This is a genomic window from Comamonas sp. UBA7528 (assembly GCF_002479375.1).
Classification (GTDB): domain Bacteria; phylum Pseudomonadota; class Gammaproteobacteria; order Burkholderiales; family Burkholderiaceae_C; genus Comamonas.
Genome location: NZ_DLMU01000014.1, coordinates 1 through 202,290 on the forward strand (window position 1 = coordinate 1; position 202,290 = coordinate 202,290).

General features: G+C 65.6%; 172 protein-coding genes, 5 tRNA genes, 1 other RNA gene and 1 pseudogene. 107 read left to right on the top strand and 72 right to left on the bottom strand.

All coding sequences use genetic code 11. The features are described 5' to 3' along the window. Nucleotides 1-184: hypothetical protein (locus B3349_RS15710; protein ID WP_291590151.1), on the top strand; the 184-nt coding region annotated here is incomplete at its 5' end. Here the strand turns inward: B3349_RS15710 and gmtY are convergent. Beyond that, complete coding sequence (gmtY, locus tag B3349_RS15715) at nt 181-1,581, bottom strand: gamma-mobile-trio recombinase GmtY (RefSeq protein WP_291590152.1); 1,401 nt, start codon at nt 1,579-1,581, stop codon at nt 181-183. The two genes, B3349_RS15710 and gmtY, sit on opposite strands and share 4 nt — an antisense overlap. Before the next feature lie 896 nt (nt 1,582-2,477). On the opposite strand from gmtY, the gene B3349_RS15720 reads away from it, so the two are divergent. Together B3349_RS15720 and B3349_RS15725 are read left to right on the top strand one after the other, a co-directional pair. Then, on the top strand, nt 2,478-3,437 hold the full coding sequence (locus tag B3349_RS15720) for a Bug family tripartite tricarboxylate transporter substrate binding protein (protein ID WP_291590156.1): 960 nt from the start codon (nt 2,478-2,480) through the stop codon (nt 3,435-3,437). Between the two features lie 165 nt (nt 3,438-3,602). Further along, entirely contained in the window at nt 3,603-3,818 is a 216-nt protein-coding gene (locus B3349_RS15725; RefSeq protein WP_291590157.1) for a hypothetical protein, read from the top strand. 271 nt (nt 3,819-4,089) lie between these two features. Here B3349_RS15725 and B3349_RS15730 read toward each other — a convergent pair whose 3' ends face one another. Then, nucleotides 4,090-5,934, bottom strand: coding sequence for an ABC transporter ATP-binding protein (locus tag B3349_RS15730; RefSeq protein WP_291590158.1), 1,845 nt, complete (start codon nt 5,932-5,934; stop codon nt 4,090-4,092). A gap of 310 nt (nt 5,935-6,244) precedes the next feature. On the opposite strand from B3349_RS15730, the gene B3349_RS15735 reads away from it, so the two are divergent. Continuing rightward, the gene (locus B3349_RS15735; RefSeq protein WP_291590159.1) at nt 6,245-6,604 is read left to right on the top strand and encodes a DUF3617 family protein; all 360 of its coding nucleotides are present in this window, start codon (nt 6,245-6,247) and stop codon (nt 6,602-6,604) included. A 120-nt stretch (nt 6,605-6,724) separates the two neighbouring features. Here the strand turns inward: B3349_RS15735 and B3349_RS15740 are convergent, their stop codons facing one another. From B3349_RS15740 to B3349_RS15755, 4 genes are all read right to left on the bottom strand, one after another. Next, nucleotides 6,725-7,489 carry an amino acid ABC transporter ATP-binding protein gene (locus B3349_RS15740; protein WP_291590160.1) on the bottom strand — a complete coding sequence of 255 codons (765 nt, stop codon included), beginning with the start codon at nt 7,487-7,489 and terminating at the stop codon, nt 6,725-6,727. A gap of 46 nt (nt 7,490-7,535) precedes the next feature. Then, nucleotides 7,536-8,186, bottom strand: coding sequence for an amino acid ABC transporter permease (locus B3349_RS15745; protein ID WP_066542012.1), 651 nt, complete (start codon nt 8,184-8,186; stop codon nt 7,536-7,538). A 17-nt stretch (nt 8,187-8,203) separates the two neighbouring features. Next, entirely contained in the window at nt 8,204-8,866 is a 663-nt protein-coding gene (locus tag B3349_RS15750; protein WP_218333516.1) for an amino acid ABC transporter permease, read from the bottom strand. Nucleotides 8,867-8,976: 110 nt separating this feature from the next. Further along, a complete protein-coding gene (locus B3349_RS15755) occupies nt 8,977-9,777 on the bottom strand; it encodes a transporter substrate-binding domain-containing protein (RefSeq protein ID WP_066542022.1) in 801 nt (266 codons plus the stop codon). A gap of 329 nt (nt 9,778-10,106) precedes the next feature. Between B3349_RS15755 and B3349_RS15760 the strand changes: the two genes are divergently transcribed. The 4 genes from B3349_RS15760 to B3349_RS15775 all read left to right on the top strand — a co-directional run bounded on the left by B3349_RS15760 (nt 10,107) and on the right by B3349_RS15775 (nt 14,562). Next, complete coding sequence (locus B3349_RS15760; RefSeq protein WP_291590161.1) at nt 10,107-10,979, top strand: MurR/RpiR family transcriptional regulator; 873 nt, start codon at nt 10,107-10,109, stop codon at nt 10,977-10,979. A 73-nt stretch (nt 10,980-11,052) separates the two neighbouring features. After that, nucleotides 11,053-12,294: a diaminopropionate ammonia-lyase gene (locus B3349_RS15765; RefSeq protein WP_291590162.1), complete on the top strand. Its 1,242-nt coding sequence runs from the start codon at nt 11,053-11,055 to the stop codon at nt 12,292-12,294. Then, nucleotides 12,291-13,535 carry a Zn-dependent hydrolase gene (locus B3349_RS15770; RefSeq protein WP_291590163.1) on the top strand — a complete coding sequence of 415 codons (1,245 nt, stop codon included), beginning with the start codon at nt 12,291-12,293 and terminating at the stop codon, nt 13,533-13,535. Before B3349_RS15765 ends, B3349_RS15770 begins: the two co-directional genes overlap by 4 nt. A 70-nt stretch (nt 13,536-13,605) precedes the next feature. Further along, on the top strand, nt 13,606-14,562 hold the full coding sequence (locus B3349_RS15775; RefSeq protein WP_291590165.1) for an N-carbamoyl-D-amino-acid hydrolase: 957 nt from the start codon (nt 13,606-13,608) through the stop codon (nt 14,560-14,562). A gap of 27 nt (nt 14,563-14,589) precedes the next feature. Here the strand turns inward: B3349_RS15775 and B3349_RS15780 are convergent. After that, nucleotides 14,590-15,726: pseudogene (locus B3349_RS15780) on the bottom strand (sterol desaturase family protein); the annotation flags it as partial. Nucleotides 15,727-15,883: 157 nt separating this feature from the next. Then, nucleotides 15,884-16,804, bottom strand: a complete 921-nt coding sequence (gene cysK / locus B3349_RS15785; protein WP_066542020.1) for a cysteine synthase A — start codon at nt 16,802-16,804, stop codon at nt 15,884-15,886. A gap of 269 nt (nt 16,805-17,073) precedes the next feature. Here cysK and B3349_RS15790 point away from each other — a divergent pair, with 269 nt between their 5' ends. Next, nucleotides 17,074-17,238, top strand: coding sequence for a hypothetical protein (locus B3349_RS15790; protein WP_225608711.1), 165 nt, complete (start codon nt 17,074-17,076; stop codon nt 17,236-17,238). Nucleotides 17,239-17,298: 60 nt separating this feature from the next. Next, nucleotides 17,299-17,637: RNase P RNA component class A (gene rnpB, locus B3349_RS15795), an RNA gene on the top strand. Nucleotides 17,638-18,023: 386 nt separating this feature from the next. On the opposite strand, the gene B3349_RS15800 is transcribed toward rnpB, so the two are convergent. Both B3349_RS15800 and B3349_RS15805 read right to left on the bottom strand, forming a co-directional pair. After that, on the bottom strand, nt 18,024-18,809 hold the full coding sequence (locus B3349_RS15800; protein ID WP_291590166.1) for a S4 domain-containing protein: 786 nt from the start codon (nt 18,807-18,809) through the stop codon (nt 18,024-18,026). Between the two features lie 103 nt (nt 18,810-18,912). Further along, entirely contained in the window at nt 18,913-20,589 is a 1,677-nt protein-coding gene (locus tag B3349_RS15805; protein ID WP_291590167.1) for an MBL fold metallo-hydrolase, read from the bottom strand. A gap of 145 nt (nt 20,590-20,734) precedes the next feature. Between B3349_RS15805 and B3349_RS15810 the strand changes: the two genes are divergently transcribed. Next, nucleotides 20,735-21,736 (top strand): Bug family tripartite tricarboxylate transporter substrate binding protein, encoded by a 1,002-nt coding sequence (locus tag B3349_RS15810; RefSeq protein WP_066537826.1) that lies wholly within the window; start codon nt 20,735-20,737, stop codon nt 21,734-21,736. A 131-nt stretch (nt 21,737-21,867) separates the two neighbouring features. Here the strand turns inward: B3349_RS15810 and B3349_RS15815 are convergent, their stop codons facing one another. After that, a complete protein-coding gene (locus tag B3349_RS15815) occupies nt 21,868-22,260 on the bottom strand; it encodes a DoxX family protein (protein ID WP_218333521.1) in 393 nt (130 codons plus the stop codon). 315 nt (nt 22,261-22,575) lie between these two features. Between B3349_RS15815 and B3349_RS15820 the strand changes: the two genes are divergently transcribed. Next, nucleotides 22,576-23,163 (top strand): BPSL1445 family SYLF domain-containing lipoprotein, encoded by a 588-nt coding sequence (locus tag B3349_RS15820; RefSeq protein ID WP_291590170.1) that lies wholly within the window; start codon nt 22,576-22,578, stop codon nt 23,161-23,163. A 91-nt stretch (nt 23,164-23,254) separates the two neighbouring features. Here the strand turns inward: B3349_RS15820 and B3349_RS15825 are convergent, their stop codons facing one another. Continuing rightward, nucleotides 23,255-24,823, bottom strand: coding sequence for an FAD/NAD(P)-binding protein (locus B3349_RS15825; protein WP_291590172.1), 1,569 nt, complete (start codon nt 24,821-24,823; stop codon nt 23,255-23,257). 21 nt (nt 24,824-24,844) lie between these two features. Between B3349_RS15825 and B3349_RS15830 the strand changes: the two genes are divergently transcribed. From B3349_RS15830 to B3349_RS15960, 27 genes are all read left to right on the top strand, one after another. Beyond that, nucleotides 24,845-25,477, top strand: a complete 633-nt coding sequence (locus B3349_RS15830) for a 2-hydroxychromene-2-carboxylate isomerase (protein ID WP_291590175.1) — start codon at nt 24,845-24,847, stop codon at nt 25,475-25,477. Between the two features lie 28 nt (nt 25,478-25,505). Next, the gene (gene dapF / locus B3349_RS15835) at nt 25,506-26,381 is read left to right on the top strand and encodes a diaminopimelate epimerase (protein WP_291590178.1); all 876 of its coding nucleotides are present in this window, start codon (nt 25,506-25,508) and stop codon (nt 26,379-26,381) included. Then, on the top strand, nt 26,378-27,076 hold the full coding sequence (locus B3349_RS15840; protein ID WP_066537810.1) for a DUF484 family protein: 699 nt from the start codon (nt 26,378-26,380) through the stop codon (nt 27,074-27,076). Before dapF ends, B3349_RS15840 begins: the two co-directional genes overlap by 4 nt. Before the next feature lie 65 nt (nt 27,077-27,141). Next, on the top strand, nt 27,142-28,083 hold the full coding sequence (locus B3349_RS15845; RefSeq protein ID WP_291590876.1) for a tyrosine recombinase XerC: 942 nt from the start codon (nt 27,142-27,144) through the stop codon (nt 28,081-28,083). Nucleotides 28,084-28,348: 265 nt separating this feature from the next. Beyond that, nucleotides 28,349-29,458, top strand: a complete 1,110-nt coding sequence (locus tag B3349_RS15850) for a CobW family GTP-binding protein (protein ID WP_291590181.1) — start codon at nt 28,349-28,351, stop codon at nt 29,456-29,458. A 271-nt stretch (nt 29,459-29,729) separates the two neighbouring features. Further along, entirely contained in the window at nt 29,730-30,455 is a 726-nt protein-coding gene (gene dksA / locus B3349_RS15855) for an RNA polymerase-binding protein DksA (RefSeq protein WP_349682194.1), read from the top strand. A gap of 47 nt (nt 30,456-30,502) precedes the next feature. Continuing rightward, nucleotides 30,503-31,621, top strand: a complete 1,119-nt coding sequence (locus B3349_RS15860) for an STAS domain-containing protein (RefSeq protein WP_291590185.1) — start codon at nt 30,503-30,505, stop codon at nt 31,619-31,621. Nucleotides 31,622-31,718: 97 nt separating this feature from the next. Continuing rightward, on the top strand, nt 31,719-32,264 hold the full coding sequence (gene hslV, locus B3349_RS15865; RefSeq protein ID WP_291590187.1) for an ATP-dependent protease subunit HslV: 546 nt from the start codon (nt 31,719-31,721) through the stop codon (nt 32,262-32,264). A gap of 76 nt (nt 32,265-32,340) precedes the next feature. Continuing rightward, nucleotides 32,341-33,660: an ATP-dependent protease ATPase subunit HslU gene (hslU, locus tag B3349_RS15870; protein WP_291590188.1), complete on the top strand. Its 1,320-nt coding sequence runs from the start codon at nt 32,341-32,343 to the stop codon at nt 33,658-33,660. Between the two features lie 320 nt (nt 33,661-33,980). Next, nucleotides 33,981-34,409, top strand: coding sequence for a division/cell wall cluster transcriptional repressor MraZ (gene mraZ, locus B3349_RS15875; RefSeq protein WP_066537794.1), 429 nt, complete (start codon nt 33,981-33,983; stop codon nt 34,407-34,409). A gap of 12 nt (nt 34,410-34,421) precedes the next feature. Then, nucleotides 34,422-35,351 carry a 16S rRNA (cytosine(1402)-N(4))-methyltransferase RsmH gene (gene rsmH / locus B3349_RS15880; protein ID WP_066537793.1) on the top strand — a complete coding sequence of 310 codons (930 nt, stop codon included), beginning with the start codon at nt 34,422-34,424 and terminating at the stop codon, nt 35,349-35,351. A 55-nt stretch (nt 35,352-35,406) separates the two neighbouring features. After that, on the top strand, nt 35,407-35,688 hold the full coding sequence (gene ftsL / locus B3349_RS15885; RefSeq protein WP_280012936.1) for a cell division protein FtsL: 282 nt from the start codon (nt 35,407-35,409) through the stop codon (nt 35,686-35,688). Nucleotides 35,689-35,690: 2 nt separating this feature from the next. Beyond that, nucleotides 35,691-37,433, top strand: a complete 1,743-nt coding sequence (locus B3349_RS15890) for a peptidoglycan D,D-transpeptidase FtsI family protein (protein WP_291590878.1) — start codon at nt 35,691-35,693, stop codon at nt 37,431-37,433. Further along, on the top strand, nt 37,430-38,926 hold the full coding sequence (locus tag B3349_RS15895) for a UDP-N-acetylmuramoyl-L-alanyl-D-glutamate--2,6-diaminopimelate ligase (protein WP_291590191.1): 1,497 nt from the start codon (nt 37,430-37,432) through the stop codon (nt 38,924-38,926). The genes B3349_RS15890 and B3349_RS15895 overlap by 4 nt, the downstream gene beginning before the upstream one ends. Beyond that, nucleotides 38,926-40,320, top strand: coding sequence for a UDP-N-acetylmuramoyl-tripeptide--D-alanyl-D-alanine ligase (locus B3349_RS15900; protein ID WP_291590193.1), 1,395 nt, complete (start codon nt 38,926-38,928; stop codon nt 40,318-40,320). Before B3349_RS15895 ends, B3349_RS15900 begins: the two co-directional genes overlap by 1 nt. After that, the gene (gene mraY, locus B3349_RS15905; protein ID WP_066537782.1) at nt 40,311-41,489 is read left to right on the top strand and encodes a phospho-N-acetylmuramoyl-pentapeptide-transferase; all 1,179 of its coding nucleotides are present in this window, start codon (nt 40,311-40,313) and stop codon (nt 41,487-41,489) included. The genes B3349_RS15900 and mraY overlap by 10 nt, the downstream gene beginning before the upstream one ends. A gap of 5 nt (nt 41,490-41,494) precedes the next feature. Beyond that, nucleotides 41,495-43,480: a UDP-N-acetylmuramoyl-L-alanine--D-glutamate ligase gene (gene murD / locus B3349_RS15910; protein ID WP_291590197.1), complete on the top strand. Its 1,986-nt coding sequence runs from the start codon at nt 41,495-41,497 to the stop codon at nt 43,478-43,480. A 5-nt stretch (nt 43,481-43,485) separates the two neighbouring features. Then, the gene (gene ftsW / locus B3349_RS15915) at nt 43,486-44,751 is read left to right on the top strand and encodes a putative lipid II flippase FtsW (RefSeq protein ID WP_066537851.1); all 1,266 of its coding nucleotides are present in this window, start codon (nt 43,486-43,488) and stop codon (nt 44,749-44,751) included. Next, a complete protein-coding gene (murG, locus tag B3349_RS15920) occupies nt 44,748-45,812 on the top strand; it encodes an undecaprenyldiphospho-muramoylpentapeptide beta-N-acetylglucosaminyltransferase (protein WP_291590199.1) in 1,065 nt (354 codons plus the stop codon). Before ftsW ends, murG begins: the two co-directional genes overlap by 4 nt. Further along, complete coding sequence (murC, locus tag B3349_RS15925; protein WP_291590200.1) at nt 45,809-47,242, top strand: UDP-N-acetylmuramate--L-alanine ligase; 1,434 nt, start codon at nt 45,809-45,811, stop codon at nt 47,240-47,242. Before murG ends, murC begins: the two co-directional genes overlap by 4 nt. After that, nucleotides 47,239-48,222: a D-alanine--D-alanine ligase gene (locus B3349_RS15930; RefSeq protein ID WP_291590201.1), complete on the top strand. Its 984-nt coding sequence runs from the start codon at nt 47,239-47,241 to the stop codon at nt 48,220-48,222. The genes murC and B3349_RS15930 overlap by 4 nt, the downstream gene beginning before the upstream one ends. Next, the gene (locus B3349_RS15935; protein WP_291590203.1) at nt 48,222-49,061 is read left to right on the top strand and encodes a cell division protein FtsQ/DivIB; all 840 of its coding nucleotides are present in this window, start codon (nt 48,222-48,224) and stop codon (nt 49,059-49,061) included. Before B3349_RS15930 ends, B3349_RS15935 begins: the two co-directional genes overlap by 1 nt. 1 nt (nt 49,062) lies before the next feature. Continuing rightward, the gene (gene ftsA / locus B3349_RS15940) at nt 49,063-50,292 is read left to right on the top strand and encodes a cell division protein FtsA (protein WP_066537764.1); all 1,230 of its coding nucleotides are present in this window, start codon (nt 49,063-49,065) and stop codon (nt 50,290-50,292) included. Between the two features lie 124 nt (nt 50,293-50,416). Then, nucleotides 50,417-51,649: a cell division protein FtsZ gene (gene ftsZ, locus B3349_RS15945; protein WP_280012946.1), complete on the top strand. Its 1,233-nt coding sequence runs from the start codon at nt 50,417-50,419 to the stop codon at nt 51,647-51,649. A gap of 152 nt (nt 51,650-51,801) precedes the next feature. Beyond that, a complete protein-coding gene (gene lpxC, locus B3349_RS15950; RefSeq protein WP_066537848.1) occupies nt 51,802-52,725 on the top strand; it encodes a UDP-3-O-acyl-N-acetylglucosamine deacetylase in 924 nt (307 codons plus the stop codon). A 21-nt stretch (nt 52,726-52,746) separates the two neighbouring features. Beyond that, nucleotides 52,747-52,923, top strand: coding sequence for a hypothetical protein (locus tag B3349_RS15955; protein ID WP_291590205.1), 177 nt, complete (start codon nt 52,747-52,749; stop codon nt 52,921-52,923). Between the two features lie 201 nt (nt 52,924-53,124). Continuing rightward, nucleotides 53,125-53,565 (top strand): RcnB family protein, encoded by a 441-nt coding sequence (locus B3349_RS15960; RefSeq protein ID WP_291590207.1) that lies wholly within the window; start codon nt 53,125-53,127, stop codon nt 53,563-53,565. A gap of 99 nt (nt 53,566-53,664) precedes the next feature. Here the strand turns inward: B3349_RS15960 and ruvC are convergent, their stop codons facing one another. After that, entirely contained in the window at nt 53,665-54,222 is a 558-nt protein-coding gene (ruvC, locus tag B3349_RS15965) for a crossover junction endodeoxyribonuclease RuvC (protein WP_291590210.1), read from the bottom strand. 111 nt (nt 54,223-54,333) lie between these two features. Here ruvC and B3349_RS15970 point away from each other — a divergent pair, with 111 nt between their 5' ends. Further along, on the top strand, nt 54,334-55,134 hold the full coding sequence (locus tag B3349_RS15970; RefSeq protein WP_291590212.1) for a hypothetical protein: 801 nt from the start codon (nt 54,334-54,336) through the stop codon (nt 55,132-55,134). Here B3349_RS15970 and mtgA read toward each other — a convergent pair. From mtgA to B3349_RS15995, 5 genes are all read right to left on the bottom strand, one after another. Continuing rightward, nucleotides 55,126-55,842 carry a monofunctional biosynthetic peptidoglycan transglycosylase gene (gene mtgA / locus B3349_RS15975; RefSeq protein WP_291590213.1) on the bottom strand — a complete coding sequence of 239 codons (717 nt, stop codon included), beginning with the start codon at nt 55,840-55,842 and terminating at the stop codon, nt 55,126-55,128. The genes B3349_RS15970 and mtgA overlap by 9 nt on opposite strands. A 23-nt stretch (nt 55,843-55,865) precedes the next feature. Then, a complete protein-coding gene (gene aroE, locus B3349_RS15980; RefSeq protein ID WP_291590215.1) occupies nt 55,866-56,723 on the bottom strand; it encodes a shikimate dehydrogenase in 858 nt (285 codons plus the stop codon). Nucleotides 56,724-56,846: 123 nt separating this feature from the next. Beyond that, nucleotides 56,847-57,707 carry an energy transducer TonB gene (locus B3349_RS15985; protein WP_291590218.1) on the bottom strand — a complete coding sequence of 287 codons (861 nt, stop codon included), beginning with the start codon at nt 57,705-57,707 and terminating at the stop codon, nt 56,847-56,849. Then, nucleotides 57,704-59,779 (bottom strand): ribonuclease catalytic domain-containing protein, encoded by a 2,076-nt coding sequence (locus tag B3349_RS15990; protein WP_291590220.1) that lies wholly within the window; start codon nt 59,777-59,779, stop codon nt 57,704-57,706. The genes B3349_RS15985 and B3349_RS15990 overlap by 4 nt, the downstream gene beginning before the upstream one ends. 71 nt (nt 59,780-59,850) lie before the next feature. Beyond that, nucleotides 59,851-60,438 (bottom strand): YqiA/YcfP family alpha/beta fold hydrolase, encoded by a 588-nt coding sequence (locus B3349_RS15995; protein ID WP_291590221.1) that lies wholly within the window; start codon nt 60,436-60,438, stop codon nt 59,851-59,853. A 96-nt stretch (nt 60,439-60,534) separates the two neighbouring features. On the opposite strand from B3349_RS15995, the gene rodA reads away from it, so the two are divergent. The 5 genes from rodA to B3349_RS16020 all read left to right on the top strand — a co-directional run bounded on the left by rodA (nt 60,535) and on the right by B3349_RS16020 (nt 65,769). Then, nucleotides 60,535-61,707 (top strand): rod shape-determining protein RodA, encoded by a 1,173-nt coding sequence (gene rodA, locus B3349_RS16000; RefSeq protein WP_291590223.1) that lies wholly within the window; start codon nt 60,535-60,537, stop codon nt 61,705-61,707. Nucleotides 61,708-61,844: 137 nt separating this feature from the next. Continuing rightward, the gene (locus tag B3349_RS16005) at nt 61,845-62,180 is read left to right on the top strand and encodes a YegP family protein (protein WP_066537844.1); all 336 of its coding nucleotides are present in this window, start codon (nt 61,845-61,847) and stop codon (nt 62,178-62,180) included. A gap of 74 nt (nt 62,181-62,254) precedes the next feature. After that, complete coding sequence (gene tldD, locus B3349_RS16010) at nt 62,255-63,715, top strand: metalloprotease TldD (RefSeq protein WP_218333534.1); 1,461 nt, start codon at nt 62,255-62,257, stop codon at nt 63,713-63,715. Between the two features lie 326 nt (nt 63,716-64,041). Next, nucleotides 64,042-65,205: a 3-deoxy-7-phosphoheptulonate synthase gene (locus tag B3349_RS16015; protein ID WP_291590229.1), complete on the top strand. Its 1,164-nt coding sequence runs from the start codon at nt 64,042-64,044 to the stop codon at nt 65,203-65,205. Between the two features lie 252 nt (nt 65,206-65,457). Next, nucleotides 65,458-65,769: a hypothetical protein gene (locus tag B3349_RS16020; protein ID WP_283338524.1), complete on the top strand. Its 312-nt coding sequence runs from the start codon at nt 65,458-65,460 to the stop codon at nt 65,767-65,769. 37 nt (nt 65,770-65,806) lie between these two features. Here the strand turns inward: B3349_RS16020 and B3349_RS16025 are convergent, their stop codons facing one another. The 5 genes from B3349_RS16025 to B3349_RS16045 all read right to left on the bottom strand — a co-directional run bounded on the left by B3349_RS16025 (nt 65,807) and on the right by B3349_RS16045 (nt 71,586). Continuing rightward, complete coding sequence (locus B3349_RS16025) at nt 65,807-66,307, bottom strand: GNAT family N-acetyltransferase (protein ID WP_291590230.1); 501 nt, start codon at nt 66,305-66,307, stop codon at nt 65,807-65,809. A 116-nt stretch (nt 66,308-66,423) separates the two neighbouring features. Then, nucleotides 66,424-67,518 carry a bifunctional nicotinamide-nucleotide adenylyltransferase/Nudix hydroxylase gene (locus B3349_RS16030; RefSeq protein ID WP_291590231.1) on the bottom strand — a complete coding sequence of 365 codons (1,095 nt, stop codon included), beginning with the start codon at nt 67,516-67,518 and terminating at the stop codon, nt 66,424-66,426. Between the two features lie 196 nt (nt 67,519-67,714). Then, nucleotides 67,715-69,424: an NAD+ synthase gene (locus B3349_RS16035; protein WP_291590232.1), complete on the bottom strand. Its 1,710-nt coding sequence runs from the start codon at nt 69,422-69,424 to the stop codon at nt 67,715-67,717. A gap of 55 nt (nt 69,425-69,479) precedes the next feature. Further along, nucleotides 69,480-70,676 carry a nicotinate phosphoribosyltransferase gene (gene pncB / locus B3349_RS16040; protein ID WP_291590233.1) on the bottom strand — a complete coding sequence of 399 codons (1,197 nt, stop codon included), beginning with the start codon at nt 70,674-70,676 and terminating at the stop codon, nt 69,480-69,482. A 64-nt stretch (nt 70,677-70,740) separates the two neighbouring features. After that, nucleotides 70,741-71,586: a cysteine hydrolase family protein gene (locus B3349_RS16045; RefSeq protein WP_291590235.1), complete on the bottom strand. Its 846-nt coding sequence runs from the start codon at nt 71,584-71,586 to the stop codon at nt 70,741-70,743. Nucleotides 71,587-71,739: 153 nt separating this feature from the next. Here B3349_RS16045 and B3349_RS16050 point away from each other — a divergent pair, with 153 nt between their 5' ends. Beyond that, nucleotides 71,740-72,420 carry an NUDIX hydrolase gene (locus tag B3349_RS16050; RefSeq protein WP_291590237.1) on the top strand — a complete coding sequence of 227 codons (681 nt, stop codon included), beginning with the start codon at nt 71,740-71,742 and terminating at the stop codon, nt 72,418-72,420. A 62-nt stretch (nt 72,421-72,482) separates the two neighbouring features. Here B3349_RS16050 and B3349_RS16055 read toward each other — a convergent pair whose 3' ends face one another. Further along, nucleotides 72,483-72,656 carry a DUF1328 domain-containing protein gene (locus B3349_RS16055; protein ID WP_083520464.1) on the bottom strand — a complete coding sequence of 58 codons (174 nt, stop codon included), beginning with the start codon at nt 72,654-72,656 and terminating at the stop codon, nt 72,483-72,485. Between the two features lie 193 nt (nt 72,657-72,849). Beyond that, nucleotides 72,850-74,034: a methionine adenosyltransferase gene (gene metK, locus B3349_RS16060; RefSeq protein ID WP_291590242.1), complete on the bottom strand. Its 1,185-nt coding sequence runs from the start codon at nt 74,032-74,034 to the stop codon at nt 72,850-72,852. Between the two features lie 124 nt (nt 74,035-74,158). Between metK and B3349_RS16065 the strand changes: the two genes are divergently transcribed. Both B3349_RS16065 and B3349_RS16070 read left to right on the top strand, forming a co-directional pair. After that, nucleotides 74,159-75,022, top strand: coding sequence for a lysophospholipid acyltransferase family protein (locus B3349_RS16065; protein ID WP_291590244.1), 864 nt, complete (start codon nt 74,159-74,161; stop codon nt 75,020-75,022). Beyond that, the gene (locus B3349_RS16070; RefSeq protein WP_291590248.1) at nt 75,019-75,894 is read left to right on the top strand and encodes a lysophospholipid acyltransferase family protein; all 876 of its coding nucleotides are present in this window, start codon (nt 75,019-75,021) and stop codon (nt 75,892-75,894) included. Before B3349_RS16065 ends, B3349_RS16070 begins: the two co-directional genes overlap by 4 nt. A gap of 17 nt (nt 75,895-75,911) precedes the next feature. On the opposite strand, the gene B3349_RS16075 is transcribed toward B3349_RS16070, so the two are convergent. Further along, nucleotides 75,912-76,871, bottom strand: coding sequence for an alpha/beta fold hydrolase (locus B3349_RS16075; protein ID WP_291590250.1), 960 nt, complete (start codon nt 76,869-76,871; stop codon nt 75,912-75,914). Nucleotides 76,872-76,919: 48 nt separating this feature from the next. Further along, complete coding sequence (gene yihA / locus B3349_RS16080; RefSeq protein WP_291590254.1) at nt 76,920-77,666, bottom strand: ribosome biogenesis GTP-binding protein YihA/YsxC; 747 nt, start codon at nt 77,664-77,666, stop codon at nt 76,920-76,922. A gap of 75 nt (nt 77,667-77,741) precedes the next feature. Between yihA and B3349_RS16085 the strand changes: the two genes are divergently transcribed. From B3349_RS16085 to msrQ, 5 genes are all read left to right on the top strand, one after another. Further along, nucleotides 77,742-78,365 carry a c-type cytochrome gene (locus B3349_RS16085; protein WP_066537692.1) on the top strand — a complete coding sequence of 208 codons (624 nt, stop codon included), beginning with the start codon at nt 77,742-77,744 and terminating at the stop codon, nt 78,363-78,365. Nucleotides 78,366-78,501: 136 nt separating this feature from the next. Further along, nucleotides 78,502-80,658 (top strand): cytochrome c biogenesis protein ResB, encoded by a 2,157-nt coding sequence (resB, locus tag B3349_RS16090; RefSeq protein ID WP_291590255.1) that lies wholly within the window; start codon nt 78,502-78,504, stop codon nt 80,656-80,658. After that, nucleotides 80,655-81,998, top strand: a complete 1,344-nt coding sequence (gene ccsB, locus B3349_RS16095) for a c-type cytochrome biogenesis protein CcsB (protein WP_291590256.1) — start codon at nt 80,655-80,657, stop codon at nt 81,996-81,998. Before resB ends, ccsB begins: the two co-directional genes overlap by 4 nt. Nucleotides 81,999-82,242: 244 nt before the next feature. After that, nucleotides 82,243-83,259: a protein-methionine-sulfoxide reductase catalytic subunit MsrP gene (gene msrP / locus B3349_RS16100; RefSeq protein ID WP_291590257.1), complete on the top strand. Its 1,017-nt coding sequence runs from the start codon at nt 82,243-82,245 to the stop codon at nt 83,257-83,259. Further along, nucleotides 83,259-83,912, top strand: coding sequence for a protein-methionine-sulfoxide reductase heme-binding subunit MsrQ (gene msrQ, locus B3349_RS16105; protein WP_291590259.1), 654 nt, complete (start codon nt 83,259-83,261; stop codon nt 83,910-83,912). Before msrP ends, msrQ begins: the two co-directional genes overlap by 1 nt. An 11-nt stretch (nt 83,913-83,923) precedes the next feature. Here the strand turns inward: msrQ and B3349_RS16110 are convergent, their stop codons facing one another. Then, nucleotides 83,924-84,781 (bottom strand): oxygen-binding di-iron domain-containing protein, encoded by an 858-nt coding sequence (locus B3349_RS16110; protein ID WP_291590260.1) that lies wholly within the window; start codon nt 84,779-84,781, stop codon nt 83,924-83,926. A gap of 183 nt (nt 84,782-84,964) precedes the next feature. Further along, on the bottom strand, nt 84,965-85,150 hold the full coding sequence (lptM, locus tag B3349_RS16115; protein WP_291590261.1) for an LPS translocon maturation chaperone LptM: 186 nt from the start codon (nt 85,148-85,150) through the stop codon (nt 84,965-84,967). A gap of 12 nt (nt 85,151-85,162) precedes the next feature. On the opposite strand from lptM, the gene cyaY reads away from it, so the two are divergent. Next, the gene (cyaY, locus tag B3349_RS16120) at nt 85,163-85,498 is read left to right on the top strand and encodes an iron donor protein CyaY (protein WP_291590262.1); all 336 of its coding nucleotides are present in this window, start codon (nt 85,163-85,165) and stop codon (nt 85,496-85,498) included. Nucleotides 85,499-85,606: 108 nt separating this feature from the next. On the opposite strand, the gene B3349_RS16125 is transcribed toward cyaY, so the two are convergent. Further along, nucleotides 85,607-87,922, bottom strand: a complete 2,316-nt coding sequence (locus tag B3349_RS16125; RefSeq protein WP_291590879.1) for a penicillin-binding protein 1A — start codon at nt 87,920-87,922, stop codon at nt 85,607-85,609. A 256-nt stretch (nt 87,923-88,178) separates the two neighbouring features. Between B3349_RS16125 and B3349_RS16130 the strand changes: the two genes are divergently transcribed. Continuing rightward, nucleotides 88,179-88,733: a shikimate kinase gene (locus B3349_RS16130; RefSeq protein ID WP_291590264.1), complete on the top strand. Its 555-nt coding sequence runs from the start codon at nt 88,179-88,181 to the stop codon at nt 88,731-88,733. An 88-nt stretch (nt 88,734-88,821) separates the two neighbouring features. Here B3349_RS16130 and mpl read toward each other — a convergent pair whose 3' ends face one another. Then, complete coding sequence (mpl, locus tag B3349_RS16135) at nt 88,822-90,216, bottom strand: UDP-N-acetylmuramate:L-alanyl-gamma-D-glutamyl-meso-diaminopimelate ligase (protein WP_291590265.1); 1,395 nt, start codon at nt 90,214-90,216, stop codon at nt 88,822-88,824. A 248-nt stretch (nt 90,217-90,464) separates the two neighbouring features. On the opposite strand from mpl, the gene B3349_RS16140 reads away from it, so the two are divergent. The 7 genes from B3349_RS16140 to B3349_RS16170 all read left to right on the top strand — a co-directional run bounded on the left by B3349_RS16140 (nt 90,465) and on the right by B3349_RS16170 (nt 97,203). After that, the gene (locus B3349_RS16140; RefSeq protein ID WP_291590266.1) at nt 90,465-91,067 is read left to right on the top strand and encodes a hypothetical protein; all 603 of its coding nucleotides are present in this window, start codon (nt 90,465-90,467) and stop codon (nt 91,065-91,067) included. Next, the gene (locus tag B3349_RS16145; RefSeq protein WP_291590268.1) at nt 91,064-91,621 is read left to right on the top strand and encodes a TlpA family protein disulfide reductase; all 558 of its coding nucleotides are present in this window, start codon (nt 91,064-91,066) and stop codon (nt 91,619-91,621) included. The genes B3349_RS16140 and B3349_RS16145 overlap by 4 nt, the downstream gene beginning before the upstream one ends. Nucleotides 91,622-91,757: 136 nt before the next feature. Then, on the top strand, nt 91,758-92,216 hold the full coding sequence (accB, locus tag B3349_RS16150) for an acetyl-CoA carboxylase biotin carboxyl carrier protein (protein WP_291590271.1): 459 nt from the start codon (nt 91,758-91,760) through the stop codon (nt 92,214-92,216). Between the two features lie 91 nt (nt 92,217-92,307). After that, nucleotides 92,308-93,666 carry an acetyl-CoA carboxylase biotin carboxylase subunit gene (gene accC, locus B3349_RS16155; RefSeq protein WP_291590273.1) on the top strand — a complete coding sequence of 453 codons (1,359 nt, stop codon included), beginning with the start codon at nt 92,308-92,310 and terminating at the stop codon, nt 93,664-93,666. A gap of 80 nt (nt 93,667-93,746) precedes the next feature. Continuing rightward, nucleotides 93,747-94,634 carry a 50S ribosomal protein L11 methyltransferase gene (gene prmA, locus B3349_RS16160; RefSeq protein WP_291590278.1) on the top strand — a complete coding sequence of 296 codons (888 nt, stop codon included), beginning with the start codon at nt 93,747-93,749 and terminating at the stop codon, nt 94,632-94,634. Between the two features lie 94 nt (nt 94,635-94,728). After that, nucleotides 94,729-96,264, top strand: coding sequence for a zinc-ribbon and DUF3426 domain-containing protein (locus tag B3349_RS16165; RefSeq protein ID WP_291590281.1), 1,536 nt, complete (start codon nt 94,729-94,731; stop codon nt 96,262-96,264). Nucleotides 96,265-96,291: 27 nt separating this feature from the next. Continuing rightward, the gene (locus tag B3349_RS16170) at nt 96,292-97,203 is read left to right on the top strand and encodes a carbohydrate kinase family protein (protein ID WP_291590283.1); all 912 of its coding nucleotides are present in this window, start codon (nt 96,292-96,294) and stop codon (nt 97,201-97,203) included. Between the two features lie 78 nt (nt 97,204-97,281). Here the strand turns inward: B3349_RS16170 and B3349_RS16175 are convergent, their stop codons facing one another. The 6 genes from B3349_RS16175 to B3349_RS16200 form a co-directional block, all read right to left on the bottom strand. Further along, nucleotides 97,282-98,274 (bottom strand): hypothetical protein, encoded by a 993-nt coding sequence (locus B3349_RS16175; protein ID WP_291590285.1) that lies wholly within the window; start codon nt 98,272-98,274, stop codon nt 97,282-97,284. Between the two features lie 181 nt (nt 98,275-98,455). Continuing rightward, the gene (locus B3349_RS16180) at nt 98,456-99,547 is read right to left on the bottom strand and encodes a ribonucleotide-diphosphate reductase subunit beta (RefSeq protein ID WP_291590287.1); all 1,092 of its coding nucleotides are present in this window, start codon (nt 99,545-99,547) and stop codon (nt 98,456-98,458) included. A gap of 215 nt (nt 99,548-99,762) precedes the next feature. Continuing rightward, on the bottom strand, nt 99,763-102,654 hold the full coding sequence (locus B3349_RS16185; protein ID WP_291590289.1) for a ribonucleoside-diphosphate reductase subunit alpha: 2,892 nt from the start codon (nt 102,652-102,654) through the stop codon (nt 99,763-99,765). 529 nt (nt 102,655-103,183) lie between these two features. Continuing rightward, nucleotides 103,184-103,765 carry a 1,6-anhydro-N-acetylmuramyl-L-alanine amidase AmpD gene (ampD, locus tag B3349_RS16190; RefSeq protein WP_291590292.1) on the bottom strand — a complete coding sequence of 194 codons (582 nt, stop codon included), beginning with the start codon at nt 103,763-103,765 and terminating at the stop codon, nt 103,184-103,186. Nucleotides 103,766-103,925: 160 nt separating this feature from the next. Continuing rightward, the gene (locus B3349_RS16195; RefSeq protein ID WP_291590293.1) at nt 103,926-104,159 is read right to left on the bottom strand and encodes a PP0621 family protein; all 234 of its coding nucleotides are present in this window, start codon (nt 104,157-104,159) and stop codon (nt 103,926-103,928) included. Continuing rightward, nucleotides 104,156-104,953: a cytochrome C assembly family protein gene (locus B3349_RS16200; RefSeq protein WP_291590295.1), complete on the bottom strand. Its 798-nt coding sequence runs from the start codon at nt 104,951-104,953 to the stop codon at nt 104,156-104,158. Before B3349_RS16200 ends, B3349_RS16195 begins: the two co-directional genes overlap by 4 nt. A gap of 360 nt (nt 104,954-105,313) precedes the next feature. On the opposite strand from B3349_RS16200, the gene ffh reads away from it, so the two are divergent. After that, nucleotides 105,314-106,705 carry a signal recognition particle protein gene (gene ffh, locus B3349_RS16205; protein WP_218333549.1) on the top strand — a complete coding sequence of 464 codons (1,392 nt, stop codon included), beginning with the start codon at nt 105,314-105,316 and terminating at the stop codon, nt 106,703-106,705. 441 nt (nt 106,706-107,146) lie between these two features. Here ffh and flhC read toward each other — a convergent pair whose 3' ends face one another. The 8 genes from flhC to B3349_RS16245 all read right to left on the bottom strand — a co-directional run bounded on the left by flhC (nt 107,147) and on the right by B3349_RS16245 (nt 114,012). After that, complete coding sequence (gene flhC / locus B3349_RS16210) at nt 107,147-107,689, bottom strand: flagellar transcriptional regulator FlhC (protein WP_291590296.1); 543 nt, start codon at nt 107,687-107,689, stop codon at nt 107,147-107,149. A 45-nt stretch (nt 107,690-107,734) separates the two neighbouring features. Then, complete coding sequence (gene flhD / locus B3349_RS16215; protein ID WP_066537563.1) at nt 107,735-108,061, bottom strand: flagellar transcriptional regulator FlhD; 327 nt, start codon at nt 108,059-108,061, stop codon at nt 107,735-107,737. 730 nt (nt 108,062-108,791) lie between these two features. Further along, nucleotides 108,792-108,868: transfer RNA gene (locus tag B3349_RS16220), tRNA-Met, on the bottom strand. Between the two features lie 199 nt (nt 108,869-109,067). Further along, a tRNA-Met gene (locus B3349_RS16225) sits at nt 109,068-109,144 on the bottom strand. 26 nt (nt 109,145-109,170) lie between these two features. After that, a complete protein-coding gene (locus B3349_RS16230; RefSeq protein ID WP_291590298.1) occupies nt 109,171-109,950 on the bottom strand; it encodes an enoyl-CoA hydratase in 780 nt (259 codons plus the stop codon). 121 nt (nt 109,951-110,071) lie between these two features. Further along, a complete protein-coding gene (locus B3349_RS16235) occupies nt 110,072-111,997 on the bottom strand; it encodes a M61 family metallopeptidase (protein WP_291590300.1) in 1,926 nt (641 codons plus the stop codon). A gap of 85 nt (nt 111,998-112,082) precedes the next feature. Then, entirely contained in the window at nt 112,083-112,796 is a 714-nt protein-coding gene (locus tag B3349_RS16240; protein ID WP_291590301.1) for a DsbC family protein, read from the bottom strand. A 94-nt stretch (nt 112,797-112,890) separates the two neighbouring features. Beyond that, nucleotides 112,891-114,012, bottom strand: coding sequence for an FAD-dependent monooxygenase (locus B3349_RS16245; protein ID WP_291590302.1), 1,122 nt, complete (start codon nt 114,010-114,012; stop codon nt 112,891-112,893). Nucleotides 114,013-114,118: 106 nt separating this feature from the next. On the opposite strand from B3349_RS16245, the gene B3349_RS16250 reads away from it, so the two are divergent. Further along, nucleotides 114,119-115,012 (top strand): MOSC domain-containing protein, encoded by an 894-nt coding sequence (locus B3349_RS16250; protein ID WP_291590303.1) that lies wholly within the window; start codon nt 114,119-114,121, stop codon nt 115,010-115,012. 10 nt (nt 115,013-115,022) lie between these two features. Here B3349_RS16250 and B3349_RS16255 read toward each other — a convergent pair whose 3' ends face one another. The 14 genes from B3349_RS16255 to B3349_RS16320 form a co-directional block, all read right to left on the bottom strand. Beyond that, nucleotides 115,023-116,249, bottom strand: coding sequence for a multidrug effflux MFS transporter (locus tag B3349_RS16255; RefSeq protein WP_291590880.1), 1,227 nt, complete (start codon nt 116,247-116,249; stop codon nt 115,023-115,025). 133 nt (nt 116,250-116,382) lie between these two features. Continuing rightward, a complete protein-coding gene (bcsG, locus tag B3349_RS16260; protein ID WP_291590304.1) occupies nt 116,383-117,948 on the bottom strand; it encodes a cellulose biosynthesis protein BcsG in 1,566 nt (521 codons plus the stop codon). Nucleotides 117,949-118,063: 115 nt separating this feature from the next. Further along, nucleotides 118,064-120,685 carry a UDP-forming cellulose synthase catalytic subunit gene (gene bcsA / locus B3349_RS16265; RefSeq protein WP_291590305.1) on the bottom strand — a complete coding sequence of 874 codons (2,622 nt, stop codon included), beginning with the start codon at nt 120,683-120,685 and terminating at the stop codon, nt 118,064-118,066. Beyond that, nucleotides 120,682-121,449, bottom strand: a complete 768-nt coding sequence (locus tag B3349_RS16270) for a cellulose synthase operon protein YhjQ/BcsQ (RefSeq protein WP_291590306.1) — start codon at nt 121,447-121,449, stop codon at nt 120,682-120,684. The genes bcsA and B3349_RS16270 overlap by 4 nt, the downstream gene beginning before the upstream one ends. Next, nucleotides 121,440-121,637, bottom strand: a complete 198-nt coding sequence (locus B3349_RS16275) for a hypothetical protein (protein WP_291590311.1) — start codon at nt 121,635-121,637, stop codon at nt 121,440-121,442. The genes B3349_RS16270 and B3349_RS16275 overlap by 10 nt, the downstream gene beginning before the upstream one ends. Further along, a complete protein-coding gene (locus B3349_RS16280; protein ID WP_291590313.1) occupies nt 121,634-123,430 on the bottom strand; it encodes a BcsE family c-di-GMP-binding protein in 1,797 nt (598 codons plus the stop codon). Before B3349_RS16280 ends, B3349_RS16275 begins: the two co-directional genes overlap by 4 nt. Before the next feature lie 3 nt (nt 123,431-123,433). Continuing rightward, on the bottom strand, nt 123,434-127,384 hold the full coding sequence (locus B3349_RS16285; RefSeq protein ID WP_291590314.1) for a cellulose synthase subunit BcsC-related outer membrane protein: 3,951 nt from the start codon (nt 127,382-127,384) through the stop codon (nt 123,434-123,436). A 7-nt stretch (nt 127,385-127,391) separates the two neighbouring features. Next, a complete protein-coding gene (gene bcsZ / locus B3349_RS16290; protein WP_291590315.1) occupies nt 127,392-128,555 on the bottom strand; it encodes a cellulose synthase complex periplasmic endoglucanase BcsZ in 1,164 nt (387 codons plus the stop codon). After that, nucleotides 128,548-130,812 (bottom strand): cellulose biosynthesis cyclic di-GMP-binding regulatory protein BcsB, encoded by a 2,265-nt coding sequence (gene bcsB, locus B3349_RS16295; protein ID WP_291590316.1) that lies wholly within the window; start codon nt 130,810-130,812, stop codon nt 128,548-128,550. The genes bcsZ and bcsB overlap by 8 nt, the downstream gene beginning before the upstream one ends. Before the next feature lie 224 nt (nt 130,813-131,036). After that, a tRNA-Lys gene (locus B3349_RS16300) sits at nt 131,037-131,112 on the bottom strand. Nucleotides 131,113-131,170: 58 nt separating this feature from the next. Beyond that, a tRNA-Lys gene (locus B3349_RS16305) sits at nt 131,171-131,246 on the bottom strand. Nucleotides 131,247-131,303: 57 nt separating this feature from the next. Next, nucleotides 131,304-131,379, bottom strand: a tRNA-Lys gene (locus B3349_RS16310). A 92-nt stretch (nt 131,380-131,471) separates the two neighbouring features. Continuing rightward, nucleotides 131,472-132,374: an NAD(P)-dependent oxidoreductase gene (locus B3349_RS16315; protein ID WP_291590318.1), complete on the bottom strand. Its 903-nt coding sequence runs from the start codon at nt 132,372-132,374 to the stop codon at nt 131,472-131,474. 305 nt (nt 132,375-132,679) lie between these two features. Continuing rightward, nucleotides 132,680-133,657, bottom strand: a complete 978-nt coding sequence (locus B3349_RS16320) for a GMP reductase (protein WP_280013235.1) — start codon at nt 133,655-133,657, stop codon at nt 132,680-132,682. Nucleotides 133,658-133,977: 320 nt separating this feature from the next. Here B3349_RS16320 and B3349_RS16325 point away from each other — a divergent pair, with 320 nt between their 5' ends. Further along, on the top strand, nt 133,978-136,413 hold the full coding sequence (locus B3349_RS16325; RefSeq protein ID WP_291590319.1) for a UvrD-helicase domain-containing protein: 2,436 nt from the start codon (nt 133,978-133,980) through the stop codon (nt 136,411-136,413). A gap of 148 nt (nt 136,414-136,561) precedes the next feature. Next, complete coding sequence (locus B3349_RS16330) at nt 136,562-137,707, top strand: FUSC family protein (RefSeq protein ID WP_291590321.1); 1,146 nt, start codon at nt 136,562-136,564, stop codon at nt 137,705-137,707. Between the two features lie 103 nt (nt 137,708-137,810). On the opposite strand, the gene B3349_RS16335 is transcribed toward B3349_RS16330, so the two are convergent. The 3 genes from B3349_RS16335 to B3349_RS16345 form a co-directional block, all read right to left on the bottom strand. After that, nucleotides 137,811-138,650, bottom strand: coding sequence for a BPSS1780 family membrane protein (locus tag B3349_RS16335; protein ID WP_066537279.1), 840 nt, complete (start codon nt 138,648-138,650; stop codon nt 137,811-137,813). A gap of 147 nt (nt 138,651-138,797) precedes the next feature. Continuing rightward, entirely contained in the window at nt 138,798-139,775 is a 978-nt protein-coding gene (locus B3349_RS16340; protein WP_291590323.1) for a homoserine kinase, read from the bottom strand. A 106-nt stretch (nt 139,776-139,881) separates the two neighbouring features. Next, the gene (locus B3349_RS16345; RefSeq protein WP_291590325.1) at nt 139,882-140,238 is read right to left on the bottom strand and encodes a hypothetical protein; all 357 of its coding nucleotides are present in this window, start codon (nt 140,236-140,238) and stop codon (nt 139,882-139,884) included. Nucleotides 140,239-140,273: 35 nt separating this feature from the next. Between B3349_RS16345 and polA the strand changes: the two genes are divergently transcribed. From polA to B3349_RS16375, 6 genes are all read left to right on the top strand, one after another. Next, on the top strand, nt 140,274-143,078 hold the full coding sequence (gene polA, locus B3349_RS16350; protein ID WP_291590326.1) for a DNA polymerase I: 2,805 nt from the start codon (nt 140,274-140,276) through the stop codon (nt 143,076-143,078). A 297-nt stretch (nt 143,079-143,375) separates the two neighbouring features. Beyond that, nucleotides 143,376-144,302, top strand: a complete 927-nt coding sequence (locus B3349_RS16355) for a type 2 periplasmic-binding domain-containing protein (RefSeq protein ID WP_291590327.1) — start codon at nt 143,376-143,378, stop codon at nt 144,300-144,302. Between the two features lie 207 nt (nt 144,303-144,509). Further along, entirely contained in the window at nt 144,510-145,241 is a 732-nt protein-coding gene (locus B3349_RS16360; RefSeq protein WP_291590329.1) for an AzlC family ABC transporter permease, read from the top strand. Further along, on the top strand, nt 145,238-145,564 hold the full coding sequence (locus tag B3349_RS16365) for an AzlD domain-containing protein (protein ID WP_291590330.1): 327 nt from the start codon (nt 145,238-145,240) through the stop codon (nt 145,562-145,564). The genes B3349_RS16360 and B3349_RS16365 overlap by 4 nt, the downstream gene beginning before the upstream one ends. A gap of 107 nt (nt 145,565-145,671) precedes the next feature. Continuing rightward, nucleotides 145,672-146,565 carry a dienelactone hydrolase family protein gene (locus B3349_RS16370; RefSeq protein WP_291590331.1) on the top strand — a complete coding sequence of 298 codons (894 nt, stop codon included), beginning with the start codon at nt 145,672-145,674 and terminating at the stop codon, nt 146,563-146,565. Between the two features lie 298 nt (nt 146,566-146,863). Then, nucleotides 146,864-147,700, top strand: coding sequence for a ZIP family metal transporter (locus B3349_RS16375; RefSeq protein ID WP_291590332.1), 837 nt, complete (start codon nt 146,864-146,866; stop codon nt 147,698-147,700). 107 nt (nt 147,701-147,807) lie between these two features. Here B3349_RS16375 and B3349_RS16380 read toward each other — a convergent pair whose 3' ends face one another. After that, the gene (locus tag B3349_RS16380) at nt 147,808-148,596 is read right to left on the bottom strand and encodes a LytR/AlgR family response regulator transcription factor (RefSeq protein WP_192334208.1); all 789 of its coding nucleotides are present in this window, start codon (nt 148,594-148,596) and stop codon (nt 147,808-147,810) included. Nucleotides 148,597-149,272: 676 nt separating this feature from the next. On the opposite strand from B3349_RS16380, the gene argH reads away from it, so the two are divergent. The 10 genes from argH (at nt 149,273) to B3349_RS16430 (ending at nt 164,484) form a co-directional block, all read left to right on the top strand. Then, nucleotides 149,273-150,730, top strand: a complete 1,458-nt coding sequence (gene argH / locus B3349_RS16385) for an argininosuccinate lyase (RefSeq protein WP_291590335.1) — start codon at nt 149,273-149,275, stop codon at nt 150,728-150,730. Nucleotides 150,731-150,940: 210 nt separating this feature from the next. Beyond that, entirely contained in the window at nt 150,941-151,978 is a 1,038-nt protein-coding gene (locus B3349_RS16390) for a Bug family tripartite tricarboxylate transporter substrate binding protein (protein ID WP_414646922.1), read from the top strand. A 222-nt stretch (nt 151,979-152,200) separates the two neighbouring features. Further along, nucleotides 152,201-158,113: an alpha-2-macroglobulin family protein gene (locus B3349_RS16395; protein WP_291590881.1), complete on the top strand. Its 5,913-nt coding sequence runs from the start codon at nt 152,201-152,203 to the stop codon at nt 158,111-158,113. A 149-nt stretch (nt 158,114-158,262) separates the two neighbouring features. After that, nucleotides 158,263-158,565, top strand: a complete 303-nt coding sequence (locus B3349_RS16400; protein ID WP_291590338.1) for a YciI-like protein — start codon at nt 158,263-158,265, stop codon at nt 158,563-158,565. A 225-nt stretch (nt 158,566-158,790) separates the two neighbouring features. After that, complete coding sequence (locus B3349_RS16405; RefSeq protein ID WP_291590339.1) at nt 158,791-159,822, top strand: ABC transporter ATP-binding protein; 1,032 nt, start codon at nt 158,791-158,793, stop codon at nt 159,820-159,822. 61 nt (nt 159,823-159,883) lie between these two features. Continuing rightward, nucleotides 159,884-161,179 (top strand): ABC transporter substrate-binding protein, encoded by a 1,296-nt coding sequence (locus tag B3349_RS16410; protein WP_291590341.1) that lies wholly within the window; start codon nt 159,884-159,886, stop codon nt 161,177-161,179. 152 nt (nt 161,180-161,331) lie between these two features. Continuing rightward, nucleotides 161,332-162,228, top strand: a complete 897-nt coding sequence (locus B3349_RS16415; protein ID WP_291590342.1) for a carbohydrate ABC transporter permease — start codon at nt 161,332-161,334, stop codon at nt 162,226-162,228. Then, complete coding sequence (locus B3349_RS16420; RefSeq protein WP_291590344.1) at nt 162,225-163,058, top strand: carbohydrate ABC transporter permease; 834 nt, start codon at nt 162,225-162,227, stop codon at nt 163,056-163,058. The genes B3349_RS16415 and B3349_RS16420 overlap by 4 nt, the downstream gene beginning before the upstream one ends. A 30-nt stretch (nt 163,059-163,088) precedes the next feature. Continuing rightward, nucleotides 163,089-163,598 carry a GNAT family N-acetyltransferase gene (locus B3349_RS16425; protein ID WP_291590346.1) on the top strand — a complete coding sequence of 170 codons (510 nt, stop codon included), beginning with the start codon at nt 163,089-163,091 and terminating at the stop codon, nt 163,596-163,598. 13 nt (nt 163,599-163,611) lie between these two features. Further along, entirely contained in the window at nt 163,612-164,484 is an 873-nt protein-coding gene (locus tag B3349_RS16430) for an endonuclease/exonuclease/phosphatase family protein (RefSeq protein WP_291590347.1), read from the top strand. A 108-nt stretch (nt 164,485-164,592) separates the two neighbouring features. Here the strand turns inward: B3349_RS16430 and tenA are convergent, their stop codons facing one another. Next, entirely contained in the window at nt 164,593-165,264 is a 672-nt protein-coding gene (gene tenA, locus B3349_RS16435) for a thiaminase II (RefSeq protein ID WP_291590348.1), read from the bottom strand. A gap of 210 nt (nt 165,265-165,474) precedes the next feature. Between tenA and pbpC the strand changes: the two genes are divergently transcribed. From pbpC to yfiB, 4 genes are all read left to right on the top strand, one after another. Continuing rightward, a complete protein-coding gene (gene pbpC / locus B3349_RS16440) occupies nt 165,475-167,793 on the top strand; it encodes a penicillin-binding protein 1C (protein ID WP_414646923.1) in 2,319 nt (772 codons plus the stop codon). A gap of 139 nt (nt 167,794-167,932) precedes the next feature. Then, complete coding sequence (yfiR, locus tag B3349_RS16445; RefSeq protein WP_291590352.1) at nt 167,933-168,514, top strand: regulatory sequestration protein YfiR; 582 nt, start codon at nt 167,933-167,935, stop codon at nt 168,512-168,514. After that, the gene (dgcN, locus tag B3349_RS16450; RefSeq protein ID WP_291590353.1) at nt 168,514-169,704 is read left to right on the top strand and encodes a diguanylate cyclase DgcN/YfiN; all 1,191 of its coding nucleotides are present in this window, start codon (nt 168,514-168,516) and stop codon (nt 169,702-169,704) included. Before yfiR ends, dgcN begins: the two co-directional genes overlap by 1 nt. Before the next feature lie 36 nt (nt 169,705-169,740). Next, nucleotides 169,741-170,250 carry an outer membrane lipoprotein YfiB gene (gene yfiB / locus B3349_RS16455; RefSeq protein ID WP_291590355.1) on the top strand — a complete coding sequence of 170 codons (510 nt, stop codon included), beginning with the start codon at nt 169,741-169,743 and terminating at the stop codon, nt 170,248-170,250. Between the two features lie 175 nt (nt 170,251-170,425). Here yfiB and lldD read toward each other — a convergent pair whose 3' ends face one another. Together lldD and lldR are read right to left on the bottom strand one after the other, a co-directional pair. Continuing rightward, complete coding sequence (gene lldD, locus B3349_RS16460; protein ID WP_291590358.1) at nt 170,426-171,565, bottom strand: FMN-dependent L-lactate dehydrogenase LldD; 1,140 nt, start codon at nt 171,563-171,565, stop codon at nt 170,426-170,428. Further along, nucleotides 171,562-172,326 (bottom strand): transcriptional regulator LldR, encoded by a 765-nt coding sequence (gene lldR / locus B3349_RS16465; RefSeq protein ID WP_291590359.1) that lies wholly within the window; start codon nt 172,324-172,326, stop codon nt 171,562-171,564. The genes lldD and lldR overlap by 4 nt, the downstream gene beginning before the upstream one ends. A gap of 258 nt (nt 172,327-172,584) precedes the next feature. On the opposite strand from lldR, the gene B3349_RS16470 reads away from it, so the two are divergent. The 8 genes from B3349_RS16470 to B3349_RS16505 all read left to right on the top strand — a co-directional run bounded on the left by B3349_RS16470 (nt 172,585) and on the right by B3349_RS16505 (nt 184,017). Beyond that, the gene (locus B3349_RS16470) at nt 172,585-173,763 is read left to right on the top strand and encodes an alpha-hydroxy acid oxidase (protein WP_291590361.1); all 1,179 of its coding nucleotides are present in this window, start codon (nt 172,585-172,587) and stop codon (nt 173,761-173,763) included. 217 nt (nt 173,764-173,980) lie between these two features. Beyond that, entirely contained in the window at nt 173,981-175,018 is a 1,038-nt protein-coding gene (locus B3349_RS16475; protein WP_291590363.1) for an OmpA family protein, read from the top strand. 118 nt (nt 175,019-175,136) lie between these two features. Next, a complete protein-coding gene (locus B3349_RS16480) occupies nt 175,137-175,520 on the top strand; it encodes a VOC family protein (protein WP_291590364.1) in 384 nt (127 codons plus the stop codon). A gap of 315 nt (nt 175,521-175,835) precedes the next feature. Next, nucleotides 175,836-176,768, top strand: a complete 933-nt coding sequence (locus B3349_RS16485) for a DMT family transporter (RefSeq protein ID WP_291590365.1) — start codon at nt 175,836-175,838, stop codon at nt 176,766-176,768. A gap of 37 nt (nt 176,769-176,805) precedes the next feature. Further along, nucleotides 176,806-178,086 carry a DNA polymerase IV gene (gene dinB / locus B3349_RS16490; RefSeq protein WP_414646924.1) on the top strand — a complete coding sequence of 427 codons (1,281 nt, stop codon included), beginning with the start codon at nt 176,806-176,808 and terminating at the stop codon, nt 178,084-178,086. Nucleotides 178,087-178,181: 95 nt separating this feature from the next. Then, nucleotides 178,182-179,855 (top strand): methyl-accepting chemotaxis protein, encoded by a 1,674-nt coding sequence (locus tag B3349_RS16495; protein ID WP_291590366.1) that lies wholly within the window; start codon nt 178,182-178,184, stop codon nt 179,853-179,855. A gap of 156 nt (nt 179,856-180,011) precedes the next feature. Further along, the gene (locus B3349_RS16500) at nt 180,012-181,571 is read left to right on the top strand and encodes a methyl-accepting chemotaxis protein (RefSeq protein ID WP_291590367.1); all 1,560 of its coding nucleotides are present in this window, start codon (nt 180,012-180,014) and stop codon (nt 181,569-181,571) included. A 136-nt stretch (nt 181,572-181,707) separates the two neighbouring features. After that, entirely contained in the window at nt 181,708-184,017 is a 2,310-nt protein-coding gene (locus B3349_RS16505; RefSeq protein WP_291590368.1) for a hypothetical protein, read from the top strand. Between the two features lie 110 nt (nt 184,018-184,127). Here the strand turns inward: B3349_RS16505 and queF are convergent, their stop codons facing one another. The 4 genes from queF to B3349_RS16525 all read right to left on the bottom strand — a co-directional run bounded on the left by queF (nt 184,128) and on the right by B3349_RS16525 (nt 189,805). Next, nucleotides 184,128-184,973, bottom strand: coding sequence for an NADPH-dependent 7-cyano-7-deazaguanine reductase QueF (gene queF, locus B3349_RS16510; protein ID WP_291590369.1), 846 nt, complete (start codon nt 184,971-184,973; stop codon nt 184,128-184,130). 68 nt (nt 184,974-185,041) lie between these two features. Next, nucleotides 185,042-185,920: a 2OG-Fe(II) oxygenase gene (locus B3349_RS16515; protein WP_291590371.1), complete on the bottom strand. Its 879-nt coding sequence runs from the start codon at nt 185,918-185,920 to the stop codon at nt 185,042-185,044. Between the two features lie 15 nt (nt 185,921-185,935). After that, entirely contained in the window at nt 185,936-186,721 is a 786-nt protein-coding gene (yaaA, locus tag B3349_RS16520; RefSeq protein WP_291590372.1) for a peroxide stress protein YaaA, read from the bottom strand. A gap of 66 nt (nt 186,722-186,787) precedes the next feature. Further along, the gene (locus tag B3349_RS16525; protein ID WP_291590374.1) at nt 186,788-189,805 is read right to left on the bottom strand and encodes an Rne/Rng family ribonuclease; all 3,018 of its coding nucleotides are present in this window, start codon (nt 189,803-189,805) and stop codon (nt 186,788-186,790) included. 601 nt (nt 189,806-190,406) lie between these two features. On the opposite strand from B3349_RS16525, the gene B3349_RS16530 reads away from it, so the two are divergent. The 4 genes from B3349_RS16530 to B3349_RS16545 are packed head-to-tail and all read left to right on the top strand — an operon-like array spanning nt 190,407 to nt 193,568. Continuing rightward, nucleotides 190,407-191,411, top strand: coding sequence for an RluA family pseudouridine synthase (locus B3349_RS16530; protein WP_349682196.1), 1,005 nt, complete (start codon nt 190,407-190,409; stop codon nt 191,409-191,411). 8 nt (nt 191,412-191,419) lie between these two features. Continuing rightward, a complete protein-coding gene (locus tag B3349_RS16535; protein WP_291590377.1) occupies nt 191,420-192,100 on the top strand; it encodes an HAD family hydrolase in 681 nt (226 codons plus the stop codon). A 27-nt stretch (nt 192,101-192,127) separates the two neighbouring features. Then, nucleotides 192,128-192,508: a Rieske (2Fe-2S) protein gene (locus tag B3349_RS16540; RefSeq protein WP_066537177.1), complete on the top strand. Its 381-nt coding sequence runs from the start codon at nt 192,128-192,130 to the stop codon at nt 192,506-192,508. Nucleotide 192,509: 1 nt separating this feature from the next. Further along, entirely contained in the window at nt 192,510-193,568 is a 1,059-nt protein-coding gene (locus B3349_RS16545) for a S49 family peptidase (protein ID WP_218333588.1), read from the top strand. A 132-nt stretch (nt 193,569-193,700) separates the two neighbouring features. Here the strand turns inward: B3349_RS16545 and B3349_RS16550 are convergent, their stop codons facing one another. Beyond that, the gene (locus B3349_RS16550; protein WP_291590378.1) at nt 193,701-194,483 is read right to left on the bottom strand and encodes an SAM-dependent methyltransferase; all 783 of its coding nucleotides are present in this window, start codon (nt 194,481-194,483) and stop codon (nt 193,701-193,703) included. Further along, nucleotides 194,480-195,091 (bottom strand): Maf family nucleotide pyrophosphatase, encoded by a 612-nt coding sequence (locus tag B3349_RS16555; protein WP_291590380.1) that lies wholly within the window; start codon nt 195,089-195,091, stop codon nt 194,480-194,482. The genes B3349_RS16550 and B3349_RS16555 overlap by 4 nt, the downstream gene beginning before the upstream one ends. A gap of 25 nt (nt 195,092-195,116) precedes the next feature. Here B3349_RS16555 and B3349_RS16560 point away from each other — a divergent pair, with 25 nt between their 5' ends. From B3349_RS16560 to B3349_RS16600, 9 genes are all read left to right on the top strand, one after another. Further along, nucleotides 195,117-195,668, top strand: coding sequence for a YceD family protein (locus B3349_RS16560; protein WP_291590382.1), 552 nt, complete (start codon nt 195,117-195,119; stop codon nt 195,666-195,668). A gap of 234 nt (nt 195,669-195,902) precedes the next feature. Continuing rightward, on the top strand, nt 195,903-196,085 hold the full coding sequence (gene rpmF / locus B3349_RS16565) for a 50S ribosomal protein L32 (RefSeq protein WP_003058062.1): 183 nt from the start codon (nt 195,903-195,905) through the stop codon (nt 196,083-196,085). Between the two features lie 124 nt (nt 196,086-196,209). After that, nucleotides 196,210-197,271, top strand: coding sequence for a phosphate acyltransferase PlsX (gene plsX / locus B3349_RS16570; RefSeq protein WP_291590389.1), 1,062 nt, complete (start codon nt 196,210-196,212; stop codon nt 197,269-197,271). Nucleotides 197,272-197,279: 8 nt separating this feature from the next. After that, entirely contained in the window at nt 197,280-198,260 is a 981-nt protein-coding gene (locus B3349_RS16575) for a beta-ketoacyl-ACP synthase III (protein WP_291590390.1), read from the top strand. 60 nt (nt 198,261-198,320) lie between these two features. Beyond that, nucleotides 198,321-199,265: an ACP S-malonyltransferase gene (fabD, locus tag B3349_RS16580; protein ID WP_291590391.1), complete on the top strand. Its 945-nt coding sequence runs from the start codon at nt 198,321-198,323 to the stop codon at nt 199,263-199,265. Continuing rightward, a complete protein-coding gene (fabG, locus tag B3349_RS16585; RefSeq protein WP_291590392.1) occupies nt 199,262-200,005 on the top strand; it encodes a 3-oxoacyl-ACP reductase FabG in 744 nt (247 codons plus the stop codon). The genes fabD and fabG overlap by 4 nt, the downstream gene beginning before the upstream one ends. A 104-nt stretch (nt 200,006-200,109) precedes the next feature. Then, nucleotides 200,110-200,349 carry an acyl carrier protein gene (acpP, locus tag B3349_RS16590; RefSeq protein ID WP_066537147.1) on the top strand — a complete coding sequence of 80 codons (240 nt, stop codon included), beginning with the start codon at nt 200,110-200,112 and terminating at the stop codon, nt 200,347-200,349. A gap of 43 nt (nt 200,350-200,392) precedes the next feature. Continuing rightward, nucleotides 200,393-201,637: a beta-ketoacyl-ACP synthase II gene (gene fabF / locus B3349_RS16595; protein WP_066537146.1), complete on the top strand. Its 1,245-nt coding sequence runs from the start codon at nt 200,393-200,395 to the stop codon at nt 201,635-201,637. Nucleotides 201,638-201,756: 119 nt separating this feature from the next. Further along, entirely contained in the window at nt 201,757-202,227 is a 471-nt protein-coding gene (locus B3349_RS16600) for a hypothetical protein (protein WP_291590393.1), read from the top strand. Nucleotides 202,228-202,290: the final 63 nt, after the last annotated feature.

Here is a 202,290-nt window from a genome sequence, read left to right on the forward strand (position 1 = left end):
TAGAAAAAGCTGGTCGATTCACTCCATTGCCAACGTGCGCCAGGTTTCCAGTTGCGGATACTCGCGCTTGACCCAGCCCAGGGTCGTGTCGCTATCACGATTTACCCCCTTCATCTTGGGTAACAGGGTGACGGATGCCCTGGGCACGGACGTTGTCTTTTTATCGGCCAAACTGATTCCTTAGTCGTCGATTTCGATACCCGGCAGCGGCTGGTCCGGAGTGAATGGCGTTTTGGCGTGCTGGTCGCGCAGTCGCTGCGCGGCGGCTTCAAGTGCTGAGATGGCCTCGCGGGTGGTCGCCTGCGTGTAGACCCGCTGGCTCTCCTCGGACGCGTGATGCATGAAGCGACGGATGAGCGGCTTATCAACACTGGCGTTGCGCAGCCGTCGACCGTAGGCGTGACGGTGACCGTGGGGTGTCGTGCCCAGTGCCTTACTGACCTCTAGGCCTATACGTTCACAGGCAGCGGCATGCGCCTTGTTGTACTGGGTAAGCGTGTAAACCGCACCCACAGGCTCACGACTCAGATTGATGAAGGCATACGGATGGTCGCGCTCGAAACGTGCCACTTGCTCCAAGTAGCGGAGCCACAGTTGCAGGAACCACTCGCCATACTCAGGCAAGAACCAGTACGCCTGCTTGTAATAGGGGGCGTCGTGCGTACCGCCTTTCCAGCCGGCATGGCGCCTGTCCATGACTTTGGTGCGCGGTGGGAGTCCAAACTGCTGGGCAAGGTATTCCGCCCGGTTGCCCTTGCGTGGCTTACCTCTTTCATCGTGCCAGTCGGCGGGTGCACCTCCATGGCTTGGGTGATGGATTAGCACCTTGGCCTGACTCGGGTTGGCTGGGTCCGGGAACACATCGGAGATGTAGAGGTGGAAAGGCTCCGACTCTCGGAAACCGGCCCCGTGCAGCAGCAACGTGATGAGCATGCCACGGTAGTCCTGGCGTCCAGCTGCATTGAATCCCTTGGCAAGAAGTTCCTCGAAACGCTCTTCCGGGAAGGCTGGTGGTTCACCCTTCTCAACTCTCGGCAGGCGCTGGCCCCGGACACGGTGCCCGGTCTCAGCGGGGGAAGCGTTCGCAGCCCAAGTGTGGCCAAGGAAAGCCTTGCTGCGTCGGAATTGGTAAGCGGCCTCGTCGGCCTGGCGGTCGAAGGCTCCGCCCGCATAGCGTGGGTTCACATGGGCTGCTTCTGGGCGCATTTCGCCAAGCCAATCGAAGAAGTCGGTCAGGTGTGTGACGATGTGCGAAGCGTCCTGCGGAGAGCGTGGCGCCCAGCACAGGCCACTGGGGTCGAGACCGGTTGCATGGTCGAAAGTACCCGTGTACAGCCGCTGGGCGAAGTTCTGAAAAAGGCGATATGTGCCGCGCTCGGCAGGGTTGGATTGCAGGTATTCGAGGAACATCCGCACCGAGCGTGCCACTTTCGACATCCAGGCCAGACTGCGGTCGTGGCTGCGGTACAGGCAATAGTCGAGCAAGGGCTCCAGCACCCCAGCCGGGGTCAGTAGCGCAGGCAACTCGGTGTAGGCCCCTGTGGCATCGGTGTGGACTTGGGCTTTGACAGTAACGAACATGGTGCAACTCGATAGTCAGAGCAGGCAACAAAATTATCCGTACCTTTGAAGTCGATGTGACTGCACATGCATGGCCAAATCCACCTACTCCCATCACCGCCCTTGCGGGGTATCGGAGAACTTGTGACTGCAGTAGCAATTCGACATCCCGTGCTTCAACAGCGTCGAGCTAGTGCAAGGTGCTTTGCGCGCTCTGTGGTTTAACCATGTCGCGGGCATTCACTTAGCACCTCACTTCTCCAGCCTAAACGCGGTATCAGACGCCCGCTAGTGCCTCAGAGTCAAGTCTCGTTTCATACGTACCTTCCCCTCCACCCATCCTGCTGCTCATCTTTCAATGAGAGATGGCTGCGCGAAACAGCTCCGCACTTATCCTACATATGATGCATATTTATGGAATAGCTACATAAATCGCATGACAAGAAAAAACCCCTTCAAGAGGGGGTTGATGAGCTTCCTGCAGTTAAATCCCCCAAACTATGTATTGATAGTTGGGGGGAAGAACGCCAGGAGGGCGGGCTTTTTTGCATCTGCCAGTGGCTGCGGAGCTGATCTGCCTTGGTCTGCTCTGGTCTGTACGTTTTCTGCAGAGCCGGGTGGCGGGGAGGCAGGCTTACAGGCCGGCTGTGAGTGGCGCGCAAGACCATCTTGCAGCCCGCGAGGCGGCGGCAATCCCGTCCGTACTTTGTCGCCTAAATGACAAGTGCTGGATAATCGAAGGCGCTGCGCTGCCGCTGGAACGGGCCGATAGGCCGCACCATTGCTGGAATCAGGTCTCAGGGAATTCGCCGGTAAAGGGTAAACCCTTGATGTGGATTTCCCGTAAAGGTTGCCCCGGAGTACGCACCTACATTGCAAGCTCTTTCGAGCAAGCAAGAGCACAAGAGGAGACTTGAATGCAGCGTCGTACGTGGGGTGCCGTGGCCTGTGCCGTGGCCGCTTTGTGGGCTACCGGTGCCCAGGCCCAGGCCAATTACCCGAACCAACCCATCACCCTGCTGGTGCCCTACGCGGCCGGCGGGACCACCGACGTGCTGGCGCGCGCCCTGGCCAACAGCATGGGCAAGCTGCTCAAGCAGAGCGTGATCGTGGAAAACCGTCCCGGTGCCGGCGGCTCCATGGGCGTGGTGGAAATGCTCAAGACCAAGCCCGACGGCTACAAGCTGACCTTGACCCCGGTGGGCATCTTCCGCCAGCCGTATCTGCAGAAAACGTCGTATGACCCGATCCGCGATGTGACCTACATCGCCTCGTTCGCCACCTATGACTTCATTCTGGGCGTGTCCGCGACGGCGCCGCACAAGACGCTGAAGGATCTGGTGGACTACGCCAAGAAGAACCCCGGCGCCATCGACTATGGTACGCCCGGCAAGTACTCCGGCAACCAGGTGGCGATGGTGCTGCTGGGCAAGGCCGTGGGCACGGAGTTTGTGCATGTGCCGTTCAAGGGCGATGCCGAGAACGTGAACGCGCTGCTGGCCGGTCACATCAAGTCCTCGGTGTCCACCAACAGCATCATGACCTTCATCGAATCGGGCAAGGTCCGTCCGCTGGCGATTGCGTCCGAGCAGCGCTCGCCCGCCTTCCCCAATCTGCCGACCTTCAAGGAGCAGGGCTATGACGTGGTCGTTCCGTCTCCGCTGGGCGTGGGCGGTCCCAAGGGGCTGCCCCAGCCCATCGTGGAGAAGCTGGATGCGGCCGTGAAGGCAGCGCTGCAGGATCCGGACTTCCAGCGCGTCGTCAAGAACTACGGCATCCGCACCGATTACCGTGATGCCAAGACCTACACCGAGTTCGCACGCACCACGTTTGCGGGTGAAAAGGCCTTGGTGCAAAGCATGGGTCTGAACGACTGAGGCTGGCGCAGGCCGCTACCCGGAGCCAGGGCACATCCCGCTTCCGGTGCGGTCCCCAGGGCCTGCCTGCGCAGGCTGCTTACAGTCTTTACCTGCGTGATGGACAGCAGCGTGCAGAGCGGTGGCATGCTGGTGTCATCACCACTTGCAGGAAAGGACGAACCCATGCGTACATCCCGTTGGCTGGCACTGGCTGGCGCCGCAGTAGCTGTGGCGGCCCTCTCGGGCTGCATACTGCCGCCGCCGCACGACCATGGCAGAGACGGTGGCCGTGGCGATGGCCGTTATGACCACCGCGGTGACCGCGACGGCGACGGCCGCTGGGACCGCGATGGTCGGCCCTCGGGCCCACCGCCTGGCGGCTATGGCCAGCGCTATTGACAGTGAAGATGACGACGGCGCCCGATGGGTGCCGGATGCCAAAAAACGGGTGCCTTGGCACCCGTTTTTTATCGATGTGCGCTGATAGCGCCGCCGCTCGTGCAGCCCCCTGTGTTCTCAGGTCCGGCGCAACCGGTGCCATCGATGCAGCCGGTGACACAGGCACCGCAGACGCGGGCAGCGGAGGGCGTGCTGCATGCCCTCGCGGCCTGGGGGATGCTCCGGTCGCCGCTGCCGCCGGACTCAGTCCGCCGGGTCGCTGCCGCCGGACTCAGCCCGCCGGGTCTTCCGGCTCGGCCAGGAAGCCCCCACTCTGGTGGGCCCAGAGCTTGGCGTAGATGCCGCCCTGGGCCAGCAGTTGCTGGTGCGTGCCTTCTTCGACAATATGGCCTTCGTTCATCACGATCAGCCGGTCCATGGCAGCAATGGTCGAGAGGCGGTGTGCGATGGCAATCACCGTCTTGCCGTGCATCAGTCCATCGAGGCTGTGCTGGATGGCGGCTTCCACCTCGCTGTCCAGTGCGCTGGTGGCTTCGTCCAGCAGCAGAATGGGGGCGTTTTTCAGCATCACCCGGGCAATGGCCACGCGCTGGCGCTGGCCGCCCGAGAGCTTCACACCGCGCTCACCCACCTGGGCGTCATAGCCGCTGCGGCCTTTGAGGTCGGTCAGCGTGGCGATGAAGTCCGAGGCCTCGGCCTTGTCGGCGGCGGCGCGCATCTCGGCCTCGGTGGCATCGGGCCGACCGTAGAGGATGTTGTCGCGCATGGAGCGGTGCAGCAGCGAGGTGTCCTGCGTGACCATGCCGATGGCGCCGCGCAGGCTGTCCTGCGTAACGTTGCGGATGTCCTGGCCGTCGATGGTGATGCGGCCGCCTTGCGGCTCGTGAAAGCGCAGCAGCAGATTGACCAGCGTGGACTTGCCGGCGCCCGAGCGGCCGATCAGACCGATGCGTTCGCCCGGGCGAATCTGCAGATTCAACTGGTCGATGACTTTCTTGCCGCCGTCCTTGTAGCTGAAATCCACCCCTTCGAAGGCAATGGCCCCCTGCGTGACCTGCAGCGGCTGGGCATTGGGCGCATCGACGATGGAGCGCGGCTTGGTCAGGGTGGTGATGCCGTCCTGGATGGTGCCCACGTTTTCGAACAGGCCGGTCATCTGCCACATCACCCAGTGCGAATAGCCCATCAGGCGCAGCGCCATGGCAATCACCGCGGCGACCACACCGGCGCTGGCATGGCCCTGGGTCCACAGGTACAGGGCGGTGCCGCCGCTGCCCAGCAGCAGCAACGCAATCATCAGGTGGTTGGTGATCTCGAACAGGCTAACCAGGCGCATCTGCGCATAGCCCGTGGCCTTGAAAGCCTCCATGGCATTGCGTGCGTACTCGGCCTCGCGGCGTGTGTGGGCGAACAGCTTGACGGTGGCGATGTTGGTATAGGCATCGGTCACGCGGCCGGTCATCATCGAACGCGCATCGGCCTGCTTCTTGCCGATCTGCCCCAGGCGCGGCACAAAGTAGAAGCAGGCACCGATGTAGGCGGCAAACCAGATGGCGAAGGGAATCATCAGCCGCCATTCGAAGCTGGCGGCCAGGATCAGGATGCCGATCATGTACACGCCGACCCCGACCAGCACATCAACCACCATGAACACCACTTCGCGCACCGAGAGCGCGGTCTGCATGATCTTGGTGGTGATGCGGCCGGCAAATTCGTCCGCGTAGAACGACATGCTCTGCCCCAGCATCAGCTTGTGGAAGACCCAGCGCAGCCGCATCGGAAAGTTGATGGCCAGCACCTGGTGCATGACCTGGGTGTGCAGGGCCAGCAGCGCCACGCTGCCCAGCAGGATGCCGACAATGCCCAGCACTGTGCCGCGCTGCTGTTCCCAGAAGCTGGCAGGCGATACCGTGCCCAGCCAATCGACCACATGGCCCATGATGGCGAACAGCAGTGCCTCGTACACCGACAGCAGGGCCGAAGTGAGGGTCAGTAGCGCAATCCAGCCGCGCATGCCCCGGGTGCAGGCCCAGATAAAGGCAAAGAAGCCTTTGGGAGGAACCGGGGGTTCTGTTGCCGGATAGGGCGGCACCTGTTTTTCAAATAAACCGAACAAGATCGAGCTCTCCTTGTACTGCCCATGGTAGTGGGGCCGCCACCCGGTGGAAAAGGAGCGGGCGATGCCCGTGTGGTGGCGGGGAGATTGGCGCCACCTCTGCCGGCGCCGGTATCCCGTGGCATGTGCGATCGCTGCCTATACTTTGCCCGGGCTGCTCTGTACTACAGGGGCTGCCGATTCAAGCGAAAGCAGGTAGAGATTGAAAGCATATTGCAAACGGATGAAGAGCGGGAGCGCATGGCTGGCCATGTGCCTGTTGGCAGGGGCTGTGCAGGCCGCGCAAGGGCCTACGGTCCAGGATATCGAAGTGCTGAAAACCATTCCCGATGGTCAGTGGGAGTTGAGCAGCCGTGTCGACCACGCGGAAAAGGCCACGCCGCCGCAGCTGGGCTGTCTGTCGGCCGAAGGCCTGGCCCGAGGTCTGCAGGAGCTGGTGACCACAGTGCAGTCGGAGCAGCGCTGCACCATCCAGTTGACGAGCAATACCGAGGCGCTGGGTGTGCTGGAGTTGCGTTGCCCACAGAACGGGCGCGAGCTGGTGCCGGCGGTGATGGAGTTCCGGCGTCCGGCGCCGGACCGCCTGGAAGTGCGCAGCCAGCTGCAGTTTGGTCCCCGTTCCATGCACCTGGCGCAGGACTACCAATGGAAGGGTGCCTGCCCCCAGTGACCGGGTGAAGGCCCCGCCGTCCCGTCCGGGGCAGAGGGGCCAGGGTCGACCCGGTAGCGGTTGGCGGCTGCCGGTACCTCCGGGCGGTGGGCGCGGAAAGGGCGCGCCAGGTTGCAGGTGTCAGGCCGTGACCATGCCCAGGAACTGGCGCAGTTCCGGCGTTTGCGGCGCACCGAAAATCTGTTCCGGTGCCCCCACTTCGTGCACCTTGCCCTGGTGCATGAAGACCACTTTGTCGCTGACCTTGCGGGCAAAGCTCATTTCGTGCGTGACCATGATCAGCGTCATGCCCTGTTCGGCCAGGCTTTCCACCACGCCCAGCACTTCGGCCACCAGTTCCGGGTCCAGGGCCGAGGTGACTTCGTCGCACAGCAGGATTTCCGGGTCCATGGCCAGGGCGCGGGCAATGGCCACGCGCTGCTGCTGCCCGCCGGAAAGCTGGTCCGGCATGGCGTCGAACTTTTCGGCCAGACCGACGCGGTCCAGCAGGCGTTCGGCATTGGCGCGGGCGGTGTCCTGCGGCTGGCGCATCACCAGCGAGGGCGCCAGCATCACATTGCGGCCCACGCTCAGGTGGGGAAACAGGTTGAAGCTCTGGAAGATCATGCCCACGTTCTTGCGCAGCTCGCGCAGGGATTGGGCGTTGTCGGCCTGCAGCGGCTGGCCGTGCACCAGCAGCTGGCCTTCCTGAAAGCTTTCCAGGCCGTTGATGCAGCGCAGCAGCGTGCTCTTGCCGGAGCCGCTCTTGCCGATGATGGACACCACTTCGCTGCGGTTGATCTGCAGGTCCACGCCCTTGAGCACTTCGTTGCTGCCATAGCGCTTGCGCAGGCCGCGGATGTCGACCAGGGGGAAGGTGGAAGGAGAGGATGCAGGGGCGTTCATGTGCGCAATCCAGAAGTCGTCAGGGGAAACAGGGGGAGGCGTGCCATCAGGTGCGGGGACGCAGGCGTTTTTCCATGCGCTGGCTCCACAGCGACAGCGGGAAGCACAGCACGAAGTACAGCGCGGCCACACAGCCGTAGACCAGGAAGGGTTCGAACGTGGCGTTGGCAATCAGCTGCCCGGCCTTGGTCACTTCCACAAAGCCGATCACGCTGGTCAGCGCGGTGGCCTTGATGATCTGCACGCCAAAGCCGGCGGTGGGGGCAATGCCCAGGCGCATGGCCTGGGGCAGGATCACGTGGCGCAGCTGTTCGGTGAAGCTCATGGCCAGGCAGGACGAAGCCTCCCATTGGCCGTGGGGCACGGCCTCCACGCAGCCACGCCAGATGTCGCACAGATAGGCCGCGGAATACAGCGTCAGGCACACGGCGGCGGCCATCAGTGCCGAGGTCTCGATGCCGATCAGCGCCATGCCGAAGTAGGTGAGAAACAGCTGCATCAGCAGGGGCGTGCCCTGGAACAGTTGCACATAGAGCGACACGGCGCGCACGGCACCGGGCAGCTTGGACAGGCGCAACACCAGCAGGCCCAGGCCCAGCAGGCCGCCGCAGACAAAAGCGATGAGAGACAGGCCCACTGTCCAGCGCAGGGCCAGCAGCAGCTGGCGGGCAATGTCCCAGTACGTGAATTCAACCATGGGGAAACACTCCTAAATCAGCGACGGCGGCCAAAGACACAACGGGGGCCGAACCAGTTCAGGAACTGGCGCAGCAGCACGGCCAGACCCAGGTAGACCAGGGTGACCACGATGTACGACTCCAGGCTGCGGAAGGTGCGGCTGGAGATCAGGTTGGCGGCGTAGGAGATTTCCTCGGTCGAGATCTGGCTGCACACGGCCGAGCCCAGCATCACGATGATGATCTGCCCGGTCAGTGCCGGCCAGACACGGCTCAGTGCGGGTGGCAGCACCACGCGGGTGAAGATCTGCATGCGGTTCAGCGCCAGGCACTGGGCGGCTTCGATCTGGCCGCGCGGCGTGGCTTCGATGCCGGCACGGATCTGTTCACAGGCGTAGGCCCCCAGGTTCAGCGTCATGGCCAGCACGCTGGCCACCTCGGGCGACATGCGCAGGCCCAGCGAGGGCAGGCCGAAGAACAGGAAGAACAGCTGGATGATGAAAGGGGTGTTGCGGAACACCTCCACATAGGAGGCGACCAGGGTGCGTACCGCCAGGCCGGCGTGCAGGCGCATCCAGGCGCAGGCGATGCCCAGCAGCACGCCCAGTGGCACGGCAAAGGCCGTCAGCAGCACGGTGAGCCACAGGCCCTGAAGGAGCATGGGCCATTGGCCCAGCACCGTTGCGAAGTTCATTTCCATGGGCGTGGCCCCGTTCTCGATTCTGTGCAATATCCAAATTCAGGTCCTGGCAACGCGGGCGCACCAGGCGGGAGGGACCCATGGGGTCCGTCCCGGAAGTCCACCGGCGGTCAGTCCGGCAGATTGCCCATGTCGCGGCCCAGCCACTTTTTGGAGTAGGAGTTCAGCGTGCCGTCCTGCTTGGCGGTGCGCAGGATGTCATTGACCTTGTTCAGCAGCGCGGTCTCGCCCTTGCGCACGCCGATGTAGTTGGGCGAATCCTTGATCAGCAGCTTGTATTCGGCCTGGACCTTGGGGTTCTTGGCCAGTGCGGCGCCGGCGACGGCTGCGCCCACAGCCACGAACTGGGTTTGCTGCGTCATGAAGGCGGCCATGGTGGCGTTGTCGTCTTCAAAGCGCTGGATCTTCAGCGTCTTGGGTGCAAGGTGCAGCAGCGCCTCGTCCTGGATGGTGCCGCGGGTCACGGCCAGAGTCTTGCCGCCCAGGTCGTCAAAGCTCTTGACGGCGATGTCCTTGGGGCCGAAGACGGCCTGGAAGAAGGGGGCGTACGAGGTGGTGAAGTCGATCACCTTGGCGCGCTCTTCGTTCTTGCCCAGGGCCGAGACGATCAGGTCGATCTTGTTGGCCTGCAGGTAGGGAATGCGGTTGGGGGTGCTCAGGGGCACGAACTCGGCTTTGACGCCCAGCTTGTCTGCAATCAGCTGGGCCGTGGCCACGTCCACGCCTGTGGGCTTGAAGTCCGGGCCCATGAAGCCGTAGGGTGGGTAGTCGGTGGGAATGCCCAGGGCGATCGACTTCTTGTCGAGCACGCGCTGCAGCGACTTGTCCTCTTGCGCCATGGCGCCGGCAGAAACGGAGAGGGCGATGGCGGCCAGTGTGGTGGCGGTGAAGGTGCGGCGGCTCAAGGACATGGGTGCACTCCGGGTGGCAAAAAGTTGCGGATGCACTGTCTCAGCATTTACCGTGCCAGCTTGAAACGCGGGTTTCTGTTTGCGGTGTCGGGGTGGTGCCAAAGGGCGGTACCAAGGGGGCATATCCCGGGGGCAAGGGCAGAGCCGGGAGACTGCCGGTGGCTTTTTCTACAGGGCGCCAAAGCAGGCATTGCTTTTGCAAGCAGGGATGGTGTTCTTGAAACTTTTGTGCCTTTGTTTCATATTTTTGGCACGTTTGTTTCATGCACGGTGCAAGCCGCTCCCCATGGTGGTGCGCGCTCCCCAAATTGGAGACAAGGTTCCATCCCATGCACGATCCGCTCAACCCCAGCACGCTGGATGCCCGCATCCGCCATGTCTATGCCCAGCTATCTTCGGCCGAACGCAAGCTGGCCGATATGGTGCTCACCCGGCAGCGGGAGCTGCTGGGCTATTCGGCCACGGAGCTGGCCGGACTGGCGGGCACGTCCAAGTCCAGCGCGGCGCGCTTTTTCCGCAGCCTGGGCTATGCCGGGTATGACGAATTCCGCCAGGCGCTGCGGGCGGCGCAGCTGCAGCAGTCGCCTCTGGCGCGCATGGAGCAGCCACGCCGCAAGCGCAGCCTGGCGCAGCAGTTCCAATCCCATCTGCAGGCCGATGCCGGCCTGCTGAGTGCCTGGGCGGAGTCCATCCCCGAGGCGCAGCTGGAAGCGGCGATTGCCATGCTGGTCAGGGCGCGCAAGGTCTGGGTGGTGGGCTACCGCCACAGCCATCTGACCGCGTTCTACGCCCAGTCGCTGCTGGCCCAGGTGCGGGGCGAGGTCGGCAGCCTCAACGATGTGGCCGGGCGCGAAGCAGATCTGCTGGCCAGTGCCTCGGAAAAAGATGTGCTGCTGGCCGTGGACTTTCGCCGCCGCAGCACGCGCCTGCCGCGCTTGCTGGCGGCGGCGCAGGCCGTGGGGGTCCAGACGCTGGTGCTGACCGATGCGCCGGTGTCCGCCCTGGCCATGCAGGCCCAGGTGGTGCTGCGCTGTGGTGCCAGCAGCCCGCAGGGCCTGTTCGATTCCTATGTGTGTGCCGTCAGCCTGGTGAACTTTCTGGCCAGCGCCCTGGCCCAGCAGCAGCGTGTTCCCACCCAGGAGCGGCTGGAGCGCATCGAGCGCCTGCATGTGGCGCTGGACGACCTGGAACCCCAGCTGTGACCCACCGCCGGCGGGCGTGATGTTTCTTCTCCCCTCCCTCCCCCTCTCTCTGTCCCTGATGTTGAAAGCCCCTATGACTTCTGCTTCCCTCCCGGCCCTGACCGTGGAATGCTTTGCCAACCCTGCCGCCAACCGCATGACGCCGTATGGTGCGCGCCGCACCGACATCCTGGGGGCCGATGCGCTGGCCCTGGCGCAGCGCGAGCTGTCGCAATGGCAAGGCTATGCACCCACGCCCCTGCACAGCCTGCCTGCGCTGGCCCGCGCGCTGGGTGTGGCCAGCGTGCACTACAAGGATGAAGGTGGCCGCTTTGGCCTGGGCAGTTTCAAGGCGCTGGGCGGTGCCTATGCGGTGGCCCGTCTGCTGTGCCGCGAGCTGGGGCGCAAGCTCGGCCGTGCGCTCGGCACACAGGACCTGCTGCGCCCTGAAATGCGTGCGCTGTGCCAGAGCATCACCGTGACCTGTGCCACCGATGGCAACCATGGCCGCTCCGTGGCCTGGGGCGCGCAGCGCTTCGGCTGCCAGTGCGTGATCTACATCCACGCCACGGTGAGCGAAGGCCGCAAGGATGCCATTGCACAGTACGGTGCGCAGGTGGTGCGCACCAGCGGCAATTACGACGACGCCGTGCGCCAGGCCGATGCCGATGCGCAGCTGCACGGCCGGTTCGTGATCTCCGACACCTCCTACCCCGGCTATATGGATGTGCCGCGCGATGTGATGCAGGGCTACCAGCTGATGGTGGAAGAGGCCGCTGCGCAGCTGCAGGAACGCCCCACGCACATCTTTGTGCAGGCGGGGGTGGGTGGTCTGGCGGCAGCGGTCTGCGGCTATTTCTGGGAACGCGATGGGGGCGACCGCCCCTTCTATGTGGTGGTGGAGCCCGACAAGGCAGACTGCCTGGCGCAGAGCGCCAAAGCGGGAGCGCTGACCGCGGTGACGGGCGATATCGACACCTTGATGGCGGGATTGGCCTGCGGCGAAGTCTCGCACCTGGCCTGGGAAATCCTGGAAAAGGGCACGGATGCGTTCTGCGTGATTGCCGACAGCGCGGCGGTGCAGTCCATGCGCCTGCTGGCCCATCCGCTGGAGGCCGATCCGGTGATCGTCGCCGGCGAGTCGGCCGTGGCCGGTGTGGCGGCGGCCGTGGCGGCCAGCCAGAGCGACACAGCGCGCACGCTGCTGGGCCTGAACGCCGGCAGCCGCATCCTGTTCTTCGGCAGCGAGGCGGCGACCGACCCGGTGCTGTATGCCGAACTGGTGGGCGAAAGTGCCCAAGCGGTGGCCGCACGCGCCGACAAGGTGGCCGCATGAGCGCGATGGACACCCTGCGCATCGACGGTGCGCGGCTGCTGCAGCGGCTGAAGGAGCTGGGCCAGTTCGGTGCGCTGGAGGGCGGCGGGACCAACCGCCTGGCGCTGGGGGATGCCGACAGGGTCGGCCGGGACTGGACCGTGGCACAGATGCAGGCACTGGGCATGCAGGTGCAGGTCGATGCCATCGGCAATGTGGTGGCCACCTGTGCCGGCACCGAAGACCTGCCGCCGGTCATGACCGGCAGCCATATCGACACCGTGCGCACCGGCGGTCTGTATGACGGCAACTATGGCGTGATGGCGGGGCTGGAGGTGGTGGCCACCTTGCGGGACGCGGGGGTGCGCACGCGCAGGCCCCTGCAGGTGGCGTTCTTCACCAACGAGGAAGGCGCCCGCTTTCAACCCGACATGATGGGCAGCCTGGTGATGGTGGGGGGCATGCCGCTGGAGGAGGCGCTGGCGGTCCAGGCCGTGGACAACGGCGCGACCGTGGGGGCCGAGCTGCAGCGCATCGGCTATGCCGGTGGAGCGCCTGTGGGTGCGCCGCAGGTGGACAGCTTTGTGGAGCTGCACATCGAGCAAGGCCCCGTGCTGGAGCAGCAAGGGGTGGAGATCGGCGTGGTCGAAGGCGTGCAAGGCATTTGCTGGATGGAGTTCACCTTTGACGGCACCAGCAACCATGCCGGCACCACGCCCATGGCCTTGCGCCATGACGCGGGCATGTGCGCCATGCGTACCGCCGCCTTCGTGGCCGAGCTGGTGGCGCGCTATGGCGGCCGGCAGCTGGGCACCGTGGGAGCCGTGCAGCTCAAGCCCAATCTGATCAATGTGATTGCGGCGCAGGCGGTGATGACGGTCGATCTGCGCAACACCGATGGGGCCATCTTGCGGCAGGCCCAGGCCGAGGTGCTGGCCTTTGCACAGCAGATCGCGGCCGAGAACGGGGTGCGCTGTGCGCAGCGGCAGCTGGCGGACTTTGCCCCCGTGGTGTTCGATGCCGCGCTGGTGCGCAGCGTGGAACAGCACGCCGGTGCACAGGGCCTGAGCACCTTGCGCATGCCCAGCGGTGCCGGCCATGACGCGCAGATGCTGGCCCGCGTCTGCCCCACCGCCATGGTGTTTGTGCCGTCGGCCGCAGGCCTGTCGCACAACGTGCGCGAGCACACCGACGCCGCGCAGCTGGAGCAGGGCGCGAATGTGCTGCTGCAGGTGCTGCTGGAACGCGCGAACCGAATGTGAATGCAACGGACCGCCTGGGCTGCTGTGCAGCGGCCCGGGCCATGTCCACACCATAGAAAGCGAATGTGAAATGACCCGTATCGTCAACGTTGCCCTGGGCCAGCTGGGCCCGGTGCAGAAAGCCGACTCCCGCGCCAGCGTGGTGCAGCGCCTGTGCGCCATGATGCACGAGGCCAAAAGCCTGGGGGCCGATGTGATTGTCTACCCCGAGCTGGCGCTGACCACCTTCTTTCCGCGCTGGTATATCGAGGACCAGGCCGAGCTGCACCGCTACTACGAGCGCAGCATGCCCAATGCCGAGGTGCTGCCGCTGTTCGAGCTGTCCAAGGCACTGGGCATCGGCTTTTACCTGGGCTACGCCGAGCTGGCCGAGGAAGCCGGCCAGCTGATGCAGTACAACACGGCCATTCTGGTGGACAAGACCGGCAGCATCGTCGGCAAGTACCGCAAGATCCATGTGCCCGGCCACTTCGAGCACGAACCCTGGCGCCAGTTCCAGCATCTGGAAAAACGCTATTTCACACCCGGCAAGTCCTTCGACGTGTACCAGGCCTTTGGCGGCACCATGGGCATGGCGCTGTGCAACGACCGCCGCTGGGCGGAGAGCTACCGCGTGATGGCGCTGCAGGGTGCGGAGATGATCTTCATCGGCTACAACACGCCCGTGCACAACGCACCGGCACCGCAGCATGACGACCTCTCGCTGTTCCACAACCAGCTGGCGGTGCAGGCCGGTGCCTACCAGAACGGTTGCTGGGTGGCCAGCGTGGCCAAGGGCGGCGTGGAAGAGGGCGTGGACAGCATTGCCGGCAGCCTGCTGGTGGCGCCCAGCGGTGAGGTGGTGGCGCGCTGCACGACCAAGGACGACGAGGTGGTGCTGGGCCGCGCCGACCTGGATTTCTGCGCCGTGTACAAGCGCACCACGTTCGACTTCGATCTGCACCGGCATCCGGAATGCTATGGTTTGGTCACGGCCCGCAAGGGCGAGAAGCTGGCGGCTGATGGCTCGCCCTGGGTCACGGCCTGAAACCACAGCCCTGGCGCTGCGTCAACGCAGCGCCAGGGTGGCCAGACCCACTGCCGCCGCCTGCAGGGCCAGCGCCATGCCCCAGTGCATGCGGCCTTGCATGGCGGCGCCCAGCGTCCACTGCCCGGCCAGCAGCACGCCAAAGCCCCAGAGGTTGCGTGACAGCGGAGCCTGGTCGGCCTGCCAGAGAAATGCGACGGCGCCCCCCACCAGGGCCGCAAAGTCCAGCACCGCAAACAGGCGCAGCGCGCGGTTCATGGGCGGGGCGAACCGCTGGCGGTGTGCCTCCAGGTCGAACGCCGGTTTGGGGAAACGCTGCGCCACATCGGCCGGCTGCCAGCCGGGGGGCATCAGCCAGACCCTGGCCTTGTCGCTCCAGCGCCGTGCCTGCCAGCTGTCGTGCACCAGCTGGCGGTAGACGGCCGCATTGGCCCACAGCGGATCCCAGCTGTTGAGCAGGCCGCGGGTGCCGTAGATGCAGGGATCGTGCGGGTCTTCTTCCTTGAACGTGCCGAACAGCCGGTCCCACACGATCAGGATGCCGCCGTAGTTTTTGTCCACATAGGCATCGTTGACGGCGTGGTGCACGCGGTGGTTGCTGGGGGAGCAGAACCAGCGGTCGAACCAGCCCAGGCGGCGCACCTGCTCGGTGTGCACCCAGAACTGGTAGAGCAGATCGATCAGGCCAACCACGGCAAACACCAGCGGCGGCACGCCCAGCAGGGCCATCGGCAGGTAGAAGATCCAGGCCAGCAGCGCGCCGGAGCTGGTCTGGCGCAGCGCGGTGGACAGGTTGTAGTCCTGGCTCTGGTGGTGCACCACATGGGCCGCCCACAGCACGGCGACTTCGTGCCCCATGCGGTGCAGCCAGTAGTAGCAGAAGTCGTAGAGCAGCAGGGCCAGCAACCAGCCCGGCAGGCTGAACCAGAAAGCGTCATGGTGCCACAGGGCCGCGTGGTGGGCAACGGCGGTGTAGATGCCCAGCGTCAGCAGCTTGGTGAAGACCGCGCTGGTCTGGCTCAGCACGCCCAGGTTCAGCGAGGTGATGGCATCGGCCAGCGCATAGGTGTTGTGCCCGCGCCGGCGGCCGACGGCCCATTCCACAGCCATCAGTGCGAGAAATACCGGGAGGGCCAGAACAATGATTTGGCTGGGTGAGAGCATGGCGCCCGATTCTGGGCGCGGATGGCAGGCACGGGCTTGGCGGGAACCCTAGTTGCGCCCGCAGGCGGGGTGCTGCACCGGTGGTTGTGGAGGGCGGCAACAAAAAACCGCCTGGCGGACATGCACAGGCGGTTGTCAGGGGCGGCGTGGCCGACGCTCAGGCGGTGGGCAGGAAGCCTTCCACCGACAGATAGCGTTCGCCCGTGTCGTAGGCAAAGCCCAGCACCTTGGCGCCTGCGGGCAGCTCGGGCAGCTTCTGCGCGATCGCGGCCAGCGTGGCACCCGAGGAGATGCCGACCAGCAGACCTTCTTCGCGCGCCACGCGGCGGGCGTATTCGCGGGCGGGTTCGGCGTCCACCTGGATCACTCCGTCCAGCAGGCTGGTGTCCAGGTTCTTGGGCACAAAGCCGGCGCCAATGCCCTGGATGGGGTGGGGCGCAGGCTGGCCGCCGGAGATCACGGGCGAGGCCGCAGGCTCGACGGCAAACACTTTCAGATTGGGGAACTTGGCCTTGAGCACCCGGGCCACGCCGGTCAGGTGACCGCCCGTTCCCACGCCGGTGATCAGCACATCAATGCCTTCGGGGAAGTCCTTGAGCACTTCCTGGGCGGTGGTGGCTTCGTGTACGGCCACGTTGGCGGGATTTTCGAACTGCTGGGGAATCCAGGCACCGGGCGTTTGTGCGGCCAGTTCTTGCGCGCGGGCGATGGCGCCCTTCATGCCCTTTTCCTTGGGCGTCAGGTCGAACGTGGCGCCATAGGCCAGCATCAGGCGGCGGCGTTCGATGGACATGCTCTCGGGCATTACCAGGACCAGCTTGTAGCCCTTGACGGCGGCCACCAGGGCCAGGCCCACGCCGGTGTTGCCGCTGGTCGGCTCGATGATCACGCCGCCGGGCTTCAGTGCGCCGGACTTCTCCGCATCCTCCACCATCGACAGCGCAATGCGGTCCTTGATGGAGCCACCGGGGTTGCCACGCTCGGACTTGATCCAGACATTGGCGCCTGCACCGTAGAGGCGGTTGATGCGGATGGCGGGCGTGTTGCCGATGGTTTGCAGAACGTTGTCGAATTTCATGGTCTCTCCAGCAGGTGGGTGGAATTCGGGAACGGCCATTGTGGCGCACTTGTTCCGCCTGGACGGAATATGAATATGCCCTGAAGGTGGGGTCGGCAGCGCCCCCCGGCGCGACCCTGGCTACGGGCTTGTCCGGGCTGCCAAAGAGCGGTGCCGCGCAGAAACTGCAGCTTGCACTTGATGCACATCAAGCGCTGGGTGATCGGTGGCCCGCAAACGCCTGCAGCGCGAAACAATGGGCAGGTGTCTTCATACAAAGGAGGTTTCCCTTGTTGCTCACGTTCAATCACACCATGCTGCTGCTGGGCGCATGCTGCGTGCTGTTGATGGTCGGCTTTTCCTACCGTGACCAGCGCTGGGGCCCCTGGACCATGCTGGTGGCCGTGATCTGCCTGTTGCTGCTGATGGGCTACAGCATCCTGAACCTGCTGTAGCGCAGGGTTGTGCCCGGGCCAGCCGGCAAACGGGCGCCAGACGGGCGATAATGGCGGTGTGAAGTTCGCTGGACCGCCGCTGGTGCTGGTGCCGAAAGGCCGCACTGGAGGAACGTCCGGACTGCATAGGGCGGCGTAGCAGCTAACGGCTGTCCACCGTGAGGTGAGGATCAGAGCAACAGAGACGAGTCTGGCAGGAGTGCCGCAAGGCAGACCATCCAGGGTGAAACGGGCAATCTCTACGCGCAGCAATACCAAGTAGGCACACGTTGACGGGGCCCCCGGAGTGTGCGGGTAGGTAGCATCGAGCTGGTGGGGCGACCCCCAGCCCAGAGTAATGGCGGTCACGCAGCGGGAAACCGTTGTGCACAGAATCCGGCTTACAGGCGAACTTCACACTTTTAGATTCCGCAAAAAAACCGCGCTTTCAGTCACTGGGAGCGCGGTTTTTGTTTCCGTGGATGCCGTGGGCAGCGCGGGAGTTGAAAAGAAATTTTCAACTTTCCGGATCGATGCGCTCACCAGTCACCCAGATATCCTGGCATTTCCCGTTGGATAGCTTACTGTGGATGCGTCCACCGCTATGCATTTGCATATGTGCGCTGCGGCAATGCTGAAAAGAAATTGCCAGATTGCGGCCCGTGGCGCAGTGGTGCCGCGATGGAAGATTCGCCGCACTGCGCCTTGGCCGGGCGGCTGGTGCGCCCCCGGCAGTGGCAGGCAGGGAGCACCTGTGGCGAGGTGGGACCTCTCGCCAGGCGGGATGCTGCGCCGCAGCCCAGGGGCTAGAACCGCTCCCAGGGCATGGCATAGCGCCACTGCCCTTCGGGCAGCTTGGCCAGCGAGATGCGTCCGATGCGCTGGCGCTTCATACCAATCACTTCCAGGCCCACGCATTCGCACATCTCGGCAATCTCTTCGGGAAAGATGCCTTTGAGCGCAAAGCGCAGGCGGGTTTCGTTCTGCCAGCTGACCTTGATCTTGGGAAGGCGCTTGCCGTCGATGGAGGTGCCGTCGCACAGGCGTTCCAGCCCACCTTCGTCGATGGTGCCCCGCACTTCGACAATGCATTCCTGCTCCAGGTACAGCGCTTCTTCCCGCAGCTTGCGCGCCACGCGGTGGTCCTGGGTGAACACCATCAGGCCGCTGGCGGGCACCGGAATGGGCAGCAGGCACTCCAGGTTCTTGAAATGCTTTTGCAGCACCAGGATGGGCGCCGGGGTGTCCATATCGGCCAGGTTCTCGGGCACCAGCAGGTCGTAGGCATTGCCCACCTTGCCACGGGTGTGGCCGCGCGCACCCTGGGGGTTGCGCACGGTGTAGCCGGCGGGCTTGTGCAGCAGCAAGGTCACGGGGGGGGCGCCATCGGGCTTGGCGCCTTCCTTGACGGTGACGGTTTGCTGCGGGCGCACGCGGGTGGCGGGCGTCTGGACGGTGATGCCGTCCACCTGCACGGCGCCGCTTTCAATGTAAAGCTCGGCTTCGGCGCGCGAGCAGCCCAGCTGGGCGGCCAGGCGTTTGGACAGGCGGACGCCTTCGTCCTGTGCTTCGGGGTGTTCAGTCGGTGACATAAGCGCGCAGTCTACGAGGCCCGCGATGGCCTGTGGGCCACGCGGTATCTGCGGCAGCAAAAAAAGAGGGGCTGCAGGGTACGGCCTCTGCGGAAAGGCCGGGTCAGGTGGCCGGTGCCAGCCCCAGCGCCTGGATGCGCTCCACATGGGCCAGCAGGCTGCGTTCGGCCAGCTTCCACAGCGGCTGGGGGGTGTCCGCGTAGGCGTGCTGCACCCAGTCCTGCATGCTGCCGCCGGGCAGGGCCTGCATGGCGGCCAGCACCTTGGCTTCGCGTGCCAGGCGGTGGTTTCTCAGGCGGGCGATCACCGCGCGCGCGGCGCCCAGCACATAGCCGTGGGCAGGCAGGATGAAGTCGATCTCTTCCTGCGCACAGATGGCGTCCAGCGTGTCCAGCGAGCGCAGGTAGGCGTCCATATTGCCGTCCGGCGGGTTCACGATGGGCGTGGCGCCGTTCAGGATGTGGTCCCCGCTGAACAGCAGCTCGTCCTCTTCCAGCACCAGGCAGACATGGTTGGCGGCGTGGCCGGGCGTGAACACGGCGCGCAGGGTGTGGGTGACGGGGTGGTCCTGGCCTGCGGGCGGCGGAGCCGACAGCACCAGCCGCTCTCCATCCTGCAGCGCCAGATCGGGGGTGAACCGGGCGGACTCAGAGGCCGTCGGGGCGGACGGCAGGCCATGGATCTGCGGGCGCGCGGCGCCCTGGTCCTGGCACAGCTGCTGCAGCACAAAGGCCCCCGGGGCATGGTCGGCATGCGAATGGGTGCAGACGATGGCACGGATATCACCGCCTGCGGCGTCGTACAGGCGCTGGATGTGGGCGGTATCGGCCGGACCGGGGTCGATGGCGATGAAACCCGTGGCCGGCTCTCCCACCAGATAGCTGTTGGTGCCGGGGCCGGTCATCACGCTGGCGTTGGGGGCCGTCAGGCGCAGCAGGTTCTTGCGCAGCGGTACGGCGTGTTCGCTCTGCCAGTCGAGCGGGTGCAGGCATTGGCCGTCGGGGCAGACCATGGCCAGCTCGCCGTAGGGCGCTTCGTCCTCGGTAAAACGCGCTTCCTTGCCGCTTTGCAGGCCGGTGCGGGGCGAATGCTTCCACAGCGGACCGTTGACCACGGCCGCCAGCACGCCTTCGGTGCTGCCCAGCTGGGCCAGCCGCGTCAGGGTGCGGATGGTGGGGAAGATCATGGGCATCTGCCGGGCCTGGAAGCGCTCCAGCGCCTGGGCCGGCCGCACCCAGACGGGCTCGAACTGCTCGCGGTTGTCGGGCTCCGGTGTCTGGCCAGGCGGCATGCGGGCCACAAAAAAGGGCACGGCAAAGCGCTTGGGCAGGTTGCGGTCGGCGGTGAAATGGCCGATCTGCCACAGCTGGGCCACGTCCAGCCGCAGGCCGCGCGCGCGCAGCTGGGGCCACAGCGGGGCATGGCGGTCCAGCGCATCCACATCGGCCTGGGTGGCGGGGCTGCCATCGGCATGCACGGCCAGCAGCAGGCCCATTTCCTCGAAGGTTTCGCGCAATGCCGCGGTGGCGGCCGTGCGGCCGGTGGCGTCCAGCCCGTCGCGGCTGCGCACCACGTCGTCTCCGGCCTGTGCGTCCTGTGCCTCGATGCCGCCACCGGGGAAGACATACATGCCCGGCGCGAAGCTGGCGCGCTCGGAGCGGCGGGTCATCAGCACTTCACAGCCGCCGTCCGGCAGATCGCGCAGCAGCAGCAGGGTGGACGCGTCCAGCGGCGTGACGGGCACGCGCTGGGGGTGGAGGAGCAGGTGGTCGCGGGGCATGGCCACATTATTGGGGCGGTGCGCCGTGCGCGTCTGTCACCTGCAGCCATGCATATAAACACATGCCTGAATCTTATGAAAGGACGGCTACCATGGCTGTCATTGATCCAGATCAGACCCGATCCGCTTGCCAAGGCCATCACCCATGACCGTTTTTCACCGCCGCACCCTGCTGGGCGCCTTTGCCGCCGCTGCCCTGACCACTTCCGCCCCCGCCGTGCTGGCGCAGGGGGACTGGCCCAGCCACCAGCCGGTGACCATCATCATGACCTTCAACGCCGGCTCCGGCGTGGATGTGGTGGCACGCCTGATCCAGGAGCCACTGTCCAAGCTGATCGGCCAGACCGTGATCATCGACTACAAGCCCGGGGCGGCTGGCAACATTGCCAGCGAGTATGTGGCCCGTGCCAAGCCGGACGGATACACCCTGGTGTTCGGCACGGCGGCCACCCATGGCACCAATGCCGCCCTCTATCCCAAGCTGCCGTTCGACGTGGAAAAAGACTTCGAGGCCGTGGCGCCGGTGGTCGATGTGTCGAATGTGTTGACCATCAACCCGGATGTGATCAAGGTGAATTCGCTGGCCGAGTTCGTCAAGGAAGTCAAAGCCAACCCCGGCAAGTACAACTTTGCCTCTACGGGCAATGGCACCGGCACGCACATGGCGTTTGCCGAGCTGAACTGGCGCCTGGGTCTGGATATGGTGCATGTGCCCTACAAGGGCGGGCCGGAAGCCATCACCTCGGTGCTGCGCGGCGAGACCTGCTGCATCATGAACCAGGTGCAGACCGTGCTGCCGCACTACAAGAGCGGCAAGCTCAAGCTGCTGGCCGCCACCACCGCCAAGCCGATTGCGGCCGTGCCGGAAGTGCCGCCCGTGGCCGCCAGCGGTCTGCCCGGCACCAAGGGTTTTGACAGTGCCATCTGGTTTGGCCTGTGGGCCCCCAAGGGCACGCCGGCCCCCATCGTCAACAAGCTGAACGCGGCCATCCAGCAGGTGCTGCACCAGCCCGAGATCAAGAAGCGCCTGGAAGACAGCGGCAACAGCCTGCGCTTCGAGACGCCCGAGCAGTTCCGCAAGACCGTGCACGAAAACCGCCTGAAGTCGGCCGAGATCGTGAAGGCGGCCAAGATCACCATCCAGTAAGGTCCGCAGTGCCCGCCCGACGGCAGGCGCGGGCGGAGCCGGCATGCAAAAAGCGACAGGCAGGCCTGTCGCTTTTTTGTTGCCCTCTTCAGGCGCTGGGGCGGGCGCTCAGGTGTCAAAGCGCCAGACGCCTATTTGCCTTTGCTGTAGCCCATGGCCACCACGATGGCGCATACCAGGTAGAAGGCCTGCAGCTCCAGCGCCCAGCCGCCCGTGGGGTGCAGGCCCAGAAACTGTCCGGTGTGCACCAGAAACAGCGCAAACAGCATGCTGATGGCCATCACGATGGCGGCGGGCACCACCCACAGGCCCACCAGCATCAGCAGCGGCGCCACCACTTCACCCAGGTAGACGCCGTACGCCACCCAGCCGGGCAGGCCGGCTTTCATCACCAGCGATTCGATGCCGCCCACCCCCTTGGTGATCTTGGCCCAGCCATGGAACAGCATCAGCACGGCCAGGGTGATGCGCAGCAGCACCATGGCCGCCTGGGGGTGGTGGAAAACACGCAGCAGATTGTTCATGGGCACCTGTCGTCAAAAAAGCTGGGGGAATGGTAATGCAGCCCGGCGGCGCTGCGGGGCAACACGCTGGTGCTGTCGGCGCAAAGCGGCTACGGTGTACAGGCAGATGCCATCTGCCGTGTAGGCGGTTCCCGCAAAGCGTATGCAACAGCGCACAAACCGGCGCAGCACGCCTAGCATGGACAGCACCGACACGGACCACAGCGCTTTCGTGTACGCGGAAGGGGCACGGTCATCGTCCTGTCACCCGCAGGGTTGCAGGATGGGCTCCAGCCCCTTTTTTTCTTCGGACGTTTCTTACTGAGGAGGTACCACATGGTCGCAATTTCCCACCGTTCCACCTGGCTGGCTGCCGCAGCGGTTGTCGCTGCGCTGGGCATCGCAGGCTGCAGCTCCACAGGCCAGACACAGGGCAAGGGCAGCGCGCCGCAGACCAAGGAACAGCTGGAATCCCAGTCCACCGCCGCACTGAACCGGCTGTATGCGGCCATGCCCGGCACCCGCGAGCTGGTGGCCAAGTCGCGCGGCGTGCTAGTGTGCCCGGCGGTGATCGGCGGCAGCTTCGTGATCGGTGCCGAACACGGCAAGTGCGTGCTGCGTTCCAACGGCACCACGCGCGGCTACTACAGCACCACGGCGGCGTCGATCGGCTGGCAGGCGGGCGGGGCATCCAAGGCGGTCATCTACGTCTTCAGCTCGCAGGATGCCTACAACAAGTTCCTGAACAGCGATGGCTGGTCCGTGGGGGCCGATGCCAATGTGGCCGTGGGCAAGGCCGGTGCCAATGGCGGTATCGACACCACCACGGCCAACGCGCCGGTCAGCAGCTATGTGCTGAACAACACCGGTCTGGAAGCCGGCGTGTCCGTCAACGGCAGCAAGATCAGCAAGATCAGCATGTGACGCAGCGCTTGCGCTGCCATCGTGCGGTGCAACATGAAAAAGACCGGCTTGTGCCGGTCTTTTTTTGCGCCGACGGATGCGCCGCAGTCGCTCAGGTGGGCGTGTCGGTGCTGGCGCCGGGCGCGGGCTGGTACCAGCGGGTGGCGATCAGCTCGGGCTCGTCGTGTTCCAGCAGCTTCTGCCAGTGCAGATCGGCGTCCTGCACGAACAGATCGCTCACCAGGGCCTGGGCCAGGCGGGTGGCGCCGATGCCCAGGCCGGGAATGTCGCTGCCCAGGGCCGCATGGCTCATGGTGGCGCCCCAGTTGAACAGGTGCAGGCGCGACAGGGCCTCGGCCTTGTCGCCATCGGCGCTCTGGAGCGCAAAGTTGGCCGCCAGATAGGGGAAGCGGGCCGGCTCGGGCTGGGCGGCGGCCATGGCGGGGGACACATGGCTGCCCCAGGTGTCGATGTGCGGGGTGTAGCGGGCCAGCTCGGGGCGGTCCAGCAGGTCCACATCAAAGCCGGTGCCCAGGATGACGGCGTCAAAGCGCTGCACGCTGCCGTCGGCCAGCGTCACGGCCACACCGTCGGCCAGGGGCTGCACATCCTTCCAGCCGCAGCCCAGGCGCAGCGTGAAGCTGTCGTGGGCGTCGCAGCGGCGCACGGTTTCCCAGGGCGGGGGCACTTGTTCGTCGAAGATGTAGGTGTAAAAGCGCCATTTGCGCGCATCGTCCAGTGCCGAGTAACCGCGTAAAAAGCCGGGAAAGGAGGCGGCCTTGCTCTTGTTGATCTGCGGCAGCACGGCGCGGCGGGCGAACTGGCTGACGGCGGCGCCGGCTTCCAGCGCGCAGGCGGCATTGTCAAAAGCCGAGGCGCCGGCGCCCAGCACGGCGATGTGCCGGCCGCGCAGGGCATCGAAGTCGATGGCATCCATGGTGTGGAACACGCGGCCGGCGGCCAGCGGGTCCTGCATGGACAGCGAGGGGAAATCCGGCCAGCGTGGGGCGCCGCTGCCGTCGCGGCCCAGCGCCAGGATGATCTTGCGGGTGCGCACCGTCTCCACGCCCAGGGGGCCTTGCAGGCGGGCGGTCAGCACACCGTCGGCATCGCCGACTTCCAGCAGGCGCACGCCGTTTTCCACCTGCACACCGGCGGTGTCGCGTACCCACAGCAGGTAGTCACGCCAGTCCACGCGGCCGATCTTGTGCAGCCCTGCCCATCCGGGGGTGGCGGCATCGAAAGGCGAGATGTCGCCAGTGCCATGCTGGGCCTCGTACCAGGCGCGGAAGGTGAGGCTGGGCACGCCCAGGTCGGGGCCGATCAGCTGCTTGGGGCTGCGCAGCGTCAGCATGCGGGCGTAGGTGGCCCAGGGACCTTCGTCACCGCGGGCGGCGGCGTCGATCACGCGGATCTTGCGCACGCCTTCGCGCAACAGGGCAAAGCCCGCGGTCTGGCCGCACATGCCGGCGCCCACCACCAGTACGTCCAAGGTGAGGTCGTCGGCGGCGGCCGTGCCCTGCACCCAGTTGGGGGCGGGGTAGTTCAGGCGCTCCAGGTCGCGGCGGGCCTCGGCGGCGAGGGCCTCGAGCGCGGACTGGTTGCGGGGGCTGGACAGGGTTTGGAGGGGAACCGCAGGAAGTTCGGCGGAAGAGGAGGGGGAAAGGCTTTCGTTCGTCACAGGTAGGAAGATAATCCAAGGATGACCCAACTTGACTGTTTCTATAGCCTTTCTTCTCCCTGGGCCTATCTTGGAGGCCCTCAACTGCAGGACATCGTGCGCCGCCACGGCGTCAAGCTGGTGCTCAAGCCTTACGACTTTCAGCTGGTGGTGCCGCAGACTGGCGGCATTCCGCTCAAGACCCGCCCCGAGCCCCGCAAGACCTACCATGCGCTGGAGCTGGCACGCTGGAGCGACTATCTGGGCCTGCCGCTGAACCTGGTGCCTGCCCACTACCCCCAGGGCGTGGCCGACGACGTGAATTGGAACAAGACCCCGGGCTGGATGGTGATTGCCGCCCAGCTGCAGGGCCTGGACGCCTTCCCGCTGTCGCACGCGCTGCTGCGCGCCCTGTGGGCCGAAGAGCGCAAGACCTCCGACGCGGCGGTGCGCGTTGCTGTGGCCAACGAAGCCGGCTATGACGGTGCCGCCCTGCATGCCCTGGAAACCTCGGCCGAGGTGCAGGCCCAGTACCAGGCCAACAGCGAGGAAGCCGTGGCCCTGGGCGTGTTTGGCGCCCCCACCTTCATCCTGAACGGCGAGCGTTTCTGGGGCCAGGACCGCCTGCCGTTCGTCGACCGCGCACTGGCCAAGCTGGCCGCTGCCAAGGCCTGACAGGGCCTGATCCACCCACGGCCACACCATGCACATTCGCTTCACCAAGATGCAGGGCGCGGGCAACGACTTTGTCGTGCTCGACGAGACGCAAGGCCGCCTGGGCCTGACGGCGGCGCAGTACCGCTTTCTGGCGGACCGCCATTTCGGCGTGGGCGCCGACCAGATCCTGACTGTGCGCCCTTCGCCCGCCAACGGCGTGGATTTTGAATACGTGATCCACAACGCCGACGGCGGTGAGGTGGAGCAGTGCGGCAACGGCTCGCGCTGTTTTGCCCGCTTTGTGTATGACAAGGGCCTGACCGACAAGACCACCATCCGCGTGCAGACGCTCAGCGGGGTGATTGCGCCCCAGCTCACGCCGGATGGCCGCGTCACCGTGGACATGGGCCAGCCGGTGCTGGACGCCCCGCGCGTGCCTTTCGACGCCAGCGGGCTGACAGCGGCCACGCGCCACCGGGCCCAGGTCTGGCCGCTGGCGCTGGCGGCGCCGGCGCCCGCCCAGGTCGAGGTGGTGGTGGTCTCCATGGGCAATCCGCATGCGGTGCAGCTGGTGGACGATGTCGACCAGTTCCCCGTGGCGGTGGTGGGCCCGCAGGTGGAGCGCCATGTGCGTTTTCCGCAACGCGTGAACGCGGGCTTTCTGCAGGTGCTCAACCGCGCGCAGACCAAGCTGCGCGTCTATGAACGTGGCTCGGGCGAGACCCTGGCCTGCGGCACCGGCGCCTGCGCGGCCGTGGTCGCCGGCATCCAGCAGGGTTTGCTGGATGCGCGTGTCGATGTACAAACCCGGGGGGGCTTGCTGACGATCGCCTGGGAGGGCGGCGCGCAAGACCATGTGTTCATGACCGGCCCGGCCACCACGGTGTTCGAAGGCCAGATCGAGATTCCTGACGCTTTATGACTTCCAACGTCTCCACCATGAATGACGACAGCATTGCCGACTATCTGCGGCAGCACCCCGAATTCTTTGAACGCCACGCCGAGCTGTTGTCGACCGTGCAGCTGAGCAGCGGCCACGGCGGCCGTGCCGTCAGCCTGCAGGAACGCCAGGCCGAGATGCTGCGCGACAAGATCAAGGGCATGGAGCAGCGCATCATGGAAATGGTGCGCAACAGCAGCGACAACGCCAGCATTGCCCACAAGATCCACCGCTGGAGCTGTGCGCTGGCCAAGGTCCAGGACCCGCGCCAGCTGCCGCACACGGTCAGCGAAGGCATCCAGCGCGAATTCGAGGTGCCCCAGGTGGCGGTGCGCGTGTGGGATGTGGCCGGCCCCTACCAGGGTGGCATGTACACCATGGGCGTGAGCGACGATGCCAAGTCCTTCGCCACCTCGCTGACCATGCCGTTCTGCGGTCCCAACCTGGGCTTCGAGCCCACCAGCTGGCTGTCTAAGCCCAGCGAGGTGCAGTCGCTGGCGCTGCTGACGCTGCGCGAAGGTCCGAACGACAGCGCAGCCCCGGCCTTCGGCCTGCTGGTGCTGGGCTCGCCCGATCCGCTGCGTTTCGATGCCACCATGGGCACCGAGTTTTTGGCGCGCATTGCCGAACATGCCAGCGCGGCCCTGGGCCGCCTGCGCATCACCCCCGGCAACTGACGGGCACCACCATGGCGGCCACCGGTCGGCTTACCGCAGGACGCCCCCGCGCCGGCCAGCCCGCCATGGCGCACCCGGCGCTGGACGCCGTGGCGGGCCAGTACCTGGAGCATGTGCGGGTGGAAAAGCGCCTGTCGGCTCGCACGCTGGCCCTGTATACCTTGGATCTGGAGCGCCTGAGCACGCTGGCACAGACCGTTCAGACCCCGCTGCTGCAGCTGCAGCCGGTGCAGATCCGCCGCTTTGTGGCCCAGATGCACGGCCAGGGGCGCAGCGGGCGGGGCATTGCGCTGATTCTCTCGGGCTGGCGCGGTTTCTTTCACTGGGCGGCGCAGCAGGGGCTGGTGCCGCACAACCCGGTGCAGGGCGTGCGTGCGCCCAAACAGGCCAAGCCTCTGCCCAAGGCCCTGGGGGTGGACGATGCGGTGCAACTGGCCGGTTTCCGCAACGACGATGCCGATCCCTGGACCGAGGCGCGCGACGCGGCCATGACCGAGCTGCTCTACAGCAGCGGCCTGCGCGTGGGGGAGTTGGTGGGCCTGAATCTGCAGCCCGGCGACGCGGCGCACAGCGGCTGGATCGACTGGGAGGCGGCCGAAGCCCATGTGCTGGGCAAGGGCGGCAAGCGCCGCACGGTGCCTGTGGGCAAGCATGCACTGGCGGCCTTGCAACGCTGGCTGCGCCGCCGTGCCGAGCCTTTTGAACCCGATTGGGCGGAGCCCGCGCTGTTCGTGGGTGCTCGGGGTGGGCGCATGTCGGCCCAGACTGCCTGGGCGCGGCTGCGCCAGCGCGGCCAGCAGGCTGGCCTGGCGCAGCCGGTGCACCCGCATGTGCTGCGCCATTCCTTTGCCAGCCACATGCTGCAGAGCAGCGGCGACCTGCGTGCCGTGCAGGAGCTGCTGGGCCATGCCAACATTGCCACCACCCAGGTCTATACCCGGCTGGATTTCCAGCACCTGGCCCAGGCCTACGAGCAGGCCCACCCGCGCGCCAAGCGCAAGGAGTGAGCGTGCAAGGGGGCGATGGCCCCTGCGCACCGTCTCCGTGGCTTCCTGATTTGATAGCTGCCTGTTCCGGCGCAGCGGTGTTGGGCGGTCGATAACACCCGCAAGGTGGACGCCCCCATGGGCGCAGGGCACTTGACCTGCTGGCTACACTGACTGTTGTTGCGCGCCCTGGAATTTTCGGGCGGCGCCCCCAGCTGATTGCTGTTTTTCCCCGTTTCGCGGCGGCCCGGTGCGGCTGCCGCGCCAGATTACAAGGCATACCACCATGGCACTGATTCCCGTCAGCATCCTCACCGGCTTCCTGGGCTCGGGCAAGACCACCTTGCTCAAGCGCGTGCTCAGCGAATCCCACGGCATGAAGATCGCCGTGATCGAAAACGAATTCGGCGAAGAGAACATCGACACCGACATTCTGAAGACCGAATCCAAGGAACAGATCCTGCAGATGAGCAATGGCTGCATCTGCTGCACCATCCGTGAAGACCTGCGCGAAGCCCTGCAACTGCTGGCCGCCAAGCGCCGCAAGGGGCTGGTGGAGTTCGACCGCATCGTGATCGAGACCACCGGCCTGGCCGACCCCGGCCCGGTGGCACAGACCTTCTTCATGGACGACGAGATCGCCGAGAGCTATCTGATCGACTCCATCATCACCCTGGTGGATGCCAAGCACGCCAACCAGCAGCTGGACGACCGCCAGGAAGCACGCCGCCAGGTGGGCTTTGCCGACCAGATCTTCCTGACCAAGACCGACCTGGTCAGCGCCGCCGACAAGGAGGCTCTGGTCCACCGCCTCAAGCACATGAACCCGCGCGCGCCCATCCAGGCCGTGCATTTCGGCGAAGTGCCGCTGTCCGAAGTGTTTGACCTGCGCGGCTTCAACCTGAACGCCAAGCTGGACATCGACCCCGATTTCCTCAAGGCCGACGAGCACGACCACAGCCATTGCGACCACGACCATGGCAAATGCGAGCATGACCACGATCACGGTCATGCCCACCACCACGAACACGGCGAGCACTGCGACCATGACCATGCCCATGGCGCGGAGTGCAATCACCCGCACCACCACCACCATGACGACGACGTGAAGAGCTTCGTGTACCGTGCCAGCCGTCCGTTCGACCCGGCCAAGCTGGAAGACTTCCTGGGTGCCATCGTCAACATCTACGGCCCGCGCATGCTGCGCTACAAGGGTGTGCTGAACATGAAGGGTACCGAGCGCAAGGTGATCTTCCAGGGCGTGCACCAACTGATGGGCAGCGACCTGGGGCCTGAGTGGGAAGCCGGCGAGGCGCGTGAAAGCCGCATGGTGTTCATCGGCATTGACCTGCCGCAGGACATCTTCAAGCAAGGCCTGGAACAAAGCCTGGCATAAACCCTGCTTCGTGGTTTGCCGCCGGTCGCGGCCGGGCCTCTGGCCGGCCGCAGGCTGGCGCCACACGGGCGCAGAATCGCCCGCCACCTCTCGCAGCCATGCGGGAGAGGGCGGGCGATTTACATGGTCTTACCAAAGCGGGTTGTGTGATATCCGCAACTTTGCGTTAGGTATTGTTGGAGATGGCTACAATCCCGCCCCTAAAGAGAACCCGGTCGGTCTGCCCACGGGGAAGACAGACTGGGACGGTCATACTGTGAGGAGACAGGACGTGACAGCCGAGACCAGCAAGAAGAAAGCCACACCTAAAGTGGCGGCACCTGCGGTACCCAAAGCCGCAGCCGTGAAGACGCCTGTCAAGGCCGCTGCCAATAAGGTGGCCGCACAGCCCAAGGCTGCGGCAGCCCCCGCCGTTTCCTCTGTGCGCAGCCCTGCGCGCAGCGCCTCAACCCAGCCTTTGGCAGCCGCTTCGATGGCTGCCAAACCCACAAGCACGAAAGCCATGCCTTCCACTATCTCTGTCCCCACAGCCGCCGTGCTCAAGCGTGACCCCAAACTCGCCAACAACTGGAAATCCAAGTCTGCTGAAGAGCTGAGCGATGCCGAAGTCATTGCCATGCCCGACGAGGAGTACATGAACGACAAGCAGATGGCGTTCTTCCGCCACAAGCTGGTGCAGCTCAAGCAGGACATGCACAACAACGCGGGCGAGACGGCTGAAAATCTGCGCGAAGACACCGTGGTGGTGCCCGATCCCGCAGACCGCGCCACCATCGAGGAAGAGCACGCCCTGGAACTGCGCACGCGCGACCGCGAGCGCAAGCTGCTGAAGAAAATCGAACAGTCCATCGCCCGCATCGACGCCGGCGACTACGGTTACTGCGACGAAACCGGCGAGCCCATCGGCGTTGGTCGTCTGCTGGCCCGCCCCACGGCCACGCTGTCGTTGGAAGCCCAGCAGCGCCGCGAGCTGAAGCAAAAGATGTTCGGAGACTGATCCACTCTGGATCTACCCCGGACCACCGCCCACCGTTGCAGGACACCATGAACCAGGAATCAGGCAAGACAGGCGGTTTTCTCTCCAAGATGCTGCAGAAGGTCACGGGCTCCTCCGCGCAGGAGCCTGCCGACCTGGCTGCCAGCGATGAAGGGTCTGGCAAAGAGGCCCTGCACCAGATGGTGGAGCGCAAGCGCCGCGACGATGCCATCCGTGCCCAGGAATTTGCCGAGCTGCGTCAGCTGCGCCATCAACGCGACCGCGGTGGACAGCCGGCACGCATGCCGGCTTCGGCGTTTCTGCCTTCTGCGCTGGATGCCGAGGACCATGGCACCACCACCTTGCGGAAAATCGATGCCATCGAAGCGCAGATGGCGCAGCAATGGCTGCGCGCTGCCGATAGCTCCGAGCCGGTGGTCGACGCCGTGTTCCCGGTCGCAGACGCCCGTGCTGCGGCGTCCACCCCGGCACCGGGCCGGCCGCCCGGCATGACGGCGGCCCAGTGGCAGGCGATTCCCACGCTGGGCGAGGAAAGCCGGGTGCCCCCCGTGCCGGTTAGCACCGCGGACGGTGCTGGCTTTTCCATCACGCCCGATATCGAAGAAGCTGCCATCCTGTTTGCCCACGGCGATCTGGATGGGGCCAAGGCGCGCCTGCTGGAGCTGCTGGTGCACGGCCTGGACCATACGCCGGTGGACCGCCGGGCGGTGGCGGGCATCTGGCAGGTGGTGCTGGACCTATACCGCGCCATTGGCGATGAAGAAGGGTTCGAGCCGCTGGCGCTCGACTGGGCGAGCTATTTCGGCCATGCGGCGCCGGTGTGGTTCTCCATACCACAGCAGCTGGGCATGTCGTCCCTGGACATGGCGGCGGGCGGGCCCGAGCCCACCGAGCGGGATGGGCTGGCGGGAGTGATCGAAGGGGATGCCACGCCCTGGCTGCAGGCCTTGCGGGCCCGTGCACGGCTGGGCACGCCGCTGGAGATTGGCTGCGAACGCCTGATCCGCCTGGACTTTGTGGCGGCCGGTATGGTGCTGAACTGGGCGGCCGAGATGCAGGTCCTGGGCCACCAGCTGCGCTTCACCCAGCTGCACCATCTGGTGGCGGTGTTCCTGCAGGTGATCGGTATCGAGGCCCACGCCAAGCTGCAGCTGCGCGCGCCCTGAGGGGGGACGGGTAGCTGAAACGTACGCTTTGCCAGGGCCAAAAAAACTGTGCTCCGGCCTCTTGCAAGCGGCTCAATCGCCTCGATATATGGAAGCTATGGAACAGTATCACGGCACCACCATCCTCAGTGTGCGGCGCGAAACGCCGGACGGCATCCAGGTCGCCATCGGCGGCGACGGCCAGGTCACGCTGGGCAACATCGTTGTCAAGGGCACGGCCCGCAAGGTGCGCAAGCTCTACCATGGCAAGGTGCTGGCCGGCTTTGCCGGCGCCACGGCCGATGCTTTCACGCTGTTCGAGCGTTTCGAGGCCAAGCTGGAAAAGCACCAGGGCCATTTGACGCGCGCGGCCATCGAGCTGACCAAGGACTGGCGTACCGACCGTGTGCTGCGCCGCCTGGAGGCCATGCTGGCCGTGGCCGATGCCTCGGCGTCCCTGATCATCACCGGCAATGGCGACGTGCTGGAGCCCGAGCAGGGCATCGTGGCCATCGGCTCCGGCGGGGCATATGCCCATTCGGCCGCCAAGGCGCTGCTGAACCATACCGAGCTGTCGGCCGAAGCGGTGGTCAAGAAGTCGCTGGAGATCGCCGGCGAGCTGTGCATCTACACCAATATGCACCACACCATCGAGACGCTGTAAACCGGTTTCTCCATTGTTTTGATAGCGCCCTGTGCTTGCGCTCGCTGCACAGGGTGCCCATTTGAGTCATAAAGCCATGTCGTCCATGACCCCGCAGGAAATCGTCTCCGAGCTGGACCACCACATCGTCGGTCAGCCCAGCGCCAAGCGCGCCGTGGCCATTGCGCTGCGCAACCGCTGGCGTCGCCAGCAGGTGCCGGATGGCCTGCGCCAGGAAATCACGCCCAAGAACATCCTGATGATCGGCCCCACCGGCGTGGGCAAGACCGAGATCGCGCGCCGCCTGGCCAAGCTGGCCGATGCGCCTTTCATCAAGGTGGAGGCCACCAAGTTCACCGAAGTCGGCTATGTAGGCAAGGACGTGGATGCCATCATTCGCGATCTGGCCGAAATCGCCGTCAAGCAGACGCGCGAAGCCGAGATCAAGAAGTTGCGCGTGCGCGCCGAAGACGCTGCCGAAGAGCGCATCCTGGACGTGCTGCTGCCCCAGGCCCGCACGCACGATGCCGTGCCGGCCGACAGTGCCACGCGCCAGGTGTTCCGCAAGAAGCTGCGCCAGGGTGAGCTGGACGACAAGGAGATCGAGATCGATCTGGCCGAAGCCCGTCCGGCGCTGGAAATCATGGGCCCCCAGGGCATGGAGGAGATGACCGAGCAGCTGCGTGGCATGTTCAGCCAGATGGGCCAGGAAAAGCGCAAGACGCGCAAGCTGCCCATCCAGGAGGCATTGAAGCTGCTGACCGACGAGGAAGCGGCCAAGCTGGTCAACGAGGACGACATCAAGACCCGCGCCATTGCCAACGCCGAACAGAACGGCATTGTTTTCATCGACGAGATCGACAAGGTGGCCACGCGCCAGGAAACCAGCGGCTCCGACGTGTCGCGCCAGGGCGTGCAGCGCGATCTGCTGCCGCTGGTGGAAGGCACCACGGTGTCCACCAAGTACGGCATGGTCAAGACCGACCATATTCTGTTCATCGCCTCGGGTGCGTTCCACCTGTCCAAACCCAGCGATCTGATTCCGGAGCTGCAGGGGCGCTTTCCCATCCGGGTGGAGCTGGCGTCGCTGTCGGTGCAGGACTTCGAAGCCATCCTCACGCAGACCCATGCCTCCCTGGTCAAGCAGTACCAGGCACTGCTGGCTACCGAGGGGGTGACGCTGGCGTTCACCCCCGAAGGCATCACCCGCCTGGCCCACACGGCCTTCCAGGTGAACGAGCGCACCGAGAACATCGGGGCCCGTCGCCTGTCCACGGTCATGGAGCGCCTGCTGGACGAGGTGAGCTTTGACGCCACCAAGCTGGCAGGCCAGACCATCACCATCGACGCCGCCTACGTCGATGAGCGCCTCCAGATGCTGAGCCAGGACGAGGATTTGTCGCGCTTCATCCTGTGATCTGACCCCGATTGCATGCCACGCCCCCTGCGGTCCTTGCGACGGCAGGGGCGTTTTGTTTGCGAAATGCAATTATTTCCCGAGCTCAAGCTTTGTCTGTGCACTACCGCCTAAGTTCTTGTAGACAAAGGACTTTTGTGTATCTGCTATAGAAAACTCCATGCTAAGTCGTTGATTTCATTGCAAATGTTTGTGACAAGCGTTGAGGCGGGAATCTGATTTGCTGCTACAGTGCAAAAAAGTGCAATTAAGTGGTGAAAGTTGCCTCTGCAGCCCAAGCGCAGAGGTCGCAAGGTTCAACCTAGCCGGGGTCAACAACCGTGTTTCAAGGGGCGTCTTCGCTGAGTCTGGATGCGAAGGGGAGGCTTTCAGTGCCGACCCGGCATCGTGACGCCCTCCTGGCCATGGCCGAAGGCCAGATCACCATCACCAAACATCCCCACGGCTGTCTCATGTTGTTTCCCCGTCCTGAATGGCTGAAGTTCCGCGAGCGCATCGCAGAGCTGCCCATGTCCGCGCAGTGGTGGAAGCGCATCTTTCTGGGCAACGCCCAGGATGTGGACATGGATGGCACCGGCCGCGTGCTGGTGGCACCCGAGCTGCGCCAGGCCGTGGGCCTGAGCAAGGAGGTGGTGCTGCTGGGCATGGGCAACCACTTCGAACTGTGGGACCGCGCCACTTACGAAGCACAGGAGGCAGAGGCCATGCAGGCCGACATGCCGAACGTTTTCCAGGATTTTGCTTTTTGAAAAGGGCGAGCGTTGAACCAGCCCCTCCAACACATCACCGTCCTGTTGGACGAAGCCGTGGACGCCCTGCTGGGTGCGGCCGGGCCTTCGCCCGCCGGTCAGTGGGTGGATGCGACTTTTGGCCGTGGCGGCCATTCCCGCAAGATTTTGCAGCGACTGGGGCCGGATGGCCGCCTGGTCGCTTTCGATAAAGACCCGGAAGCGATTGCCGAAGCGGCACGCATCACGGACCCGCGTTTTTCCATCCGCCACGAAGGCTTCCGCCATCTGGACGAATTGCCCGCAGGCAGCTGTGCCGGCGTGCTGATGGACCTGGGCGTGAGTTCGCCCCAGATCGACAGCCCCGAGAGGGGTTTCAGCTTCCGTTTCGACGGCCCTCTGGACATGCGCATGGACACCACCCGTGGCCAGAGCGTGGCCGACTGGCTGGCCGATGCGGAGGTGCACCAGATCGCGGAGGTGATACGTGACTATGGCGAAGAACGGTTTGCTGGGCCCATTGCAAAGGCGATTGTTGCTCGGCGCACAGAAAAAGGCCCACTCACCACCACTGCCGAGCTGGCCAGCATCGTGGCTGGTGCGGTCCGCACACGGGAGGCAGGCCAGAACCCTGCCACGCGGACCTTTCAGGCTTTTCGGATTTTCATCAATGCCGAGCTCGAAGAGCTGCAGCAGGCGCTGGCCGCCGCGCTGAAGGTGCTGCAGCCGGGCGGCCGCCTGGCCGTGATCAGTTTCCACTCGCTGGAAGACCGCATCGTCAAGCAGTTCATCGCCCAGCATTCCAAAGAGGTGTATGACCGCCGGGCGCCGTTTGCCGCGCCCCAGCCCATGCGCCTGAAGGCGCTGGAACGCATCAAGCCCAGCGCACAGGAAATCGAGGGCAATCCGCGTTCGCGCAGCGCGGTGATGCGCGTGGCCGAGCGCACCGAGGTGCCTGCATGACCTGGCCGCTGCGCACGGCTTCCGCCCCCCTGGCTGCCCTGCAGCGGGAGGAAGCATGCTGCGCCTGAATATCCTCCTGCTGGCGGCCGTGGTGGCGAGTGCACTGTTTCTGGTGCACACGCAGTACGAGGCGCGCCGCCTGTTCACCGAGCGTGAACGGGCGCAGCACGACGCGCGCGAGCTGACGACGGAATACCAGCGCCTGCAGGTGGAAAAGCGTGCCCAGGCCACGCCGCTGCGCATCGAGCGCCTGGCGGTGGCACAGAGCATGCAGAGCGCCACACCGGCCATCACCCAGTATGTGGAAGACAAGGCGGCTGCCGGAGGTGCGCAATGAGCGTGCACCGCAGCGTCACCTACACCTCCAGCCCGTTGCTGGCGAGCAAGACGCCCAAATGGCGCAGCAAGTTCATCATGGGCTTGATGGTGCTGGGCTTTACCGGTCTGGGCGTACGCGCCGCCTATGTGCAGGTGTTTGGCAACGACTTCTTCCAGCGCCAGGGTGAGGTGCGTTATGCCCGCACGCTGGAGCTGCCGGCCAACCGTGGCCGCATTCTGGATCGCAACGGCCTGATCCTGGCGTCCAGCGTGCCGGCGGCCAGCATCTGGGCCATTCCCGAAGACGTGGAGCTGGACAGTGCCGAAGTGCGGGCCAAGCTGCCCCAGCTGGCCCGGCTGATGGACATGCCGCTGGCGGCCATCAAGACCAAGCTGGACAACGACAAGAGCTTTGTCTGGCTCAAGCGCCAGCTGGACTGGGAAGTCGGCCAGCAGATCAAGGCGCTGGGGATCAAGGGCATCTACCAGACCAAGGAATACAAGCGCGAATACCCCGAAGGCGAGTCGGCAGCCCACATCGTGGGCTTTACCAATGTGGAAGACCATGGCCAGGAAGGCATGGAGCTGGCTTTCGACAAGGATCTGGCGGGCAAGCCGGGTTCGCGCCGGGTGATCAAGGACCGTTTCGGCCGCGTGGTCGAGGGCCTGGGTGAGGAAATTCCGCCCATGGACGGCCGGGAGATCCAGCTGTCCATCGACAGCAAGATCCAGTTCTACGCCTACCAGAAGCTGCGTGACCAGGTCATCGCCCACAAGGCCAAGGCCGGCACGGTGGTGGTGATGGACGCCAAGACCGGCGAGCTGCTGGCGCTGGCCAACTACCCCAGCTACGACCCGGGCAACCGCAAGCGCCTGACGGGTGAGCAGCTGCGCAACCGCGCCATCACGGATGTGTTCGAGCCGGGCTCGACCATGAAGCCCATCACCGTGGGCGTGGCACTGCAGAGCGGCAAGTTCAAGCCCAGCACCATCGTGGACACCACGCCCGGCCGCATCAACGTGACCGGCTCGACCATCTCCGACACCCACAACTACGGGGTGCTGACGGTGGAGGGGGTGATCCAGAAGTCCAGCAACGTGGGCACGACCAAGATTTCCCAGCAGCTCACGGCGCAGGAGATGTGGGAGACCTATTCGGCGCTGGGCTTCGGCCAGAAGCCGCAGATTTCCTTCCCGGGCGCCCAGAGCGGGCGCTTGCGACCGTACAAGACATGGCGGCCGGTGGAGCAGGCCACCATGTCCTACGGCTACGGTCTTTCGGCCAGTCTGCTGCAGATCACCCGGGCCTATACGGTGTTCTCGAATGACGGCAAGGTGATACCGGCCAGCATGCTCAAGATCGATCGCCCCCCTGTGGGCGTTCCTATTTTTTCGGAGCGCACGGCCAGTTCCGTGCGCAAGATGCTGGCGCTGGCCGCCGGCCCCGGGGGGACCGGTCAGCGTGCCCAGACCGTGGGCTATTCGGTCGGCGGCAAGTCGGGTACGGCGCGCAAGCAGGAAGGCAAGGGCTATGCCGCGGGCAAGTACCGCGCCTGGTTTGCCGGCATGGCGCCGATCGAAAGCCCGCGTGTGATTGTTTCCGTGATGGTGGACGAGCCCATGAATGGCACCTACTACGGTGGCACGGTGGCGGCCCCGGTATTCAGTGATGTGGTGCAGCAGACGCTGCGCCTGATGGGCGTGCACCCCGATATGGCCGTGCAACCCCAGATTGTGGCCAACCCGGTGGAGGAGTCGCTGTGAGCACGCTGCACACACTCGCCACACCGCAGGATGCCGTGCGCTGGCTGCGCAGCCGCGTGACCGGCACCTTGCGCACCGACAGTCGCCAGGTGCAGCCCGGTGACGGCTTCATCGCCTGGCCCGGCGGAGTGACCGATGGCCGGGCCTATGTGGCCTCGGCCCTGGAGCGTGGTGCTGCCGCCTGCCTGGTGGAGCTGGAGGGCGCCGACGCCTTCGCGCTGCAGGGAGATGCGGTATCGGCCTTTTCCGGACTGAAGGCGGCCACCGGCGACATCGCCGACCTGTGGTTTGACCGTCCCTCGGATGCATTGATCGTGCTGGCCGTGACCGGCACCAATGGCAAGACCTCCACCGCCTGGTGGCTGGCCCATGCGCTCTCGGCCTGGCCGTTGCACCAGCGCACCGGCTGCGCCCTGGTCGGCACGCTGGGCATTGGTGTGCCGCCGGCGCTGGTCAGCACCGGCATGACCACCCCCGACCCGGTGTGCCTGCAAGAGGCTTTCCGCGGCTATGTGGACCAGGGGCTGGCGGCCTGTGCGATCGAGGCGTCGTCCATCGGCATCGAAGAGCACCGCCTGGATGGCACACGCATCCGCTGCGCGGTCTTCACCAATTTCACCCAGGACCATCTGGACTACCACGGCAGCATGGAGGCCTACTGGGCCGCCAAGGTCCGCCTGTTCCGCTGGAACGGCCTGCAGACCGCCGTGGTCAATATCGACGATGCCCATGGCGCCACCCTGGCGCAGCAGTTGCAGACACAAGAGGGCCTGGAGGTCTGGACGCTGTCCATCCGCCAGCCCGCGCGCCTGTGGGCGCGGGACATCGGCCACGGTCCCGAAGGGCTGCGGTTCACCGTGGTCGAAGGCGATGCCGCGGTGACGTTGCAGACCCGGGTGGTGGGCCACTACAACATCAGCAATCTGCTGGGCGTGATCGCCACGTTGCGCAGCCTGGGCATGCCGCTGGCGCAGGCCGTGCAGGCCTGCGCACACCTGGAGCCGGTGCCCGGCCGCATGCAGCAGATTGCCCAGCCCGGTCAGCCGTTGGTGGCGGTGGACTATGCCCACACCCCCGATGCGCTGGAGCAGGCCTTGACCGCCTTGCAACCGGTGGCGCAGGAGCGTGGTGGCCGGCTGTGGTGCGTGTTTGGCTGCGGCGGCAACCGGGATGCCACCAAGCGCCCGTTGATGGGGCAGGCCGCCCAGCGCCGGGCCGACCAGGTGCTGGTGACCAGCGACAACCCGCGCGGCGAAGTGCCCGAGGCCATCGTGCAGCAGATTGTGGCGGGCATGCAGCCCGGCGCCCTGGTCCAGGTGGACCGGGCCGCTGCGATTGCGCAGGCCATTGCCCAGGCGGCACCCCAGGACGTGGTGCTGCTGGCCGGCAAGGGCCATGAGGATTACCAGGAAGTGATGGGCGTCAAGCGCCCGTTCTCGGACATGGCCGAGGCGCAGCGTGCGCTGGCGGCCCGCGAAGGACAAGCAAAGTGATGATGACATTGCAACAGGCACTGGTGTGGATCCAGCGCTCCCAGCCCGCAGCGTGGCTGGTGGGCGATGGCGCCACGCCCCTGCAGCGCGTGTGCACCGACACGCGCCAGCTGCAGGCCGGTGACCTGTTTGTGGCGCTCAAAGGCGAGCGCATGGACGCCAACGATTTTCTGCCGCAGGCCCGGGCCGCCGGCGCCGTGGCCGCCGTGGCCCACCGTGGTCTGGAGGCCGCCGGGCTGGTCGGTATCGAGGTGGCCGACAGCACCCTGGCGCTGGGCGACATTGCGGCCGGCTGGCGGGCGCAGTTCGGTCTGCCGCTGGTGGCCATCACAGGCAGCAACGGCAAGACCACGGTCACCCAGATGGTGGCCAGCATCCTGCGTGCCGCTGCCGGCGAGGCCGCTTTTGCCACGCAGGGCAACTTCAACAACGCCATCGGTGTGCCGCTGACCCTGCTGCGTTTGCAGGCGCAGCACCGCCTGGGCGTGGTGGAGCTGGGCATGAACCACCCCGGCGAGATTGCCGAGCTGGCGCGCATTGCCCAGCCCACGGTGGCCTTGGTGAACAACGCCCAGCGCGAGCACCAGGAATTCATGCACACCGTGCAGGCGGTAGCCGAAGAGAACGGCAGCGTGTTTGCCTTCCTGCCGGCGGACGGCGTGGCGGTGTTCCCTGCGGACGAAGAATTCACCGCGCTGTGGCGCGCGCTGGCGGGTAACCGCCGGCAGCTGACCTTTGGTGGCGAGTGGGCCGATGTGCGCTGCACCACCGCGCAGTGGCAAGGTGGCGCATGGCAGGTCCAGTTGCAGACGCCGGCAGGGGCCGTGGCATGCCAGCTGCACATTGCCGGCCGCCACAACGTGCGCAATGCCCAGGCCGCTGCCGCCTGTGCACTGGCTGCGGGCGTGTCGGTGCAGGCCATCGGGGAAGGGCTGAATGCCTTCCGCCCGGTGAAGGGACGCTCGCGTTCGGCCGCCTTGCAGGTCCATGGCCGCAGCGTGGCTTTGGTGGACGATACCTACAATGCCAACCCCGATTCGATGCAGGCCGCGATTGCGGTACTGGCCGAATTGCCGGCACCGCGTGTGCTGGTGCTGGGCGACATGGGGGAAGTGGGTACGCAAGGCCCGCAGTTCCATGCCGAGATCGGTGCGGCTGCGCATGCGGCCGGGATCGAGCATGTGCTGGCATACGGTGCGCTGATGCAGCACGCCGTGCAGGCCTGTGGTGACACGGGCCGTCATTTTTCAGACAAGGCTGCATTGAATGAAGCAGTCCTGGCATTGCTGCCCCAGGCGGGCAGCGTGCTGGTCAAGGGTTCGCGAAGCATGAAGATGGAAGAGGTGGTGCAGGCGCTGGAGTCTGCCCAGGAAGGGGGCGCAGCATGCTGCTGATACTCGCCCAGTGGTTGCAGGATCTGTTTCCGGACCTGACGTTTTTGCGCGTGGTGCAGTACATCACGTTCCGTGCGGTGATGGCAGCGCTGACGGCGCTGCTGATCGGTCTGTGGATCGGCCCCAAGGCCATCCGCATGCTCACGGCCCTGAAGGTGGGCCAGCCGGTGCGTGGCTATGCCATGCAGACCCACCTGGTCAAGAACGGCACGCCCACCATGGGGGGCGTGCTGATCCTGTTTGCGATTTCGGTCTCCACCCTGCTGTGGTTCGACCTGTCGAACCGCTTTGTCTGGATCGTGCTGCTGGTGACGCTGGGCTTTGGCGCCATCGGCTGGGTGGATGACTGGCGCAAGGTGGTCAACAAAGACCCCGAAGGCATGCGTTCGGGTGAAAAGTATTTCTGGCAGTCGGTCATCGGTCTGGTAGCCGCGCTGTACCTGGTGTTCAGCATTTCCGAAAACTCCAATGGCCGCGTGCTGGAGCTGTTCATCACCTGGGTGCAGTCCGGCTTCTCGCTGGACCTGCCGCCCAAGGCCGGTCTGCAAGTGCCTTTCTTCAAGGAAATCAGCTATCCACTGGGCGTGCTGGGCTTTGTGGTGATGACCTATCTGGTCATCGTGGGCGCCAGCAATGCGGTCAACCTCACCGATGGACTGGATGGCCTGGCCATCATGCCGGTGATCATGGTGGGCACGGCGCTGGGCATTTTTGCCTATGTGACCGGCAACGCCAGCTATGCCAAATACCTGCATTTCCCCAGTATTCCCGGTACCGGCGAGCTGATGATCTTTTGCGGTGCCATGGCGGGTGCGGGTCTGGCCTTTCTGTGGTTCAACGCCCACCCGGCCCAGATCTTCATGGGTGATGTGGGGGCGCTGGCCCTGGGCGCAGCCCTGGGCACCATTGCGGTGATCGTGCGCCAGGAAATCGTGCTGGCCATCATGGGCGGCATCTTCGTGGCCGAGGCCGTGTCGGTGATGCTGCAGGTGACGTACTTCAAGTACACCAAGAAGCGCTACGGCGAAGGCCGCCGTCTGCTGAAGATGGCCCCCTTGCACCACCACTTTGAAAAGAGTGGCTGGAAAGAGACGCAGGTGGTGATCCGTTTCTGGATCATCACCATGCTGCTGTGCCTGATCGGCCTGTCCACGCTGAAGCTGAGGTGACAGCCATGGCAGACCACGACCTCCAGCCACCCGTCACTCCTCCCGCGCCCGAGGCGCAGGAAGGGGAGCGCCTGCCCGTGCCGGTGATCCCGGCGGGAACGGGTTCTGCCGACGTGGCAATGCCCGTGGCGACGGTGGCGGACACGGACACGTTGGACGCTGGCACTGAGATGGCAGGTTTCGAAGCCTTGTCCGAACTCGTTGCCGCCGACGTCGGTACCGATGCTGCGGAGGACATTGCCCCCGCGCTGGATACGGTCGAAGTGCCCGCTGCGCAGCCCGCGGTGGAGCCGGTGCCGGACATTTCCACACTGAGCGCCGCCAAGGATGCGGCGGCCTTTGTGGCCCAGATCTTTGCCGACCCGAGCATCTCCGATGCGGCCGACAGCGAAGTCACGGCTGTGCAGGCCGCCGCCGAGCAGGAGCCCGTGGTGGAGCTGCCCCCGGTGCCGGCGCTGTGGCCGCAGGGCCAGGCGCAGCACCTGCAGGGCCAGCGCGTGCTGGTGCTGGGGCTGGGCATTTCGGGCATCGCCATGGCGCGCTGGTGCATCCGTGCCGGCGCCGAGGTGACGGTGGCCGACACGCGTGCAGCCCCACCCCATCTGCCCACCCTGCAGACCGAGCTGCCCGGCGTGCGCTTTGTGGCCGGTGACTTCACGGCCGCTTTGGTGGACGGCCAGAACCTGACCGCGGTCTACCGTTCCCCGGGCCTGAGCCCCGAGACCGTGGCCGCCGTCTTTGACGCTGCGCGCGCCATCGGCCTGCCGGTGGGCGGCGAGCTGGATCTGTTTGCCATGGCCCTGAAGGGCCTGGCCCAGGCCCATGGCTATGCGCCCAAGGTGGTGGCCATCACCGGCACCAACGGCAAGACCACCGTCACCTCGCTGACCGGCCAGTTGCTGGAGCATGCCGGCCTGACGGTGGGTGTGGCCGGCAACATCGGCCCTTCGCTGCTGGACACGCTGTCGGCCCGCATCGATGCGCAGGACCTGCCGCAGGCCTGGGTGCTGGAGCTGTCCAGCTTCCAGCTCGACGGGGTGCAGGGCTTCGAGCCCACGGCGGCCACGGTGCTGAACATCACCCAGGACCATCTGGACTGGCATGGCGGCATGCCTGCCTATGCAGCCGCCAAGGCACGCATCTTTGGCGACAAGGCGCTGATGGTGCTCAACCGCGAAGACCGCACCGTGATGGACATGCTGCCGCCACCGGTCAAGGTCAAGCTGCAGAAGCCGCAGCTGCGCGCCCATGTCACGTTCGGCGCCGACATGCCGCGCAGCCCCGGTGACTTCGGCATCGAAGTGGTGGGCGGCATGGCCTGGCTGGTGCGGGCCATGGAATCCGACGAAGTCGGTCGCCGCTCGCGCGATCCGCAGGATGATTTGTTTATCCAGCGCCTGCTGCCGGCCGATGCGCTGCGCATCCGTGGCCGCCACAACGCCACCAATGCCCTGGCAGCGCTGGCGCTGGCCCAGGCCGCAGGCTGCGCGCTGGCGCCGATGCTCTACGGCCTGCGGGAATACCGGGGGGAGCCCCACCGCGTCCAGCCCATCGGCATGGTGGGCGGGATCGAGTATTTCGACGACAGCAAAGGGACCAATGTGGGTGCCACGGTGGCCGCACTGACCGGCCTGGGGGCCGACCGCCGCATCGTGCTGATTCTGGGCGGCCTGGGCAAAGGCCAGGATTTTTCGCCGCTTGCAGCGCCGGTGTCGCGCTATGTGCGTGCCGTGGTGCTGATCGGCCGCGATGCGCCGCAGATCCGTGCGGCGCTGGCCGGCGAAGGGGTGCCGCTGTCGGATGCCGACAGCATGGAAGCCGCCGTGCGCCAGGCCACGGCCCAGGCGCAGGCCGGCGATGCCGTGCTGATGTCGCCCGCGTGCGCCAGCATGGACATGTTCCGCGACTATGCCCACCGTGCCGAGGTGTTCGTCGAGTCCGTGCGCCAGCTGGCCCACGATGCCGGCCACGAGCTGGAAGGAGCCGAATGATGGACATGTCCAGCGTGCTCCAACGCGTATCCAACTGGTTTGGCGGCACTTCCGACAAGCCAGTGGATGTGCTGCCGGTGCGCGTGGGCGGCACGGAATACCGTGCCACGCCGGCACGGCCGGTGCAGATGCTGGGACTGGACCAGGCGCTGGTGTGGGTGGTCATCGCCTTGCTGACCTGGGGCGTGGTGATGGTGTATTCGGCCTCGATCGCGATGCCGGACAACCCCCGTTTCGGCAAGATCGAGCCCTACCACTTCGTGCTGCGCCATGTGATTGCGCTGGGCGTCGGTTTTGTCGGTGCGCTGCTGGCCTTCCAGATCTCGATGAAGACCTGGGAGCGCATGGCGCGCAAGCTGTTCATCCTCTCCATCCTGCTGCTGGTGGCCGTGCTGGTGCCACATGTGGGCGTGGTGGTGAATGGGGCGCGGCGCTGGATTTCGCTGGGCATCATGAACTTCCAGCCTTCCGAGCTGGCCAAGTTTGCGGTGCTGGTCTATGCGGCCGATTACATGGTGCGCCGTATGGAAATGAAGGAACGTTTCTTCCGCGCGGTGTTGCCCATGGCGGCGGCCGTGTTCGTCTGCGGCGTGCTGCTGCTGGCCGAGCCGGACATGGGGGCGTTCATGGTGATCGTGGTGATCTCCATGGGCATCCTGTTCCTGGGCGGTGTGAACGCGCGCATGTTCTTCCTGATGGCGGCGCTGGTCATCGGTGCCTTCGTCATCATGATCGCCTTCTCCGACTGGCGGCGCGAACGCATCTTCGCCTACCTCGACCCCTGGGACATGAAGCACGCGCTGGGCAAGGGCTACCAACTGTCGCATGCGCTGATCGCCATCGGCCGGGGCGAGCTGTTCGGCGTGGGCCTGGGCCGCAGCGTGGAAAAGCTGCACTGGCTGCCGGAAGCGCACACCGACTTTCTGCTGTCCGTGATCGGCGAAGAGTTCGGCTTGGTTGGCCTGCTGGTGCTGATCGTGGCCTTTGTCTGGCTGACGCGCCGCATCATGGAAATCGGCCGTCAGGCGATTGCGCTGGACCGGGTGTTTTCCGGGCTGGTGGCGCAGGGCGTGGCCATCTGGATCGGGTTCCAGGCCTTCATCAACATGGGTGTGAACCTGGGCGCGCTGCCCACCAAGGGGCTGACGCTGCCGCTGATGAGCTTTGGCGGATCGGCCGTGCTGATGAACCTGATTGCCATCGCGGTGGTGCTGCGCATTGATTACGAGAACAAGGTCCTCATGCCGTCGGGCAGGGGAGCAGTGAAATGACAGAGAAAGTGGCACTGGTCATGGCGGGCGGAACGGGAGGACATATCTTCCCGGGTCTGGCCGTGGCGCAGGCTTTGCGGGAGCGCGGCTGGCGCGTGCACTGGCTGGGCGCGCCCGGCAGCATGGAATCCCGTCTGGTTCCGCCCCAGGGCTTTGCCCTGGAAACGATTGAATTCGGTGGCGTGCGCGGCAAGGGGTTGGTGACGCTGGCCCTGCTGCCGCTGCGCCTGCTCAAGGCCTTCTGGCAGGCCTGGCGCGTGGTGCGCCGCGTCCAGCCCGATGTGCTGGTGGGCTTCGGCGGCTACATCACCTTCCCCGGCGGGATGATGGGCGTGCTGGCCGGCAAGAAGCTGGTGCTGCACGAACAGAACTCGGTGGCAGGTACTGCCAACAAGGTGCTGGCCAGTGTGGCCGACCGGGTGTTCACGGCGTTCCCGGAGGTGTTTGCCAAGGGGCGCTGGGTGGGCAATCCGCTGCGCGAAGCCTTTGTGCGCCAGCCCGAGCCCGAGGCCCGCTTTGCCGGACGCAGCGGCCCGCTCAAGCTGTTGGTGGTCGGCGGTAGCCTGGGCGCCAAGGCGCTGAACGACATCGTGCCCCAGGCGCTGGCCTTGATTCCGGCGGCGCAGCGCCCCAGCGTGCTGCACCAGAGCGGCGCCAAGCAGATCGACGAGTTGCGGGCCAACTACGCCGCCGCCGGCGTGCAGGCGGAGCTGACGCCCTTCATTGACGACACGGCCCAGGCCTTTGCCGATGCCGATGTGATTGTCTGCCGTGCCGGTGCCAGCACCGTGACCGAGATCGCCGCCGTCGGTGCGGCAGCGGTGTTCGTGCCTTTCCCGCATGCGGTGGATGACCACCAGACCGCCAATGCCCGCTTCCTGGTGGAGCAGGGCGGTGGCTGGCTGATCCCGCAAAAGGCGCTGACGGCTGAAAAATTGGCAGAAATGCTACAGAATACGGAGCGTTTTACGCTGCTTGAACGGGCGAGAGACGCTAAGAAGATGCAAAAGATTCAGGCTACCCACGAGGTCGTGGCGGCATGCGAGGAGTTGTCCGCATGAAGCACGCCATCCAGAACATCCATTTCGTCGGCATCGGCGGTGCCGGCATGAGCGGCATCGCCGAGGTGCTGCACAACCTGGGCTACCGCGTCTCGGGCTCGGACCTGTCCAGCTCGGCCGTGCTGCAGCGCCTGCAGTCGCTGGGCATCCACACCTTTGTGGGCCATGCGGCCGACCATATCGGTCACGCCGATGTGGTGGTCACCTCCACGGCGGTGCAGGGCAGCAACCCCGAGGTGGTGGCTGCCCGCGAGAAAAAGATTCCCGTCGTGCCGCGTGCGCTGATGCTGGCGGAGCTGATGCGCTTCAAGCAGGGCATCGCCATTGCCGGAGCCCATGGCAAGACCACCACTACCAGCCTGGTGACCAGCGTGCTGGCCGAAGCCGATCTGGATCCCACGTTCGTGATCGGCGGCAAGCTCAACAGCGCCGGCGCCAATGCCAAGCTGGGCCATGGCGACTACATTGTGGTGGAAGCCGATGAGTCCGATGCATCGTTCCTGAACCTGCTGCCGGTGATGGCGGTGGTCACGAACATCGATGCCGACCACATGGAAACCTACGGCCATGACTTCGGCAAGCTCAAGCAGGCGTTTGTGGATTTCCTGCACCGCATGCCGTTCTATGGCCGCGCCATCCTCTGCGTGGACAGCCCGGCCGTGCGCGAGATCCTGCCGCAGCTGGCCCGTCCGGTGACCACCTACGGCTTTGCCGAGGACGCCCAGGTGCGGGCCGTCAATGTGCGCGCCGTCGCCGGTCAGATGCATTTCACCGTGCGCCGCAGCAATGGCCAGCCCATGCCCGACCTGGACGTGGTGCTGAGCCTGCCGGGCGAGCACAACGTGCTCAATGCGCTGTCTGCAGTGGCCGTGGCCATGGAGCTGGAGATTCCCGACGCTGCATTGCTGCGCGCCCTGGAAGGTTTCAAGGGTGTGGGCCGGCGCTTCCAGCGCTATGGCGAATTGCCCGCAGCCCAGGGCGGCGTGTTCACGGTGATCGACGACTACGGCCACCACCCGGTGGAAATGGCGGCCACGCTGGCCGCTGCCCGGGGTGCCTTCCCCGGCCAGCGCCTGGTGCTGGCCTTCCAGCCGCACCGCTACACCCGCACGCGCGACTGCTTTGAAGATTTCGTGCAGGTCATCGGCCATGCCGACAGCGTGCTGCTGTCCGAGGTGTATGCCGCCGGTGAAGCGCCCATCGTGGCGGCCGATGGCCGTTCCCTGACCCGTGCATTGCGCGTGGCGGGCCGGGTGGAACCAATTTTTGTTGAGCAAATCGCTGATATGCCCCAGGCAATTGCGGACAATGCTCGGTCTGGCGATGTGGTGCTGTGCATGGGGGCGGGCTCGATTGGCGCCGTTCCGGGGAAATTGGTCGAAATGCTATCGAAGAGTGAGCGGTCTGGGCAAGCGGGAGGTGCGCAGTGAGTACGCACGCACAAGATATAGATGTCCAGGCACTGGGCAAGGTCGCCGTGTTGATGGGCGGCAGCTCGTCCGAGCGCGAAGTCTCGCTGATGTCCGGCAGCGGTGTGCTGCAGGCCCTGCGCTCGCAGGGGGTGAATGCCCATGCATTTGACCCTGCGGAACGCGATCTCGGTGAGCTGAAAAAAGAGGGTTTTGCCCGCTGCTTCATCGCCTTGCATGGCCGCCACGGCGAGGATGGCACGGTGCAGGGTGCGCTGGAATTGCTGCGCATTCCCTATACCGGCCCGGGCGTGATGGCCTCCAGCATGGCCATGGACAAGGTCATGACCAAGCGCATCTGGCGCTTCGAAGGCCTGCCCACACCGGATTGGCGCATGGTGGCCAGCGCGGACCAGACCCGCGCGGCATTCGCGGCGCTGGGTGCGCCCATGATCGTCAAGCCGGCACGCGACGGCTCCAGCATGGGGCTGACCAAGGTGGAGGACGCCAGCCAGTGCGAAGCCGCCTATGCCCTGGCTGCCAAGTACGATGAAGAAGTGCTGTGCGAGCAGTTCATCTCCGGGGACGAAACCACCTGCGCCGTGCTGGGTGAAGGCCGGGGCGCACAGGCCTTGCCCGTGATCCGCATCGTCGCGCCGGACGGCAATTACGACTACCAGAACAAGTACTTCACCGACGTCACGCAGTACCACTGCCCGAGCGGCCTGCCGGCCGAGGAAGAGGCCGAGATCCAGCGCATCGTCGAGCAGGCATTCCGCACGCTGGGTTGCCGCGGCTGGTCGCGCGCCGACATCATGATCCGCGCCAGCGACCGCAAGCCCTTCCTGCTGGAAATCAACACCTCGCCGGGCATGACCGGCCATTCGCTGGTGCCCATGGCCGCACGGGCCAAGGGCATCTCGTACGAAGCGCTGTGCCTGCGCATTCTGGCGATGGCCTCGCTGGATGGCGACGCACACGCCGTGGAAGGGAGTGCCTGATGCGCCACGCACTGCCCCTGGACGTCCGCCTGATGAACGCGACCGCATCGGTCCTGTTCGCGGGCTGTGCCGTCCTGCTGGTGGCGGTGCTGGGCTGGTGGGCAGTGCGCCATCCTGCTTTCTCGATCGCGCGCATCGTGGTCGAAGGCGAGCTGGTGCACAACAACGCGGTGACGCTGCGGGCCAATGTGGCCCCCAGCCTGACCGGCAATTTCTTTACCGTGGACCTGGCCGGCGCACGCAAGGCGTTCGAGCTGGTGCCCTGGGTGCGCACCGCCGAAGTGCGGCGCGAGTTCCCCAACAGCCTGCGCGTGATCCTGAAGGAGCATGTGGCCCAGGCGTACTGGGGGCCGGAGAACGGCACCTCCATGGTCAATGCCATGGGCGAGGTGTTCGAGGCCAATGTGGGCGAGGTGGAGCGCGAAGGCCTGCCCCGTCTGCAGGGCCCGGAAGGCTCGGCGTCCCAGGTGCTGGCCATGTTCTACGCGCTGGAGCCCGCCTTAGAGCCGCTGCAGGTGGAAGTGGACGCCCTGACGCTGCGTGACCGCGGCAGCTGGGTGGCGCGCCTGGACAACGACGCGGTGATCGAGCTGGGCAATGGCTCGCCCGAACAGGTGCTGCAGCGAGCCCAGCGTTTCGTGCGCACGCTGGCCCAGGTCACCGGCCAGTACCAGCGCCGTGCCGATGCACTGGAATATGCTGATTTGCGCTATCCCGATGGCTATGCGCTGCGCCTCAAGGGCGTGACCACCGTGTCGCGCGAACGGGCTTTGCAGCTGAGCCGGGATGCCGCAGCGAGAGAAAAGAAGAAAACCCGAACAACCGAGGGCAGGAACTGATATGGCAAGAGAATACAAAGACGTGGTCGTGGGACTGGACATTGGTACCGCCAAGGTCATGGCCGTTGTCGCCGAAGTCATGCCTGGCGGAGAACTCAAGCTGGCGGGGCTGGGTGTGGCACCCAGCAACGGCCTCAAGCGCGGCGTGGTGGTGAACATCGACGCCACGGTGCAAAGCATCCAGCAGGCGCTGAAGGAGGCCGAGCTGATGGCCGACTGCAAGATCCAGCGCGTGCACACCGGCATCACCGGCAGCCATATCCGGGGCCTGAACCAGAGCGGCATGGTGGCCATCAAGGACAAGGAAGTCACCCAGGCCGATGTGGCCCGCGTGATCGAGACCGCCAAGGCCGTCAGCATCTCGTCCGACCAGCGTCTGCTGTTGGTGGAGCCCCAGGAATTCGTGATCGACGGCCAGGATGTGAAAGAGCCGATCGGCATGAGCGGCATCCGCCTGGAAGCCAAGGTGCACATCGTGACCGGGGCACAGAGCGCGGCCGAGAACATCATCAAGTGCGTGCGCCGCTGCGGCCTGGAAGTGGAACAGCTGCTGCTGAACCCGCTGGCCGCCAGCCAGGCCGTGCTGACCGATGACGAGCGCGAACTGGGCGTGGCCCTGGTGGACATCGGCGCCGGCACCACCGATGTCGCCATCTTCACCGGCGGTGCGATCCGCCACACGGCCGTGATCCCGATCGCCGGCGACCTGATCACCAGCGACATCGCCATGGCGCTGCGCACCCCCACCAAGGACGCGGAAGACATCAAGGTCGAAAGCGGCTACGCCAAGCAGATGCTGGCCGACCCGGACAGCCAGGTCGAAGTGCCGGGTCTGGGCGATCGCAGCCCCCGCATGATCAGCAAGCAGGCGCTGGCCGGCGTGATCGAGCCGCGTGTGGAAGAAATCTTCTCGCTGGTGCACCAGGTCATCCGCGAGTCCGGTTACGAAGAAGTCCTGTCCTCCGGGATCGTGCTCACAGGCGGCAGCGCCGTGATGCCCGGCATGGTGGAGCTGGGCGAAGACATTTTCCTCAAACCCGTGCGCCGCGGAGTACCTCAGTACGCCAGCGCCTTGGCCGACATGGTGGCGCAACCGCGCTCGGCCACGGTGATGGGATTGTTGGAGGAGGCTCGCATGGCGCGTATGCGCGGTTTCAAGGTGGCACAAAAGAGTGGGTCTGTGAAGACCGCTTTTGGGCGATTCAAAGACTTCATTGTGGGAAACTTCTAACTATGTGCTCTCGACGTTTGCGCATCACGGGGCCTCCCACGGATTTTCGCTATCAGCGATACCGAAGAACAGCCAAAACGACAGCAGCAGTGACCAATTACGTAGAAATTTCAGGAGCACCAACATGACCATCGAAATGATCGAAGCCGAAGAATTCAACCAGGGCACACGAATCAAGGTGATCGGCGTGGGCGGCGGTGGCAGCAATGCCGTGGAGCACATGATTGCCTGCAATGTGCAGGGTGTGGAGTTTGTCTGCGCCAACACGGACGCCCAGGCACTGATCCGCAGCAATGCACACCGCACGATCCAGCTGGGCCAAAGCGGTCTGGGTGCCGGCAGCAAGCCCGACAAGGGCCGTGATGCTGCTGAAGTGGCGGTCGAAGACATCCGCGCTGCCATCGATGGCGCCCACATGCTGTTCATCACGGCCGGCATGGGTGGCGGCACCGGCACCGGCGCCGCACCGGTGATTGCCCGTGTGGCCAAGGAAATGGGCATCCTGACTGTGGGCGTGGTGACCAAGCCCTTCGACTGGGAAGGCAGCCGCCGCATGTCCAACGCCGATGGCGGCCTGTCCGAGCTGGAAGCCAACGTCGATTCGCTGATCGTGGTGCTGAACGAAAAGCTGCTGGAAGTGCTGGGTGACGATATCTCCCAGGACGAAGCCTTCGCACACGCCAACGACGTGCTGAAGAACGCGGTGGGCGGCATTGCCGAAATCATCAATGAATACGGCCATGTGAACGTCGACTTTGAAGACGTGCGCACCGTGATGGGCGAGCCCGGCAAGGCCATGATGGGCACGGCCCGCGCATCCGGTCCGGACCGCGCCCGCATCGCGGCCGAACAGGCTGTGGCCTGCCCGCTGCTGGAAGGCATCGACCTGTCGGGCGCCCGCGGTGTGCTGGTGCTGGTGACCGCCGCCAAGGGCAGCCTGAAGCTGTCGGAGTCGCGTCTGGCCATGTCTACCATCAATGCCTACGCTTCGCCCGATGCGCACGTGATCTACGGTGCAGCCTACGACGACTCGCTGGGTGACGACATCCGCGTGACCGTGGTGGCCACCGGTCTGGCCCGCCAGAACGCCCGCCGCCAGCCGATGTCGGTGGTGCAGGGCGGTCTGCGCACCGGTACCGACGGCATGTACGCCATGCCGACGGCCTCCATGGGTGCCGCAGTGACCGGCGCCGCTCCCTCTATCGGTGCGGTGGGCCAGGCCGACTACGGCGGCATGAACGTGCCCAGCGTGTGGCGTACCAACCGCACCCAGGCCGCAGCCCGTGTGGACGCGCTGTCCTCCGGCGGCATGGACGATCTGGAAATCCCGGCTTTCCTGCGCAAGCAGGCTGACTGACGGTTTCCCGTAAAACCACCAGCAGGCCCGCAGCGCGCAAGCGCTCGGGCCCATTTTTTTGCCCGGCAATGGCACTGCAGCAATCGCAGCTATTGGGATTTCCCATGACCGTGCCCGGCAGGAAAATGCCGCAGATCGGTAAAATTGACACCATGCTTCAGCAACGCACCCTCAAGACCATCACCCGTGCCGTGGGCATGGGTCTGCACAGCGGCCAGCGGGTCGAGATGACCTTGCGCCCGGCGCAGCCCGATACCGGCATCGTCTTCCGGCGTGTGGATTTGCCGGAGCCGGTGGACATTCCCGTCAATGCCATGTCGGTGGCCGACACGCGCATGGCCACCACCATTGCCACGGGCAGTGCCAAGGTGCACACCATCGAGCACCTGATGTCCGCTCTGTGCGGCCTGGGCATTGACAACCTCTATATCGACATCACGGCCGAGGAAGTGCCCATCCTGGATGGTTCTTCGTCGTCCTTTGTGTTTCTGCTGCAGAGCGCCGGCATCGAAACCCAGAATGCGCCCCGCCGTTTCATCCGGGTGACCAAGCCGGTGGAGGTGCGCGAAGGCGAGGGGGCGAATCTGAAATGGGCCCGCTTCGAGCCCTACCATGGCTTCAAGCTGCGCTTTGACATCGACTTTGCCCACCCGGCCGTGGATTCCACCGGCCAGTCGGTGGAGTTCGATCTGGGCGCCGGCAACTACCCGCGCGACATCGCCCGGGCCCGCACCTTCGGCTTCACCAAGGATGTGGAGATGCTGCGCAACAACGGTCTGGCCCTGGGCGGCGGACTGGACAACGCCATCGTCATGGACGACTACAAGGTCCTGAACAGCGACGGCCTGCGCTATGACGACGAGTTCGCCAAGCACAAGATCCTGGACGCCATGGGCGATCTGTACGCTGTGGGCAAGCCGCTGCTGGCGGCCTACAGCGCTTTCCGTTCGGGCCACGGCATGAACAACCAGCTGCTGCGCGCGCTGATGGCCGACCCCTCGGCCTGGGAAGTGGTCAGCTTTGACAGCGACCGCAAGGCGCCAGCGGGCTTTGCCCAGCTCGCCCAGGCCTGGTAAGCCGGTTCCGGGCGCCTGCAGATGCTGATCTTTCGCTGGCTGGCCTCCCTGTTGCTGCTGGGGTCTGCCCTGTGCTTTGTGTTCTACCTGGGCACCGGCAAGGTGCAGTACCGGCGCTGGGGGCTGCTGGTGCTGAAGTGGACCGTGGTGGCCGCACTGGCCTTTTTTGCGGTGCTGATCTTCGGGCGCATCGTCTGACGGCGTGGCACCATGGGCTCGCGCATGCTGCGTTCCACAGACTTTCTGTCACGCAATTTACGGTTTGCAAAGCACTGTCACCTTGCCGCAAAGCTGCGGTAAAACCGGCGCTGCAGCGTGTGCGCACCGCTGCAATCGGTGCATGATGGAGTACATGCCGGTCCTTGGCCGGCCCTTCTCACCCCAGGAAAGGAGTGTCCGATGAAAAAAATGTCTGCACTGGCAGCAGCCCTGGCCCTTGGCATGGGCATGTCGGCTGTCGCACAGGCCCAGCCCCACCGCAATGACGACCGCCGCGGTCCGCCTTCGCATTCCCAGGGCAATGGCCATTACAAGCACGATGACCGCCGCAATGACCGCCGCGACTGGGACCGTGACCACCGCCGCGACGACCGGAGAGATGACCGCCGGGACGACCGTGATTTCCGCCGTGGCGCCGGCCCTGACCACCGCTGGGTCAAGGGGCACCGCGTGCCTCCGCAGTACCGCGGACCACAGTATGTGGTGCAGGACTGGCGTGGCCACCACCTGAATGCGCCGCCCCGCGGCTACCACTGGGTGCAGTACGGCGGCGACTACATGCTGGTGGCGATTGCCACTGGCGTGATCACCCAGCTGATCCTGAGCGGCGTGCGCTACTGAGTCTCGGCGCCCGTCAGCAAAAAAGGCACCCTGTGGGGTGCCTTTTTGCATTGCGGCATGCCGCCAGCGGAGCGAGAGGTGCCGCTGGGGTGCGGGCACTCAGTAGGTGCGTCCGCCTTTGTACAGCGCATGCTGGCGGCGCTGCAAGGTGGTCTCCTGGGCCAGCCGGTCCATCACATGGCCGGCATGGGCATGGGTGATGGCCAGGCCCAGGGCATCGGCCGCATCGGGGCCGGGCAGACCGGGCAGGTGGAGCATGCGTTTGACCATCTCCTGCACCTGGTCCTTGGCTGCTCGTCCGTGGCCGGTGATGGCTTTCTTCATCTGCAGCGCCGTGTATTCGGCCACCGGCAGCCCGTGCATCACCAGGGCCGCAATGGCCGCCCCCCGGGCCTGCCCCAGCAGCAGCGTGGACTGGGGGTTGACGTTGACGAAGACGATTTCGACGGACGCGGTGGCCGGCTGGTAGCGGGTGATGACCTCGCCAATGCCTTCGTACAGGATCTTCAGCCGCGCCGGCAGATCGCCCAGCTCCACCCCCGGCGTGCGCGTGGTGCGGATGGTGCCGCAGGCCACATAGCGCAGCTGCTGGCCTTCGCGGTCCACCACGCCGAAGCCGGTGGTTTGCAGGCCGGGGTCGATACCGAGAATGCGCATGAAGAAGTGCTGTGAACAAAGAGGGGGCGGCGCACACCGCGCCGCCCGGCGATTGTGCCCCATGCCCGGGATACACTGCGCGTCCTGCTTGTTTGCCCGCTGTGTGTGCCCATGTCCCTGCCTGCCCACCGACGTCTGTTGCGCGCCTTGTGGCGCGGAGTGTGGGGGCTGGGTGCCGCCGTGCTGCTGTTCCTGGGCTGGCGCATCGCGGTGCTGGCCACCACGCCCGCTTCCAGCCATGCGGAGATCGTGCAGCAGGTGTTCCAGGCCAAAGCCCTGCCGCCTTTCACCCCGGAGCACCTGAAACTGGTGCGCGCGCTGCGGGTCTGGTGGCTGCCGGTGGAGTCGGGCGCACCGGGTGTGGATCCAAGGGAACCGTTGCGCGGAGACGCCTCCAGCGTCGAGGTGGCGCAGCAGCTGCTGGCGACAGAGGATGCGGCTTTGGCCAGGCGCAGGCTGGTGGAGGTGGCGCGCTGGGTATGGCCCTTTGTGGAGCAGGCGCGCCTGCCGCCGGGGCGCTATGCGGTGCCTGCCGCGCTGCAGGACCAACTGCCCGGGGTACAGCAGGGCCAGTTCCAGCTGCGTGCAGAACATCTGATCCTGCTGCGCGGTGCCATCTGGCAGGAGCTGGAGGGGCGCAGTCTGGACGCCGTGCTGGACGAGAGTACCGAGGCCGAGCCGCTGTGGCCCATGCCCTTCATCGACGGCAAGCGTCCCTATGGCGACCGGTCCTACTACACCATCGACATGGCGGAGCTGCTGGGCAGCCCGTTCGCACTGGATGCGCGCGGCTACGCCATCATCGTCCCTGCCCGCGATGCGGCGCTGAAACGCCTGCATGAGGAAACGCTGACCGCGCTGCAGCTCATGTTCCTGTACGGCGAGATGGACGGGATGGCTCCCTCACGGTAGCGGCGTGGCCGCCATGCGGCGCTGGATGGCACTGCTGCGCTGGTTCAGGTAGGGCGAGCGCGGGTTGGCCTCGAAGTGGCGCGGGTTGGGCAGCATCACCGCCAGGCGGGCGGCTTCGGCCGGGGTCAGCCCGGCGGCGCTCTTGCCGAAGTAATGCCTGGCTGCGGCCTCGGCACCAAAGATGCCGTTGCCCCATTCCACGCTATTGAGGTAGATCTCCAGAATGCGCTGCTTGCTCAGCAGCAGCTCCAGCAGGTGGGCCAGCACCAGCTCCTGGCCTTTGCGCAGGATGTTGCGCTCGCCGGACAGCAGCAGGTTCTTGGCCAGCTGCTGGGTGATGGTGGAGCCGCCAAACAGGCGCGCAGGCCGGGTGGACTGCTTGCGCGCCGCGCGGTGTTCTTCCTTGGCGTTGCGCTCCATGGCACGTTCGATGGCGTCCCAGCGCACGCCGCTGTGTTCCACGAACTGGTCGTCTTCCGAGGTCAGCACGGCGCGCTTGAGGTGGTCCGAGATCCGGGCATAGTCCACCCAGTGCTGCTGCCAGGGACGCTCGGCACCGTCTTTCCACTGCTGCCACATTTCCGAGCGCTGGAAGGTGGTGGATTCGGGCGCCACCACCACCATCAGCCCGATGCGCAGCACAAAGAACAGCTGCAGTCCCACTGCCGCCAGCAGCACCAGACCCAGCCAACGCTCGAATGCCTTCATGCGCAGACTCCGTCGACCCGGGCTCAGTGGCCGGTTTCGGTGGCCAGCAGGGCGCGCAGTTCGGCCAGCACCTGGGCCGAAGGCGGACGCACACCGCGCCACAGCGCGAAGGATTCCGCGGCCTGTTCCACCAGCATGCCCAGGCCGTCGCGGCTCGTGGCACCGTGCAGCGCGGCCCAGTCCAGGAACGCGGCAGCGGCGGGGCCGTACATCATGTCGTAGGCCAGGCTGCCGGGGCGCAGCACCGTGGCCGGCACGGGAACGCCCGCACCTTGCAGGCTGGCGGCCGTGCCGTTGATGACCACGTCAAAGTTACCGTCCAGCGCCTGCTGCGCTTGTGCCTGCAGCACCACGTTCTGGCGTGCAGCCAGTTCCGCATGCTGGACGACCAGCGCTTCGGCCTTGGCTGCCGTGCGGTTGCAGACCACGATGCGGCGGGGTGACTGCTCCAGCAGCGGGCCGAGCACACCGGCCGCGGCGCCTCCGGCACCGATCAGCAGAATGTCCTTGCCGGCCAGTGCCACGCCGGCATTGCGGGTGATGTCGGCCACCAGGCCCAGTCCGTCGGTGTTGTCGGCATACCAGCTGCCATCGCTCTGCCGGGCCAGGGTGTTGGCCGCACCTGCCAGTGCCACGCGCGGGCTGTGCCGGGTGGCCGCCTGGGCCGCTTCCAGCTTGAAAGGCACGGTGATGTTGCAGCCCTGGCCGCCGGCGGCGGCGAAGCCCGCCAGCGCAGCGGCAAAGCCGTCCAGCGGCACCAGGCAGCGGTCGTACTGCAGTGCCTGGTCGGTCAGCGCGGCGAAGCGGGCATGGATCCAGGGCGAGCGGCTGTGGGCCACGGGGTTGCCCATTACGCAGTAGGAGTCAGGAGCAGCAGTCATGTGTGGGCGCTGGCCAACGGGCAGCGTGAAATCCGGAAAACAGGGCAGGGCCGCAGTGTCCGGGCAGGCATGGGGCGGCGGCGAAACGGCTGGGGTTCGCCGCGCAGCGGGGTGGTCTGCCGCTCACCGGACATCGGTCTGCAGCGTCTGGTCGCGGGTGAACTTGAAGCGGGAGACCACGGCGATCTGGTCGGCCTTGGCGCGCATGGCCGGGCCAAAGTGGCCGTAGGGGCCGGCGGCGCGGGCAATGGCCTCGGCACGGGTGTCGAGCTGGCGGTTGCCCGAGCCCTGCACCACTTCGGTGGCCAGCACCTTGCCGTCGTGGTTGACGGTCAGGATCATGGTCAGCTCGCCATAGAGTTTCTTGCCGGCCTGCTCAGGGAAATTCTCGGTGCCCTTGTCTTCCACCTTGCGGCGCAGCGCGTCGTAGTAGACCGCGTAGACCTCCTCGCGCGTGGCGGGGCTGATGTAGCGTTTCTTGGGGCGGGCGTTCTCTTCGTTGATCCGCTTTTCGATTTCGGCTAGCAGTTTGACCAGCTGCTGGCGGCGTTCCTGTTCCTGCGCCGCCTGCTTGCTGGACGCCTGCTGGGTCGGGTCCTGCTGCGGCAGTGTGGCCAGTTGCTTGCGCAGCTGGGTCAGCAGCACGCTCTGCTGCTGCTGCATGGCATCGATCTCGCGCTGGCGGTTCTCGAAATCATCGCCAATGGCCGTGATGGCCGAGTAGGGCATGGGGCTGGTGGCCCGGCCCTGGGCGGCATCGCCGCCGCCGGCCAGCGCCGCCTGGGCGATGGCCTGGGCTTTGTCCGGTCGCTCCTGGGTGTGGGCGTTGACCAGAATCACCTCCAGCGGGGTGTCCTGGAACACGCGGTTGAACTGCTCGGGCGCAACAAAGCGCACGCTCAGCAGCACCGCGTGGACGGCCACCGAGACCCCCAGTGCAATCGACAGGGGGGACAGGGAGCGGAGGGCGGCAGGCAGGGTCACGGAGCGGGATTATCGGCGCTGGCGCCTTCGCTGTCGTTCACATCCACGGCAATGGCGATCGGGCCGGCCACGTTGTCGTCTTCTTCCGACACCTCGTCCACCGGCGCGTCGTCGCTGGTGTCATCCGGGTCGTCCAGGCGTTCCAGCACCGTGCCGTGGATGTCCAGCGTGATCTCGTCGATCTCGCCCAGCTTCACGCGGATGCGGGCGCCACGTGGCAGGTTTTGCGCACCCAGAACCGAGATGACCAGAGGCAGCGTGTCGGCGCGCACCAGCATCCCGGCGGGGCCGTTGTCCTTGATGACTGCGGCTTCCAGTTCGGTGATGCCGTTCTGTTCCAGGTACTTCAGCGTCCAGAAGCGTTCCATGCCGGCCTGGTAGCCGTTGTAGGCACTGTAAGCGCCGTCAAAGCTGCTGATGATGCCGAACAGCTCGGCATCCTTGGGCTTGAACGGTGCCGCCAGGGCGGCCGTGGCGCCGTGGCGGGCGCAGGCAATGATCTGCCACTGGTTCACCAGATCGGTGTAGCGGCGCAGCGGCGAGGTGGCCCAGGAATAGGCTTTCACGCCGATGCCGGCGTGGGGCAGGGCCTTGGTGGACATGCGCACCTTCACGCCCGGCGCCAGGCTGGCCTGGCTGCGGTAGATGCCGGGCACGCCGTATTCGGCCAGCATCAGGCCCCAGCTGCTGTTGGCGACAATGGCGGCCTCGGCCACGATCAGGTCCAGCGCGGCACCGCGCTTGCGCACGGTGATGCTGACCTTTTCGCTGCCGTTGGGTTCGCCATCGCCATTGCCTTCCAGGCGGAAGGTGTAGTCGGGGCGCGAGAAGTTCTCGGGCTTGCCGCGCACCACTTCGCGCTCGGCCTTCAGGTGCCGCGCCAGCTTGTGCAGAAAGGACAGCTGGTCGCGCACGGCCAGCAGGTTGGCCGGGGTGTTCTCGACCTCGAGGCTGCTGTCGCTCAGCCATTCCTCGGTGACGATGTGGTCCAGCTTGTCGTGGCGGAAATTGGTCACCACCGGCACGCGTTCCAGTTTGGTCTCCTTGGCCAGCACCTCGAACGTGGTCTCGTCATAGGTCACATACAGCGACACGGCGGGGTTGGCACGGCCTTCGTCCAGCGTGTAGATGCGCACCACCTCGTCCGGCAGCATGGTGATCTTGTAGCCGGGCATGTAGACGGTGGACAGGCGGTTGCGGCCCAGCTTGTCCAGGTCGGAGCCGGGCTGGATGGCCAGACCCGGCGCAGCAATGTGGATGCCCAGCGTGACCTTGCCGCTGCCCAGGCCCTGGACGGACAGGGCATCGTCGATTTCGGTGGTCATCGAATCGTCGATGGAGTAGGCCCGCACATCGGCCAGCGGCAGATCGGCCGGCGGCTGGGGGGCGGTGATGGCCGGGAAGCCCGTGCCCTTGGGGAAGTTGTCGAACAGAAAGCGCTGCCAGTGGAACTGGTAGGCCGAGTCGATGGCTCCAGCCGTCTGCAGCAGGTCCAGCGGCGCTTTCTGGGCGTTGCGGCTGGCCTCGACCACGGCCTTGTACTCAGGGGCGTTCTTGTCGGGGCGGAACAGAATCTTGTAGAGCTGCTCGCGGATGGGCTGCGGGCAGGTGCCCGCCACCAGTTCCTGCGCCCAGCCGTCGATCTGGGCCTGGAGCAGCTTTTTCTTCTCGATGGCGGCCAGGGCCTGCTGCAGGATTTCGGCCGGTGCCTTCTTGAAACGGCCCTTGCCGGCGCGGCGGAAGTAGTGGGGGGCGCCATACAGCGCAAACAGCATGCCGGCCTGCTGGGCCAGCGGCGCGCTCTCGGAGAAATAGTCGCGCGCAATGTCGGCAAAGCCGAACTCTTCTTCGGGGGCGAATTCCCAGGCCAGGTCCAGCTCCACGGTGGCGGCAATGTCTTCGGCCTCGGACATCAGCGCTGCCGGCTCGGGCTTCTCGAACTTCAGCAGGATGTTGGCAGCCTTGACCTTGACCCGTTTGCCGGTGCCAAGCTCGATTTGGGAGGAGGACTCGGCCTCGGACAGGATACGGCCAGCCAGGAATTTGCCGGCGTCTTCAAACAATGCGTGCATGGGCGGCATTTTCCCATGCCGGCTTTGTCCTTTCGTCGCAGTGGCACCACGGGGGATGCCGGGCCGCCTGCTCAGGCCAGTTGCAGAAAGTCGCAGATGTCGGGGATATAGGCCTCGAAACCGCTGAGCGCATGGTCGCTGCCTTCGATGAGGATATGCTCGGCCAGCGGGTAGCGGGCCAGCATCTCACGCCAGTCCAGCAGCTCGTCGCCCTTGGCAAACAGGCCCAGTTCCCGCCCGGCCGGGGCCTTGCCGTGCAGGCCCAGGGCCTGCAGCTCGGAAATGTATTCGGGGCGGAAGAAAAAGCGGGTCTCCGGGTCGTGCCAGCTGCTGTGCTCGCCGATATAGCGCTCCAGGTCGCGGTCGGGGTAGGCGGCCGGGTTGATCAGCACGCTGGGGCAGCCCTTGAGGTGGGCCACCCAGCTGGCATAGAAGCCGCCCAGCGAGGAGCCGATCACCGCCATCTGGTCCGCCGGCCAGTCGCGCACGCCGTCGGCCACCAGTTCCATGGCCTCCCGGGGGGACGGCGGCAGCTGCGGGCACCACCAGTGCACGTCGGGGTGGTGGTGGTGCATATGGGCCGCCATGGCCTGGGCCTTGGCCGATTGCGGGGAGGAGCGAAAGCCGTGCAGGTACAGCAGGTGGGTGGTGGTCGCCATCCCTGCATGGTAGCCGCTGGGCCGTAGGGATGGATGACAGCCAGGGTGCCCCCTGGCCGGTGCAGGGCGCAGCCGCCCCGCGATAATGGCGGGCTTATGGCCGCCGAAATCGACAAACCTTCCCTGCTGCAGCGCTTTGTGCCGCTGTTTCGCAACTTCGACTATCCGTTGCTGCTGTGCGTGGGTTTGCTGGCGTGTATCGGTCTGCTGGCCATGTATTCCGCCGGCTATGACCATGGCACGCGCTTTGTGGACCATGGTCGCAACATGCTGCTGGCCGCCGGTCTGCTGTTCGTGGTGGCCCAGGTGCCTCCGCAGCGCATCATGCTGCTGGCCGTGCCACTGTATACGCTGGGTGTGGCCCTGCTGGTGGCCGTGCTGCTGTTCGGCATCACCAAGAAGGGGGCCACCCGCTGGGTGAATGTGGGGGTGGTCATCCAGCCTTCCGAGCTGCTGAAGATCGCCACGCCGCTGATGCTGGCCTGGTGGTTCCAGATGCGCGAGGGCCAGCGCCGGGCCATGGACTTTGTGATCGCCTTCGTGCTGCTGCTGGTGCCCGTGGGCCTGATCATGAAGCAGCCGGACCTAGGCACCTCGCTGCTGGTGATGGCCGCAGGGCTGGCGGTGATCTTTTTTGCCGGGCTGTCCTGGAAGCTGATCGTGCCGCCGGTGGTGCTAGGCGTAGTGGGCATTGCGCTGATCATCTGGAACGAACCCACGCTGTGCGCCGATGGCGTGAGCTGGTACTTTCTGCACGATTACCAGCGCACCCGGGTGTGCACGCTGCTCGATCCTACGCGCGATCCGCTGGGCAAGGGGTTCCACATCATCCAGGGCATGATCGCCATCGGCTCCGGCGGCGTCTGGGGCAAGGGCTTCATGGCTGGCACGCAGACCCACCTGGAATTCATTCCCGAACGCACCACCGACTTCATCTTTGCGGCCTTCTCTGAAGAGTTCGGGCTGCTGGGCAACAGCCTGCTGATCATCGGTTTCCTGCTGCTGGTGTGGCGCGGCCTGGCGATTGCCATGCACGCCAACACGCTGTTCGCGCGCCTGATGGGCGCGGCCGTGGCCATGATCTTCTTCACCTACGCCTTTGTGAACATGGGCATGGTCAGCGGCATCCTGCCGGTGGTGGGGGTGCCGCTGCCGTTCGTCAGCTACGGCGGCACGGCCATGGTCACGCTGGGGCTGGCGCTGGGGGTGCTGATGTCGGTGGCGCGCCACCAGCGCAATGTGCCCAAGGAAGTCGGCTCGCGTTTGTGAAGGATTGCCAGGACCGGTGACAGGCTCTTGCCTGCCGCGATGGGCTGGAGTACAACTGGCAGGCCGCCGTGTCGGATTTCTCTGGTGGGAAGTTCGCACGGCGGTTTTTTCATGTCCAGTTGTGAGGAGCAATGCCCATGGCCGCCAAATTCGCCCTGAAAAAGACCTCGAACGGCAAGTTCAGCTTCAATCTGCTGGCCGGCAATGGCCAGGTCATCCTGACCAGCGAGGTCTATGAGGCCAAGGCCAGTGCCAGCAACGGCATTGCCTCGGTGCGCAAGAACGCAGCCGATGTGGCGCGCTTTGACAAGCTGCAGGCCAAGGACGGATCGCCGTACTTCACCCTCAAGGCCACGAACGGCCAGGTGATCGGCCAGAGCCAGATGTATTCCAGCGAGTCGGCGCGCGACGCCGGCATTGCCTCGGTGCAGGCCAATGCGCCGGAAGCGGCGCTGGACGACCAGACCGCCTGACACCACGGGTGCCGTACGGCGCCCAGCGGCCCGTTTAGAGGCGGGGGCATGGTGGCTTGCCTACAATGCTTGCCATGATCTCCCGCGAACCGACCATCGAGCGCCTGGCCACGGCCCGGCAACTGCTGCTTGAACCTTTTGGGCTGGACGAGCGCCACCTCGGCGCTGCGCTGGCCGAGATCCGCGCCCACCAGGTGGACGACGCCGACCTCTATTTCCAGTACACCCGCGCCGAAGGCTGGAGCCTGGAAGAGGGCATCGTCAAGACCGGCTCTTTCTCCATCGACCAGGGCGTGGGCGTGCGTGCGGTCAGCGGTGAGAAAACCGCTTTCGCGTACTCCGACGATATTTCCGAAGCCTCGTTGCTGGACGCAGCGCGGGCCGTGCGCGCCATTTCCTCGGCCACACAAAGCCGCAAGGTGCGCATCCCCAAGGCCAAGATCGCGCCCAGCCGCACGCTGTACGCCGGTCTGGACCCGATCGCGTCCATGGACAGTACTGCCAAGGTGGAGCTGCTGGGCAAGGTCGAAACACTGGCCCGTGCCAAGGACCCGCGCATCGTGCAGGTGATGGCCGGTCTGGCCAGCGAGTACGACGTGGTCATGGTGGCTCGTGCCGATGGCACGCTGGCCGCCGATGTGCGCCCGCTGGTGCGTCTGTCGGTGACGGTGATTGCCGAGCAGAGCGGCCGCCGCGAGGTGGGGTCGTCCGGCGGTGGCGGTCGCTTCGGCCTGGCGTACTTCAGCGACGAGCAGATTGCCCAGTACGTGGACGAAGCCGTGGACCAGGCCCTGGTCAACCTGGAATCGCGCCCCGCGCCGGCCGGCATGATGACCGTGGTGTTGGGCTCGGGCTGGCCGGGTGTGCTGCTGCACGAGGCCGTGGGCCATGGCCTGGAAGGCGACTTCAACCGCAAGGGTTCCAGCGCCTTCAGCGGGCGCATCGGCCAGCGCGTGGCCGCCAAGGGCGTCACCATCCTGGACGACGGCACGCTGACCGACCGCCGCGGTTCGCTGAACGTGGACGATGAAGGCTGTCCTTCGCAGGCCAATGTGCTGATCGAGGACGGCATCCTGAAGGGCTATATGCAGGACGCGATGAACGCCCGCCTGATGGGCGTCAAGCCCACCGGCAATGGCCGCCGCGAAAGCTATGCCCACCTGCCCATGCCGCGCATGACCAACACCTATATGCTGGGTGGCGACAAGGATCCGCAGGAAATCGTCGCTTCCATCAAGAAGGGCCTGTACGCCACCAACTTCGGGGGCGGCCAGGTGGACATCACCAGCGGCAAGTTCGTGTTCTCGGCCAGCCAGGCCTACTGGGTGGAAAACGGCAAGATCCAGTATCCCGTCAAGGGCGCCACCTTGGTGGGCAACGGTCCCGAGTGCATGAAGAAGGTCAGCCTGATCGGCAACGACATGCGCCTGGACAGCGGTGTGGGCACCTGCGGCAAGGAAGGCCAGAGCGTGCCGGTGGGTGTGGGCCAGCCGACCATGCGCATTGACGGACTGACGGTGGGTGGCACCGCTTAATTGTTGAAATTTCGCAGGATTCCTGCGCAGTTCGCGAAAAACGCTGCACCGTGCAAACGGTGTGGCGTTTTTTATTGGGTTTTTCGGAATTTTCCTGCGTTGAGTGGTGGGGCGGGTGTTGCGCTGCCGCATGAGCGGTGCTACATTCAACCGCTATGCAAGTACGCAGCGCTTTCTATTTTTACTTTTGGTTCTCGGTCCCAGGCGGATGAGAGGCAAGCGCTCGCACACACGAACACCTCCCAAAAAACCGCCGAAGCTGAAAAGCCCGGCGGTTTTTTTTCACCCCTTCACTTCCACACATCCAACAGGACCACGAGGCTGACATGAACGCTCACCACACCTCCTCCGGCGACGCTTGGTATCGCTCTGTGCAAAAGACTGAAAAGACTGGCCAGACCGACGACGAACGCATTGAGGACATTACCGTGTTGCCCCCTCCCGAGCACCTGATCCGCTTCTTCCCCATCGACGGCACAGCCGTGGAAACCCTGGTGAGCGGCACCCGCAACAGCATCCAGCGCATCATGCGCAACCAGGATGACCGCCTGCTGGTCATTGTGGGCCCCTGTTCCATCCACGATCCCGCCGCCGCACTGGAGTACGCCCGCCGCCTGGCCGTGGTGCGCGAGCAGTACAAGGACCGCCTGGAAGTGGTGATGCGCGTGTACTTCGAAAAGCCCCGTACCACCGTGGGCTGGAAGGGCCTGATCAACGACCCCTACCTGGATGGCAGCTACCGCATCGACGAAGGCCTGCGCATTGCGCGCCAGCTGCTGATCGACATCAACCGCCTGGGCGTGCCGGCGGCCAGCGAGTTCCTGGACGTGATCTCGCCCCAGTACATCGGCGATTTGATCAGCTGGGGCGCCATCGGAGCCCGCACCACCGAAAGCCAGGTGCACCGCGAGCTGGCCTCGGGCATCTCGGCGCCCATCGGCTTCAAGAACGGCACCGACGGCAATATCCGCATTGCCACCGACGCCATCCAGTCCGCCAGCCGTGGCCACCACTTCCTGTCGGTGCACAAGAACGGCCAGGTGGCGATCGTCAACACCTCGGGCAACCCCGACTGCCACGTCATCCTGCGCGGTGGCAAGACCCCCAACTACTACGCTGCCCATGTGTCCGCCGCCTGTGCCGATCTGGAAAAGGCCGGCCTGCCGGCCACGCTGATGGTGGACTGCAGCCATGCCAACAGTTCCAAGCAGCACGAGCGCCAGAAGGACGTGGCCGCCGACATCGCCGACCAGATGCGTGGCGGCTCGAACCAGATCTTCGGTGTGATGCTGGAAAGCCACCTGGTGGCCGGCGCCCAGAAGTTCACCCCGGGCAAGGACGACGCCTGCGCTCTGGCCTATGGGCAGAGCATCACCGACGCCTGCATCGGCTGGGACGACACCTTGTCCACGCTGCAGGTGCTGGCCGACGCCGTCCAAGCCCGCCGCAGCGTGCTGGCGGAGGCCGAACAGGCCTTGGTGGCGGCCTGAATGTAGTGGGGGCGACTTTTGCTCTGAAAAACAGAGCTTCATCCGCCCGTGCAACGCTGATTTCCATCAGTGATTGCCCTGAAAACAAGGAGTTGCCCATCCAGGCGGCTCCTTTTTTCATGGACACTGCGCACACACCATCCGGGCCGTGTTCCGACCGTCTGGCGCCGGTCAGGTGCCGGTGCCGGGCTGAGGCCATGGCGGGCGCAAGAGCGTCCACCCTCCCCGATCTGTGAGAACGAAAGGCGCAACATGCAGCACGAAGTCATCATCAACCTGGCTGCGGGGCAGGAGCTCCGCATCGACCTGACCCATGTGCCGGCGATGGCGAACGAAGACGGCCGCCGCTGGTTGGACGAACAGTTCACCGCACTGGAGTGCGAACCGCTGCGCCCCAGCGGCAAGGTGCTGCTGGCTGACAAGGTGCTGGTGGTGGCCCGTGCCGGCCAGCGTCAGCTGCAGGGCGATGCCGTCTGGCGCGAGACCTTCGGCCGTGCGGCCGCTGCGGTGCTGCAGCGCCCGCTGATCCGTGTGGATGTGCCGGGCATGGCCGTATCGTTCTGACGGCCCTGCCGGATTGCTGTCTGGCGCCCCGGAGGAATCAGAGTGCCGGGGCTTGCGGGCCGTGGGCCAGTTGCTGCAGGGCTTCGCCCGTCATGCGGTAGCGAATCCATTCGCTCTGGGGCTTGGCGCCCAGGCTGTCGTAGAACGCAATGGACGGGGTGTTCCAGTCCAGCACGCTCCACTCGAAACGGCCGCAATCTTTTTCCAGTGCGATCCGGGCCAGGTGCTGCAGCAATGCCTTGCCAGCGCCCACGCCGCGTTGCTGGGGCGTGACGTACAGGTCTTCCAGGTACAGCCCATGCTGGCCCTGCCAGGTGGAATAGTTGAAGAAGTAGATGGCAAAGCCGATGGGGGCGCCGTCCAGCTCGCAGATCAGGCCATGGACGGTAGGCTGCGCAGCAAACAGCGTGCGGTGGATGTGTGCCGGGGTGGACTGCACCTCGTGCTCGGCTTTTTCGTAGATGGCCAGCTCGCGGATGAAGCGCAGGATGGTGTCGGTATCACCGATGGCGGCCGGGCGGATGTTCAGTTGGGACATGGAAAAAAGAGGAAAGAAATAGCTGCGTGCGCAGATGGTATCTGTGCATGCAGCTATGAAATTGAATGGGGTTTTAAGGCCTGTCGGCCCTGGGGGCGGGCTGGATCGCCCGCGCTTCAGGCGTGCAGCGGCTGCACCGGCATTTCCCAGCCGGCAAAGCGCTCCATGCAGCGGCGCACCACATGGAAGTGGTCTTCGAAGAACTGGGACTCCATGGACGGCAGGTCCTGGATGGGAACCCAGCGGGCCAGGGCCGCATCGTCGCCGCCGGTGACGGCGGGCAGAGCGGTGCCTGGGGCATCGCCCAGGTCCAGTGCATGCACATGGGTGATGGTGCGCCCGCGGAGGCTGCGGTCCGGGTGGTCAAACACTTCCACGCCCTGCAGCCGCTCGCGCAGCTGGGCCTCGCTCAGCGGGAACAGGGTTTCCTCCTGCAGCTCGCGCAGGCAGGACTGCCACAGCGTATCGCGCGGCTCCACAAAACCGCCGGGCAGGGCCCACAGGCCTTTGCCGGGGCGGTGGCCGCGCTGCACCAGCAGCAGGTGCTCGTTGCAGCGCACAAAGCCATCGACCGTCACAAACACCGGGGGGTAGGGCGCGCTGGACCAGGCGGCCTGGTAGCCCCGGATCATCTGCCACTCCTGCTGGATTTCCGCGTACTGCGGCGTGCGCGCCCATTCCTGCAGAAAGCGCAGCACGGCGGGCGGCACCTGGGTCTCCAGTGCGGGCCACAGCGCGGCCAGTTCGGCAGTGGGTGTGCCCAGGTAGGCATCGCGCACGGGGGTGGCGTCAAAGTTCCCCTGGCGCGGCAGGCTGGCCAGCTCCCAACCGGGAAAGCGCGCCAGGTAGTCGCTGCTGACGTCCTTGAAATGGCCCACCAGCGCAATGCGGCCCCCCGGCGGTACCAGGGCCTGCACGCCGGCACGCACGGCTGCCACCCAGCGGGGCTCGTCGTAGAAGTCGCGCATGGGCAGGCAGCGCACGCGGGCCTGGTCGGCGTTGGGCAGGGAGGCCTGGATCAGCGCGGCGCGCTCCTGCCAGGTGAAAGGGTTCTTGGGGCTGCGCGCCTGACCGGCGCTGCCCAGCACCACCACCACCTGCTCGGCACGCGCCAGTGCCTGCTGCAGCAAGGCCAGGTGACCGTTGTGAAAAGGCTGGAAGCGCCCGATCAGCACGGCGGTGTGGGGAGCGGCTTTCGGTGCGGTGGTCATGGCAGGGTCTCCAGGGGCGTTGCAGCCATGCCCATCACGGTGGAGGGCGGCTGCAGAGGCGGTCTCGTTTGGGTGCTATTTTCGGTGCAGTTGCAGTCTGCTGGCGCACGGGCTGCTGCAATTTTGATAGATGATTGCGCAGACCGGAATGGGGCTTTTACCCCATCCTGGCGCGGCAGGCGATCCAGCAAGGCGGTCATGCGCTCCAGTCATAGCTGGCCGCAATCGGCATCTGCCGGCCGCTGCCGAACGCACGCTGGCGCAGGCGGATGACCGGGGGGGTCTGGTGGCGCTTGTATTCGCTGCGGTGCAGCAAATGGCGGACTTTCTCGACCATGGCCTTGCCTTCGGGCGTGGCCTGCAGCATGTTCACGGTCTCCTGCGCCGCCAGATGCTCTGCGGCGGACAGGCCGTTGCCTTCGATCAGCAGCTTGAGGATGGCGTCCAGCAGCGTATAGGGGGGAAGGTTGTCCTGGTCGGTCTGTCCCGGCGCCAGTTCGGCCGATGGCGGCTTGTCGATGATGGTCTGCGGAATCACCTCGCGGCCATGGGCTTCGTTGATGTGGCGTGCCAGCGCAAACACCTCGGTCTTGTACAGGTCGCCCAGCAGGCCCAGGCCGCCATTGGTGTCGCCATACAGCGTGCAGTAGCCGACCGACAGCTCGGACTTGTTGCCGGTGGTCAGCAGCAGGTGGCCATAGCAGTTGGAGTACTCCATCAGCACCGTGCCGCGCACGCGGGCCTGCAGATTCTCCAGCGTCAGCCCCCCCAGCGGTTCGCCAAAGCTGGCCTGGAACTGCTGGGCAAATGCATCGACTTGGGCGGCAATGGGGTGGTGGATCAGCTCCACGCCCAGGTTGCGGCACAGGGCGATGGAATCGTCCACCGATCCGCTGCTGGAAATGCGGCTGGGCATGGTGATGGCGGTCACGTTCTCCGGCCCCAGCGCTTCGGCGGCCAGGGCCAGGGTCAGCGCGCTGTCGATGCCGCCGCTGCTGCCCACCACCACCTTGCGAAAACCGCAGCGCCGGGCATAGTCACGCAGGCCCAGCCGGGTCTGTGCGCGGTAGAAGGCCATGGTGGACAGGCCTTGCGCGGGCACCGGCCGGGTGGGAGTGCCATTGCCGAGGGAAAAACAGCCGCGTTGCAGTTGCAGCGTGGTGATGTGCTCGGCAAAGCGCTCGGCCTCGAACACCACGCCGCTGGCGGGCTCGATGGCAAATGAGGCACCGTCGAACACGATCTGGTCATGCCCGCCCACCTGATTGACATAGACGATGGGCAGGCCGTGGCGGCGTGCGGCGGCGCTGAACACCTGGTGGCGCTGTTCGCGCCGGCCCACGTTGGAGGGGCTGGCATTGATGCTGACCACCACGTCGGGGGCGGCGTCGGCCATGCGTTCGAACGGGTTCACGGCATAGTCGCTGCCGCTGTCGTTCCAGCCGTCTTCGCAGATCAGAAAGCCCACCTGGGCATCGCCCACGCGCAGCACCTTGGCCACATCGCGTCCGGGCTCAAAGTGGCGGCGCTCGTCAAAGATGTTGTAGGTGGGCAGCAGCTGCTTGTCGTACTGCAGCTTGACCTGGCCGTCCTGCAGTACCAGCAGGCTGTTGTGCAGGCGCTTGCCCGGGCCGTGGGCGGGCGTGGGGGCGCCCACCACCCAGCACAGTCCGGGCCACTGGCGCGTGGCGGCCAGCAGCTCCTGCAGGCCGCGCGCACAGCGGGCCAGAAAGGCCGGCTCGTCCAGCATGTCCTCGGGGTAGTAGCCGCACAGCGACAGCTCGGAAAACACCACCAGGTCTGCCTGGGCCTCGTGGGCTTGGCGTGCGGCCGTTTCCATCTTGCGCAGATTGCCGGAGACGTCGCCCACCGTCATATTCAGTTGGGCCAGGGTGATGCGCAGCATGGAGGACTCCTTGAAAGCGGGGATTCGGTGCAGGGGCGGTGTCGGTGGCCGGCGTTCAGGCCGCGGCAGGGATGTGGAACACCTGGCGCAGGTAGGCGAGGTAGGTCTCGTCTTCGCACAGCGTCTTGCCCGGCGTGTCGGAGATCTTGGCCACCGGCTGGCCGTTGGCGCGGGTGAGCTTCATCACAATGTTCAGCGGCTGCAGGCCCACATCGTTGGTGAGGTTGGTGCCGATGCCAAAACCCAGCTGGATGTGCGGGGCGAAGTGGCGCCACAGCGCCAGCGCCTTGTCCAGGTCCAGCCCGTCGGAGAACACCAGGCGCTTGCTGTGGGTGTTGATGCGCAGCGAACGGTAGTGGCGCAGGGCTTTCTCCCCCCACTCGAAGGGGTCGCCCGAGTCGTGGCGCAGCCCATCGAACAGCTTGGCGAAGTACAGGTCGAAGTCTTCCAGGAAGGCGTCCATGCCCACGGTGTCGGTCAGCGCAATCCCCAGGTCGCCCCGGTATTCCTGCACCCAGTCTTCCAGCGCGGCCTTCTGGAAATCGCGCAGGCGCACCCCTTGCGACTGGTAGCTCTGCATGTATTCATGGGCCATGGTGCCGATGGGCGAGATGTCCAGATCGCGCGCCAGCAGCACGCTGGAGGTGCCCTTGAACCACTGCGGCACCTCGCGTGCCAGGGTGCCGACCACTTCGCGCTGCCAGGTGCCGGAAAAGCGCCGGCGCAGGCCGAAGTCCGACACCTCGAACGGGTGGGCCAGCGTAGGGCCGCCCTTCAAGGCGCGCATCTGGTCGATCTTGGCCTGCAGGCGCCGGCGCCCTTCCTCCAGCGTGCCGGGCTGCTGCAGGCGGCGGAAATACAGCTCGTTGACGATGCACAGCACCGGAATCTCGAAGCCCATCACATGCACCTGGGGGCCATGGGCTTCGATGGACAGGCTGCCGTCGGCCTGGCCTTTGATGGTGATGAAGTCCCGCTGGTACTGAAACAGGCGCAGGTAGTCGATGAAGTCGCTCTTGATGTAGCGCAGGCTGCCCACGTAATCCAGCTCGTCCTTGGTGAAGCGCAGATCGCAGAGGTGGTCGATTTCGGCGCGCACCTCTGCTTCCAGCTCGGCCAGCGGAAAGGCCGTGGCATTGCGGCAGGCAAAGCGGTACTCGGCGGTGGTCTGGGGGTTGCGGTGCAGCATGGCCTGCCACATGGTGAACTTGTACAAGTCCGTGTCGAGCAGGCTGGTGATGATGGGCGTCATGCCGTTGTCTCTTCAAAAATGGGAGCTCCTGCCGTTGATGCAGGCGGCTCCTGAATCTAATTTCTTATAAACCGAATGCAGTGCTGCTGGTGCAGCGTACACCCAAGTCGCGCATCTGCTGCACCAGGCCATCGTGCGCGGCCTCGAAGCCGGGCACCGGGCTCATGCAGTCGGTCAGCAGCACCAGGCGGTCGGGGGCCATGCCGCTGTGCTGCACGATGTGCTCGACGGTGGCGCGCACGCAGTGGCTGCTGGCCTCGCCGGCGATCACCACGGTGTCGAAGGCAGCCAGGTGGGTGAGCAGGGCGCGGTTCAGGCCGGTGCCGGGGTCGTGCGGATCGGGCACTTCGGCACGGATGGCGCTGTAGTGCTCGGACCAGGGATTCATGCCCTTGAACACATGGTGCACGGCGCGCTGCTGCGTGGCCTGCCAGTGGCGGCAGGCCTGCAGCATATCGGCATGCACGCCATGGCCCCAGCTACCGATCTCGCAGTGCAGCGGCCAGACCATCAGGGTGTAGCGGCCTTCGGCTTCCAGCGCGTCCAGATAGTGCAGCACGCGGGGCAGGGCGGCGGCATCGCGCGGCGTGAAGTCGCCGGCGCGCACCTGGGGGGCGGTGATGGGGGTGAACGGGGCCACGGCGCTGCCATCGCGCTGCTGCCAGAACGCGGGGTGGGCCACGTCGTAGGCCTGGTGCGAGTCCAGCGTGATGGTGATGCCGTCCAGCCGTGCACCGTGGCGGTCGATCCAGCCGGCCAGGCGCTGCATATCGGCATGGGCCCCGGCAACCGGCAGCGCAGGGCCGGTGGCGGCGGGCCTGCCCTGCAGCGCGGCAGGCCACCAGGCCGCAGGCAGATCGCAGAAATCGTTTTGGGGGTCGATGACCAGCAACTGGGTCGTGGATGCCATGGTGTCTCTCCTCGTTGCGGTCAGTGTAACCCTGTTAAATCAATTTTGCAACTAAGTAATTGAGCGGAGGTTTGGGTACAGTCCTGCGAGTTATAAATAGGAATTGGATGACTTGCAGGCATACTGTGGTGTAAAAAAGGACTTAGTATCGCAATGAATCAAACAAAGGCGCCATATCCGCAGGTACTGGTCAGCGTGGACACAGTGGTGCTGACGCTGCAGGACGATGCGCTGCACGTGGTGCTGGTGCGCCGCAGCCAGCCGCCGTTCGAAGGTGTCTGGGCCTTGCCGGGCGGCTATATCCATGCCCAGGAAGACGCCGATGCACAGGACAGCGCCGTGCGGGTGCTGCGGGACAAGGTGGGCATTGCGGGTGCCTATCTGGAACAGCTGGCCACGTTCAGCGGTCCGGCACGCGATCCTCGTGGCTGGTCGGTGGCCATTGCCTATTGCGCCCTGGTGTCCAGCGCCCAGCTGCCGCAGCATGACGGGGTGAAACTGGTGCCGGTGGCGGCCTTGGGCCAGCTGCCGTTCGACCACCATGCCATCGTGGCGTCCGCGCTGGCGCGGGTGCGCAACAAAAGCCAGTACTCCTCGCTGCCTGTGCACCTGTGCGGCGAGACGTTCACCTTGCCCCAGCTGCAGCAGGTCTATGAAGGCATCCTGGGCGAGCCGCTGAACAAGGTCAGCTTTCGCCGCAAGATGGATGAAATGCAGCTGCTGGAAGCCGTCCCCGGTGCAATGCGCAGCGGTGGCGCCCACCGCCCGGCCCAGCTGTACCGGGTGCGTGCGCCGTTCCAGCAGGCGCTGGCGCTGAGCGTGCGCGGGCTGTAGCAATGCTTGCCGGTCGTGAAAAAGCCTGCGCAAGGCAGGCCGGGTGGAGAGCGGGAGGGCTGCTAGGCGACTGCACCTATCCCCAGCAACGCCAGCACCACAAAGATGACGGCGACCACGATGAAGATATAGAACAGGATCTTGGCGATTCCGGCCGCGCCGGAGGCCACGCCGGTAAAGCCCAAGACCCCGGCGACCAGCGAGATGATGGCAAAGATGATGGCCCACTTCAGCATGTGCGCACCTCCTAGGTAGTTGACGATGGACCCAGGGTAGACCGATTCGGTGACGACCGCGTGCAGGGCAGGGCTGCAATCCGGGTAGGCCAAGGACGACAGTGGTGGTGCCCCAGGCAAGGCGGTGCATGCCCGGGCCGGGCATGAAAAAAGCCAGGCAGAGCCTGGCTTGGGAGGGCGTGGTGCCGAAGGATTACTTCAGGCCGGCAGCGGCGCGCAGTTCGGCCGCCTTGTCGGTACGTTCCCAGGTGAATTCCGGCTCTTCGCGGCCGAAGTGGCCGTAGGCCGCGGTCTTGCTGTAGATGGGACGCAGCAGGTCCAGCATCTGGATGATGCCCTTGGGGCGCAGGTCGAAGTGCTCGGCCACCAGCTTGGAGATCTGGTCGTCGGGGATCACGCCCGTGCCCTCGGTGTACACGGTGATGTTCATCGGGCGGGCCACGCCGATGGCGTAGGCCACCTGCACCTGGCACTGGCGTGCCAGACCGGCGGCGACCACGTTCTTGGCCACATAGCGGGCGGCGTAGGCTGCCGAGCGGTCCACCTTGGACGGGTCTTTGCCCGAGAAAGCGCCGCCGCCGTGGGGGCAGGCACCACCGTAGGTGTCCACAATGATCTTGCGGCCGGTCAGACCGCAGTCACCTTGCGGGCCGCCGATGACGAAACGGCCCGTGGGGTTGATCAGGTACTTGGTGTTCTGCAGCCATTCGTTGGGCAGCACGGGCTTGATGATCTCTTCGATGATGGCCTCGGTGAACGATGCCTTCATCTTGGTCGAGGTTTCCGACTGGTCGGGGCTGTGCTGGGTGGACAGCACCACGGTGTCGATGCTGTGGGGCTTGCCGTCCACATAGCGCATGGTCACCTGGCTCTTGGCGTCGGGGCGCAGGAAAGGCAGGCGGCCATCCTTGCGCAGCTGGGCCTGGCGCTCCATCAGGCGGTGGGCGTAATAGATGGGGGCGGGCATCAGCTCGGGCGTTTCATCGCAGGCGTAGCCGAACATCAGGCCCTGGTCGCCGGCGCCGATGTTGAGTTCGTCGTCGCTGGCCTTGTCCACGCCCTGGGCGATGTCCTGGCTTTGCTTGTCATAGGCCACCAGCACGGCGCAGCCCTTGTAGTCGATGCCGTAGTCGGTGTTGTCGTAGCCGATGCGCTTGATGGTGTCGCGGGCCACCTGGATGTAGTCCACGTTGGCACCGGTGGTGATTTCACCGGCCAATACCACCAGCCCAGTGTTGGTCAGTGTCTCTGCCGCCACGCGGCTGTAGGGGTCTTGGGTGAAAATGGCGTCCAGAATCGCATCGGAAATCTGGTCCGCAACCTTGTCGGGATGGCCTTCCGAGACGGATTCGGAGGTAAAAAGAAAATCGTTCGCCATTGAATAAACTCCTGTTCTAGCCGATTGCGTTGCTCGGCCAAAGGAGTCGGGCGAACGCTTTAGCAGTTTTGTTTTACGTCGCCCTGCAAGTTGCTCTGTTAACTCGGCGACAGCCCCTATTCTAATGCTTTCCCTGTTTCGCATTTTTTCCGCACTGCCTTTGGGCCTGCTGCATGCCGTCGGCGCTGCCATGGGCTGGCTGGCATGGTTGCTCTCGCCCACCTACCGGCGCCGCTTTCTGGCCAACACCGCCCAGGCGGGCTACCGCTTCGGCGAGGTGGCCGCGGCGGTGGGGCATGCCGGCCGCATGGTGTTCGAGTCCCCACGCCTGTGGGTGCGCACCACCCAGGTCAACACCATCCATGGCGCCGAGGTGGTGGAGCAGGCCTGGGCGCGCGGCAAGGGCATTCTGTATCTGACGCCGCATCTGGGCTGCTTCGAGCTGTCGGTGCAGGCCGCCGCGCAGCGCTGGTCGGGGGAGCATGGGCCCATCACCATCCTCTACCGTCCGGCCAAGCAGGCCTGGCTGGCCGAGCTGATGCTGACGGCGCGCAACCGCGCTGGTATCCATGCCGTGCCCACCAATCTGTCGGGGGTGCGCCAGATGATCAAGGCCCTGCGCAAGGGCGAGGCCGTGGGCCTGCTGCCCGACCAGGTGCCTCCGGACGGCCAGGGACAATGGGCGCCGTTCTTCGGCAAAGATGCCTACACCATGACGCTGGCCGCCCGCTTGGCGCTGCAGACCGGCGCCACCGTGGTGCTGGCGCGCTGCGAGCGCCTGTCCTGGGGGCGGGGATTTGAATTGTTTTTTGAGGAAATGCCGGTGCCACTGTCTGACGAGCTGGGGGCTGCCGTGGTGCAGATCAACCAGGCCATGGAGCACACCATCCGCCAATGCCCGCAGCAGTATCTGTGGGGCTATGGCCGCTACAAGCTGCCACGCAAGGAAGCCGTGGCCGAAGCAGCCGCGCAGAAAGCCGACGCATGAACTGGAGCAAGCTGGGTATCGGTCTGATGCATGTCTTGGCCACACTGCCGCTGCCGGTGCTGCGCGGCATGGGACGTGGACTGGGCAATCTGCTGTTTCTGCTGGCGCGCCCGCGCCGCAAGGTGGCACTGCGCAATTTCGAGCTGTGCTTTCCGGAGGTGCCCGAAGCCCAGCGCAAGGCCTGGGCCAGGGAAAGCTTTGTGGTGTTCTGCCAGACCTTTCTGGACCGCAGCTGGCTGTGGTTCGGCTCCGAGGCGCTGGTGCGCAGCAGGGTCAAGCTGGTGGGGGCCACGCACGAGCTGGATGGCGATACGCCGACCATCGTGTTTGCCCCCCATTTCTACAGCATGGATGCCGGCGGTCTGGCACTGCCTTTGAACACCACGCGCGAATTCACCTCCATCTTTGCCACCAACCCCAATCCGGTGCTGGACGACTGGTTCATGACCGGCCGCCAGCGTTTTGGCAATGTGAAGATGCTCAACCGCGCCGATGGCGTGAAGCCCATCATCCAGTGCCTGCGCAAAGGGGGCTTGCTGTACCTGCTGCCGGACATGGACTATGGCCGCAACGATTCGGTCTTCGTGCCGTTCTTTGCCGTGCCGGAAGTGGCGACCATTCCCTCGCTGTCGCGCTTTGCCCGGCTGGGCAAGGCCAAGGTGGTGGCGTTGTACAACCGCATGACGCCCGAGGGCTATGTGGCTGAGCTCACCCCCGCCTGGGAGCACTTCCCCACCGATGACCATGTGGCCGACACCGCCCGCATGAACCGCGAGCTGGAAGCCGCCATCCGCACCATGCCGGCCCAGTACTACTGGGTGCACAAGCGCTTCAAGACGCGGCCGGAAGGCCAGCCTTCGCTGTACCGGTGATTCAGTGACTCAGTAACTCAGTAATCCAGAGGCAGATCGGCTGCCGATGCACTCTGGGTCGGTGCGGGCGCCGTGCGGTGGGTGAGCGCGGACAGCAGTAGCTGGTGCAGGCTGCGGATCACCACCGCGGGCTGCTCGTGCACCAGCCAGTGGCTGGCACCGGGCACGGGTTCCACCGTCAGGTGGGGCACCCACTGCTCCAGACCGTTCAGCAACTCGGGCCGCAGTGCCACATCGTCCATGCCCCACAGCACCTGGGTGGGCACGGGGGTGCTCAGCAGGCTGTCGGGCAGCTGGAGCTGCTGGATGCTGTGGTCCGCCTCCCGCGGCGGCACCAGAGGGCTTGCGCTGTAGTAGTGGCAGGCCGTGGCCAGTGACTGCTGCCAATGTGCCAGGTAACGGGCCTGCAGTTCGGGTGTCAGCCAGTCGGGCAGGGCGCCGGCGGGTGTGCGAAAGAAGGCCCACAGCCGCCGTGCGCCATCGGCCAGCAGCTTTTCGGCTGCATCGGGGCGGCGCAGAAAATGCATGTACTGGCTGGCCGCCTGCTGGGCCGGGTTGTGCTGCAGCTCGCGCAAGAACGTGCCAGGGTGGGGGGCGTTGATGATCAGCAGCTGCTTCAGCAGCTGCGGGTGCTGGATGGCCAGGTTCCAGGCCAGTGCACCACCCCAGTCATGGGCGATCACGCAGGCTGCTGGCTGGCCCGGGCTTTCGCGCGCGATCAGCTCCACCAGGTCCTGTACCAGGGTTTTGGGACGGTAGGCCGCCACATCGGCCGGCTGGCTGGAGTGGCCGTAGCCGCGCAGGTCGGGCGCCACGCAGCGCCACCTGTCGGAAAATGGCGTCATCACGCCATCCCAGATGAAGGCCCCTTCGGGAAAGCCGTGCACAAACAGCAACAGGGGTTTCCCAGGGGCTCCGCAGGCCCTGCAGTCCAGTGTGATGCTCTGGGGCAGGTGATGGCGGATGGTTTCGATCATGGCACCTCCGTGAGTTGGCACCATATTCCCCAAAGTGCGGTGCGGCGTCTATGCGGTATTGCGCGGGCTGGCGCTGTCCGCCGCCGGGGCGTCTGCTGCAGGAGCCTGTGTGGCGGGCGCCAGACCTTCGGGGTGGCACCAATGCCATAGCAACTGGGCCACATCGTCCACGCCTTGCTTCTTGAGGGCAGAGAACAGGCGCACCTCGCCACCACCGGCATTGAGCTTGGTGATGGACAGCACCTTGGCCTGTTCGGCGCGGGTCAGCTTGTCGGCCTTGGTCAGCAGCACCAGGAACTTCAGGCCCTGGGCCACGCGCGGGCGCAGGGCGTCCAGCAGGGCTTCGTCCAGTTCGGTCAGGCCCAGGCGGGGATCGCACAGCAGCACCACGGCGGTCAGGCTTTCGCGCTGAATCAGGTAGTTCAGCATCACCTGCTGCCAGCGCTGTTTGTCCGAGCGCGACACTGCGGCATAGCCATAACCGGGTAAATCGGCCAGCACGGCGTCGGTCACGCCCTGTTTACCCAGGGAAAACAGGTTGATGTGCTGGGTGCGGCCCGGTTTCTTGGACGCGAAAGCCAATTGCTTTTGTTGCGTCAAAGTATTGATGGACGTGGATTTGCCCGCGTTGGAACGGCCCACGAAGGCAATTTCGGGGACGGTAATCTCGGGCAATTGGTGGAGTTGGGCGGCGGTTGTCAAAAACCGTGCCGTATGCATCCAGCCCATGGCCTGTTTGGGATCAATCAACGCAGTTTCTTGACCCGCAGCAAAAGCGGGATTGATGTTGGTCATGGGGTATATCTATGCGAAAGGGCCTCATTGTAGAATCCAGAGGTTTCGCGCATATATAACCAGACCCTCGATCTTATGAAGCTGCTTGCCTCGTTGCTGACGGCTGCCGCATTGGCAGCACCCGCTCTTTCGGCCTTTGCGGCCGGTGAAACTTCCGCCAAGCCAGATCTGGCCAAGGGGGAGGCTAGCTTTACTGCCGTCTGTGCTGCCTGTCACGGCGCGGATGGCAATTCGTCTATTGTCGCTAATCCTAAATTGGCACACCAGCATCCAGAGTATTTGGTCAAGCAGCTGCAGGAGTTCAAGAACGACAAGCGCGCTGACCCGGTGATGAAGGGCTTTGCCAGCACGCTGTCTGATGGCGACATGCAGAACATTGCGGCCTGGCTGGCCAAGCAGCCCGCCAAGCCCGGTTTCGCCACCGACAAGGAACTGGTCACCCTGGGCGAGCGCATCTACCGCGGCGGCATTGCCGACCGCAAGGTGGCGGCCTGCGTGGGCTGCCATAGCCCCAATGGCGCCGGCATTCCGGTGCAGTACCCGCGCCTGTCGGGTCAGCATGCGGACTACACCGTCAAGCAACTCCAATCCTTCCGAGATGGTGTTCGCAAGAACAGCCCGCAGATGAAGGATGTCGCTGCTAAGATGAATGATCGCGAAATCAAGGCGGTGGCCGACTATATTGCCGGCCTGCGCTGATGCCAGGCTGCATGGCACACCAAGGTGTCGTGCATGCAGGGAACTAGCCGCCCAAAAATAAACCCAAACAGGCGGGTCCATCCACACAAGGGATGGCCCCGCCTGTTTTGCTTACGCGCCGTGTTGTGTGCTCCCCATGTCTGAATCCTCTCCCAGCGCCCGCTCCGACCAACGCTCGCATGTCCTGCGGTCGTTCATGGAGTTGTTGGCATCGATGCGCTTTGCCATTGCGCTGCTGACCATTATTTGTATTGCCTCGGTGATCGGTACCGTGCTCAAGCAGCACGAGCCGCTGGTCAACTACGTCAACCAGTTCGGCCCGTTCTGGGCCGAGTTGTTCCTGGCCATCAAGCTCAATGCGGTCTACAGCGCCTGGTGGTTTCTGCTGATTCTGGCGTTTCTGGTGACCAGCACCACGCTGTGCCTGATGCGCCATGTGCCCAAGTACCTGGCCGACCTGCGCAATTACAAGGAAAACATCCGGGAGAAAAGCCTGCAGGCTTTCCACCACAAGGCCCAGAACACCCTGGCCGAATCGGCCGATGCGGCGGCCCAGCGCATTGGCGGCATGCTGGCGCGCGGCGGCTGGAAGGTGAAGCTGCAGGAGCGCGACACCGCCGATGGCAAGGGCTACATGCTGGCGGCCAAGGCCGGGGCCGCCAACAAGATCGGCTACATCGCGGCGCACAGCGCCATCGTGCTGATCTGCCTGGGCGGTCTGCTGGATGGCGACATGGTGGTGCGTGCCCAGATGTGGTTTGGCGGCAAGACGCCTTACACCGGCGCGGGCCGCATTTCCGATGTGCCCGCCCAGCACCGCCTGTCGCTGAACAACCCCACGTTCCGCGGCAACCTGATGGTGGCCGAAGGCACGCAGGCCGGCACCGCCATCCTGAGCCAGTCTGATGGCGTGCTGCTGCAGGAGCTGCCGTTTGCGGTGGAGCTCAAGAAATTCATCGTGGAGTACTACTCTACCGGCATGCCCAAGCTGTTTGCCAGCGAGGTGGTCATCCATGATCGGGAAACGGGCGCGCAGCTGGAAAAGCGCATCGAGGTGAACCACCCGGCCAGCTACAAGGGCATCGAGATCTACCAGTCCAGCTTTGATGATGGCGGCTCCAGCGTGAAGCTGCGCAGCGTGCCGTTTGTGGCTGGCTCCAAGCCGTTCGGCGTGGAAGGCATCATCGGCAGCAGCACCCAGCTGGAGCAGGTGGGTGCGGCCAAGCAGATGGCGCTGGAGTTCACCGAGCTGCGCACCATCAATGTGGAAAATTTCGCCGCCCGCAAGAAGGCCGGTGACGCCGCCGTGGATGTGCGCAAGGTGGATTTGCGCAGCTCCATCGAGTCGCGCCTGGGCGCGGGCCACAAGACGGCCACCGAAAAAGAACTGCGCAACGTGGGCCCCAGCATCGGCTACAAGCTGCGCGATGCCTCGGGCCAGGCGCGTGAGTACCAGAACTACATGCTGCCCGTGGACATGGGCGAAGGCGTGCCGGTGTTCCTGCTGGGCGTGCGGGAGACGCCGGCCGAGCCGTTCCGCTTCCTGCGGGTGCCGGCCGATGACCAGGGCAGCATGGACGGTTTCATGCGCCTGCGCGCCGCCCTGCAAGACCCGGCGATGCTGAAGGAGGCGGTGCAGCGCTATGCCCTCCAGGCGGTGGCGTCGGACCGTGCGGACCTGCGCGATGCGCTGGCCCAGTCGGCCCTGCGTGCGGTGACCCTGTTTGCTGGTACGCCCGCAGCGGACGGCAAGCCCAATGGCGGCCTGCAGGCCATTTCGCAGTTCATGGAAGCCAGCGTGCCCGAGTCCGAGCGCGACCGCGCCAGCGAGGTGCTGATCCGCATCCTGAACGGCGTGCTGTTTGACCTGGCGCAGCTGTCGCGCGAAAAAGCAGGCCTCAAGCCGCTGGAGCCGGGCGAGCAGACCCTGTCCTTCATGACGCAGGCGGTGTTCTCGCTCAGCGATGCGCAGTTCTACCCGGCGCCCATGGCCTTCATGCTGGAAGACTTCAAGCAGGTGCAGGCCAGCGTGTTCCAGGTGGCACGGGCCCCCGGAAAGAACATTGTCTACCTGGGCTGCTTCTTCCTGATTCTGGGCGTCTTTGCCATGCTCTATGTGCGCGACCGCCGCCTGTGGGTGTGGCTGGCGCCGGCAGGCCAGGGCAGCCAGGCCACGATGGCCCTGTCGACGAACCGCAAGACCATGGACACCGACCGCGAGTTCGCCCAACTGGCTGAGAAATTAATAGCAGCACCCGCTGCCACTGCAAACGCTACGGAGCGATCAGTATGAATACCGCAACCCCCACGACCACGACCATCTCCCTGAACGAAGGCTTTCTGGCCAAACGCAACTGGATGGACTGGGTTTTTGCCGTGCTGGCCTTGGCTGGCGGGCTGTTTGCCTTCCAGCGCTACGGCGCGTTCATGGATGGCTATGAAAAGGCGATCCTGATCGGCACCATTCCCTGTGCCGTCTGGCTGGGCTGGTTCTGGCGTCCGCTGCAAAAGCTGATGGTGGCAGTGGCCGCGCTGGCATTGCTGGGCATCTGGCTCTACCAGGGCGCCGACGGGGCGGCGCACATCGACCGTGCAGATGCCGTGTTCGGCCTCAAATACTTCCTCTCCAGCCAGTCCGCGATCCTGTGGATGTGCGTGCTGTGCTTCATCGCCACGGTGTTCTACTGGATCGGCCTGTTCGCCAAGGGCGAGCGCGACACCATGGGCATGCTGGGCTCGCGCATTGCCTGGGTGGCCGTGACCATGGCCCTGGTGGGCACCATGGTGCGCTGGTACGAAAGCTATCTGCTGGGTCCGGACATCGGCCACATCCCGGTGAGCAATCTGTACGAAGTGTTCGTGATGTTCATCTGGATGACCACGGTGTTCTATCTGTACTACGAACAGCAGTACAACACCCGCGCCCTGGGCGGCTTTGTGATGCTGGTGGTCAGCGCGGCCGTGGGTTTTCTGCTCTGGTACACCGTGGTGCGCGAGGCGCATGAAATCCAGCCGCTGGTGCCTGCCCTCAAGAGCTGGTGGATGAAGCTGCACGTGCCGGCCAACTTCATCGGCTATGGCACGTTCGCCCTGGCAGCCATGGTCTCGTTCGCTTACCTGATCAAGCAGCAGGCCGAGGAGACCAAGTGGTACAAGCTGGCGCCGCTGTGGCTGTTGGGCGTGGCCCTGTGCTTCGAGCCGCTGGCCTTCCGCCAGAGCCAGGCCACGGGCAGCAGCTACTGGCTGGTCTATTTCGGTATCTCCGCACTGATTGTGGGCGCCATCCTGGCAGCCCGCAAGCCCATTGCCGCGCGCCTGCCGGCCTTCGAGATCCTGGACGATGTGATGTACAAGTCCATCGCCGTGGGCTTTGCCTTCTTCACCATCGCCACGGTGCTGGGTGCGCTGTGGGCGGCCGAGGCCTGGGGTGGCTACTGGAGCTGGGACCCCAAGGAGACCTGGGCGCTGATCGTGTGGCTGAACTACGCGGCCTGGCTGCACATGCGCCTGATGAAGGGCCTGCGCGGCACGGTGTCGGCCTGGTGGGCCCTGGTGGGCCTGGCTGTCACCACCTTTGCCTTCCTGGGGGTGAACATGTTCCTGAGCGGCTTGCACAGCTACGGCGAGCTGTAAGTCGCGGGCCGTGGTGGCCCCACTGCAGAAAAATGCGGAGTGCCTGGTGCGCGGACGCGGTGGATTTCAGACTGGAGACAGTCTGAAATCCCCACGGTCAGCAAACCAGGCGCTCCGTTTTTCATGGGGCGCACGGCAGTGCGTTGCCGCTGCCGGTGGGCTGCAAGGGGCTTCAGGGAACTGGCGTGCGGGTGCATGATCTCACCCTGACGCTGCACCTCTGCGCAGTTTCCGGAGCGCGACCATGAAGATTTCCCGCACACGCACGGCTTTCCCTGTGTCTCCCACTTTCCCTGTGCCTGCGGCCAGCGAGATCACGCCTGTGGCCGTCTATGCCCAGCGCCGTGCCTGGCTGCAGTGGGCCGCCAGTGGCGCGGCCGGCGCCGCCCTGGCCGGCTGGGCCGGGTGCGATGCACTGGCGGCAGCCAGCCCGGGCGGTGGCAAGCTGGCCGCCTTGCCGGGTGCCACCTCGTCGGTGGCAGGCGCGGCGACCATGGAGAAGATCACGTCCTACCAGGACGCCAGCAGCTACAACAACTTCTATGAATTCGGGACCGGCAAGGACGACCCGGCCCGCTATGCCGATGCGCTGCCCATCCGCCCGTGGAGCGTGCAGGTGGAAGGGCTGGTGCACAAGCCGGGCACCTGGGCGCTGGAGGACCTGCTCAAGCTCAGCCCCATGGAAGAGCGCATTTACCGCCTGCGCTGCGTGGAAGGCTGGAGCATGGTCATCCCCTGGGTGGGCTACTCGCTGGCGGCGCTGATCCGCAAGGTGGAGCCGCTGGGCAGTGCCAAGTATGTGCAGTTCGTCACGCTGGCCGATGCCGAGCACATGCGCGGCCTGCGCTCGCGCGTGCTGGACTGGCCCTATACCGAAGGCCTGCGCCTGGACGAGGCGCTGCACCCGCTGACGCTGCTGGCCTTTGGCATGTATGGCGAAGTGCTGCCCAAGCAGAACGGCGCGCCGGTGCGGCTGGTGGTGCCGTGGAAGTACGGCTTCAAAAGCGCCAAGAGCATCGTCAAGATCCGCTTCGTGGAGGCCATGCCTGCCACGGCCTGGAACAAGGCCGCGCGCAACGAATACGGGTTCTATTCCAATGTGAACCCCGATGTGCCGCATCCGCGCTGGAGCCAGGCCACCGAACGGCGCATTGGGGACGGCGGCTTGCTGGCGCCCAAGCGCAAGACCCTGCTGTTCAACGGCTATGGCGACCAGGTGGCCGGCCTGTACGCCGGCATGGACCTGAAAAGCAATTTCTGATGGCACGCACCGCAGTGTCCGGGGGCGAGGCTGGCTGGCATGCGGCGCTGCAGCGGGCGCTGCTGTCGCGCGCGGCCAAGCCGGTGGTGTGGGTGTTGTGGCTGCTGCCGCTGGCCTGGCTGGTGTGGGGCCTGCTGGCCGACCGGCTGGGCGCCAATCCGGCGGAGGCGCTGATCCGCGGCACCGGCGATTGGGCCTTGCGCGCACTGTGGCTGGCCCTGGCGGTGACGCCGCTGCGGCAGTGGCTGTATCTGAACGCCTTGGCGCGGCTGCGCCGCCTGCTGGGGCTGTTCGCCTTTTTCTACGCAGTGCTGCACCTGGCCTGCTACGCCTGGCTGGACCAGGACTGGATGTGGCGCGATATCGTGGCGGATGTGCTGGAGCGCCCCTTCATTCTGGTGGGCATGCTCACCTTCGCGCTGTTGCTGGTGCTGGCGCTGACATCGCCGCGTGCGGTGCTGCGCTGGCTGGGGGGGGCGCGCTGGCAGCGTGTGCACCGCATCGTGTATGGCGCGGGACTGCTGGCCTTGCTGCATTTCTACTGGATGCGGACCGGCAAGAACGACACGGCGGAAGTGGCGGTGTATGGCGGCTTGCTGGTGGTGCTGCTGGGCTGGCGGGTGTGGGCGCGGCGCAAGCCGGCAGCCCGATAGCCGAACGCAGCTCAGGGCGTGGTCTGGTCGCCGCGGGCCAGCGAAGGGGCTGGTGCAGGTGTCGGGGGCATGGTGCGGCGGGTCGTCAGATCGATGCGGTCGCGCGGCAGCTGGTAGGCACTGGCATCCATCAGGTCAATGCCGCAGGCCAAGCTGTCCAGCCATGCATAAAAGTCCGCAATGGCCTGGGCCCCTTGGATGGGCGCGCCATGCTGCGGCACCAGCATCTCCACGTCGAGCTGGCGGGCCATGGCGGTCCACAGGCGCAGGATCTTGTTGGACACCATGTAGCGGCGGTGAAAGGCTTCCATGTGGGGCAGATGCGCGGCCAGTTCGCGCACGGGCTGGCTGGCCTGTGCGCCCGAGACCATGGAGGCACCCAGGTCGCCGGTGAACAGGATGCGGCTGACCGGGTCGTAGAAGTGGAAATTGCCCTCTGCATGCAGAAAATGCGCAGGCACCAGCCACAGCGTGCTGCGGCCCAGCGGCAGGCGGGCGCCTTCGTCCGGCACGGCAATGATGCGATCCTGGGTCTGTCCCACCTTGGTGAAATGCGGGGCAAAGCGCTCCCAGATGCGCGAGATGACCAGCATGGCACGGGTGCTGGTCAGCCACTGGTCCAGCGAGGCGATGATGTCCGGGTCGGCATGCGATGCCAGCAGATACGACAGCCGCGGTGGCGCGAAGTGGGGCGCCATGCTGGCAAACAGCCCGTGAAACGCCAGGTTGCCACCCGGGTCGATGAGGGCGCCCACACCATGGTCGATCACCAGAAACTGGTTGGACTGCACGGCCTGGCCGTCTTCTTCCACCAGGTCGGTGAACATCAGGCAGACATGCTGGGGATCGCGGTAAAGCTCGACAGCCATGGAGGCAACTCCGGTCGGGAACAGGGGAGGGCAATGTATGCCGCACCCCTGGCGTGCCGGTTGATGTGCCTCAAAAGCGAACCCGTACCACCAATTCTGGGGATGCCAGGGTGTTGGTATCTCCCCGCATTAGGGGTGTCGCCAAAAATGGTTCAAGGCGACATTGCTGCCAGGCCACAGCCCTTACTTGGCGGCGGGCTGGCCGGGCGTGTCTGCCATCGGATTCAGGGTTTCGGGCAGGGTCGCACGCTGTGCGGCGGCCGGATCGGTCGGCAGGTACAAGGGGCCGCGCTGGCCGCAGCCCCACAGGGCTGCCGTACTGGTGGCAAGGACAAAAGTCCTGATTAGAATTTGGGAAGCTCTCAACATGTGCGAATTGTAATGACCGACCTTGAATTCTTGGACCGTGCGGAACAGCTGTTGCTGGCGGTGGAGCAATCTGCCGACCGCATCAACGACACCTCCGACGCCGATGTCGACGCCCAGCGCGTGGGCGGCATGGTGACACTGGTGTTCCCCAACCGCAGCCAGATCATCATCAATCTGCAAAAACCACTGCACGAAGTGTGGTTGGCGGCTAAGGCCGGCGGCTTCCATTTTCGCCTGGATGGTGTGCAGTGGCAGGACACCAAGGGGGCGGGTGAGTTCTTTGAACGTTTGAGCACCTATGCCTCCGAGCAGTCGGGGCTGGCGCTGGCATTCACCGCCCAAGGCTGACTGCGGCTCCGGGACCCCGGTGCAAGGCCTGGGTCAGGTGCCCAGAGTCCGTGGGACATAAAAAAACCGCATGCGTGGTGCATGCGGTTTTTTTGTGCCTGGGTTCTATCAGTTGCGGAACAGGTCCAGGATGCGGCTGCGTTCCTCGGGCGGCGGCGCTGCGGTGGCGCCTTCCGCGGCAGCATCGTCCATGCCGAGGCTGCTGACGCCGGCGTTGCGCGCGTATTCCTCGTAGAACCATTCACCGCCGACATTGACCACGCCAGGCGGCACGGGCATTTCGGCCACGGGAACGCCCTTGAGCGCGTGCTGCATGAAGTTGATCCACACCGGCAGGCTCAGGCCGCCACCGGTTTCGCGGGAACCCAGGTTGCGCGGGGTGTCGTAGCCGATCCAGGTGGCGGCTGCCAATGTGGGCTGGTAGCCGGCGAACCAGGCATCCATGGCATCGTTGGTGGTGCCGGTCTTGCCATACAGGTCCGGGCGCTTGAGGGTCGCCTGGGCCTTGGCCGCCGTGCCCACGCGGGCCACATCCTGCAGCAGGCTGCTCATGATGAAGGCGTTGCGCGGCTCGATGGCCTGGGGCAGTTGTTCCAGCGGAGGCGGTGTGTATTCCGACAGCACGCGGCCCTTGTAATCCGTGATCTTGGCGATCAGCCAGGGATTGACGCGGTGTCCGCCATTGGCAAACACGGCGTAGGCGGCAGCCACCTGCATCGGGGTTACCGAGCCGGCGCCCAGGGCCATGGTCAGGTAGGCCGGATGCTTGGCGGCGTCAAACCCGAAGCGGGTGATCCACTCCTGGCCTTGCTTGGGGCCGACGGCCTGCAGCAGACGGATGGAGATCATGTTCTTGGACTTGTTCAAGCCCGTGCGCATGGTCATGGGCCCGTCGTAGCGGCCGTCGTAGTTCTTGGGCTCCCAGGGCTGGCCACCGGTGACGCCGGCGCTGAAGAACAGCGGGGCATCGTTGATCATGGTGGCGGGCGTGAAGCCTTTTTCCAGCGCGGCCGAATAGATGAATGGCTTGAAGCTGGAGCCCGGCTGGCGCCAGGCCTGGGTGACGTGGTTGAACTTGTTCTTGTCAAAGTCAAAACCACCCACCAGGGCGCGGATGGCACCGGTCTGCGGGGTCAGCGCCACAAACGCGCCTTCCACCTCAGGCAGTTGCGTGGCTTCCCAGCCGCCCTTGGTCTTGGCCACGCGGATCACGGCGCCGGGGCGCAGCTTGATGTTGGGCGGAGCCTTGTCGCTCAGGCCGGACTGCACCGGCTTGAGGCCATCGCCGGTGATCTGGAGCTTCTCGCCATCCGGGCGCTGGGCCACGATCTTGCGGGCAGAGGCTTCTAGCACCACGGCGGCCAACAGGTCGCCGTTGTCCGGGTGCGATGCCAGGGCGTCGTCGATCACATCTTCCTGGGCCTGTGCATCGGCCGGCAGGGCGACGAACTTCTCCGGACCTCGGTAACGCTGGCGGCGCTCATAGTCCATCAGGCCCTGGCGCAGCGCGTTGTACGCGGCTTCCTGTTCACCGGCATTCAGCGTGGTGTAGACGTTCAGGCCGCGCGTGTAGGCGTCATTGCCATACTGGGCAAATACCAGCTGGCGCACCATTTCGGCCACATATTCGGCGTGCACGCGGGTGTTGGCGGCACTTGAATTCTTCAGCTGCAGCGGCTCGGCGCGGGCCTGTTCGGCCTGCTGTGCCGTGATGAAGCCGTTGTCCTGCATGCGGTCGATGATGTACTGCTGGCGGATATGGGCGCGCTTGGGATTGCTGATCGGATTGTATGCCGATGGAGCCTTGGGTAGCCCTGCCAGCATGGCCGCTTCGGCCACGGTGATGTCCTTCAGCGGCTTGCCGAAATAGGCTTCGCTGGCGGCGGCAAAACCGTAGGCGCGGTTGCCCAGGTAGATCTGGTTCATGTAGATCTCCAGGATCTGTTCCTTGGAGAGCAGGTGTTCCAGCTTGAAGGTCAGCAGGATTTCGTAGATCTTGCGGGTGTAGGTCTTCTCTGAAGAGAGGTACACATTGCGCGCCACCTGCATGGTGATGGTGGACGCACCCTGGCTCTTGACCCGGCCAAGGTTGGCCAGGGCCGCACGCAGCATGCCCTTGTAGTCGACACCACCGTGCTCGAAGAAGCGGGTGTCTTCAATGGCCAGAACGGCGTCGACCATCACCTTGGGGATGTCGGCGATGGGCGTGAGTGTGCGCCGCTCTTCGCCAAATTCACCCAGCAAGGCACCTTCGGTCGAGTAGACGCGCAGAGGCAGCTTGGGCCGGTAGTCGGCCAGTTCGGAAACGTCTGGCAGGTTGGGGTAGGCCATGGCCAAAGCCACGGCAACAGTCAGCAGAATGGCCACGAAGCCCGCTGCCATCACGCCCAAGAGCCACAGCAGCGACTTGGGAAGCCAGTGCATTTTTCGTGGGGACTTGGGGGAGGCGTTGGAGGTGGTCTTCTCGTTGTTCGGAGAGGAAGTAGGCATGTCGCTCCACGCAGAAGTGGGTAGGCATTATAGGAAGCGCGCTTTAAGCCAGGCTGAAACAGGTTGTGGCAGTTGCGCGATCGGGGAAACGGCAGCGCGTCAGGCAATGGTGTGCATGGCGCCGCGCAGCTTGGCGGAAAATGGCGTCTGGCGCTGAGGTGGTGCTTGAACGCTAGGAAGCTAGGAAGAGATGGAATCCAACAGCAAGATCGTGGCATTGGTCGGCCTGCCCGGCTCGGGAAAATCAACCGTGGGACGACATCTGTCCAAGCGCTGGGGGATTCCCTTCATCGACTCCGACCATGAAATTGAAGCGCGCACGGGAGGCCCGGTGCGTGACTTCTTTGCGGCCCACGGCGAAGCGGCGTTCCGTGATCTGGAGCAAACGGTGATTGCACAGCTGTGTGCCGACACCGGGCACGCCCGGATTCTGGCCACAGGCGGTGGCGCAGTGCTGCGCGAGGCCAACCGCCAGATGCTGCACCAGCACTGCCATGTGTTCTATCTGAAGGCCTCGCCCGAAGAGCTGTACCAGCGCCTGCGCAACGACAAGACCCGGCCTCTGCTGCAGGTGGACGATCCGGCCCAGCGGCTGCGCGACCTGTTCGAGGCGCGGGATGCCCTGTATGCCGAGACCGCGCACTATGTGATCGATTCGGCCCGCTTGTCTTCCCACCAGCTGCTGCACCGCGTGGCCATGCAGGCCGAGATGGCGGGCATTGTCCCGGCCCGCGCGCAGCCCTGAATGGGCGCCAACGGGCGCCACACGTAAAAAAGCGCTGCGGCCAGTGGACGCAGCGCCGGGTGGAAGAATGTGCCCGTCCGGTGGTGGTTCAGGCCGCCGTGCCCAGGGCTTGCAGCAGCTTGGCGTGGATGCCGCCAAAGCCGCCATTGCTCATGCAGACGATGTGGTCGCCAGGCTGCGCGGCTTCCACGATCATGTTCACCAGGGTGGGCAGGTCGTTGCTGCTGCGGGCCGCTTCACCCAGGGGGGCCAGGGCGCCGGAGACATCCCAGTCCAGTCCGGCGGTATGGCAGAACACCAGATCGGCCTCTTTCAGCGCCCAGGGCAGCTGGGATTTCATGGTGCCCAGCTTCATGGTGTTGCTGCGCGGCTCGAACACGGCCAGGATGCGCGGGCTCTGGCCCAGGCGTTTGCGCAGGCCTTCCAGCGTGGTGCGGATGGCCGTGGGGTGGTGGGCAAAGTCGTCGTAGACGGCAATGTCTTGCACCGTGCCGCGCAGTTCCATGCGGCGCTTGACGTTGTGAAAGCGCCCCAGGGCTTCGGCCGCCACCTGGGGCGACACGCCCACATGTTCGGCGGCGGCAATGGCCGCCAGCGCATTGAGCTGGTTGTGCACGCCGGTCAGCTGCCATTCCACACGGGCCACCGGGCGGCCGCGCTGCAGTACGTCAAAAGCGTGGGCCGGGCCTTCGGCGCTGAATTCCGATACGGCGCTGCCGAAATGCGTCACCTCGCTCCAGCAGCCCTGGTTCAGCACCCGTGTCAGCGATTCTTCCAGGCCGTTGCTCACAATCCGTCCCGTGGCCGGAACGGTGCGCACCAGGTGGTGGAACTGGCGCTCGATGGCGCCCAGATCGTCAAAGATGTCGGCGTGGTCGAATTCCAGGTTGTTCAGCACGGCCGTGCGCGGACGGTAGTGCACAAACTTGCTGCGCTTGTCGAAGAAGGCGGTGTCGTATTCATCCGCCTCGATCACGAACAGCGGGCGCTCCTGGCCGGCGGCCAACTGGCCCAGGCGGGCGCTGACGCCAAAGTCCAGCGGCACGCCGCCGACCAGAAAGCCGGGCGTCAGGCCCGCGCATTCCAGAATCCAGGCCAGCATCGATGTGGTGGTGGTCTTGCCGTGCGTGCCGGCCACGGCCAGCACATGGCGGCCTTGCAGCACATGCTCGGACAGCCATTGCGGGCCGCTGGTATAGGGCAGGCCGGCATCCAGAATGGCTTCCATCAGCGGGAATTTGGGCGAACCGTCGGCCAGGCGTGCGCGGCTGACGACGTTGCCCACGACGAACACATCGGGTTTCAGCGCCAGTTGCTCCACGCCGTAGCCTTCAATCAGCTCGATGCCCAGGGCACGCAACTGGTCGCTCATCGGCGGGTACACGCCCGCGTCGCAACCGGTCACTTTATGGCCCGCCTCGCGTGCCAACGCAGCCACCCCGCCCATGAAGGTGCCGCAAATCCCCAGGATGTGAATATGCATGCGCTCAATTCTACGGGGCCGGCCATGCCGCAGCGGCGGTCGCCCCGCATGGAATGCAAGCGGTTGCTACTAATTTTGCAGCGGATGGCGTTTTTGGCAGGCTACCCCATGCGGGCATGCCTGGGAGCGCAGCGGAGTGCACTGAAAGAGAGTCGGGAGCGGCGGGTGCCGGCAAGGACGCTGCGGCACATGCGACATGCTCCTGGCCGTTGGCGCAGGGGTATCCCGGACTGGGCCACAATGGGCTCATGTCTGTACCGTCCATTGCCGATGAAATCGCCCAGACCGCTGCCCGCCTGGTGGTGGAAGAGGGGCTGGAGTGGGGCCCCGCCAAGCGCCGTGCCGTGCGCCAGCTGGGCTTGCCGCAGCGCACCCCCTTGCCGGACAACGACCGGGTCGAAGCCGCGGTGCGGGAATATATCGAGCTGTTCTGCGCCGATACCCAGCCCCAAGAGCTGCGCGCGCTGCGCGAGCTGGCCGTGGTGTGGATGGAGCGGATGGCGCCGTTTCGTCCCTACCTGGCCGGAGCGGTATGGCGCGGCACGGCCACGCGGCTTTCGGACATCTATATCCAGATGTTCTGCGATGACCCCAAGTCGGCCGAAATCGCGCTCATCGACCACAACGTGCAGTACGACGTGACCCAGGTCACGGGCTTCCATGGCGAGACGGTGGATGCCCTGAGCATCAGCAGCTTCTGCCAACCCCTGAATGAAGCCGTCGGGGTGCACCTGATGGTCTACGACTTCGACGATCTGCGCGGCGCGCTCAAGCCCGATGGGCAAGGCCGTACCGCGCGGGGCGAGGTGACCGCGCTGCGTGCACTGCTGGATGCGGAGGCCGCCGCATGAGCCCAGCACCCCATACCCCGCAAGAGACCGTGCAGGCTGGGCGCCGCCGCTGGCTGGTGGCCGGCGTGGCGGGCAGCGCTGCTGTGGCCGGCGCTGGCTGGGCCTGGTGGCGCAGCAGTGCAGCGCCTTCGCCCAATGCCGTGGCGGAGCAGGCGTTCTGGGCCTTGCAGCTGCAGACGCCGGAGGGCGTACCGCTGGCGCTGCAGCAGTTTGCCGGCAAGCCTTTGCTGGTGAATTTCTGGGCCACCTGGTGTCCGCCCTGTGTGCGGGAGCTGCCGTTGCTGTCCCGTTTCGCGCAGGAGCAGCCGCAGGTGCAGCTGCTGGGCCTGGCCGTCGACCAGGCTGCGCCGGTACAGAAATTCCTGGCGCGCCAGCCGTTGGCATTTCCGGTGGCCATGGCCGGGGCTGGCGGCAGCACGCTGACCCGTACCCTGGGCAATGTCACAGGGGGGCTACCTTTCTCTATCTTGTTCGATACAAGAGGAAATGTGAAGCAACGTAAAATAGGGGAGTTGAGCAGCGCCGATCTGCAGCAGTGGGCCCAGTCCCCATAGCTGATTTGGCGCAAGTGAGTGCAGAAATGCGAAGCTTTACCATGTTGGCGTTCGCTAAAAATGCAGCCCAATGTGCGGAGAAGGGCGAAATTAGGGTAAATTCGCGCCCTACTTAGTTTTAGCCGTTGGAGCTTCCATGGATCTGCGAAAACTCAAAACCCTGATTGATCTGGTGTCCGAATCGAATGTGTCGGAGCTGGAAATCACCGAAGCCGAAGGCAAAGTCCGTATCGTCAAGGGCGGTGGCGCCGTGGTGCAGCAGTTTGTGGCTGCACCGGTGCAAGCCGCTCCCGTCGCTGCCGCACCTGCTGCAGCACCCGCTGCCGCCGCTGCTGTTGCTGAATTGCCCGCACCCGTGGTGGGCCATCAAGTGAAGTCCCCCATGGTGGGCACGTTCTACCGTTCTGCCAGCCCTGGCGCCAAGGCCTTTGTCGAGGTCGGTGCCCAGGTCAAGGAAGGCGACACGCTGTGCATCATTGAGGCCATGAAGATCCTCAACGAGATCGAAGCCGATAAGTCCGGCACCGTGACCCGCATCCTGGCCGACAACGGCCAAGCCGTGGAATACGGACAACCGCTGTTCGTGATCGAGTGATCTGCCAGGGCCCACAGGGTCAGCGGACTGTGCCGCTGCCCTGCGGATTCCACGGTTCGCCCTGACAGGGCGAGGAACAACGAGGACCTCCATGTTTAAGAAAATTTTGGTTGCCAACCGGGGTGAAATTGCCCTGCGCATCCAGCGTGCTTGCCGCGAAATGGGCATCAAGGCCGTGATGGTCTACTCGGAAGCCGACCGCGAAGCCAAGTACGTCAAGCTGGCCGACGAAGCCGTGTGCATTGGCCCGGGCCCGTCGCCTCTGAGCTACCTCAATATGCCGGCCATCATCTCGGCTGCCGAGGTGACCGACGCCGAAGCCATCCACCCCGGTTATGGCTTCCTGAGCGAGAACGCCGACTTTGCCGAACGTGTCGAGCAAAGCGGTTTTGCCTTCATTGGCCCCACGGCCGATTCCATCCGCATCATGGGTGACAAGGTTTCGGCCAAGCAAGCCATGATCAAGGCGGGCGTGCCCTGCGTGCCCGGTTCGGACGGCGAACTGCCCGAAGATCCGGCCCAGATCCGCCGCATCGCCAAGGCCATCGGCTACCCGGTGATCATCAAGGCCGCTGGCGGCGGCGGTGGCCGCGGCATGCGTGTGGTCCACACCGAAGCCGCCCTGGTCAATGCCGTGCAGATGACCAAGGCAGAAGCCGGTGCCGCCTTTGGCAATCCTGCGGTGTACATGGAGAAGTACCTCCAGAATCCACGCCACATCGAAATCCAGGTGCTGTGCGACCAGCACAAGAATGCGGTGTACCTGGGCGAGCGCGACTGCTCCATGCAGCGCCGCCACCAGAAGGTGATCGAGGAGGCTCCGGCCCCCGGTATCGCCCGCCGCCTGATCGAGAAGATCGGCGAGCGCTGCGTGGCTGCCTGCAAGAAGATCGGTTACCGCGGTGCGGGTACGTTCGAGTTCCTGTACGAGAACGGCGAGTTCTACTTCATTGAAATGAACACCCGCGTCCAGGTGGAGCACCCGGTGACCGAATCGATCACGGGTGTGGACATCGTGCGCACCCAGATCATGGTGGCGGCCGGCGACAAGCTGCCCTTCACCCAGCGCCAGATCAACACGCAGATGCGCGGTCACGCCATCGAGTGCCGCATCAACGCCGAAGATCCGTACAACTTCATGCCTTCGCCCGGCCGCGTCACCATGTGGCACATGCCTGGCGGTCCCGGCGTGCGTGTGGACTCGCACGTGTACAACAACTACTTCGTGCCGCCCAACTACGACTCCATGATCGGCAAGCTGATCGTGTACGGTGACACCCGCGAGCAGGCCCTGGCCCGCATGCGCACGGCGCTGTCGGAAGTGGTGGTCGAAGGCATCAAGACCAATGTGCCCCTGCACCAGGACCTGATGGTGGACGCCAAATTCATGGAAGGCGGCACCAACATCCATTACCTGGAGCAATGGCTGGAACACCGTAAAAAGCGCTGATCCACCACGGTAGATGACCAGCATGCTGGCCCTTGGCAACGGGGGCCAGCATTTCGTTTTTCAGCCCAAGGAGTTGCCTTATGCATGAGCTGAGCCTGATGTGCCCGGAAGACCGGGTGGAAGATGTGAGCGATGCGCTCGATGCGCTGGATGCCCTGAGCGTGTCCGTGGAGGACATGGACGCCCAGACCGAAGCGGAACAGGCGCTGTTCGGCGAACCTGGCATGCCGCCTCCCAAGGATGGCTGGAACCGCAGCCGCATCGTGGCCTTGTTCCCCGATGAAGACGCCGCACGGCAGGCGCAGGACCTGCTGGTGCTGCAGGATTTCTTTGGCGGCTGCCAGGTCCTGGGCATCCAGGAAGTGGAAGCCCAGGACTGGGTGCGGTTGACGCAGTCCCAGTTCCAGCCGGTCGACATCACCCCTGAGTTCTGGATTGTGCCCACCTGGCACGACATGCCCGAAGCCGCCAAGGTCAGCATCCGCCTGGATCCGGGCCTGGCCTTCGGTACCGGCACCCACCCCACCACCCGCATGTGCCTGCGCTGGATTGCCACGCAGCCGGCAGGCAGTCTGGGCCGTACGCTGGACTATGGCTGCGGCTCCGGCATTCTGGCCATCGGTGCGGCCAAGTTCGGTGCGCAAGCGATTGATGCGGTGGACATCGACCCCGATGCCGTTGTCTCCTGCGAGCTCAATGCCCAGGCCAATGGGGTGCAGCTGAACGCCGGTCTGCCCGACAAGGCCCAGGGCCAGTACCAGACGGTGTTGGCCAATATCCTGGCGACGCCGCTGCGGATGCTGGCGCCGCTGCTGTGCAACCATGTGCAGGCCGGTGGCCATCTGGTGCTGGCCGGCATTCTGGAGCGCCAGGCTGACGAGCTGAAGCAGGCCTATGCACCGTATGTGCAGCTGGATGTGACCGACAGCGAAGACGGCTGGATTTTGATGACGGCCCGCAAGGCCTGAGCCGCACGCACAGCTTCTTTTGGACTGTGACTGTCCGCCTCCCGCTGGTTGTGGGTGTGGCGGGCGGGCGGCCTGCTTCTACAATCGGTGCGCCATGAGCCAGATCACCACCTGTCCTTCCTGCAGCACGCGTTTTCGCGTGGTGGCAGACCAGTTGCGCATTTCCGATGGCTGGGTGCGCTGCGGTCAGTGCCAGGAGGTGTTCGACGCGCGCGACCACCTGGATGCGGCGGTGGCCGTGGAGCCTGTGGTGGCGCCGGAGCCCGTGGCAGCAGCATCTGCTGTGGCGCACACTGGCATGGCCGGTGCGCCTGCCGAGCCTGTGGCACCCGTTGCCGAAGAGGTGGTGACCGAGCCTGAGGGCAAGGAGCCATCGCAGCCCGTGCCCGACATGCCGGTGCCGGCATCCGAACCGGTGCCTGCGCCGGTCATACCACCCGCTCCGGGTTATGAGCTGCCGGCGCCGCAATGGTCGGACGATCCCGACCTGCTGGAATATCCGGCAGAGCAGGGAGAGTCTGTGCCTGAGGCGGCGCAGCCGCTGCGTCCATCACATGCACCGGAGGAGCCGGACCCTTTTCCAAACCCCGATCCAGCGCCGCAGCTGCCATTGGTCGCGCCTGCAGCGTCGGTGCCGGGGCGCACAGAACCGGTGTGGAATGCCAGCGCGGCAGCCCCGGCTGAGGTGACAAGGCAGGAGCCCTCGGCCGCCGCCGATGCCCTGGCGGCCACATGGGCCACTGCCGAGCGCCATGGCCTGCAAGGCGCCGCACCCGCACAGGACGGGCGATCGGACGCCGCGCGAGTTGGGTTGCCAGAGGGTGGCGATGATGCCGAGCCCGTGGCTCCGGTCCCTCCGCCAGCGGCGGCGGACGTGGTGGCCGCATCCACCACACCGGCGCTGCCGCTAGCGGCTGCAGAGGCGGCTGAGGCGGTGGTCTATGCTGCGGAGCCCGTGGATGCCGGAGCTGCCATGCCGCCGGTGGATGCCATTGAATCTGCGGCACAGAAGCTGGCGCAGTCCGAGGCTGGAATCTCCTCCGCTGCAGCGCCGGCATTTCCGTTTACCGAACCGGTGGACGATGACGATCCGCTGGTGCTGGACTCTTCGCTGGAACCGGGTTTCGTGCGCGATGCACGGCGCAAGGCCTGGTGGCAAAAGCCGGCGGTGCGGGTCGCCATGGGCGCGAGTGTGGTGGTGCTGCCGGTGGCGCTGGTCTTGCAGGTGGCCTTGCATGAGCGCAATGCACTGGCGGCCTGGCAACCCAGCCTGCGGCCGGCGCTGGAGTTCATGTGCACGGCCCTGCAGTGCAAGCTGGGGCCGCGCCAGCAGATTGCCGCCATGGTGGTGTCGGGCTCCACGTTTGCCAAGGGCGAGCGCGAGCGTGCCTACCAGCTGAGTCTGAGCATACAGAACCGTGCCGGCACGCCCGTGGGCATGCCGGCCGTGGAGTTGACGCTGACCGATGCCCAGGACCAGGCCATTGCCCGCAAGGTGATCCAGGCCAAGGAGCTGGGCGCACCGCCGGAGCTCAAGGCTGGTGCCGAATGGAGCGGCACGGTGCCGGTGACCACCGAAGGCCTGAACCTGCAGGTGTCCGGCTACCGCGTGCTGCTGTTCTACCCCTGATTTTTTCTTTCTTTCAAGGATTTCCCTATGCCTGCATTGATTTGCGGATCCCTGGCCTTTGACAACATCATGACCTTCGAAGGTCGCTTTGCAGACCAGATCATGCCTGAGCAGCTGCACATTCTGAATGTGTCCTTCCTGGTGCCTTCGCTGCGCCGTGACTTTGGCGGTTGCGCCGGCAATATCGCCTATGCGCTGCAGCAGCTGGGCGGTCAGCCCCTGCCCATGGCCATGGTGGGCAGCGATGGTGGCGACTATCTGGCACGCATGCTGGCACAGGGCATCGACACCCGCCATGTGGGCCAGGTGCAGGATACGCACACGGCCCAGTGCATGATCATGACGGACCGGGACAACAACCAGATTGCGGCCTTTCACCCCGGCGCCATGTCGCTGGCGCACCAGAACGTGATCACGGCGGACTGTGGTGCCCAGATCGCCATCATCTCACCCGACGGCCGTGATGCCATGCTGCAGCATGCGGCCCAGCTGGCCCAGGCCGGCATTCCTTTTGTGTTCGATCCCGGCCAGGGTCTGCCCATGTTCAACGGGCAAGAGTTGCTGCAATTCATCGACCAGGCGTCCTGGGTCACCGTCAACGACTACGAAGGCAAGATGCTGTGCGACCGCACCGGGCTGTCGCTGGAGATCCTGTCGCACAAGGTGCGCGGCCTGGTGGTGACCTTGGGGGCGGAAGGCTGTGAAGTGTGGGAACAGGGCGTGCGCACCCTGGTGCCTGCTGTCACACCCGCAGCCGTGGTGGACCCCACAGGATGTGGTGATGCCTGGCGCGCTGCCTTGCTGTACGGCCTGGAGCAAGGCTGGTCGCTGGCGCAATGTGCCGAGCTGGGCAACCAGGTGGGCGCGGTCAAGGTGGCACACCGTGGCCCGCAGAACTACACCCTGGAGCAGGTGCGTGACAGTCTGCTGGCGGCCTGATGCCTCAGCGCTGACCCCATGAAAAAAGCCCGCAGATGCGGGCTTTTTTCATGGGCGATGGCCGCAATGGCCAATGCTTCAGGGCTTGCCGCCGGTAGGGAAGGGCCAGGCAGCCTGGGGCGCCAACGCTGTCTGTGCCACAGGCGCAGCAGCCACGGCAGGCGCAGCAGCCTTCTTGGCGGGAGCGGCCTTCTTGGCAGCAGGTGCAGCGGCCTTCTTGGCAGCAGCAGGTGCAGCAGCCTTCTTGGCAGCAGCAGGTGCAGCGGCCTTCTTGGCAGCAGCAGGTGCAGCAGCCTTCTTGGCAGCAGCAGGTGCAGCGGCTTTCTTGGCAGCAGCAGGTGCAGCAGCCTTCTTGGCAGGTGCAGCCTTCTTGGCGGCAGCAGGTGCAGCAGCCTTCTTGGCCGGAGCAGCCTTCTTGGCGGCAGCAGGTGCAGCAGCCTTCTTGGCAGGGGCGGCCTTCTTGGCAGCAGCAGGCGCAGCAGCCTTCTTGGGTGCTGCAGCCTTGGCGGTGGAGGCCTTCTTGGCGGCGGCCTTGGGAGCAGCAGCCTTGGGAGCGGCGGCCTTCTTGGCAGCAGCAGGTGCTGCAGCCTTCTTGGGTGCTGCAGCCTTGGCGGTGGTGGCCTTCTTGGCGGCGGCCTTGGGAGCAGCAGCCTTGGGAGCGGCGGTCTTCTTGGCCGCAGCAGGAGCCGCAGCCTTCTTGGGCGCAGCGGCCTTGGCGGTGGTGGCCTTCTTGGCGGCGGCCTTGGGAGCAGCAGCCTTAGGTGCGGTAGCCTTCTTGGCAGCAGCAGGAGCCGCAGCCTTCTTGGGCGCAGCGGCCTTGGCGGTGGTGGCCTTCTTGGCGGCGGCCTTGGGAGCAGCAGCCTTGGGAGCGGCAGCCTTCTTGGCAGCAGCAGGAGCCGCCGCCTTCTTGGGAGCAGCAGCCTTGGCGGTGGTGGCCTTCTTGGCAGCGGCCTTGGGGGCTGCAGCCTTGGCAGCGGTCTTCTTCACTTCTGCCTTGACGGCAGTTTTCTTGGTGCTTTCGGTGCCGGTGGTGGCAGCCTTTTTCGCTGCGGTCTTCTTTGCAGTTGCCATCATCTTCTCCTTCGTTGGTTTATACAAAGCGCTGTTTGCGATTGGAACGCAGGGCGTGATCCTGTGCGCCGTGGAGGGATTCAACGCAACACGCATAAAAGCGCCCCATGCCACCAAATTCGCAAAAGCAGTTGATGGCATGGGGCGCATTATGAATTTTCTTGTAGCACTTGAGGAGGTATTAATCCCAAGAAAGTGCACCTCCGGACTGATATTCGATGACGCGTGTCTCAAAGAAGTTACGTTCCTTCTTCAAATCGATCATTTCACTCATCCAGGGGAACGGATTTTCTTCACCCGGGAACAGCTCTTCCAAACCGATTTGCGTGGCGCGGCGATTGGCGATGTAGCGCAGGTAGCCCTTGAACATCGATGCATTCATGCCCAGCACACCGCGTGGCATGGTGTCTTCGGCATATTGGTATTCGAGCTCGACGGCCTTGCGGAACAGGTCGTTGATCTCTTCCTTGAATGTCGGCGTCCACAGGTGCGGGTTCTCCAGCTTCAACTGGTTGATCAGGTCGATGCCGAAATTGCAGTGCATGGATTCGTCGCGCAGGATGTACTGGTACTGCTCGGCGGCGCCCACCATCTTGTTCTGACGGCCCAGCGCCAGGATTTGTGTGAAGCCCACGTAGAAGAACAAACCCTCCATCAGGCAGGCAAACACGATCAGGCTCTTGAGCAGGGTCTGGTCGGTTTCCGGTGTGCCGGTGTGGAAGTTCGGGTCCATGATCGCTTCGATGAAGGGGATCAGGAACTCGTCCTTGTTGCGGATGGACTCCACCTCGTTGTAGGCATTGAAGATCTCGCCTTCGTCCAGGCCCAGTGACTCCACGATGTACTGGTAGGCATGGGTGTGGATGGCTTCCTCGAAGGCCTGGCGCAGCAGGAACTGGCGGCATTCCGGTGCGGTGATGTGGCGGTAGGTGCCCAGCACGATGTTGTTGGCAGCCAACGAATCGGCGGTCACAAAGAAGCCCAGATTGCGTTTGACGATGCGGCGCTCGTCTTCGGTCAGGCCGTTGGGGCTCTTCCACAGCGCAATGTCGCGCGTCATGTTCACTTCCTGCGGCATCCAGTGGTTGGCGCAGGTGGCCAGGTACTTTTCCCAGGCCCACTTGTACTTGAAGGGCACCAACTGGTTGACGTCGGTCTTGGCGTTGATGATGCGCTTGTCGGCCGCGTTCACACGCTTGTGGGTGTTGGTGGATGCGCCGCTTTGCGCGCTGCTGGCGGAAGGGGCAAGGGTGTCGTCGTCAAAACTCAGCATGGTGGATTCCTTGGAGGGAGCAGCTGGGTGCGTTCATTGCCATCCAGCTTTTTCGATTCATCGATGTCGCGAGTGCGGCGGCCAACGGGCACGTTGCATTCCGCCGTCGCCGGGGGGGCATGCCGCCCCCGAGAGGTTCGCCCGCTCTGGCGCCTGGCGCCAAAGCGGGGAGGCACTGAGCGCTGGGCGCCCGGTGCGCCGGGAGACGCCTCCCGTTACTGGCAGGCCTCGCAGCCGGGGTCGTCGATCGCGCAGAACTTGATGTCCGTGGCCGGAGCCTGCTGGGCGCGGGCGGCGGCTGCGGCTTTTTCCAGCGCACTCATGGAGGCCATGGCCGCAGGGGCATTCGCCGACACGGCATTCAGCACACGGCTTTGGACCGTGGACTTCTCCACGTGGGTGGCGCTGATAGTGCGCAGATAGTAGGTGGTCTTCAGACCACGCTGCCAGGCCAGCAGGTAGGTGTCGTGCAGCTTCTTGCCGGATGCGCCCGCCATGTAGATGTTCAGGCTCTGGGCCTGGTCGATCCACTTTTGGCGGCGGCTGGCAGCCTCCACCAGCCACTGGGGTTCCACTTCGAAAGCGGTGGCGTACAGCTGCTTGAGGTCGTGCGGCACGCGCTCGATGGGGCGCAGCGAACCATCAAAGTGCTTCAGGTCCATGACCATCACTTCGTCCCACAGGCCCAGCTTCTTCAGGTCACGCACCAGGAACTGGTTGATGACGGTGAATTCGCCGGACAGGTTGGACTTGACCGACAGATTACCGAACGAGGGCTCGATGGAGGCGTCCACCCCCACGATGTTGGAGATGGTGGCTGTGGGTGCAATGGCCACGCAGTTGGAGTTGCGCATGCCGTCGGCCTGGATCTTGGCGCGCAGCGCTTCCCAGTCCAGACGTACGGTGCGGTCCACGTCCACATAGCCGCCGCGTTCCTTTTCCAGCAGGTTCAGCGAATCCAGCGGCAGGATGCCCTGCGACCACAGCGAGCCCTGGTAGCTGGAGTAGGTGCCGCGCTCCTTGGCCAGCTCGGTCGATGCCCAGTAGGCGTAGTAGCAGACCGCTTCCATGGCGGCGTCGGCAAACTCCACTGCGGCCTGGCTGGCATAGGGGGTGCGCATTTCATACAGCGCATCCTGGAAGGCCATGATGCCCATGCCCACCGGGCGGTGGCGCATGTTGGAGTCGCGGGCCTTGTCCACGGCGTAGTAGTTGATGTCGATCACGTTGTCCAGCATGCGCATGGCCGTGGTGATGGTCTTGCGCAGCTTGGCGTGGTCGATGGCGCCGTTGGTGATATGGCGTGCCAGGTTCACGGAGCCCAGGTTGCAGACGGCGGTTTCGCTGTCGCTGGTGTTGAGCGTGATTTCCGTGCACAGGTTGGAAGAGTGCACCACGCCCACATGCTGCTGGGGCGAGCGGATGTTGCAAGGGTCCTTGAACGTGATCCAGGGATGGCCGGTCTCGAACAGCATGGACAGCATCTTGCGCCACACATCCACGGCGGGCACGCGCTTGAACAGCGTGATCTCGCCGGTCTGGGTCTTGGCTTCGTAGGCGGTGTAGGCCTTCTCGAAAGCCTGGCCGAACAGGTCGTGCAGCTCGGGCACGTCGGAAGGCGAGAACAGGGTCCATTCGCCGTTTTCCACCACGCGCTTCATGAACAGGTCGGGAATCCAGTTCGCCGTGTTCATGTCGTGGGTGCGGCGGCGGTCATCGCCGGTGTTCTTGCGCAGTTCCAGGAATTCTTCGATGTCCAGGTGCCAGGTTTCCAGGTAGGCGCAGACGGCGCCCTTGCGCTTGCCGCCCTGGTTCACCGCCACCGCCGTGTCGTTGACCACCTTCAGGAAAGGCACCACGCCTTGCGATTCGCCGTTCGTGCCCTTGATGCGGGCGCCCAGGGCGCGCACATTGGTCCAGTCGTTGCCCAGGCCACCTGCAAACTTGGACAGCAGCGCGTTTTCCTTGATGGCGTCGTAGATGCCACCCAGGTCATCGGACACGGTGGTCAGGTAGCAGCTTGACAGCTGTGAACGCAGCGTGCCGCTGTTGAACAGCGTGGGCGTGGAAGACATGAAGTCGAACGAGCTCAGCAGTTCGTAGAACTCGATGGCGCGGGCATCGCGGTCGGACTCCTGCAGTGCCAGGCCCATGGCCACACGCATGAAGAAGCTCTGCGGCAGCTCGATGCGCGTCTTGCGCACGTGCAGGAAGTAGCGGTCGTACAGCGTCTGCAGACCCAGGTAGTCGAATTGCTGGTCGCGTTCTGCCTTCAGTGCCTTGCCCAGGCGGGGCAGGTCGAACTTCAGCAGCTCGGGGTTGAGCAGCTCGTTGTCCACGCCCTTCTGGATGAAGCCGGGGAAGTAGTCGGCATAGGCCGCGTCCATGTCGGCCGGCTGCACATCGCGGCCCATGACTTCGCGCACGATGGTGTGCAGCAGCAGGCGGGCGGTGACATAGGTGTAGTCGGGATCGGTCTCGATCAGGGTGCGGGCGGCCAGGATGGCGGCCTTGTAGACCTCGGCCAGCGGCACGCCGTCGTACAGATTGCGCAGCGTCTCGCTCAGGATGGGCGCAGCGGAGATATCGGGGTTCAGGTTGCGGCAGGCGGCTTCAAACAGGGCCTGCAGGCGTTCCTGGTCCAGGGGCTGGCGCTGGCCGTTGTCGGTCACGTGCAGCGTGGGCTTGGGGGCTGCAGCGGCAGCCGCTGCTTCCTCGGCCTTCTTCTTGGCGGCGGCACGTTCCTGGTTGCGGGCTTCGCGATACAGCACATAGGCGCGTGCCACATCCTGGTGACCGCCACGCATCAGACCCAGTTCCACATGGTCCTGGATGTCTTCGATGTGGAAGGTACCGCCGCCCGGACGCGAACGCACCAGGGCGCGGATCACGGCGTGGGTCAGGCTGTCGACGGTTTCGCGCACGCTGGCGGAAGCAGCGCCCTGTGCTCCGCGCACGGCCAGGAAGGCCTTGGTGGCGGCGGTGGCGATTTTCTGCGGGGCAAAAGGCACGACATCGCCATTGCGGCGGATCACCTGGTAGGTCTCCAGCGCTACCTGGGTGGTCGTGGGCTGGTCGGCAGACAGGGTATTCGGTGCGTCTTGCATGGGTTCCTCTTGATTGGGATGGCGGGGCCGACGGCTGTGGGGCCCTGCGTCTGAATGCGGTAGTTGCAACAAGATGTTGCACACTAGATGTAGTGTTCAATCGATTGTCGAGCACTAGGGGTAGTGTACTGCGCAGGCCTGTGCTGCCAAGCCGGAAGCGGGAAAAAATCTGTGGCGCCAGGGGCTTGACACGCTGGCAGCGCCCGCCCGCTGGTGCTTTGCCGGCGAAAGTCCGCAGGCCATGCGGGGTGGCAGGCCATGGCGCCGGGCAATGGCGCACCGGCATTGTGTGCACCGGTGGTCCGGGGGCGTGTCTGCCGACCGGGCGTCGCGTTTTGGCTGCAGCCTGTGGTCAATGGGGATTGACGCCGCGCATGGGGGCGAAAGTCTGCCCGCCCATGCCGTCACGGCGCGCTGTGGCATGGGTGTGGGTACGCACCAAGCAGAAGGAGAAGGCGCCGTGGCGGGCGGTGCGCGGCATGGGCACAGCGCAATGACCTTGCTGGCGGCGTGGAACGCACGCAGGGGGCTACGCCGGCGGAAACTGCCAATCCGGGTGGTGGGCCTGCAAGGGGTGCTGCAGGCGCGGCCAGTCAAAACCGGGGCCGGGGTCCTGCTTGCGGCCGGGGGCAATGTGCTCGTGGCCGGCGATGTGCTGCAGCGGGTAATGCTGGCCAATGGCTTCGCTCAGCTGCAGCAGGCTGGTGTACTGGGCGTCTTCAAAGGTCAGGCCTTCCAGGCCTTCGAGCTCGATGCCGATGGAGTCGTCATTGCAGTTGCCGCGCCCGCGCCAGCAGGACTGGCCGGCATGCCAGGCACGCTCGTTAGCACTGACAAACTGCCAGATCCGGCCTGTGCGCTCGATGAAGAAATGCGAGGACACCTCCAGCCCGCGAATGCCCTGGAAGTAGGGGTGGGCGTCCCAGTCCAGCTGGTTGGTGAACAGCTGCTGCACGCAGCCGGTGCCAAACTGGCCTGGCGGCAGACTGATGGAATGCACCACCAGCAGATCGATCTGCGCCTGGGCAGGGCGGGGGCCGAAATTGGGCGAAGGCAGGTGGCGCACGCCGGACAGCCAGCCGTCACGCCACACAGGAGGGTCAAAGTCCATGGGAAGGAGGGTCTGCCGCTTCGGGCGCCAGGGGAGTCTGCAAACGGTTCACACGATAGCGCATTTGCTGCCACCCCAAACCCGGGCGGGATGCCGCTGCCAGCAGGCGGTGGCAGGGGCCTTCCTGCCCGTCAGGCGCGGGCCCTGGTGTTCACCGGGTTCAGGAGCGGGGGCCGAGCTTGCGGTGCGCCTCGCAGCAGTAGGGCTGCTGCTGTGCATCGCTCAGGGCATCGCGCTGCGGCAGGTGCAGGCCGCAGTGGGCGCAGGCCACCATGGGCTGGGGCGGCGCGAGCGTGGGCTGGGACGGTGGCGCCGGGGGGCGCAGCGACTGGCGCTGCTTCTTCCAATACAGATAGAACACCGCCACCACGGCGATCACCAGCAGGTATTTCATTGCAAGCGCCCCAGCACCACTTCCAGCACAAAGCGCGAACCCACATAGCCCAGCAGCAGCAGCAGCGCGCCGGCATAGATCATGCGCACCGCATGGTTGCCGCGCCAGCCAAAGCGGCCGCGGCCCACCAGCAACACGGCAAACACCAGCCAGCTCAGCAGTGAAAAGATTTCCTTGTGGCCCCAGCGCCAGGCGTGGCCGTAGAGCTGCTCGCCAAACAGCCAGCCGGCCAGCAGCGTGGCCGTCAGCAGGATGAAGCCGGCCGTCACAAAGCGGAAGGTCAGCCGCTCCAGCAGCAGCAGCGGCATGCCGCTGTCGGATTCGGCGCCGGTGCGCATGCGCTGCTCGGCCTGGCTCATCAGTGCGCCGTGCACCACGGCGGCGGCAAACAGCCCGTAGCAGGCAATGCCCAGCGCCAAGTGCAGCGGCAACCAGGCCGAGGCCTGGACATGCAGCGGGTGGCCGGGAAACACCAGGGCCAGGCCCACGGTGACGGCGCCCAGTGCGGCCAGCACCCAGCGGGCCCGCATCTGGGGGAACAGCTGCTGTTCCACGGCGTACACCGTCAGCATCAGCCAGGCCGTGATGGACAGTGCCGGCGCAAAGCCAAAATGGGGTGGGCTGTTCAGCAGGGTGAAGACCAGCGCCAGGCCGTGCAGCACCCAGGCGCAGCGCAGGGCCAGCCGGGCCTTGGCAGGCGTGAGGTAGCGTATGCCTAGCGCAGGCACGGCATAGGCCAGGATGGCGGCCATGGACATGCCCCAGCCAGGCAAGGAAGAAGGGGTCGGAACCATATCTGGATGATAGCCGTCGGCGTAGCTGCTGCGCCGGTGTGCGGGCGCAAGTCAGCATCAGAAATGCGGCCAAGCGCCGCAGAAAACCACAGTTTGTCCGCCGGGCGGGGGTGTGGCGCCGGCGCCCATGGGCGCATTGGTTCGCTCCATGCCGCCCCGGATGGCTGCGGCGTTCCCCTGTGCGCGGCAGTACAGGGGTGGGGCATGTAAAATTGGTGCTTACGCCCGGGGGCGCACGCGCGTCCACGTCCTTTGCCGCTGGTTTGGCCTGCGACAAAGGATATTTCCCCGGCCTTGCTGCGCAGGCACCTTGCCTGCCTTGGCAGCAGCACGACACACTATTCCCCGGAACAGACAGCTATGGCATCCGCACTCACCGACAAACTCTCGCGACTCGTCAAGGAGATGCGGGGCCAGGCCCGCATCACCGAATCCAATGTGCAGGACATGCTGCGCGAAGTGCGCATGGCCCTGCTGGAAGCCGACGTGGCCCTGCCCGTGGTGCGCGACTTCATCGCCCGGGTGAAGGAAAAGGCGCTGGGCCAGGAGGTGCTGGGCAGTCTGAAGCCCGGTCAGGCCCTGGTGGGTATTGTGAATGCCGAACTCTCCGCCACCATGGGCGAGGGCGTGGCCGACATCAACCTGAATGCCCAGCCGCCCGCCATCATCCTGATGGCCGGCCTGCAAGGTGCCGGTAAAACCACCACCACGGCCAAACTGGCCAAGCACCTGATCGAAAAGCGCAAGAAGAAGGTGCTGACGGTCTCGGGTGACGTGTACCGCCCTGCGGCGATCGAACAGCTCAAGACCGTCACGGCCCAGGCCGGCGCCGAATGGTTTCCTTCCACGCCCGACCAGAAGCCGCATGACATTGCCGTGGCCGCGCTGGACTACGCCAAGAAGCATTTCTTCGATGTGCTGCTCGTGGACACGGCCGGCCGCCTGGCCATCGACGAGCTGTTGATGGCCGAAATCAAGGACCTGCATGCCACCTTGAAGCCGGTTGAAACCCTGTTCGTGGTCGATGCCATGCAGGGCCAGGATGCGATCAATACCGCCAAGGCCTTCAAGGAAGCGCTGCCGCTGACCGGTATCGTGCTGACCAAGCTCGACGGTGACTCGCGCGGTGGTGCCGCCCTGTCGGTGCGCCAGATCACCGGTGCGCCCATCAAGTTTGCCGGTGTGTCCGAAAAGATCGACGGCCTGGAAGTGTTCGATGCCGACCGCCATGCCCAGCGTGTGCTGGGCATGGGGGACATCGTGGCCCTGGTGGAGCAGGTCACCAAGGGCGTGGACATGGAGGCCGCGCAGAAGCTGGCCGAAAAGGTCAAGAGTGGCGACGGGTTTGATCTGAACGACTTTCTGGCCCAGATCCAGCAGATGAAGCAGATGGGCGGTCTGTCCACGCTGATGGACAAGTTGCCCTCCGAGCTGACCGCCAAGGCTGGTGCCGTGGACATGGACAAGGCCGAGCGCGAAATCAAGCGCAAGGAAGGCATCATCTGCTCCATGACCGCCAAGGAGCGCAAGAAACCCGAAATCATCAAGGCCACCCGCAAGAAGCGCATTGCCGACGGCGCAGGCGTGCAGGTGCAGGAAGTCAACCGCCTGCTCAAGGAGTTCGAGCAGATGCAGACCATGATGAAGAAGATGAAGGGCGGCGGCCTGATGAAGATGATGAAGAAGATGGGTGGCATGAAAGCCATGAAGGGCATGATGGGTGGCGGCGGCATGCCCAAGCTGCCGTTCTGAGCCTTCTGGCTGCCTGTGCTGTCCGCATGGCAGCGCGGTGTGTGTACCAGGCGCCTGCAACAGGCGCCTTTTTCATGCCCGCTCCGTGCGGGTCTGCAGTCTGTGCTGCCGTGCCGAGGCGGGTGGCAAGGTCGCGTTCCGGCATGAGGCTGCCGCGCAGCCCATGTACCTTGGACTGCCGTGGGCCGCCTGCAGGGCCGCAGGTGGTGGGGGTGCGGCAGTCCGGCGCCTTGGCGGCATCGGCGCTTGCGTCGGATTCGGGAAGTGGGTGCGGGGCCGTGGTGGTGGTGTTTGTGCGGCAACGGGCGCATGCGGCACGCTGGTGGTGGAGCGGGGCGACAGCCTTCCCCCGTTTCAGGCAGCCATAAAAAAACCGCCCGGTCTTGCGACGGGGCGGTATGAATCGGAAAGCGTTGAGTTTTCCAAAGGGGAACGGGTGAATCAGTGGAGCATCAGCGCACCGGCGCTCTTGCTCTTGCCGGCGCGGGCCGGCGGGTTGCACAGGCCGCATTCGTAGTGGCGTGCATTTTCATAGGGTTCGGTCACAAACATGCCGGAGCACTTGGAACACTTGGTGCGGGTCAGCATATTGGCGTCCACGAACTTCACCAGGCGCCAGGCGCGGGTGAAGGACAGCATCAAATCCAGGCCAGCGGCTTCGATCTGCTCGCTGTAGAGGCGGTAGGCCTTGGTCAGTTGCTCCACCGAATCCAGATCCACGCCCTTGGACAGGTATTCGTAGATGTTCAGGAACAGCGAGCTGTGGATGTTTTCTTGCCAGGTCAGGAACCAGTCGGTGGAAAACGGCAGCTGTCCTTTGGACGGCGACTTGCCTGCGATTTCCTTGTAGAGGCGGATCAGGCGCTCATACGACAGCGTGGTTTCGGACTCGAGCACCTGCATACGTGCGCCCATGCCGATCAGCATGGCAGCGCGTTCGATCTGCTTGGACTCGTTCAGCACGCTCTTGGTGGTGGTGGCCATGGTGGTTTCTCCGTGTGTGGTTGCGTGGGGCAATCAGCGTGTGCCTTACAGCACTTCGGAGACGCGGCTGGCCATCAGGATGTTGGCGTGCAGCGTGTTGGTGGCTTCGTTGCCGATCTTGTTGCTGCTGTGGTTGGTCAGCAGGCTCCAGACCAGCTCGTCGTCCACACGGAAGCTGCACAGCAAGGTGTTGCGGGAGGCGAGCTTCAGAACTTGTGCGGCGGAGAGGGCACCCAGGATGTCGCAGGCGTCTTCGTTGAGGCCCAGACGGAACACGGCTTCTGCCTTGTCTTGGCGGATCAGGGTTTGCGCCAGCATCAGGTAGGTGAGATTGGCTTCACGGATCTCGGCGAGCAGTTGGTCGTTGTTCATTGGGTGTTCCTTTCCTTTGGAGTCCAGTCAAAAGTGATTGGTCTTTCAGGTCGCTGCGGTCTTGCGCTGTTGTCGATCTGATGGAATGGATTGTGAAGAACCCAATGGGGGAACTGAAGTCAGGGTGCGTCGGTGCGCGGAGTCTGGTTCCCTTACCTTGCGTGTAGGAATTTATCTGACAAGGCGGTCATCCTTATTGCGTTGACAGGGACAGACTGTACCGGCTCGTAGCGCACATCGATACGTGGATAAATGTTACAAAAAGACGTCAATCCAGCGGATGCGCTCTTTATGTAGCTTTGCGAAATCACTGAGATGGCGACCCGTTGTACACCTGGGTGAATATCGCAAGCTATTGAAAATGAAAGAATTTATTGTTTTTTGGGGTGCCGCTGCGGTGGGAGGAGCGAGCTGGCGGTTATTGCAAACACCATCCGCCGAGATAAACCTGTCACACGACTTGTAACGTCTGATGATCCAGTCCGTCACCGCCGGCATGCAGGCCGGCGCGGTTCCCTGGATCGTCTGCAGGTGCTGCATAAGCCAGGGCTGTAGTCCATTGCTGACAAACGGCAGCCGGTGTAGACGGTGCCCAAAGCGCTGCGCCGGTGCTGGAGGCGCTTGCCGGAATGCCGACGTGCCGGAGGGCGGTGGTGTCTGGCTGGGGCGGGTAGGCAGCACACGCAAGAAAAAACCCACAGGGCTTGCGCACTGCGGGTTTCGGGTGTCATGGTGGTCGTAGTGGGACTTGAACCTACGACATCAGCATTATGAATGCTGCGCTCTAACCAACTGAGCTATACGACCGACAGGGCGCGATTCTAGGGGGAAAAAAGGAGGCCCCGCACGAAAGTGGGCAATTTTTTGTGTTCGGTCGCCGCCGAACTTGCGGAGCAGCCCGGGCTGCATCGCAACCTCCTTGCCCGGAGGTTTTTCGCCAGAGCATGGGACATGCCCGGGCAAAGAAAAACCCGCAAGGCTTGCGCATTGCGGGTTTCAGAGATTCTGGTGGTCGTAGTGGGACTTGAACCTACGACATCAGCATTATGAATGCTGCGCTCTAACCAACTGAGCTATACGACCGACAGAAAGAAATTATATACCAGCTTTTATTGGTTGGTAAAGTTCGCCGGACGCTTGTTCAGGAAAGCGTCCATGCCTTCCTTCTGGTCCTGGGTGGCAAACAGGGAATGGAACAGGCGGCGCTCGAACATCAGGCCGTCGGAGAGCTGGCCTTCATAGGCGCGGTTCACGGCTTCCTTGGCGGCCATCACCGTGATCTGCGAGAAGCCGCTGATGGTGATGGCAGCGGCCAGCGTCTCTTCCATCAGCTTGTCCAGCGGCACCACGCGGCTGACCAGACCGCTGCGCTCGGCCTCGGCGGCGTCCATCATGCGGGCGGTCAGGCACATGTCCATGGCCTTGCTCTTGCTGATGGCGCGCGGCAGGCGCTGCGTACCACCGGCGCCGGGGATCACGCCCAGCTTGATTTCGGGTTGGCCGAACTTGGCGTTGTCCGCGGCGATGATGAAGTCGCACATCATCGCCAGTTCGCAGCCGCCGCCCAGGGCAAAGCCGCTGACGGCGGCGATCACGGGCTTGCGGATGCTGCGGATGGTTTCCCAGTTGCGGGTGATGAAGTCACCGCGGTAGGCATCGGCAAAGCTGTACTTGGCCATGGCGCTGATGTCGGCGCCTGCCGCAAAGGCTTTCTCGCTGCCGGTGATGATCATGCAGCCGATCTTTTCGTCCGCCTCGAAGGCCTTCAGCGCCTCGCCCAGCTCGTTCATCAGCTGGTCGTTCAAGGCATTGAGCTGCTTGGGGCGGTTCAGGGTGATGACGCCGACTTTGTCCGCTTCGACGCGGACTTCGATGGTTTCGTAGGCCAAGGGGCTATCTCCGTAGGTATGTTGGTAGGGCGGGCGGATGAAGAAACTATACCCAAGCCGCCCGTCCGTACTGTCACCTACGGCCAGACCCTGAAGCAGCGGCGCTGGCAGGCCCGCCGTTTCACTGTGCCGCCAGCCATTTTGCGGCCACGGCGGCATCCTGCATGCCCAGCTTGACGTTGGCAGGCGTTTCCGTGTCGGGCGCTGCTGGCGATTTGCCCGCGCGTTTGAGCGCCGGTCTGGCGGCAGCCTTGGCCGCGGCCGGCAATTGCAGCGACAGTCGCAGCAGCTGGTGGTCGCGGGCGACCAGGGCCGTCACCACCTCGCCCGGGCGGGTGTAGAGCGGCAGGTCCTGCAGCTTGCTCAGGCGCCAGCCATCGCCGCCTGCGCGTTCCACGCCCAGCCATTCGTCACCGGCCATCAGGCCTGCCTGCTCGGCCAGGCCGCCGCGCAGCACGGTCTTGATCAGCACGCTGTGCTTGTCCTGCACGCGCAGGCCCAGTTGCTGGGCCAGGGCCGGGCGGTCGGCTTGCAGCACCACGCCGTGGGCGGCCAGCAGTTCGGCCAGCGGCAGCTCGCCGGTGCCGTGCACCCATTGGGCGATTTCGGGTTCCCAGCTGCGGCCCGTCAGCTCATGCAGCACGGCCAGTACATCGGCCTCGGCCATCGGACCGCCGTGGCAACGGGCCCACAGGCCGCGCATCACCTGGTCCAGCGTGACCGGGCCTTCGCGGCGCAGTGCCAGGTCCAGGCACAGGGCCACCAGGGATCCCTTGGTGTAGTAGCTGACGGTGGCGTTGGCGGTGTTCTCGTCCTGGCGGTAGTACTTGACCCAGGCGTCCCAGCTGGACTGGGCCACGCTCTGAACCTGGCGACCGGGCGTTTGATGCACCTGGTTGATGGTCTTGGTCAGCAGGGCCAGGTACTGTGCGTTGTCGATCAGCCCGGCACGGCGCAGCAGCAGGTCGTCGTAGTAGCTGGTGAAGCCTTCGAAGAACCACAGCAGCTGGGTGTAGTTCTCGGCGTTGTAGTCGTAGCGGGCAAATTCGGCCGGGCGCAGGCGCTTGACGTTCCAGGTGTGGAAGTACTCGTGGCTGATCAGGCCCAGCAGCGTGGTGTAGCCTTCAGGCTGCTTGCCGCCTTCGCCCAGGGCGCTGGCGCTGCGCGGCAGGTCGCGCCGGCCGCAGATCAGCGCGGTGGAGTTGCGGTGTTCCAGCCCGCCGTAGTTGTCGTCGGTGGCGTTGAGCATGAACACGTAGCTGCGGTGCGGCGGCTTCTTGCCCTTGCCGTGCCAGAAACGGATTTCCTCTTCGCAGATGGTCTGGGTGTCGCGCAGCAGCTTGTCGCCGTCAAAGCTGGCCGGGGCGCCTGCCACCACAAAGCGGTGGGGCACGCCACAGGCGGTAAAGCGGCCCTGCCAGAACGCACCCAGTTCCACGGGGCAGTCCACCAGCTCGTCATAGTCGGCCGCCAGATAGTGGCCAAAGCCCTGGGCATCCACCGCGTGGGGCGTCAGGCCCGTGGCCAGTTGCCAGTCGGCCGGGGTGGCGGCAGAGCGGGCGATTTCCAGCGCATGCGGGGTGCGTTCCTGGCCATGCACGCGCAGCAGCAGGCTGGTGCCGTTGAAAAAGCCGCGCCGGCTGTCCAGCCAGGCGGTGCGCACCGAGGTGTCATAGGCACAGACCTGCCAGTGCAGCTCCACCGGCTGGCCAGCCTTGCAGTCGAGCTGCCAGCGGTGCTTGTCCAGCTGCTGCACGGCGATGGCCTTGCGGCCCTGGGTCGCTTTCAGCCCTTGCAGGTTCTTGGCGAATTCGCGCACCAGATAGCTGCCCGGAATCCACACCGGCAGCGACAGTTGCTGGCTGGCCTGGGGTGCGGTAATGCGCAGGCGCACGGCAAACAGGTGGGCGTGCAGGTCCAGGGCTTCCACCCGGTACTGCAGCGGTGCATGGGGTGGCTCCAGGGCTTGGGTGGACAGGGCGTGCGGTGCCGCTGTCGGCAGCTTGGGTGCCGATGGAGAGGTGTTTGGGGAGACGGATGGGGACATGGCGGCATCGGCAATAGAGGGCGGCGTGCCTGGCGGCCACGCCGCAAAAAAGGACAGGGCCTGCACGGCGGCAGGCCCCGGGGGCTTAGCGTTTGGCGGCGGCGAGGCGTTTTTCCACCTCGGCAGCCGGGATGGCTCCGGGCACGCGGCTGTTGTCTTCAAAGATCAGCGTGGGGGTGCCGGTGATCTTGTGTTTCTTGCCCAGGGCCAGGTTGCGCTGCAGTGCCGTCACATCGCAGCTGGCGGCGGCCGGGGCCTTGTCGCGCAGCATCATGTCGTGCCAGGCGGTGACCTTGTCCTTGGAGCACCAGATGTTGCGCGACTTCTCGGCCGAGTCCGGGCTCAGGATGGGGTAGAGGAACATGTAGATGGTGACGTTGTCCACCTTCTGCATGTCGCGCTCGAAACGCTTGCAGTAGCCGCAGTTCGGGTCTTCGAACACGGCCAGCTTGCGCTCGCCCTTGCCCCGCACGACGGTGAAGGCATCCTGCAGGGGCAGGTCCTTGAACTGCACCTCGGTCAGCTTGGTGATGCGGTCTTCGGTCAGATTGCGGCGGGCCTTGGTGTCGATCAGCTCGCCCTGGATCAGGTAGTTGCCCTTGGCGTCGGTGTAGAACAGGTCGGTACCGATGCGCACCTCGTACAGGCCCTGCATGGGCGTGGGGCGGATCTCGTCGATCTTGTCCAGCTGCGGAATGCGCTCGGCCAGGGTCTTTTTCAGATTGGCGTCCTGGGCATGGGCGCCCAGGCCCAGCGTGAGGGCGGCGGCGACAAGCAGGGCAGAGGGAATCAGCTTCATGGATACAACCGTGCAATAAGAGGCAAAAACAAAGGGTTGGGGTGACCTGGGCGGCAAAGGTTCCCCGGTCAGCGCCGGGAGGCGCCCTCCAGGGTCACAGGCCCATGGCCTGGCGGGCCATCCAGTCCTTGAGCGGGCCGCTGCGCTCGAACGCCTGCATGCCCCAGTTGCGCAGCGCCTGCAGCGGCGCTTCGGGCCGGCTGAACAGTTGCTGCAGCCCGTCCATGGCCAGTCCCATCGGGGCCAGGCCGGCCTTGCGTTCGCGCTCGTAGCGGCGCAGCAGCTTGCTGTCGCCGGTGCTGCGCCAGGCGTCGCGCTCCTGCAGGATGCGCGCCAGGGCCTGCACATCGGCCAGGCCCAGATTCAGGCCCTGGCCCGCCAGCGGGTGCACATTGTGGGCGGCGTCGCCGGCCAGCACCCAACTGGCGGCCGGGTTGCCGGGCTGCACACCGCTCCAACGGCGGGCCACGGCCTGCTGCAGCGGCCAGGTCAGGCGCGGGCCTTGCAGTTCCAGCGTGCCCAGGGCGTGCTGGCTCAGCTCCTGCAGCCGGGTGGTGAAATCGGTGGGCGCCGCGTCTTTCCATTGCTGGGCGGCTTCGGGTGCGGTGGACCAGACCACGGCCACGGTGTGGCCTTCGGGTCCGTCCAGCGGCAGCAAGGCCAGGATGCCGTCGGCGCTGAACCACTGGCGGGCCACCTGGCCATGGGGCTTTTCGCAGACCAGGCGCGTGGCCAGGGCGTGCTGTGGGTAGGGGGTGACGTCGAATTCCACGCCGAATTCGCTGCGCGTGCTGCTGGCACGGCCTTCGCAGATGGCGGTCAGCGGGGCGTCCACCGGGCGGTCGACCACTTCGACCAGCGGTTGGTAGCGCACGGCTTCGACCAGGCGGTTTTCCAGTGCCGGCACATCGACGATCCAGCCCAGGGCATCGACCGACTGGGCACCAGCATCGAAATGCACGCTGCCGCCTTCATCGCCGAACACTTCCATGTGGCGCAGAGCGGTGGCGTGGACGGGATCGGGCCAGACCCGCAGCGATGCAAGGAGCTGCCTGGAATTGGTGTTGAGCGCATAGGCACGCACATCGCGCGCTGCGTCAGGGGCTGGCGGGGTGGCAACCAGGGCGACACGCAGCCGCTCGCGCGCCAGCAACAGGGCCAGGGTGCGGCCCACAATGCCGGCCCCACGGATACATACGTCAAAGGATTGCGCCATGGCCTGCATTGTAGGAGGGCGGCGCCGGCCCCCGCTGGCGTGCTGCCATGTTCCAATCACCCGCGGGACCGGGCAGACCGGGGTCAGATCAGAAGGAGACGAAAAAATGGCAGCAGCATCATGGGATGCGGTGGAGACTTCGGCCGATGTGCAGGGCCGCATCGGCCAGCTGTGGGTGTACCCGGTCAAATCCTGCGCCGGGGTGCAAGTGCCCTCGGTGCGGTTGGACGCTACCGGACTGGCCCAGGACCGGGAATGGATGGTGGTCGACCCACAGGGCGTGTTCCTGACCCAGCGCAGCCACCCGCGCATGGTGCTGATCCAGCCCGAGCTGCTGGATGGCGGTCCCGTGCTGGCGCTGCAGGCTCCGGGACAGCCGCGCCATGTGGTGCAGCCGCCGGCCGATACCGCCCTGCGGCAGGTGGAGGTGTGGGACGACCGCGTGGCCGGCCACGACCAGGGCGATGCTGTGGCCCGGTGGCTGAGCGACTTTCTGGGAACGGACTGCCGTCTGGTGCGCTTCGACCGCAGCCGCCAGCGACCGTGCAGCCCCAAATGGACGGGCGAGGTGGCCGCCAGCACCTTTTTTGCCGATGGTTATCCGCTGCTGGTGACCACCACGGCGGCAGGCACCGAGCTGGCCGAACGTGTGCAGTCTGCCGGTGGTCCGCACGTGGACCTGCTGCGCTTTCGTGCCAACCTGGTGCTGGACGGCCTGGAGGCCCATGAGGAAGACCATCTGGCCCAGCTGCACATCCGCACCACGGGCGGGGTGGTCACGCTGCGCCCGGTCAAGCCCTGCACGCGCTGCCCGATTCCGGACATCGACCCCGCCACTGCCGCAAGCAGCCTGGACGTGAGCACCGCGCTGGCGGCCTACCGTGCCGATGCGCGCATGGACGGCGCCATCACCTTTGGCATGAATGCCATCGTGCTGCAGGGGGCCGGCCTGGTGCTGGAAGCTGGCCAGCCCATGGTGGGCGAGCTGGCGTTCGACTAGGACGGGCGTTTCACGCGGCCGTGCGGCCGATCTCCGGCCAGCGGTGGTGCAGATAGATCCACGACAGCAGGCCGATGGCCATCAGCGCGGCCGAAGCCAGGGCCAGTGCTGCGGTGGAATGCATGACCAGCGGAGCCAGCACGCCGGCCACCAGGCCGTTGGCGGTCGAGCCCACCACGGCCTGCAGCGAGGACGCCAGTCCCCGGCGCAGCGGGTACAGGTCCAGTACCAGCAGCGTGACCACCGGCACCATCAGCGACCAGCCGAACGCGTAGATGCCCACTGGCAGCAGTGCCCAGCCGACATGGGCCGGCAGCAGCAGATTGGCCACCACATTGGCGATGGAGACCACGGTCATGATCAGCAGGCCGTGACGGATCTGTCGTTTGGGCGCAATGCGCCCGGCGAGCCGGCCGCTGACCCAGGCACCGCCCATGATGCCGGCAATGGTCAGCAGGAACAGCCAGAAGAACTGCGTGGGGCCCAGGCCAAGGTGGTCGCCCAGAAACGCAGGGGCCGACAGCACGTAGAGGAAAAAGCCGTTGAACGGCACGCCGCTGGCCAGGGCCAGCAGCAGGAAGCGCGGATCGGTGCAGAGCTCGCCATAGCCGCGCATCAGGTGGCGTACATCAAAGGGCTGGCGCTGGCTGGCATGCAGCGACTCGGGCAGTTGCCGCCAGTTGACGGCCAGCAGCACCACGCCGATGCCCGTCAGCAGCCAGAAGATGCTGGCCCAGCCCAGGTGCACGAACAGCCAGCCGCCCATGATGGGGGCGATCGCCGGGGCCACGCCGAAGAAGATGGTGATCTGGCTCATCACCCGCTGGGCCTCGGTGGGCGGGAAGATGTCGCGCACGATAGCGCGCGAGACCACCACCCCTGCGCCGGTGGACAGGCCTTGCAGCGCGCGGAAGAACACCAGCTGGCCGATGTCCCGCGACAGCGCGCAGCCGGCCGACGCCAGCGTGAACACGGCCAGACCGCCCAGAATCACCGGACGGCGGCCAAAGCTGTCGGCCAGCGCTCCGTGGAACAGGTTCATGAAGGCAAAGCCGAACAGATAGGCCGACAGCGTTTGCTGCATCTGCAGCGGCGTGGCATCTAGTGCCCGCGCGATGCCCGAGAACGCGGGCAGGTAGGTGTCGATGGCAAAGGGCCCGAGCATGCCCAGCACGGCCAGCAGCACGGCAAGGGTCCAGCGCGGACCACGCCACAGGGTATCGGCATGGGGGTGCATGGGGAGTGTCACAGGGGAGAACAGTCCTGCAGTGTGCCAGCAATGGCCACTGCCGGCAGCCCGGACGGCGACAGCCCTGCACCCGGGCGGCGCGCTGCATGCCACGGCATGCGGCACCCGGCGGTAGCGCAGCTCAGGGCTGGTAGGGCACCCATGTGGTGGTGCCTTTGGAGCGCATCCAGTAGCGCTGGTCGGGCATGCGCAGCATGGTGACGGTTTCGTTGTCGGTCACGAAATCGGTGCCGGCCATGGCCTGGCTGCGCGCTTCCAGCGCCGGGGCTCCGGCCTGGAAGGGGGAGTTCAGGAACATGCCGTTGAGCAGGGTGAACAGGTCCACATAGCTCACCGGCTTGTCCACGCGCACCTGGGGGCCGGCAGGGGTGGGCGTGTTGAGCAGGTACACCAGGGTGGGGACCAGGGTGATGCGCGGCGTGGGGATTTCGCGCATGCCGGGGATCTGCATGCTGTCGCCGCGCAGGTTGGCACCGTGTTCGGGCAGCATGATCAGCACCGTGGGGCGACCGCTGGCCGTGAGTTCCTGGGTGAAGCGGGCAAAGTCGTCCAGCACTCGCTGCAGCCGGGGTTTGTAGGTGGCCATGCTGGTGCTGGCGCTGGCGTCCGGGGCATGCACACCGTCGTGCAGGGTGATGGAGTTGTAGTACAGCGCCACCGGGGCCTTGCTGTCCGTGGTCTTGCGCTTCTCCAGCCACTGGTGGAGGGTGCCATAGTCGCTGTAGATCGTGCTGTTGTCGAAGCTGCGGTAGGCGGCCGGGGCCCCTTGGTTGGACTGCAGCTTGCCCCGCAGGCCGCCGCGTTCTTCCAGTTCCTTGGCGAAGTTGTCATAGACGCCGTCGTGGTTCAGCAGGCCCTGGGCCTGGTAGCCCACGCCTTCCAGGGCCGGGAAGACATAGCAGCTGTTGTCCAGGCCCTGGTACAGCCCTTCGTGCGTGGCCTGGCCGCACATGCCGTGCAGCAGGCGCAGCGACGCCGGGCCGCTGTAGCTGGAAGCGCTGTTGAACTGGCTGAACACCATCTGCGCCTGGGTCATGAAGGGGTGCTCGGCCAGTCCCACATGGGTCATGTCGTCCCAGGCCAGCGAGCAGACATGCAGCACCACCACATCGAATGCGCTGGCGGGCTGCTGCAGTATCACCTTGCGTTGCTGCTCCCGGTCGAAAAAAGCGGTCAGCATGCTATCGGGTGTCAACGTGGTGCTGTCGGTGCTGCCTCCCGGAGCGGTGGGCACCGATGCGGCCGCTGCCGCCATGCCGTTGCGTGGCTGCTGGGCGGTTTGCCAGGCCGTGTGCAGGCCCACGCCGAGAATGCCCAGAATGGCAAATGTGGCAAAACGGATGCGTGCGGACAGGATGACGTACACCACCAGGGCGGCAGCCAGCCCCAGCAGCAGTTGCCAGCTGACCAGTCGGCCGATCAGCTCCAGCATGTAGCGGGTGCTGAAGCCGGCAAGCAGGTGGGCCTGCGAGAAGGCTCGCGCCAAGCCGGGAAGGCCGCTTTCGGCGTGCAGCAGCAGCAGGGCACAGAGAGCTCCTGCCACCGTGCGCAGACGCAGCCAGTGCAGCTTGCGCACGGGCCAGAACACCCAGATGGCCAGCAACAGGTTGGGAAGCCACTGCATGTGCAGGTGGCCGGTGAAATGCAGGACCGTCTTGGCCAGGAAGTAAAACGCCCAGAAGCTCATGGCAATACCTGCGCTGTACGCGCTTGCGGCGCGGCAGCGAAACACCCGCCGCAGCCCAGGCTGCCGGCAACAGGGCGACGGTTGGAAGGGGGGGAGGGGGACAGCACGCAGTTCTTCATGGCGCATGCACCTGTGCCGCCTGGTAGCTGGCGTAGTTCAGCGGCGTGTGCGCAGGCGCAGGCGACGCAGTGGGCACCGGAGCGGGCGCCTTCCACAGGCCGCGCAACTGGCCAAACAGGTACGCCAGTAGCACGCGGTAACCCTTGCCGCTCATCTGCAGCATGTCGCGCAGCGTGTGGGCACTGTTGTTGGCTTCATAGCTGTTGCTCCAGCCTTTCCAGGCTTCGGCACGGGCGAAGGTGCATTGCACCAGCGCGATCTGCTGCTGGTGCGTCATTTCCCCAAATTGCAGGCCCAGGAGGCCCTCGCTGTTGTGCGAGGTGACCTGGGCCGGGAAGGTGTGTTCCTGTCCCTGGGACCACAGGCCCACGTCGATGTGCATGCCCGCGCTGATGGCCTGGCCAGATGCCAGCCGCAGTCCCAGTCCGCTGAGCGAGAAGTCATGGCACTGCGCGGGCAGGGTGTGGCCGGAGGGCAGGTACAGCACGGTCTGCAGCTCGGTGGCCACACGGTGCATGCGTCGCACCTGCCGGGTTTCGCCGGCCACCCCCATGGCCGCGCCCAGCATGAAGACGCTGTAGAGCGTCCACACCAGGTTCAGCAGCAGGGCCACGGTATCGCGCTGCTCGGAAAAGAACAGGTGCCACAGCCCGAACAGCAGGGCGGACAGGTTCAGCAGCACCAGCAGCACATAGGGGCGCGAGATGTGGCTGTCGAAATAGGCCTCTTCCACCAGACCGCCCTTGGCGGTGACATTGAACTTGCCCAGCTTGGGCGCGAGCAGCGCCACGGTCGTGGGCAGGGTGATGTACCAGGCCAGCACGGTCTCGTACACCTCGGCCCAGAACGTGTGACGGTACGGGCCCTGGATGTGGGCGTTGGCGATGGTGGCCTGCACGACGTAAGGGATCAGATAGAGCAGCAGCAGCATCGACGAAGTGGAGATGATGTGCAGCCCGAAGAACAGGTAGGCCATGGGGGCGGTCAGAAAGACCAGCCGCGGCAGCCCGAAGAAGAAGTGCAGCATGGCGTTGCCATAGCAGATGCGCTGCCAGAGATCCAGGCCCTTGCCGAGGAAGGGGTTGTCCACCCGGAAGATCTGCGCCATGCCGCGTGCCCAGCGGATGCGCTGGCCGATGTGGGCGGACAGGCTTTCTGTGGCCAGGCCGGCGGCCTGGATGTCGCGGATATAGGCCGTGCGGTAGCCGCGACGGTGCAGCTTGAGGGCGGTGTGGGCGTCTTCGGTCACGGTTTCCACGGCAATGCCCCCCACCTCCATCAGCGGGCCACGCCGCAGCACGGCGCAGGAGCCGCAGAAGAACGTGGCGTTCCAGAAGTCGTTGCCATCCTGGATCAAGCCATAGAACAGTGCCCCTTCGTTGGGAACGCGGCGGAAGGTGCCGAGGTTGCGCTCAAATGGGTCAGGCGAGAAAAAATGGTGCGGCGTCTGCAGCATGGCGCACTGCGGGTCGCGCTGGAACCAGCCCACGGCGGTGCGCAAAAAGCTGTTCACCGGGATGTGGTCGCAGTCGAAGATGGCCACCAGTTCTCCGTGCGTCATGGCGAGCGCGTGGTTGAGGTTGCCGGCCTTGGCATGGCGGTTGTCGGGGCGGGTAATGTAGTCGACGCCGAACTCTTCGGCAAAGCTGCGTACTTCCTCGCGCTTGCCGTCGTCCAGGATGTAGATGCGCAGCTTGTCGGCCGGCCAGTCCAGGGCCAGCGCGGCCAGCACGGTGGGACGCACGACTTCCAGCGGTTCGTTGTAGGAGGGGATGAAGACGTCCACCGTCGGCCAGGCATCCGGCTCGCCCACCAGCGGGGCGGGCCGGCGGTGCAAGGGCCAGGCGGTCTGGATGAAGCCCAGCACGACGACCAGCCAGGTGTAGGCCTCGGCCGCCAGCAGGCCATAGCCCAGCAAGGCCTCCAGCCAGGTATCGAAGGTCAGGGTGTGGCTCAGCCGCCACCAGGCATAGCGGCCCATGGCGACCAGGCTGATGGTGGCCAGGGCCAGCGCGGCAAATCGCCCCTGGATCTGGCGCAGCACGATGGACAGCATCCATGCCAGAACCAGAAAGATGAACTGGCCGTAGCCATTCATGGGAGTGGTGATGACCAGCAGGATGATGACGCCGCCCAGGGCCAGCACGATCTGCGGCATACCTTTGCGTTGCAGCACCGGAGCGACCAGCTGTTCGGCCTGCGGGCCCAGTTGCCACCGGTCCACCCGCCTACCCAGGGCACCCAGCAGCCGCAGCAGCTGGTTCATGGGCCAGGCCAGCAGATGCCAGACCGTCGCCAGGATCCGGTGCAACAGCCAGCCGGTGGTGTGCAGCACCCAGATGATGGCGCGCATGGCCGGGGTCAGGGTGCCCGGGGCCGGGCCGGGGCGGATGACCAGACGCAGCAGCCACTGCCAGGGGCTGGCGTGGCGGGGAACACCCAGATGCATTGCCAGCCATTGCAAAGGGTCGGGCGCTTCTTCTGCCGTGACCGGTTGCCAGGCCGTGGCGGCGGAGCGATAGACAAACAGACGCCACACCCAGGACCCCAGCTGGGCCGGCCGGTCGACGCGCAGCTGGTTGGCCAGCCACGCCAGGGTGTGCTGTCCCCGGCTCATGCGGGCGCCACCGATGGGGAGGCCAGCCACAGGTGCAGGCTGTGCGCCACCCCTTGCAGGTCGTGGGAGGACAGTGCGTGGGGCGCGTACAGCTGTACCGGGCTGTCCTGGCTCCAGCTTTGCGGTATGGCCTCGTCTTCATGGACCACATCGTCCAGCAGATGTTCCTTCCAGTGCGCGTGCAGCAGGGCGATGCCGCGCTGGTGACTGGGGCGACGGGCATCGACACGGCAGGTCAGGATGCGGAACCGGTCAGGTCCGGCCGCCGTGGGCAGGGCTGCATGCAACGGTGTCAGGGCATGGACGCTGTCCAGCGCCGGTGTCGTGCAGCACAGCACCGCATCTGCGATGGCCAGCGCCTGCCAGGCCAGCGCCGAAGTGGGCGGCCCCACGTCGGCGATGACCAGGGTGTCCTCCGGCAGCGCCAGGGCCTGCAACTGGGTGTGCAGCCATTGGGGGTTGTCCAGCCACTGCTGTGACAGCTGCAGTTGCTGCGCCATGCTGTGGGGTCCATAAGGCATGAGCAGCAGACCATTGGCCGCAGCGACGGCGCAATCGCCCCACCACCGGCCTTGCGCTGCAGGTGCCGCCCAGCCGCTGTGTCCGGGGTAGGGCAGTCCCAAGTGCACACCCAGCTGGTTGCGGGGATGCAGCTCCAGCGCCAGGCAGGCACGGCCCATGGTCTGCAGCATCAGCGCCGCATGGGCTGTGACCGTGGTGCAGCCCGCGCCACCGGCAGCCGCCGTCAGTGCAATCAGTCGCATGCAGGCCCTTTCTCGGAAGCGGCCGGAGCCGGGGGCAGCGTGGGCGCATAGGGTTGCAGGTAGCGCAAGCGCTTGTGCCGGAGCTTGAGCCGGGCGCGCGTCGGCCGGCGCAGGGGGAGGTGCCGGGCCAGAAAGACCGCCAGTGCGATCCCCAAGGCCATCCACAGCAGGAAAACCCAGATGCTCATGGTGCTCCCTCCTGCGTAGCGGGCCGCCTGCCCAGCGGGTGGGCCTGCCAGGTGAGGGCGGCAGCGGGTGCGGGCGCCGGAGATGCCGCTACCGCCGGCAAAGGCTGGGCGGTGACCGGGGGCACGATGGCGGTTGCAGCGGAGCCCGCGGTTGCACGCTCGCGCGCAGCTGCGGGCTCCGCACCGCGCATCTGGCTGTAATCCGGCAAGGGGTGCTGTTCGTTCTCTTCCATCAGCAGCCTCAGCTGCTGTGCGATGCCGGGCAACTGGATGTGGGTGGTCTGGCTGCTGAACAGGTTGGTCGACGGTGTGTAAAACAGCCGTTCGATGGTGGGGTCCACGTCCACCTCGCGGCAGGTATAGAGGAACAGCCACAGGCTGTGCGCGTCGGCGGTCAGCAGATCGCCGGAGCGGGTACCGCAATAGGCCTTGAGGGCCATGCTGTGCGAGACATGCGGCAGCAGATGAAACTGGACCATGGCATGGTTCAGATCCTGGCGCTGTGCGCGTTCGAGCATGTCGCGCACCAGCGCGATGAAGCGGGAAGGCGGCTGGTAGCCTTGCTCAGGTACCGGCAGAAAATCGGCCAGGATGGTCTTCCAGTCCTGCTGCAGGTCGCTCATATAGACCTGGTCGCGCATTTTCTGTACCTGGCGCACGACGCGTGCCATGCGCATTTCGGCGTAGAACACTTCGTTGGCGCCCAGCTGCAGCAAGGCCCGCTCGTGGTGGGAGCGCAGTTTGGCACTGGTTTCACGCACGGCAATTTTCAAGGTCGGCGGGTGCGTGCTGCGCAAGCGGTGGACCAGGGTCGCCAGGGCTTCAAACTGTTCGGGCGCGCCCGCATCCAGCAGCACCGTGGCACCGATCGCAGACTGCACGGCGCTTTCCGCCGCCTGCCAGTTGTCCACGGCATTCCAGTGCTGTGGGAGCGCACGCAGCTCGTTCAGACAGGCCTGCGTGGCATAGACCACCTCGGCATCCGGTGCCTGTGCCAGGCGTGCGGTCGAGCCGCGCACGATGCTGCCATTGGCACGCAACAAGCCGTCGGGCGCGGGCTCGAGCCCGTAGCGTGTGTTGAACAGCGCGCCCTGCGGGCTGTCCCAGCGTTCCAGCACCAAGCCGGGTTCGGTGGCGTGTACTTCCAGGTGCGCGGCATACAGAAAGCTGCGGGCCAGTGCGCTGATGATGGAGCGGATATGGGGCTGGCCCACTTCCACGGTGAAGCACCAGACCGATGCCCGGTGGCGCTGGCGGGCCCAATGCACCCATTGGCCGCTCATGCGTTCCAGGTGGACCAGGCGGGTGCGCTGCAGCAAACCCGTCGCATTGGTGCACAGCAGTGCATGGTGTGGCCGCAGCCCGGCGGTGTGCAGCTCGGACAGCAGCTCGGCCAGCCGGCGTTGGGCGATGTGGGCCTGCGCCTCCAGCGGCAGTATCCAGGGCTGGATGCGTCCCTGCTGCAAGGCCTCCTGCAGATCAGGGGGGGCCAGCAGCCGGTCCATGGCCTGGGGTGTGTCGGCCACCACAAACACGCCCCGCGCGCTGGCCAGCAGGGAGCGCAGCAGCTGCTGCTGCCAGCGGTGGAAATGGGCATCGTCCGGGCCGGTGATGGCCGTGTTCATCCGGGTGGGCAGGGCGGCGATGCGCTCGGGCAGGCCCTCCACGGCCAGCGTGGCGGGCGGGCGCTTGGCCGCCGGCGCACGCGGGCCGCCGGGCAGGCGCCGCCAGGTCAGCAGACGGCCGATGCGTGCCGACAGGGTGTTGCTGGAAGAAGGGGCGGATGCAGGCATGGCTCAGAACTGTGAATACGGTGTCACCGGCCGCGGGTAGTTGACCAGGGGCGTGCGCACGGGGTCGAAGTAGTAGCGTGCATACAGCATCACATTGGTGGGCGCGTAGTAATCCGATCGGTCCAGCGACAGGTGTCCACCCAGGGCCAGATTGGGCGTGACCTGTCGCTCCAGCGTGGCCGCGAACGACCAGCCGGTGCCGGAGCCGCCAGCGCTGCGGTAGCCCAGATCGGAGGTCAGGGCCTGCCATGCGGGCGGGATCTGGACAGCGCGCGGGTACAGGGGCGAGGTGTTGGATGCAGTCTGCGACAGGCTGACCGAGGCCTTGACGCGCCAGGTCCAGGCCCCTTCGCGGCCGCTCCATTCCACCGGGAACGCCAGGGACAGGCTGCGCTTGGGGCTGTAGTAGCCGCCATGGCCCCAGGAGTATTCGGACAGGTCGCGGGTGTGGGCAGTGGCGGTCAGGGTGGCGCCGGCGTACACGCGCTGGAACGGGGTGCGCCAGACGTCCGTTCCCGCCGTGGTGCGTACCTGCATGCGCTGGTTGCTGGCCACGTTCTTGCCGGTGTACAGGCCCCAGCTGGCCTGTGCCGACAGGTCCCAGCCGGTGTCCGTTTCGCCCGCAATCCGGGCGCTGGCGGTGTTGAGTACCACGCCGCCCCAGGTCTGGCCGGTCACCGGATCGCGTGCGCCGGCATAAGACAGCAGGCTGCCCGTGACCGGGCGGCGTTCCAGGCGCAGGGTCCAGCTGGTGTCGGTGGCGGTGGGCTGGCTCCAGCGCAGCCCCCCCACCACATTCGTCACCGGCATGCCGATGCCCGTCAGGCCCAGGTCCCAGCCGAAATCATCGCCATCATGCCCGGTGCCGATGTTGTAGCCGCGCGCGGACTGGGTGCGCCAGCCACTCTGGGCATAGCGCTGCAGAAAATCACCGCCCTGCAGGCTGTCCTGGGCACGCACGGCCGAGGCCCCCAACTGGCCGAAACGGGCCACGTCGGGCAGGTCGTCGATGTCGCCGCTGTTGAAGAAGGCCGGGTCGAAATTGGCGAGGCGGCCGGCGTTCAGGCTCACCCGGTCCACATGCACGAACTGGGGCCCTTCGTAGCCCCGGGGGATCCAGGCCACATTGGCCCATTCCCAGCCATTGAGGGTGGAGATGCCGTCGGTGCCGGACTTGTGCAGCCGTGTCAGCCCGCTTTCCACCCAGGCCTGCTTGCGGGATTCGATCTGCTGGCGCTGCGTTTCCACATTCAGGCGTTCTGCGGCCGAGGCGGACGCCATGCCGTCCAGCGCCTGGCCGAACAGCTCGGAGGCCTGGGCGTAATGGCGCTGTGCCCGCTGCAGGCGGGCCCCATGCAGCAGCAGCTCGGTGCGGTCGGCCTGCGGGTCGCGGGCCACGGTGTCCAGCACGGCCTGGGCTTCGTCCATGCGGCCCATGCGCTGCCACAACCGTACCAGCGCCAGCTTGCGCCAGGCGGCTTGCTGGGGGGCCATGGCCTGTGCGGCTTCGGCGTGGGGCAAGGCCTGGCGACGGTCGCCGGCCAGGACCCAGGCATTGCCCGTGTCCACCTGCAGATCAAAGTTGTGCGGATCAGCCGCCACCGCCTGCTGCAGCAACGGCAGGGCGGCGGCGCTGTCCTGGGCGGCCATGTGCAGGCGCGCACGGGCGGCAGCGGTGTGCGCCGGGGTGATGCCCGGGCCTTCGCGCAGCGGCACGTCGCGCGCCAGCGCTCTGGCGGCGGTGATCCTGCCCTGGCTGTGCAGGTCGGCAATGCGGCGCTCTTCCAGGCCGGACTGCAGGTCCAGCAGGCTGGCATTGTCTTCGGGGGGCCAATCGCTGCGGTCCAGCAGGCCGGGCAGGATGGCGGTCAGGCGGGTGTCGGCACGGGCGCGGTCCAGTGCCTGGGCGTAGGCCAGGTGCAGCGCCGGCGTGGCGGGCAGGTGGGTGCGCTGGCGCTCCCACAGGGCCACGGCCTGTTCGGGCTGGCCGATGTCGAACCAGGCATTGGCCACCTGGCGTATGGCACCGGGGTCCTGGTCGATCAGGTTTTCCGCCTGGGCCAGCAGTGCCTGGCGCTGCCCGGCATCGGCGTGGGCCAGGGCCTGTGCGATCAGCACCTGCCGCCGGGCTTCCTGCAGCAACAAGGTCTGCGAAGGCGAACGCTGCGCCGGCGCAATGGCCTGCATGTCTTTCAGGGCTGCACCCGGTTGGTCCTGGGCCAGCCAGATCAGGGCGCGGGCCTGGCGCATGTCGGGGTCCGTGGGGGCGAGGGCCACGCCATCGGCCATCACGGCGTTGGCCAAGGCGGGCTGTTTCTGCTGCAGATAGGTGCGTGCCAGCCGGTGGCGCAGCCAGGCATTGTCGGGCGCCAGTGGCAAGGCGGTTTCCAGCAGCTCCATGGCCTGCACGGGCTGGTTCTGGGCCAGGGCGGCTTCGGCCTGTGCCTGCAGCAGATCGGCGCGCAGGCCGGCCGCCTCGGCTGCCGTGGCGGGGGGCAGCTGGGCCAGCAATTGCTCGGCATCGCGGCTGCGGTTTTGTTCCAGGTACATGCCTACCAGGGCACGTACCGCAGGCATATGGTCCGGGTGAGCTTGCCGCAGCGCCAGCCAAGCCTGTTCGGCCTGCTGGGGCTGGCCGCGGGCTTGAAGGGTGTTGGCCTGGAGGCCCAGCGCCTCGGGGTTGGTGGGCTGGAGTGCCAGGGCCTGCTCGGCCATCTGCGCGGCGGTGGCGGTGTCACCGGCATCCAGTGCGTCATTGCCGCGGGCCAGCAGCGCCCAGAAGCGGGCGGTGTCACGCAGCCCGCGCCATTTGGCCACGGGTTCGACGGCCAGGGCCTGGGCAAAGAATTCGGCGGCCTCGGCATGCTGGCTTTGCCGCATGGCGATGATGCCCAGCCCGCCCAGCGCTTCGGCATTGCGCGGCGACAGTTGCAAGGCGCGGCGGTACGCGGCGTCAGCGGCCGGCAAATCCTTGCCGTCCAGCGCGCGGTCGGCCGTGCGCAGTGCCTGCTGGGTGGGGGAAGGCGGCGGCGGTGCGGAGTTGGCGTCTGCCCTGACTGCACCACCTGGGCTGGCAGGGCTTCCTGTGCTGCCTGGGCCACCGGTGCTGCCTGTGCTGCCGCTGCCGCCGCTGAGGGCGGCGTGGGCCTTGGCCAGATGCTGCTGCATGGCCGTGTCTTGCGGATAGCGCTGCAGATAGGCCTGGGCTGCGGCGGGGGTGGCGTTCCAGGGCAGTTTGTCGATGGCCCAGCTCCACAGGCTGCGCACGGCCTGTTCGTCGGTGCCGGGCTGGTCCGCCAAGCGGGCCATTTCATTGAGCAGGGCCGGCGTGGTCGAGCCGTGCCGCAGCTGGCGCTGCAGGGCCAGGATGCGGTAGCGCACATCGCCGGTCTGGGTGTATTGCTGCTGCAGTGCGCGGTCCAGTGCGGTGTCGCCTGCCGGTGCGACACTGCTGATGATCTGGTAGTACTCCAGCGCCATCGAGCCTGAGGTGGGAGGCCCCTCCGGGAACAGCGAGCGTGCCAGCGTGGCGGCCTCCTGCAGGCGGCCCGCCTGGGCCATCAGCCGCATGGTGGCCAGCTTCTGGCTGTCCGGACCCATCAGACGCGACAGCAGGCTCAGCTCCTTGGTGGCTGGGTGCTGGGGGAATTGCCGGCGCAGCAGTTCCAGCTGGGCCCGGGCTTCGGCGGCCTTGCCTTCGCGCAGCGCAATATCGCCCAGGGTGGCATGGCCCCAGGCGGACTCGGGGTGCACCAGCAGCAGCTTTTCGATGTGCTGGCGGGCGAGGTCGGTGCGGTGCTTGCTGATCCACAGCTGCGCGCTGCGGATGATTTCCGCTTCGGCCGTCAGATCGCCTGCGGAACGGGTCTGCCCGGGTGCGGCGGGGATGGCGGCGCAGGCCCAGACGCCGATGGCAGCAGCCCAGTGCCAGGGTGAGGTGGGGCGGCGTTGCATGGCGCCCCTAAGCCTTGTACCAAGGCAGTTGCAACTGTCCCTGGGGGGTGAATGCATAGTCCTTGCGCATCCAGCCCTGGCCGAACAGTGCCAGGCATTGTTCGTAATAGGCCGTGGGCCGCAGCGGCTGTGTCAGCAGCCGCTGGCGCTGGGCATCGAGCGCGCGGCTGGCACCCTGGGCCTGCAGAAAGGGCAGCATGGCGGCGCTGAAGCCGGAAGGGCCGGGGCCGCTGATTTCCAGCGTGCGCGGGTGGATGTATTCGGGCGGGGCCTGGTCACGTTCGACAATGGCCGCCATCGGTGCCAGGGTCCGCAGCAACTGTGCGCGCCCCGGTGCCTGCGGATGCAGCATGCCGGCCCACAGGTAGGTGCGGATGGCGTTGTAGCCGCCACGGCCTTGGGCCTCTGCGTCGGTGTCGTCGGTCAGAAAGCCCTGCTGGCTGTCGTACAACGTCCAGTCCGGTGAGATGCCCGCGGGGGCGCTGCGCACCAGCAGGTCCAGCGAAGCATCGGCCAGTTGCTGCCAGCCTGCATCCTGCATCTCCAGGGCCAGCGCCTGCAGGACCTGCAGCGGCAGGTAGCTGGGGTTGAGCCGCCAGCGTTGGCCCGGCTGCTGCACAAACCCTTGCACGCCCGGCAGCAGGCAGGGGCCCAGCCCGGGCAGCTGGGCCACTTCCTTCTGCCAGATCAGCGCTGCCAGCGTGCGGCCCTGGGCGGTATAGGGCCGGTAGCGCCACAGGCGCCCGGCCTGCAGCAGGGTGTAGGCAATCCACAGGTCGGCATCGGATGCGGAATTGCTGTCGATCACGCCCCAGGATCCGTCGTCCTGCCGGCCCCACAGCCAGGCCGGCAGATGCTGGCCCAGATCGCCCTGGCTGAGGTTGTCGCGGGTCCAGTGCAGCAGGGTGTCGAAGCGGCGGCGGTCGTTGGCCACCAGGGCAAAGAACAGCGCATAGCTCTGGCCTTCGGAATAGGTACGCGACAGCTTGCCGTCGTCCGAGACCACCCGTCCATCGGCCTGCATGAACTGCTGCGCAAAGCGGGGCCAACTGGCCTCCACGGCCGTAGAGCTGGCGGCCTGGCTCCCGGGCACGGCGGACAGTGCGGCACTGGCTCCTACCCATTGCAGCCAGTGCCGGCGGTGCAACAGGCAGTGGGAGGGCTTATGCATCCGCTTGTTCCAGCCGGCGGCGGGCCAGCAGGCGCAGGCTGGCGTAGACCATGAAGGTGAACAGCAGGCCGGTCACGATGCCCAGCACGGCCAGCAGGACCGGATGCGCGTGCAGCCGGTACCACAGCGCGGTCCACCACGGCAACTGGCCCACGTAGTAGACATCCTGCACCCGGAAGCTTTCCGCCGCGCTGCCGCGCAGCAGGGTCAGATCGCCGCGCATGCGCTGCAGCGTGTCCACCGCGCTCAGACCGTCGCGCACCAGCTCCAGGGCCTGGGGCTGGTTGGCCATCAGGGCGACCACGCTGCGGCCGCTTTGCAGCGGTGATTCAAATCCCGCGACGGCTGCCAAGGGGCCCGAACCCCGCAGCGTGGCCTCTCCGCCATGCTGGGGGCGCCAGGTGTTGGTGTCCAGGCGCATCAGGTCGGCAATGGTGTCCAGCACCCGCTCGGTCGGGCGCAGCGACTGCGCGCCGGCTTCCACCAAGGCGGGCAGGGCCTTGTGCCAGTGGTCGAGCAAGGGGTTGGCGGCGCCATCGGCGACCAGCAGCAGATCGCGGTCCCCGGCCTTGTCGGCCTGGCTGTAAGGCAGCAGCGTGAAGCGGGTGCCGGGGTAGCCGGTGGCGGCCGACAGCTGTCCAATGGCCGTCAGGTAGGTGGAAATGGCTTCCGGCGTAGGCTGGTCCGGGATCAGTACCGCCGTTTCCTGCAGGTCGGCGAACTTGCTGAACGGGAAGCCCCCGCGCGCAAAGGCCTGCAGATCGGGCATGGCGATGTAGTGGTGCAGCTTCGAGACGTTGAGCGTCGAGTCGGGGTCGATGGCCGCACGCATTTCCTGCTGGGTGATGGAGGTGCAGCGGCCCATGTCCGGTGCGGGAATTTGCACACCGACGTGGAAGCTGTTCTGGTTGCGCAGCAGTTCTGCGGGCAGCTGGAAGTGGCGCTGCACCAGGGCATCGCCGGACCATCCGCTCACCTGGCTGAGGATGGCAGAGGGGGAATTCTTGCTGGTGGCCCGCTCCAGCGGCCAGGAGTGCACAAACTGTTCGTTGAACAGCACGCTCACCATCCCGTGTTGCGAGACCTGGTTGGGGGTGTAGCGGTAGCGCAGGTCCACCGGGATGGTGCTGCCATTCCAGGTGAACAGATCGGGCGGCAGCTGCAGGCTCAGATTCACCGCATCGTTGAGCGCATAGCCGCGCAGCTGCAGCTGCCCGGGATCGCGGGCCAGCTCGGCAATGCGCACCGGCCGGTCGGTGGCGATCCAGTTCGGGGCATCGTAGGGCTTGCGCAGGGCGGGCAGCTCCAGCGTCTTGACCGTCACGGTATCGCCGCTGAAGGCGGCACGGCCGACGGCCAGCGCCTGCGCGGCGGTTTCCAGCTGGGCGCTGTCCTTGCCCAGCACCAGCAGCAGCTTGGCCGAAGGCACGCTCGGGTGGTCCACCAGCTGCAGCGTTGGCACGTCGACCGCCGGCAGGTGGCGCAATGCCGACGGTCGCTGGGCATTGGTGGCGAACACAATACCGTGGCCGGCCGGCAACTGGTCGATCTGTGCCGTGAACGAGGTTCCCCGGTAGCCGGCCTGCTTGCCCAGCCAGGCCGCGACAATGCCGGCCGCCTTGAGGGCGGTGGCCTCTGCGCCGGCGGCATAGACAAACTGGGTCTGCAGCTTGCGGTTGTCGCGTTGGTCAAAGAAGGGCAGGGGCAGGTGGGCCAGGTCGTTGGGCAGCTGCAGCTGGCGCAGCTGCAGCGTCAGGCGGCTTTCGTCGCTGAGATTGGCCCACAGGCTGGAGTGCGAGGGCAGCTCGCATTCCATGGTGTAGTGGCCAATGAACTGCAGGCGCAGCTTGTTGTAGTCCGCAAAAAAGCGCGGATCGATGGGGATGCGGATGTGCTGCGGCTTGCCCAGGTTTTCCTTGGGCAGGACCAGGGTCTGGACCAGCTCGTCGTTGAGGTAGACCTTGAGGTGGGACAGGTCGGCCAGCAGTGCGGGAGAGAAGGTGTAGTCCAGGCGCAGGTCGGCGCTTTCGACCACCTCGTCGCCCCGCAGGCTGAAGTCCAGCGTGGTTTGGCCCTCGGTGCCGCGCAGGTTGATGCCGCCGGTGGCGCCCATGCGGGCAAAGCTCAGATCAATCTGGCGGCCGGGCAGCTCGGCCAGCGTGGTGCCGGGGCTGCTGACCACGGTGGGGCGCTCCTGGGCCCACAGTGCGGGCTGTGAAGGCAGCATGCCAGCCGCCAGCAGGGCAAGCGTCAGCATGTGGCGCGGGGAAAACGGGGAAGTCCAAGGCAGGTTTTTTGTCTTGCAACGCAACATCGTCATTCCGAAAAAGGGCGAGATGGACGCGTTCGAGCTTAGCCCGCATGCTGAAAAAAGCACCAGTATTTACATCGTGTGACGTGGATGATTGTTTCTATCTGTGCAAAAGCAGCAATAGAAGAATGAAAAAAGCCTGCCTTGGGAGCCAAGGCAGGCTTTGGAGATGGTGGGCCCTGAGTGATTCGAACACTCGACCAACGGATTAAGAGTCCGCTGCTCTACCAGCTGAGCTAAGAGCCCTTTCGGTGTGAACCGAAAGCTGCCAATCTGAAAACAATTTCAGATCGACTGAAAAAATTGGTGGGCCCTGAGTGATTCGAACACTCGACCAACGGATTAAGAGTCCGCTGCTCTACCAGCTGAGCTAAGAGCCCTTTCGGGGTAAACCGAAAGTCGCCAATCTGAAAAAAATTTCAGACCGACTGAAAAAGTGGTGGGCCCTGAGTGATTCGAACACTCGACCAACGGATTAAGAGTCCGCTGCTCTACCAGCTGAGCTAAGAGCCCACTTTTCTCCGATTGCGTTGCAACCTGAGCCCTCTATTATGCTCCACTTTTTTTGAGTGCGCAGCCAGCCGGTGCAAAAAAACGCAAAAACTTCACTGCAGCGCGTTGCGGCTGGCCAGCTCCACGAACAGGCCGCTGTGGTCCAGCCCGCCCAGGCCGTGCTCCACGCCGTCGGCGTAGAGCTTGGCAAAGAGTTCGGTGATCGGGGCATCGAAGCCGATCTCGCCCGCCGTGGCCAGGGCGTTGCGCAGGTCCTTGAGCTGCACGCTCATCTTGCCGTGCGGGGCAAAGTCGCGTTCCACCATGCGCTGGCCGTGCAACTGCAGGATGCGGCTGTCGGCGAATCCGCCGGAGATGGCTTCACGTACCTTGGCCATGTCGGCACCGCCTTTGGCGCACAGCAGCAGGGCTTCGGCCACCGCGCCGATGGTGATGCCCACAATCATCTGGTTGGCCAGCTTGGTGAGCTGCCCGGTGCCGTGCGGGCCGACATGGGTGGCGCGGCCCAGGGCGGCGAATACGGGCAGGGCGGCCGCAAAGTCTTCGGCCCTGCCGCCGGCCATGATGGCCAGGGAGCCGTTGTCGGCGCCCACGGTGCCGCCGGAGACCGGGGCATCCAGGTGGCGCAGACCGCGTTCGGCCAGGCGCGACGCATGGTCGCGTGCCTCGCGTGGCTGGATGGAGGCCATGTCGATGAACAGGCTGCCCTCGTGCATGCCGTGCACGGCGCCTTCGCCGCCCATGCCGAACAGCACCTCGCCCACCACCGTGCCGTTTTCCAGCAGGCTGATCACGATGTCGCTGTGCGCCGCTGCGGCGCGGGGCGTGTCGTGCACCGTGGCGCCAAAGGCCTGCAGTGCCTCGGCCTTGGCACGGGTGCGGTTCCAGACCTGCACCTGGTGGCCGGCCTCACACAGGCGGCGGGCCATGGGGGCGCCCATCAAGCCGGTGCCCAGTACGGCAATGCGCAAAGGTGGGGGAATGGGGGTGGTCAAGGCTGTGTCTCCCGAGCTGTCCGCTGTTGTGTGTGGTGTATGCGGATCATGCCGATGTGTAGCGGCCCGGAGCTTGCAGATGGCTTGCACCCATATGCTGTTTGCTGCAAAACAGCTTTGCTTTTTAAGCTATCAAAAAAGAAGCTGCCTGCGCTCGTCAGAGTAAGAACACACGCTGTTTGTGGCGTGAATTCCAACGCTTTCGGGCGCAGGCAGCTTCGTTGGCCTAATTGTAAGCGTTTGCAGCCGGCGCCGGGCCGGCTGCTCCTGCCTGCGCCCGGGAGGGCGCAGCAGGATAGCGGGGCTTACATCAGCAGGTGTTCGCCGGCGTTGTCACCGCCCAGGATCACGTAGTTGACCTTGCGGATGTCCATCAGCTTGGTGCCGCCGGCGTAGCTGATGGAGGACTGCACGTCCTGCTCCATCTCGATCAGCGTGCTGCGCAGCGGGCCCTTGATGGGCTCCAGAATGCGCTTGCCTTCCACGTGCTTGTACTCGCCCTTGTTGAAGTCGCTGGCCGAGCCGTAGTACTCCTTGAACAGCTCACCGTCCACTTCCACGGTCTTGCCGGGCGATTCTTCGTGGCCGGCAAACAGCGAACCGATCATCACCATGGTGGCGCCAAAGCGGATGCTCTTGGCGATGTCGCCGTGGCTGCGGATGCCGCCGTCGGCAATGATGGGCTTGGTGGCCACGCGGGCACACCACTTCAGTGCCGACAGCTGCCAGCCGCCCGTGCCAAATCCGGTCTTGAGCTTGGTGATGCACACCTTGCCCGGGCCCACGCCCACCTTGGTGGCGTCGGCGCCCCAGGCCTCCAGGTCGATCACGGCTTCGGGCGTGGCCACGTTGCCGGCAATCACAAAGGCCGCGGGGATCTTGGCCTTCAGGTACTGGATCATGTTCTTCACGCTGTCGGCATGGCCGTGGGCGATGTCGATGGTGATGTATTCGGGGCAGATGTCATCGGCCACGAAGCGGTCCACCACCTCGTAGTCGGCCTGCTTGACACCCAGCGAGATCGAGGCGTACAGGCCCTGCGACTGCATGGCCTTGGTGAAGGCCACGTTGTCGATGTCAAAGCGGTGCATCACGTAAAAGTAGCCGTGCTGCGCCAAAAACTTGCAGATCTTCTCGTCCAACACCGTTTTCATGTTGGCGGGCACTACCGGCAGGCGGAAGGTGCGGCCACCCAGCTCCACGCTGGCGTCGCATTCGGAGCGGCTTTCCACGCGGCACTTGCGCGGCAGCAGCAGGATGTTGTCGTAGTCGAAGATTTCCATGAGATTCCAAGCTCCTAAAGAGGTCGCAGCGAACGATTTCGCATTGCGATGGGGCGCTTGGCTTGGAGACCGGCTTTGCGGGTACATCCCGCACGGGGACACCAGACCTGCAGTTGCACAGGCACAAAAAACCGGACCACAAGTAACTTGGGCCCGGTGATTGATTCTATACGGCCTGCTCCGATACAGTAGCCGGCCGCACTGCAATGGTGGGTATATGCAAAACCATATACCGGTCTGCGGGCGGTGCCGTCCCCTGTGCGGGGCATCGCATCCCCGGGCAGCGGCGCAGGGCAGGGCGCGCTTTCTACAATGGCGGCATGTTTCCGCTCGATCTGCTCGACGGCGCCGAGGAGTCCTCCGCGCCCGTCCACCGCCCATCCTCTTTGCTGGACAACCTCAACGACGAGCAGCTCGCTGCCGTCACGCTGCCGGCCGGCCATGCGCTGATCCTGGCGGGCGCCGGCTCCGGCAAGACGCGGGTGCTGACCACGCGCATTGCCTGGCTGCTGCAAAGCGGGCAGGTCACGCCCGGCGGCATTCTGGCCGTCACCTTCACCAACAAGGCGGCCAAGGAAATGGTGGCCCGCCTGTCGGCCATGCTGCCCTACAACGTGCGCGGCATGTGGATCGGCACCTTCCACGGCCTGTGCAACCGCCTGCTGCGCGCCCACCATGTGGCGGCCGGCCTGCCCGCCACCTTCCAGATTCTGGACACGCAGGACCAGCTCTCGGCCATCAAGCGCCTGTGCAAGCAGTACCAGGTGGACGAGGAGCGCTTTCCGCCCAAGCAGCTGGGCTGGTTCATTGCCGGCTGCAAGGAGGAAGGCCTGCGTCCCAAGGATGTGGTGGCGTCCGATCCCGACACCAAGAAGAAAGCGGAGCTCTACCAGCTGTACGAGGACCAGTGTCAGCGCGAAGGTGTGGTCGATTTCGGCGAGCTGATGCTGCGCAGCTTCGAGCTGCTGCGTGACGACGCGGCGTTGCGCCAGCACTACCAGCGGCGTTTTCGCTTCATTCTGGTGGACGAGTTCCAGGACACCAACAGGCTGCAGTACGCCTGGCTCAAGCAACTGGCCGGCGAGATGGTGGGCGGTCGGCTGCAATCGGGCTCCAGCGTGCTGGCCGTGGGCGATGACGATCAGAGCATCTACGCCTTCCGCGGTGCGCGCGTGGGCAATATGACCGATTTTGTGCGCGAGTTCGATGTACAGCACCAGATCAAGCTGGAGCAGAACTACCGTTCGTTCAGCAACATCCTGGATTGCGCCAATGCGCTGATCAGCCACAACAGCCAGCGCCTGGGCAAGAACTTGCGCACCAACCAGGGCGTGGGCGAACCGGTGCGGGTGCATGAGGCCCCCACCGACCTGGATGAAGCCAGTTGGATGGTGGAGGAAATCCGCAATCTGGTGCGGCAGGACGGCGTGCCACGGCAGGAGATTGCCGTGCTCTACCGCAGCAATGCGCAAAGCCGGGTGATCGAGTCCAAGCTGTTCAATGCCGGCGTGCCCTACCGGGTGTACGGCGGCCTGCGCTTCTTCGAGCGTGCCGAAATCAAGCATGCACTGGCCTATCTGCGCCTGCTGGAGAACCCACACGACGACACCAGCTTCATGCGGGTGGTGAACTTCCCGGCCCGCGGCATTGGCGCGCGTTCGGTCGAAACGCTGCAGGAGACGGCGCGCGCGGCGGGCTGTTCGCTCAGCGATGCGGTCACCGCCGTGGGCGGTGCAGCCGGCACCAAGCTGCAGGGATTCGTGGCCAAGATCGACGTACTGCGTGAAGAAACCCAGGGCAAGAGCCTGCGCCAGACCATCGAGCGCATGCTGGAAGCCAGCGGCCTGATCGACTTCTACCTGAACGAGAAGGAAGGCCAGGACCGCATCGAGAACTTGAAGGAGCTGGTGAACGCGGCCGAGAGCTTTGTGACCCAGGAAGGTTTCGGCAAGGATGCGATCGCCCTGCCCATCGACGAGCACAGCCGCGCCGACACTGCGCTGACGCAAAGCCCGGCCAGCCAGGGTCTGAACCCCGGGCTGCCCATGCTGGACGTGCCGCTGGGCGGCACCGATGCCGAAACCGGCGAAACCCTGTCGCCGCTGGCTGCATTTCTGGTGCACGCGGCACTGGAAGCCGGGGACAACCAGGCCCAGGCCGGCCAGGAGGCCGTGCAGCTGATGACCGTGCACGCCAGCAAGGGGCTGGAATTCGACGTGGTCTTCATCGGCGGGTTGGAGGAAGGCCTGTTCCCGCACGAGAACGCGGCCAGCGACAAGGGCGGGCTGGAGGAAGAGCGCCGTCTGATGTACGTGGCCATCACCCGCGCCCGCAAGCGCCTGTACCTGAGCCATTCGCAAAGCCGTATGCTGCACGGGCAGACGCGCTTCAACCTGCCCAGCCGCTTTCTGGATGAGCTGCCCGAGGCCAACCTCAAATGGCTGACCGCCAAGCAGTCGGGCTTTGGCACGTTCACGCCCAAGTTCGGCGGTGGCTCGGCCTACGGCGGTGGGGCCCGGGGTCTGTCCGGCACCCGATCGTCCGAGGTGTTTGCCAATCCCGTTGTGCCGCCGCAAAAAGCGGTGCCGGGCCATGGCATCACCAAGGGCATCACCGTGTTCCACGCCAAGTTCGGCGAAGGCAAGGTGCTGGCCGTGGAAGGCACGGGCGACGATGCCCGCGCCCAGATCAATTTCCCGCGCCATGGCACCAAGTGGCTGGCACTGGCGATTGCCAAGCTGACCATCGTGGAGTGAGCGGCCGATGCCGCCCGGGAGCGCGGCTGTGGGCTGCCGTCTGTGCGGTGTGGCCCCAACGGGCCCCGCTTGCGCCACTGTCTGACAGCCGTCCCAGCCGGATATCGGGTGTGATGAACCTCCTGGTTTGGCCGCAGAGAGGTTTTGCATGCACACACCACCGGACCCCGCACCTCCCCCTTCCGCCGCACCGGAGGTGGCGCGCAGTGACACCGCGCTGCAGTTGCTGAAGCGCGCGCAGTGGCGCGACAGCGTGGCGCTGACCAGCCAGCCTTCGCTGCGCATTGCCACCGTGGCGGGCATGCAGGCGGCCCTATCCGTGCTGCTGGCGGTGCTGCTGTTGCATATCTCCCCCTGGCCTCACCTGGTGGGCTTTGCCTCGCTGGGCGCCCTGTCGGCGCTGTTTGGCCGTTTTGCACCGCTGCGGCTGCGCATGCGCATCGTCACCCTCTGCGCCGGACTGATGGCGCTGGGCGTGCTCATCCCCTCGCTGGCGACGCTGGCCGGGGCCGGGCCGGCCACGATGCTGGGGGTGATGGCGCTGGTGGCCGGGGCATCCACCCTGGTCGTCAGCCACTGGGTGCTGGGCGGGCCGGGGGCTGTGATCATCGTCTTTGCCACCGGTGCGGCGCTGGTACCGGCGCCCGATGGACTGACCGTGGCCGCCCGCACCCTGGCTGCGCTGGCGGGTGGTGCCGTGGCATGTGCGACCTGCCGGGCCACCGACTGGCTGCGCAAGGATGCACTGCCCCACCTGGCGCTGCCACCGCCGGTGGCCCCTCCGCTGCGGCTGGAGCTGCTGGTGGCGCTGCGCATCACCGTGGCCGCCGGGCTGTCGGCCTGGGTGGCCTATCTGGCGGGCATGCCGCATCCGGCGTGGGCGGCCATTGGCGCCGTGGCGGTGATGCAGGGCGCACACCTGCACATCACCATGAACCGGGCGCTGCAGCGCATGGCGGGCACGGTGGTGGGGGCGGTGCTGGCGTGGATGATCCTGGCGCAGAATCCCGGCTTTGGCACGGTGCTGGCCTGCATCGTGCTGTTCCAGTTTGTCACCGAGGTCGTCATTGGCTTCAACTATGCGCTGGGCCAGATCGCGGTCACGCCGTCGGCGCTGCTGATGACCCACCTGGCGGCACCCGCCGCCGCCGTGGCCGGCATGCCGGTGGAACGGGTGATGGACACCATCCTGGGAGCGGCGCTGGGCATCGGGTTTGCAGTGCTCTTCTCCACCCTGGACGACCGCCGCCAACTGGCGCAGCTGCGGGCACGGGAATCGGGCACACGGCACTGAGGTCCGTGCCGTGCGGCCCAGGCATGGCGCATGCAAAAAGGGACGCCGTGGCGTCCCTTTGTCCTTTGTGGGGGAAGCCACTGCCTGGGTCAGTGGCGCGGCATCACGGCGTGGGGCCGGTGTCGTGCGGGGTGTAGGTGACGCCGCCGTCCTCTTCCAGCTCATCGTGGCCGTCCGGTGCCGAGAAGCAGTCGCGGAAGGTGAACACCACCGAGCTGAAGAACATGGCGGCCAGCATCATGGCCGCGCCGATCATCAGACCGGCCGCGATATCGCCCACCAGTGCCGACAGCAGGGCGGTCACCAGCGCCAGCACCAGGCCGGTGGCAATGAACACGCCCATCCACGACAGGAAGAACACGGCAAACGCGGTCAGATTGCGCCAGCAAGCGATGAAGCTGAAGAACAGCGCCTTGGCCGGAGGGATGTTGTGCCAGTGCACCAGACCGGGCGCATGCCAGAACAGCAGCGACAGCGGCAGGTACAGCAGCAGGGAGAACCACATGGCGGCCTGGAAATCAGCCTCCTGGGCCAGCTCGGGCGTCATGGGGGTGGTGCCCAGGTACACCTGGGCGAACTGGCCGCCGTCGATCAGAGCGGACACGCCCATCACCAGCAGAAAGCCCACGGCATAGAAGGCCCCCAGCAGCGCCATGGCGTGCATGCGCTGGCGGCCGGTGCGGAACGCGACCAGCAGCAGTGCTGGCGTGGGCATGCGGCCCTGCAAGGTCTCGGCGGCCCCCACCATCATCACCAGCGACGCGGTGGGCAGCAGCGCCAGCGCCAGCGCCGGCCCGACCAGCGGGAACAGGGAAATCAGCGACATGGCGGCCATGCACAGGAAAAACAGCGCCGACAGCGCCATCGGGTGGCGCCAGAAAGTCTGTATGCCCTGGCGGACCCATTGGGCACCGGTGCGGGCGGGAACGATATTGAGTTTCATGACCGGGAAGTGAAAGGGCCGGACGGGCGCGGGCAGGAAGCCGACACAGCGGCGACCCGCGGCGCGCGGGAGGGGACCTGAGCACAGGACTGTACCCCAGCCGCCCAAAGCCCCCTGCGGGGCGGGCCGGATGGCCGGGCGGCGGTGTCAGGCCAGGGCGGCCGGGCGCTCGATGGCGGTCAGCGGATGGGCCACGCGCTGGCGCAGCACGCGTTCGAAGTGGGTGGGGTCGTGGGGCTGCAGCAGCGCGGCCTCGCGCGGCAGATAGAAGTCCCACAGGCGCGAGACCCAGAAGCGCAGCGCACCGGCGCGCAGCATGGGGTTGAGCAGCTCGCGTTCGGCCGCTTCGAGCGGGCGCACGGCCTGGTAGGCGTCCAGCATGGCCTGGGCCCGGGCCGCGTCGTGGGCGCCGCTGGCCTGGTCGATGCACCAGTCGTTCAGGCACACGGCCAGGTCGAACAGCCAGGTGTCCACGCCGGCAAAGTAAAAGTCGAAAAAGCCGGTCAGCTCCTCGCCATCGAACATCACGTTGTCGCGGAACAGGTCGGCGTGGATGGGGCCGCGTGGCAGGGCGGCGTGGCTGGGGCTGGCGGCCACATGGTTCTGGAATGCCAGTTCGCTGCGCAGCAGGTCGGCGGCATCCTGTTCCAGATAGGGCAGCACTACGGGCACGGTCTCGTTCCACCAGGGCAGGCTGCGCAGATTGGGTTGCTCGCGGGCGTAGTCGCGGCCAGCCAGGTGCATGCGGGCCAGCATGTCGCCCACGGCGGCGCAGTGCATGGCCTGGGGCTGCAGCTGGCTCTTGCCGCGCAGTTTCTGCACCACGGCGGCGGGCTTGCCGCAGACCTTGTGCAGGATGTCACCGCTCTTGGCATCGGCCTGTGGGGCCGGCACGGGGATGCCGGCCAGCGCTAGGTGCTTCATCAGGTACAGGTAGAACGGCAGCTGCTCGAAGGTCAAGCGCTCAAACAGTGTGAGCACCCACTCTCCTTGGTCGGTTTTCAGAAAGTAGTTGGTGTTCTCGATGCCCCCCTGAATGCCGCGCAGTTCGGTCAGGTTGCCCAGGGGGATTCGGCGCAGCAGGTCGCGCGCCTCTTTGTCGGAGACTTCGGTAAAAACGGCCATCGCTCAGGACGCTCAAAAAACAGGGGGGTGAAAACGAACAACGCCGACACGCACTCCGAAGAGGCCGGTGCCGGCGCAGAGGCAATGGGCCGCAAGGCCCGGGCGCTCAGAACTTGAGGTTCCAGACACGGCGGCCATTGGTGCCGTCGTTGCCGTTCTGGTTCACGCCATCGCGTGCGGCATTGCCGGGCTTGACCTCGTAGGAGGGCATGTTGCCGACCTTGGGCTGCACATTGATGCTTTGCGTCTGACCGCCCACGCGCAACTCGTCCACCCGGCTGCCGGCATCTTCTTCGCGAATGCGCTCGATGCGCTGGTTCTGGCGCGACGGAGCGGCGCTGTTGTCCTGCTGGGGCTGGCCCGCAGGCGCAGGGGCCGCAGCGGGTGCAGGCTCGCTGGAAGGCTGTGCCCACGCCACAGCGGAGGCCAGAACGGCGATGGAAAAGAGGATAGGTGCGCGCATAGGGAGATTGTAGTGGCGCGTGCACAATCTTGGGTATGAGCAATTCCAAGACATTGGTGCTGGTGGACGGTTCCAGCTACCTCTACCGCGCCTACCATGCCATGCCCGACCTGCGGGCCGTTCCCGGCGACCCGGCCAGCCCGGCCACGGGTGCCATCCGTGGCATGGTCAACATGATGCAGGCGCTGCGCAAGGATGTGCAGGCCGACTACGCCGTCTGTGTGTTCGACACCAGCGGCCCCACCTTCCGCGACGCCATGTACGACCAGTACAAGGCCACACGCTCGCCCATGCCCGACGATTTGCGCAGCCAGATCGAGCCCATTCACGAAGTGGTGCAGCTGCTGGGCTGGAAGGTGGTGGCCGTGCCCGGCGTGGAGGCGGATGATGTGATTGCCACCCTGGCGCAGACGGCTGCAGCCCAGGGCATCAACGTGATCGTCTCCAGCGGTGACAAGGACTTGAGCCAGCTGGTGAATGAACACGTCACCATCATTGACACCATGAATGGCAAGAAGCGCGACATCGCCGGCGTGACGGCCGAGTTCGGCGTGCCGCCCGCCCGGATGATCGACTACCAGGCCCTGGTGGGCGACACCGTGGACAACGTGCCCGGTGTGACCAAGGTGGGCCCCAAGACGGCGGCCAAGTGGCTGGAAGAGTATGGCTCGCTGGACAATCTGATCGCCAATGCGGAGGCGATCAAGGGCGTAGCAGGCCAGAACCTGCGCGATGCCATCGCCAGCGGCCAATTGGCGCTGAGCCGCCAGCTGGTGACCATGAAGACCGACTGCGATCTGGCCGCGCATGTGGCCGGTCTGCCGCAACTGGACAGCATCACCCTCGGTGAGCCTGATAACGCCGGTCTGGCGCCTTTCTACGAAAAATACGGCTTCAAGGGTCTGGTGCGCGCGCTGGGTGCGGTGGCCGCAGAAGCGGCTCCTGCCAAGAAATCCGCTCCCGCATCCCCGCAAGGCGGTCTGTTCGATGCGGACGATGCCGCCACCACCGAAATTGCGGTCGAAGCCCAGCAGCGCGATGTGGTCTATGCCACCATCCTGACCGAGCCCGAGCTGGACCACTGGCTGGCCAAGCTCCAGACGGCCGAATTGACGGCGCTGGACACCGAGACCGATTCATTGGATGAAATGGTCGCCCAGATTGTGGGCATCAGCTTCAGCGTGGCCGTGGGCGAAGCGGCGTACATTCCGCTGCGCCACGAGGGCATGGATGTGCCCGAGCAGCTCGATATGGCCCTGGTGCTGGCCAAGCTCAAGCCCTGGCTGGAAGATGCGTCCAAGAAGAAGCTGGGCCAGCATGTCAAATACGACCAGCATGTGTTTGCGAACCATGGCATCACCGTGCGCGGTTACGCCCACGACACCATGCTGCAGTCCTATGTGCTGGAGGCCGACCGCCCCCACAACCTGACCAGCCTGGCACTGCGCCATGTGAGTCGCTCCGGCATCAGCTACGAGGATCTGTGCGGCAAAGGCAAGAACCAGATCCCGTTTGCCCAGGTGAGCGTGGACAAGGCGGCGGCGTACAGCTGTGAAGATTCCGACCAGACGCTGGATGTGCACGGCGTGCTGTGGCCGCGTATCCAGGCCCATGCCGGCCTGCTGCATATCTATGAATTGGAAATGCAGACCAGCGAGGCGCTGTTCCGCATCGAGCGCAATGGCGTGCGCATCGATGCCGGCGAGCTGGCGCGCCAGAGCAACGACCTGGGTGCGCGCATCCTCAAGTTGGAGGAAGAGGCGTACGAGATCGCCGGCCAGCCTTTCAATCTGTCGTCACCCAAGCAACTGGGGGAGATCTTCTTCGACAAGCTGGGCATGCCGGTGGTCAAGAAAACCGCCACCGGTGCGCGCAGCACCGATGAGGAAGTGCTGGAAAAGCTGGCCGAGGACTACCCGCTGCCTGCCAAGCTGCTGGAGCACCGCAGCCTGTCCAAGCTCAAGGGCACCTACACCGACAAGCTGGCCCAGATGGCCTTACCCAGCGATGGCCGGGTGCACACGCACTACGCACAGGCCGTGGCGGTGACGGGGCGCCTGTCCAGCAACGACCCGAACCTGCAGAACATTCCGGTGCGCACACCGGAAGGCCGCCGTGTGCGCGAAGCTTTTGTCGCGCCCGAGGGCAAGCTGATTGCCAGTGCCGACTATTCGCAGATTGAGTTGCGCATCATGGCCCATCTCTCCGGGGATGAAGCCCTGCTCAATGCCTTCCGGGACGGCCTGGACGTGCACCGGGCCACGGCGGCCGAGGTGTTTGGCGTCAGCGTCGATGCCGTCAGCAGCGAGCAGCGTCGCTATGCCAAGGTCATCAATTTCGGCCTGATCTACGGCATGAGCAGCTTTGGCCTGGCCAAGAACCTGGGCATCGAGACCAAGGCGGCCGCCGCCTACATCGACAAATACTTCCAGCGCTACCCCGGCGTGAAGCGCTACATGGACCAGACCGTGGAGCTGGCCCATGCCCAGGGCTATGTGGAGACCGTGTTCGGCCGCCGCCTGGTGCTGCCCGAGATCAACGGCGGCAATGGCCCGCGCAAGAAAGCGGCCGAGCGCGCCGCCATCAACGCGCCCATGCAGGGCACGGCGGCGGACCTGATCAAAAAGGCGATGGTGGCCGTGCAAGCCAAGCTGGATGCCGAAAAGCCCGAGGTCAAGGTCATCATGCAGGTGCACGATGAACTGGTGTTCGAGCTGCCGGAGTCGGATAAAGACTGGGTCCGGGCGGAAATCCCGGTGCTGATGGCGGGGGTGGCCGACCTGGCCGTGCCGCTGCTGGCCGAGATCGGCTTTGGCCCGAACTGGGAAAAGGCGCACTGAGCACTTTCCGATAAAAGGAGCCGTTCGCCTTGCATTCCCCAGTGCATGCGCGTGGGGGTGGGCACTTGCTTGTAAGACAAGTGCTTGCAGAGCTTGTGGGACAAGGACCAATGGCTATGGTGCTTTGCTTTCCCTTGCAGGATCATCTGCTATCAGATTATTCAGCAGGGACTCTATGCCATGCAGTACCCAAGCTCTACACCGTATATGTTCCGTCACGCCCGCCGGACGGGTCGTCGGGGCCTGCGCAACCGGCTGCTAGCCGGGCTTTTCGCGGCACTCGCCAGCCAGGCGGGCATGGCGGAATCGTCACCGCTGTTGCTGGTGCAACCCATGGAGCGCACCCCGGTGGGCAATGTGGTGGCGCAGCACTTTGTGCGCTGGATGCCGCATTACCTGGGGGAAAAAGCCACGCTGCACCGCCCCAGCAATGCCGGAGGAATGGACGCCATTGTCTGGGCCGCCCGCTCGGGCCCGCCCGAGCGCACTCTGGTGCTGATGTCGCAGCTGTGGCTGGGCCGGCTGGAAGCGCTGCCGGCGGCCCATGTCTGGGTGCCGCTGCAGATTGTGCTGCAAGGTTCCTGGTGCCTGATGGCGCCCGAAGCGCGCCACCTGCCGGACTTCGCTGCGTTGCAGGCCTGGCTGCGCACCGTGGGCAGGCCGGTGCGCCTGGGCCTGCCTTTCAATTTCGGCTTCCCTGAGTTGTGGATGCAGGCCATGAGCCGCAAGACCGGTCTGACCTGGCAGGCCAGCACCTATGGCACGTCGCGCCAGTCCGTCCAGGCACTGGCGGCCGGCAAGGTGGATCTGGTGCTGGACCGCTGTGGCGACAGTTCCCAGTACCTGGGCAGCCTGCAGGAGCGGGAGCGCAGCGGTTATGCCGGTGTGCAGGTGCTGGCGCAGGTGGGCGCGCCGACACCGCTGGCGGCCGCCACGTTCACCCAGTGGCAACTGCCGCCACTGCCGCCGGGCTGGATGGCCTGGTTTGCTCCGGCGACCATGTCGGAGGAGCGCAGAGAGGCGGTGGGCAAGGCGTTGTATGCCATTTTGCTGCGCCCTGACACCCAGGCACTGATTGCCGCGCAGCAGCAGCAGCCGGTGCGCATGAGCCCGAGCGAGTCCCAGAATTTTGTGCGCCGCTCCCAGGTACAGAGCGAATCCCTGCGGCACTGGCTGGAACGCTCGTCCGATCCGTTGCGGGAGCTGAACAGCCTGACCCCCTGACATCCTGAGGATGCGGAGCACGGGCAGGCCGGATCTGGCCTGTCGCCTGCGTGGCCCTCTGGCGGTCTCGGTCCTGCCGGCGCGCCGTCCCGGGGGCTTACCATGGGAGTCCTGCGGGTCGGGGGGCGGGTATCCAATGCCGCCTGCTCTGCATGCTTCTATGGCACTGCATGCCGCTGTGGCGTGCGCAATGAGCGATTTTTTCCGATGTCTTCTGATTCCTCTGCCTGCGCTGCGCCGCAGCGCGGTCTGACCCCTGCCGTGCGCATGGGCCTGTCGATTTCCGTGGCCACCGGGCTGTACGGCATTTCCTTTGGTGCGCTGGCCGTGGCGTCCGGGCTGCATGTCTGGCAGGCCATGGCGCTGAGCGCGCTGATGTTCACCGGGGGCTCGCAGTTTGCATTCATTGGTGTGATCGCCGGTGGCGGCACCGGGGCAGCAGCCCTGGGGGCCGCCAGCCTGCTGGGTCTGCGCAATGCCGTCTATGGCATGCAGATGAACCGCCTGCTGGGTCTGCAGGGCTGGCGCCGCTGGCTGGGCGCGCAACTGACCATTGACGAATCCGCCGCCACGGCGGTTGCCCAGCTGGATGCAGCCGAGCAGCGCCGGGGATTCTGGACGGCCGGCCTGGGCGTGTACCTGCTGTGGAGCGGCTTCACCCTGCTGGGGGCCTGGCTGGGCGATGCCCTCGGTGATCCGCGCCAATGGGGTCTGGATGGTGCGGCCGTGGCCGCCTTCCTGGGCCTGCTGTGGCCCAGGCTGCAGCAGCGTGAACCGGTGGCGCTGGCCGTGCTGTGCGGTGTGGTCACCGCCTTGGCCGTGCCGCTGTTGCCGCCGGGCCTGCCGATCTTGCTGGCAGCCGTGGTGGGGGCCGCCTGGGGCTGGTGGCGCAGCCGTGCCGCCACGGCGGATGCCGACTGTGCGCAGGAGGCCGCATGAGCGCCGGGACGATCGATATCGGCCTGTGGGGCTGGATTCTGGGAGCCTGTGCAGTCGCCTTTGCGACCAAGCTGGCCGGTTATGCCGTGCCTGCGCGCTGGTTGCAGAACCCCCGCATGACACAGGTCGCTGCCTGCATGACGGTGGCGCTGCTGGCGGCGCTGACGGTGATGAATACCTTCGCCGCAGGCACGGCCCTGGTGCTGGACGCCCGGCTGGCAGCGCTGGCGGTGGCGGCCGTCGCACTGCGGCTGCGTGCGCCTTTTCTGCTGGTGGTGCTGCTGGGGGCGTTGGCCGCGGCCCTGGTGCGCTGGCTGGCTTAGCCGCGGATCATCGCCGCCGGTTGGCGGCGGCGTGACAGCCTGCATCTGGCGCTAGACTGCGCTTTCCGTTGTTCCCCCTTGATCGACTGTTCACCAGGAGCCTGTCCATGGATTTTCGCGATGCACACAACGATGTCGGCGCCTTGCTGCCCGGCAAGTCCACCGAACAGGGCGCCAGCCGCCGTACCGCCTTGCAGGCGGTGCTGGGTCTGGGCTACGCCGCAGCCGCTGCGCCCATCATGGCGCAGACGGCGATCACCACGCCGGGCGATGGGCTGGAGGAGGGCTGGGTGACCATTCCTTCGCAGGGCTTTGACCTGCCGGCCTACCAGGCCCGCCCCAAAGGCAAGAAGCACCCGCCCGTGGTGCTGGTGGTGCAGGAAATCTTTGGCGTGCACGCCTATATCCAGGATGTGTGCCGCCGCCTGGCCAAGGCCGGCTATCTGGCGATCGCTCCCGAGTTCTACGCCCGCCAGGGCAAGGCCAGTGACTACACCGAGATCAGCAAGCTGCAGGCCGAGCTGGTCAGCAAGGTGCCCGATGCCCAGGTGCTGGGTGATCTGGATGCCACGCTGGCCTGGGCGGCCAAGGCCGGCGGCAACACGCAGAAAGCGGCCATCACCGGCTTTTGCTGGGGCGGCCGCATCACCTGGCTGTACGCGGCCAGCGGCAAGGTCAAGGCCGGCGTGGCCTGGTACGGCCGGCTCGAAGGCCAGGCTTCGGCCACGACGCCCACCCACCCGCTGGCGCTGGCCGGCCAGCTGAAAGCGCCGGTGCTGGGTCTGTACGGCGGGCAGGACACCGGGATTCCCGTGGCCAGCGTGGCCAAGATGCAGGAGGCCCTGGCCCAGGGCAGTGCGGCAGCCAAAAAGTCGGAATTTGTGCTGTTCCCGGATGCACCGCATGCCTTCCATGCGGACTACCGCGCCAGCTACCGCGAAGCCGCCGCCCGGGATGGCTGGCAGCGTCTGCTGCAGTGGCTGCACAGCCACGGGGTGTAAGCGAGCACACCGGCGGGCGGTGCCAGCGCGCCGTTTGTCGCCGCAGTGCTGCCGCCTGGCAGCGGTGGATGTAGGGCCCGCCGCTGCGGCAAAACCCCCGGCCAGGGGGTGGTGCGGCCACCACTTTCGGCGCAAAAAAGTCAGTAGGTGTAAGCTTTTGGCCCTTGTCGCACAGCCATCGGTGTCTGTGAGTGCGCGGTACCGCGCATTCCAGCGGGCACCCCGTAGCGCGCATGCCGACCTATAAAAATACCCGCCATTTCGGGTGCTCCAACCCGTTCACAAAGCGCAAAAAGCTATGACCTTGGTCGCAATTCTTCTGGCCACACTGGCCGCCGGCATTGGCAGTGTCTGGGTGGCCGACCTGCTGTTGAGGGCCGGTCTGGGCCGCGGCAATGCCCAGCAGGGCATGCTCAGCCTGGCTGCCGGTGCCCTGCTGGCCACGGCCTTCATGCACCTGCTGCCCGAAGCCTTCGAAAGCGAAGCCGGGGCCAAAGACCTGTTTCTGACCCTGCTGGTGGGCGTGGTGTTCTTCTTTCTGCTGACCAAGGCCGAGTTGTGGCACCACGGTCATGAACACCATCATGCGCCGCTGGCGCAGAGTGGGCACGACGATCATGCCCATCACGACCACGCGCACCATGGCCATGTCCACCCGTCGGCCCACGCGCACAGCCACCGCAGCGGCGGAGGCTGGTCGCTGCTGACCGGTGACAGCGTGCACTGTTTTGGCGACGGCATCCTGATTGCCTCGGCCTTCCTGGCCGATATGCGGCTGGGCCTGATTGCCGCCGTATCGGTGCTGGCCCACGAGGTGCCGCACCACATGGGCGATCTGGTGGTGATGCGCCTGAACAGCAACCGCAATGCCGCTGTGCTCAAGGTGTCGCTGGCCGGCGCAGTGACGGCTTTTGGCGGTGTGGTGGGCTACTTTCTGGTGGGGCAGCTGGAAGCCTGGCTGCCGTTCTTCCTGACCATCGCGTCCAGCAGCTTTGTCTATGTGGCGCTGTCGGACCTGATTCCGCAGCTGCAAAAGCAGCTGTCCGCCCGGGAAACGCTGGCCCAGGTGGTCTGGCTGGCGGTGGGCATCGTGCTGGTCACGGTGGTCAGCCACCTGGCCCATGGCGGGCACTGAGCATCCCGCAGGCAACCGGGTCCAGCTGCACGGGTTCACACCATAAAAAACGCTGGCCACCTTGCGGTGCCAGCGTGGGCTGATGCAGATGCGCCAGCGGGCGCGGATCAGGCCATTTCCGGCTGCACCTGGATGTGCGGCTGGTTCATGATGGCCCGCACGGCAGACAGCTGGCGGCGCGAGACCATCAGCAACTCGGGCACGGCGTGCATGCGCAGCGCCCAGCCTTCGCCGTCGTCTTCGGTATAGTGCTTTTCCAGGCTGCGCATCTGCTCACGGGTGACCAGGGCGTTGCGGTGGATGCGCACGAACTGCAGCGGGTAGCGGCCTTCCAGCTCGGTCAGCGAGTTGTCCAGGATGTAGCTGCGGGTGGCCGTGCGCACGGTGACGTACTTCTGCTCGGCTTTCAGATAGATCACCTGGTGCAGCGGCACACGTTCTGTGCGGCCGCGGTCGCGGATCAGCAGGGCGGCGGCGCTGCCCATGGACATGGTGGCTGGTGCCTTCTGCTCCAGCGTGTACAGGCGGCGCACCTTGGCCACGGCCTGCTGCAGGCGGTCCGGGCGCACCGGCTTGGTCAGGTAGTCCACGGCCTCCACTTCGAAGGCATTGGCGGCGTACATGGCATGGGCCGAGATGAATACCACCGCCGGCGGACGGGGCAGGGAGCGGAGCGTCTGTGCAAAGCGCAGACCATCCTGGCCGGGCATCTGCACGTCCAGGAAAATCATGTCAACGGGATGGTGGTCCTTGGTGCGGTGCAGCACATCCAGCGCCTGGGCGGCGGTGGCAGCTTCCGATACCAGGAACGGTGCCGAGGGATCTTCGCAATCACTCAGCAGAACGCGCAGGCGGTTGCGGGCCAAGAGTTCATCATCAACGATCAGTACGTGCATAGCTCCTTCTCCCTTATCTCAATATGGCGGATACATCAGGTACTGACAGCGTGACAACACACGGACTTCTCACTTCAGGGACAGAAGTCGCCTGACGCAGTGCCGCCGTACCAAACGCGTTTGCACATTCGCGTGGGCCATGCCTTGACCCAGCGCAACCTCCCTCCGGTTAACAGGGGTGAAACAAAGTGTATTGGTAACTTGCAAGATGCACCTGTGACTGGAGAGTTTTGTTGTGACTGTCACGTTTCTGCTGCATTTACGGGCAGTTCCCGACACTTGACGGCGTGTTTCGCCTGAAAAAGCAGTGAAAACCCTGATGTTGGTCGTGGGGTCAGACTCCGTGGACCGTGGCGGCAGGTGCTCACGGCATCGGTGCTCTGGCAGGTCCGTGCCGGGGCAGGGCGACGTTGCGTCTTGCTGCATGGCAGGGGGTATCCCTGTGAACCATGCCTGCTGTTGCAGGCCGCGGCCTGCATTCCCCACGGCAGCTGGACACTTCCGTGGGAGAGAGGCGCCAGACGCCAGCGCGGAACCGGTGCCGCGGTGCCACGTGGGGTCACCGCAGGCCGCAGAAACCGGGGGCGCCGCCGGGCTCGATAAAATTTGTGTATCTTGCATACGCGGCACCCGGATTTCCGGGTGTCCTGAACTTCCGGAAAATCTGTCCTCGCCTATGTCCTCCAACACCACCGCGCAGCCCTCCCACAACCAACTCGACACCAAGGCGCAGGCGTGGTCTGCCCTGTTTTCCGAGCCCATGAGCGACCTGGTCAAGCGCTACACCTCCAGCGTGTTCTTTGACAAGCGCATGTGGAAGGCCGACATCACCGGCAGCCTGGCGCACGCGGAAATGCTGGCTGCGCAGGGTGTCATCGGTCAGGACGACTACGCCGCCATCCAGAAGGGCATGGCCCAGATCAAGTCGGAGATCGAAGCCGGTCAGTTCGACTGGAAGCTGGACCTGGAAGACGTGCACCTGAACATCGAAGCGCGCCTGACAGCCCTGGTGGGCGATGCGGGCAAGCGCCTGCATACCGGCCGCAGCCGCAACGACCAGGTGGCCACCGATGTGCGCCTGTGGCTGCGCGACGAGATCGATCTGATCGAAGGCCTTCTGAAAGAATTGCAGCTGTCGCTGGTGGAAGTGGCCGAGCAGAACGTGGAAGTGATCCTGCCCGGCTTCACCCACCTGCAAGTGGCCCAGCCGGTGAGCTTTGGCCACCACATGCTGGCCTATGTGGAAATGTTCAAGCGCGACGCCGAACGCATGCTGGACGTGCGCAAGCGCGTGAACGTGCTGCCCCTGGGCTCGGCCGCGCTGGCCGGTACCACCTACCCGCTGGACCGTGAGCGTGTGGCCCGTACGCTGGGCATGGAAGGCGTGTCGCAGAATTCGCTGGACGGCGTGAGCGATCGCGATTTCGCCATCGAGTTCACGGCCGCTGCCAGCCTGTGCATGGTGCACGTGAGCCGTCTGTCCGAAGAGCTGATCATCTGGATGAGCCAGAACTTCGGCTTCATCAAGATTGCCGACCGCTTCACCACCGGCTCGTCGATCATGCCCCAGAAGAAGAACCCCGACGTGCCCGAGCTGGCACGCGGCAAGACCGGCCGTGTGGTCGGCCACCTGATGGGTCTGATCACCCTGATGAAGGGCCAGCCCCTGGCCTACAACAAGGACAACCAGGAAGACAAGGAACCGCTGTTCGACACCGTCGATACGCTGCAGGACACGCTGCGCATCTTTGCCGAAATGATTGGCGGCCAGCTCAATCCTGCCTCCGGTAAAAAGGAAGGCGGCATCACGGTGAATGCCGAGAACATGCGTGCCGCGGCCCTGAAGGGCTACGCGACCGCCACCGACCTGGCCGACTACCTGGTCAAGAAGGGTCTGCCCTTCCGCGATGCCCACGAAACCGTGGCCCATGCGGTGAAACTGGCCTCTATGAAGGGGGTGGACCTGACCGAGCTGCCGCTGATCGAACTCCAGGCCTTCAACCCGCACATCGAAGCCGATGTGTTCGAGGCGCTCAGCCTGGAAGGCTCGCTCAACGCCCGCAACACGCTGGGCGGCACGGCACCTGCCCAGGTGCGTGCACAGCTGGCCAAGCACCGCGCACGCCTGGCTTGAGAGGCCTGGGTGCCTGGACAGGCGATCGGTAACACGGCTGTCTGTACCCAAGGCGCAGCACACTCATCCAAAAGGGACGCTTCGGCGTCCCTTTTTGCATGGGGGCCTGCGCAGCGACAGGAGATTGGGTTCGTAGTTCACGATGTTGGGCATCGCAAGTCAGGAGGTTTCTGGAGTTTTTTTCCGGGCATCCGACCGATACGCTCGCAGATGGCCGTGCATGGCTTTTTCTTTTTTCTGCCTTCGGAGCAATTTGTGACCCTCTCTTCCCGCCGCCGATTCCTGGTCCACTCCGCTGCACAGGCTGCGGTTCTGGCGGCGGCCAGCGGGTCCGGCGGAGTCTGGGCCAAGGGCGGGCGGCCATTGCGCATCCTGGTGGGCTTTCCGCCGGGCGGTGGCAGCGATGTGATTGCACGCCTGCTGCAGGAGCCGCTGTCGGAATTGCTGGCGGTGCCCGTGATCGTGGACAACCGTCCCGGCGCGGGCGGGCAGATCGCCGCCCAGCAACTCAAGGCCGCCCAGCCCGATGGCACGACGGTGTTTCTGACGCACGACCACACCATCTCCATCCTGCCGCAGGTGGTGCGCCAGCCGGGATTCGATCCGGCACAGGACTTTGTGCCGGTCGGCGGTTTTGCCTCGTTCGTGAACTGCCTGGCCGTGTCCGGCCAGCACCCGGCACACAGCGTGGCCGAGTATGTGGACTGGGTGCGCAGTGCTGCCCAGGGGCGCAGTGCCGTGGGGATTCCGGCGCCGGCATCGACCCCAGAGTTTCTGGTGCAGTTGCTGGCCAGGCACTACCAGCTGGATCTGGTGGCCGCTCCCTACAAGGGCAGCGCGCCGATGATCGGCGACCTGCTGGGTCGGCAGATCGAAGCCGGCATTGGCTCGGTGCAGGATTTCGTCGAGTACCACAAGAGCGGCAAGCTGCGCGTGCTGGCCGTGCTGGGGGCACACCGGCAAAAGGCGTTTTCCCAGGTGCCTACCTTGGGTGAGCTGGGTCTGGCGGGCTTCGAGGACATGCCCTACTACGGTTTCTATGCGCCCAAGGGCACGTCCGCAGCGTTTACACAACGTTTTGCCCAGGCGCTGGCCCAGGTGGTGGCGCGGCCGCAGATCCGCAGCCAGCTCGAACAGCTGGGGCTGACGGTGGAGCCCATGAACCCGCAGCAGCTGCAGCGCCGTGAGCAGGCCTATACCGCGGCCTGGAAGGCCATCATTCGCAAGAGCGGCTTTCAGCCGCAGTAAGCACCAGCTCGTGGTGCCTGTTACGCACAGGTGCCGGGTGCCCACCATGGGCCATTCCCTGGACGGAAAGCAGGACACGGCAGCGCGCTGCCTGCCGGATCGAGCCCGTCATGTGCTTTTTGTCCGATTTGTTTCAGCTTGAAACGGCGGCTGCACGCCCTGGGGGAAGTTGCAGCCCTTTGGTACCCTCGTTGCTTCGCAAGAGGAGACCGCATGAAGCGCATGCACAAATGGGCTGCCGCAGCCGCCTTGTTGGGGGCGGGGCAGACATGGGCATTGGACATACAGAACGTCACCCCCCAAGGGCAGGTGGCAGAGATTCGCCAACTGGTGGTGCGGCTGGATGCCGATGCCGTGGCACTGGGCTCGGCCGAGGGGCCGGCACCGGTGGACTTCAGCTGCGCGCCGGAGCAACTGCCCGGCGGCAGCGGCCGCTGGAACAATGCCCGTGAGTGGGTCTGGCAGTGGAACAGCCCGCTGCCCCCTGGCACCCGTTGCACGGTGACGCCGAAAAAAGCCTTCAAGTCGGTGTCCGGCGCCACGCTGACCAGCACCAAGCGCTACCAGTTCGAAACGGCAGGGCCTTTTGTGCGCCACATCTGGCCGCGTGGCTGGGTGGCCATCGATGAGGAACAGTTCTTCCTGCTGCAGCTCAGCGGCCCGGCCACGCAGCAAAGCCTGCAGGAGCATGTGCATTGCCAGGCCGAAGGCCTGGGCGAACGCATCCCGGTGCGCTGGATCGGCGGCAAGGAGCGCGACGCGGTGCTCAAGACGCAGGTCTGGGACCAGGAGCTGCTGAAGAAATCCCCGGACCAGTTCGCCGTGCTGGCGTGCAACCGACGCCTGACCGCCGGCACCGCCGTGCAACTGGTCTATGGCAAGGGCGTTGCCGGCCCGCAGGGCGTGGCCAACCGCGAGGAAAAACGGTTTGACTACACGGTGCGTGAAGCGTTTGCGGCCGAAATGCGCTGCGAGCGCGAAAACGCCCAGGCCGGCTGCCTGCCGATCCGTCCGGTCTATCTGCAGTTCAGCGCCCCCGTACCGCGCAGCAAGGCGCAGGAAATCCGCCTGGTGGGCGGTGGTGACAACCTCAAGCCAGTGCTGGAAGAAGGCAGCGGCGATGTGCGTGATCTGCGCTTTGAAGGCGGCCTCAAGCCGCTGACCGGCTATCAGCTGGAACTGCCCAAGGACCTGAAGGACGATGCCGGCCGCCCGCTGCGCAACGCCGCCATGTTCCCGCTGGCGATCAAGACCGGCGACACGCCGCCGCTGGCCAAGTTCGCCGCGGCGCCGTTCGGCATTGTCGAACGCTTTGCCGAAGGTCCGGACGGGCCAGCGCTATTGCCGGTGACCCTGCGCAAGGTGGAAGCCAGCGGCAGCTCGCAGGTCAGCACCCTGCAGCTGCAAAGCGATGCCGACATCATCCGCTGGCTCGACAAGGTGCAGAACTACCACGAGAACAGCGTGTCCCGCACCGAGGCCCGCAAGGACGTGAAAACCCTGCCGCCGGTGATCGACCCGGACAACCAGACCTATGTGGCCACGCGCCAGCTGTCGCTGCTGCAGGGCCGCGACGGTGTGCAGCAGATGCAGCTGCCGGCCGGCAGCAAGGAAGACCCGCGCCCGTTCGAGGTGGTGGGCATTCCGCTGCAGCCGGGTTTCCATGTGGTGGAAATCGCGTCGCCTCGCCTCGGCGCCGCCTTGCTGGATGAGCGCTACGGTGCGCAGCGCAAGATGTATGTGCGCACCGCTGCGCTGGTCACCAACCTGGCGGTGCACTTCAAGCTGGGGCACGAAGGCTCCATGGTCTGGGTGACCTCGCTTGACAAGGGCAAGCCGGTGGCCGGCGCCCAGGTGCAGGTGTCGGATTGCGCAGGCAAGCCGGTGACCCAGGGGGAAACCGATGCCCAGGGCGTGCTGCGCCTGCCGGAACTGGCCGGTGAAGCGCCGCGCTGCCGCACGGGTCGCAACAGTGGCTCCTATTTTGTGAGCGCCCGCGCCATGCAGGCTGGCATGGCCGATATGGCGTTCACCTGGAGCGACTGGCAAAAAGGCATTGAGCCCTGGCGCTTCAACGTGCCCGTGGCCTGGTCTGGCGAAAGCCAGCTTGTGGCCCACACGGTGATGGACCGCACGCTGGTGCGCGCCGGTGAAACCGTGTCCATGAAGCATTTCCTGCGCCAGCAGACGCTGACCGGCCTGGGCCTGCCGCAGCAGTGGCCGCAGGAAGCCATCATCACCCACATTGGCAGCGGCCAGCAGTTCCAGCAGGCGCTGCAGTGGCGCACCACGGCGACCGGCGGCAAGAGTGCGGAAGCCAGCTTTGCCGTGCCGCGCGCCGCCAAGCTGGGCCAGTACGACGTGGAACTGCGCCTGCCGGGGGGCCGCAGCCTGCAGTCGGGCAGCTTCCGCGTGGAAGCCTTCCGCCTGCCGGTGCTGCAGGGCCAGGTGGCCCCGGTGGACAAGGGACCACTGGTGCGCCCGGGCAAGCTGGCGGTGGCCGTGCGCCTGGATTACGTGAACGGCGGCGCCGCAGCCAACCTGCCGGTGCAGGTGACAGCCATGGTGCGTTCGCGTTCGACCAGCTTCAAGGGCTGGGACGATTACAGCTTTGGTCCGCCTCAGTCGCAGCGCAGCGAGCAGGGCGAAGGGCTGGACGATGAGGCGCCGCGCGAGAGCAACCGCATCGTGCTGGACCGTGCCGCCCTGAAGCTGGACGCCAAGGGCCAGGGTCAGGTGGTGATCGACGCGCTGCCGCCCTCCGAGCAGCCGCAGGACCTGGTGCTGGAAGCCACCTATGCCGACCCCAGCGGAGAAATCCAGACCCTGCGCAGCACCCATACGCTCTGGCCCTCGGCTGTGGCGACTGGCGTGCGTGCCGAAGGCTGGGCCGCAGCCGGCCAGCAGGTGCGGTTCCAGGCGCTGGCGCTGGGGCTGGATGGCCAGCCCAAGGCGGGCGTGGCACTGTCGGTCAAGGCCATGCTGCACACCACCACTTCGGCGCGCAAGCGCATGGTGGGAGGTTTCTACACCTACGACAACCAGGAAAACAGCAAGGACCTGGGCGAGGTCTGCAGCGGCACCAGTGACAGCCGTGGCCTGCTGCTGTGCAACACCAAGCTGGAGCAATCCGGCCAGGTGGAACTGATTGCCACCGCCAAGGACGACAAGGGCCATCCCGTGCAGGCCGCCACCAGCGTGTGGATCACGCGCCAGGGCGAGCTGTGGTTTGGCGGCCAGGACCATGACCGCATGGACCTGCTGCCGGAAAAGCGCAGCTACGAGCCGGGTGAAATCGCCCGCCTGCAGGTGCGCATGCCATTCCGCCATGCCACGGCGCTGGTGACGGTGGAGCGCGAAGGCATTCTGGACGCCCGCGTGGTGGAACTGCGCGGCGACAACCCCACGGTGGATGTACCGGTACAAAAGGAATGGGGCCCGAACGTGTATGTCAGCGTGATGGCGCTGCGCGGCCGTCTGGTGGAAGTGCCGTGGTACAGCTTCTTCACCTGGGGCTACAAGTCGCCCCGCGCCTGGTGGCAGGCCTTCTGGCATGACGGCAAGCAGTACGCGGCGCCCACGGCACTGGTGGACCTGTCCAAACCGGCATACCGGCTGGGCATGGCCGAGCTGCAGGTGGGCCAGAAGGGGCAGACGCTGCAGGTGACGGTGACGCCGGACAAATCCAGCTACCGCATCCGCGACACAGCCCGCGTGACCATCGAAGTCCGGCAGCCCGATGGCAAGCCGGCCGCCGGTGCCGAAGTGGCACTGGCCGCGGTGGACCAGGCGCTGCTGGAGCTGATGCCCAACACCAGCTGGCAGTTGCGCGACGCGCTGTGGCAACGCCGCAGCTGGGGCGTGCAGACGGCGACGGCGCAGATGGAAATCATCGGCCGACGCCACTATGGCCGTAAGGCCGTGCCTGCCGGCGGCGGCGGTGGGCGTGCGCCCACGCGCGAGCTGCTGGACACGCTGCTGCTGTGGAACCCGCGCGTGGTGCTGGACGCCCATGGCAAGGCCACGGTGAATGTGCCGCTCAACGACGCGCTCACGGCCTTCCGCATTGCTGCCGTGGCCGATGACGGTGTGCAGTGGTTCGGCACGGGCGAAGCCTCCATCCGCACCACGCAGGATCTGCAAATTGTCAGCGGCCTGCCGCCGCTGGTGCGCGAAGGCGACCAGTTCCGCGCCCAGCTCACCTTGCGCAACACCACCAAGGCGGCGATGCAGGTGGAACTGTCACCGCGCGCCACCTGGCTGGATCTGAAGCCCCAGACGGTGGAGATTCCCGCCGGTGCCTCGCGCGAAGTGGCCTGGGACGTGACCGTGCCGGCTGCACTGGGCCAGACCCGTACCCAGCAGCTGATGTGGGAGGTAGCGGCCAAGGACAAGACCAGCGGCGCCAGCGATACGCTCAAGATCAGCCAGCGCGTGGAGGCGGCTGTGCCCTTGTCGGTGCAGCAATCGGTGCTGCAGCAGCTGGATGGGCCGTGGAGCCAGCAGGTCAGCCTGCCGGCCAATGCCGTACCTGGCCGCGGCGGCATGCGCCTGGACTTCAGTGCGCAGCTGGCGGGCGGACCGGATGGCCTGCCCGGCGTGCGCGCCTGGTGGGAGCGCTACCCCTACAGCTGCCTGGAGCAGACCAGCAGCCGCGCCATCGGCCTGAAGAATGCCGATCTGTGGCGCAGCACCATGGACAGCCTGCCCACCTACCTGGACGGCGACGGCCTGGCCCTGTACTTCCCGGTGCAGGACGGTCAGCGCGCACAGGGCAGTGACACCTTGACGGCACACCTGCTGGCCGTGGCCAGCGTGGCGGCCGAACTGGATCCGGCGTTTGCCATTCCTGCGGCGCAGCGGGCGCAGATGGAATCCGGCCTGATCGCCTTTGTGGAAGGCCGTCTGCAGCGCAAGTTCTGGAGCCCGCGCCAGGATCTGCAGGAGCGCAAGCTGGCCGCCATCGCCGCGCTGGCGCGCGGTGGCAAGGCCCAGGCACGCATGCTGGGCAGCATCGACATCACCCCTGTGCAGTGGCCCACGCACACGCTGATCGACTGGATCACGGTGCTGCAGAAACTGCCGGATGTGCCCCAACGTGAGGAGCGCCTGGCCGAGGCGCAGCAGCAGCTGCGCAACCGCCTGAGCTACCACGGCAGCCAGCTGGCCTTCAGCACCGAGGACCAGGACCGCTGGTGGTGGCTGATGCAGGACACGGACAGCAATGCCGCCCGTCTGCTGCTGGCCACCATGGGCGATGCAAGCTGGGCATCGGAAGTGCCGCGCATGGTGGCCGGTCTGCTGGCGCGCCAGAAGGGTGGCGCCTGGTCCACCACCACGGCCAACGTCTGGGGCGGGCTGGCGCTGCGCCAGTTCTCGCGCAAGTTCGAGAACACGCCCGTGGCCGGCACCACCACCACGGTGCTGGGCGCGCAGTCGGTGAATGTCGACTGGAAGGATGTGAAGCCCCTGCCCAAGGCGGAAGCCGGTGCACAGGACGGCGCGGCGCTGGAGTCGCTGACGGCGGCACTGGCCGGTGCGGTGCAGCAAGACCCGCAGACGCCGCAGCGCATCTACATGCCCTGGGGCGAGCGCCGCTCGGGCGAGCTGCGCATCACTCACCACGGCGCAGGCAAGCCCTGGGTTACGCTGCAGTCGCTGGCCGCGGTGCCGCGCAAGGAGGCCTTCAATGCCGGCTATGCGGTGCGCAAGACCATCACCCCGGTGCAGCAGGCCGAAGGCGTTGCCGCTGGCAAGTACCAGCGCGGCGATGTGCTGCGGGTGCGGCTCGAGGTCGAGGCCGGCGCCGACATGACCTGGGTGGCGCTGAGCGACCCCATCCCTGGCGGGGCCACGATCCTGGGCAGCGGCCTGGGCCGTGACTCCGAAGTGGCGGTGCGGGACCAGAAGGCGCCGGAAGGGGCCTGGCCTGCGTACGAAGAACGGGCGCACAACGCCTTCCGTGCCTACTACGCCTACCTGCCCAAGGGCAAGTCGGTGGTGGAGTACACCATGCGCTTGAACAACGCGGGCACCTTCGCGCTGCCGCCCACCCGGGCCGAGGCGCTGTATGCCCCGGAGGTGTTTGGCGAAGCGCCCAATGCCAGCATGCAGGTGCTTCAGGGCAAGCCCTGAGCACGCAGTCCGCGCAGCAGGTGTCGGCAGATGCCCGCCGCGTAGACAATCAACCGGCCGGCGCCGCACTGCGATTTTTCGGGTGCGGCGCTTTTTTATCGGGCCACGTGGCTGGCGTGGCCTGCCTGCATTCCTGGAGGAGACTTTCCATGCACTACCTGCTGACCTACGAATACACCGCGGACTACCTGGAGCGCCGCGGTACCTACCGCAATGCGCACATCGCCAAGGCCTGGCAGGCACAGGAGCGGGGCGAGCTGCTGCTGGCCGGCGCCGCCGGCGATCCGCCGGACAGCGCGGTGTTTGTCTTCGACTGCGACAGTGCGGCCCCCATCGAGGCCTTTGTGCAAGGCGATCCCTACTACGTGAACGGGCTGGTGGCCCGTCATGTGATCAAGCCCTGGACCACGGTGGTGGGCAAGGATGCCAAGACGCCCATCCATCCGGACTAAGCCCTGCGTACTGCGGCCGTGACGGGTGGACGCTGCATACAACAGGGTGCGCCGGGGCATGCGCCCAGGCGCTTTGCCTTCCCAGACACCCCCAGTGCCGTGCCCGGGGCAACGGCCCAATGGCACAGGTGGTGTCGGGGTGTCATGACGCTGTCATGCCTGCCGTCGACAACAGGGGGTTTATCCCGTCATGACGTTGACACAAGTCGTTTCTAGACTGGGTGCATGTCAACCATTCAACTGGAAGCCATCGCCAAATCGTGGGGAGACACCACCGCGCTGCGGGCGATGGATCTGCAGATTCCTGCGGGATCGTTCTGTGTGCTGCTCGGCCCTTCGGGCTGCGGCAAATCCACCACCTTGCGCATCATTGCGGGCCTGGAGTCCGCCACCTCCGGGCGGGTGAAGATCGGCGGCAAGGACGTGACCGATCTGCCGCCAGCCGCCCGCGGCATCGCCATGGTGTTTCAGAACTACGCGCTGTTTCCGCACCTGAGCGTGGCGGACAACATCGGTTTCGGCCTGTCGGTGCGCAAGGTGCCCAAGGCCGAGGCCGACAAGCGTTTGAAGGAAGCTGTCGGCCTGCTGGGCTTGTCCCAGCTGCTGGACCGCAAGCCGGGTCAGCTCTCGGGTGGCCAGCAGCAGCGGGTGGCGCTGGGCCGCGCCCTGGTGGCCCAGGCCCATGTGTGTCTGATGGACGAGCCGCTGTCCAACCTGGATGCCCAGCTGCGGCAGGAAATGCGCGCGGAGCTGCGCGAGCTGCAGCAGCGCCTGGGCCTGACGGTGGTGTACGTGACGCACGACCAGGCCGAAGCCATGAGCATGGCCGACCAGGTGGTGCTGCTGCACCAGGGCAAGGTGGAGCAATGCGCGGCACCGCGCACCCTGTATGCACAGCCTGCGACCACGTTTGCGGCGCGCTTCATCGGCACGCCGGCGATGAACCTGCTTCAGCTGCAGGATGGCGCCATCGCAGGCAGCGAGGTGCGTCTGCCGGCACCCGCGGGTGCCGCCTGGCTGGGCCTGCGGCCCGAGGCAGTGCACTGGGCCGATGCCGCCGGGGTGCCGGCCGGCGTGACCGGCCAGGAATACCTGGGGGCCGATGTGGTGCTGCGCTGCGCGATTGGCAGCGAACAGATCATGGTGCGCGCCCCCGGCCACCAGCAGGCGGCGGTGGGCGCTGCCGCACACCTGGCCTGGCAGCCCCAGGACATGCATTTCTTCGACGCCCAGGGCCAGCGCATCGCCTGCGGCTGACGTCGGTTTCCACTCTCCCTTCCTCACGTTTGAATCGCGCTTTGGCGCACCAGGAGTTTCCATGCAACGCAGCACCTTCTTGAAATCCATTCTGGCCACCACGGCCGCCATGCTGGGCCTGAGCGCGCCCACCGCCCAGGCCGCCGAGCCGCTGGAAGTGCCGTTCTACTACCCTGTGGCCGTGGGCGGCCCCATCACCAAGGTGATCGACGGTTACGCCGCCGACTTCAACAAGGCCCACCCGCAGTACAAGGTCACGCCCATCTACGCGGGCACCTACCAGGAGACCATCGTCAAGGCGCTGACGGCCAACAAGTCGGGCAAGGCACCGGCCACGTCGGTGCTGCTGTCCACCGACATGTTCACGCTGATCGACGAAGACGCCATCGCCCCCATCGACGACTTTGCGAAGACCGATGCCGACAAGGCCTGGCTCAAGGGCTTCTACCCCGCGTTCATGGCCAACAGCCAGACCGGAGGCAAGACCTGGGGGGTGCCGTTCCAGCGTTCCACCGTGGTGATGTACTACAACAAAGAAGCGTTCAAGGAGGCCGGCCTTGACCCGAGCAAGGCCCCCGCAACCTGGAAGGAACTGAGCGAGGCCGCCAGGAAGCTGACCAAGAAAGATGCCAACGGCAATGTCACGCAGTACGGCATCCAGATTCCGTCGACCGGCTTTGCCTACTGGATGCTGCAGACGCTGACCACGCCCAATGGCGTGCTGCTGGCCAATGAGGCCGGCACCAAGGTCACGTTCGACCACCCCAAGGTGATCGAGGCGCTGGACTTCTGGGTCAACCTGACCAAGGATGGCGTGCACCCCAAGGGCGTGGTGGAGTGGGGCACCACCCCCAAGGACTTCATGGAAAAGAAGGCCGCCATCATCGTCACCACCACCGGCAACCTGACCAATCTGAAGGCCAATGCCAAGTTCGACTTTGGCGTGGGCCAGATCGCGGGCAATGTGCGCAAGGGCTCGCCCACCGGAGGCGGCAACTTCTACATCTTCAAGAAGGCCCCCAAGGAGCAGCAGCAGGCGGCGTTCGAGTTCGCCAAGTGGGTGACCCAGCCCGAGCGTGCGGCCCAGTGGAGCATGGACAGCGGCTATGTAGCCGTCTCGGCGGCCGCGTACGACACCCCCACGCTGAAGAAGTACGGCCAGGATTTTCCCCAGGCCCTGGTGGCGCGTGACCAGCTGCCGGTGTCGGTGGCGGAGTTCTCCACCCACGACAACCAGCGTGTGACCAAGGTGCTCAACGATGCGGTGCAGGCGGCGTTGAACGGCACCAAGACCTCGGCACAGGCCATGAAGGATGCGCAGAAGGAAGCCGATCGCATTCTGCGTTCGTACAAGTAACCGGCGTCACCGCCAGGCCTGACAAGGCCTGGGATGCCTTGATCCGGATGGTCGATCGCACTGCGGCAGCCCATCCGGGCGCCATGTCTTCGGACATGCACTGCCACCCGGCGTGGTGGTGATGCGGGATTGCCAACAGAGAAATTTCGGGAATGAGTGCTTCTTCTTCCATCGCCGGGTCCGGTCAGCGCAGCATCCATGCCTGGTTGCTGCTGCTGCCTGCGCTGGTGCTGCTGGTCACGTTCACCCACTGGCCGGCTGTGGCCACCTTGATCGACAGCTTCTATTCCACCCCCAAAGGCGTGCGCGCGGCGGTATGGGTGGGGCTGGAAAACTACGAGACCATGGTGGATGACCCGGTGTTCTGGCAGGCCGTGCGCAACAACCTGTGGTTTGCGGCGGCCACCATTCCGGCATCGATCGGCCTGGCGCTGCTGATGGCGGTGTGGGTCAACGAACGCATCGCGGGCCGCACCTTCATCCGCATGGCCTATTTCACGCCCACGGTGCTGCCCATGATTGCCGTGGCCAACATCTGGCTGTTCTTCTACACACCACAGTACGGACTGCTGGAGCAGGTGACGGGCGCTCTGGGACTGCCGTCGCACAACTGGCTGGGCAGCCCTTCGACCGCGCTGGGCGCCATCACCCTGGTAGCGGTGTGGAAGGAAGCCGGCTTCTTCATGATCTTCTATCTGGCGGCGCTGCAGACGCTGAATCCCAGCCTCAAGGAAGCGGCGGCCATCGAAGGTGCCTCACGCTGGTATTTCTTCCGCCGCGTGCAGTGGCCGCTGTTGATGCCCACCACCTTGTTCGTGCTGGTCAACGCCGTCATCAACGCCTTCCGCCTGGTGGACCATGTGTTCATCCTCACCCGCGGCGGGCCGGACAACGCCACCACCTTGATGCTGTACCACCTGTACGAGGTGGGCTTCAAATTCTGGGACACGGCCTATGCGGCCGCCATCACGGTGGTGCTGGTCGTGGTGCTGGCCGGCGTGGCGCTGTTCCAGTTTTTTGTGCTGGACAAGAAGGTGCACTACAAATGAACCGCACCCACGCCCCTGCGGTGATCTACCGCCACACCTGGTTCGACACGCTGGCCGCCTGGCTGCTGGCCCTGTGCTGGATCCTGCCGCTGGCCTATGCGGTGTGGACAGCTTTCCACCCCAGCGAATACGCCACCCGCTTCGATCTGGCGGCGCCGTGGACGCTGCAGAACTTCCGCCACGCCTGGGAGGCTGCACCGTTTGCACGCTATTTTCTGAACACCACGCTGCTGGTCACCAGCATCCTGCTTGCGCAGCTGGTGCTGTCCACCCTGGCGGCGTTCGCCTTTGCGCGCTATGACTTCCGGGGCAAGAACATTGCGTTTGCGCTGGTGCTGGTGCAGCTGATGATCATGCCGGACATCCTGCTGGTGGAAAACTACCAGACCATGGCCAGGCTGGGCCTGGTCGATACGCTGCTGGCCATCGGCCTGCCGTATTTCGCATCGGCCTTTGCCATCTTCCTGCTGCGCCAGACCTTCATGGGCATTCCCAAGGAGCTGGACGAGGCGGCACGCGTGGAAGGCGCCAGCACCCTGCAGATTCTGTGGCGCGTCTATGTGCCCCTGGCCAAGCCGGTCTACACCGCGTTCGCGCTGGTGTCGGTCAGCTTCCACTGGAACAACTTCCTGTGGCCGCTGATCATCACCAACAGCGTGGAGTCGCGCCCGCTGACGGTGGGGCTGCAGGTGTTCTCCAGCGTGGAGCAGGGCGTGGACTGGTCCACCATCACCGCAGCCACCTTGATGACTTCGGCACCGCTGCTGGTGGGCTTCATCCTGTTCCAGCGCCAGTTTGTGCAGAGCTTCATGCGCGCCGGCATCAAGTGAGGCGACACTCGCTGCGCGCACAATCGGGCCATGTCTGAGAACGCCGTATCCGGCTTGGTCTTGCGCCAGGCCACGCCCGCCGATCTGCCCCGGTTGATCGCCATCGAAAACGCCTGCTTCACACCGCAGGAGGCTGCCACCCCCGCCGCCTTTGCGCAGCGCCTGCAATGCATCCCCGACAGTTTCTGGGTGGCCGCACTGGACGGCCGGGTGGTGGGCCTGGTCAATGGACCGGTGGTGAACGAGCGCTATATCCGCGATGGTCTGTTTCGTGAGCTGGGGACCAACCCGGTCACCGGCGGACACCAGACGGTGCTGGGGCTGGCGGTGGATCCCGCCTGCCGCCAACTGGGCCTGGGCCGCAGGCTGCTGGCGCAGCTGGAGGCTGTGGCCCGCGCCGCACAGCGCGAGACCGTCACGCTCACCTGCTTGCAGGACCGGGTGCCGTTCTACGAAGCGCTGGGCTATGCCAATGAAGGTCCGTCCGCATCGGCCCATGCGGGCGCGCAATGGTTCAATATGGTCAAGCCGCTGGCTTGAGAAAGTCTTGGCAATGCAGATCCTGACGTGGAATGTGCAATGGTGCTGCGGGCTGGACGGCGTGGTCAGCCCGGAACGTATCGTGCAGCACGCGCTGGCGATGGGGGCCGACCACGGCGGTCTGGACGTGCTGTGCCTGCAAGAAGTGGCCGTCGGCCACGACGGCTTGCAGGGCGCGCCGGGCGACCAGGTGTCGCAGCTGCGTGCGCTGCTGCCGGGGTGGCAGCTGTGCTTTGCCGCCACCACCGAGGGCTTTGATGCCCAGGGTCGGCACCGGGCCTTTGGCAATCTGGTGGCCACGCGGCTGCCGGTGGCCGAAGTGGCGCAGCACCGTCTGCCGTGGCGGGCCGAAGCTGGTGTGGTCAGCATGCCGCGCGGCTGTCTGGTGGTGACGGTGCGCGACCCTGCGCTGGGCCTGGTGCGGGTGATGACCACCCACCTGGAATACCACAGCGCCCATCAGCGCCGCGACCAGGTGCAGGCACTGCGCCGCCTGCATGCCGAGGCCCTGGCCCTGGCCCTGGCCCAGTCTACGGAGCTGCCCGGCACGGCCGGGGCGGCCACGCCTTACGCCACGCCGGTGCATACGCCGCATGCCGTGCTGTGCGGCGACTTCAATCTGGAGCCGCACGAGGCGGAATATGCCCAACTGGTGGCGGCGGCGATTCCGGGCGAAGCCGCTTTCCACGACAGCTGGGCGCTGCTGCACCCGGGCGACCAGCAGCCCGATACCTTTCGCCTGTTCGACCGGACCTGGGGGCCGGAGCCGGGGGCCTGCGACTTTGTGCTGGTCAGCGACAGCCTGCGCGAGGCCGTGCGCAGTTGGCGCACGGACAGTGTCACCCGGCTTTCGGACCACCAGCCGGTGTGCACCACGCTGGGCTGAACGCCACGCCCCAGGGCGCCTGAGAAGGCACACCGGGTTGCCCGCCTACCGGGCAGGGGACAGTGGGCCAGTCCGGTTGAAAATTTCTGTGCAGCGTGGGCTTCTACGTCAGCAGGGCCACTGGCCCAGGCGGTAGGCACTGTCCCAGAACATCCATTCCAGCCGCGCCGCATCGGTGTAGGCCTGGTGCATGGCTTCCAGCGTGCGGGCATCGGCCTGGGCGGCCAACTGGTCGATGGTGGCACGCACACGGGCCACCAGGGCGTGGAACTCGTCACCGGCGTAGGTATCGACCCAGCTCTGGTAGGGGTTGCCGGGCCGGGCTTCTGCCAGGATGGCGCGGCCCACTTCGGCATAGATCCAGAAGCAGGGCAGCAGCGCGGCCAGCGCCACCGGGTAGCTGCGGCTCCAGCCCATGGACTGCAGGTAGTGCACATAGTGGTGGCAGACCGGGGACAGCGGTGTGGCTTCGAACTGCGCGGCGCTGACCGCGTATTCGCGCATGAAGCCGTCATGCAGCGCGCGTTCCACGACCACCGCCTCTTCGGCCGCCTTGGCAAACTGCACCACGCCGTCGGCATCATCGGCCTTGGCGGCAGCCACGGCCAGGCTGCGGCCAAAAGCCACCAGGTAGTGCGCATCCTGGATCATGTAGTGCTGGAAGCGCTCGCGGCTCAAGGTGCCGGCGGCCAGTTCGCGGTTGAAGGGCAGGGCCAGCGTGGCGTTGAACAAGGGCAGATTGCGCTGCCAGGCAGCATCGGTGAAGCAGGGTGTGCTCATGTGGTGGTTTCTCCGGTAGCCAGGCGCACCGCCGCAGGGGGCGCGCGAAAGCGCCGATCATCGCCCATGGTGCAGGCAAACACCGGGATAGGCCGGCATGGCCGGCGGGCTTTGTGCGGCGCCGCTTGAAGTAGCAGTAAGAGGGTCTGCAACGAACAAAGCGGCTGCGTTGCCGCCGCTCTGCTACAACCACGGCTGGATTCTTTGTGGATGTGGTCTGTGCCAGCTGTTGTGCGTGCTTCTTTGTCGTTGTCCTTTCTGCCCCGGCGTCTGCGTGCGCGTACGGCCTGGCTGTGCCTGGCCGGCAGCCTGGCCGGTTCCGCCTGGGCCCTGCCCAGCTACACCGAGGTGCGCGGCGACTTTCGCCCGTCGGAGACCTGGATCCTCTCCCGCGAGGGAGAGCCGCTGCAGCGCCTGCGCACCGACAGCGCGGCCCGGCGCGGAAACTGGACGCCGCTGGCCGACATTTCTCCCGCACTGCGCATGGCGCTGGTGCTGAGTGAAGACCAGCGTTTCTATGCCCACAGCGGCGTGGACTGGGCGGCCGTCACGGCCGCCGCCTGGGGCAATCTGTGGAACAGCCGCACGCGCGGGGCCAGCACCATCACCATGCAGCTGGCCGGCCTGCTGGACGAGGACTGGCGCCAAAGCGGCGGCGGCCGCAGTGTGACCCAGAAGCTGGGCCAGGCCGTGGCCGCGCAGCGGCTGGAACGCAGCTGGCGCAAGGACCAGATTCTGGAGGCCTACCTGAACCTGGTGCCGTTTCGCGGCGAGATCGTGGGCATCGATGCGCTGTCGCGCAGCCTGTTCGGCAAGGCACCGCACGGGCTGGACATGCAGGAAGCGGCCATTGCCGCTGCCTTGGTGCGTGCGCCCAATGCCAGCGCCCAGCGTGTGGCACAGCGTGCCTGTGGGGTATGGCGCGACATGCTGCAGGCGCAGTCTTCCGCCAGCCGCCCGCGCCAGAAAAACAGCCAAAATACAAGTCCGGATGAAGGCGAGCACGCAGCCGAGGCCGTCCGCTGTGATGTGCTGGAGTGGCAGGTCAGCCAGATCCTGCAGCAGCGGCGCTGGCCGGCCAGCGAAGGCGAGGCCCCCCACTTTGCGCGCCAGTGGCTGCAGCGGGTGCCGGACAGCCGCAAGGCGGCTGCGGTGCGCACCAGCTTGCGCGCCGACGTGCAGCGGGTGGCGCTGCAAAGCCTCAAGCAGCATCTGCTGGAGCTGTCCGGCCGCAATGTAGAAGACGGCGCCGTGGTGGTGCTGGACAACGCCAGCGGCGAGGTGCTGGCCTGGGTGGGCTCTTCCGGCAGCCTGAGTCAGGCCCAGGAAGTGGATGGCGTGCTGGCGCGGCGCCAGCCCGGCTCCACACTCAAGCCGTTTCTCTATGCCCAGGCGATAGCGGAAAAACGCCTGACGGCGGCTTCGCTGATCGAGGATTCCGCCGCGCAGATTCGCACGGCCAACGGCCTGTACATCCCGCAGAACTACGACCGCAGCTTCAAGGGTTGGGTCTCGGCGCGCACAGCGCTGGGGGCATCGCTGAACGTGCCGGCGGTGCGCACGCTGGTGATGGTCACGCCGGATGCGTTTTTCGAACAGCTGCAGGCCCTGGGCCTGCGCCTGCCGGAAAGCGGTGGCTACTACGGCTACAGCCTGGCCTTGGGCAGCAGCGAAGTTACCTTGCTGGACCTGACCAATGCCTACCGTGCGCTGGCCAACCAGGGACTCTACACCCCGGTGGCCTGGGGCAGTGCCGCACGGCCGGCGCCGCTGCGCGCCGTGGATGCCGGTGCCGCCTTTGTCGTGGGGGACATGCTGGCCGACCGCAATGCGCGTGCCATGACCTTCGGTCTGGACAGCGTGCTGGCCACGCGTTTCTGGACCGCCGTGAAGACCGGCACCAGCAAGGACATGCGCGACAACTGGGTGGTGGGCTGGTCGGCGCGCTACACCGTGGGTGTGTGGGTGGGCAATGCCAGCGGCGCGTCCATGCACAGTGTCAGCGGTGCCAGCGGAGCGGCGCCGGTGTGGGCCGAGGTGATGGGGCATCTGCATGCCCGCCTGCCCAGCCGCCCGGCGCAGCCGCCTGTGGGGGTGGCGCAGCAGGTGGTGCGCTACGGGGCCGACCCGGTGACGGGCGTGCCACCCGAGAGTGCACGCCAGGAGTGGTTCCTGCCCGGCACGGCCCAGGCGGAATTCCAGATGGGCAGCGCAGGCAGCCAGGTCGCGGCGGGGGCCGGGCGCATTCTGCAGCCGGTGGATGGCAGCGTGCTGGCGCTGGATCCAGACATTCCGCCCAGCCGCCAGCGTGTGCAGCTGCGCGCCCGGGCAGGGGAGGCACGCGAGACGGCGCAATGGCGCTGGCGTGTGGCGGGCGAGACCGTGCCCGCCAACCGGCGCGCGCTGGGCCAGGGCGCGCAGGCGCAGTGGTTCCCCTGGCCGGGGCGCCACCGCATCGAGCTGGTGGCGGCGGATGGGCGGGTGCTGGACAGCGTGCAGATCGAGGTGCGCGGCGCCGGCGTGCGCTAGCCAGCGCTACCGTTCGTCCGGCGTTCAGGGTCAAAGAATGTGAACGGCGCCGCTTTGTGGCGCAGTGGCGACGCCGCGCCCCTGGGCCGACGGGAGAATGGGGAAATTCCTTTTCTGTCCCTCTTTCTCACTCCTGACCATGGGTGCCTCCTCCTTGCCGTGCAGTCTGCGTGCCGCGCGCCCGCTGCTGGCGGGGGCACTGCTGGCCTGCACCGGTGTGGCCGTCGGGGCACAGGAGGGCAATGCCCGGGGCATGACCGTGCCGGCGGCATCGGTGTCGGCCGCGGTGGCGCAAACGGTCTGGGGGGTGCTGGGCTATACGCGCTGGCCGACGGATCCATCTCCCGTGCAGCTGTGCCTGGTGGGGGAAACAGCCCATGCCGCCGTGCTGCTGGCGGGCACGGAACTACCGGGCGGCCGCAGGCTACAGACCCGGCGCATCAGCCCGGACGATGCACAGCCCCTGAATGCCTGCCATGCGGTGTATGCGGGCCCTCTGCGTGCCGGCCAATGGCAGCGGCTGATGGCGGCCTGGCCTGCGGGCCAGCCGCTGCTCACGATCAGCGAGGTGGCGGCCGACTGCGCCACGGGCGGCATGTTCTGCCTGGACATCACACCGCAGGGCGTCAGCTTCGAGCTGAACCTGGATTCCATGGCCCGCAGCGGCGTGCGCGTGAATCCCCGGGTGCTGGGGCTGGCCCGCCGCAAGGAGGGCAACTGATGCATTTGCGCCAGGCCCTGCGCCGCACCCACACCCGCATTGCATTGACGGCCGTGGCCGTGGCCAGCGTGCTGCTGCTGGCCGCCGGACTGACGGCGCTGCGCGCCAACACCCAGGACAATCTGGAGCTGATGGCCCGTTCGCTGGTCTACAACGTGGAGCCAGCCCTGGTGTTTGGCGACAGGCTGGACGCCGCGGAATCGCTGGCCCGGATGGTGCGCGACGAAGGCGTGGCCGAGGCCACGGTCTGGGACGCGCGGGGCAATGTCTTTGCCCAGTGGATGGCGCCCAACTGGCTGCCCTGCAACTGCGGTCACCAGCTGGCGCGCGTGTTGGGGCTGAAAGTGGCGGCGCAGGAGGTGCGGGCCAATGGGGTGGTGATTGGCAGGGTCGAGCTCAGCAGCAACGGCCAGCGCATGCTGGCGTTCCTGCTGTGGGGCGGCCTGGCGCTGATGGTGTGCATGGCCGCCAGCGTGGTGGTGGGGCACATCGTGTCGCGCCGAATGCACCGCAGCATCGTCAAGCCGCTGCAGGAGCTGGGACGGGTGGCCCGTGCCGTGCACCGCGAGCGTGCCATGGGCCAGCGCGTACCGTTGGCGGACATTGACGAGCTGCGGGAACTGGGGGAGCACTTCAACGCCTTGCTGGACGAGCTGGAGGCCCGCCAGCTGCACCTGCAGCAGGAAAATCTGGTGCTGGAGCACAAGGCCTACCACGATGGGCTGACAGGTGTTTTCAACCGCGTGTACTTCGAGCTGCGGCTGATGGTGGCATTGCGCCAGGCCGCGCAGACCCATGGGCGGCTGGCGCTGCTGTTCCTGGACCTGAACCACTTCAAGGCGGTGAACGACAACCATGGCCATGCCATGGGAGACCTGCTGCTGAAGGCCGTGGCCCAGCGCACGCAGAAGCAGGTGCGGGATGCCGATCTGGTGGCCAGGCTGGGGGGCGATGAATTCGTGGTGCTGCTGCTGGAGCCGCATTCGCGGGAGGCGGTGCAGCAGGTCGCACGCAAGATACAGGAGGCGGTGCAGGCCCCGCTGGCAGCGGACAGGGGCGTGGTGCTCCAGCCCTCGGTCAGCATCGGGATGGCGCTGTTCCCGGAAGACGGGCAGACCATGGAGGAGCTGATGGCCGCAGCCGACGCTGCCATGTATGTCGCCAAACAGCAGTTCCGCGAAGGCGCGTAGCCGCGTGGAACGCAATAGGAAATGGAGGAAGGGAGTATGGGGCGTTTGTTATGGAAGTGGAGTGCGGCCTGCTGGCTGGCGATAGGTCTGGCGGCGTGCCAGAGTCCGGTGCCGCAGCCTGCCGCACCGGGTCTGTCGCCCGAGCAGGTGCAGGTGCTGCGCTCCCACGGATTCGAGGAGCAGGGGGGCAGCTGGGCCCTGCAGGTGCCGAGCAAACTGCTGTTTGCCGTGGACACCGACCAACTGGGCAGCAAGCAGGCCGACTATGTGAGCCAGCTGGCCCAGGATCTGAAGGGTGTCGGTATCCAGAGCGTGCGGGTGGAAGGGCATACCGACGATACCGGGCCGGTGCTGTACAACCAGCAACTGTCGGAGCGCCGCGCACAGCGTGTGGCGGAGCAGCTGGTGCGTGCCGGCATGGACCCTTTGCAGATCAGCACCCGGGGCTGGGGCAACAGCAAGCCCCTGCCCATGGCACAAGGCCAGGACGCGCGGCGGGAGAACCGGCGCGTGGCCATCATCATTCCGGCCCCTGTGGGGCCGTGAGCCACAGATGGCAGCGCTGTTGAACTGCGCTGCCTGCGCCATGGCGCAGGCCCTGAGGGCCGCGTTTCCGGCTGGCGTCGCGGCGATTTGCTGGCAGAGCTGGCGCAGCGGCCACACAGACATCACCGACCCGCAAGCACGCCTGCAGGCAGGTCGGGAGCCATAGCGGGAGGCTTTAGCGTTCCTGCACCAGCAGGTTGCCGGTGATCTCGGCCACGTTCTTCACGCTGGTCAGGGTCATGGCCACGCGCATTTCCTTTTCCAGCAGCTGGAGCAGATGGGTCACACCGGCACCGCCCTGGGCGGCCAGGGCATAGATGAACGCCCGTCCGATCATGGTGCAGTCGGCGCCCAGCGCGAGCATGCGCACGATGTCGAGGCCGTTGCGCACCCCGGAGTCGGCCAGGATCTTGATCTGGCCCTTGACAGCATCGGCAATCGCGGGAAGGGCGCGGGCCGACGAGAGCACGCCATCGAGCTGGCGGCCGCCGTGGTTGGAGACGATGATGCCATCGGCGCCGAAGCGCACGGCATCCTTGGCATCTTCGGGGTCGAGGATGCCCTTGATGACCATGGGACCCTTCCAGAAGTCACGGATCCACTCCAGGTCGCTCCATGAGATCGACGGGTCAAAGTTCGCGCCCAGATAGCCCATGTAGTCTTCCAGGCTGACGTTCTTGCCCAGATAGGTGGAGATATTGCCCAGTGTGTGCGGCCGGCCTTGCAGGCCCACGTCCAGAGCCCAGTGCGGGTGGGTGGCTGCCTGCAGGTAGCGGCGCATGGCGGCGTTGGGGCCGCTCATGCCGGAGTGCGCATCGCGGTAGCGCGCGCCGGGCACGGGCATGTCCACGGTAAACACCAAGGTCGAAACGCCGGCCGCCTGTGCGCGTTCCAGTGCATTCTTCATGAAGCCTCGGTCCTTGAGCACGTAGAGCTGGAACCACATGGGGCGCTGGATCTTGGGCGCCACTTCTTCGATGGGGCAGACCGACACGGTGGACATGGTGAAGGGAATGCCCTTCTGGTCGGCCGCCTGGGCCGCCTGCACCTCGCCACGGCGGGCGAACATGCCCAGCAGGCCCACAGGCGCCAGCACCACCGGCAGCGAGAGCTTTTCGCCGAACAGCTCGATGCTGGTGTCCAGCTGGCTCATGTCCTTGAGCACGCGCTGGCGCAGGGCCACATCGGTCAGGTCGCTGACATTGCGCGCCAGGGTCTTTTCCGCGTAGGCGCCACCATCGATGTAGTGAAACAGAAAAGGTGGCAGGCGCTTCTGCGCGGCCGCGCGGTAGTCGGTGGTGGACGAAATGATCATGTCAAAGGCTGGTGTTGTGTGGATGAAAAGCGTCCCAAGCGCTGCTGGCGGGCCTCCTCGGCGTCGGCCTCGGCCAGCTTGGCGTGGACAAAGGCCAGGTGCTCGCCGATGACCGTTCTGGCCTGTTCGGGCTCGCCCTGGACGATGGCCTGCATCAGATCCTGGTGCTGCTGGGTCAGCCGTTCCAGAACCTTGGGGTCCTTGTGCACAAACATCTCGCGGCGGTTCTGGGCCACGGTATTGAGCACCATGTCAAACAGGCTGCGCATCACCTGCACCACCACCACGTTGTGGGAGGCTTCGGCAATCGCCAGGTGAAACTGGGTATCGGCCCGGGCGGCGTTGTCGCCATCCTGGCGCTGCTGGTGGTGCAGCATGGCGTCAAAGCAGCGGCGGATGTTGTCGCGGTCCTGGTCGGTGGCGCGCTGGGCCGCCAGCCAGGCGGTGCTGACCTCGATGATCTGGCGCGCTTCCAGCACGTCGTAGCGGTATTGGGGGTCGTCACGCAGCAAGGGCGCCAGCGGGGAGATGGCCCGGTCGCTCCACAGCGCTGCGGGGGCGCGCACAAAGGTGCCCGAGCCCATGCGGCTTTCCAGCATGCCGCGGCTGGAGAGCTGCTGTATGGCCTCCCGCAATGCGACGCGCGACACCCCCAGCTCGGCGGCCAGCTGCCGTTCGGCAGGCAGGCGCTGGCCGGGCTGCAGCTGTCGCTGCTGCACCAGGGCGCAGAGTTGTTCGGCTACGTGGTCTGAGAGTCGCATACAGAGAGCATCGAGGGGCAGAGCGTCCATCGGTGCGGTGCCAAATTGGTCTTACCGATAATTGTGGGTTGACGGGATTCGGATTGTAGAAATCGGATATTGGGCGGTATCACATGGTTTACCCTGGTAATTTTGAAATAATTGGTGTGACCAATTTGAATGTGCAAGCAATCCCTGCGCTGGGCATTGGGGCATGGCGTGCGGGGCAGCGGTGCCGCAGCGCCGGAGTCGGCCGATTTTTCTGGGGACAATGCGCCCATGACCCAGCTTGCCCACATCACCTGTATCGAAGACCTGCGCGTGATCGCCGAACGCCGTGTGCCGCGCATGTTCTATGACTATGCCGACTCCGGTTCGTACACCCAAGGCACCTACCGCGACAACGAGGCCGCTTTCCAGAAGATCAAGCTGCGCCAGCGCGTGGCCGTGAACATGGAAGGGCGCAGCACCCGCAGCACCATGGTGGGCCAGGAGGTAGCCATGCCGGTGGCGATTGCGCCCACCGGGTTGACCGGCATGCAGCACGCCGACGGTGAAATCCTGGCCGCCCGGGCGGCCAAGGCCTTTGGCATCCCTTTCACCTTGTCGACGATGAGCATCTGCTCGCTGGAAGATATTGCCGAGCACACCGGCCGCCACCCGTTCTGGTTCCAGCTGTACATGATGCGCGACCGCGGCTTCATGGAGCGCCTGATTGAACGCGCCAAGGCGGCCAATTGTTCGGCGCTGCAGGTGACACTCGATCTGCAGATCCTGGGCCAGCGCCACAAGGACATCAAGAACGGTCTGTCCACCCCCCCCAAGCCCACGCTCCGGAACCTGATCAACCTGGCTACCAAGCCGCGCTGGTGCATGGGCATGCTGGGCACCCGGCGGCGTTTCATGGGCAACATCGTCGGCCATGTCCAGGGCGTGGCCGACATGGGCTCGCTGGCATCGTGGACGGCCGGCCAGTTCGACCCGACGCTGAACTGGAAGGATGTGGAGTGGATCAAGCAGCGCTGGGGCGGCAAGCTGATCCTGAAGGGCATCATGGACGCCGAAGACGCGCGGCTGGCGGCCGAGACCGGTGCCGATGCGCTTATCGTCAGCAACCACGGCGGCCGCCAGCTGGACGGCGCGCCCGCCACCATCGATGCGCTGCCGTCCATCGTACAGGCGGCAGGCCGGGACATCGAGGTGTGGCTGGACAGCGGTATCCGCAGCGGCCAGGACGTGCTCAAGGCCCGTGCCCTGGGTGCACAGGGCACGTTGATCGGGCGCAGCTTCCTCTATGGCCTGGGGGCGTACGGCCAGGACGGTGTGACGCGTGCGCTGCAGATCATCCAGAAGGAGCTGGACACCACCATGGCTTTCTGCGGCCATACCGACATCAACCGGGTCGGCCAGGACATTCTGCTGCCGGGCAGCTACCCGCTGCCGTTTCCGCAGGTCTGACACCGCAGGCATGCTGCCGGCGCGCGGCAGCAGCCGGTTTTCTGCAAATCATGGGGTGTTGCAGGCAATTGCATGCAATTTCGCATGGATTTGCATTCCGATGTGCGGGGGTGTCCTACATCCTCCGCCTGGTGCATGTTCCTAGACTGGGCCTTTTGCTGCTGCAGCGGTGGCTGCCGCAGTGGCGGCTGGTGCAGCCCATTCAAAGGAGTGCGACATGCTGGATACCTTGATTCGTGAAATCGGTGCGCGGCTGGGTCTGGGCGACCAGGCCCGCCCCTTGATCCAGATGCTGGTGGCCTACATCGCCAACCCGGCGACCGGTGGGCTGTCGGGCTTTCTGAACAGGTTCCGCTCCGCCGGCATGGACGGCCTGGTGCAAAGCTGGCTGGGCTCGGCCACCACGCCGCAGGTGCCCAGCGCCTCGCAGCTGGACATGGTGCTGGGGACCGGGGACGGTCTGCTGAACACGCTGGCCACGCGCCTTGGCCTGCCCTACGACAAGGTGAGCACGGCCGTGGCGGCCTTGCTGCCCATGCTGGTCTCGCGCATGACCCCGGGCGGCACGGTGCCGAATGTGCTGCCCACCGAATTCAATGACATGGCCCGCGAAGGCCAGTCGCTGCTGGGCATGGGCCAGGCGGCCGCGGCCCGGGTGGGGGCAGCTGCGACAGCTGCCACGGCCACCGCCGCAGCTGCTGCGGCGCCGGTGGCCCCAGCCAGCGGCGGGATGGGTAAATGGTTGCCATGGCTGATTGCGGCCCTGGTGGTGATCTTGGGCATCAGCTACTGCGCCAAGGGCAAGCCGCCCGCCGCCGTGCCCGCGCCGGCGGCACCGGAGCCCGCACCAGCGCCCGCGCCGGCCGCCACCCCGCCGGCGACCGACAGCTTCACCGCACCCGAAGGGGCAGGGGTGCTGGAGGGAATGCGGCAGGATATGCCGATGCTGCGCGTGTTCTTTGACAGCGGCAAGACCGAGGTGGCTCCGGAATTTGCCGACAAGGCCAATGCCCTGGTGGCCTATCTGCAGGGGAACCCGGACGCCAAGGCGGTGATTTCCGGCTTCAACGATCCGACGGGCGACCCGGCCAAGAACGCCGAACTCTCCAAGCACCGGGCCGAAGCCGTGCAGACCGCCCTGGTGGCGGCCGGCGTGCCCATCGAGCGCACCGCGCTCGAAAAACCGGCCGATACCACGGACACGGGGGCCAGCAATGCGGCCTCACGCCGTGTGGATGTGGTGCTGCGCAAATAGATAGGTTGTGCCGTACCTGTGACGGCGGCGGCCCAGACCGCGCGCGGCGCGGCACACCCTGGTGTGCAGGGGGCGCCACGCGGCAGACCTTTTCAGCCTGGGCGCCTATCATGGGGGCATGATTGACCATACAGGTATCCATGTGCACGACCTGGCGCTCAGCCTGGCGTTCTACAAGGCGGCGCTGGCGCCGCTGGGTTATGGCGTGCGGTTGTCACTGCCGGACGCTGTGGGTTTTGGTGCCGTGCCGGCGGCGCCGGGGGATGACCCGGGCGGTGATTTCTGGCTCACCCGGGCCGTGCCCATGGCGCCGCGCAGCCACATTGCTTTCCGGGCGCACAGCCGTGCACAGGTGGATGCTTTCCACCGCGCAGCGCTGCAGGCTGGCGGCACCGACAATGGGCCGCCCGGCCTGCGTCCGCACTACCACGCCCACTACTACGCTGCGTTTGTGCATGACCCTGATGGCTACAACATCGAGGCGGTCTTTCACGGTGCTTGACGTGGTGGGCGGACAGAAGGGCCGCTTGTAGACCGCCTGGGCGGCATGCAGGGTGGCTGCCCGCTGCGCCGGCATCCATGGCGCGCACGCCCGTCGCCGTGCGCGATTGCATCGCTGCCCGGAGGGAGGGGCGTCGCCAATCGTGCCGCCGGGCGCCTGCCGGGCTGGGTATGCTGGTGGCCCGTGGCCTGAGAAGGTGTTGTTGCCTTCCCGGCCAGGGCGTTGCCGCCGTGCCGCAGTGTTTGCGTGCACCGGCCCTGCGCCTGGGCGGCGGTGCATGGTCGCACCGGCTGCCGTTTGCCTTGACCCTGCTTCATGTCCCTCTCCTTGCACGATCTCACCTGGTTGTGGGTGCCCATCACCCTGTTCGCCGCCGCGGCGCAAACCGTTCGCAACACCGCCCAGCGCTCGCTGACGCAGGAGCTGGGCACGCTGTCTGCCACCCTGGTGCGTTTCATGTACGGCCTGCCGTTTGCAGGCCTGTGGCTGGCGCTGCTGTATCTGGTGCCGGCACAGGCGCCGGCGGTGCCGGACCTGAGTCCGGCCTACCTGGGCTGGATTGCGCTGGGAGCCTTCTTTCAGGTGGGCGCCACCGTGGCGCTGTTGCTGGCCATGAAGGAGCGCAATTTCGCGGTGGCAGTGACCCTGTCCAAGACCGAGGTGCTGCAGGTGGCCCTCTTCTCCACCGTGTTCCTGCACGAGCTGCCCACGCCGCTGGCGTTGCTGGCCATGGCCGTGGCCACGGCGGGCGTGCTGATCCTGTCGCTGCCGCCGCGCGGCCAGCTGCTGTCGCTGCAGGCCTGGATGAGCAAGTCCGCGCTCTACGGTCTGGTGTGCGGCGCCTGCTTTGCGATCGCCACCGTGGCCTTCCGAGGCGGCGCGCTGGCGCTGGCGGCGGAATCGCCCTGGCTGTCCGGAGCCTGGGGGGTGTTGATTGCGCAGACCTTGCAGACGCTGGGCATGGGGGCCTGGATCCAGTGGCGCAGCGAACAGGGCCTGGCCCCGATCTTTCGTGCCTGGCGCATTTCCCTGGTGGCCGGCAGCATGGGCGCGGCGGCCTCGCTGGCCTGGTTCACCGCCTATGCCATGCAGGGCGCGGGGCCGGTGCGCACGCTGGGCATGGTCGAGGTGGTGTTCAGCTACCTGGTGTCGCGCCGTTTGCTGAGCGAAGCGCTGAACCGCAACGAAAAAATCGGCATGGGGCTGATGCTGGTGGGGCTGGTGCTGATCTGCCTGCAAGGGGTGTAAAGGGCTGAGGGGCACTGGTGGCGCTGCAGGCGCCACAATGGGGGCTGTGAATGCGCCAGCCTCCGATCAAGCCCCCGTGCCAGCACCCGCCGTGCTGCCGCGCCGCATTGCCCACCTGGATATGGACGCCTTCTTTGCCTCGGTGGAACTGCTGCGCTACCCGCAGCTGCAGGGCTTGCCGGTGGTGATCGGCGGCAGCCGCCACACGCCCGAGCACGAAGCCGCACTGATCGCCCGCTGGGGCGGCCTCGAGCAGATCCCGCTGGAGGCCTTTCCCCGCCTGGGCAGCTATGTGGGGCGGGGCGTCATCACCACCGCCACCTATCCGGCGCGGCAGTTTGGCGTGGGGTCGGCCATGGGCATGATGAAGGCCGCACGCCTGTGCCCGCAGGCCGTTCTGCTGCCCATCGATTTTGTGCGTTACCGCACCTATTCGCGCCGCTTCAAGGAGGTGATTCTGTCCCTGGCACCGGTGATGGAGGACCGGGGCGTGGACGAGGTCTACATCGACTTCACCACTGTGCCCGGCGGGCAGGAGGAGGGCGGCCGCGCGCTGGCGGTGCGCATCCAGCAGGCCATCCATGCCGAAACCGGGCTGACCTGCTCGGTGGGTGTGGCGCCGAACAAGCTGCTGGCCAAGATGGCCAGCGAGTTCCAGAAGCCGCGCGGCATCTCCATCGTGCAGCCGCAGGATCTGGAGCAGCTGATTTGGCCGCTGGCCTGCCGCAAGATCAATGGCATCGGTCCCAAGGCAGACGCCAGGCTGCAGGCGCTGGGCATCACCACCATCGGTGATCTGGCGGCCTGCTCGCTCCCTTTTCTGGTCCAGCACTTTGGCAAATCCTATGGGGCCTGGCTGCATGCCGCCGCCCATGGCCAGGATGAGCGGCCGGTGGTCACCGAGAGCGAACCCGTCAGCATGAGCCGGGAAACCACTTTCGAGCGGGATCTGCATGCCGTGCAGGACAAGGCCGAATTGGGCGCCATCTTCACCCGGCTGTGCGAGCGGGTGGCCGAGGACCTGGTGCGCAAAGGCTACGCGGGACGGACCATCGGCATCAAGCTGCGCTATGCCGACTTCCGCAGCGTGACGCGCGACCTGAGCCTGGACCACTTCACCCAGGATGCCGCCGCCATCCGCCGGGCGGCAGGTCTGTGCCTGAAACGGGTGCCCTTGCAGCAGCGCATCCGTTTGCTGGGCGTGCGCGTGGGGGCGCTGGTGGCCTGGGAAAACGGGGCTCCCCGGGATGCCGACGAAGTGCCTGTGGCGAGCCATCGGGCCCGCCCGTCGGATCCCTTTACCGCACCCCTGTTCTGATGTGCAGAAGGGCGTTGTCGTACGCCTAGCGGTGAATGCAGAAAAGCGTGCCGGTAGTAGCCTCCATGCCATCCAGTACCGGAGTGAGAGGGACCATGCGCACCAATTTGCCAATCACGGAAAAAGAGTACGACTTCTCCAGTGATGAGCTGCTGATGTCCACCACGGACAACAAAGGCCATATCACCCACTGCAACGCCGCCTTCCTCCGCGTGAGCGGTTTCACCATGGACGAGCTGATGGGGCAGCCCCACAACATGGTGCGCCACCCGCACATGCCACCCGAAGCGTTCAAGGACATGTGGAGCACGATCGGCAATGGCCGCAACTGGAGCGGTCTGGTCAAGAACCGACGCAAAAATGGCGATTTCTACTGGGTGCGTGCCCATGTCACACCCATCGTGGTGAACGGCAAGCCGCGGGGCTATATGTCGGTGCGCACCAAGCCGTCGCGCGAGGAAGTGCAGGCCGCGCAGGCGCTGTACGCCAAGATACAGGTCGAGCGCGAAGCCGGTATCCAAACCTTTGTCCTGCACGCGGGGCAGGTGCGTCCCACCGGCTGGCGCGACTATGTGGGCAGGCTGCAGCGCGCTTCCTTCACCCAGCGTCTGGCGGCCATGCTGCTGCCTACGCTGGTGGCGGCCATGCTGCCGGGCTTCATGGGCTGGACGGCTCCGTGGCAGCAGGGACTGCAGCTGGCGGTGGTGGCCGTGCTGTCGGCGGCCATGCTGTTTCGCTTTCACCGGCGGATCACGGCCGCCGTGCAGGAAGCCAATGACCTGGCGCGCGATATTGCGGGCTGCAATCTGGCCAGCGATCTGCCGCTGCTCAGCGGTCGCCACCCCATGGCCCTGCTGATGGAGCGGCTGCACCAGATCCACATCAATTTGCGGGCTGTGGTGGGGGATGCACGGCATGAGATCCATGGCTTCGGGGACCTTGCAAATTCCATTGCCCAGGGGGCCAGCCAGCTGTCTGCGCGCACCGAGCAGCAGGCCTGCAGCCTGGAGGAAACGGCCGCGGCCATGGAACAGCTGTCCAGTACTGTGCGCCAGTCTGCCGAAACGGCCGAGCAGGTGATGAAGGTCAGCGAACAGAGCGCATCCTTGGCGCGGCAAGGTGGTGAAGCCGTATCCAAGGTGGGTGAAGTGGTGCAGCGCATCGAGCATTCCTCGCACAAGATGGGACAGATCATCACCACCATCGAAGGCATTGCCTTTCAGACCAACATCCTGGCGCTGAATGCCGCAGTGGAAGCGGCACGTGCCGGCGAGCAGGGACGCGGCTTTGCGGTGGTGGCTGCCGAAGTGCGTGCATTGGCGCAGCGCAGTGCGGAAGCGGCAGGGGAAATCCGCGGGCTGATCGGCGAGTCCAAGTCCCAGATCACACTGGGCGCAGAACAGATGCTGCAGGCCAGCCAGACCATCAGTGATGTGGTGACGTCGGTCGCCCATGTGAACAGCCTGATGGGCCAGATCGGCGGTGCCACGCGGGAGCAGTCCACGGGCATCTCCCAGGTGAACGATGCCGTCACCGACCTGGACCGCTCCACCCAGGAAAATGCGCACATGGTGGATGATTCCGCCAAATCCGCGCGTGAAATGAGCGAAAACGCGGCCGTGCTGGGTCGTACGCTGGATGTGTTCCGCCTGCCGGGTGCGCCGTCGCCACAGCAGCATGCTGCGGCACCGGTGGCGCCTGCGAGCATGCCGGGCGGGTTGCGTGGCGTGGGCGTGCCTGCACGTGTGCGTGCACCGGCCATGCATTGAATTACAGGGTGTTCAACTGCTTGTGCTCGGGATGCAGAAACATAGTCCTTGTGCGATGATTCCGTGTGAATCAAGAACCGCTGCAGCTCTGGGAGGAGCTGCAGCGGTTTTGTCATGCGCCGTCAGGCGCAGACATGCCGGAGGAACCCACTGCCCATGCGCACCAATCTGCCCGTTACCCAGAACAACTACGACTACCCCGGGGATGAGCTGCTGGTCTCCATCACCAACACCAAGGGGGAGATCACCCACTGCAATTCCGCATTCGTGCGAGTGAGCGGGTACACCTATGACGAGCTTCTGGGTCAGCCGCACAACCTGATCCGCCATCCCGACATGCCTGCGGCGGCGTTCCAGGATCTGTGGCGCACGATTGCCCACGGCTATCCGTGGACGGCCCTGGTCAAGAACCGCCGCAAGAACGGCGACTATTACTGGGTGCGTGCCAATGTCACGCCCATCATGGATGGGGGCAAACCCCGGGGCTATCTGTCGGTCCGCACCAAGCCTGCTGCGGCTGAGGTGACCGCCGCCGAGGCGCTCTATGCGCAGATGCGCAGCGATGCGGCGCAAGGGCAGGAGAGCTTCCGCCTGCGCGGTGGACGGCTGCGACACAAGGGGTTGCGCGGCCTGTGGGAGCGCAGCAGGGACATGGGTGCCGTGGTGCGCATGATCAGCATGCTGCTGCTGCTGACCGTGGTGGTGATGCTGCCGGACCTGCTGGGGTGGCAGGGGGTGGCGGCCTGGGCCAGCCGCGTGGGCGCCATGGTGCTGGGTGGTGCCTGGATCTGCCAGCATTTCTACGACCGCTGCGTGCGTGGTCTGGAACAGGCCAGCCGCTTTGCCGCGGACATCGCCAGCTGCAACCTGACCACGACCTACGACAACGGCTACCCCGGCGACATGGGGGCGCTGATGCAGCGTCTGCAGCAGATTCAGATCAATCTGCGGGCGGTGGTGGGCGATGTGCGCTCGGAAGTGAAAGGCTTTGCGAACACGGCACAGGAAATCGCACACGGCAGCCTGGATCTGGCCGCCCGCACCGAGTCGCAGTCCAGCAATCTGCAGGAAACGGCAGCCTCGATGGAGGAGATCGCCGGTACCGTGGCCCAGACAGCGGACATGGCCCAGTCCATGGAGCGCGAAAGCAATGCCAGCAAGGGCGTGGCACGACGCAGCGGCAGTGCCATTCTGGAAGTGGGGACGGCCATGGAGCATATCCGCGGCTCTTCCACGCGCATGAGCGAAATCATTGGGGTCATCGAGAGCATTGCCTTCCAGACCAATCTGCTGGCCTTGAATGCGGCGGTCGAGGCGGCGCGGGCCGGCGAACAGGGCAGGGGGTTTGCCGTGGTGGCAGGCGAGGTGCGGGCGCTGGCCCAGCGCAGCGCGGCAGCGGCCAAGGAGATCAGTGTGCTGATCCACCGCACGGTCGATGGCATCAACGATGGCAATGCCCGCATGGGTGCCGCCGGGCAGACCATCAATGGCATGGTGGAGGCCGTCGAACGGGTCAGCGACATGGTGCACCAGATCAGCATTGCCACGCGGGAGCAGTCCATGGGCATTGCCCAGGTCAATGAGGCGGTTGCCCAACTCGATTCCGTGACGCAGCAGAACGCCGCCTTGGTGGAGGAATCCAGCAGCGCCGCGCATTCCCTGCGGCACAGCGCCACCACCTTGGAGCGCTCTGTGGACGTGTTCACCATGCGTTGACACCCACGGTACCCGCGCATGCAATGCGCCATATCCGGAGGGATGTTGCGAAAAGGCAGCCTTTTGGCTGCCTTTTTTCTGTCTCATCTGCGCGCGCCGCCGGTGTTTTGTCAGCGGTCTTAGGTAGCATGGGGGGATGAATCTCCTGCTGAGCTCACTGGCCGTTGTGGCCTTTGTGGTGCTGGTGTTGCTGCTATTGGCGCTGTTGGTGCTGATGGTGTACCGGCGCCGGCGTTCGAACGTCTCCAGAAATGCGGTGGGCCAGCAGGCGCACGGCATGGGAGGGCATGCGGGCGCGGACGGCAAGGACGTGCAATTTCGCATGCAGGGAGAGCGCGGCACGGGCGGGCCCGTGTATGGCGACGTGCTGTGCGGCGATGGGGTGTACCTGCCCAAGGTCTGGGAGTCGGACTACCACACCTCGTTTGACGGCCGCTGGATCCGCACCGGTGCCTATGGCGGCGGCACGCCGTGCCTGATCGACCGCAAGTCGCTGCGCAGCTGGAATCTGACGACGGCCGAAGTGTCGGCGCTGGACGGTGTGCACTGGCGCCTGCCGCGCTGGAGCGAGGCCAGCGCCAGCCGGCAGCGGCAGATGGAGGACGGGCAGCAGGTGTTCACGGATGCCGCCTTCGATGAATGGCTGAAGGACAACGTGGAGGGCGAAGCACAGGCCCTGGTGGCGGTGCGCGATCTGTGGGTGCCCGCAGACCAGGTCCCGTCGGAAGACGGACAGCAGGCACCGGCCCTGACCCAGCCGGACGAAGCACCGGTGAAGCTGTCCATGCAGCGCCACTGGCCGGCATCGTTGCGTACCCAGCGCAGGCCGCTGGAGCCGGTGCTGCGTCCGCGCTGGAAGCTGTTGTTTGGTGAAACGCCCCAGCCCTGGGCGGTGGACGAGAACACGGTGCTGGTATGGCGCGAGGACGGGCAGGCGTTCGCTTTTTACGGCACGTCGGCTGCGGAAAGCGAACAGATCCCGGACACGGCACTGATTGTCTGGAGTGCGCAGCATGGCTGGCTGCACTGGGATGCGCCGGCGCCATCGGACCGCAAGTCCTGGCGCATCGGGATCTCCCTGGCGGGTGATGCCTTGGTGACCAAGTCCGTGGTGCCGGTGCTGCGCTGGGATGGCGACACCCTGCTGCAGCGCATGGAAGTCGACACCCCCGAGCTGGAGCGGCTGCACGACGGCCAGCAGATCCACAGTGCCATGGACGGTGTGGACGGCTGTGTCACGCACAGCCGTGACGGCCGTGTGCGGCTGCAGAAGATTCCGCGCACCATGTTCCTGTGGCGCAGGCATCTGGCCAAGCCTGAGCTGTGGCAGGCCTACAGCGCCCCGGTGGCAGGCAAGCCGCTGTGCTGGACCCTGGTGAAGGAAGCGGCCGACGAAACCGGCGCCACCCCCGCCTACCAGCTGGAGTGGGGTGAAAGCCGGCTGTCCGGTCTGTGGGAGCTGGAACATGTGGTGGTCCAGGGCCGCTGGGCCGTGCTGCTGCAGCATGGTGCGTCGCCGCTGCGGGGCGAGAAAAATACCGTGCAGATCTGGGATGGTGCCCAGTTGCAGACCCTGGGTCTGCCGTGGCCCGTGGCCCGGCTGCGCCCGGTGCCGTCGTCGAGCGGCAACACCGCACCGCGGGTGCAGCTGCTGGCCATTGCGGCCTGCGCTGCCAGCAATGGCTCGGACCCCAGCACCGGTCTGTGGCGCTGGCACCTGCAGCCGCCCACCGCCAACTTCCTGGGGCGTGCCGGCTGGGATGCCTGCTATGCGGTGCGCGATGCCGCGCCGGACGCGCTCGGCCACTGGCATGTGCAGCCCGGCTGGCGTGAGGTGGAGCAGATCCAGCACCCGTGTGCCGACGGCGACTATGTGTGGCGCCAGCAGAAGGCGGGCGAGGTGATGTGGTGGTTTGGCGGCCTGCACAAGGAAGCCAACAACCAGTGGAGTCCCGATCTGCCCCGCGGAGAAGGCGTGGCGGTGACGCGCCATGGTGCCGTGCTGTGCGGCACCGGCCCCAGCGCCTGCCCGCACCCGGGTGGTGAAGGCTGGGTGGTGCTGGAGCTGGTGGCGCGCAGCGAGCACGAACCCCACCACTGGAAGCTGCACTGGTTGCAGCCGGCCATGCACGAAGTGCACACCCTGGCATTGCGTGCCTATCTGCCCATGCTGCAAAGCTGGGATGGTGTGGGTCTGCACTGGTACGAAGGTGAGCCCACGGTGGATGGGGCTGCCGCCGACACGGGCGCGGCGTCCAAGGCCAAGGGGCCGGAGCTGCAGACGGTGAGCTGGTCGCAGTGGATCGACGCCAAGGTTGAGGTGCTCTACGAAGGCCCCGAAGGCCTGTGGATGCGCAAGGAAGACATGCGTTACGCTGAAAACATCCTGGCGCGCGATGACTGGCCTTGGAAACGCATCAAGACGGCCGCTGCGGCACAGATCTAGCGCTTAATCACTGAATCTGACGCCGCTGCGCCCGCGTGGCGCAGCCGGCATGCAAAAAGCCCATCTCCTGCCTGGCAGGAGATGGGCTTTTTCATTGTGGCGGCCCGGGTTTACTGGCGTGCCGTGCGCAGGGCTGCCGGCATGGCGCTGGGGTGGCTGGTGCGGAAGGGGTTGATGTCCAGGCCGCCGCGGCGTGTGTAGCGTGCATAGACGCTGAGCTTGACCGGCTGGCACTGGCGCCAGATGTCGGTGAACATGCGTTCCACGCACTGCTCATGGAACTCGTTGTGGTTGCGAAAGCTCACGATGTACTGCAGCAGCCGCTCCTGGTCGATGGCCGGGCCGGTGTACGCAATCTGCACGCTGCCCCAGTCCGGCTGGCCGGTGACCAGGCAGTTGCTCTTGAGCAGGTGGCTGACCAGGGTTTCGCTGATGGGGGGAGTATCGGTGTCGGCGCGCAGCAGCTCGGGGCGGGGCTGGTAGTCGGTGCATTCCACATCCAGGCGGTCCAGCTCAAGGCCTTGCAGTTCCTGGACTTTCTGCGTCGCAAAGGCTTCGGGCAGCACCAGGCGCACGCCTACGGTGGCGCTGTGCTCGGCGCCGCGCCAGACGGCTTCGCTGACATCGGCCCGCAGGCGGGCCAGCACCTCATCGGCACTGGCAAAACGGCTGTTGTTGAAGCTGTTCAGGTACAGCTTGAACGACTTGCTCTCGATGATGTGGGGCGTTTCGCAAGGAATGGTGAAGTGCACCAGCGCCACCTGGGGCTTGCCGCGCAGGTTCAGCCAGGATAGCTCATAGCCCGTCCACAGATCGGCGCCAAAGAAGGGCAACTGGCTGCCGATGCCGATTTCCGTGCGCTTGGTGGCGCGGGGCAGGGGAAAGAGCAGGCTGGCGTCGTACTGGTCGGCGTAGGCCGAGGGCTTGCCCAATTGGGATTGTTCGGGAGTGCTCATAAAAATAGCTGTCCATGCGCTCCGGATAGGCGTCGGAGCGGAATTTTCACAGTCTGGTGGCGACGGGTTCAGTGGAACTCGCGTTCGCGCAGCCACTTGGTGGCGATCCATTTCTCGCCACGCAGCACCGGATCGCCACCGTGCAGCGTCAGTGTATGGGCTTGGGGCTGGGCATAGCTGAAGAAGACTGCATTGCCCTTGCGCGGCTGGATGCGCAGCCGGGCTTCGGGGAAGGAGGTGCCGCCGCCTTCCTCGGGATCGTTCAGGTAGATCACGATCGTGCCCACGCGCTGGCCACCCCGGCGCACGATGGTGGCTGTGCCGGGCTCGGCCGGGTCGAAGTAGTCGTGGTGGGGCTTGTACTCCGCCCCGGGGCCGTAGTGCAGCACCTGCAGGCCTTCGCCGTTCTCCAGCGGCCACTGCAGCAATTTGGCCAGGCGCGCTTCCAGTCGAGCCACTTCGGGGGTCTGGCCGCGCACGAAGAACATGCCCTGGCTGGTGCGGTCGGCATTGATTTCCTCGCTGCCCGTACGGGTCTCCACGGTGCGTGAGCGTGCCATCTGGGGGCGTGCTGCGGCCACGATGGCATCGCACTCGTCCGCGCTGAGCAGGTTGCCAAACAGCACGATGCGGGGGTGCTCCAGTGCCATCAGCACATGCACGGCGCGGTCGCCCACATCAATGTCGGTGGGACTGCGGCGCAGATCGGGCTCCGGAATGGGCGGGGCAGCCTGGGGCGCGGGGGCATTGCGCCAGCGCACCACCTGCGCAAAGGCCTGGCGGGCCACCGCATCTGACCAGCCGGTGTCGCGCAGCGACTGCAGCAGCGTGGCTTCCCGTTGACCGGCCTGCAGCTGCTGGTCCAGCCAGCGCAGCAGATCGGGCGTGGAGCCAGGCACCGTGGCGCTCAGGCTTTCCAGGGTGGTGGGGGCTGCACGCTCGGGCATAGGGGCTCTCCGTGGTCAGGTTCCGGAAGGGGCGGTACGGCGGAAGACCCAGCGGTCGGGTTGCGAGACTTCCGGTGCATAAGCATAGCCTTCGGCGTCGAACTGTTGAAGCTGTGCCGGACGGCTGAGGCGGTGTTCGATCGCATAGCGTGCCATCAGCCCGCGTGCGCGCTTGGCATGGAAGCTGATGATCTTGTACTTGCCTCCCTTGAAGTCTTCGAACACGCATTCGATGACGCGGGCCTTCAGGTGCGCCAGGTCCACCGACTTGAAATATTCCTGCGATGCCAGGTTGACGACCACGGGAGCCTTGGCATCCTTTTGGCGCGCGTTCAGATGGTCGGCGATGCGCGTCCCCCAGTACTGGTAGAGGTTGCGCCCCTGGTCGGTGGCCAGGCGGGTCCCCATTTCCAGGCGGTAGGGCTGCATCCAGTCCAGTGGGCGCAGCACCCCATACAGGCCGCTGAGGATGCACAGATGCTCCTGTGCCCACTGCAGATCCTGGGGAGTCAGGGTCTGGGCCTGCAGGCCTTCGTACACATCGCCATTGAAGGCCAGTACGGCCTGACGGGCATTGGTGGCGGTGAATTCCGGGCTCCAGGCCGCGTAACGCGCCACATTCAGTGCCGCCAGCTTGTCGCTGATGGACATCAGGCTTGCCACATCCTGTGGTGCCAGCTCCCGCAGCACATCAATCAGGGCCTGGGACTGGGGGATGAACTCCGGCAGCGTGTGCGGCAACCGGTCGGGGAGGGGGGTGTCGTAATCCAGCGACTTGGCGGGCGAGAGCAAAAACAGCATGGCAAACAAAACGGAGGCTGGAGTGCAAACAGGGGCCACATGGGCCCCTGTTGTCTTGCGGTGCGATCAGGCAGCGGTGGCGCTGTCTTCGCGTTCAAACGGCAGCGTCATGGCCGCCAGGTCTTTGCGGGTCTCGACCAGGATCAGCGGACCCTCGTCGAGTACCACCACCGGCGGCCGCTCGCGCGGAACGTGCACGGGCTTGGGCTCGGCAGCGATGGCCGCCTGCACGGCAGCGATCTTGTCTGCATCGGAGTTGATCCACTGCAGACCCGAGGCTGCTGCAATCTGCTGCAGCGCATCCAGCGGCAGCTGGTACTGGCCGATGCGGGGCATGCGGCTGGCTGGCTCGGCTGCCACTGCAGGCGCTGCCACCGGTGCTAGAGCCGCCACGGGTGCGGCAGCGACCACGGGCGCAGCGGCAGGTGTGGCCGGTGCAGCAGCGGCCTCGACCGGTGCGGCAGCTTCGGCCACGTTCTCCACGGCGTCGACGACCGCAGCAGATGCTGCAGCGCGTTCGAAGTAGCTGCGGCGGGCCGGAGCGGAGTCGTCAGCGGCTGCATCCACGGGGGCTGCGGATTCGACCTGCGCGGCTTCCGCGGCCAGAGGCTGGGCCGCAACTCCAGCGTCGGCCTCGTCGCCCACTTCGCCTTCGGCGGCTGCATCGCGGCCACGGCCACGGCGGTCGCGGCCATAGCGGTCACGCGAGCGGCGCTGGCGCGGTGCACCGTCCTCGCCCACGGGGGCGGCAGAGGGCTCGCCATCCTGCGGCAGGGCGGTGGCGGCGTTGTCCAGCACGTCTGCGGCAGAGGCTTCAGGGGTCACAGCCGGGGCGCGTTCGCGGCGGCCTTCGCCGCGTTCTGCGCGCTCGCCACGCTGGCGGCCTTCACCACGTTCACCGCGTTCGCGGCGGGGACCGCGTTCGCTGCGAGCGGGCTCGGCACCGGCGTCCAGGCTCACGCCTTCGGCCAGGTTCTGCGGAACGCCTTCCTGGGCCGACAGGCGCTGTTCGGCATCGCGACGTTCGCCACGCTCGGGACGTTCACCGCGTTCGCGGCGCGGTGCGCGCTCGGTGCGCTCTCCATCCTGCGGGCGGTTGGCACGGGCTTCGCCGTTGCGTTCGTTGCGGCGGCCGTTGCCATTGCTGTTGCCGTTGCGTTCGCCACGGCCTTCACCGGCTTCGCTGCGTTCACCGCGTTCGCCACGGTTGCCACCGCGTTCGTTGCGGCGGCCACGGCCTTCGCCGGTGCGACCATCGCGGCGGGGCTCACGCTGGCCTTCGGGCTTGGCGGCCGGGGCGGCTTCCGTGGCCGGTTGGGCTGCCGGAGCGCCAAAGCCGAACAGGCTCTTGAGCCAGGAGAAGAAGCCTTGCTCGCGCACCTCGGGCTTGGCCGCAGGCGCTGCAGCGGCGGCAGCCGGGCGCTGGCCTGCTGCGGCAGTGCGGCTGGCTGCGGGTGGGCGGGGTTCGGCCACCGGGGCCGGCACATCGGGCAGCACGCCCTTGATGATGGGGGTCTGCTTGTTGGTGGGCTCTTGCGAGCGGCGGGTGACCTTGGTCTGGTCTTCCACCACATCGGCCAGCTTGTAGCTGGAGTCCAGGTCTTCCAGACGCGCGTCGTCGTGCTTCAGGCGCTCCAGCTTGTAGTGTGGCGTCTCCAGTGTCTTGTTGGGGACGAGCATCACCGATACGCGCTGCTTGAGTTCGATCTTGGTGATTTCGGTGCGCTTTTCGTTCAGCAGGAAGGAAGCCACTTCCACAGGCACCTGGCAGTGCACGGCGGCCGTGTTGTCCTTCATGGACTCTTCCTGGATGATGCGCAGAATCTGCAGCGCCGAGCTTTCGGTGTCGCGGATGTGGCCGGAGCCACTGCAGCGCGGGCAGTTGATGTGGGCACCTTCGCTCAGGGCGGGCTTCAGACGCTGGCGGCTCATTTCCATCAGGCCGAACTTGCTGATGGTGCCGAACTGGACGCGGGCACGGTCCTGGCGCAGGGCGTCGCGCAGGCGGTTTTCCACTTCGCGGCGGTTCTTCGACTCTTCCATGTCGATGAAGTCGATCACGATCAGACCGCCCAGGTCGCGCAGGCGCATCTGGCGGGCCACTTCGTCGGCGGCTTCCAGGTTGGTGCGGGTGGCGGTTTCCTCGATGTCGCCGCCCTTGATGGCGCGGGCCGAGTTCACGTCCACGGACACCAGCGCTTCGGTGTGGTCGATGACGATGGCGCCACCGGAAGGCAGTTGCACGGTGCGCGAGTAGGCCGATTCGATCTGGTGCTCGATCTGGAAGCGGCTGAACAGCGGCGCATCGTCGCGGTAGCGCTTCACGCGGGCGGCATGTTCCGGCATCACGTGGGCCATGAACTGCTGGGCCTGCTCGTAAATGTCATCGGTGTCGATCAGGATGTCGCCGATGTCATTGTTGAAATAGTCGCGGATGGCGCGGATCACCAGGCTGGATTCCTGGTAGATCAGGAAAGCGCCCTTGCCCGACTTGGCGGCGCCGTCGACAGCGCTCCACAGCTTGAGCAGGTAGTTCAGGTCCCACTGCAGCTCGGGCGCGGTGCGGCCGATGCCGGCGGTGCGCGCAATGATCGACATACCCTTGGGGTATTCGAGCTGGTCCATGGCTTCCTTGAGCTCGGCCCGGTCATCGCCCTCGATGCGGCGCGACACGCCGCCGCCACGGGGGTTGTTGGGCATCAGCACCACATAGCGGCCGGCCAGCGAGATGAAGGTGGTCAGCGCTGCGCCCTTGTTGCCGCGCTCTTCCTTTTCGACCTGGACAATCAGTTCCTGGCCTTCGCGGATCACATCGTTGATGCGGGCCTGGCTGGGCGATACGCCTTCGGCAAAGTACTGCTTGGAGATTTCCTTGAAGGGCAGGAAGCCGTGGCGGTCTTCGCCGTAGTCCACGAAGCAGGCTTCCAGGGAGGGTTCGACGCGGGTGACAACGGCTTTGTAGATATTGCCCTTGCGCTGTTCGCGGCCTTCGATCTCGATCTCGTAGTCGAGCAGTTTCTGGCCGTCCACGATGGCCAGGCGGCGTTCTTCAGGCTGCGTCGCGTTAATCAGCATCCGTTTCATGATGCGTTTCCTTTTCGTGAGGGGCGGGCAGTGGCAGCGATACGCTGCTTCACCGCGACGCCCCTGATTTTTTGCAATCAAAGACAGGCTCTGCTGGAGCCGTGATGCCTGACTGACGCGCTGAAACGAAAAGGAAGGGAATCGCCTGAGGCCTGGTTGCAACTGTGCCGAATCAGGTCAGCAAAGGTGGCAAGGGCAGGGGGCAGGGAGCGAGACGCGCATACAGCAGCGGCCGCTGTGTGCGGTCCGAGCCAGAGGCGACAAAAGACGGTGGGCGGCTTTTCACGGGGGCAGCAACGCTCCGCACCGGCACGTGCCGTTGCGTGATGCTCACCAGCCAGGAAAGAAAAGCCCACATGCTCGCTATACGTTTAATCGGCGGGTGGTGTGCAGAGCACCGTGCTCCAAACAGCACCACCAGCGTGAAGATTCCGTTCAGTGTTTCAATGCGTCAACCAGCCAGGTGGTGCGCCACTCCGTCAGGCCTGTCAGCCTGGAAATCATGGGCGCAACACCTGTGGCATCGACCTTCCTGCACGGGGGAAATGGCTGGCTGGACTAAACTCCATCAAAATCAACCACTTACAAATAAGTCGCGCAGGTGAAACACATTATAGAGGGCAAACCGGCCACCGACCGTTCCCCACAGCAAGTACAGGCAGCCGTGCGACTGATTGCAGTCGATGAGGAATCGGCAGGCCAGCGTCTGGACAACTTCCTGATGCGCCACCTCAAAGGCGTGCCCAAGACCCATGTCTACCGCATCATTCGCAGCGGCGAGGTCCGCATCAACAAGGGCCGTTGTGCGGCCGATACACGGGTGCAGACGGGAGATGTGGTGCGGCTGCCACCGGTGCGCGTGTCCGACAAGGTGCAGGAAAAGGCCGAGCGCCCGGCACCGGCACGGGAATTTCCCATCCTGCTGGAAGACGAGCACCTGATCGCCATCGACAAGCCGGCTGGCGTGGCCGTGCACGGCGGCTCGGGGGTCAGCTTTGGCGTGATCGAGCAATTGCGCCAGGCGCGGCCGGAGGCCAAGTTTTTGGAGCTGGTGCACCGCTTGGATCGCGAAACCTCGGGCATTTTGCTGGTTGCCAAGAAGCGCTCGGCGCTGACCAAGCTGCAAGACCAGTTCCGGGAGCGCGAAACCGGCAAGACCTACCTGGCCCTGGTGGCGGGCAGCTGGCCTGGCAACAAGAAGGTGATCGACACCCCGCTGCGCAAATACCTGTTGCCGGACGGCGAGCGCCGCGTGCGCACCACCACGGCCGACGATCCGGATGCCATGCGGGCGTTGACCCTGGTCAAGGTGCGCAGCCAGTACGAGGCACGCAGCCTTCAGGGCCTGCCGGCCATGAGCTTGCTGGAAGTGACCATCAAGACCGGTCGCACCCACCAGATCCGGGTGCACCTGGCTTCGCAAGGCCACGGCATCGTGGGGGATGAGAAATATGGGGACTTCGATCTGAACCGCCGACTGCCCAAGCAGGGGCTCAAACGCATGTTCCTGCATGCCTGGCGGCTGCAGTTCAACCACCCGGCCACCGACGAACGCATTGAGCTGCGGGCAGAATTGCCCGAAGAGCTGGCCGAGTTTGTGGCCTGAAAGCACGCATGAGCACTGTGGATTCTTCCGTGCGGCCCCGCCGCTTCGATCTGATTGCCTTCGACTGGGATGGCACCTTGTTCGACTCCACCGCCGCCATCACCCGCAGCATCCAGGCTGCGGTGCGCGATGTGGGGGGGACGGTACCGTCGGACGCCCAGGCGTCCTATGTGATCGGAATGGCGCTGATGCCGGCGCTGGCCCATGCGGCGCCCGATGTGCCGCAGGACAAATACCCGGAGCTGGCCAACCGCTACCGCTACCACTATCTGCAGCAGCAGGAGCAGGTGACGCTGTTTGACGGTGTGCTGCCCCTGCTGCAGGCGCTGCGGGAGCGCCACCACTGGCTGGCGGTGGCCACGGGCAAAAGCCGCAGGGGGTTGAACGAAGCCCTGGCCACGGTGGATCTGAAAGGCGTGTTCGACGGTTCGCGCACGGCCGATGAAACAGCCGGCAAGCCCCATCCTCTGATGCTGCACGAGCTGATGGCCGAGTTCGGCGTGGCGCCGGAGCGGCTGCTGATGATTGGCGACACCACGCACGACCTGGAAATGGCCCGCAACGCCGGCTGTGCCAGCGTGGCGGTGGCCTATGGTGCCCATGGCAGCGAAGGCTTTGCACCCCTGGGGCCCTTGCATGTGGCGCAGACGGTGGCCGATCTGCACGCCTGGCTGCTGGCCCACGCCTGATGTCTGCTTTGTCCCTATAGTGGCGACATGACCCTGCCGCCCGACACTGCCATTGCCCTGTGCGCCAGCACCGATCTGCAGGAGCGCGGGCGCGGGGTGTCGTTTGATGTGGTTTTTTCGGGACAGACCTGCCGGGGTTTTGCGATTCGTTACAACGGCGTGGTCTACGGCTATCTGAACCGCTGTGCCCACATCCCCATGGAAATGGACCATGAGGCCGACCGCTTTCTCGACGACAGCGGCGAATGGCTGCTGTGCTCCACCCATGGCGCGGTGTATGAACCCCATACCGGGCTGTGCGCAGGCGGGCCCTGCCGCGGCGGCCGTCTGGTGCCGATCGCACTGAGCGAGAGCGACGGGGTGGTGCACTGGCATACTGCCCACAACCTGCAACCTATCGAGTTTTGAGATGAGTTCACCGCAGACGCCCGGTACACCGGGTTCCGACCCTTCTTCCGCACTGCCCGGCCAAGACCTGTGGGCGCGCGCTGCCGTGCCCGAGACGCCGACCGCATCCGCTGCGGCAGCCCAGGCCCAGCCGCCGGGCTGGGAGCGCGATCTGCTGGAAAAGCTGGCCTTCGCCTCGCTCAACGAGCAGCGCAGCGCCCGCCGTTGGCGCCTGTTCTGGCGCTTTTCCTGGCTGATTCTGGGGCTGGCACTGCTGTGGGCGTTGCTGTCCAAAGAGGTGTCGACGGCCGCCGTGTCCGGTCCGCACACCGCCGTGGTGGACATCAAGGGTGAAATCGCCTCGGGTGCCGACGCCAGTGCCGAATTCGTGATCGCCGCCATGCGCAGTGCGCTGGAGGACCAGGGTGCCCAGGCGCTGGTGCTGTTGATCAACTCGCCGGGCGGCAGTCCGGTGCAGGCCGGCATGATCACCGACGAGATCGTGCGCCTCAAGGCCATCCACCAGAAGCCGATTTATGCGGTGGTCGAGGAAAGCTGCGCTTCGGCGGCGTACTACATCGCATCGGCTGCGGATGAGATTTTTGTCGACAAGGCCAGCATCGTTGGCAGCATCGGCGTGCTGATGGACGGCTTTGGCTTCACCGAAGTGATGCAGAAGGTGGGCGTGGAGCGCCGTCTGCTGACGGCGGGCGAGAACAAGGGCTTCCTCGATCCCTTCAGTCCGCTGACCGAGAAGCAGCGCGGCTTTGCGGAAACGATGCTGGGCCAGATCCACCAGCAGTTCATTGACGTGGTCAAGCGCGGGCGCGGAGACCGCCTGAAGGTGACGGATGAGACCTTCAGCGGCCTGTTCTGGACCGGTCAGCAGGCCATTGACCTGGGACTGGCCGACAAGCTGGGTAGCCTGGACTATGTGGCGCGTGAGATCGTCAAGGCCGAAGAGGTGATCGACTACACGCGCCGCGACAACATCGCCGAACGTCTGGCCAAGCGCTTTGGCGCCGCCATTGGCGGTGGCGCGGTGAGTGCGGTGCGCGGCATGGCTCCGGCCATCCGTTGATAGCCTGCTGCCAGGGTTTCTAGAAAAAAGCGCCTTCAGCGCTCTCTGCAAGGGTTCCAGGGTGAAATTTCCTGGAAGCCTGGGTGGAGGGCCTGAAGGCGCTTTGGTCTTCTGGGGGGCTGGTTGCCGTGCTTACTGCCCCAGGGCAAACACCACGGGCGTGTGCTTGTCGGGCACATGGTCCAGCTTTTTCCAGTCGCGCACGGTTCTGGACTGCACGCTGGCGCTCTCCAGTGTCAGGCCGCTGGCGACCACCAGGCGGGTAGCGGGCTGCAGGCTCTGCAGCAAGGCCTGCCACAGGGCGGGGTTGCGGTAGGGAGTCTCGATGAACAGCTGGGCCTGGTTCAGGCGCTGGCTCAGGCCTTCCAGTTCCTTGATGCGCTGGGCGCGCGGTGCGGCATCCTGGGGCAGGTAGCCCACAAAAGCAAAGTTCTGGCCGTTCAGGCCGCTGGCGGCCAGGCTGAGCAGCAGCGACACCGGTCCGATCAGCGGCACCACGGTAATGCCCAGGTCGTGGGCAGCGCGCACGATGGAGCTGCCAGGGTCGGCCACGGCCGGCATGCCGGCTTCACTGACCAGACCCATGTCGTGGCCGGCCAGTGCCGGTGCCAGCAGGGCCTTGGCGTCAAACTGGGCGCTGCCTTTGCCGCCGTGGTCCCCTTTTTTGTGGGCTTCACGCGGGAGTTCCTGGATCGCCTGGGCCTGCAGCGGGGCCGCCAGCGGGAACAGGGCATCCACCCGCTTCAGGTAGGCGCGGCAGCTTTTGGCGTTTTCGCTCACCCAGTGGGTCAGGCGTGCGGCCGTGCGCAGCGTCAGCTCGGGCAGCACGTCGGTCAGCGGGCTCTGGCTGTCGCAGCCAAAATCCAGGGGGGCGGGTACCAGATACAGGCGCCCCGGCGTGGCGGCGGCGCTCATGGCAGCACCAGTCCGGCAGCACGCAGCATGCGGCAGGTGCGGATCAGCGGCAGGCCGATCAGCGCGGTGGGGTCATCGCTGTCGATCGCGTCCAGCAGGCTGATGCCCAGGCCCTCGCTCTTGGCGCTGCCGGCGCAGTCATACGGCTTTTCGGCCAGCAGATAGCGTTCGATCTCGGCGTCCGTCAGGTCGCGAAAGCGCACGCCCACCTCGGCGATGTCGCTGTGCGCCATGCCGGTGGCCTGGCATACCACGGCCAGGGCCGTATAGAAGCGCACGGTCTGGCCGCGCATCTGGCGCAGCTGGGCCACGGCGCGTTCGTGCGTCAGCGGCTTGCCCAAGGGCTGACCGTTCAGGTCGGCCACCTGGTCAGAGCCGATGATGATGGCTTCCGGGTGCTGGTGGGCCACGGCATGGGCTTTGGCCAGTGCCAGGCGCAGCGACAGGTCGCGCGAGGCTTCGCCGGGGTGGGGTGTCTCGTCCACATCGGGCGAGGCGGTGGTGAAAGGGTATTGCAGGCGCTCCAGCAGCTCGCGGCGGTAGCGCGAGGTGGAGCCCAGGATCAGCGAGCGGGCCACAGGGGCGGAAGAAGCAGGGGATTCAGGCATGCAAGGATTCTCTTACACTGCCGCCATGAGCAAGGATTTCTCTCCGGATCACCTTGATGTGAAGGCGTTTGCCCAAGCGGGCGCCACGCTGACAGGCATTGATCCGCTGTCACGATACACACGACTGGCGCAGGACGCCGAAGGCCCTGTCGAAGGGCTGCAGGTGCACTGGAGCGCCGAGGGCGAGCTGCGTGCCGAATCCGGCGGTGCCAGCCATATCTGGCTGCACCTGACGGTCGATACCGGGTTGCCGCTGACCTGCCAGCGCTGCCTGCAGCTGGACCCCATGCCGCTGGAGGTGGACCGTTCCTTCCGCTTTGTGGCGGACGAGGCCACGGCCGACGCCCTGGACGACGAAGCCGAAGAAGATCTGTTGGCGCTGAGCCGCGACTTCGATCTGCATGCGTTGATCGAGGACGAGCTGCTGATGGCGCTGCCCCTGGTGCCACGCCACGACGTCTGCCCGCAGGAGCTGCCCATGCAGTCCAGCGACGCTGATTTCGAGCAGGCCAGCGAGGAAAAGCCCAACCCGTTTGCGGTGTTGCAAGGCTTGCGCAAGAATGGCGCCTCGGACTGATTGGAGGCGTTCTCCGTTCAGAAGCCTGCGCTGCTGAAGCGATCTTCGATCGGCAGCGTGGCCTGCCCAAGACACTGGTTATTCATTGCATAACGCTGTTGATAACGTTTGCGCTATACTCTAGGGCTTCGCGCGAAACCCCCTCGTGTCTTTAATGGGCTGATCGCGTATTTTTAGGGCATGCGCCTGTCGCGCAGGCCATGTCACCAACCCTTTTCAGACTCAGGAGCCATCATGGCTGTTCAGCAAAACAAAAAGTCTCCTTCCAAGCGCGGCATGCACCGTTCGCACAATGCACTGAATGTGCCTGGTATCGCAGTGGAAGCCACCACCGGTGAAACCCACTTGCGCCACCACATCAGCCCCAACGGCGTGTACCGCGGCCGTCAGGTGCTGAAGAACAAGTCCGAAGCCTAAACTAGCGTCTCGGACCCCCGCAAGGCCCGTCGCTACTTCTGGTAGCACGGGCTTTTGCGTTTTTTGAACACCCCTGGCGTGTTACGGTTTCGGTCTGCCGCTCAGGCCTGCGCACCTTTCCTTCATGATCACTTTGGCAGTTGACTGCATGGGTGGCGATCACGGCCCCCGTGTCACGCTGGCCGCATGCCGCCAGTTTCTGGATTCCCACTCTGATGCCCAGCTCTTGCTGGTGGGGCGTGCGGAGAGCCTGCAGTCGTTTGCGCACCCCCGTGCCACGGTGGTGGGGGCCAGCGAAGTGGTGGCCATGGACGACCCGGTGGAGGTGGCGCTGCGCAAGAAGAAGGATTCTTCGATGCGTGTGGCCATCCAGCAGGTCAAGGATGGCATCGCCCAGGCGGCGGTGTCGGCCGGCAATACCGGGGCGCTGATGGCCGTGTCGCGCTACCTGCTCAAGACCCTGGAAGGCATCGACCGCCCGGCCATTGCCACCCAGATGCCCAATGAAAAAGGCGGCGCCACCACGGTGCTGGACCTGGGTGCCAATGTGGACTGCACGCCCGAACACCTGCTGCAATTTGCCGTCATGGGCACCGCCCTGGTGAGTGCCTTGCATGAGAGCGCCTCCGGTGGCGAGCCGTCGGTGGGCTTGCTCAATATTGGTGAAGAAGCCATCAAAGGCAATGAAACCATCAAGCGCGCCGGCGAATTGCTGCGTGCGGCCGGCGAGGCCAAGGCCCTGAATTTCTACGGCAATGTAGAAGGTAACGACATTTACAAAGGGCCAGTGGACATCGTGGTGTGTGACGGCTTCGTGGGAAATGTGGCCCTGAAGGCCAGCGAAGGTGTGGCCAGCATGATCGTGGGAGGCTTGAAGTCGGAATTCAAGCGCAACATCTTCACGAAATTCGCCGCCATCATTGCCTATCCCGTGCTATCTGCGCTGATGAAGCGTATGGATCACCGTCGGTACAATGGTGCTGCCCTGTTGGGCTTGCGTGGCCTGGTGTTCAAAAGCCATGGCTCGGCCGATGCGATCGCTTTTGAGCATGCGCTCAATCGTGCGTATGATGCGGCCCGCAACAACCTGCTTGACCGTGTCCGGGCCCGGATTGCGACTGCGGCCCCTTTGCTGGTGCCTGCCGTTGCTGCGCCAGCCGCTGGAACCACGGGCAGCCCTGAGTGAGCCTCCGCATGACACGTTACGCACGCATTACCGGCACCGGCAGCTACCTGCCTCCCCGCCGCCTGACCAACAACGACTTGGCGGCGGAGCTGGCCCAGCGCGGCATTGAAACCTCGGACGAATGGATCGTCGAGCGCACGGGCATCCATGCCCGCCACTTTGCCGCTCCCGAGGTGGGTAGCAGCGATCTGGCGCTGGAAGCCAGCCGCAATGCGCTGGAAGCCGCAGGCATTACGGCGCAAGACCTGGACCTGATCATTGTCGCCACGTCCACCCCGGATATGGTGTTTCCTTCGACGGCCGCCATCCTGCAGCACAAGCTGGGCATCACCAACGGCTGCCCTGCCTTTGACGTGCAGGCGGTGTGCAGCGGCTTTGTCTATGCTTTGACCGTGGCCGATGCCATGATCCGCTCGGGCTCTGCCCGTCGCGTGCTGGTGGTGGGCGCGGAAGTGTTCAGCCGCATCCTGAATTTCAACGACCGCACCACCTGCGTGCTGTTTGGTGACGGTGCCGGCGCCGTGGTGGTGGAAGCCTCCGAAGAGCCCGGTATCCTGGCCAGTGATCTGCACGCCGACGGCAGCCATGTGGACATTCTGTGCGTGCCCGGCCATGTGTCGGGTGGCGAGATCCTGGGCTCGCCCATGCTGACCATGGACGGCCAGGCTGTCTTCAAGCTGGCCGTGGGCGTGCTGGAGAAAGCCGCACGTGCCACGCTGGACAAGGCCGGCATGACCGAGGCCGACATCGACTGGCTGATTCCGCACCAAGCCAATATCCGCATCATGCAAAGCACGGCCCGCAAGCTGAAGCTGCCCATGGACAAGGTGGTGGTCACGGTGGGAGAGCACGGCAACACCTCGGCGGCGTCGATTCCGCTGGCGCTGGACCATGCTGTGCGCAATGGTCAGGTGCAAAAAGGCCAGAACGTCCTGCTCGAAGGCGTGGGCGGTGGTTTCACCTGGGGTGCAGTACTCCTGAAAATGTAGTGTCTGAAGTGCTCATTGAGCGCGCCAGAACCTGTTTTACCCCTATTGAGTGACCAACACATGACGCAATTTGCATTCGTCTTTCCCGGCCAGGGCTCGCAGTCCGTGGGCATGCTGGATGCCTGGGGCGACCACCCGGTGGTGGCCCAGACGCTGAAGGAAGCCTCTGACGCCATGGGCGAAGACGTGGGCGCCCTGATCCACGGCGGCCCCAAGGAAGCGCTGGCCCTGACGACCAACACCCAGCCCGTAATGCTGGTGGCCGCCGTGGCCGCCTGGCGCGTGTGGCGTGCCGAAGGCGGCACGCTGCCTGCTGCCGTAGCCGGCCATTCCCTGGGTGAATATTCCGCCCTGGTGGCGTCCGGCGTGCTGACGCTGGCCCAGGCTGCTCCGCTGGTGCGCCTGCGCGCCGCTGCCATGCAGGAAGCCGTGCCCGTGGGCGTGGGCGCCATGGCCGCCGTGCTGGGTCTGGAGGCCGACAAGGTCAAGGCCGTCTGCGCGGAAGTGACGGCCCAGCTCGGCGGTGCCGAGGTGGTGGAGGCGGTGAACTTCAACGACCCCGGTCAGACCGTGATCGCCGGATCCAAGGCCGCCGTGGAAGCCGCCAGCGTGGCCGTCAAGGCGGCGGGTGCCAAGCGTGCACTGCCGCTGCCGGTGTCGGCACCGTTCCACTCCAGCCTGATGAAGCCTGCCGCCGAAAAGCTGAAGCTGGCACTGGCTGCGCTGGAGCTGCAAGCGCCCCAGATCCCCGTGATCAACAACATCGACGTGACCGTGCAAACGGACGCCGATGCCATTCGCGACGCCCTGTATCGCCAGGCTTTCGGCCCGGTGCGCTGGGTGGAATGCGTGCAGGCCATCAAGGCCCGCGGCATCACCACCCTGGTGGAGTGCGGCCCCGGCAAGGTGCTGGGCGGCATGACCAAGCGCATTGATGCGGAATTGACAGGCGTTGCCCTGTATGACCCTGCCACACTGGCAGAAGTGAAGGAATTGCTCGCATGACAGAGACGACCACCCCCGGCCAAGTGGCCCTGGTGACCGGTGCCACCCGTGGCATCGGCGCCGCCATTGCCCAGGAACTGGCCGCCCGCGGCTATACCGTGATCGGCACTGCCACTTCGGACGACGGCGCAGCCCGCATCAGCGCGGCCCTGGCCCCTCTGGGCGGCCGTGGCGTAAAGCTGGATGTGAACGACGCTGCTGGCGTGGACGCGCTGGTGGACGACATTGCCAAGAACCAGGGCGGCCTGCACGTGCTGATCAACAATGCCGGCATCACCCGCGACACCCTGGCCATGCGCATGAAGGATGACGATTGGGACGCCGTGGTTGATACCAACCTGAAGGCCGTATTCCGACTCAGCCGCGCGGCTATTCGCCCGATGATGAAGCAGCGTTTCGGCCGCATCATCAGCATCACCAGCGTGGTGGGCGGCATGGGCAACGCCGGTCAGGCCAACTATGCTGCAGCCAAGGCTGGCGTGGCCGGCATGACGCGCGCTCTGGCCCGCGAGCTGGGCAGCCGCGGTATCACCGTGAACTGTGTGGCACCCGGTTTCATTGCGACAGATATGACTGCAGTGCTCCCAGAAGAGCAGCAAAAGGCCTTGTCCGCACAGATCCCTCTGGGCAAGCTGGGCCAGCCTTCCGACATTGCAAACGCAGTGGCCTATCTGGCCTCTGCAGGTGCCGGCTATGTGACAGGCCAGGAATTGGCTGTCAATGGCGGCATGTACATGTAAATAACGAAAGTTATGCCGTTTCCTCGCGACGGCAAGCCGGATGAAGGGAGATTCCCCGAACCGGCTAGAATCGCGGGTTCATTCACAACCCCCTGAGGGAAACCATGAGCGATATCGAAGCACGTGTCAAAAAAATCATTGCTGAACAACTCGGCGTTGAAGAGTCCCAAGTGACCAGCGAAAAGGCCTTCGTGGCTGATCTGGGCGCTGACTCCCTGGACACGGTCGAACTGGTGATGGCCCTGGAAGATGAATTCGGCATCGAAATCCCCGATGAAGACGCTGAAAAGATCACGACGGTGCAAAACGCCATCGACTACGCCAATACCCACCAAAAGGGCTAAGCCCTTTTGAGCGCACCGAGCGATAAGAATAAGGTTTGAACGCATGAGCCGTCGTCGCGTTGTCGTGACCGGCCTGGGTTGCATCAGTCCCGTGGGTAACACGGTTGCTGAGGCCTGGGCCAATCTTTTGGCCGGCAAGTCCGGCATTGGCCATATCACCAAGTTTGATGCCACGAATTTTTCGTGCCGCATCGCAGGTGAGGTCAAGGGATTCAACGTGGAGGATTACATGAGCGCCAAGGATGCGCGCTCCATGGACACCTTCATTCACTATGGCATCGCGGCTGCGGAACAGGCTGTGAAGGATGCGGGTCTGCCTACGGGCGAGGCCCTGTCCGACGACCTTGCGACCCGCATCGGTTGCGTGCTCGGGTCCGGTATCGGGGGCTTGCCCCTGATCGAGAACACTCAGATTGAGCTCTCGAACCGGGGGCCCCGACGCATCACCCCATTTTTCGTGCCCGCTTCCATCATCAACATGGTGGCCGGTCACGTTTCCATGCGCTTTGGCTTCAAGGGTCCGAACCTGTCCGTGGTGACAGCGTGCACGACCGGCCTGCACTGCATCGGCGAAGCCGGGCGCATGATCGAGTACGGCGACGCCGACATCGTGGTGGCCGGTGGTACCGAAGCCACGGTGTCCCCGCTGGGCGTGGGCGGCTTTGCTGCCATGCGTGCCCTGTCGACCCGCAATGACGACCCCACCGCAGCCTCTCGTCCCTGGGACAAGGACCGCGACGGCTTCGTGCTGGGCGAGGGCGCTGGTGTGCTGGTGCTGGAAGAGTACGAGCACGCCAAGGCCCGTGGCGCCAAGATCTACGCAGAGCTGAGCGGCTACGGCATGAGTGCCGATGCCGGTCACATGACGGCGCCCAATATGGACGGTCCGCGCCGCGCCATGTTGAACGCCATGCGCAATGCCGGTGTGAATCCGGACCAGATCAACTATCTGAATGCCCACGGCACCTCGACCCCTCTGGGCGACCAGAACGAAAGCAATGCCATCAAGGCAGCGCTGGGCGATGCCGCGTTCAAGACCGTGGTCAGCTCCACCAAGTCCATGACCGGGCACTTGCTGGGCGGTGCGGGCGGCGTGGAAAGCGTGTTCACCGTGATGGCGCTGCACGATCAGAAGATCCCGCCGACCATCAACCTGGACAACCAGGACCCCGGCTGCGATCTGGACTACTGCGCCAATGTGGCACGCGATGCCAAGATCGATGTGGCCCTGAAGAACAACTTCGGCTTTGGTGGTACCAACGGCTCGCTGATCTTCAAGCGCATCTGATCGGATTGTCAGTCCCTGGCACCCGGGAGCTCCGCTCCTGAAACGCCCATCACCCGCAGGCCGATCAAACGGCTCTGCGGGTTTTGTCTTTGTGGCGCCGCCGTGGCATGGTCGGCACCATGCCTTCCGCACACCATCTGCCGCCTGCCGTGCGCTATCCCGTGGAACGCCACCGGCTGCCCGGCTACCTCGGAGGGCTGCTGTGGCTGCTGGCGGGCGCCGTGCTGCTGGCCTGGTGGCGGTACAGCGCGCCCCAGCCCGCTGCCGTGCAGGGGGCGGCGGCCATGCTGTGGCTGGCCGCCGGCGGCGCCCAGTGGCACGCCTGGCGTGCCGCGCCACGCGGGATGCTGCAATGGGATGGAGGTGCCTGGTGGTGGCAGGCCCAGGGGGAGGTGGAGCCCCAGCCGCTGGAGGCCCTGCAGCTGCGCATCGACCTGCAAACCGCTGTGCTGCTGGCCTGGCGTGGTGCAGATGGACGCTGGCAGCACGCCTGGCTGCTGCAGCGCAGCGCACCCTGGCGTTGGGGGGATTGGCGGCGTGCTGTATATTCGGCGGCCACCGTGTTCCGCCAGACGGAGTCTGCGGTCTGACCTTTCCCTCGCTGCATGAGCCCCCACGTCGCACCTCCTCCCGCACCTTCTGACACCGATCTG

What these genes read in the sequence shown, in the direction of transcription:
- bcsG (WP_291590304.1), bottom strand. Translation starts at nt 117,948, where the DNA reads ATGAGCTTCTGGGCGTTTTACTTCCTGGCCAAGACGGTCCTGCATTTC.
- B3349_RS16145 (WP_291590268.1), top strand. Translation starts at nt 91,064, where the DNA reads ATGAGCCCAGCACCCCATACCCCGCAAGAGACCGTGCAGGCTGGGCGC.
- aroE (WP_291590215.1), bottom strand. Translation starts at nt 56,723, where the DNA reads ATGACTGCTGCTCCTGACTCCTACTGCGTAATGGGCAACCCCGTGGCC.
- accC (WP_291590273.1), top strand. Translation starts at nt 92,308, where the DNA reads ATGTTTAAGAAAATTTTGGTTGCCAACCGGGGTGAAATTGCCCTGCGC.
- dgcN (WP_291590353.1), top strand. Translation starts at nt 168,514, where the DNA reads ATGCATTTGCGCCAGGCCCTGCGCCGCACCCACACCCGCATTGCATTG.
- B3349_RS15840 (WP_066537810.1), top strand. Translation starts at nt 26,378, where the DNA reads ATGACTTCCAACGTCTCCACCATGAATGACGACAGCATTGCCGACTAT.
- B3349_RS16125 (WP_291590879.1), bottom strand. Translation starts at nt 87,922, where the DNA reads ATGCACTGGCTTCCCAAGTCGCTGCTGTGGCTCTTGGGCGTGATGGCA.
- murG (WP_291590199.1), top strand. Translation starts at nt 44,748, where the DNA reads ATGACAGAGAAAGTGGCACTGGTCATGGCGGGCGGAACGGGAGGACAT.
- B3349_RS16250 (WP_291590303.1), top strand. Translation starts at nt 114,119, where the DNA reads ATGGCAGCAGCATCATGGGATGCGGTGGAGACTTCGGCCGATGTGCAG.
- B3349_RS16415 (WP_291590342.1), top strand. Translation starts at nt 161,332, where the DNA reads ATGAGTGCTTCTTCTTCCATCGCCGGGTCCGGTCAGCGCAGCATCCAT.
- rpmF (WP_003058062.1), top strand. Translation starts at nt 195,903, where the DNA reads ATGGCTGTTCAGCAAAACAAAAAGTCTCCTTCCAAGCGCGGCATGCAC.
- B3349_RS16355 (WP_291590327.1), top strand. Translation starts at nt 143,376, where the DNA reads ATGGCGGAATCGTCACCGCTGTTGCTGGTGCAACCCATGGAGCGCACC.
- B3349_RS16025 (WP_291590230.1), bottom strand. Translation starts at nt 66,307, where the DNA reads ATGTCCCAACTGAACATCCGCCCGGCCGCCATCGGTGATACCGACACC.
- B3349_RS16560 (WP_291590382.1), top strand. Translation starts at nt 195,117, where the DNA reads ATGAGCAAGGATTTCTCTCCGGATCACCTTGATGTGAAGGCGTTTGCC.
- pncB (WP_291590233.1), bottom strand. Translation starts at nt 70,676, where the DNA reads ATGACGCCCATCATCACCAGCCTGCTCGACACGGACTTGTACAAGTTC.
- B3349_RS15815 (WP_218333521.1), bottom strand. Translation starts at nt 22,260, where the DNA reads ATGAACAATCTGCTGCGTGTTTTCCACCACCCCCAGGCGGCCATGGTG.
- B3349_RS16035 (WP_291590232.1), bottom strand. Translation starts at nt 69,424, where the DNA reads ATGCTGCGCATCACCCTGGCCCAACTGAATATGACGGTGGGCGACGTC.
- B3349_RS16600 (WP_291590393.1), top strand. Translation starts at nt 201,757, where the DNA reads ATGCCTTCCGCACACCATCTGCCGCCTGCCGTGCGCTATCCCGTGGAA.
- B3349_RS15900 (WP_291590193.1), top strand. Translation starts at nt 38,926, where the DNA reads ATGATGACATTGCAACAGGCACTGGTGTGGATCCAGCGCTCCCAGCCC.
- ruvC (WP_291590210.1), bottom strand. Translation starts at nt 54,222, where the DNA reads ATGCGCATTCTCGGTATCGACCCCGGCCTGCAAACCACCGGCTTCGGC.
- B3349_RS16380 (WP_192334208.1), bottom strand. Translation starts at nt 148,596, where the DNA reads ATGCACGTACTGATCGTTGATGATGAACTCTTGGCCCGCAACCGCCTG.
- lldD (WP_291590358.1), bottom strand. Translation starts at nt 171,565, where the DNA reads ATGATCATTTCGTCCACCACCGACTACCGCGCGGCCGCGCAGAAGCGC.
- B3349_RS16185 (WP_291590289.1), bottom strand. Translation starts at nt 102,654, where the DNA reads ATGCAAGACGCACCGAATACCCTGTCTGCCGACCAGCCCACGACCACC.
- ampD (WP_291590292.1), bottom strand. Translation starts at nt 103,765, where the DNA reads ATGGACTTTGACCCTCCTGTGTGGCGTGACGGCTGGCTGTCCGGCGTG.
- dinB (WP_414646924.1), top strand. Translation starts at nt 176,806, where the DNA reads ATGGGGGCTGTGAATGCGCCAGCCTCCGATCAAGCCCCCGTGCCAGCA.
- B3349_RS16475 (WP_291590363.1), top strand. Translation starts at nt 173,981, where the DNA reads ATGCTGGATACCTTGATTCGTGAAATCGGTGCGCGGCTGGGTCTGGGC.
- B3349_RS15805 (WP_291590167.1), bottom strand. Translation starts at nt 20,589, where the DNA reads ATGCCCCGCGACCACCTGCTCCTCCACCCCCAGCGCGTGCCCGTCACG.
- B3349_RS16245 (WP_291590302.1), bottom strand. Translation starts at nt 114,012, where the DNA reads ATGGCGCAATCCTTTGACGTATGTATCCGTGGGGCCGGCATTGTGGGC.
- B3349_RS16270 (WP_291590306.1), bottom strand. Translation starts at nt 121,449, where the DNA reads ATGCGACTGATTGCACTGACGGCGGCTGCCGGTGGCGCGGGCTGCACC.
- B3349_RS15770 (WP_291590163.1), top strand. Translation starts at nt 12,291, where the DNA reads ATGAGCGCGATGGACACCCTGCGCATCGACGGTGCGCGGCTGCTGCAG.
- B3349_RS16175 (WP_291590285.1), bottom strand. Translation starts at nt 98,274, where the DNA reads ATGGCAACTGCAAAGAAGACCGCAGCGAAAAAGGCTGCCACCACCGGC.
- ftsL (WP_280012936.1), top strand. Translation starts at nt 35,407, where the DNA reads ATGCTGCGCCTGAATATCCTCCTGCTGGCGGCCGTGGTGGCGAGTGCA.
- B3349_RS15765 (WP_291590162.1), top strand. Translation starts at nt 11,053, where the DNA reads ATGACTTCTGCTTCCCTCCCGGCCCTGACCGTGGAATGCTTTGCCAAC.
- B3349_RS16540 (WP_066537177.1), top strand. Translation starts at nt 192,128, where the DNA reads ATGACCCTGCCGCCCGACACTGCCATTGCCCTGTGCGCCAGCACCGAT.
- B3349_RS16550 (WP_291590378.1), bottom strand. Translation starts at nt 194,483, where the DNA reads ATGAGCGCCGCCGCCACGCCGGGGCGCCTGTATCTGGTACCCGCCCCC.
- B3349_RS16410 (WP_291590341.1), top strand. Translation starts at nt 159,884, where the DNA reads ATGCAACGCAGCACCTTCTTGAAATCCATTCTGGCCACCACGGCCGCC.
- B3349_RS15970 (WP_291590212.1), top strand. Translation starts at nt 54,334, where the DNA reads ATGTCCCTGCCTGCCCACCGACGTCTGTTGCGCGCCTTGTGGCGCGGA.
- bcsB (WP_291590316.1), bottom strand. Translation starts at nt 130,812, where the DNA reads ATGCTGACGCTTGCCCTGCTGGCGGCTGGCATGCTGCCTTCACAGCCC.
- B3349_RS16395 (WP_291590881.1), top strand. Translation starts at nt 152,201, where the DNA reads ATGCACAAATGGGCTGCCGCAGCCGCCTTGTTGGGGGCGGGGCAGACA.
- B3349_RS16420 (WP_291590344.1), top strand. Translation starts at nt 162,225, where the DNA reads ATGAACCGCACCCACGCCCCTGCGGTGATCTACCGCCACACCTGGTTC.
- murD (WP_291590197.1), top strand. Translation starts at nt 41,495, where the DNA reads ATGGCAGACCACGACCTCCAGCCACCCGTCACTCCTCCCGCGCCCGAG.
- B3349_RS16050 (WP_291590237.1), top strand. Translation starts at nt 71,740, where the DNA reads ATGAATCAAACAAAGGCGCCATATCCGCAGGTACTGGTCAGCGTGGAC.
- ffh (WP_218333549.1), top strand. Translation starts at nt 105,314, where the DNA reads ATGGCATCCGCACTCACCGACAAACTCTCGCGACTCGTCAAGGAGATG.
- cyaY (WP_291590262.1), top strand. Translation starts at nt 85,163, where the DNA reads ATGACCGACCTTGAATTCTTGGACCGTGCGGAACAGCTGTTGCTGGCG.
- B3349_RS16405 (WP_291590339.1), top strand. Translation starts at nt 158,791, where the DNA reads ATGTCAACCATTCAACTGGAAGCCATCGCCAAATCGTGGGGAGACACC.
- B3349_RS16005 (WP_066537844.1), top strand. Translation starts at nt 61,845, where the DNA reads ATGGCCGCCAAATTCGCCCTGAAAAAGACCTCGAACGGCAAGTTCAGC.
- plsX (WP_291590389.1), top strand. Translation starts at nt 196,210, where the DNA reads ATGATCACTTTGGCAGTTGACTGCATGGGTGGCGATCACGGCCCCCGT.
- ftsW (WP_066537851.1), top strand. Translation starts at nt 43,486, where the DNA reads ATGTCCAGCGTGCTCCAACGCGTATCCAACTGGTTTGGCGGCACTTCC.
- B3349_RS15830 (WP_291590175.1), top strand. Translation starts at nt 24,845, where the DNA reads ATGACCCAACTTGACTGTTTCTATAGCCTTTCTTCTCCCTGGGCCTAT.
- B3349_RS16070 (WP_291590248.1), top strand. Translation starts at nt 75,019, where the DNA reads ATGAACTGGAGCAAGCTGGGTATCGGTCTGATGCATGTCTTGGCCACA.
- polA (WP_291590326.1), top strand. Translation starts at nt 140,274, where the DNA reads ATGAGCAATTCCAAGACATTGGTGCTGGTGGACGGTTCCAGCTACCTC.
- accB (WP_291590271.1), top strand. Translation starts at nt 91,758, where the DNA reads ATGGATCTGCGAAAACTCAAAACCCTGATTGATCTGGTGTCCGAATCG.
- cysK (WP_066542020.1), bottom strand. Translation starts at nt 16,804, where the DNA reads ATGAAATTCGACAACGTTCTGCAAACCATCGGCAACACGCCCGCCATC.
- B3349_RS16335 (WP_066537279.1), bottom strand. Translation starts at nt 138,650, where the DNA reads ATGAAACTCAATATCGTTCCCGCCCGCACCGGTGCCCAATGGGTCCGC.
- B3349_RS15850 (WP_291590181.1), top strand. Translation starts at nt 28,349, where the DNA reads ATGGCACTGATTCCCGTCAGCATCCTCACCGGCTTCCTGGGCTCGGGC.
- metK (WP_291590242.1), bottom strand. Translation starts at nt 74,034, where the DNA reads ATGGCGAACGATTTTCTTTTTACCTCCGAATCCGTCTCGGAAGGCCAT.
- yihA (WP_291590254.1), bottom strand. Translation starts at nt 77,666, where the DNA reads ATGACCAACATCAATCCCGCTTTTGCTGCGGGTCAAGAAACTGCGTTG.
- B3349_RS16375 (WP_291590332.1), top strand. Translation starts at nt 146,864, where the DNA reads ATGACCTTGGTCGCAATTCTTCTGGCCACACTGGCCGCCGGCATTGGC.
- B3349_RS16515 (WP_291590371.1), bottom strand. Translation starts at nt 185,920, where the DNA reads ATGCCCGAGCGTGCAGCCCCCACCACCCTGGAAAGCCTGAGCGCCACG.
- mraY (WP_066537782.1), top strand. Translation starts at nt 40,311, where the DNA reads ATGCTGCTGATACTCGCCCAGTGGTTGCAGGATCTGTTTCCGGACCTG.
- B3349_RS16470 (WP_291590361.1), top strand. Translation starts at nt 172,585, where the DNA reads ATGACCCAGCTTGCCCACATCACCTGTATCGAAGACCTGCGCGTGATC.
- hslV (WP_291590187.1), top strand. Translation starts at nt 31,719, where the DNA reads ATGGAACAGTATCACGGCACCACCATCCTCAGTGTGCGGCGCGAAACG.
- B3349_RS16085 (WP_066537692.1), top strand. Translation starts at nt 77,742, where the DNA reads ATGAAGCTGCTTGCCTCGTTGCTGACGGCTGCCGCATTGGCAGCACCC.
- msrQ (WP_291590259.1), top strand. Translation starts at nt 83,259, where the DNA reads ATGGCACGCACCGCAGTGTCCGGGGGCGAGGCTGGCTGGCATGCGGCG.
- B3349_RS16045 (WP_291590235.1), bottom strand. Translation starts at nt 71,586, where the DNA reads ATGGCATCCACGACCCAGTTGCTGGTCATCGACCCCCAAAACGATTTC.
- rodA (WP_291590223.1), top strand. Translation starts at nt 60,535, where the DNA reads ATGGCCGCCGAAATCGACAAACCTTCCCTGCTGCAGCGCTTTGTGCCG.
- B3349_RS16360 (WP_291590329.1), top strand. Translation starts at nt 144,510, where the DNA reads ATGTCTTCTGATTCCTCTGCCTGCGCTGCGCCGCAGCGCGGTCTGACC.
- flhC (WP_291590296.1), bottom strand. Translation starts at nt 107,689, where the DNA reads ATGGCCACCACCACCAAGAGCGTGCTGAACGAGTCCAAGCAGATCGAA.
- ccsB (WP_291590256.1), top strand. Translation starts at nt 80,655, where the DNA reads ATGAATACCGCAACCCCCACGACCACGACCATCTCCCTGAACGAAGGC.
- B3349_RS16505 (WP_291590368.1), top strand. Translation starts at nt 181,708, where the DNA reads ATGAATCTCCTGCTGAGCTCACTGGCCGTTGTGGCCTTTGTGGTGCTG.
- B3349_RS16495 (WP_291590366.1), top strand. Translation starts at nt 178,182, where the DNA reads ATGCGCACCAATTTGCCAATCACGGAAAAAGAGTACGACTTCTCCAGT.
- B3349_RS16170 (WP_291590283.1), top strand. Translation starts at nt 96,292, where the DNA reads ATGCCTGCATTGATTTGCGGATCCCTGGCCTTTGACAACATCATGACC.
- B3349_RS16370 (WP_291590331.1), top strand. Translation starts at nt 145,672, where the DNA reads ATGGATTTTCGCGATGCACACAACGATGTCGGCGCCTTGCTGCCCGGC.
- B3349_RS15995 (WP_291590221.1), bottom strand. Translation starts at nt 60,438, where the DNA reads ATGGCGACCACCACCCACCTGCTGTACCTGCACGGCTTTCGCTCCTCC.
- ftsZ (WP_280012946.1), top strand. Translation starts at nt 50,417, where the DNA reads ATGACCATCGAAATGATCGAAGCCGAAGAATTCAACCAGGGCACACGA.
- B3349_RS16365 (WP_291590330.1), top strand. Translation starts at nt 145,238, where the DNA reads ATGAGCGCCGGGACGATCGATATCGGCCTGTGGGGCTGGATTCTGGGA.
- B3349_RS16345 (WP_291590325.1), bottom strand. Translation starts at nt 140,238, where the DNA reads ATGCGCGCACCTATCCTCTTTTCCATCGCCGTTCTGGCCTCCGCTGTG.
- B3349_RS16400 (WP_291590338.1), top strand. Translation starts at nt 158,263, where the DNA reads ATGCACTACCTGCTGACCTACGAATACACCGCGGACTACCTGGAGCGC.
- lpxC (WP_066537848.1), top strand. Translation starts at nt 51,802, where the DNA reads ATGCTTCAGCAACGCACCCTCAAGACCATCACCCGTGCCGTGGGCATG.
- B3349_RS16480 (WP_291590364.1), top strand. Translation starts at nt 175,137, where the DNA reads ATGATTGACCATACAGGTATCCATGTGCACGACCTGGCGCTCAGCCTG.
- B3349_RS15800 (WP_291590166.1), bottom strand. Translation starts at nt 18,809, where the DNA reads ATGTCACCGACTGAACACCCCGAAGCACAGGACGAAGGCGTCCGCCTG.
- gmtY (WP_291590152.1), bottom strand. Translation starts at nt 1,581, where the DNA reads ATGTTCGTTACTGTCAAAGCCCAAGTCCACACCGATGCCACAGGGGCC.
- B3349_RS16030 (WP_291590231.1), bottom strand. Translation starts at nt 67,518, where the DNA reads ATGACCACCGCACCGAAAGCCGCTCCCCACACCGCCGTGCTGATCGGG.
- queF (WP_291590369.1), bottom strand. Translation starts at nt 184,973, where the DNA reads ATGAGCACTCCCGAACAATCCCAATTGGGCAAGCCCTCGGCCTACGCC.
- B3349_RS16275 (WP_291590311.1), bottom strand. Translation starts at nt 121,637, where the DNA reads ATGAGCATCTGGGTTTTCCTGCTGTGGATGGCCTTGGGGATCGCACTG.
- lptM (WP_291590261.1), bottom strand. Translation starts at nt 85,150, where the DNA reads ATGTTGAGAGCTTCCCAAATTCTAATCAGGACTTTTGTCCTTGCCACC.
- bcsZ (WP_291590315.1), bottom strand. Translation starts at nt 128,555, where the DNA reads ATGCATAAGCCCTCCCACTGCCTGTTGCACCGCCGGCACTGGCTGCAA.
- mtgA (WP_291590213.1), bottom strand. Translation starts at nt 55,842, where the DNA reads ATGAAGGCATTCGAGCGTTGGCTGGGTCTGGTGCTGCTGGCGGCAGTG.
- B3349_RS16320 (WP_280013235.1), bottom strand. Translation starts at nt 133,657, where the DNA reads ATGGAAATCTTCGACTACGACAACATCCTGCTGCTGCCGCGCAAGTGC.
- yfiR (WP_291590352.1), top strand. Translation starts at nt 167,933, where the DNA reads ATGGGTGCCTCCTCCTTGCCGTGCAGTCTGCGTGCCGCGCGCCCGCTG.
- B3349_RS15860 (WP_291590185.1), top strand. Translation starts at nt 30,503, where the DNA reads ATGAACCAGGAATCAGGCAAGACAGGCGGTTTTCTCTCCAAGATGCTG.
- B3349_RS16430 (WP_291590347.1), top strand. Translation starts at nt 163,612, where the DNA reads ATGCAGATCCTGACGTGGAATGTGCAATGGTGCTGCGGGCTGGACGGC.
- B3349_RS15960 (WP_291590207.1), top strand. Translation starts at nt 53,125, where the DNA reads ATGAAAAAAATGTCTGCACTGGCAGCAGCCCTGGCCCTTGGCATGGGC.
- B3349_RS16165 (WP_291590281.1), top strand. Translation starts at nt 94,729, where the DNA reads ATGAGCCAGATCACCACCTGTCCTTCCTGCAGCACGCGTTTTCGCGTG.
- yaaA (WP_291590372.1), bottom strand. Translation starts at nt 186,721, where the DNA reads ATGCTGTTTTTGCTCTCGCCCGCCAAGTCGCTGGATTACGACACCCCC.
- resB (WP_291590255.1), top strand. Translation starts at nt 78,502, where the DNA reads ATGTCTGAATCCTCTCCCAGCGCCCGCTCCGACCAACGCTCGCATGTC.
- B3349_RS16200 (WP_291590295.1), bottom strand. Translation starts at nt 104,953, where the DNA reads ATGGTTCCGACCCCTTCTTCCTTGCCTGGCTGGGGCATGTCCATGGCC.
- B3349_RS15955 (WP_291590205.1), top strand. Translation starts at nt 52,747, where the DNA reads ATGCTGATCTTTCGCTGGCTGGCCTCCCTGTTGCTGCTGGGGTCTGCC.
- murC (WP_291590200.1), top strand. Translation starts at nt 45,809, where the DNA reads ATGAAGCACGCCATCCAGAACATCCATTTCGTCGGCATCGGCGGTGCC.
- B3349_RS15820 (WP_291590170.1), top strand. Translation starts at nt 22,576, where the DNA reads ATGGTCGCAATTTCCCACCGTTCCACCTGGCTGGCTGCCGCAGCGGTT.
- tenA (WP_291590348.1), bottom strand. Translation starts at nt 165,264, where the DNA reads ATGAGCACACCCTGCTTCACCGATGCTGCCTGGCAGCGCAATCTGCCC.
- B3349_RS16240 (WP_291590301.1), bottom strand. Translation starts at nt 112,796, where the DNA reads ATGAAGCTGATTCCCTCTGCCCTGCTTGTCGCCGCCGCCCTCACGCTG.
- B3349_RS16140 (WP_291590266.1), top strand. Translation starts at nt 90,465, where the DNA reads ATGTCTGTACCGTCCATTGCCGATGAAATCGCCCAGACCGCTGCCCGC.
- B3349_RS16390 (WP_414646922.1), top strand. Translation starts at nt 150,941, where the DNA reads ATGGCCGTGCATGGCTTTTTCTTTTTTCTGCCTTCGGAGCAATTTGTG.
- B3349_RS16055 (WP_083520464.1), bottom strand. Translation starts at nt 72,656, where the DNA reads ATGCTGAAGTGGGCCATCATCTTTGCCATCATCTCGCTGGTCGCCGGG.
- acpP (WP_066537147.1), top strand. Translation starts at nt 200,110, where the DNA reads ATGAGCGATATCGAAGCACGTGTCAAAAAAATCATTGCTGAACAACTC.
- B3349_RS15845 (WP_291590876.1), top strand. Translation starts at nt 27,142, where the DNA reads ATGGCGCACCCGGCGCTGGACGCCGTGGCGGGCCAGTACCTGGAGCAT.
- B3349_RS16235 (WP_291590300.1), bottom strand. Translation starts at nt 111,997, where the DNA reads ATGTCCCCATCCGTCTCCCCAAACACCTCTCCATCGGCACCCAAGCTG.
- fabG (WP_291590392.1), top strand. Translation starts at nt 199,262, where the DNA reads ATGACAGAGACGACCACCCCCGGCCAAGTGGCCCTGGTGACCGGTGCC.
- B3349_RS16075 (WP_291590250.1), bottom strand. Translation starts at nt 76,871, where the DNA reads ATGATCGAAACCATCCGCCATCACCTGCCCCAGAGCATCACACTGGAC.
- msrP (WP_291590257.1), top strand. Translation starts at nt 82,243, where the DNA reads ATGAAGATTTCCCGCACACGCACGGCTTTCCCTGTGTCTCCCACTTTC.
- B3349_RS15745 (WP_066542012.1), bottom strand. Translation starts at nt 8,186, where the DNA reads ATGGTTGAATTCACGTACTGGGACATTGCCCGCCAGCTGCTGCTGGCC.
- B3349_RS15720 (WP_291590156.1), top strand. Translation starts at nt 2,478, where the DNA reads ATGCAGCGTCGTACGTGGGGTGCCGTGGCCTGTGCCGTGGCCGCTTTG.
- mpl (WP_291590265.1), bottom strand. Translation starts at nt 90,216, where the DNA reads ATGCATATTCACATCCTGGGGATTTGCGGCACCTTCATGGGCGGGGTG.
- pbpC (WP_414646923.1), top strand. Translation starts at nt 165,475, where the DNA reads ATGTGGTCTGTGCCAGCTGTTGTGCGTGCTTCTTTGTCGTTGTCCTTT.
- B3349_RS16015 (WP_291590229.1), top strand. Translation starts at nt 64,042, where the DNA reads ATGAACGCTCACCACACCTCCTCCGGCGACGCTTGGTATCGCTCTGTG.
- B3349_RS15935 (WP_291590203.1), top strand. Translation starts at nt 48,222, where the DNA reads ATGCGCCACGCACTGCCCCTGGACGTCCGCCTGATGAACGCGACCGCA.
- fabD (WP_291590391.1), top strand. Translation starts at nt 198,321, where the DNA reads ATGACGCAATTTGCATTCGTCTTTCCCGGCCAGGGCTCGCAGTCCGTG.
- fabF (WP_066537146.1), top strand. Translation starts at nt 200,393, where the DNA reads ATGAGCCGTCGTCGCGTTGTCGTGACCGGCCTGGGTTGCATCAGTCCC.
- B3349_RS16195 (WP_291590293.1), bottom strand. Translation starts at nt 104,159, where the DNA reads ATGAAATACCTGCTGGTGATCGCCGTGGTGGCGGTGTTCTATCTGTAT.
- B3349_RS16065 (WP_291590244.1), top strand. Translation starts at nt 74,159, where the DNA reads ATGCTTTCCCTGTTTCGCATTTTTTCCGCACTGCCTTTGGGCCTGCTG.
- B3349_RS16525 (WP_291590374.1), bottom strand. Translation starts at nt 189,805, where the DNA reads ATGAAACGGATGCTGATTAACGCGACGCAGCCTGAAGAACGCCGCCTG.
- bcsA (WP_291590305.1), bottom strand. Translation starts at nt 120,685, where the DNA reads ATGAGCCGGGGACAGCACACCCTGGCGTGGCTGGCCAACCAGCTGCGC.
- B3349_RS16555 (WP_291590380.1), bottom strand. Translation starts at nt 195,091, where the DNA reads ATGCCTGAATCCCCTGCTTCTTCCGCCCCTGTGGCCCGCTCGCTGATC.
- lldR (WP_291590359.1), bottom strand. Translation starts at nt 172,326, where the DNA reads ATGCGACTCTCAGACCACGTAGCCGAACAACTCTGCGCCCTGGTGCAG.
- B3349_RS16485 (WP_291590365.1), top strand. Translation starts at nt 175,836, where the DNA reads ATGTCCCTCTCCTTGCACGATCTCACCTGGTTGTGGGTGCCCATCACC.
- B3349_RS16325 (WP_291590319.1), top strand. Translation starts at nt 133,978, where the DNA reads ATGTTTCCGCTCGATCTGCTCGACGGCGCCGAGGAGTCCTCCGCGCCC.
- B3349_RS16340 (WP_291590323.1), bottom strand. Translation starts at nt 139,775, where the DNA reads ATGGCCGTTTTTACCGAAGTCTCCGACAAAGAGGCGCGCGACCTGCTG.
- B3349_RS15755 (WP_066542022.1), bottom strand. Translation starts at nt 9,777, where the DNA reads ATGTCCTTGAGCCGCCGCACCTTCACCGCCACCACACTGGCCGCCATC.
- tldD (WP_218333534.1), top strand. Translation starts at nt 62,255, where the DNA reads ATGATCTCCCGCGAACCGACCATCGAGCGCCTGGCCACGGCCCGGCAA.
- B3349_RS16255 (WP_291590880.1), bottom strand. Translation starts at nt 116,249, where the DNA reads ATGCACCCCCATGCCGATACCCTGTGGCGTGGTCCGCGCTGGACCCTT.
- flhD (WP_066537563.1), bottom strand. Translation starts at nt 108,061, where the DNA reads ATGAACAACGACCAACTGCTCGCCGAGATCCGTGAAGCCAATCTCACC.
- B3349_RS15760 (WP_291590161.1), top strand. Translation starts at nt 10,107, where the DNA reads ATGCACGATCCGCTCAACCCCAGCACGCTGGATGCCCGCATCCGCCAT.
- B3349_RS15775 (WP_291590165.1), top strand. Translation starts at nt 13,606, where the DNA reads ATGACCCGTATCGTCAACGTTGCCCTGGGCCAGCTGGGCCCGGTGCAG.
- B3349_RS15740 (WP_291590160.1), bottom strand. Translation starts at nt 7,489, where the DNA reads ATGAACGCCCCTGCATCCTCTCCTTCCACCTTCCCCCTGGTCGACATC.
- B3349_RS15810 (WP_066537826.1), top strand. Translation starts at nt 20,735, where the DNA reads ATGACCGTTTTTCACCGCCGCACCCTGCTGGGCGCCTTTGCCGCCGCT.
- hslU (WP_291590188.1), top strand. Translation starts at nt 32,341, where the DNA reads ATGTCGTCCATGACCCCGCAGGAAATCGTCTCCGAGCTGGACCACCAC.
- B3349_RS16575 (WP_291590390.1), top strand. Translation starts at nt 197,280, where the DNA reads ATGACACGTTACGCACGCATTACCGGCACCGGCAGCTACCTGCCTCCC.
- B3349_RS16110 (WP_291590260.1), bottom strand. Translation starts at nt 84,781, where the DNA reads ATGGCTGTCGAGCTTTACCGCGATCCCCAGCATGTCTGCCTGATGTTC.
- B3349_RS16180 (WP_291590287.1), bottom strand. Translation starts at nt 99,547, where the DNA reads ATGCTGAGTTTTGACGACGACACCCTTGCCCCTTCCGCCAGCAGCGCG.
- B3349_RS15725 (WP_291590157.1), top strand. Translation starts at nt 3,603, where the DNA reads ATGCGTACATCCCGTTGGCTGGCACTGGCTGGCGCCGCAGTAGCTGTG.
- dapF (WP_291590178.1), top strand. Translation starts at nt 25,506, where the DNA reads ATGCACATTCGCTTCACCAAGATGCAGGGCGCGGGCAACGACTTTGTC.
- B3349_RS16330 (WP_291590321.1), top strand. Translation starts at nt 136,562, where the DNA reads ATGCACACACCACCGGACCCCGCACCTCCCCCTTCCGCCGCACCGGAG.
- B3349_RS15750 (WP_218333516.1), bottom strand. Translation starts at nt 8,866, where the DNA reads ATGGAAATGAACTTCGCAACGGTGCTGGGCCAATGGCCCATGCTCCTT.
- yfiB (WP_291590355.1), top strand. Translation starts at nt 169,741, where the DNA reads ATGGGGCGTTTGTTATGGAAGTGGAGTGCGGCCTGCTGGCTGGCGATA.
- ftsA (WP_066537764.1), top strand. Translation starts at nt 49,063, where the DNA reads ATGGCAAGAGAATACAAAGACGTGGTCGTGGGACTGGACATTGGTACC.
- B3349_RS16500 (WP_291590367.1), top strand. Translation starts at nt 180,012, where the DNA reads ATGCGCACCAATCTGCCCGTTACCCAGAACAACTACGACTACCCCGGG.
- B3349_RS16545 (WP_218333588.1), top strand. Translation starts at nt 192,510, where the DNA reads ATGAGTTCACCGCAGACGCCCGGTACACCGGGTTCCGACCCTTCTTCC.
- B3349_RS16130 (WP_291590264.1), top strand. Translation starts at nt 88,179, where the DNA reads ATGGAATCCAACAGCAAGATCGTGGCATTGGTCGGCCTGCCCGGCTCG.
- B3349_RS16020 (WP_283338524.1), top strand. Translation starts at nt 65,458, where the DNA reads ATGCAGCACGAAGTCATCATCAACCTGGCTGCGGGGCAGGAGCTCCGC.
- B3349_RS16285 (WP_291590314.1), bottom strand. Translation starts at nt 127,384, where the DNA reads ATGCAACGCCGCCCCACCTCACCCTGGCACTGGGCTGCTGCCATCGGC.
- B3349_RS16280 (WP_291590313.1), bottom strand. Translation starts at nt 123,430, where the DNA reads ATGCCTGCATCCGCCCCTTCTTCCAGCAACACCCTGTCGGCACGCATC.
- argH (WP_291590335.1), top strand. Translation starts at nt 149,273, where the DNA reads ATGTCCTCCAACACCACCGCGCAGCCCTCCCACAACCAACTCGACACC.
- B3349_RS15990 (WP_291590220.1), bottom strand. Translation starts at nt 59,779, where the DNA reads ATGCACGCATTGTTTGAAGACGCCGGCAAATTCCTGGCTGGCCGTATC.
- B3349_RS16535 (WP_291590377.1), top strand. Translation starts at nt 191,420, where the DNA reads ATGAGCACTGTGGATTCTTCCGTGCGGCCCCGCCGCTTCGATCTGATT.
- prmA (WP_291590278.1), top strand. Translation starts at nt 93,747, where the DNA reads ATGCATGAGCTGAGCCTGATGTGCCCGGAAGACCGGGTGGAAGATGTG.
- B3349_RS16425 (WP_291590346.1), top strand. Translation starts at nt 163,089, where the DNA reads ATGTCTGAGAACGCCGTATCCGGCTTGGTCTTGCGCCAGGCCACGCCC.